We start from the raw sequence: 228,881 nt of genomic DNA on the forward strand, positions 1-228,881 counted from the left end.
CCAAGTGGGACTACTACTTCGGCATCCGTGAGCCCAGCTACACGTACGGCCGCTTCCTGCAGGCGGTGGCCAAGTTCCCGGCGGTGTGCGGCGACTACACCGACGGCCGCGATGCGGACGCCATCTGCCGCCATACGCTGGCGACGATGTTCGCCCACTTTGCGCAGGAGACGGGCGACCACAACGCCAGCATCCCGCTGCCGCAGTGGCGCCAGGGCTTGAAGTATCTGCGCGAGATGGGTTGCGACGAAACCGGCACCAACTGCGGCTACAACGTCGAATGCGCGGACCCGGTGTTCAACACCGTCTGGACCTGCGGTAAGAACGCCGACGGCAGCTTCAAGAAGTACTACGGGCGCGGCGCCAAGCAGCTCTCGTACAACTACAACTACGGCCCGTTCTCGCAGGTGATGTACAACGGCGACCAGTCGGTGCTGCTGAAGAATCCCGACCTGGTGGCGTCGACCTGGCTGAACCTCGCCTCGGCGACGTTCTTCTTCGTCTACCCGCAACCGCCCAAGCCATCGATGCTGCATGTGCTGGACGGGACGTGGGTGCCGAATGCTGCGGACAAGGCGGCTGGTGCGGGCAACAACTTCGCTACCACCATCATGATCATCAACGCCGAATGCGGCACCGGCACGGAGAAGGCGGCAGCGCAGAACCGCATCGACTACTACAAGCAGTTCGCGGCGGATATCGGCTGGAACGTCGGCAGCGAGCAGCTGTCGTGTGCCAACATGCAGCGCTTCACGGGTTCCAGTTCGGCGGCCTACAACATCTATTGGGAGAAGAACTGGAACAGCGGCGGCGATTATCAGTGCCAGCTGGTGAGCTATCAAACGCCGTACAGCGCCCTCATCGCCGGCAACTACACCAAGTGCGTGGAGAAGAACTGGAATGTGACGCTCAAATGATGCTCAAATGATGCTCAAGTGATGCGATGGCATACAATGGTCTGGCCGACAGCACAGGGAGGCCGACCATGCCTATGCACTATCTGCGTGCCTTAACCAGCCCGCAACGCACCGATATCAGCAACCGCCGCCTTGGCCGTTCGCTGGCCTTCGTGGCCGGCGCGGTCAATGCCGGCGGTTTTTTCGCAGTGGGACAGTACACGTCGCACATGACGGGCATCGTCTCCTCGCTGGCCGACAACGCCGCGCTGGGCGAGGTGCGCCTTCTCGCGGCGGGCGTGGTGTCGCTGCTGGCCTTTGTGCTTGGCGCTGCGGTTTCCGCGATCCTCATCAACTGGGGGCGGCGGCGCGGCGCGCAAAGCCAGTACGCGCTGCCGCTGATCGTGGAGGCGGCGCTGCTGCTGTGCTTTGGTTTGATGGGCGCCCGCCTGGACGCTTCCGGCCAGATATCGGCCATCGTCGCCTTGCTGTGCTTTGTCATGGGGCTACAGAACGCCATCGTCACCAAGGTATCGCGTGCCGAGATCCGCACCACCCATGTCACCGGCCTGGTGACGGACATCGGCATCGAACTGGGTAAGCTGTTTTTCTGGAACGGCGATTCGGCGGACAAGGTCGTCGCAGACCGGGGCAAGCTGCGCTTGCTGGGCTCCTTGCTGGCGATGTTCCTGCTGGGCGGCCTTGCCGGCGCCTTCGGCTTCAAATACCTGGGCTTCATCGTCACCGTGCCGCTGGCGTTGGCGCTGCTGTCGCTGGCGATTATTCCGGTGTTTGACGATTTTCACGCGCGCGGGCGAAATACTCCCTGACGTAGCGCTTGGGGACTTCGACAAATCCATAGTGCTCATAAAACAGGTGCGCAAGCGGCCGGCGCATGCTGCTTGAGAGTTCCGTATGACTGCAGCAGCGCGCCACTGCTTCCTGCTCGGCGCGTCGAATAAGGGCGGTGCCGGCGCCGCTGCGGCGGATTTTTTCGTCGACGACGAAGGCGCTGATCACCGCATACTGCGCCGTCGTGTTCAGCGGCAGCACGTAGTTTTGCGTCACCACGCCGATGGCCGCGCCATCGTCGACGGCAACCCAGCAATCGGCATCGCGGCTGTTGAATTCATCCCAGCGCTGTTCGAGATCGGCAATGGTGTTGGGATAACCGAGCTGGAAGAACAACTCGGCGAGGCGGGGCAGGTCGGTGATGACGGCTTTTCGAATGATCATATTGTGCACGGTAAGGCACGGGGACGGCCGCCCCCGTGCGGATAAAGAAATCAAAAAGCGTGGCGCAGGCCGACGTTGAATTCGCGGGTGCCAGCCACCGCGCCGGCCTGTCCGGCCGCAGGCAGCGTGGCGCTGTAGGTATGATAAGCGGCGCCATTCTTGTTGGTCATGCGCGCAGCCGACAGGTAGGCGATGGTGCGCTTGGACATATCGTAGGTCCAGGTCACTGCGATTTGATGCGCATCCTTGTCGGCGCTGCTCTTGTCGTCCTTGCGGATATAGCTCGCCAGCAGCGTGTGGGCGCCGAACGGGATCGATGCGCCGAGCAGCAGGTCGCGATTGTCGGTGCTGCCGCTTCCCTTGTTGCTGCCGTAGATGACGATCGCCTTCAGCACCTGGAAGTTGTAGCTGCCGCTGAGGACATAGTTGGTCGCCTTGTCGCTGGCGGTGGCGTTGTTCAGCGTGTTGTAACCGGCCTTGAACAGCACAGGGCCGCCGGCATACGTGATGGACGCGCCGATGTCGCGCGAGGCGGCGTTGTTGCCGGCCACTTCACCGAATCCATACAGCACGTCGGCGGTGACGCCGCCGACGGTGGGCGTCGTGTATTTGACTGCGTTGTTGATGCGCTTGCCGTTGGTGGCGAACAGATTGCTGCCCGCGCCGGCAAAGCCGTCGTCCATCGGCTCCACCAGTTTCCACGCCAGGTATTCCGGTCCGTATTGGCGGCCCAGCGTGATCGCGCCCAGCGTACTGCTCTTGATGCCGACGAAGGCCTGGCGGCCGAACAGCAGGCCGCCCTGGTCGGACGCGCCGGTGTCGGCCAGGATGCCCGATTCCAGCGTGAAGATGGCCGACAGGCCGTTGCCCAGGTCTTCGGCGCCCTTGAAGCCGATACGGCTGCCTTGCAGCGTCCCGCTTTGCATCTTGGTGTCGTTGCCGTTGAAGCCAGAGCTGCCGGCGGTGGCGCCGGAGACGGTGGCGACGCCCACATCCAGCACGCCGTAGATGGCGACGTTCGATTGCGCCAGCGCGGCGCCGGCGCAGCCCGCGCATAGCGCCGCGGCCAGGAGTTGTTTGTTCATTCCGTTGATTCCCGATGAGAGTAGAAGAGGTGCCCATGCCAGGCCCGATGCCTGAGCGCCGAAGCTTAATCGCCGATTATTACAAGATCGTGACGTCTAGACGACTAAATATCGAGATCAAAATAAAAATACAGACATCTAGATGTCATTGAGCCGTCATATTCGGTGGCTAAGATGGCGCTCTCGTTCAACTTTCTGGAGCTGCAGATGTCCGTCTCAACTATTCGCAAGTCGCTCGCCGCCGTCCTGTCCATGGGCGCGCTGGCGGCGCATGCCGACACCACGCTGACCGTGTACACCGCGCTGGAGGCGGACCAGCTGAAAGCCTATCAAGCGAAATTCGAAGCCGACAATCCGGACGTCAAGCTCAAATGGGTGCGCGATTCGCACGGCATCATCGCCGCCAGGCTGCTGGCCGAAAAAGCCGCGCCGCAGGCCGACGTGGTGATGGGCGTGGCCGCCACCGCGCTGCTGTTGCTGGACAAGGAAGGCATGCTGCAACCGTATGCGCCCAAGGATGTCGACAAGCTGTCCAAGCGCTATGTCGACAGCGCCGTGCCACCGAGCTGGGTGGGCATGGATGTGTGGGGCGCGGCGATCTGCTTCAACACGGTGGAAGCGGCCAAGCTGGGATTGAAGAAACCGGAATCGTGGAAGGATCTGCTCAAGCCGGAGTACAAGGGCAAGATCGTCATGCCGCATCCTGCTTCCAGCGGCACCGGCTATTTCGACGTGACCGCGTGGCTGTCGCTGTTCGGCGAAAAGGAGGGCTGGACTTTCATGGACAAGCTGCACGAGAACATCGCCCAGTACACGCACTCCGGTTCCAAGCCGTGTAAACAGGCGGCGGCCGGCGAATTCCCCGTCGGGATCTCGTTCGAGTACCGCGCCGCCAAGCTGAAGGAGGGCGGTGCGCCGCTGGACGTGGTGCTGCCGAAAGAGGGCCTGGGCTGGGACATCGAGGCGACCGCCATCCTCAAAGGCAGCAAGAACCAGGAAGCGGCGCGCAAGCTGGCCGATTGGTCGGCATCGCGGGCGGCCAATGAACTGTTTGCGAAAAACTTCGCCATCGTCGCGTATCCGGGCATTACCAAGCCGCACCCCGCCATCCCCGCCGGCTACGAAACGCTGCTGATCAAGCAGGATCTGAAATGGTCTGCGCGCGAGCGCGAACGCATCCTGGCCGAATGGACCCGTCGCTACGACGGCAAGGCAGAGCCGAAATAAGGGCAGGAACATGAAGCAGAGCGATTTCCCGTTGTCCGCGCCAGAACTCGCGTCGCCGCAGGCGGACTGGTTGCGCATTGAAGGCGTCAGCAAGCGTTTCGGCTCGGCCCTGGTGCTGGACCAGATCGACCTGACGATGCGGCGTGGCGAGTTCCTTTGCCTGCTTGGCCCCTCCGGCTGCGGCAAGACGACGCTGCTGCGGGTGATCGCCGGACTGGAGGCGCAGGATGGCGGGGTGGTCGTCATGGGCGGGCGGAATATCGGCATCCTGCCACCGGCCAAACGCGATTACGGCATTGTCTTCCAGTCGTACGCCTTGTTCCCCAACCTGACGGTGGCGGAGAACGTGGCATATGCATTGAAGCTGCCGCGCAAGGAGCGCTGCGCGCGCGTTGCGCAGCTGCTGCAGATGGTGGAACTGGACGGCAAGCAGGAGTACTATCCCGCACAACTGTCGGGTGGACAGCAGCAGCGCGTGGCATTGGCACGGGCGCTGGCGACGTCGCCCAGCCTTCTGCTGCTGGATGAACCCCTGTCCGCGCTGGATGCGCGGGTGCGCGACAATCTGCGGCAGGAGTTGCGGGCCTTGCAGCGCCGCCTGGGCATCACCGCCATCATGGTGACGCACGACCAGGAGGAGGCACTGGCGATAGCCGACACCATCGCCGTCATGTCGCATGGCCGCATCGAGCAGGCCGGAACGCCGGAGCAGGTCTACCGGGAACCGGCCACGCGCTTTGTCGCCGATTTTGTCGGCCGCGCCAACTGGCTGCCGGTGCGCCAGAACGAAGCTGGGCTTGTAACGGCGGGCGATCTGTCGTTTGGATTGAGCTTGCCGCTCGGGGCGCGCGCCGCCACCGCGTTCTGCCGCCCTGAGGATATCCGCGTCGAGCCGCATTGGTCGGCTGGCGGCAAGATGACGATGGCGATCGTGGAACGCGTGGACTTTCTGGGCGGCGTGCGGCGAGCCGTGCTGACGCTGGCCTCCGACCGCCATGTCGAACTGACGGCGGATGTGGCGCGCAATGAACCCGGCTATGAATTGCTGATACCCGGCCAGCGCGTGCCGATCTCGATCGCGCCGCACAAGGTGCGCTATTTCGTCGATGGTGCGGCATGAGTGGATTGACGGTATCGCGCTTTGTTCGCTTCGACGCCGGCATGCAAGGCATCGACGAGCGGATCGCCGGCCTGTTGCAATGGCTGTGCGTGGCGGCGTTGACGGTGTTTGTCGCGCTGCCGTTGGCGGCTATTTTTATCAAGGCGGGGCAGGACGGCAGCGGCGCATTTGTCGGACTGTCGCAGCTTGTGCGGACCGTCGCCGAGGAGCGCATCCAGGCCGCCGCCTGGAACAGCCTGAAGCTGGCTGTGATGACGTTGATGCTGGTGCTGCCTGCCGCCTTCGTGTTCGCTTTTGCGTTGACGCGATCCCGCGTCCCCGGCAAGCCCTGGCTGCGGCTGATCGCCTTGTCGCCGTTGCTGGCGCCGTCGCTGATGCCGGCGATTTCGCTGGTCTACCTGTTCGGAAACCAGGGACTGATCAAGGGCTGGCTGGGCGGTGCGACGATCTATGGCCCGCCAGGCATCGTGCTGGGCGAAGCTTTCTACACTTTTCCGCACGCCTTGCTGATCCTGACCGCCGCGCTGTCGGTGGCGGATGCGCGCTTGTACGAAGCGGCGGTGGCGCTGGGCGCCGGACCGCTACGGCGCTTCCTCACCATCACGTTGCCGAATGCCCGCTACGGCCTGGTGTCCGCCGCCACGCTGGTATTGACGATGGTGGTGACGGACTTCGGCGTGCCCAAGGTGATCGGCGGCCAGACCAATGTGCTCGCGCTGGAAGCGTACAAGCAGGTGCTGGGGCAGCAGAACTTCAATCGCGGCGCCGTCATCGGCCTGCTGTTGCTGCTGCCGGCGCTGGCCAGCTTTGTCATCGAGCGCCGCGTGGCGAAGCGCGCGCAAGGCGCCATGAACGGCCGTTCGGTGCAGTACCGCGCCGCACCGAACGCCTGGCGCGACACGGTGCTGTCGGCGGCCTGCGGCGCGGTCGCGCTGTTCCTGGTGGCGCTGACCGGCGTTGCGGTCGCGGCGGCGTTCATCAAGCTGTGGCCCTACAACACCGAGCTGACCTTGGCGCATTTCGATTTCGAACACCAGGATGGCGGCGGCTGGCGTTCCTTCCGCAATAGCCTTCTGCTGTCCGGGACCAGCGCGCTGGCAGGCACGCTGCTGGTGTTCCTGAATGCTTATCTGATGGAGAAGATGCCGCAGTCGCGCGTCGCCGTGCCGTTGTCGCGCGCCATTGCCATCATGCCGATGGCGGTGCCGGGCATGGTGCTGGGATTAGGCTACGTGTTGTTCTTCAGCGCTCCGGCCAATCCGTTGCATGGCCTGTATGGCGGCATGACGGTGCTGGTGGCCTCGTGCATCAGCCACTTCTACACCACGGCGCACCTGACGCTGACGACATCGCTGCGCCAGATCGACGGCGAGATCGAAGCCGCTTCCCGCAGCCTTGGCCGCCATTGGTGGGTGTGCTGCCTTCGCGTCACCCTGCCCATGGTGCTGCCATCGATGCTGAACGTGTTCCGCTATCTGTTCGTCTCCTGCATGACGACGGTGAGCTGCGTGATCTTCCTCTATCGCCCGGATACCGAACTGGCGTCGCTGGCGGTGCTGAACATGGACGATTCGGGCGACACCGCCGCAGCCGCCGCCATGGCCACGCTGATTGTCGGCAGTTCCTGCCTGGTCTCCCTGGCGCTGAACGCCCTGGGCTGGTGGTGCGAGCGGCGCTTGCAACGCTGGCGCACCGCCTGAGTTTTTTACTTTTTTTCACCTTACTTGATATGACATCCATGCAAGCACCACTGCTGTTAACTCCCGGTCCCCTGACCACCACCGCCCGCACCAAGAACGCCATGCAGCATGACTGGGGTTCGTGGGACGGCGACTTCAATGCGCTGACCGCCCGCCTTGGCCGCCGCCTGCTTTCCATCATCGACGGCGGCGACGACTATGGCTGCGTGCCTTTGCAGGGCTCCGGCACCTTTGCCGTGGAGGCGGCCATCGGCACACTGATGCCGCGCGACGGCAAGCTGCTGGTGCTGGTGAACGGCGCCTACGGCAAGCGCATGGCGCAGCTCACCGCCATGATGGGCCGCCGCGTCGATATCGCCGATTTCGGCGAGACCGCGCCGGTCGATCCTGCGGTGGTGCGAGCGCGCCTGGCCGCCGATCCCGAGATCACCCACGTCGGCGTGATCTACTGCGAGACCAGCACCGGCATCCTCAATCCACTGGCGGCCATCGCCCACGAAGTTGCCGCGGCCGGCTGCAAGCTGGTGATAGACGCCATGAGCGCTTTCGGCGCATTGCCTCTGTCGTGCCGCGAGCTGGCTTTCGAAGCGGTGGTTGGCTCCAGCAACAAGTGCCTGGAGGGCGTGCCGGGCATGGGCTTTGTGCTTGCGCGCACCGATGCGTTGGCACAGGCGGAGGGGCGCTCGCATTCGCTGTCCCTGGACCTGCACGACCAATGGCGCTATATGAGCAGGACCGGCCAATGGCGCTACACGCCGCCCACGCACGTGGTGGCGGCGTTCGACTGCGCGCTGGGCCAGTATGAAGAGCAGGGCGGCCAACCGGCACGGCTGGCGCGCTACGAAGCCAATTGCAAGACACTGATCGAAGGATTGGCCGCCATCGGCCTGCGATCCTTCCTGCCGGCGGCGATACAGGCGCCGATCATCGTCACCGTCCATGCGCCGGACCATCCTAACTGGAATTTCACCGAGTTCTATAGAAGAGTGAAGGAACACGGCGTGATCCTGTACCCGGGCAAGCTGACGGCGGTGGAGACCTTCCGCGTCGGCTGTATCGGCGCCATCGATTCCAGCGACATGGAGCGCGGCGTCGCGGCTATCGCCAGCGTGCTGGCGGACATGGGTATGCAGAACAACTAACCTGAGGATATCAAGCATGAACATCATTACAAACAGCCAGCGCGCACCGGCCTACATGGGCGGCGTACAGGCGGTCGTCTTCGACTGGGCCGGTACGCTGGTCGATTTCGGTTCCTTCGCGCCGACGCAGGTTTTGATCGACGCTTTCGCCGGCTTCGGCGTGAAGATCTCGCTGGCAGAGGCCCGCGTGCCGATGGGATTGGCCAAGTGGGATCACATACAGGCGCTGGGCCGCCAGGACGGCGTCGCGCAGCGTTGGCTGGAGCGCTTCGGTGCGCCGATGGCGAACGCGGATGTCGATGCGCTGTACAGCGCCTTCCTGCCGTTGCAGGTGGAGCGCGTCGGGCAGTATTCCAGCCCGATCCGTGGCGCGGTCGAGGTGCTGTCCGCGCTGCGCGCGCGCGGCATCAAGATCGGCTCCTGTTCCGGCTACCCGCGCGTGGTGATGGACAAGCTGCTGCCGAAGGCCGCCGCCGACGGCGTGGTGGTCGATCACGCCGTCGCCACGGATGACTTGCCGCCGGGCGGCCGCCCCGGCCCCTGGATGGCGCTGGAGAACGTGATTGCGCTGGGCGTGAAGGACTTGTCGGCCTGCGTCAAGATCGACGACACCACTCCCGGCATCGCGGAGGGCTTGGCTGCGGGCATGTGGACGGTGGGCGTAGCCATGTCGGGCAATGAAGTCGGCCTGACCGAGCAGGAACTGGCCGCGCTGCCGGAAGCGGAACGCGAGCGGCGGGGCGCGGTGGCGGCGGACAAGCTGCTGTCGGCCGGCGCTCACTACGTCATCGGCAGCGTTGCCGAGCTGCCTGCGGTACTGGCGCTGATCGAAGCCCGGCTGGGCAAGGGAGAGCGGCCGTAAAGCGCGTGCATACCACTTCCACGGCAAATATGCGACAATCGGCGCGGTTTCCTTTACTGCCCGATGGAGTGCTGCTGAATGTCTGAAAATATGATCGTCCGCCAGGCCGGCACCACCGTCTGGAAGCAGATCCAGGAGTCGCTGGGCAATGAGATTCTGGGCGGCCGCCTGCAAGGGCGGCTGCCGAACGAAACGGAACTGGCGGAGCGCTACGCCGTCAACCGCCATACGGTGCGGCAGGCGGTCAAGGCGCTGGTCGAGCAGGGCATGGTGGAAGTGGTGCATGGCCGTGGCACTTTCGTGCGCGAGGACTTCATCGATTACCAGATAGGGCGTCGCACGCGCCTCGCGCACAGCGTGGTCAAAGCGCGCCGTGTCGGCAAGAGCGAGATTCTCGACTGGGAGAGCCTGCGGCCTTCGGCGGAGATCGCCGGCCTGCTCGATCTGACTTCGCGCGCGAAGACGCTGGCGGTCAATTCGCTGGACGTGGTGGACGGCAAAGTGATCGGCGTATGCACCCAGTACTTCCCGCTGCCGCGCTTCGAAGGGTTCGGCGAAGCGTATTCGAAGGCTGGCAAAACGCATCTGGCGTTGGCGCAGTTCGGCGTCGAGCAGTTCCAGCGCAAATTGAGCCGCATCACCGCGCGCCTGCCGACCAACGAAGTGGCGCAGCAGCTGGGGCAACCAACCTCGCTGCCTATCCTGTATGTGGAAACCGTCTACGTCGACCAGGATGGCAAGCCGTTCGAATACGGCATCTCCAATTTCAGCAGCGCCGCCGTACAGCTGGTGATCGAACCGGACTAAACGATGAAAAAATATAACGGCAGCTGCCATTGCGGAGCGGTGCGCTTCGAGGCGGATATCGATTTGAGCCAGGGCAGCCTGCGCTGCAATTGTTCGTTCTGCCTGAAGATACGCTGCTGGGCCGTGATGGTGAAGCCGGAAGCCTTCCGCCTGCTGGCCGGCGAGGCCGAGATGAACGTCTACCAGTTCGGCGCGAAGAACGAGCATCACTACTTCTGCAAGCATTGCGGCGTGCGGCCCTATGGCATCGGCAACTCGCCGCGCTACGGCGTGTTCTACGGCGTGAACGTCGCCAGCCTCGATGGCGTCGGCGACGAGGAACTGGCCAACGCTCCCATCACCTATGTCGACGGCCGCGCCGACAACTGGATATCTCCGCCCGCCGAAACCCGCTACCTTTGACACCGATGATCAGACCCGCCACGCCTGACGATGCCGCAGCCATCGTCGCCATCTACAACCACTACATCGCCACCACCACCATCAGCTTCGAGGAGCATGCAGTCACGCCGGAGGAAATGGCGGGCCGTATCCGTGATGTCACCGCAGGCCTGCCTTGGCTGGTATATGAGCAGGATGGCATGGTGCTCGGCTACGCCTACGCGACCAAATGGCGTGCCCGCAGCGCCTACCGGTTCGCCGCCGAGACCAGCGTCTACCTGGAGTTCGGGCAGGGCGGCAAGGGCATTGGAAAGGCGCTGTACAAAGCGCTGCTGGAAGAACTGCGCGTCCGCGAGATCCACATGGCGATAGGCGGCATCGCGCAACCCAACGAAGCCAGCGTGGCGCTGCACGAAAGCCTGGGCTTCGAGAAGGTCGCGCACTTCAAGCAGGTCGGCCGCAAGTTCGACCGCTGGATCGATGTCGGCTACTGGGAGTTGCAGCTTTCCTAGGCCGTCTGCGCCGAGTTGTCCTCGGGCGCCAGCACGCTGCGCTTGCCGCCTTCGGAACGGGCGCGGTACAGCGCCTGATCGGCCGCCAACACCAGGTCCTCGGTGCTGCCGTCCTGCGCCGCCGGCAGCGAAGCCACGCCGATGCTGGCGCTCACCCCACCCGATGACGCTTTCGCATTCGGCAGGTTCAACGCGGCGATGGCATCTTCCATGCGGTGCGCGATCAGCATCGCTTCCGCGCCGCTGGTGCCGGGAGCGAGGAAGGCGAACTGGCTGGCGCCGTAGCGCGCCACCAGATCGCCCGCGCGCTGCACGGAACCGCTCAGCGCATCGGCTACGCGCCGCAGCACGTCGTCGGCCGCCTGCTGGCCATGGTGGTCGCGGTAGGCGCCTAGATGGTCGATCTCCACCAGGCCCACCGCCACCAGCTTTTCCTCTCGCGCAGCGCGCCGCCATTCGCGCGCCAATTGGTCGTCGAAGCAGCGGCGGTTGGCGATGCCGGTCAGGCTGTCGGTGGCCGACAGGTTGGCCAGCTTGTGCTGGGCTACCCGCAGCGCCTCCGTACGCTCCTGCACCAGCGCTTCCAGTTCGCGCGCCCGCGCATTCAGGCGCCTTACCGCCCAGCGGAACAGCACCGCCATCGACGCCAGCACCAACAGCACCACGGCAGTGCGCGCCCACCACGTTTCCCACAGCGGCGGCGTGATGGTGATCGGCAGGACGATTTCGTCGCGGCTGGCCACGCCCTTGTTGTTGGTGCCCTGCAGGTGGAAGCGGTACTTACCCGGCGCCAGATTGGTGTAGGTGGCCACCGGATGTCCCGCATCGGCCTGCACCGGTTGCTGGTCGAAGCCTTCCAGCCAGTAGGAATAAGCGTTCCTGCGCGGTTCGGCGTAATGCAGCGCGGCGAACTCGACCGAGATGGTGTTGGCGATCCACGGCAGGCTCAGTGAACGCGGCTGCGTCAGGCTGCCTTCCAGCACCACGTCCGCCGGCGGGTTCCTGCCGCCCAGCGAACGATTGAGCACGCGGATGTCGGTGATCGCCAGCTGAGGCGGCCGCGAGGCGCTGCTGTGGATCGCCGGATTGACGGCGGTGACGCCGCTGCTGCTGCCGAAGTAGAGCAAGCCGTTGCCGGTGTTGGCGGCGGAGTCCATGTAGAAGCCCTCGGTCAGGCCGTCCTCCACGGAGTACTCTGTGACGGAGCTGGAGACCGGATCGATCTTGCTCAGGCCCGCCGCCGTCGTCACCCAGATCATGCCGTTTTTATCCGAGCGTATCGCTTCGATCAGGCGCGTACCCAGTTCGCCCTTCTCCTGGATGCGGGTGATGGTGAATGCGCCGTTCTTGCCGGCCACCACGTGGTTCAAGCCCTTGGACGTGCCGACCCACATGCTGCCGTCCGCGTCCTGGTGCAGGCTGCTGATACGGTCGCTGCTCAGGCTCGCGGGATTCTTCGGATCGAGCCGGAAGTGTCGGAACTTGCCGGTCGCCGGGTCCAGCATATCGAGGCCGCCGCCGCGATAGAACTCGCCGCTCCATACGCGGCCGGCGCTGTCCTCCACCACCGTGGTGGCGCCGTTGACGCTGCGGCTGTCCGGGTTCTTGTCGTCGTGCGCATGGCTCTCCACCGCGCCGCTGGCCGGATCGTAGCGCAGCAGCGCGGTGCCCGTGGCCAGCCACAGCACGCCGCCGCGTCCGGGCGCGATGGAATTGATGAAGTCCGTGGTCTTGCTGCCGAAGTGGATCACCTTGAACTGGCCGTCCGGCGTGTCCAGGCGGTTCAGGCCTTCGGAAGTTCCTATCCACAGCGTGCCCTCCGGCGCCTGGTAGGTGCTGTAGATGACGTTGGAGCTGAGCGCCCCGGGACGCTTCGGCGTGGCGCTCCAGGTGCGCACCATCTCGCGCTTGGCCGGATCGAACAGCGCCAGGCCGTCGTCCAGCGCGAGCCACAGCCGGTTGTTGGCGGCGGCGCCCACGCTGCGCACGAAATTGCTGGACTTGACGAAGTCCGGATCGACGTCGCGCGGGACGAAGCGCTCGAAGCCGTGGTTGCCAAGGTTGGCGCGGCTGACGCCATCGGTCAGCGAACCTACCCACAAGGTGCCGCTGCGGTCGCGCATGGTGGTGTTGATGGCGTCGCTGTTGAGGCTATGCGCGTCCTCGGCGCGGTGTCGGTAGGACTGGAACTGGCGCAGCTCGCGGTCCCAGCGCAGCAGGCCGCTGGTGCGGGTGCTGATCCACATGTCGCCGGCGCGGTCTTCGTCGATGTCGGTCACGCGCTTGGCCTGCACGGACAAGGCCTCGCGCTTGTCCCAGGGTTCCCCCGCCTTCCACGTCACCAGGCCGTCGGCCGAACCTATCCACAGCGTGGCGGCGCTGTCGAAGTACAGCGCGCGCACGTCGTTGGCCTTGGGGTTGGGATGCTCGGGATCGTCGACGCGGAAGTGCTGGAAGCCGGTGGCGCCGGGCGCCATGTAATCCAGTCCGCCGGGCCAGGTGGCGGCCCAGACGCCGCCCTTGTTGTCGACGGCGACGGCGTTGATGTCGTTGTAGGTCAGGCTGTCCGGTTTGGCGTCGTCGTGCTGGTGGATGACGAAGCTGCCCTTGCGCGGGTCGAAGTGGTGCAGGCCGCCCCATGTCGCCACCCACATGCCGCCCTTGTAGTCGGAGACGATGCGGCGTACGATGCGCGCGTTGTTCGGTCCACCTTTGGGCAGGTAGCGCGTGAAGTTGTTCGCCACCCGGTCGAAGCGCGCCAGGCCTTCGTCGGTGCCCACCCACAGCTTGCCGGTTTCGTCCTCGAACAGCGAGGTGACGCGGCCGCCCGGAAGGCTGTGCGGGTCGGACGGGTCGTTCATGTAGCGCACCTGCTTGTGGCCATCGTGGCGGAACAAGCCGCCCTCGATGGTGCCGATCCAGACGAAACCCTGCCGGTCCTGGAGGATGGCGAGGATGGCGCGGCTGTCGGCGCCCAGCGAATCGACCGCCGTGAAGGCCAGCGGGCGCGGCGCCGCCGGCGCTGGCGCGGTGTGCAGGCAGGCCAGCGCGCCGCACAGCAGCAGGCGGAGGATGTGGCGTAGGGGCGTGCGCGGCATGGTGAGACCTTGGTATTTTGGCTGTCCAAGTAAAGCACATAAATGGCCGCCATGGAAGCGGTTGAGCAACACTTTTCCGCTATAATCGGCGGACAAACATTCATGCAACGCAAGGCGCCATGGACGGATCCCCAGACGGAGTACCCCTGCACCCGGCGCCACCATCGGCGCGAAAGCCTTTGCACATATGGGCCGCTTTGCGGCAGCGCGGCCTGCTCGGCAGGCGCGCCATGCGCTGGGCCGCGCTGGCGCTGCTGCTGGCCGGCGGCGCGGTGCTGATCCAGCGCCAGTTGGTGTTCCAGCAGCACGCGCGCGACTTGAAGGCGACGGCGGACGACATCGCGCGCCAGATCCAGATCGACAGTACCGACGGCCGCGTGATGGGCGGCGCCATTCTCATGGGATTGGTGGAGGACAGCGTCAAGCTGCTGCTGGCCGGCGAACTGGCGGCGGACGCCTACCGCCTGCACGTGGACTTCGCCGCGGTCCTCGACCAGTACAGCGCCGACACCGTGTTCGTGCTGAACGGAGAGGGCACCACCGTCGCTTACCTGAACAAAGAGGGCAAGGCCATCGGCGTGGGGCGCAACCTGCGCTACCGCCCGTACAGCCGGCGCGCGCTGGCAGGGCAGGCCAACGTCTACGCCGCCATCGGCAGCAACTCGCACGAACGCGGGCTGTATTTCGCCGCGCCCATCTACAGCGGCAATTCGCGCGATACGCCGATAGCCGGCGTCTACACCATCAAGATGCCGGCCGGTGAAATCGACCGCGTTCTCTCCCGCAGCAAGGACCCCGTGCTGCTGCTGTCGCCGGACGGCGTGGTGTTCGCCACCAACCGCAACGAGTGGCTGTTCACGCTGGCCGGGAAGGTCGCGCCTGCGCGCCTCGCCCAGCTGGAAAAGGAGAAGCAGTTCGGCGAACTGTTCTCCGGCACCGGCCCGCTGCAACTGCCGTTCGAGCCGACGGGAAAACAGGTCGATATCAACGGCCGTACGCACGCGCTGGCCGCCAGCAATTTGAACTGGCCGGACGACGGCGGCGCCTGGCGCGTGCTGGTCGTGCAGGACAAGGCCGAGTGGCTGCCGTTGTGGAACCAGCTGGCGCTGGCCGCCGCCTGCGTCGCCGCCGTCTGGCTGTGCGCGATGGTGGTCACGGGCCGCACCCGCGCCGCCGAAAGCGCGCGCCGCCTGCGCTTCGAGAACGAGCGCCGCATGCGCGAGATCACCAACAACCTGCCGGTGGCCGTGTACCAGTTCCAGATGGACGCGTCGGGCCAGCCGCGCTTCCGCTTCATGAGCCCCGCGATCACCGCTATCACCGGCTTGCAGGCCAGCGATGTGCTGGACGACGGCGCCATGCTGTTTGCGCTGCTCGATCCGGACGGCCGCGCGGGCCTGCTGGCGCAGATCGCCGACAGCGCGCGGCAGCACTGGTCCATCCATCGCCGCGTGGAGTTCGGCGCGCAGGGGCTGGTGGCGGCGCGCTGGGTCGACATCCACTGCACCTGCGTGCACCAGCATGCGGACGAGGAAGTGTGGAACGGCTACCTGGCCGACGTCACCGCCGAGCACACGGCGGGGCAGGCGCTCAGCGCCGCCAAGCAGACCGCCGAAGACGCCACGCGCAGCAAGTCGCTGTTCCTGGCGAATATGAGCCACGAGATCCGCACGCCGATGAACGCCATCATCGGCATGAGCCACCTGGCGCTGAAGACCGGCCTGACGCCGCGCCAGCACGACTACGTGCAGAAGATCCAGCGCGCCGGCCAGCATCTGCTGGGCATCATCAACGACATCCTGGACTTCTCCAAGATCGAGGCCGACAAGCTGCAGGTGGAGAACCAGCCGTTCGAGCTCGATCAGCTGCTGGAGAACCTGGCCACGCTGATCGGCGACAAGGTCAACGCCAAGGGCCTGGAGCTGGTGTTCGACGTCGCTCCAGACGTGCCGACCGCGCTGGTGGGCGATGCGCTGCGGCTGGGCCAGATCCTGATCAACTACGCCAACAACGCCGTCAAGTTCACCGAGCAGGGCGAGGTGGCGGTGACGGTGCGCGTGCGTGGCAGCGACGAGCACCACGTGCTGCTGCACTTTGCCGTGCGCGACACCGGCATCGGCTTGAGCGAAGAGCAGATGCGCCAGTTGTTCCAGAGCTTCCAGCAGGCCGACGCCTCCACCACGCGCAAGTACGGCGGCACCGGCCTGGGCCTGGCGATCTCCAAGAAACTGGCGCAGTTGATGGGCGGCGAGGTCGGCGTCGAGAGCCAGCCGGGAGTTGGTTCGACCTTCTGGTTCACCGCCCGCCTGGAGATAGGCCAGGGCGCGCGGCCGTCGCTGCTGCCATCGCCGGACCTGCGCGGCCGGCGCCTGCTGGTGGTGGACGACAACGACAGCGCGCGCAGCGTGCTGGCCGAGCTGCTGCGCGGCATGCGCTTCGACGTGCGGGTGGCGTCGTCCGGCGCCGAGGCGCTGGGCATGGTGCGCGATGCCGCGGTCGGTGGCGAGCCGCTGCACGTGGTGCTGCTGGACTGGCAGATGCCGGGCATGAGCGGCATCGACACGGCGGCCGCGATCAAGGCGCTGGCGCTCCATGAGCCGCCGCGCATGATGATGGTGACGGCGTACGGCCGCGAGGAAGTGCAGCAGCAGGCGCACAACGCCGGCATCGACGATGTGCTGATCAAGCCGGTCAACTCCTCGGTGCTGCTCAATACCCTGATCCGCTTGCTGGGCGGCGAAGTGGACGACAGCGCGCTGGCGCGTCCGGCGCCGGTCAGCACGCTGGCCGCTCTGGCCACGCTGCGCGGCGCCCGCGTGCTGCTGGCCGAGGACAATGAACTGAACCAGCAGGTGGCGGCGGAGCTGCTGGCCGACGCCGGCCTGGTGGTGGAAATCGCCAACAACGGCGCGGAGGCGGTGGCGATGGCGCAGCGCGCGCAGTACGACATCGTCCTGATGGACATGCAGATGCCGGTGATGGATGGTGTCGAGGCCACTCGGGCATTGCGCGCCTTGCCGGCGCTGGACGGCTTGCCGGTGGTGGCGATGACGGCCAACGCCATGCAGGCCGACCGCGAGCTGTGCATCCAGGCCGGCATGGTGGACTTCGTCATCAAGCCGATCGAACCGGACGACCTGTGGCGCGCGCTGCTGCGCTGGGTGCCGCCGCGCCATGCGATGCCGGCGCCCGACGACGTCCGGGACGAAGCATTGCCGTACGCACCTCTGCACGCACCTCCGCACGCGCCGGCCGCGCAGGAAGACGACTTCCCGCTAGCCATTCCCGGCCTGGACATGGTGAGCGGCTTGCGCCGCGTGCTGGGCAAGCGGCCGCGCTATCTGGCCATGCTGCGCGGCTTTGTGGCCAACCAGGCCGGCGCCGTGCGGCAGATCTCCGCGCTGGTCGCGGCGGGCGACCGCGCCGGCGCCGAACGCGGGGCGCATACGCTCAAAGGCCTGGCCGGCAATATCGGCGCGGGCGCCTTGCAGTTGTTGGCTGGGGAAGCGGAACACGCGCTGTCGCCGGCGGCGGTGGGCGAGGCCGGGGCGGCCGAGCTGTCGGCGCGGTTGGCGCCGCAGCTGGCGCAGCTTGAAGCGGTGCTGGCGGGGCAGGTGGCCGCCATCGTTGCATGCCTGCCGGCGGAGGCGGAGCTGGCCGCCGTGGAAGTCGACCCGGCGCAGCGCGACGCCGTCGTGCGCGAACTGGCCGAACTGCTGGCCGACGACGACGCCCGCGCCGAACGGCTGCTGGTGGAGCATGGCGCGCTGCTGGCGGCGTCTTTCCCGCAGCACTACCGCAAGCTGGAACAGGCGGTCGGCGATTTCGACATGGAGCTGGCGCTGTCGGTGCTCAACAGCGCCACGGGGGCGGCCGGGATGGCCGACCCCAGCCTGCATCAATAGGTGGTCAGTGGAGCCGGCTGGCCGCCCTTGAAGTTGAAGATCGTCACAGGCGACTGTTTCATGTCGCCGCGCTCGTCGAACGAATAGGTGCCCGTCACGCCCTTGTAGGCACCGGCGCTGATGGCCGCTCCCACTTTCTGCGGATCGAGCGAATTCGTTTTCTGCATCGCCTGCGCGTACATCATGGTCGCATCGTAGTAGGCGGCCGCGTAGACGTCCGGCTCCTGCTTGAAGCGGGCCTTGAACTTGGCCTTGAAGGCCGGGCCGCTGGCGGCCTTGTCGAGGATGGCGCCGCCTTGCGAGCACAGGACGTTTTCGCCGACGGCGTCTCCACCCAGCTTGCCCATCTCCGCGGTGCAGATGGTGTCGCCGCCCAGCAGCTTGGCGTTGATGCCCAGCTGTTTCATCTGGCGCGCCATCGGTGCGGCCTGCGGCGCATAGCCGCCGAAGAAGATCGCTTCGACCTTCTTGTTTTTCAGCTTGGTCAGGATGGAGGTGAAGTCGAAGGCTTTGTCGGTGGTGAACTCGTGGCCGGCCACGGTCATGCCGGCGGCCTTGGCCTGCTTCTTGAATTCTTCCGCCACGCCCTGGCCGAAGGCGGTGCGGTCGTCGATCACGGCCACGGTCTTGAGCTTCAGTTCATTGGCGGCGTACAGCGCCATCTTGGTGCCCAGCTGCGAATCGCTGGCGTTCACGCGGAACAGGCCCTTGTAGCCTTGCTGTGTGAGCTTGGGGTTGGTGGCGACGGAGGCGATCAATACGCCGGCGTCGTTGTAGGCGCGCGAGGCGGGGATGGCGACGCCCGAATTGTACGGGCCGACCACGTACTTGACGCCCTGGTCGATCAGCTTCTGCGCCGCCGCCACGCCGGCCTTCGGATCGCCCTGGTCGTCTTCCGATTGCAGTTCGAACTTGAGCTTCTTGCCGGCCACGGTGATCGGCTTGGCGTTCAGTTCCTCGACCGCCAGGCGCACGCCGCTTTCGTTGTCCTTGCCCGAAAACGCCTGCGCGCCGGACAGCGGGCCGCTATGGCCGATCTTGACGACGGTATCCTGTGCCTGGACGCCGGCGGCGCCCAGCAGCGCGAGGGCGGCTGCAATATGCTTCAATTTCATGCGATCTCCTGAGTGGTGTTGTAAGGCGATGACGAGATTATCGCCAAAAATGCAAAATATTATCGTGTGACTTGGGCTTTCGATTGGCTGGTTTTAAGGCATATCGCCTTTCAAACGGGGCGTGTTCAAAATTTAATTCGGTGGGCGCTGGCGCCTGGCGTCCTCCTCGCGCTTGCGGATGCGGGCCAGGGCGGCGTTGATGCGGTCGATGATGCCGTCGTCCTTGCCGCGGGCGATGGCGAAAAACAGGCCGCTGTCGGTGGCCAGGGGTTTGGGCAGCACGCTGAAACCGGCGTTGGCGGCGGCGTCCAGGCCGGGCATGCGGGGCGCCATGAAGTCGCGCAGTTCGGCTTCGATGTCGCGGGCGGTCTGGGGGCTGGGCTGGAACATCACCACCGCGTCCACGCGCTTGAGCATCAGCCGGGTGAGGCGGGTGCCGCGCGAGGAGATGTCCTCCTCGGTGCGAAACAGCTTGCGGCTGCGCGCCTGTTCGAATTCGTCGCCGTATTGGTAGCCGCGCACCGTGCCGATGGTTTTGCCGCGCAGGTCGTCGATGGTGTTGAAGGCGAAGGTGGCGTCGCTGCGCGTGACCAGCCACAGGTTGTTGTAGGCGGCGATGTCGGAGTAGTGCAGCGCGCGCAGGCGGTCGGCCGATTTCGGCAGTCCGAAAATCAGGCCCGCGCCGTCGATGGCATAGCGTTCGGCGCGGGCCCAGGGATACATATGAGGCGCGAAGGTGACGCCCAGTTCCTGTTCCAGCGCGTCGAGCAGTTTGCGCTTGATGGCCGTCATCGGCTTGGGCTTGCCCTGTTCGTCGAGCGTATCGCCCATCAGCAGTGGGACGACCGGCGTGCCTGCGACGGCATGCGCCGGCATCCCGCAGCACAGTGCGGCGGCAAGCAGGATTCCCGGAATCGGCAAGCGTATCATCGGCAATTGAGCAGTGGGCATCGGCCGATTATTGCACGCTTCCGGTAGCCGGTCTCCGAATTATGGTGCGCTGCCGATCGCGCGCGAGCGGGCGGTGGCTTCCACGGCCGGCACGCGCGGGATCGCGTCGGCGGCCGCTTGGGCGGTTGCGGTGCTGGCGCCTGTGTTGTTGATGTTGTAGGCGGCGATAGCCGACGCCAGCGCGGGGTTGGCGCGCAGCGGGTCGGTCTGCTGAGTGCTTGCCTGGACGGCCGCCACCTGTGCGGCGGCGTTCTGCGCCGCTTGCGCCTGCGCCGCCGCATTCTGGGCGGCGCTGGCTTGCTGCGCGGCGGCCGCGGCGGCGGCGTTGGCCGCCGCCAGGTCTGCGCTGTTAACCTGGGTCGCCGCAGTGGCGTCCGCCGCTTGCGCGACGGCCTGGTTGCCGGTCCGGGTTGCGCCTTGATTGTCGGTGCGGACCGCCGCCTGCGCCGTGTTTGCCTGCGCGGCATTGCCATCTTGCGCGGCATTGGCCGCCTCGGCATTCTGCGCCGCGATCACCTCGGCAGTCGATGCCTGGAGTGGATTGACGATGGGCGAGGGCGGGGCCAAGGGCTGCGTGTCGGGCCGCTGCTCCAGGCTTGCGCGCTGGGCGGCCAGGCGGTCCGCCGCGCTGTCCTGGAAGGGGTTTTGCGACAGCTGGTCGAGCGCCGTGCGGGCCACGTCCAGCCGGGCGTTCTCGGCGATGTCGGCCGGCGTCAGCCCGGGCTGCTGCCGCGCCGTCAACGCCTCCGCCGCGCTGGTGCCGGCGGCGCTCAGCTGTTCGGCAAAACGCGTCGCCACCGCGCTGAAGGTGTCGAGCGTGTTTTGCAGCGTGTCCGTGGTGCTCTGCTGATTGCTCCGGAAGGCGGTCCGCAGCACTTCGTTGTCCAGCGACAGCCCGCCGCTCGCATCCGACAGCAACGGCGGCTGCAAGGTGAGGCCGATCCGCGCCAAGGTCTGCGCGCCCGACTGCAGCGTTGTATTGTTGGCCGGGGGCTGTTGCAGGTTTTGCACCAGCTGGTTCAGCAACGACGGCCCTTGCGGTTCCGCCTGGTTGAAATCGACTGCGGGCAATAAATTGAACGCGTTCACGACATTCTGCGTGGTGTCGTTCAAGGTCGCGGCTTGCTCGGCGGTTTGCCGCGCGTCGATGCCGTTGGCGGCCGCCGATTGCAGCTGGGTCAGTTGTTGCTGCGATTGCGACACCGTCAGCAGGAAGTTCGCCACCGGCGACAATTCCACCGATACCGAGGCCGGCGCCGGCGCGTCGGTGGCCGTGTCGGCCGCTGTCACCAGGTCGGCGCGCACCGGCGCCACGGCGGCGCTCTCGGCCACCGGTGCAACATTGGCCGGCGTGGTCAGCGCTGCGGATGAGATGGGAAACATGCCGCCCTCCTGTATCGTCTTTATCCGCCCCAGCATCCTCCTGTCGGACGCTGCCGTCCGTGTGCCACTTCACATAGCGGGCCGATTGCTGCGATGCGTTGCCCAGCTTGCCTCTCTGTTAGCTTCCGCACGGTTAAGCGGCGGCGATGAGCCTATCTTGTCCCTGGCAGTTCCAACATTCACCCGAAAAAGGAAAGCATCATGGAAAACAGCATCGATAGCAAAATCAACTCCGCCCGCGACGGCGTCACCCAGATCGGCAACAACCTGCGCGCCGACGCGCATGCCGCCATCGACAAGGTCGCCGACAAGGTGCCACCGACCACCGACCGCCTGGCCAACAGCGCCCATAACGGTGTCGACAAGGTCGCCGACGGCGTCAACAAAGTGGCCGACACCGTGGAAAGCACCTCCGACCGCCTGATCGCACGCGGCAAGCAAGTATCGGCCAGCTGCAAGGCGCTGACCGAATCGGGCCGCAGCCACGTGCGCGCCAGCCCGGCCATTTCGGTATTGCTGGCCGCCGCCGCAGGCTACGGCATCTCCAAGCTGCTGAGCTCGCGCAGCGCCAAGTAAAACCAGGTTGCCCGGCCGGGTTGTCGCTCGATACGCGGTAGCCTGCTCGGGCGCCGCTGACCGGGGTACATCCATGGGTAATTCAAAAAAAGCGCCGGCGTCCGTCATCGGCGCCGGTTCCGTTTTGAGCACTGTGTCGGGGCCTTCATCGGCGCCGCCGCCATCGCATCTGGGGAACGACTCCCCATCGCAGCAAGCCTTGCTGGCCAAGGCGGCAGCCGGCCAGCAGCTGGCCGCCGGCATGGCCTTCAACGCCAACAAATCCAATGAACACGGCGCAGCCGCGCTGGTGCCGCAGGCCGGGCAGACCTGCCCCGTGCCGCATCCGGCCGCCACCGCCAGCACCGCCGGCGAGACCACGCCGTCGGCCAAGACCGGCAAGGGCGTGCCGCCGCAGGGCGTCAACCCGCTCAACGCATCGCTGGACCGCGTCCGCGTCGACAGCGGCGGCCAGCGCCTGACCACCAACCAGGGCGTGCCGGTAGCCGACAACCAGAATTCGCTGAAGATCGGCCTGCGCGGCCCGACCGCGCTGGAAGACTTCATCCTGCGCGAAAAAATCACCCACTTCGATCATGAGCGCATCCCTGAACGCGTGGTGCACGCGCGCGGCTCGGCGGCGCATGGCTACTTCGAAAGCTACCGCGACCTGAGCGACACCACCCGCGCCGCGCCGTTCGCCGCTGCCGGCAAGCGCACGCCGGTGTTTGTGCGCTTCTCCACCGTGGCGGGCGAGCGCGGCTCGGCCGACACCGTGCGCGATGTGCGCGGCTTCGCCGTCAAGTTCTACACCGACGAAGGCAACTGGGACCTGGTCGGCAACAACATGCCGGTGTTCTTCATCCAGGATGCGATGAAATTCCCCGACCTGGTCCACGCCGTCAAGCCGGAGCCGCACTTCGCCATGCCGCAGGCGTCCAGCGCGCACGACACCTTCTGGGACTTCGTCACGCTGATGCCGGAATCGACCCATATGCTGATGTGGCAGATGTCGGACCGCGCCATCCCGCGCAGCTACCGCACCATGCAGGGCTTCGGCGTGCACACCTTCCGCCTGGTGAACGCCGAAGGCGCATCGGTGTTCTGCAAATTCCACTGGAATCCGGTCGGCGGCACGCATTCGCTGATGTGGGACGAAGCGGCCAGGATCACCGGCGCCGATTCCGACTTCCATCGCCGCGACCTGTGGGAAGCGATCGAGGCCGGCGCCTATCCGGAATGGGAGCTGGGCCTGCAGATCTTCACCGAGGAGCAGGCCGCGCAATTCCCGTTCGACGTGCTGGACGCCACCAAGCTGGTGCCGGAAGAACTGGTGCCGGTGCAGGTGGTCGGCAAGATGACCCTGAACCGCAACCCGGACAACTTCTTCGCCGAGACCGAGCAGGTGGCCTTCTGCACCGCGCACGTGGTGCCCGGCATCGACTTCAGCAACGACCCGCTGCTGCAGGGCCGCATCCACTCCTACCTGGACACGCAGATCAGCCGCCTGGGCGGTGTCAACTTCCACGAGATACCGGTCAACGCGCCGCTGGCGCCGGTGCACAACAACCAGCGCGACGGCATGCACCGCCAGGCGATCGTGCGCGGGCGCGTGGCCTACGAGCCGAACTCGCTGGGCGGCGGCTGCCCGTTCCAGGCCGGCATGGCGGGCTTCACGACGGCCGCCGCCAGCATGCCGCAGCCGCCGGAGGACAAGGTGCGCGGCAAGCCTGAACTGTTCGCCGAACACTATGCGCAGGCGCGCCTGTTCTGGATCAGCCAGACCCCGGCCGAGCAGACGCACATCGTCAATGCCTTCCGCTTCGAACTGAGCCGGGTGCAGACGCAGGCGATCCGCGTGCGGCTGCTGTCGATGCTGGCCAATGTCGATCCCATCCTGGCCGAAGGCGTGGCGCAGGGACTGGGCCTGGAAGTGCCGGCGCCGATGCCGCTCGCCACCGACGCCGAATCGCCGCACTACGAACCGTCGCCGGCCTTGTCGCTGCTGGCGCGGCCGGGCGAGACCGGCATCGCCACCCGCCGCGTCGCCATCCTGGCCGGCCATGGCGTGGAGGCGGCCAGCGTGAAGGCCATCTATGCCGATCTGCTGGCGGCGGGCGCGGTGCCGCGCATCGTGGCGCCGCAGCTGGGGCAACTGACGACCGCCGACGGCGGCAAGCTCGATATCGAGATTTCCATCGAAGCCGGTCCGGCGGTGCTGTACGACGCGATGATCGTGGCCGACGGCGCCGCCAGCGCCGCCATGCTGATGGGCGACGCCGACGCGCTGGACTTCGTGCGCCTGCAGTACCGCCACTGCAAGCCTGTGCTGGCGGTGGGCGCCGGGGTCGAGCTGCTGGTGAAGGCGGGCGTGCCGGCCACGCTGGAAAGCGGCGCGCCGGACCTGGCGCTGTGGAGCACGGACGCCGGCGGCCTGGCAGCGGCGCTGGCGGAGTTCAAGCTGGCGCTGGCCGGGCACCGCAACTTCCAGCGCGAGACGGAGGCGGTGGCCCTGTAAAGCTATCCCTTTTGTCCGGGCTGTAAAATACGCAACAATGACGAGCATAGTGATATGCTCGTCATTGTGCAGTTTACGCCCCGCAAAAATCGCATCAGGATCATCTGAACATGGACGTGTACGCCCCACAAGTCTGGCTTCCGCACGAGCGCCCCACGTTGCCGGGATCGCCGTCCACCCCCCTGCACACGGCCGAGCGCCGGCTGGCCTTCCTGGTCGTCGGCTTCATCGTCGCCGTCACCGGCGGCCTGGGTAACGCGCTGGTGTCGGTCAACCTGCCTTACCTGCAAGGCTCGCTCGGCGTCTACTCGGCGGAGATCCAGTGGCTGCCGGCCGCCTATGTGATGGCCAATGTGTCGATGAACCTCTTGCTGGTGAAGTTCCGCCAGCAGTACGGCCTGCGCCTGTTCACGGAGCTGTTCCTGGTGCTGTATGCGCTGGCCACCGTGGCCCACCTGTTCGTGCACGGCCTGGCCTCGGCCATCGCGGTGCGCGCCGCGCACGGCATGAGCGGCGCCGCGCTGACCACGCTCGGCTTGTACTACACGCTGCAGGCCTTCCCGGCGCAGCACCGGCTCAAGGCGGTGGTGTTCGGCATCGGCTTCTCGCAACTGGCGCTGCCGATGGCGCGCATGTTCTCGTCGGAGCTGATGGAGTTCGGCGAATGGCGCGGCCTGTACTTCTTCGAACTGGGACTGGCCTTGCTGTCGCTGGCCTGCGTGCTGGCGCTCAAGCTGCCGCCGGGCGACCGCGTCAAGGCCTTCGAGAAAATGGACTTCCTCACCTTCGGCCTGTTCGCGCCCGGCGTGGCGCTGCTGTCGGCGGTGCTGGCGCTGGGCCGCACCGTGTGGTGGTTCGAATCGCGCTGGCTGGGCCTGTGCCTGGCCGGCGCCATCGTGCTGATCGCCGCCGCGCTGCTGGTCGAGCATAACCGCGCGCGGCCGCTGCTCAACACGCGCTGGCTCAGCAACGGCAATATCGCGCGGCTGGCCATGTCGGTGCTGCTGATCCGCGTGGTGCAGTCGGAGGCCAACGGCACCGTGGGCTTCCTGCAGGCGCTGGGCCTGAACAACGACCAGATGCAGATGTTGTGGATCGTCGTCATGATCGGCACCGTGGCCGGCTTGGTGGCCAGCGCGCTGACCATCACGCCGGCGCGCATCCCGTTGCAGCTGATGTTCTCGCTGGCGGTGATGGCGGCCGGCGCCTACATGGATTCCGACGCCACCAACCTGACCCGGCCGGCCGACCTGTATGCGAGCCAGTTCCTGCTGGCGTTCGGCGGCGCCTTCTTCATCGGGCCGACGTTCGTGTCGGGCTTCGGCGCCGTGATCGCGGCGCCGAATAACCTGGTCAGCTTCTCTGTCATGTTCAGCATCACGCAGACGCTGGGCAGCCTGCTTGGCTCGGCGCTGGTCGGCACCTTCCAGGTGCTGCGCGAGAAGTTCCACTCCAGCATACTGGTCGAGCATCTGAGCTTGCTCGATCCGATGGTGGCCGCGCGCATCCAGAGCGGCGGCGCCACGGTCGGCGCGGCGCTGGCCGATCCCGCCGCCCGCAGCGCCACCGGCGTGGCGGCGCTGGGCGCGGCCGCCACGCGCGAGGCCAACATCCTGGCCTACAACGATGTCTTCCTGATGATTACCCTGGTGGCGCTGCTGACACTGGCGTGGATGCTGGGCCGCTATCTGTGGACGGTGTGCGTGGTCTGCCCGGGCAGCCCGGCGCACAACGCACAAACCGGCATGGCCAATGTCTCTCTCAACAATTCCGGATCACGCTGACCCCTATGGCTGACAATACTCCCGACAATTCCTCCTCTTCCGAAACCCGCGTGGCGGCGGTGGCCGCCGCGGCTGCGGCGGCAGCCGTTGCCGCAGCCGCGCCGGTGGCGCCCGCGCCCGACCGGCGCGCGCAGATCATTTCGGCGATCGCGTTTTCCCTGGTGGCCCTGGTCGGTGTGCTGATCGTGCTGTATGCGTGGCGGCTGCCGCCGTTCAGCAGCGCCATCGTCTCCACCGAGAACGCGCTGGTGCGCGGCCAGGTCACGCTGATCGGCACCCAGTTGCCCGGCTACGTGACCGATGTGCGGGTGCAGGATTTCCAGCAGGTGAAGCAGGGCGATTTGCTGGTGCAGATCGACGACCGCATCTACCAGCAGCGCTACGAACAGGCGGAGGCCCAGCTGGCCGCGCAGAAGGCGGCGCTGGCCAACTGGGAGCAGGCCCGCCGCACGGCGGAAGCGGGCGTGGCGCTGAACCAGGCCACGCTGGCCAACGCGGAAGCGCAGGCCGCCAAGGCGGTGGCCGATTTGAGCCGCGTGAATTCGCTGGCGGCCGACGGTTCGCTGTCGCTGCGCGAGCAGGATTCGTCCAAGGCGGCCAAGGCGCAGACGGCGGCGGCGGTGTCGCAGGCGCGCGCCAGCCTGGAGATCGCCCGCCAGCAGGTGCAGTCGGTGGTGGTGAACAAGCTGTCGCTGGCGGCGGCCGTGGCGAATGCGACGGCGGCGCTGAAGGCGGCCAAGGTGGACCTGGACAACACGCGCATCACGGCGCCGGAAGACGGCCAGCTGGGCCAGGTCACGGTGCGCAAGGGCGCGTACGTCAACACGGGCGCGCAGCTGATGGGGCTTGTGCCGCGCCAGCTGTGGGTGATCGCCAACCTGAAGGAGACGCAGATGAACGGCGTGCAGGTCGGGCAGAGCGCCACCTTCAAGGTCGATGCGCTGGATGGCGCGCAGCTGACCGGCCAGGTGGAGCGGATCTCGCCGGCCACCGGTTCGGAGTTCAGCGTGCTGCCGGCCGATAACGCGACCGGCAACTACGTGAAGATCGCGCAGCGCATTCCGGTGCGCATCCGCATCGATGCGGGGCAGGCCAAGGCGCATCGCCTGGCGCCGGGTATGTCGGTGGTGGTCAGCATCGATACGTCGGCGGTACTCAACGATTCGGCCGCCGCGCCGGCCAAGACCGCCGGAGCCAAGCCATGAAGCTGCGCGTGAGATCGGCGCCGAGGACGGCGGCGGTCGCGCTGGCGCTGGCGCTGGCCGGCTGCGCGGCCAAGGCGCCGCCTCCGCCGGCAGCGTCCTTGCAGACGCCGTCCGCCTGGCGCACCGCCGCCGAAACAGGGCAGGGCGCCGTCGTCTCCGCGCAATGGTGGCAAGCCTTCGGCGATCCGGCGCTGAGCGCGCTGGTGGCCGCAGCGCTGGAGCATAACGGCGACCTGGGCATCGCCCGCGCGCGCGTGGCGCAGTACCGCGCGCTGGTCGGCGTGGCCGCCGCCGGGCAGAAGGCCAACGTCTTCGTCGACACCGCGCCGACCCGCACGCGCCAGCTGGCCTACAACGGCATGCCCTACGTCACCAACGTCTACCAGGCCGAGTTCCAGGCCAGTTATGAAGTCGATGTGTGGGGCCGGCTGGCTGCGGCCACCGACGCCGCCACCGCCACCTATCAGGCGGAGCAGGCCAACGCCGATGCGGCTGCGTTGTCGATCGCCGCCACCGTGGCCTCGGGCTATCTGAACCTGCGCGGCCTGGATGCCCAGCTGGCGTTGATCGAAGCGACGCTGAAGCTGCGCGAAGAATCGCGCGACCTGGCCAAGCGGCAGTTCGATGTGGGCTACAGCTCGCGGCTGGAGTGGCTGCAGGCGCAAGCTGAATATCAAACCACGGCCGAGCAGGTGCCGCAGCTGAAGCGCTCCATCTTCGAGCAGGAAAACGCGCTGTCCATCCTCACCGGCGGCAATCCGGGGCCGGTCGCGCGCGGCCTGGAGCTGGCGCAGCTGCAAGCGCCGCCCGTCCCCGCAGGCCTGCCGTCGGAACTGCTGCGTCGGCGTCCCGACATCGCCCGCGCTGAATTCAACCTGGTCGCCGTCAACGCCAACCTGGCCGCCACGCGCGACCAGCTGCTGCCGTCGTTCAAGCTGACGATGGTGGGCGGTGTGCAGAATTTGAAATGGCACGATTTCGTCAACGCGCCGACCGCTTTGTGGCGCTTGACGGGGGCGGTCGCCGCGCCGGTGTTCGAGGGCGACCGCGTGCAGCACCAGACCGATGCCGTTGCCGCGCAGCGCGACCAAACGGTTTATGCGTACGAGAATGCGGTGCGCACGGCGTTCGCGGAAACCGACAACAGCCTGGGAGCGCTGGCGCGCTTGAAGGAACAGGCGGTGCAGAACGACGCGCGCCGCGCCACGGCGGCCGAGACGCTGCGCATCGCGCACAACCGCTATCGCAACGGCTACGCTTCGTATCTGGAGGAGCTGGATGCCCAGCGCACGCTGTACAACGCCGACGTGGGACGTTTGCAACTGAAGACGCGCACGCTGGTGGCGTCGGTGGATTTGTACCGCGCCATGGGCGGCGGCTGGACGGCGCCGCCGGACCCTCGTCGTTCCCGCGAAGGCGGGAATCCATAGGCCGCGTGCTCATCGCCGCAGCATGGCGGGAATGACGATTACTTGACCGGGATGCACAGCTCCGCTTCGAACACGCCGGTGGCCGGGTCCATCGCATAGTCGGCCGGATAGCGTTCGAAGCAGGCGCCCGCGTCGGCCTTGCCTTCGGCGTGCAGCTGGCCGAAGAACTCGCCCCACATCTGCGGCACCTGGTCGCCGGTGCCCTTGAACTTGGCGACCGCGTAGCGGCCGGCCGGTATCGTCGCTTCCTTCGCCGGGTCCTTGATCGGATACTCGGCGGAGACTTCGACGCAGGCGTCGTAGCGGCACTGCTCCGGCGGCGTGGTGCTAGGGTCGTCCTGCGCCACGCCGTAGGTGACTTTGTTCACCAGGCCGTAGGCTTTCTGCCACGGCGTGAACACTTCCTTCCAGAACTCGCCGATCGGCGCACCGAACGGACCCTTGTAGCGCAGGTAGGCTACGCGTACCGCGGGCAATTCCTTGACTTCATATTCCATATCGATCTCCTTGAGTTGGTGTCAGTGGCCGCCGCCCGCGATCTTGCGCAGCGGTGGGGCGCTTTCTTCAGGGGCCGGCGCCGGCTGGCGGCGCAGCATGCCCATCAGGCGTTTCAGCAGATGTTCCAGATCGTCGATGTAGGTGAACACGGCCGGTATCACCAGCAGGCTCAGTAACGTCGACGTGATCAGGCCACCGATCACCGTGATCGCCATCGGCGAACGGAAGCTTGGATCGGCGCCCCAGCCCAGCGCCAGCGGCATCATGCCGGCGCCCATGGCGATGGTGGTCATCAGGATCGGACGGCTGCGCTTGTGGCAGGCGTCGACCAATGCTTCGAAACGGCTCATGCCTTCCTGACGCGCCAGAATAGCATAATCAACCAACAAGATTGAGTTTTTCGTAACGATCCCCATCAGCATGATCAGGCCTATCATCGACGGCATCGACAGCGCGCGGCCGGTGATCAGCAGCGCCACGAAGGCGCCGCCTATCGACAGCGGCAGGGCGAACAGAATCGTCACCGGCTGCATGAAGTCCTTGAACAGCAGCACCAGCACGCAGTAGATGCAGACCACGCCGATCAGCATGGCCAGGCCGAAGCTGGCGAACAGCGCCGCCATCTCCTGGGTGTCGCCCAGTTCCGCGATCTTCACCGACGGCGGCAGGTTCTTCATCGTCGGCAGCGCGCGCGCTTCCTCGTTCACCTCGCCCAGCGAGCGTTTGCCCAGCTCCACTTCCAGCGTGACGTTGCGGCTGCGGTTGAGGCGATTGATCTGCGCCGGGCCGCTTTCCATCGTGATGGTGGCGACGGTGGCCAACAGCACCGGACCGTTCTTGCCCGGCACCGTCAGGCGGCCGATGGCTTCCAGGTCGGCGCGCACGGCGTCCGGCAGCTTGACGCGGATCGGCACCTGGCGTTCCGGCAGGTTCATCTTGGTCAGGTCGGTGTCGTAGTCGCCTGCGGTGGCGACGCGCACCGTCTGGCCGATCGAGGCCGCGGTCACGCCCAGGTCGGCGGCCTTGGCGAAGTCCGGCGTGACGATGATCTCCGGACGCACCAGCGAGGCGCTGGAGCGCACGTTGCCGACGCCTTTGAGGGTGCGCATTTCGCGCTCCACTTTTTGCGCGGTTTCCTTCAGCGCCACCGGATCTTCACTGCGCAGCACCAACTGCATCTTGACGCCGTTGTCCGGCGGGCCCACCTTGAAGCGGGCGCCGGGAATGGCGTCAAGCTTGTGGCGGATGCTCGCTTCCAGGTCGGCCATCGATTCCTTGCGGTCGTTGCGGTGCGCGGTGGTCAGCGTCAGCACGGCGTTGCGGGCTTCGGCCGCGGTGCCGGGTGCGAAGGCGTCGCCGCTGGAGCCGCCGCCGATGGAGCTGAATACGGCCTTGATGCCTTTGACTTCCATCGCGGCCTTGCGGGCGCGTTCGGCGATCACGCTGGTTTCCGCCAGCGTGGAGCCGGGCGGCAGTTCCAGGTTGATCTGGGTCTGGGCGCGGTCGGCCGGCGGCACGAAGCCGGTCGGCAGCAGGCCGACCAGCATGATCGAACCGACGAAGAAGGCCAGCGAGGCGATCGCCGTCACCAGGCGATGCCTCAGGCACCAGCGCATCACGCGGATGTAGCGCGTCATCAGCCAGCCGTCTTTTTCCTCGCCGTGCATGATGGGCTTGAGGATGTAGGCGGCCATCATCGGCGTCAGCAGACGCGCCACCACCAGCGATGCCAGCACCGCCACCACGGCGGTCCAGCCGAACTGCTTGAAGAACAGGCCAGGCACGCCGCCCATGAAGGCGGTCGGCAGGAACACGGCGACCAGCGCGAAGGTGGTGGCGATCACCGCCATGCCGATTTCGTCGGCCGCTTCCATCGCCGCTTCCATCGGGGTTTTACCCATGCGCAGGTGGCGCGCGATGTTTTCGATTTCGACGATGGCGTCGTCGACCAGCACACCCACCACCAGCGCCATCGACAGCAGTGTGACGGTGTTGAGGGTGTAGCCGAACAGGTACAGGCCGAGGAAGGCCGGCATCACCGACAGCGGCAGCGCGGCGGCGGCCACCAGCGTTGCGCGCCAGTCGCGCAGGAACCACCACACCACCAGCACGGCCAGGATCGCGCCTTCGTACAGCAGCTCCATCGAGCCTTCGAAGTTTTCCTCGACCGGGAAGGCGTTGTCGATCACCTGCTTCAGTTCCACGCGCGGATAGCTCTTGGCCAGTTCGTCGATGGCGGCGCGCGCGCCCTTGGCGACGTCCATTTCGCTGGCGCCCTTGGTGCGGAAGATTTCAAAGCCGATCACCGGCACGCCGTCCTGCAGGGCGATGGCGCGCGGTTCGGAGACGGTGTCGGTGACGGTGGCAACCTGGTCGAGACGCACGCGGCGTCCGTCCGCCAGCGGCAGTTCGACGGCCGACAGCTCGGCCGCGCTCTGCACGGTGGCGATGGTGCGCACCGATTGCTCGGCGCCGCTGACGTCGCCGCGTCCGCCCGGCGCTTCCTTCTGCACCAGACGCAGTTGACGCGAGACGTCCAGCGCGGACACGCGCAGGGCGGCCATGCGGGCGTCGTCGAGCTCCACGCGGATCTCGCGTTTCACGCCGCCGACACGCTTGACCGCGCCCACGCCGGGTACCGACAGCAGGCGCTTGGAGACGGCGTTGTCGACGAACCAGCTCAGCTCCTGGTTGTCCATCTTCTCGCCGGGCGCCTTGGAGGCGGCGGCGGTGAAGGTCATGATCACGCGGCCGGCGGTGGAGGCCTTGGTCACGGTCGGATCGCGCAGCTCGGCCGGCATGTCAGCCTTGACGCGGGCCACGGCGTCGCGTACTTCGTTGACGGCGTCGGAGATCTGCTTCTCCAGGATGAATTCCACGACGGTGGTGGACACGCCGTCCAGCACCGTGGTCGAGATGTTCTTCACGCCTTGCAGCGTGGCGACCGAGTCCTCGATCTTGCGCGCCACTTCGGTTTCCAGCTGGGCCGGCGCGCTGCCGTCCAGCGTGGCGGTGACGGTGACGATGGGCAGTTCGATGTCCGGGAAGTCCTGCACCGGATTGGCCTTGAAGGCCAGCAGCCCGGCCAGCGTCAGCAGCGCGAACAGCATGATGGCCGGGATCGGGTTCTTGATCGATAGGGAGGAAAAATTCATGGCCTGTCCTTACTTCGCGGCCAGCTTGGCGGCCGGCGCGGTGTCGGCGACATTGCTGACCAAATCGCCGTCGTTGAGGAAGCCGGCGCCGCGCACCACCACCTGCGTGTCGGCGGTCAGGCCGCCGAGCACCTCGATGCGGTCGCCCAGGCGGCGGCCCGGCTGCACCTTGATCTGGCTGACGTGCTGGTTGGCGTTCAGGCGGAATACGAAGCTGAAGCCGTCGCGCACGACGATGGCTTGCTGCGGCACGGTCATCGCGTCGGAGGTGCCCAGTTCGAACTGGCCGCTGGCGAACATGCCGGCCTTGAACGGCGCGTCCTTGCTGGCGGCGGCCGGCGGCAGGTCGACGTAGACCAGCGCGGAGCGGGTCTGCATGTCGACGGTCGGCGCGATCATGCGCACCTTGCCCGTCACTTCGCTGCCGTTGGCGGCCTTGACGACGGCGCCGGTGCCGACCTTCAGGTTGCGCAGGTCGGCCGCCACCACTTCGGCGCGCCATTCCAGGCGGCCCTGGCGGATCATGCGGAACAGTTCCGTGCCGGAGCCGATCACCGCGCCGACGGTGGCGGCGCGGGACGAGATGATGCCGCTGTCCGGCGCCACCACCTTGGTGTACTTGAGGCGCAGCTGCTGGCTCGCCAGCGCGGCCTTGGCCGAGGCGATGCGGGCGTTGGCGGTTTGCTCGGCCGTGGCGTATTGGCTCAGCTGCTGCGCGCTCAGCGCGCCGGAGTTTTGCAGCGTGCGGGCGCGGGCGGCGTTGGCGACGGCGTCGGCGGCGTTGGCTTCGGCCTCCATCAGCGCGGCCTTCGATTGGGCCAGGTCGGCCTCCACGGTTTCGGCGGAGAACACGGCCAGCACATCGCCGGCCTTGACCACGTCGCCGACGTTGACGCGCACTTCCGCCAGGCGCAGGCCGGTGGACTGGCTGCTGACGCTGGCCTCCTGCCAGGCGGCGACGTTACCGTTGGCGGCCAGCTTGATCGGCAGGCGCGCGGCGGACGGCTTGGTGGTGGTCACGGTCAGCGCCGGCTTGGCGGTTTCCGCTTTCTTGTCGTCGGCCGCTTGCGTGGAGGCCGGGTAGAACGCCAGGCCGGCGCCGCCGACGACGAAGACGGCCAGCAGTGCGCAGGCGACAGGTTTCAAATGGGTTTTCATATTTTTCATGATGGGCACAGGTTAGTTGGCGCTGACGACGGCGGGGGCGCCGTCGGCCGGGGCGGTCCAGCCGCCGCCGGCGGCGCGGTACAGCGCTACCCAGGCGGCGCTGCGGTCGCGTTGCAGGTTGATGACGGTTTGTTCGGCGGCCAGGCGCGTGCGGCGCGCGTCCTCCAGTTCGAACAGGCTGGCCAGCCCGTTCTTGTAGCGGTCTTCGACGGCGGTGAAGTTGACGCGGTAGCCGTCCAGCGCGGCCTGGGCTTCGCCGCTGCGCTGGCCGGTGGCGTCCAGGTTGACCAGCGCCTGTTCCACTTCGCTCACGGCCTGGCGCACGGCGGCGCGGTAGCTGGAGACGGCGGCGTCATAGCGGGCGCCGGCCGCGTCGACGTTGGCGCGGCGCTTGCCGGCGTCGAACAGCGGCAGCGTCAGCGCGACCGGGCCGATGGTCCAGGTGTCGGTGCCGGTGTTGACGCCGCCGGCGCGGAAGTTGCCGTAGCCGATGGAGCCGGACAAGGACAGGCGCGGATAGCGCTGCGCCTGGGCGTTGCCGACATCGGCGCTGGCGGCCGTCACTTCGCGCTCGGCGGTGAAGACGTCGGGGCGCTGGCTCAGCGTGCGCGCCGGCAGTTCGGCGATGGCGATGGATGGCGCGCCGGCGGCGGCGCCGGCGGCCAGCGCCGCGCCGTCGGCGAGCTTGCGGCGCAGTTCCGGTTCGGCGATGGCGGTCAGCGCCACCAGCGACTTGACGTTGATGTCGCAAGCCGCGCGCTGGGCGAGGTAGCGGTTGTTGCCGTCGGCCGCGCTGGCGCGCGCCAGCGCCAGGCTGGCCGTCGACTGGAAGCCGGCCTTGGCGCTCAGCTCCGTCAGGCGGGCGGTGTCGGTGCGGGAAGCGGCATCCTGCCTGGCCACGGCCAGCAGCTGTTCGCAGGCGCGCAGGCCGTAGTATTGGTTGGCCACTTCGGCCGCAACGGAGACGCGGGCGTCGTGCCAGCCGGCGTGGGCGCTGTCGAGGCGTGCTTGCGCGGCGTCGCGCGCGGCGCGGTTGGCGCCGAACAGGTCGATCTCCCACGACGCCTGCAGGGCCGCCTGCGAGGTGGTCCCCGTCGGCATGGCCGATTGCTGGTTGCTGCGGCTGGCGCTGGCCGATGCGTTCAGCGACGGCGCCAGCGCGGCGCCTGCGGCCACACGCTCGGCGCGCGATTGCGCGATGCGCGAACCGGCCGTGGCGATGGTCGGGCTGACCGTTTGCGCGGACTCGATCAGCTGCACCAGCAAGGCGTCCGCCTGGCGGCTCCACCAGCTGGCCAGGTCGGCCTGGCTGCCGTTATGGGGCAGTTGCGTCGGCAGCGGCGCCTGCCACTGCTGCGGCGCCAGCGCGGCCACGTGCGGCGCGGGCGCCTGCGTGGCGCAGGCGCTCAGCGACGCGGCGACGGCCAATGCCGCCGCGCGTAGGATTATTTTCATGCTTTCCCTCGTTGAAGTTTGGATTTCTCGGCCAGCACCATGGCTTCGGCATAGCCGACCAGATGCTGTCTCCAGGTGTCGATCGCCTCCGGCGTGGACAGCAGATGGGGCGTGATCGCGGCGATGATGTCGCGTCCCACCATGATCTGCACGGCCATGCCGGCGATGGCGTAAGTCAGCCGGTGGACATCGTCGGTGGGCTTTTCAAGGCCCAGGTGACGGCTCAATACTTCGACCATCGCCAGATGTTCCGGCTTGATGTTGTTGTTGATCTCCTGCTCCCACAGCCCTGTGGGTTCCAGCATTTCGCGGTAAAACAGACGCACCATCAATTGCGCATCTTCGCCCGCGATCAGCGGCATCAGCATCTGCCGGTAGAAGCCTTCCAGCGACTCCCGCAGCGTGAAATGCGGCTGGGCGAACATCTCGATATGCTGCGGCTCCGGTTGGCACATGAAGCTGAAGCAGGCCTGGTACAAGCCGGCCTTGTCGCCGAAGTAGTAGCTGATCGCGGCGACGTTGGCATTGGCCGCCTGGGCGATCTCGCGGGTCGAGGTTTTGGAAAAGCCCTGCGCGGCGAACAGGCGCATGGCAGCTTGCAGCAGCCGCTCGCGCGATTGCTCGCCATCCGAACGTGGCTTGCGGCCGTCGTCGGCGGGCTGGCTGGTATCGATGGAAGTGGGTTTGGCATTCATGGGCGGCATTACATCACACAATTTAAACAATTGATATAACTAAATCGATTGTTTAATTTATTTGTGAGGCAACGCATTCCAGCCGCTTACAGCCGCTTACAACCGATACATGGCAGTCGTTTGAGGCAGCGGAATATTGTTATATAAAGTAAATATATTTTTCGACCGGAGCTCGCCATGAAGCTTTTCCGCTGGATCGCCGTGGCCGCCGTGGCCGCAAGCGCAGTCGCCACCGCCGCCGAGCCGTTGACGCCGGAGCAGGCGGCCGCCCATGTGTTGAACCGCGTCGCCTACGGCCCCAAGCCGGGCGATGTCGAACGGGTGGCGCAGATGGGCGTGCAGCGCTACATCGAGGCCCAGCTCAACGCCGGCGCGCCGTTGCCGCCGGCATTGAACGCGCGCCTGGCCGGCCTCGATGCGGTGCAGGAGCCGGCCGGCGTGGTGCTGCGGCGCTTCCTGGAAGTGCGCGGCATGGCGAAGAACGAGTCGGACGGCGACCAGGCCAAACGGCGCGAAGTGATCGCCGCCATCGGCCGGCAGACGGCGGAGGCGCGCATCGTCCGCGCCATCGACAGCCCGAACCAGCTGGAAGAGGTGATGGTCGATTTCTGGTTCAACCACTTCAACGTCTACGCCGGCAAGGGCGTGGACCGCGCGCTGATCGCCAGCTACGAGCGCGATGCGATCCGTCCCTACGCGCTGGGGAATTTCCGCGACCTGCTGGGCGCCACCGCCCACCATCCGGCCATGCTGTACTACCTGGACAACTGGGTCTCCACCGCCGACGGCTACGTCCCGCGCGGCAAAAAGCAGGGCGGCCAGAAGGCCAGGAGCAGCGGCCTGAATGAAAACTATGCGCGCGAGCTGATGGAGCTGCACACCATGGGCGTGGACAGCGGCTACACGCAGAAGGATGTGACGGAACTGGCGCGCATGCTCACCGGCTGGACCTACGACAACCGCGAGCTGGTGGCGCGCAACCGCACCTTCCACTTCGACGCCGCGCGCCACGACCGCGACGACAAGGTCTGGCTGGGCCGCCGCGTCAGGGCCGGTGGCCAGGAGGAGGGCGAGTATGCGCTGGACGTGCTGGCGATGCTGCCGGCCACCGCGCATCACCTGAGCTTCCAGCTGGCGCAGTACTTCGTGCAGGACCAGCCGCCGCCTGCGCTGGTGGACCGCATGGCCAAGACCTACATCGACAGCAAGGGCGATATCCGCAGCGTGCTGCGCACCCTGTTCGCCAGCGCGGAGTTCATGGCGCCGGAGGCCGTGGGCGCGAAGTTCAAGACGCCTTACCAGTATGTGATCTCGGCCGCGCGCGCCGGCGGCGCGGCGGCGCCGGACATCAAGCAGACGCTGGGCGTGCTGACCCGTCTCGGCATGCCGCTGTACGGCTGCCAGACGCCGGACGGCTACAAGAACACGCAGGAAGGCTGGCTCAATCCCGATGCGCTGAGCCGCCGCATCGCCTTCGCCACGCAGCTGGCGCCGGAGCTGGACGTGCAGGCCTTGCAGGCGACATTGGCTGGTTCGATCTCGGCCAGGACGCAGGGCGCGGTTGCCGCCAGCCCCGCGCCGCTGCGCGCGGCCATGCTGCTGGGCAGCCCCGATTTCATGCAGCGCTAATCATTCGACGGAGACCGCCATGCAACGCAGAGATTTCCTCAACACGCTGGCCGCCGGCGCCGGACTGGTGATACCGCTGGGCCGTCACGCGTGGGCGGCGACGTCCGCCGCGCCGAAGGCCGACGCCAACGGCCGCAAGCTGATCGTCGTCATGCTGCGCGGCGCGGTGGATGGCCTGAACGTGGTGGCGCCGGTGGGCGACGCCAACTATGCGCGCCTGCGTCCGACCATTGCGCTGGCCCGGCCGGGCGACGACAACGGCGCGCTGAACCTGGACGGCTACTTCGGCCTGCACCCGGCACTGGCGCCGCTGCTGCCCTTGTGGGAGCAGAAGAAGCTGGCCTTCATCCATGCCAGCGGTTCACCGGACGCCACGCGCTCGCACTTCGACGCGCAGGACTACATGGAATCGGCCACGCCGGGCATCAAGAGCACGGCGGACGGCTGGATGAACCGGCTGGTGGCGGCACTGCCCGGCGCCACCACGCCGACGCGCGCGCTGAGCATAGGCCCGACGATGCCGCGCATCCTGTCGGGGCGTGCGGCGGCGGTCAACCTGGCCAACGGCGCGGCCGGCACCAGGGCCAATGTGCTGGACCGGCCGGCGGTGGGCAAGGCCTTCGACCAGCTGTACGCGGACAATCCGCGCTTCGGCGCCGCCTACCAGCAGGGCCAGGACGCGCACAGGGAAGTGATGGACGCGGCGGCCGGCAAGATGGGCGGCGGCGGCATGGGCGGCATGATGTCGGCGGAAATGCAGGCCGCGAACGGCGGCGCGCCGCTGCCCAACGGCTTCCCCGACGATGCGGCGCGGCTGGCGGGGCTGATGCGCAACGATCCGAATATCCAGCTGGCCTTCGTGGCGCTGGGCGGTTGGGACACGCACGCCAGCCAGGGCGCGGCGCGCGGCCAGCTGGCCAACCGGCTGCAGCCTTTGGGGCAGGGACTGGCGCTGCTGGCGCAGCGACTGGGGCCGCTGTTCGAGCAGACCACGATCGTGGTGATGTCGGAGTTCGGCCGCACCGCGCGCGAGAACGGCAACGGCGGCACCGACCATGGGCACGGCAATGCGATGTGGGTGCTGGGCGGTGGCGTCAGCGGCGGCAAGGTGCTGGGCGATTGGCGCGGCGTCGGCGACGCGGACTTGAACGAGGGGCGCGACCTGCCGGTGACGACGGACTTCCGCAGCGTGCTGGCCGCCATCGCCGAGCGTCATCTGCTGTTGAGCGACAAGCAGCTGGTGCAGGTGTTCCCGTCGCTGCCGCGCGGCGGCAGGCTCGATCTGCTGCGCGCCTAAAAAGCCGGGCAAAAAAAACGCCCGCTACCTTGACGGTGCGGGCTGAATTCCAATGTTCAGCGAACGGTTGGAGGAGACAGTTCCAACTATATGCCAGTTCATGTTGCGGTGCAATACCGTAGAACTACGGTGTCTAAGCTTCTACAGTATTAAAAAATCAAAGTTCTATGCTGCACTGCGTTGCGGCAGCGCCAGCGTGAACGTGCTGCCGTGGCCGAAATCGCTGTTGAAGAACAGCGAACCGCCGATCAGGTTGGCCAGGTTCTGGCACAGGTACAGGCCCAGGCCCGCGCCTTCCGCGTGCCGCGTCGAAGTGGAGTCCAGCTGCGAGAAGGCCTGGAACAACTTGGCCTGGTCTTCCTCGCGGATGCCGGCGCCGCTGTCGGCCACCGAGAACTCGACGATGTTGTGGCCGTCGCCGGGCCGCTGCGTCAGCGCCACCTTGACCGTGCCGGCCTCGGTGAACTTGATCGCGTTGTTGGCCAGGTTGAGCAGGATCTGCGTCAGCGCGCGGCGGTCGGTTTCCAGCACGATGGCGTCGCCGGCCAGCTCCACTTCCAGTCCCAGCCCCTTTTGCAGCGCCAGCGGGCGCAGCGTGTCGACCACGTCGTTGACCAGGTGCTGGCACTGCACGGTCTCCAGCTCCAGCGTGACCTTGCCGGCCTCGATCTTGGCCACGTCCAGGATGTCGTTGATCAGCGAGAGCAGATGGCGCGCGCTGGTGCGGATGGTGTTGAGCTGCTTGTCCTGCTCGGCCGTCAACGGGCCGGGTAGCTTCATCAGCAGCGCGCCGGTGAAGCCGATGATGGCGTTGAGCGGCGTGCGCAGTTCGTGCGACATGTTGGCGATGAAGGCCGACTTCATGCGGCTCGCCTCGGCCAGCTCCAGGTTCTTCAGCGCGATTTCGCGGTTGATGGTTTCCAGCTCGCCGGCGTGGTGCGCCAGCCGCATATTCAGTTCGATCACCTGGCGCTCGCGCGCCTGCAATTCGCTGTTGACCTGCACCGCCTGTTCGTAGGTGGAGATCAGCAGGTCGAGGATCTGCTGGCGCTCGGCGTTGATGAAGTGCTTCTGGTCGCCCAGGTAGAGGGCGATGCCGATCTCCATGTTCTGGTTCTTGCGCAGCTTCTGGTTCATCAGCATGTGGCCGATGCGGTTCAGCAGGTAGTCTTCGGCGTAGGGCTTGCGGATGAAGTTATCGGCGCCGCATTCGATGCCGCGGATGATGTCCTTGGGGTCCATCAGCGACGTCACCAGGATCACCGGGATTTCGCGCAGTTCCGGGTCGGCCTTGATGGCGCGGCATAGCGCATAGCCGTCCATCTCCGGCATCACGATATCGGACAGCACCAGGTGCGGTTTGCGTTCGCGGATGGCGTCCAGCGCCAGCTGGCCGTTGGCGGCGACGCGGGCGCCGTAGCGCATCGACTGGATCAGGCGGCGCAGGCGCTCGGCCTGGGTCGGGCTATCCTCGACGATGAGGATTTCGATCTCTTCGGGCTGAATTTCGTAGCTGGTGTCCACGGACCACCCTCCTGAATGCTGATATTTTCTGTTGTGACTATATCGGATTTAGTCTTTCAGGGGGGGACTTTCCTGTCCCTGGAAGCCACCCGCGCGCCAGGTCAGCACCAGCGTGTCGCGGTGGCCGTGCTCTCCCAGCGGCTGGATCGGCGTCGATTCATGGATCACCGTCGCATCGTCGAGCAGCAGCATGGTCCACGGTTCGGTCATCGTGAAGCGCTTGCCGTTCGGGCCATCGGCTTCGAAGATGCGAGTCTCTCCGCCCTTGATCTGCTCGCGGCCGATCAGCAGCACGGCGACGAAGTCGACGCCGTCGCGGTGCGCGCCTTCCGGCGTCGGCCGGCCGATGCCGTCGGTGGTGTCGATGCGGAACTGGTGCGCTTCAACATACCACGGGGCGGTGCTGCGCCGCGCTGCGCTGCACAGCTGGCCGATGCCGCGCACCAGCGCCTGCCACGCCGGCTGCGCCACGGTGGCCGGCTGCATCGGTTCGAACAGGCGGTTCATGCCGCCGTGCAGGGCGTTGTATTCGAGCGGCTGCCAGTGGGCGCGGTGCGCGGTCTGCGTCAGTTCGGCGCCGTTCTGCACGAAGCAGGAATGGCGGCGGCGCCGATAGCGGCCGCCGTCCTTCAGGTAGTTGTCCAGTTCCAGCGCGTTCCAGCTGGGGACCAGCGCGTCCAGCTGCGCCAGCGTCACGCCGGCCAGCGCCGCCACGTCCTGCGGCGGCATGACCGCGTAACCGTCCTTGCGCAGCGCTTCGGCCACATGGCGGGGATGGGTGAAGATCGGATTGGAAGTCGTCATCGGCGCTCTCAGTTGGCGGACATCAGGCTGGCGCGCAGCGCGTCGAGCTGCTGCTTCATGCCCACCACTTCATCCAGCGTGCACTTGGTCGCTTGCAGGATGGACGGCGGCAGCTTGGCCGCTTCGTGGCGCAGCGCGTCGCCGTGCGGCGTCAGCGAGATGATGACCTGGCGCTCGTCGCTGGCGGCGCGGGTGCGGGTCAGCAGCTCGGCCTGTTCCATGCGCTTGAGCAGGGGCGTCAGCGTGGCCGAGTCGAGGAACAGGCGCTCGCCCACTTCCGACACGGTCAGCTCGTTTTTCTCCCACAGCACCATCATCACCAGGTACTGGGAATAGGTCAGGCCGAGGCCGCGCAGCAGTTTGCGATACAGCTTGCTCATCGCCAGCGACGTCGAATACAGGGCAAAGCACAGCTGGCCGTCCAGTTGCGGCGCGGCGGCGGAGGGAGCGGGGGTAGTTTTGGTATCCATGTCCCTAGTATAGATAGCGCACTATACAATTGCAAGCTAGCGGAGAAAAAATGTTTTGCGGGAAAATTCCCTCGGTTATGATGCTGGTAGAGACCAATATCGGGGAGTAGCGGCAGATGAACATCAAAAAGGCCATCGTGCTCATCGTCGATGAGGCGCCGGACAACCTGATCTTGATGAATGGGCTGCTGCAGGACCAGTACGAGGTCAAGCTGGCCAACAACGGCCGCGCGGCGCTGGCGATCATGCAACAGGTGCCGCGCCCGCATCTGGTGGTGCTGGACACGGCGCTGCCGGAAGTGGACGGCTATGCCGTTTGCCAGCAGCTCAAATCCAGCCCGGATACGGCCGACATCCCTGTCATTTTCCTGCAACAGCGGGCCGACGAGGCGCGCGCCTTCCTGGAGGGCGGCGCGGATGTCGTGCTCAAGCCGGTCGCCGGCGAGGTGTTGCGCGCACGGGTGGACACCCAGCTGCAGCTGCGCCATTCGCGCGAACTGCTCAAGCAGCAGCGCAACCTGCTGGAGCACGTGGTCGAGGAAGTGACGGCGGAACTGAGCCAGATGCTCGACGCCATGATCTGGGCGCTGGCCTCGCTGGCCGAAACCCGCGAGTACGAAACCGCCAACCACCTGCGCCGCGTGCAGCACTATATCGCCGCGCTGGGCCGCCAGCTGCAGACGCATAACCGCTTCAAGGAAGAGCTGAGCGATGCGAACATCAAGTCGCTGTTCAAGGCCGCGCCGCTGCACGACATCGGCAAGGTCTCGATCCCGGACGCCATCCTGCTCAAGCCGGACCGCCTGACCGACGAAGAATTCGCCGTCATGAAGATGCACACGGTGTACGGGCGCGACGCCATCGCCAACGTCGAGCAGCATCTGGGCTACACCAACACCTTCCTGCGCTACGCGCGCGAGATCACGTATTCGCACCAGGAGAAGTACGACGGCTCCGGCTATCCGCAAGGCCTGGTGGGCGATGCGATCCCGATGTCGGCGCGGCTGATGGCGGTGGCCGACGTCTACGATGCCCTCATTTCCAAGCGCGTCTACAAACCGGCCTTCACCCATGAAACGGCGATGGAGATGATACGCCAGGGCAGCGGCGAGCATTTCGACCCCGACGTGGTCGACGCCATGCTGACCGTCGAGGAGGAGTTCATGGCCATCGCCGAACGCTATGGCGATCTGCCGGCGGCCGCCACCGTGCCGGATATCGCGGAATAGGGGGCGCCGACCTATGACACGATCGCGCGGTTATCTGGCTTTCATCATAGGCATTTGTCTCACGGCCGCGACCTGCTACGCGGTGATCGCGACGCAGCGGCAGCAGGCGCAGGCCAACTTCCAGCGCGACGTGGAGAGGGTGGTGCGCGACACCGAGGTGCGGCTGCAAACCTATTTCGACATGCTGCTCGGGATAAAAGGCATGTACGCGCTGGAGGACCGCATCGACCGCCAGCGCTTCCACCGCTTCGTGACGGAGCTTAAGCTGGACCGCCGCTATCCCGGCTTCCAGGCGATCCAGTTTGTGCGCATGGTGCCGGAGACCGAGCTGGCGCCGTTCACCGCCGCCGTCAAGGGCGACACCTCCATCGATGCGCGCGGCTATCCCGACTTTCTCGTGCACCCGGCCAGCCGCCGCGACCTGCACTACATCATCGAATACACCGAACCGCTGAAGGGCAACGAGAACGCCTTCGGCCTGGACCTGGCCGCGTTGCCGCCGCATCTGCGGGCGCTGGAGCTGGGCCGCGACAGCGGCGAGATCGTCGCCACCGAGCGCATCACGCTGGTGCAGGATTCCAGCGGCGAACCTGGCTTCGTGGCGCGGGCGCCGGTCTACCGCAGCGGTCCGCCGCTGCAGACGGTCGAGCAGCGGCGCGCGGCGCTGATCGGCTTCGTCGCCATCGTCTTCCGCGTTAACACGCTGATGCGCGAGGTGATCGACGCCTCGCTGCTGCAGCATCTGCATGTGCGCATCGACGACGGCGGCTACCCCGGCGTCAAGGACGTGCTGCCGTCCAATGTCGACACGCTGCTCTACGACAGCGCCGGCAAGGTGGGCGCTCATCAGGCGCGCGGCGCGCCGCTGGAAGAAATGGCGCAGCAAAAGGATTTGATGGTGGGCCAGCGCCGCTGGCTGATGCGCTTCGAGGGCTATGGCGGCGCGCGCTACAGCCGCTCGCAGCTGCCGGTGCTGCTGATCGGCGTGGCCGGCTTCATCATCAGCGCGCTGATCGCGGCGCTGATGGTGTCCACCCGGCGCGTGATCGACGCCAAGCACGGCCTGGAATACAGCCTGGCCGAGCTGGAACGGCAGAAGAGCAATGTGGAGCAGGCGCGCAGCGATCTGTCGGTGGTGGCGGAAACGCTGAAGCAGGCCCAGACCAATCTGCAGACGTCGGAGAAGATGGCGTCGCTGGGGGCGCTGGTGGCCGGCGTGGCGCATGAACTGAATACGCCGATCGGCAACAGCCTGCTGACCGCCAGCGCCCTGAGCGACATGGTGCGCGATTTCGAACGGCGCCTGGCCACCGACGGCGGCCTGAAACGCTCGGTGCTGGAGACCCACCTGGCCGACGCGCGCAAGGCCTGCGACATCATGAACAGCTCCCTGACGCGGGCCGCCGACTTGATCACCTCATTCAAGCAGGTGGCGGTGGACCAGGCCAGCGGCCAGCGGCGCCGCTTCCAGCTCGACGAGGTGGTGCACGATACGCTGGCGACCTATGCGGCTCAGCTGCGGCGGGCCGGCTGCGAAGTGAAGGTCGATGTGCCGGCGGGCCTGGAGTTCGATTCCTATCCGGGCAGCTTGAGCCAGGTGCTGAGCAATTTGATCGGCAACGCGCTGCTGCACGGCTTTGAAGGCCGCGACAGCGGCATTATCGCCATCGAGGCGCGGCGCGAAGGCCCGGACCTGGTGAAGCTGCGGTTTTGCGACGACGGCTCCGGCATGACGGCCGGCACGCTGCACAAGATCTTCGATCCCTTCTTCACCACCAAGCTGGGACAGGGCGGTTCGGGGCTGGGGATGAATATCGTTTATAACATTGTCACCGGCGTGCTGCGCGGGACCATACGGGTCGAGTCCGAACCCGGCGCCGGCACCACCGTCACGCTGGTGCTGCCGACGCGGGCGCCGGAAGGGGCGGTGCAGGAGCCCGTGCAGCCGCCCGCGCTTCAGCCGTAGCGCTGGCGCAGCAGTTCCAGCATCGCCAGGTTAAGCTCCCAGGCGTTCGATACTTCCTTCTGCGTGTAGGGCAGCGTTTGCGTGTACGGTACGGGGCCGAATTCCGGCGTCAGCGTCATGCGCTGGGCGCCGGCGGCGCGGCGCAGACGTATCACTTCATCCCACCACGACAGGTGCGCGGCCAATGCCGCCTGCGACTCCGGCGCGCGGAAGTCCGCCACTTGCGGGCCTTGCTGGTGGCCGACGCGGGCGTGGATGTGGCGCACGTGCGGCAGCGTGGCGGCCAGCGTGTGCGGCTGGTCTTCCAGCAGCGATTCGCAGGCGCAGCACCAGTGCGACAGGTCGGCCGTCAGTTCCAGCCCGGGCATCTGCTCCAGGTAGGGCAGCAGCAGCATCGGGTGGCCGCTGAAACGGCTGCGGTGGATTTCGTGCACGATCGGCACGCCGTGCTGGCGCGAGATGGCGGCCGCCAGTTCAAGCAGTTCGCGGTTCTGCGCCGGCGTGAAGTAGTCCTTGCCGGTGTGCGAGTTGACGTGCAGCGGCTTGGCGGCGCAGGCGTTGTGCAACAGTTCGGCCAGCGCCGCGCGGTGCGGTTCGAAGGTCGGATGGAACACCGTCTCCCATTGGGCGGCGATCAGTCCCAGGCCGGCGGCGGCGATGCGGCCGGTCCAGTCCTCGCGGGCGGCGGCGTCCAGCGGCAGCGACATTTCGATGCCGTCGAAGCCGGCCTGCTTGACGCGGTCGATGAAGACCTGCGGCGCCAGTTCGTTGTTGCCCCAGTGGGCGGCGAAGATCTGGATCTGCATTACAGGAAGCCTCGCACAGGGAAGGCGGCGTCGCGCTGTATCCAGTTCTGCGGCGAGTACTCGGTGGCGCCGTCGGTCACGTGCAGCGTGTAGGCGTGGCGCGAGACGGCCGAGCGGTTCGGCGCGCTGTAGTGCGGCAGCAGGCCGTGGAAGCATACCAGGCTGCCGGCCTTGCATTCGAGCGGCACGGCGGTGCTGTCGTCCGGCCATGGCAGGTCGCTGAGTTTTTCCATGCGCACGTCGTCGCCGTTGCGCAGGAAGCGTTCGCGCATCGGGCCGCGATGGCCGCCCGGTTCGGCCCACATGCAGCCGTTTTGCAGCGTGGCGTCTTCCAGCGCGAACCAGAAGGTGGTGACGCTGACCGGGTTGGTGTCGAAGTAGGTGGCGTCCTGGTGCCAGCGCACTTCGCCGCCGATGCCGGGCTGCTTGAAGATGTACATCGACTGCCAGACCTGGGCGTCGGCCAGGCCCAGGTCGCGCGCCACGGCGGCCAGCCGCACGTCGGTGGAGAAGGCGCGGAACACCGGATCGAGATCGTGCATGGCGTGGCCGATCTTGTTGATCGACAGGGACTTGTCCTGTTTCAGCTGGCCGTCCGGGCCGAAGGCCTCCTCCTCGAAGAAGCAGCGCACGGTGTTGTCGGAGCCGAGGAAGTAATCGTCGGTGGTCTTTTCCTGCTCGATGGTGCTGAAGATGCCGGTTCTTGCGTTGGGATCGAATTCGTTGACAATCTCCGCGGCCCGCGCGCGCAGCGTGGCGATCTCCTGCGGTGTCTTGAAGTTGGGCAGGACGATGTAGCCGTCGCGTTGATATTGTTGTTTTTGTGCGTCTGTCAGCATGGCGGGCTCCGATGGGGCAGGAAGGGGATAGCGCATTGTAGGGCGCGCACTGTAGCCAGACAATCTGCAAAAGGTTGACACATTGTCGCCAAAATGGAGACAATGTGTCATGGATCAATTACGGGCGATGGAGATTTTTGTCGAGGTGGCGAAGCTGCGCAGCTTCAGCGAGGCGGGCCGCCGCCTGGGGCTGACGCGCGCCATGGTCAGCAAGCATATCCTGCAGCTGGAGGAAAAGCTGCAAGCGCGCCTGCTGCACCGCTCGACCCGCGAAGTGAGTTTGACCGACGCCGGCCAGGCCTATCTGGCGCCGTGCATGGCGACGGTGGCGCAGTCGCAGGAGGCGGCGCGGGCGCTCAGCCAGGCCACCCAGGCCGGCGCCGAATTGGCGGGGCCCTTGCGGATACAGGCGCCGTCGAGTTTCGGCAGCGAGTGGCTGGCCGACGCGGTGGCCCGATTCAGCCTGCCGCACCCGCAGCTCGCGCCCATGCTGTACGTGGACGATGCGCTGCTCGATCCGATCGAGCATGGTTTCGATTTGACGATACGGGTGGGCGGCATACCGGACGTGCATGCGCTGGCGATGCGGCCGCTGGCGCCGTGCCGCGGCGTGCTGTGCGCGTCGCCGGCCTATCTGGCGCGTTATGGCGTGCCGCAGGCGCCGCAGGATCTGCGCGAGCACCGCTGCCTGCATTTCAGCCACCTGACCGATGGCACGCAGTGGCATTTCGCGCGTGGCGAGGAGCGGCAAACGGTGCGGGTGCAGGCGGCGTTCACGGCCAATAACGGCGTGGTGCTGCAGCAGGCGGCGCAGCGCGGATTGGGCATCGTCTACAACACCACCTTCCTGGCCTGGCGCGCGCTGCTGGAGGGCACGCTGGTGCCGGTGCTGGCCGATTGGGAGCTGCCGCTCAACCATCTGAGCGCGCTGTATCCGGCCAGCCGGCAGCCGTCGGCCAAGGTGCGGGCGCTGATCGACTTCCTGGTGGCCGAGTACCAGCCGGTGCCGCCGTGGGACCGCGAGCTGGCCGCCGCCGGGTTGCTGGCTTTTTAAACCGTCGCCACCTGCCAAGCCCCGTCGCGGTAGACCAGTTCGTCGTCGAGGTAGACCGCTTCGGTGACGGCGAACACGTCGACGTGGTAGCGCGCTTCCTTGCGCTTGAACTGCGGCTTGGCGTACACGCCGTGCTTGGCGCCCAGCGACAAGTGGATGCCGCACATGCGCTCGAAGGTGCCGATGTCGTTGACCATGCAGTCGCGCGAAAACGCGCGGTTCATGCCGAAGCCCAGTTCGCGCAGCCATACTTCGCCTTCGTGCGCGCGGATGATGGCCAGCATGTTGTCGAATTCCGGCGTGGCGTTCTCGGCGCCCACCACGCGGCCTTTTTCCACGATCAGCGTGACCGGCGTGGCCGGCTTGTTGACCATGAAGGCGGTGTCGCCGAAGACGAAGATCCGTACCCGGCCATTGACCGCTTCCAGGTCGCGCGCTTCGGTGAACACTTCGCCCAGCGGGAACTGGCCGCCGATGTTGTTCATGCCGCTGTAGTCGCCGATATTGAGCTTGGCCGATTCGAACGGCGAGCCGAACACCAGCCGTTCGCCATTGCCGCTGTCGACCACGCCGTGCTGCGCACTGTCGATGCGGGCCTTGAGCGCGTGGCCGACGCCGCGGTAGTAGGCCGGGTCGTAGGCCAGCGAGGCGATGTAGTGCAGCCCCTGTTCGCCCGGCATGCGCGACAGGTGCACATGCTCGATCACCTTCAGGCCGCGCTTGAACAGTTCGATGCGGATGCGGAAGGCTTCGAGGCGGAAGCTGGTCGACTGGATCAGCACCACCAGGTCGCCGGCGTTCATGCGGGCGAAGGCGGCCAGCACCTGTTCCGGCGTGGTGCTGTCGAAGTCGACGAACTCGGCGTCCGGGACCACGCGGCGGTAGGCCTCGGTCAGGGCGCGGTTGAGGTCGCTGCGGGTGTCGTACACGATCAGCGCGCCCTGCGGCGCGGCGTGTTCGATGGCCACGGCCAGCGTGTCGCGCACGTTGCGTTCCGCCGTGTCGACCGCGTGTTCGGGGATGGCGCCGAAGCGGGAGGCGGTGGTTGCAGCGGCGGGGAGGGTGGACGACGTCATGGCGCAGCGGTATAAATGGATCAGCCCGCATTATACGGGGAGAACCACCGCCATTACCGGGCGCGCCACGGTGGCGCGGTTTCTCCTTGTATTGGGCAGGGACGCGATATAGAATCACAAATATAGCCTAGCAGCAACTCCGGCGATAACAACAGGAAGCGTGATGAGCGTAATAATGGGACAGGATTTGCCGCTGGAGCGCCCGGACACCACCGGCCGCGCGGCGTTGTTCGTGCCGACCGCGAACATCAAGGACGACGTGCTGGAGACGGTGCGCAAGGGGGCGGCCATTGTCGGCTTCGGCAATCACGACCGCACCCTGACCATCTACTACGAAAGCAACCGTTTCAACGAAGCCAATCTGACCAAGTGGGAGCAGAAGGCGCGCAAGGCCTTCGAGCGCCTGGCGGAGAACCTGCCGACGGTGTCCAAGATGGTGAGCCGGCCCGAGAATTTCGAGCAGGTGGGCTACATCAGCAGCAAGGGCATCCTGATACGCCGCATGGAAAAGCTGATGAAATGGCTGGAGACTTCCGACGCCATGGACAGTGCGCCGGAATCGGAGACCATTGTTTTCGCGCCGCCCCCGCCGCCCAAGAAAATCACCTGATACGCCGCAGTATCGGCGACTATAACAACGGAGACGCACAACGATGAAACATCTGTTCCAGTTCCTTTTAGCCGCCGCACTGACCCTGAGCCTGACCGGCGCCGCCACGGCGCAGGACGCGCCCCTCAAGCGCGGCACCGCCGACGAGGCGGTGGCGATGGTCAAGCGCGCCGGCGAGTACCTGCAGAAGAACGGCAAGGACAAGGCGGTGGCCGCCTTCAACGATCCCAAGGGCGAGTTCATCCAGGGCGACCTCTACGTATTCATGTTCGACAAGGCCGGCGTGGCGCTGGCGCACGGCCAGAACGCCAAGATGGTCAACAAGAACCTGATGGAGCTGAGCGCCGGCGGCGTCTATCCGATCAAGGAATTCCTCAAGATCGGCGCCAGCCCGGCCGGCAAGGGCTGGGTCAAATACATGTGGCCCAACTCGATCAGCAAAAACCTCGAAGAGAAAAACACCTACGTCGAAAAAGTCGGCGACTACGTGATCGGCGTGGGCATCTACAAATAAGCTTCAGCCGTGCGCTGCGCGGCGAACGTCCGTTGTATGCTGTCGGAAATGTTTAATTCCCTAAGGAGACGGTGATGACGGCGATGACAACGGTGCGCGGCGCGGCTGCGGCTTTGATGGTGCTGGCGCTGCTGGGCGGCTGCCAGAAGAAGGACGACAGCGTCGCCGGCCCGGCGGAGACGGCGGGCCGCAAGCTCGATCAGGCCACCGACAAGGCCGGCCGCGAGCTGACCGAGGCCGCGAAACAGGCCAACCAGCAGATCACCGACGCCGCCAAGGAAACCAGCCAGCAAATCAACAAGGCCACCGATGCGGCGGGCGACAAACTCAACCATGCGACCGAGGAAGCCGGCAAGAAGCTGGAGCAGGCCGGCACGAAGATGCAGGAAAAAGCCCGCGAACGCGAAGCGTCCAGCCCCGCCAAATAAAGCTGCGTGCCAGCCGCAGTGGCCAGCCGCAGTGGCCGGCCTCAGTGGCCGGCCTTGTGGGCCGCGTGCTTGAGCGGCACCACGTTGCTGTGCTCTGACGGCGACGGCGGCGGCGTCTCCGGATCGCCGCCCAGCACCACGCTCAAATCCACATAGCCGGCGCGCCACGCGCTCTCCAGATCCTGCTCGATGGCCTCCATCGAGGTCTGCTCGAAGTTCTCGAAGCCGCGCACGCCGTAGGCGCGGTTGCGGCCGTGCGCCTTGGCCAGGTACAGCGCCATGTCGACCAGGTTGACCGCGCGCTCCCACGGCAGCGGCACGTCGGCGGGCACCAGCGGGAACGGCGCGAAGCCCACCGACACATTCACCGAAATCTCATGCTCCTGGTAGCGGATGGCCTGCGACGAAATGCCGACCAGGATGCGGCGCGCGATCTCGTCGACGCCGTGGCGCGGGATCGCCGGCAGGAAGGCCAGGAATTCCTCGCCGCCCCAGCGCACGATCATGTCGGTCTCGCGCAGCACCACGCGCAGGTTCTCGGCGATCATCTTCAGCACGGCGTCGCCGGCGGCGTGGCCGTAGCCGTCGTTGATATGCTTGAAGTGGTCGACATCGAGCAGGAACAGGGCGCCGACGATGTCGTCGCCGTGCACCGTGCGCTTTTCCGGCCGCGTCGGGTCGGGCGGCGTCATGCCGCGCATGAAGTCCTGGAAGTGGCGGCGGTTGTACAGCGAGGTCAATGGATCGAGCGTGGACTGCGCCTTCAGCTCCAGGTTCTTCACCTCCAGCTGGGCGTTGGCGTGCCGCACCTTGCGGTACAACAGCCCGACCACCATCGACGCCAGCGCGAACACCAGGGCCAGCAGCCACCACACGCGCTGCTGCAGGCGGCGGTTGTCGATCTCGGTGCCCTTGACCTGGTTCTCGCGGCTGAGCAGCTGGATCTGGCGCTGCTTCTTCTCGGCCTCGTATTTTTCCTGCAGCTCCAGCACCGATTGCTGGCGCCGTTTTTCAAACAGCTCGTTCGAGATCGCCCGCTCGCGGTGGTAGGCCGACACCGCGCCGGCCAGGTCGCCCACGCGTTCCAGCGCTTCGCCGTACTCGCGCAGGGCCGCCTGCAGATCGGGCTTGTTGTTCTCCTGCTCGTAGCGCGCCATGCCGGCTTCGTACTGCTTCTTGCCCTCGGCGATGCGGCCCATGCCCAGGTAGGCCTGGCCCAGGTTGACGCGCGCGGTCGCCTCCACCGATTTGTCGTTGGTGCGCTGGGTCGAACGCAGCGACTCGTTCGCGTACTGGGCCGCGCGCGGATAGTCGTGCTCCTTCAGGTAGCTGTCCGACAGGTTCACCAGCGTCATGCCTATCATGCGCTCGGCGCCCATCTTGCGCTCCAGGTCCAGGCCTTGCAGCAGCGCGCGCAGGGCGCGCTTGGGCTGGCCGGAATCGATGGCCAGGCCGTACTCGGTGTTCTTGGCGATCGCCATGCGGCCCGGCGAGTGCAGCTTCTCGGTCTCGGCCAGCAACTCGTCGAGCGCGGTGGAGGCCTTGTCGTATTCCTTCAGCTGCGTGTACAGGTTCACCAGCGCGTTGAGGGCGCCGAACAGCATCACCGGATCGTCCGTCACCTGGCGGGCGGTGTCGACGCCGTTCTGCAGCTTGACCAGCGCGGCGGGGAAGTTGCCCATTTCCGCGTAGGCCTGGCCGACCGTCACTTCGATCTGCGAACGCAGCGCCAGGTTGGTGCTGGTGGCCGCCAGCTTCTCGGCGTCGAAGGCCATCTGGTGCGAAGCGTCGACGTCGGCGCGGTCGAACAGCACATAGCTCTTGGCCATCAGGCCCTTGGCGGCGATGGAATCGTCGTGCAGCGATTTGCCGTAGGCGATCAGGCGGTCGGCGGCGGCCATGGCGGCGTCGTTCTTCCCGGCGCGCATGTTCGCCACGCTCAGCTGGTTGAGCAGTTCGGCCTGGGTGGCGGGCGGCGCGCCGGCCGCTTCGGATTGCAGTTTGAGCAGCGTCGTCAGCGCCTGGTCCGGCACGAAGCGGCTTTGTTCGCGCGCCTCGATGATGCGGGCGTACAGCGAAGAGGGATCGGCCTGCGCGCCGGCCAGCAGCGGCGACAGCGCGAGTGCCAAGGCGACCGCGACGGCGCGCGGTCTTGCGCGGACCAGCCCCCAGCCATTTCTGAAACCTGCCAACTGACGCTCCCGGTTGTCGATTGCACGTGCAAAGTGTCTAGACAATTATATTCTTGTTGCAGTCGAGAAAGCCCGTGGAAACGTGATTTTTGACGTTAAACCGCACATATTCTGTGGCGCGGATGTCAACAATCTGGTCGATATTGCCAGTCAGATAGCAATGTTTTTAGCAATGTTGTCTGATCGTGAATACGGCTAGGCCGCCAACTGCTGCAACAGGTAGAGCCGCTGGTACAGGCCGCCGTCTATCTGCATCAGCTGCTCGTGCGCGCCGGTCTCGGCGATGCGGCCGTGATTGAGCACGATAATGCGGTCGGCGTCGCGGATGGTCGACAGGCGGTGGGCGATGGCGATCACCGTCACTTTGCCGCGCAGCTCGTCGAGCGCGGTCTGCACGATCTGCTCGGTCTGCGAATCGATGTGCGAGGTCGCTTCGTCCAGCAGCAGGATGCGCGGCGTGCCGGCCAGCGCGCGGGCGATGGCCACCAGTTGCTTCTGGCCCACCGACAGGCGCGAGCCGCCTTCGCCCAGCGCGGTGTCGTAGCCCTGGTCCAGCGCGGCGATGAAGTCGTGCGCGTGGGCGGCGCGCGCCGCCGCTTCGATCTGCGCCTGGCTCAGGCCGCGGCCCATGTCGATGTTCTCGCGGGCCGAGGCGGCCAGCAGGAAGGGGTCTTGCGGCACCAGGCCCACGTCGGCGCGGAAGCGATCGTTGGGGATGGCGTCCAGCGTCACGCCGTGGATGGCGATGCTGCCGTGGCGCGCCGGGTAAAAGCGCAGCAGCAGCGACAGCAGCGTCGACTTGCCGCTGCCGGTGTGGCCGACGATGCCGATGAAGGCGCCCTGCGGGATCTCCAGCGACAGGTCGTGCAGCACCGGCTGGCCTGCGTTGTAGGCGAAGTCGAGGTGGCGGATGGCGACCGCCGCAGCGTTGCTGTCGCTGTAGCCGCTGGCGTCGTTGGCGGCGGCGCGCTCGGCGGCCAGGCCGGCGGCGTGTTCCGGCGCGGCGTGTTCGGTGGCGGTGGCCTCGTCGAGCAGCGTGGCCACGCGCGCGGTGGCCACCACCGATTGCTGCAACTGGCTGAACTGCATGGTGATCTGGATCAGCGGCTCGATCACGCGCGCCAGGTAGCTGATGAAGGCGTACAGCACGCCCACCTCGGCGGCGGTCATCTCGCGCTGGCCGAACAGGTAGATCACGGCCGCCAGCAGGATGATGTTGAACATGTCCAGCGCCGGCCGCAGCAGCCAGGCGTTGGCGCGCAGTTCGGACAGGCGAGCCGTGTAGTGGTCCTGGTTGGTGGCGGCGAAGCGCTGGCCGAAGCGGGCTTCGGCGTTGTTCGCCTGCAGCACGCTCATGCCGCCTATCGATTCGGCCATCTGGCCGTTGATGTCGCTGCGCAGCGCGCGGGCGCGGGTCACGGCCGGCGCGCTCCAGCGCTGGTACAGCCAGACGATCAGCAGCACCGCCGGCAGCAGCGCCAGCACGATCAGCATCAGATGCCAGTCCAGCCAGGCCATCGCGGCCACGGTGCCGATCAGGACGATGGTGGAATCGAGCATCACGAACAGCACCTGGATGTACAGGGTCTTGACGGCCTCGGTGTCGTTGGTCACGCGCGAGACCAGCTGGCCGGTGATGGCGCGGTCGAAGAAGGCCATCGGCAGCAGCAGCACGTGGGTGTAGACCATTTCGCGCAGCCGCATCACCGAGCGCATCGCCAGGCCGGACAGGCGCACCAGTTGCAGGTAGCGCAGGCCGCTGGCGATCCAGCCGGTCAGCACCACGCCGGCCAGCAGGCCGGCCATGCGCGGCCAGTCGAGGTGGTGCGGCAGCAGGTGCTCGTCGATCAGCGCCTTGCCCATGATGGGGCCCATCACTTCCAGCAGCGCGGCCAGCACCAGCCACATGACGGCCCAGCCCAGGTGGTGCTGGTCGGGCAGGGCGGCGCGGCGCAGCAGCGAGAACGCCTGCCAGGTCTGGCGGCGCGCGGAAATCTGTTCAGGCTTAGTCGGCATCGAGACTGGCTTCCAATTGTTGATAGCGCCACTGGCTGGCGTACCAGCCGTCCTGTTCCAGCAGTTGTTCGTGGCTGCCGGTTTCGCTGATGCGGCCGTCGCGCAGGACCACGATCAGGTCGGCGTCGACCACGGCGCTCAGGCGGTGGCTGGCGATGACGGCGCTGCGGCCGTGGCGGGCCTGGCGCAGTTCTTCCAGGTGCTGCAGGATGCGCGTTTCGGTGCCGGTGTCGACGGCGGACAGGGCGTCGTCCAGCAGCAGCAAGTCGTTATCGGCCAGCAGCGCGCGGGCGATGGCCACGCGCTGGCGCTGGCCGCCGGACAGGGTGATGCCTTTCTCGCCGACTTCGGTTTCATAGCCCTGCTGGAATTGCAGGATGTCGTCGTGGATGGCGGCCAGCGTGGCCGCGTGTTCGACCTGGGCGCGGGTGGCGCCGGGACGTGCCAGCGCGATGTTGTCGGCGATCGAGGCGGAGAACAAAAACGATTCCTGCGGCACCCAGCTGATGGCGGCGCGCAGCGCCTTCAGGCGGTAGTCGGCCAGCGCGTGGCCGCTCCAGCGCACGCTGCCCGATTGCGGCGTCAGCTGGCGCAGCAGCACGCGCAGCAGCGTCGACTTGCCGCAGCCGGTGGGGCCGACCAGGCCGAGGGTCTGGCCCGGCTTGAGTTCCAGCGTGATGTCGCTCAGTGCGGGCGCGCCCTGGCCGGGGTAGGCGTAGCTGACCTTGTGCAGCGCCAGCGCGCCCGGCGCCACGGCGTCCAGCGTGCCGTGGTCGTCGATCGCCAGCGGCGCGTCCAGCATCGGTTGCAGGCGCTGCCAGGCGGCCTTGCCGCGTTCGATCAGCGACAGCACCCAGCCGGCCGCGAACATCGGCCAGATCAGCTGGCCGAGATACATGGTGAAGCTGGTCAGCGCGCCGATGGTCAGCTGGTGCTGCCAGACCAGATAGCCGCCCAGGCCCAGCGTCAGGCCGCCGGCGGCGGTCAGCGTCAGGCCGACTGCCGGTTCGTAGGCCGCCTCCCACACTTGCGCGCGCAGGCTGGCGTTGGAGGCGTGCTGCGCCAGTTCGCCGAACTGCGCGGCGCTGCGCTGTTCCAGTCCCAGCGCGCGCAGCGTGCGCACGCCGGACAGGGTTTCCTGCACATGGTCGTTGAGGGCGCTGAAGCGCTTGAGCGAATCGGTGGAGGCGGTGTGGATATGGCCGGAGATGTACCAGAACGCCCACGCCATCAGCGGGAACGGCAGCAGCGCGATGCAGGCCAGGCGCCAGTCGACGCCGAGCAGCATCACGCCGAGCACCATCACCAGCGTCAGCGCGCCGTCGAAGCCGGCCAGCATGGCTTCGCCGGCGGCCATTTCGATGGCGTCGATATCGTTGGTGGCCAGCGCCATCAGGTCGCCGGTGCGCTGGCGCTGGTAGAACGCCGGGCCTTGCAGGGTGAGGCGGGTGTACAGGCGGGTGCGCAGCGAGACGCCGAGCCGGTAGGCGGCGCCGTACAGGATCTGGCGCCAGGCGACGCGCAGGAAATAGATGCCGGCGCCGATCAGCAGCAGTGCGCCGATTTCCCGCAGCAGGGCGTCGCCGCCGAGGGTGTGGCCGGCCAGGCCGTCGATCATGGCGCCGACCTTGCGCGGCACCCAGATGGAGAGGATGGCCACGCCGGCCAGCATGGCGCCGGACACGGCGTAGGCACGGCTGTGCTGGCGCACGAAGCCGCCGATCAATCCGGAAAGTTTAGACATGTTGCCTCGGAATAGCGCTTAGCCCGCTAGGATACAGCATGCCGAGGAAGTCCGTAGTCCGTGTCCTTCCAATTCCTACATGGAAATAAAACGCTGCTGTCTTACTTCTTGGCTTTGTTGCTGCTCAGCATGTCGAGCTGTTTGCCAGTGGGCTTGGCCTTGGCCGACGGTACGGATTTCAGTTCGGGCTTGCTGTCGGCGGCTGCGGCGACCGGCTTCGCCGGCGGCGCCGGGAAGGCAGGCTTGGCGGCGGCTTTGGTTTCCACCGGGGCCGGCGCTTCGTCCACCGGTGCGGCTTTCGGCTTGGCGACAACCTTGGCGGCCTTGGCTTCCTCGGCCACCACCGGCGCGGCGACCGCTTCGTTGGCAGGTGCTTGTGCCGCCGTGATCACGACCGGCGGCTCCACCACCACCGGCACAGGGGTGGCGGCAACTGGCGGCTTGGCGACCGGGGCGGCAACTGGCGCTGGCGGCAAGGCCTTGACGGCCGTCTTCACCGCCGTCACCGGCGCGGTGGCCAGGTCGGATACTTGCTTGATGGTGTGCTGGGCCGACTGGATCAGCTCGCTCTGGACGTCGGAAGCGATGCTGTACAACTCACGGCCGTAAGCCAGCAGGTTGTCGAAGCTGGCCGGCTCGGCCGTGCTCAGGCTGAAGAATTCGCGCGGGTCTTTCGCTTCGAGCAGCTTTTTCGCGGCGGCCGACGATTTTTCCACCGAAGCCTTGGTGGTGCTGATGTTCAGCGCGATGACCTTTTCCGCGCTGTCGACGGCGGTGCTGGCAAACGTGTTGAAGATCTTGAATTGGGCTTCCAACTGGGACTTCGTAGCTGCGGAAAACTGTTCGGTGATCGAAGACATGGTTTCTCCTGGGACGATTAGAATGTCGGCAAAGCTGTGCACGCTGCGCGCAATATGATGCATTGCAATAAGCCCATTCTAGCGGCGAAAGTTGGGCTTGGAAAGTTATTTTTTCTGCCATGTCGCAAAGCTCGCAACAAGGAAAAATGCCGCATGGACATTATCTGCGTCGTTCTTGATGCGACGCAATACACGGCGGTGAAAAAGTCTGAATTAGTGCGCCGCAACAAGATGCGCAATCAATTGAAAAAGGGAATACATGGCCATCAAACTGAACAAGGAAGTCGAGCAACGCCTGCTGGGATCGATCCAGCGTTACTGCGCGGCGAACATGGACGAGGAGGTCGGCGAGCTCAAGGCGAAGCTGCTGCTCGATTTTTGTTTGCGCGAAATCGGCCCGTCTGTCTACAATCAGGCCATCCTCGACGCCCAGGCGGCGATGCAGGACAAGATCGCGGAGATCGAAACGGTCTGCTACGAGTCTGAGTTTTCATACTGGAAGAAATAAGCCGGGAGCGCGGATGGATGCGGTGATCGAGACGGTAATACGGAACGCCAACCTGGCCGACGGACGACGGGGCGTCGATGTCGCCATCGACCAAGGCCGCATCGCCGCCATCGGCGCGGCGCTGCCGCTCAGGGGCGCGCAGGAAATCGACGCCGGCGGCGACCTGCTGAGCGCGCCGTTTGTCGACGCCCATTTCCACATGGACGCCACGCTGAGCTACGGCCTGCCGCGCGTCAACGCCTCCGGCACGCTGCTGGAAGGCATCGCGCTGTGGGGCGAACTGAAGCCCGACCTGACCCAGCAGGCGCTGGTCGAGCGCGCCTTGCAGTATTGCGACTGGGCCGCCGCGCGCGGCCTGCAGGCGATCCGTTCCCACGTCGATATCTGCGACGACCGTCTGCTGGCGGTCGAGGCGCTGCTGGAAGTCAAGCGCCTGGTCGCGCCCTACCTGGATCTGCAACTGGTGGCGTTTCCGCAGGACGGCCTGCTGCGCAGCCCGACCGCGCTGGCCAACCTCAAGCGCGCCATCGCCATGGGCGTGGACGTGGTCGGCGGCATTCCGCACTTCGAGCGCACCATGGCCGACGGCGCCGAATCGGTACGCATCCTGTGCGAATTCGCCGCCGAACAAGGCTTGATGGTGGACATGCATTGCGACGAGTCGGACGATCCGCTGTCGCGCCATATCGAAACGCTGGCCAGCCACAGCCACCGCCTCGGCCTGCACGGAAGGGTGGCCGGCTCGCACCTGACCTCCATGCATTCGATGGACAACTACTACGTCAGCAAGCTGCTGCCGCTGATACGCGAGGCCGGCGTGGCGGCGATCGCCAACCCGCTGATCAACATCACCCTGCAGGGCCGCCATGACAGCTATCCGAAGCGGCGCGGCATGACGCGGGTGCCGGAGCTGATGGCGGCCGGCGTCGAGGTCGCCTTCGGCCACGATTGCGTGATGGACCCGTGGTACAGCCTGGGCTCGGGCGACATGCTGGAAGTGGCGCACATGGGCCTGCACGTGGCGCAGATGACCGGGCAGGACGCCATGCGCGCCTGCTACCAGGCGGTGACGGCGGCGCCGGCCCGCATCCTCGGCCTGCGGGACTACGGCGTGGCGGTCGGCTGCCATGCCGACCTGGTGCTGCTGGACGCGGCCGATCCGGTGGAGGCGATCCGCTTGCGCGCGGCGCGGCGCCTGGTGATGCGGCGCGGCCGGGTGATCGCCGAGTCGCCGCCCGCGCAAGCCCGGCTGAGTTTGCCGGGGCGGCCGCCGTCGGTGGATTTCCGGCTGGGCCGCTGAGCCCACGCGGCGCCAGCGCAAGCTGGACTTGCCATCGGAAATCCATGACAATTGAACATTGTTTAATCCGCCTGGAGCTGCCTTGAAAGAAATCGCCATCCGCCCCGCCACGGAAGCCGACTTCGGCGCCATGTGGGAAATCTTCCAAGAGTTGATCGCCAGCGGCGACACCTATTACTTCGCCGCCGACACCAGCCGCGAAGATTGTCATGCCTACTGGTTCGGCCCCGGCGTGCAATCGTATGTGGCCATCCTCAACAGCGAGCGGCTGGTCGGCATGTACCGGCTGATCGCCAACCAGCGCGACCGCGGCGCCCACGTGGCCAACGCCTCCTTCATGGTCAGCCCGGCCGCGCAGGGCATAGGCGTGGGCAAGTTGCTCGGCGGCGACTGCCTGGACCGCGCCCGCTCGCAAGGCTATCTGGCGATGCAGTTCAACTACGTGGTCAGCTCCAACGTGCCGGCCGTGCTGTTGTGGAAGAAGCTCGGCTTCTCCATCGTCGGCACGCTGCCGCGCGCCTACTATCACGCCCACCTCGGCTACGTCGACGTCTACGTCATGTACCAGTTGCTGGACGATCCTTCGCATTGGCCCGACGCATGAAAATACTCGACACCGAACGCCTGACGCTGCGCACCATTACCGCCGACGATGCCGGCTTTTATTACGACCTGGTCAACGACCCCACCTGGCTGGAGTTCATCGGCGACAAAGGCATCCGCAGCATCGAGGGCGCGCGCGACGCCATCCTCGAAGGGCCGTGCGCGATGCAGGAGCGGCTGGGGCATTCGCTGTACGTGATGGAGCGCAAGAGCGACGGCGTGGCGCTGGGCTTGTGCGGGCTGATCAAGCGGGACGGACTGGACCATGTCGACATCGGCTACGCGATCCGGCCGGCCTGGTTCGGCATGGGCTACACCTACGAGGCCGCCGCCGCCGTGGTGGCGTATGCGCGCGATACGCTGCGCATGCGCTGCCTGCTGGGGCTGACCGACCCGGGCAACATCAACTCGATCCGCCTGCTGGAAAAACTCGGACTGGCGTTTGTCGAACTGCGCAATCTGCCGCCGCATGATCGTCCTACCAATATTTACCGCATCGATTTCCCGAACTGATCCCATCGACCTGTTGCAACGGTGGGAATTCGATAGAATTTTGCCGGCCTGCGCTTGGATTTTTCCATGCCTGAGCGCATGATGGACACAAAGAATTAGAAGTTGCCTGTTCCCTAAAAAACGGAACCAATTCAACAATATAAGCCTAGTCATGGCGGTGGGAGACACCGCTGCGGTCATCTTGTACGCATTGAATTTTTACCGAAAGGGAAACCTATGAAACTCGCCAATCTCAAGATAGGGGTGCGGCTGGGCTTGCTGGGCGCGTTCTTCTTTGTGGCCCTGGCCATTGTCGCCACCGGCGGCTGGCGCGCGCTCGACGGCAGCAATGCGCGCAGCGCCGACGCCATGCAGCGCATGCAGGCCATGATGCAGGCCGTCGATGTGGCGCGCGGCGCCCAGGTCGAATTCAAGATCCAGGTGCAGGAGTGGAAGAACACTCTGCTGCGCGGCAACGACCCCGCCAATTTCGACAAGTACAGCAAGGCTTTCGTCAAAGGCGGCGAGACCACGCGCGCCGAGCTGCAAAAGTTGAAGGCGCTGCTGGCCAGGCTGGACCTCAAGACGCCGCTGGTCGACGAAGCCGTCGCCACCCAGGGCGAGCTGGTGACGCGCTACATGGCGGCGCTGCAGAAATACGATAGCGCCAACCAGGACAGCGCCCACGTGGTCGATGCGCTGGTCAAGGGCATGGACCGCGAACCGACCAAGAAAATCGACGACATCGTCACCTTCATCGACAAGGAATCGCATCGCCTGATGCTTGAGATGGAAGAGGAGAGCAAGGCGGCGCATGGACGCGCAATGATGGTCATGGGCGCCACGCTGCTGGTGACGCTGGTGGTCGGCGTCGCCACCGTGCTGTGGCTGATCAAGAGCATCACCGTGCCGCTGAACGAGGCGGTCGAGATGGCCGAGACGGTGGCCGCCGGCGACCTGAGCAGCGAGGTGCGCATCAGCAGCACCGACGAGATCGGCGCGCTGCTGGGGGCGCTCAAGCGCATGCAGGGCAACCTGAGCAATATCGTCGGCAAGGTCCGCATGGGGACCGACGCCATCTACGGCGCGGCCAAGGATATCGCCGCCGGCAACCTCGACCTGTCCAGCCGCACCGAGGAGCAGGCCAGTTCGCTGGAAGAGACGGCCGCCGCGATGGTCGAGCTGACCACCACCGTGCAGCAGAACAACGCCAACGCGGCCGAGGCCTGCAAGCTGGCCGACACCGCCTCCGCCGTGGCGGCCAAGGGCGGCGACGCGGTCGAGCAGATGGTGCGCACGATGGGCTCGATCAATGAATCGTCGCGCAAGATTGTCGACATCATCGGCGTGATCGACGGCATCGCCTTCCAGACCAACATCCTGGCGCTGAACGCGGCGGTGGAAGCGGCCCGGGCCGGCGAGCAGGGACGCGGCTTCGCCGTGGTCGCCAGCGAGGTGCGCAACCTGGCGCAGCGCTCGGCGGCGGCGGCCAAGGAAATCAAGGAACTGATCGGCGATTCGGTCGGCCGGGTGGAGGCGGGCAGCAAGCTGGTCGGCCAGGCCGGCGAGACCATGGGCGAGGTGGTGGCCAGCGTGCAGCGCGTCACCGCCATCATCGGCGAAATCTCGACCGCCAGCGTCGAACAGCGCGACGGCATCGAGCAGATCAGCATCGCCATCAGCCAGATGGACGGCGTCACCCAGCAGAATGCCGCGCTGGTCGAGGAGGCCGCCGCCGCGGCCGACGCGATGGAACAGCAGGCCGCCAGCCTGGCGGAAGCGGTCAGCGTGTTCAAATTGCAGGAGCAGCGCCAGCCCGCGCATGCGGCGGCGCCGGTCCAGCGGCGCCTGCTGCAGATGGCGGGCCCGGCCTGACGCGGCCGGCTCCGCCGGCGCAGCCGGCCGCCGCGCGGTTTTGACGCCGCTCAAGCGGCGGCGTGAACGGGCTTGGATCTGACTCGCCATCAACTATGATTCCCTCTTCCCCGGTGCACCGGATGGAGAGGGACAGCATGAACAGCCTATTGCCGGTGCTGGCCGGCATCGCACTCAGTCTGCTGGCGCTGTGGTACGGCGAGGTGCGGGTGCGCGCCTTGCGTGCCCGCTGCGCGCAGTTGCAGTCCACGCTGGAATCCCACCGCGAAGCGGAAATACGGCTGGACTACATCGCCCACCACGACAGCCTGACCGGCCTGCCCAACCGCCTGCAATGCCAGCTGCAACTGGAGCACGGCATCGCCTACGCGCGCCGCCACGGCAGCCTGCTGGCGGTGCTGTTTGTCGACATCGACCACTTCAAGGCCATCAACGACAACCTCGGCCACGACGCCGGCGACCAGGTGCTGGTGCAGTTCGCCCAACGCCTGCGGCGCTGCGTGCGCGAGGTCGACACCGTGGCCCGCCAGGGCGGCGACGAGTTCATCGTGCTGCTGACCGAGTTGCGCGCCGCCCAGGACGCGCAGCAGGTGGCCGACAAGATCAGCGCCGCCATCGCCGAGCCTTTCCTGGTCCATGGCGACACGCTGGCGGTGGCCGCCAGCATCGGCATCGCCGTCTATCCGGACGACGACGCCGACCTCGAAGCGCTGCTGGAGAAGGCCGACCTGGCGATGTACGCGGCCAAGCAGCGCGGCCGCGGCGCCGGGCTGCGCTTCGCGCCCAGCATGCAGGCCAAGGCGTATTCGCGGGTGGTGCTGGAGACCGCGCTGCGCCATGCGCTGGAGCACGACGAGTTCGTGCTGAGCTACCAGCCCAAGCTGAACCTGAACGAGCAGAAGATCACCGGCGTCCGGGCGCTGCTGCGCTGGCACCATCCGGAGCTGGGGCTGGTGATGCCGCCGGATTTTCTGCCTATCCTGGAGGAGAGCGCGCTGATCCTGCCGGTGGGCGAGTGGGCGATGGCGACCGCCGCCAGGCAGGCGCGGCGCTGGATGGAGCTGGGCCATCCGCTGACGGTGTCGCTGCACCTGTCGCCGCGCCAGTTCTACCAGAAGGATATCGCCCGCACCTTTGCCGCCATCCTGCACGAGGCCGGCCTGCCGGGGCGCTACATCGAGCTGGAAATCAGCGAGGGCATGTTGATCGACAAGAACCATAGCTGCGAGGCCGTGCTGCGCCAGTTCAAGCAGCTGGGCATGCGCATCTCGATCAGCGATTTCGGCACCGGTTACGCATCGCTGAACTACCTGCGGCGCTTCCCGGTGGATCTGGTGAAGATCAACAAGTCCTTCATCGACGACCTGCGCCGGGCCGCCCAACAGCCGACCGACCGCCACGGCGACAGCCGGACGGCCGACGAGGGGGCGATGGTGCGCGCCATCATTGCCATGGCGCATACGCTGAACATGCAGGTGATCGCCGGCGGCGTCGAGACCGGCGACCAGCTGACCCAGCTGGCGGCGATGGGCTGCGACGAAGCGTTCGGTTTCTGCCTGAGCGCGGCGGTCTCGCCGGACGAGCTGGAGGCGCTGCTGCTGGGCCGCCGGCCGCAGCCGGCGCCGACGCCGGTCAGGGCTGACGGCTAGCCGGGAAGAACCACGCCAGCGGCCGCTGCACCCGCGCCGCCCACGAGCGTTCGTTGTGGATGGCGGCCTCGGCTGAGTAGAAGTACAGGTCTTCATTCAAGCGGTAGCCCTGGGCCAGCATGGCGTCGCGCATTTGCAGCGTCTGCTCGATGCCGTCCTGGTCGGTGCCGGCGTCGAGGTAGAACTTGACCGGCTGGCGCGCCGGCACCTTGGCGATGAACTCGCCGCGATTCCACCAGAGCGAACTCGACACCCCTGCGGCGCGGAAAAACACTTCCGGGTGGCGCTGGGCGATGTAGACCGAGGCGATGCCGCCCAGCGAGGAACCCATGATGGCGGTGTGCTCGCGGTCCGGCAGCGTGCGCAGGTGGGTGTCGGCCCACGGCTTGACGGTGTCGACGATGAAGGCCATGTAGGCGTCGAGCTTGCCGCCGCCGTACTGCGGGTCGCAGCAGGGCGTGTACTCGGCCATGCGGTCGCCGGTGTTGTCGATGCCGACCACGATGGCCGGCGCGATGCTGCGGTTGGCGATCAGGCGGTCCATGGTCGTGCCGATTTCCCAGGCCGCGCCGTAGGCGGCGGTGCGGGCGTCGAACAGGTTCTGGCCGTCGTGCATGTAGAGCACCGGGTAGCGCTGCTGCGGCTGGGCGTCATAGCCTGGCGGCAGATAGATGCGCAGGCTGCGGCTGTTGCCCAGCTGCGGCGAAGCGATCTGCTCGACGATGCGCACCGTGCCGGCCGGCGGTAGGGCGGGGATGGCCGCCGCGCTGCCCGTCGCCGCCGCGCCACCACCGGCCGCCGAACCGCGCGCCAACGGCATGAGGCGAACGCCGTGCAGATCGAAGCGGTTCGACGGTCCCTTGACGCCGCCCGCGTCGCCATAGCTGGCGTTACTTTGCAGGTAGCTCATGTTGTAGAAATCGCCGAGCTCCATGCGGTAGCTGCCTGCCTTGAGCTCCGCCTTCAACGGCGTCGACCACGCTGGCCCAGCGCTCGCGGGCGAATGCGGCAACTGCACCACGCCCTGCGCGGCGATGCCGCCCTGGCCGTCCTTGAGCACCATCCATTTCACGCCACCGCTGATGCCCAGGTTGATCTGGTGCGCGGTGTTGCGGTACTTGAGCTGCAAGGCATAGCTGCCGTCGCGCTCGACCCTGATGTCCCGCACCGCCAGCGTATCGGCCGGCGCACCCCAGCCCGCGATGCGGCCATCGGCAGCCGCCACGCTCGATTGCACGCGCGCGTCGGCGACAGCAATCTCCACGCCGTTGTCCAGGCATTGCGGCGCGCTGTGATGGCTGCGGTTGCCGGAGCCGGTGTACATCGCCTCGACGGCGTAGCACAGATTGTCGTTGCCGCCCTTGCCCAGCTTCGGCGCGCGACGATCGGCCCAAGTCTTCGCAGTGATGCGCTGCGCCGCCAGCTCACCGTTGCGATAGATGTTGTAGACCACGCCCTTGCCGGCGCCGTCGAGATGCAGTGTCGGCAAACCATAAGTGCCGCGCTCCAGCCTGGCGATGCGCGCCGCGGCCGGCGCGTACACCGCCGGATCAAGCGCCAGCGGCTGCCCGCTGACGCTGCGCTTGGCCTGCTGCCCGGCCACCAGCTTGCCGAGGCGGATCTCGATCACATTGTCGTCGGCCAGCGCCGACCAGGCCAGCGTGGCGGCGGCGGGCTTGCCGTTCAACGTCACCGCTGCGACTTCGTAGTAGCCATCACCGGATGCGGCGGGCGGCAGCGACAGGCGCACCTGCAAGCGCTTGCCGCGCAGGCCAAGGTTGCTGAGCGTGACTGCATCGCTGCCCGCGAACGCCACGCGCCGCAGCCTGGCCGTCACGAAGGGGCGCAGAGCGATGCCATCATCGGTGGTCTGCACGCCGAACACGCCGCCGACCACCATGCCGAGATACGCGCCGACCGACCACAGTTGGCGGCGCGAGTCCATCACCGGCCCGCTCAAGTCGCCCTGCGGCTGCTGGTCCTTCAGCATCGGCTGGCCGGACAGCCATTCCAGGTTTTCCATATTGGACAGGTTGAGCGCCGCGCCACGCATCAGCGTATCGTAGGCCGCATCGGCGACCGCCACATTGCCCGTCATGGCGGCGGCCTTCAAGCCATAGGCCGTCACGAACGGCCACAGCGCGCGATTGTGATAGATCGCCACGCCCGGCTGCTGCGGATAAATCACCGGCGCCCCCAGCGGGCCATGCGGGTAGTGCGCCAGGATGCTCTCGGCCTGCTTGCGGTCGGCGATGCCGGTGACGATCGCCAGCGACTGCCCCAGCCAGTCGTACTTGTACATCGGCGCGCCGTCGAAATGCCCGGCCGTCATGCTGCTATACATGCCGGCGTCGGCCTGCCACAGGCGCTGGTTGATGGCGCGCTTCAGGTCCGCCGCCCACGCCGCGTAGCGGTCGGCCAGCGCCGCATTGCCTTGTTCCCGCGCCAGCTGCGCGGCCAGCGTCAGCGCCTTGTAGTGGCCCGCGTTGGTGGACAAGGCCTTCGATGACGCCATGCTGGCCAGGTCGTCCGGTATCCAGCGCGCATAGCTTTGCTCGCGCCAGTCGAGGAAGGATTGTTCGCCGTTGTACAAGCCGTCGGCCGCATCGTAGGCGGCCAGCCTGTCGTTTTCCAGCGTGTTGGACAGGGCACGCAGCGCCGTCGCCGCGAAGGCCGTGCGTTCGTCGGGCGCCAGCGCCTTCAAGGCTTCGTCCGCGCCGAAGGCCCAGCTCACGCGGTCCGTGCTGACCGGCCAGCTGCCGCCGCTGCCGGTGTCCTGGATGATCTGCAAACCGTCGGCGCTGCCGGCGGCGTGCGCGCCCGGCCGCACACCGTCGCGGTAGCCGGACAGCTTGAACTCCAGCGAATTGCGCACGCGGCGCGGGTCCAGCATGCCCAGTCCCAGCGAGGCGGCGTAGGACAGGTCGCGCGTCCACACATAGTTCCACAACTCGCCCGTCTCGAAGCAGTTGCAGGAGATGGGCTTGCCGCCGTTGTAGCTGCCGTCGCGGATTTCGCCGACCGAGTCCTGCTTCATCTCCAGGCCGGCCAGCGTGAACAGCGCGTCGAAACCCAGGTTGCCGCTGCGGACGCTGGGCTGCCCCGGCGCTTCCGCGTAGCTGATCTCCTGCTTGCCGCCTTCGCGCACGCGCATGGTGGACGATTGCGTGTAGCTGCGTTGCGCCGCATTCGCGTCCGGCGTGGCGTAGCGCACGGTCTCCTGCTTGCCATCCCAGGTCGGATAGCTGGTGCTGAGCGTAGTGGCGGCCAGCGCGGGCAGCGTGAGCAGCGCCAACGGCAAGGCGCCGAGGCGGCGACGGGGCAATCTCATTGTTCGATCTCCAGTATCAGCGCCGAGCGTGCCGGCAGGGTGACTTCTCCATCGAGCGACACGCGCTTGCCGGTGGCGACGTCGACACCGGCGCGCACGCCGGCCAGCATCTCGTGGAAGCGCGCGGTTTTCAGCACGGTGTCGGTACTGTTCTTGTTGAAGGCCACCATGACCTTGCGAGCGCCATCGTAGCGGAAATAGACGTAGGTGTTTTGCTCAGGACCGTAGTGCATCATCTTCCCGTGATGGATTACGGACGCGCCCTTGCGCCAGTTGAGCAGCTTCTTCACATACGCCTGCGCGGCCGCCTGCTGCGCGCTCAGGCCCGCGCCGGTGAAGGCGTTGACGGCGTCGCCGGACCAGCCGCCGGGGAAGTCGTGGCGATAGGATGCATCGTCGCGGCCCTTGGTGGTGCTGGTCATCTGCACTTCGGTGCCGGCGTAGAACTGCGGGATGCGCGGCGCCGTCGCCACGAAGGCCATCGCCATGCGGAACAAGCCATCATCCCCATTGAGCTCGCTGTAGATGCGCGACACATCGTGGTTGCCCTCGAATAGAACCAGGTTGCCGGCGTTCGGATACAGATAGTCCTGCGACAGCGTCTCGTACAAATTCGTCAGGCTTTGCTCGCCGCCTTCCTGCGCGGCCAGCGCGCGGCGCATGGTGTAGGTCAGCGGGAAGTCCATCATGCTCGGCATGTGCGAGACGTAGCCGTTGAAGTTCTGCTTGCCCTCCTGCCAGAACGCGACCACCGGTATCAACGGGCTCCATTCCTCGCCGACCAGGTTCAGCTTCGGATACTCGGCCATCACGCTGCCGGACCAGCGGCTGAGGAAGCTGGTGTCCGAATAGCCGTAGGTGTCCACCCGCAGGCCGGACAAGCCCGCGTACTCGATCCACCAGATGTTATTTTGAATGAGGTAGGTGGCCACATAGGGATTGGCCTGGTTCAGGTCCGGCATGTCTTCGACAAACCAGCCGGCGGTGAAGTTGCGCCGGTCCTCGGCCGACGCGTACGGATCCTGCACCGCCACCCGGTGATGCTCGGTCGGCACGAACTTGCCCTGGTAGGTCAGCCAGTCCGGCGTCGGCATGTCCTGCATCCACCAGTGCTTGCTGCCGATATGGTTGAGCACCACGTCCTGGATCACGCGCAGGCCTTTGGCGCGCGCCTGCGCGACGAAGCTGCGGTACTCCTCGTTGCTGCCGTAGCGCGGATCGATGCGGTAGTGATTGGTGCTGGCGTAGCCGTGGTAGGAGTAGGCCGGCATATTCGATTCCAGCAGCGGCGTCGGCCACACGGTGGTGAAGCCCATGCCGGCGATGTAGTCCAGATGGTCGGCGATGCCCTGCAGGTCGCCGCCGTGGCGGCCGGAGCCGTCGGCACGGTTGGAGCGCTCGGCCATGCCGGGAGCGTTGTCGTTGGCCGGATTGGCGTTGGCGTAACGGTCTGGCATCACCTCATAGATCGCGTCGCCGCTGCCGAAGCCGACGCGCTGGGCCGAGCCCGGGCTGCGCGCCAGCAGCTGGTAGCCGTAGTGCAGGGCGCGGCTGCCGCGCCCGAAGGCCAGGTCCAGCTTGCCCGGTGCGGCGTCGGGCGCTATCTCCAGGTCGATGAACAGGTAGTTCCGGTTGGCCACCTGAGCCACCGAGGCGATGCGCACGCCGGGGTAGGCCAGCGTGGGTTCAAGGTCGGCGATCTGTGGTCCGTGCACCATCAGTTGCAGCTTGCTGTTGTGCATGCCGGTCCACCACAGCGGCGGCTCCATGTGGTCGATGCGGTAGTCCGGGGCGGCGTGCGCCCATACGGGCAGCAGGCTTGCCAGCAGCGCCGCCAGGATGGTGTTCTTCATGCAATCTCCTCGTTATGGTAAGTAGTCGTACTACAAGCCCTTGTTTTTGCGGTCGACCGGCCGTTTCGCCTTGTTTTGCTAGAGAATACTCTCAAAACCCCGCAGCATCAAACCGCCTGAATTTAGTCGAAATACAGAGATTTTGTAATTTTTCAGCCCATATTGTTTTTTCGGCCAAAAATTGCCTGCTCGAAGCCCCATGCGCACGCGGCTGCGTGACGTTTGGTTTCATAAACAAGTGGTTCTATCGTCAAATCTGTAGTTCTACTACAAGCGCGTGGGCATCGCTCTGTAGCCGAAATACAACGAGAACCGCATGCTCACAGGGGGAAGCTGGCGCGGAGCGGCCTGGAAAGCGTAGGCGAGCGGAAGTTTAATTGACATGGAATCTAGTTTTAGTACAAAATTCTTCCTAGAACGTCTTATAGAACGTCGAATTTCCTTGGAACCCGTGTAGTTTGAGACGCCCCGGCGAATACGGAGCGGCTGATGTTGGCGGGAATTGTGTTTTGTGTCGTGAGTGAGGGGACATTGAATGAACATTTTTGCGAATAAGCGTAGTCATAGCGCTGCGTTTCAACTGAATCCGGTCGCAGCGGGTTGCGCTGTATTCCTGTCGATGATGGCAAGCTCGGCTGTTTATGCGCAAGAAGCCGCGCAAGCAGCCCAGGCTCAAGCCGCCGACGTAACGGCCGCCAAAGCCGATCCTAACGCGCCGGTCGTACCATCTGTCGTCGTGGCCGGTATCCGCCGCGGTATCGAAGCAGCGATCTCGATCAAAAAGAATTCCACTTCCATCGTCGAAGCCGTGTCGTCGGAAGACATCGGCAAACTGCCTGACTCCAGCGTGGCTGAATCCATCGCCCGCCTGCCAGGCGTTACCGCACAGCGTTCGCGCGGTTCGGGCAAGGCCGCCGACATCAGCGTGCGCGGCCTGGCGCCTAGCTTCAACGGCACCCTGGTCAACGGCCGCGAACAAGCGTCCACCGGCAATGCCCGCAGCCCTGAATTCGACCTGTTCCCTGCCGAACTGATCGGCAGCGCGATGATCTACAAAACCCCCGACGCCACCGTGATCGGCCAGGGCCTGGCCGCGACCATCGACCTGCGCACCGTGCAGCCGCTGGACTTCGGCAAGCGCGTGCTGGCAGCCGGTGCGCGCACCGAGCGCAGCGGCGTGCGTTCCGGCTCGCCGGAAGGCGACGGCAAGCGCTACACCTTCAGCTACGTCGACCAGTTCGCCAACCGCACGATCGGTGTGGCGCTGGGCGTCACCAGCTACAAGGAAACCGGCGGCGGCCAGCAGAAGTTTGAAGGCGGCGGCACCGAGACCTACAGCTACAACGGCCAGAACGTCATCGTGCCGAGCGGCTTCAAGGCCGACACCGAGACCTCGACCTCCAAGCGTGACGGCGTGTCCGCCACCCTGCAATACCGTCCTAGCAAGGAATTCAAGACCTCGGTCGACCTGTTCTACTCGGCAGGCACCCAGACCCTGAAGAAAACCGGCCTGGAAGGCTCGATCGGCGGTTCGTGGGGCGGTTACGACCCAGTGGGCACCCTGAGCAACGCCACCATCCAGAACGGCGTGGCCACTTCCGGCACCTTCAGCAACTTCAAGGGCGACGTCCGCAACCACAAGGAATCGGCGGACGACAAGCTGACCTCGATCGGCTGGAACGCGCAATACAAGAAGGATGACTGGACCCTGAGCAGCGACCTGTCGCACTCGAAAGCCACCAAGAACGCATCGCGCTACGAAACCACCGCCGGTGTAGCAGGCAACGTGCCAGCCAACCAGATCGGTTCGCTGTCGTGGACCGGTTTCGACGGCAAGAACCTGGCCGCCATGCACCTGACCTCGAGCTTCGATTACTCGAACCGCTCGCAGACCTTCCTGACCGACACCGACGGCTGGGGCGGCGGCGTGAACTCGCCACAGGCCGGCTATGTCGCCCTGCCTAACGTCGACGACAAAATCGACGCGATCCGCCTGACCGCGCGTCGCGAACTGAGCTGGGGTCCGGTTGCGGCCGCCCAGTTCGGCGTGAACTACACCAAGCGCGACAAGAAGCGCTACGGCGAAGAAGGCCGCCTGGTCGTCAAGGGCGCCAACGGCTACGCCACCGCGCCAGTGCCGGGCAGCGCCACCGCCACCGCCGGCACCACCGGCATCCCTATCGTCTCGTTCGACCCGGTCGGTACCCTGGGCCCGATCTACGACATGGTCAAGTGGGTGGACGCCAGCGTGCTGGCCAAGGACTGGTCGGTGTCGGAAAAAGTCACCACCGCCTACGCCATGGGTGAACTGGACGGCAAACTGGCCGGCTTCGACTACCGCGGCAACTTCGGCGCGCAACTGGTGCACACCAACCAGTCGACCACCGGCAACAAGGTCGACCTGCTGACTTGCACCGGCATCACCGCCGCCACCTGCCCATCGGCTGTCATCGCCGACGGCACCTCGTACAACGACATCCTGCCTAGCGCAAACGTGTCGTTCGACCTGGGTAACGAACAGCAGCTGCGCTTCGGCGCCGCCAAGGTACTGGCTCGCGCCAACCTGGACGACATGCGCGCCAGCTCGGCGTTCGGCGTCAGCAAAGACAACACCGTGCCTATCCTGGTCGGCAGCGGCGGCAACGCCAAGCTGGAACCGTTCCGCGCCAAGGCGCTGGACGTATCGTACGAGAAGTACTTCGGCAACAAGGGCTACTTCAGCGCAGCGGCGTTCTACAAAAAGCTGGACACCTACATCCTGCGTGCGCCTCGCGCGTTCGACTTCAAGGACCAGGTCACGGCCAACACGCAGCTGCCTCTGACCGGCCCATACAAGGGTTCGACGGTCGGCCTGCTGACCACCCCGACCAACGGCGACGGCGGCAACATCCACGGCTACGAGCTGTCGGTGAACATTCCGTTCTCGCTGGTCACGCCTTACCTGGACGGCTTCGGCGCGTCGGGTAACTTCTCGAACACCGAGAGCGGCATCGAACTGCCAGTTGTCGGTTTCGCGACCCAGGGTGTAGCCGGCGTCAAGATCCCGCTGCCAGGCCTGTCCAAGCGCGTCACCAACCTGCGCCTGTACTACGAGAAGTATGGCTTCCAGTTCGCCTGGGCTGCCCGCCGCCGTTCCGACTTCCTCGGCGAGATCAGCGACTTCCAGGACAACGCCCAGCTGACCTTCGTCAAGGGCGAGACCATCATCGACCTGCAAGCGTCGTATGAATTCTCGCAGTCGTACCTGAAAGGTCTGTCGATCTACGTCCAGGCCAACAACTGGAACAACACGCCTTACCAAGAGTACAATGGCACCGATTCGAGCGCCATTTCGTACAAGACCGTGTTTGGCCGCACCTACCAGTTTGGCCTGAGCTACAAGTTCTAAGCTTTCGTAGTTTCAGCTGATAACAACCCCGCTTCGTCGGGGTTGTTCCGTTTTGGAGCCTGACTTATGCAGCAAGCAGCTATCAAGAACATCGTGATCGTCGGCGGCGGCACCGCTGGCTGGATGACCGCCACCGCCTTGTCCACCATCCTGCGCGGGCAGTACAACATCCGCCTCGTGGAGTCCGACGAAATCGGCATCGTCGGCGTCGGCGAAGCCACCATACCGATGATCCAGCGTTTCAACCAGGTGGCCGGCATCGATGAAGCGGAATTCATGAAGGCCACCCAGGGCAGCTACAAACTGGGCATCGAGTTCGTCAACTGGGGCCGGGTGGGCGACCGCTACATCCACGGCTTCGGCGTCCTGGGGCAGGATTTGTGGACCGTGCGCTTCGACCAGTACTGGCAGCGCCTGCGCGGCCTGGGCAAGGCGCGCGAACTGGATGAGTACTCGATCACGCGCATGGCCGCTCGCCACAACAAGTTCATGCCGCCGCGCCGCGACCTGGCCAACTCGCCGTTGTCCGACATCGCCTACGCCTATCACTTCGACGCCAGCCTGTATGCGCGCTATCTGCGCACGGTGAGCGAGCAGCGCGGCGTGCGCCGCACCGAGGGCAAGATCGCGCAGGTGTCGCAGCGTGCCGACGACGGTTACGTCGATGCGGTGGTGATGGAATCGGGCGAGCGTATCGAGGGCGATCTGTTCATCGACTGCTCCGGCTTCCGCGCCCTGCTGATCGAGGGCGCGCTCAAGACCGGCTACGAGGACTGGAACCACTGGCTGCCGTGCGACCGCGCGCTGGCCGTGCCATGCGAGTCGGTCAGCCCGCTGACGCCCTACACGCGCGCCACCGCGCACCGCGCCGGCTGGCAGTGGCGCATTCCGCTTCAGCACCGCACCGGCAACGGCCATGTTTACAGCAGCGCCTTCATGGAAGACGACGAGGCGCAGCGCATCCTGCTGGCCAACCTGGATGGCAAGCCGCTGGCCGAGCCGCGCATGGTCAAGTTCCGCACCGGCATGCGCAAGCTGGGCTGGAACAAGAACGTGGTGGCGATGGGTCTGGCGAGCGGCTTCCTGGAGCCGCTGGAATCGACCAGCATCCACCTGATCCAGTCGTCGATCGCGCGGCTGGTGCAGTTCTTCCCGGACCGCGGCTTCAACCAACTGGAGGTGGACGAGTACAACCGCCAGAGCCGCTTCGAATATGAACGCATCCGCGATTTCGTGATCCTGCACTACAAGCTGAATCAGCGCGACGATTCCGATTTCTGGAAGCAGTGCGCGGCGATGCCGGTGCCGGACTCGCTGCAGCACAAGCTGGACTTGTTCCGCGCGCGCGGCCGCGTGGTGCGCTTCGATAACGAGCTGTTCGCGGAAGCGGGGTGGTTGCAGGTGATGCACGGCCAGAACCTGAAGCCCGAAGGCTACGATCCGCTGGTGGACCTGCTGCCGGTGGAAGAGGCGGAGAAGTATTTGGAGAGCATCCGCGACGTCATCGGCCAGTGCGTCCAGCACATGCCGGACCACGCCGAGTACATCGCGCAGCACTGCGCGGCGACCCGGCGCTGATCGCGCTTACATCTTCGGCGCTGCGCAGCAGGAGGCGATGTATTCCTCGTGCGTCGGCATGTGTTCGGCGCAGCGCAGCACCACATCCTTGACGTTGGCCAGGAAGGCGGCGATATCCGCCTCCGAGCGCTGGTCCACCAGCGGGTGGTAGCCCTTGGCGCGCAGGCCCTGGCCATGCATCACCTGTAGCCAGCTGGTTTCGGTGAACAGCTCGTCGCTGGCGCGCACGATGCGGCCGTTGCTGCGGTACAGGTCCATGCGCCGCTGCAGCGTCGCCGGTATCTCCATGTTGCGGCAGTAGTCCCAGAACGGCTTGCCCTCGCGCGCATTGAGCTTGTAGTGCAGGATCAGGAAGTCGCGGATGGCGGCGTACTCGTTGTCGGTGGCCTCGTTGAAGGAATCGATGTCGGCCTGGTCGTAGCCCAGGTGTGGGAACATCATCAGCAAGCGCGTGATCCCGGTCTGCACCAGGTGGATGCTGGTCGATTCCAGCGGCTCCATGAAACCGCCGGCCAGGCCGATGGCGACTACGTTTTTATTCCATGCGCGCTTGCGCTTCCCGGTGGTGAACTTCAGGTGGCGCGGCTGCGCCAGCGGCTTGCCGTCCAGGTTATTCATCAGGATGGACTCGGCCTGTTCCGGCTCCATGAACTTGCTGCTGTAGACATGGCCGTTGCCGATGCGGTGCTGCAGCGGGATGCGCCATTGCCAGCCGGCGTCGTGCGCGGTGGCGCGGGTGTAGGGCAGCAGAGGGCTGACCGATTCGCACGGCACAGCGATGGCGCGGTCGCACGGCAGCCAGTGCGACCAGTCCTCGTAGCCGGTCTTCAGCGCGCCTTCGATCAGCAGGCCGCGGAAGCCCGAGCAGTCGACAAACAGATCGCCCTCGATGCGTTCGCCGCTCTCCATGACGATGGCTTCGACGAAGCCGTCGTCCGCGCGCAGCACGGTGTCGACGATGCGGCCTTCGGTGCGCCGCACGCCGCGACCTTCGCTCAGGCCGCGCAGGTATTTGGCATACAGGCCGGCGTCGAAGTGGAAGGCGTGGGAGATGTCGGATAGCGGGGAATCGCCGCTGTCGCTGGCGGCGCGCATGAATTTGTTCATGCTGGCGGCCATGGTGTTGATCGAGTAGTGCTCGACGCCGGGCGCCTTGCCGGCCTGGTACAGCTTGAGCCAGTACTGGTAGAACTTGGCGAGCAGCTGGTCGCGGCCGATCACGCCGAAGCCGTGGATGTAGGATTCGCCCTGCTTGCTCCAGTTGACGAATTCGATGCCGAGTTTGAAGGTGCCTTGCGTCTGGCGCAGGAACTCGTTTTCGTCGACGCCGATCAGCTGGTTGAAGCCGCGTATGACGGGAATGGTGGCTTCGCCGACGCCGATGGTCGATATCTCGTCCGATTCGACCAGGCGTATCTTGCAGCCGTTTGAAATCAGCGCCGACATCGCGGCGGCGGTCATCCAGCCTGCGGTGCCGCCACCGACGATGACGATATTCTTAACCAGTCCCAGACTCATATTCTCTCCATTATCGTTATGATGTGCACCCTCTGACGGGGTGCTTAATCATACACGGCGCATACACTTTGGAGCGTCTGCGAATCGGGGGACTGTGGCTTAAATACAGCGTTCCGGCTTACTTTTTCTCGGCCGCTGCGAAGGCTGCGTTCTGCGTATCGAGCCAGGATTTCAGCGGCGCGAAGTAGTCCAGCAATGCGCCGCCGTCGATCTTGTCCTCGCCCGAAATCGCCTTCAGCGCTTCAGGCCACGGCTTGCTCGCACCCATCGCCAGCATCTGCTGCAGCTTGGCGCCGGCCTTGGCGTTGTCGTACACCGAGCAGCGGTGCAGCGGACCGGTGTAGCCGGCTTCGCGGCACAGCGCGCGGTGGAACTGGAACTGCAGCATGTCGGCCAGGAAGTAGCGCGCATACGGCACGTCCGCCGCCACGTGGTACTTGGCGCCGGCGTCGAAGCCCGCGCCGCTGGCATCGGCGGCGGCAGGGCGCTTCATGCCCATGTACTGCTCGCGCAGCTGCCACCAGCTCTTGTCGTAGTCGGCCGGCTTGGTCTTGCCGGAGTAGACATCCCAGCGCCATTTATCGACCGAGTAGGCGAACGGCAGGATCGCGACCTTGCTCAGCGCGCGCTCCAGCAACTGGCCGATGTCGGCGTTGGCGTCCGGCGCCTGGTCCATCAGGCCGACCTTCTGCAGATAGCTCGGCGTGATCGACAGGGCGACGGTGTCGCCGATGGCTTCATGGAAGCCGTCGTTGGCGCCATTGCGGAACAGGTAGGGCTGCTTGGTGTAGCCGAGGAAGTAGTAGACGTGGCCCAGCTCATGGTGGATCACGGTGAAGTCTTCCGCCGTCGGCGTGATGCACATCTTGATGCGGACGTCATCCTTCTCGTTCAGCGGCCAGGCCGAGGCGTGGCATACCACGTCGCGGTCGCGCGGCTTGGTCAGCAGCGAGCGTTCCCAGAAGGTCTCCGGCAGCTTCTGCATCCCCAGCGAGGTGTAGAAGCGCTCGGCGTACTGCGTCATCTGCTTGGCGTCGGTCTTGCGCTCTTCCAGCACCTTGGTCAGGTCGAAGCTGCTGGCGCCGGTGGCGGGCTTCAGCAGCGGATACAGGTTGTTCCAGTTCTGGCTCCACATATTCCCGAACAGGTGGGATGGAATAGGGCCGGTCAGCGGCACCACGTCCGGGCCGTAGGTCTGGCGCAGCTTGTAGCGGGTGTAGGTGTGCAGCGCGTCGTACAGCGGCTTGACCTGCTGCCACAGGCGCTCCATCTCGGCGGAGAAGGCTTCCGGCGGCATGTCGTACTGCGAGCGCCACATCGCGCCGGTATCGACAAAGCCCATCTGCTTGGCGCCCTTGTTCGACAGGGCGACGTATTCGGTGTACTTCTGTTTATAGGCCGGCGATTGCGCGTGCCAGCCGGTCCACATTTCCTTCAGCTTGGCCTCGTCGCGGCTGTTGGCCAGGACTTTTTCCATCTCGCCCAGCGGCATGCAGGCGCCGGCCGTGCCGTCCGGTTTTTTCGGGCAGTATTTGGCTTTGCCGTAGGCGCCGTTCATCGCCGCCTGCAGCTGCGCGTACTGTTCGCGCTCCTTGGCGTCGGCGAAGACCAGCGTCTGCTGCAACAGCATCATCTTGCGCGCCGATTCCGCCGGCAGCTTCAAGCCGTTGAAGCGGCGGGCCGCGATCGCCGCCTCGCCGGCCGCCGTCAGATAGCGTTCGGCGAAGAAGGAGGCGATGGCTTCCGTGTCGTCGGTGATGAAGTTGGAACCGACCCAGGCGCCCTTGGCCTGTTCGTTGTTCAGCTTATTGAGGCGTTCCTCGGTGTCGGCCAGGAAGCGCTCGGCTTCCGCGACGGTGGGTTTTTTTGCGGGGGCGGCCAGCACGGTGGTGCTGGCGGCTGTCATGGCGCCAAGCGCGAACAGCGTGCTGATGATTTTTGATGACACAGGCATCTCCCTATCTCCGTATATGGTCTTGTCAGGCCATCGAACCGGTCGATTCGATGGCCGACAATGATACACGCTTACAGGGTGATGGCGACGCTTCGGCCAGGCTGGCTGCTGGCCGGCAGCGTGATGTTCAACACCTTGGCCGCTTCGTCCCAGACGAAGATGACCGGCTTGCCGTCCACGCGCACCAGCGACGGGTGGGCCGTGATGTTATGCACTTGCAGCGCGATGCTGCGTTCCGGGCGCTGGTACTGCGTGCCCACTGCCGATTCCACGCGCAGCGTCAGGCTGCGGCCCTGTAGCTTGCTGGTGAAGTTCAGCAGCTCGTACTTGCCCTGTTCGTAAGCTTGCGCGGTGAGGCCGTCGTCGTCGTACAGCTTGCCCGCGCCGGCGCTCACCGAGGCGTCGTGGTAGTAGTGTAGGTCGATATGCTTGGTCGAATAATCGCGCGTGGTCTGGACCACCTTCGCCATCGGGATAAAGGCGCCTGCGCGCACATAGACCGGCACGTGGTCGGCGCTCAGCTTCACCGTTTCGGTGGCGCCGCCGGCGTGCTTCTCGCCGTTGTAGAAATCGAACCACGCGCTGCGGGCGGGGAAGTAGACCTCCGCCGTGGTGGCGCCCTGCTTGAGCACCGGCGTCACCAGGAAGTCCTTGCCCCACAAATAGGTTGACGACATGGCGCGCACCTTGGCGTTGCCCGGCTCCTCGTACAGCATGGGGCGCATCAGCGGCAGGCCTTGCTGGTTGTTGTCGAAGCCCAGCGTGTAGTTATACGGCAGCAGGCGATAGCGCAGGCGGATCGCCTCGCGCGCCAGCGCCTTGGTGCGGTCCTCGCGGTAGACCGGCTCCGGCGGCACGTCGTCCTGCGCGTGCGGGCGGAAGATGGGCTGGAACACGCCGTACTGCAGCCAACGCGTGTAGAGCTCATTGTCCAGCACCGGGTTGGCGAAGCCGCCCAGGTCCGAGTGCATATAGCCCAGGCCCTGCATGCCCATTTGTAGCGAGATCTCGGGCTGCGACTGCAAACCGCCCCAGCCCCGGTCGACATCGCCGGACCACGGGATGATGCCGTAGCGCTGCGTGCCCGAGTAACCGGCGCGCATCAGGATGAAGGGACGCTCGGTAGGGAAGTCCTGCTGGTAGCCTTCCGCCACCAGCCGCGCCCACTGGTGGCCGTAGATGTTGTGCACCTGGTCGGCGCTGCCGGTGGCGTGGCGCATGGCGGTGGGATGCACTTCCGGTTCGCCCAGGTCGCCCCATACCCCGGTCACGCCTTGCTGGCGCAGGCCCTTGTAGATATTCCAGAACCAGTCCTTGCCCGGCTTGCCGAAGATATCGATCAGGCCCGTGTGGCCGAAGTAGAAATCGTAGGCCAGCGGTTTGCCGTCGGCGTCCGTGCCCAGCACCTTCTTGTCGACCGCCTCCTGCCATTTGCTGGAGGTGTCGAGAACAAAGGGCTCGGTGATGAGCACCGTCTGCACGCCTTTTTTCTGGAAGTCGGCGATCATGCCGGTGGGGTTGGGGTAGCTGTCCTTGTCCCATTCCAGGTTGCCCATCGTGCCCTTGACCTCTTTGCCGAACCAGAACAGGTCGAACACGATGGCGTCGAGCGGAATATCCTCGGCGATGAATTTGTTGACGGTGTCGCGCGCGATGGCCTCGTTGCGGTAGCCGAAGCGCATCGCGAAATTGCCGAAGGCCCAGCGCGGCGGCAAGGGCTGCTTGCCGGTCAGGCTGGTGTAGTTGCCGATCACGTCTTCCCAGCTATCGCCCGCGATCACCTGGTAGGTCTTGCGGCCGCCGATGGTTTCGTAGGTCAGGCTGCCACGTCGCTTGCTGTCGAAATCGAGGTAGCCGGTTTGCGGATTGTCGAAGTGGATCGCATACATCTTCGACGACAGCGCCACCGGAATCGCATAACCCATCTGCTCCGACTTGTCGCCGTAGCCGTAGTGCGCCTTGTTATACAGCGTGAAGCGATGGCCGCGCCGGTTCATGCCGACCGCGCGCTCGCCGGCGCCGTACAGCGCCTCGTCCTGCTCCAGCGCGAACTCGATGCCTTCCAGCTCGCGCGCTTCGCCCTTGTTGATATCCTTGCTGCCGCTGGCCGCATCGTCCTTGACCTTGATGTAGCCGAGTTTTTCCGCGACCAGGCGCTTGCCCCGGTAGGCGTACGAAATCTGGAACGGCGACTTGGTAATGGTGACGACGATGCCGGGTGTGGCATATTCGATGCTGTTGGGTTTAGTCGCCAGCGTGGTTTTGACGGCGGCCGGCGCCAGCACCACCGCGTGCGAGGCCGGGTCCAGCTGCTCGCCGTTCGGCACGAAGGTGGTTTCGACGATGCGCGCCGAGTAGGGCTTGATGAGGTAACTGCCGTCGCTGGTGCGGACTTCCAGCAGGCCGTCGCGGCGGGTGGCGCTGTCGAAATGGCGGTTGGCGTTCTGCGCCTGGCCGGCCTGGCTGGCGAGCAGCAGCGGCAGTGTGGCCGCGAGGGCGGCGATGGAGTTGCTTTTCATGTAAGTAATTGGTCTCTAAGGTTGTTTTGATTTTGTTGTTTGGCTACATTTGACTACAAAATCCGCCCCTTGGGATGGCTTGTTTCCTTTATTTTACTGGGAAACTCTTTCAATTGACACGCATGCAGCTGCGTGTTATTTTGCTACAAATTCAAAATAGTCGGGGACCAGCAGCATGCATTCTTCCAGCAACAAGCCCATACTGTCGTTCTGGCAGTTGTGGAATATGAGCTTCGGCTTTTTCGGCATCCAGTTCGGCTTCGCGCTGCAAAATGCCAACGTCAGCCGGATCTTCTCCACGCTGGGCGCCAATCCCGACGACCTTTCCCTGTTCTGGCTCGCGGCGCCGGTCACTGGCCTGCTGGTGCAACCGATTATCGGCTACCTGAGCGACAACACCTGGCATCCGACCTGGGGCCGCCGCCGTCCCTTCTTCTTCATCGGCGCCTTGCTGGCGTCGATCGCATTGTTCCTGATGCCGAATTCCTCCGCGCTGTGGATGGCTGTCGTCGTCCTGTGGCTGCTCGACGGCGCCATCAACGTATCGATGGAGCCGTTCCGCGCCTTCGTCGGCGACAAGCTCGGACCATCGCAGCAGACCGCCGGCTTCGCGATGCAGACCTTCTTCATCGGCTGGGGCGCGGTGATCGCCTCGCTGCTGCCGACCATCTTCACCCATCTGGGCGTGAGCAACCTGCCGGTCGGCGGCGCCGTTCCGGATACTGTACGCTACTCCTTCTACAGCGGCGGCGCGATCTACTTCCTGGCCGTGCTGTGGACCGTCCTCGCCGCCAAGGAAACGCCGCCCGAAGACATGGAAGCATTCCGCGCCGACCAGCGCCGTGGCAAGGGCCTGGTCCACGCGCTGAAGGAAATCCTGGGCGGCTTCACCCGCATGCCGAAGACCATGGTGCAGCTGGCGGCCGTGCAGTTCTTCAGCTGGATCGCGCTGTTCGCGATGTGGATCTACACCACCAACGCCATCGGCGAAAACGTGTTCGGCACCACCGACGCGCAATCGGTGGCCTACCAGAACGCGGGCAACCATGTTGGCGTGATGTTCGCCGTGTACAGCGGCGTGTCGGCGCTGGCCGCCTTCGTGCTGCCGATGTTCGCGCGTCGCACCAGCCGCAAGTTCGTGCACATGAGCTGCCTGACGATCGGCGGCGTAAGCCTGTTCAGCATCTACGCCATCCATGACCTGAATATGCTGTTCGTGCCGATGATCGGCGTCGGCATCGCCTGGGCCAGCATCCTGACCATGCCGTACGCGATCCTGGCCGGCGCGCTGCCTGCCAAGCGCATGGGCTACTACATGGGCGTGTTCAACTTCTTCATCACTATCCCGCAGATCGTCAGCGGCGTGCTGCTAGGTTTCATCACCAAGCACTGGTTTGCCGGCCACCCGATCAAGACCCTGATGCTGGGCGGCGTGTGCATGGCGGTGGCGGGTGTATTGACGCTGGCCGTGCGCGACCAGGCAGACCCGGTCGGCCACTAAGGTAATATTGTTCGCGTGACCATGTATTCGCGCGCCGCTTTTTTGCCCGAACAGGTAAAACAGTGGCTGTGAATACAGCCCTTTACCTGAGCGGAGCGAACATGAGCATACATACCGTAGCGACCAAACCATTCCCTGGCCAGCGGCCGGGGACTTCCGGCTTGCGAAAAAAAGTCAGCGTTTTTCAGCAGCCTTCCTATCTCGAAAACTTCGTGCAAAGCGTGTTCGACACGCTGGGCGACTGCGCCGGCAAAACGCTGGTGCTGGGCGGCGACGGCCGTTTCCACAACCGCGAGGCGGTGCAGACCATCCTGCGCATGGCGGCGGCCCACGGCTTTGCTAGGGTGCTGGTGGGGCAGGGCGGCATCCTGTCAACGCCCACCGTCAGCTGCGTGATCCGCAAGCATGGCGCGCTGGGCGGCATCGTGCTGTCGGCCAGCCATAATCCCGGCGGCCCGGATGGCGACTTCGGCATCAAGTACAACATCGCCGCCGGCGGTCCCGCGCCGGAAAGCGTGACCGAAGCGATCTTCCACCGCACCGGGGACATCTCGCGCTACCGGATCAGCGACGCCCCGGCCATCGATATCGACCGCCTGGGTCCCGCGAGCATCGAGCAGATGGCGGTGGAGGTCATCGACCCCGTGGCCGATTATGCGGAACTGATGCAGCGCCTGTTCGACTTCGACGCCATCCGGGCTCTGTTCGGGCGCGGCTTCCGCATGTGCTTCGACGGCATGCACGCGGTCTCCGGCCCCTACGCCAAGACCATCCTGGAAGGCATGCTGGGCGCACCGGCGGGCACTGTCATCAACGCCGTGCCGCTGGAGGACTTCGGCGGCCACCACCCGGATCCCAACCCCGTCAACGCCGCGCAGCTGATCGCCATCATGGCGGCGGACGATGCGCCGGACTTCGGCGCAGCCTCCGACGGCGATGGCGACCGCAATATGATCGTCGGTCGCAAGTTCGATGTCACGCCGTCCGACAGCCTGGCGGTGCTGGCCGCAAACGCCGCCGTGGCGCCGGGCTACCGCGCCGGCCTGAAAGGCATCGCCCGCTCGATGCCGACCTCGCAGGCGGCCGACCGCGTGGCGCAAGCTCTGGGCATCCCGTGCCATGAAACCCCGACCGGCTGGAAGTTCTTCGGCACGCTGCTGGACGCAGGCATGGCCACGCTGTGCGGCGAGGAGAGCTACGGTACCGGCTCCGACCACGTGCGCGAAAAGGACGGCGTATGGGCCGTGCTGTTCTGGCTTAACCTGCTGGCCGTCAGCGGCAAGACGGTGGAGCAGCTGCTCGGCGAGCACTGGGCGCGCTTCGGCCGCAACTACTACTCGCGCCACGACTACGAAGGCGTCGACCCCAAGGGCGCCAATGAACTCATGGCTTCCCTGCGCATCAAGCTGGCCACGCTGGCGGGACAGGACCTGGGCCACTACGTGGTCGATTTCGCCGACGATTTCACCTACACCGATCCGGTCGACGGCTCGGTGGCGACGCAGCAGGGCATACGCATCGTGATGACCAATGGCTCGCGCATCGTGTTCCGCCTGTCCGGCACCGGCACCGAGGGCGCGACCCTGCGCGTCTACCTGGAGCGCTACGAAGCCGACCCCGTGTACCACCACCTGCCGACGCAGCAGGCCTTATCCGCATTGATACTCATCGCCGAGCAGGTTGGCGGCATCACCGGATGGACAGGACGCGCGCGTCCGACCGTCACCACATAAAACCACGATAAAGGACGACAGCATGAAATTGACACCCCTTGCAATGACCCTGGCCCTGGCGCTCGGTGCGGCTACCAGCTGCACCACCGCCATCGCCGCGCCGGCCGCCGCCAAGCCCGCCGCGCGCAAGCCATTCCTCTGGGAGAACGCCACTGTCTATTTCCTGCTGACCGACCGTTTCAACAACGCTTATATCGGCAACGACCTGGCCTACGGCCGCAAGGCCGATGCCGCGCCGCTGCGCGGCTACATGGGCGGCGACCTGGCCGGCATCACCAACAAGATCAACGAAGGCTATTTCGACAGCCTGGGCGTGAATGCGATCTGGGTGTCGCCGCCGGTGGAGCAGATCCATGAAGGCACCGACGAAGGCACCGGCAAGTCCTACGGCTTCCATGGCTACTGGGCCGCCGATTTCACCGCCGTCGACGCCAACCTGGGTACGGAGAACGACTTCCGCAACTTCGTCGATGCCGCGCACGCGCGCGGCATACGCGTGCTGCTGGACGTGGTGATGAACCAGACCGGCCCCGTAACGGAGACCGATTACGTGTGGCCGGACGACTGGGTGCGCACCGGCCCGCAGTGCACCTACAAGGACGCCAGGACCACCGTCGAATGCACGCTGGTGAAGAACCTGCCGGACTTCCGCACCGACAGCGATACGCCGGTCGAGCTGCCGGAAAACCTGGCCGCCAAATGGCAGCGCGAAGGCCGCTTCGAGCGCGAGGTGAAGGAACTGAACGAGTTCTTCGCCCGCACCGGCTATCCGCGCGCACCGCGCTACTACCTGATGAAATGGCATTCGGACTGGGTGCGCAAGTACGGCGTGGACGGCTTCCGCGCCGACACCGTCAAGCACGTCGAGGCCAAGGCTTGGAAGGAGCTGGGCATCGTCGCCAGTGCGGCGTACGAGGACTGGAAGCGCGCGAATCCCGACAAGAAGCTCAGCGACGACAAGTTCTACATGACAGCGGAAGTCTTCAACTACAACATCGCCAACGGCCAGGCGTTCGACCTGGGCGGCGGGCAGACCGCCAACTACTACCAGAACGGCTTCAATAGCCTGATCAATTTCGGCCTGGTGTACGACGCGGAAAAGGATTACGAAACGCTGTTCAGCAGCTATTCGAAGATCCTGCACGGCGGCGCGCTGGAAGGCCTCTCCGTGCTGAACTACCTCGCCTCGCACGACTACGACAAGCCCTTCGATGCGGCCCGCAAGAAGCCTTTCGAAAGCGCGAACAAGCTGCTGCTGGCCCCGGGCGCGGCGCAGATCTACTACGGCGACGAAACCGCGCGCAGGCTCGATGTGGCGGAAGCGGTCGGCGACGCCAAGCTGCGGTCGTTCATGAACTGGGATGAGCTGGCGCAGAATGCGCAACGCGACGGCTACAAGATCGGCGACGTGCGCGCCCACTGGGCCAAGGTGGGCTTGTTCCGCCAGGCCCACGTGGCGGTGGGGGCGGGCGTGCACCAGCAGCTGCAAGCCAAGCCTTATGTATTCAAGCGCACTTACGACCAGGGCGCGCTGCACGACAAGGTCGTCGTCGCGCTGGACCTGCCGGTCGACAAACCCGCCAGCGTCAATCTGCATGGCGTGTTTGCCAACGGCCAGAAGGTCAAGGACTACTATTCCGGCAAGACCGCCGTGGTCAAAGGCGGCAGCGTTACATTTGGTACGCGTAGTGCGATTGTGCTGATCGGACAGGAATAGGCATAGCAGCGGCAGCGGCGGGAGCGGAATGGCGGTCGGCGAAGGCCTCCGCCGTCATCGGCCTGGCGAACAGGAAGCCCTGCGCCTCGTCGCAACCGGCCAGGCGCAGGAAGATCAGCACTTCCTCGCACTCCACCCCCTCGGCGACCACGCGGTGGCCGAGGTCCTGCGACAGCGTGATCATGGTGGCCACCAGCGCCTGCTTGCGTGTGTCGTCTTCCAGTCCGATGACGAAGGACTGGTCGATCTTCACCACGTCGGCCGGCATGCGCTGCAGGTAGGACAGGCTGCTGTAGCCGGTGCCGAAGTCGTCTATCGCCAGGCGCACGCCGGTGGCGGCGATCGCGTCCAGCATCGCGTGGGCCTTGGCCGGCTGCGCCATGATCGCGCTTTCCGTAATCTCCAGTTCCATGCAGCCGGGCGGTAGGCCGTGCCGCTTCAGGCTTGCTTCCAGCGACCCGGCAAAACCGGGTTCCAGCAGGTTCGCCGCCGAGACGTTGGCCGATATCTGCAAGCACAGACCCCGGTCGCGCCACTGGCGCTGCTGGCGCATCGCCGTCTCCAGCACCCACGCGGTGGCGGCGTGCGCCAGTCCTGAACGCTCGATCATGGGCATGAACTCGCCCGGCCCGATGGGCCCCAAGGTCGGGTGGTTCCAGCGCAGCAGCGCCTCGGCGCCGATGCAGTCGCCGGTGGTGATGTCGATGCGCGGCTGGTACACCAGCTGCAGCTGGTCCCGGCTTTCCAGCGCTGAACCGAAGTCGTTGAGCAGCGTGAAGCGGCGCTGATACAGCGCGTCCGCCGCCGCCGAATACACCGCGATATGGGTGTGCGCATCGATGGCGTCGTGCGCGGCGCTCTGCGCCTGGCGCAGCACGCCGAGGCAATCGGCGTTGCCGATTTCGAAAGGCGCCACGCCGACCGTGGGCGTGGCGACGTAACGCGATTTGGCGATGCCCTGTGCCAGCGCTATCTTTTCCTCCAGCAGCGGCAGATAGGTGGCGAGCATCGCACCGGGCGGCGCGATCAGCGCGAACTGCGTGGTGGTGACATGGTAGACATGGCGCCCCGGGCCCACCTTCGCGCGTAGCCAGCGCGCGGCGTCCGTAACCAGTTCGTCCACGTAGGACGGGTCCATCGCGCGCACGGCATGGCTCAGCTGTTCGGGCGTGGTCAGGTTGATCAGCACCGCCAGCCGCTGTTCGCCGGCGGGGCGGTCGCGCTGGAGGTCTTGGAAATCCTCCAGAAACTGGTTGCGGTTCGGCAGGCCGCTGAGCGGATCGATGCGACCCATGGCGTGCTGCATCTCGATCTGCGCCATGACCATGGCAGCCAGGTCGCGCAGGGCGCTGAGCTCCTGCGGCGAGGTCTCGCGCGGCTCTTGGCCCAGCACGCATATCGCGCCGAGGCAGTGTCCATCGGCGGTGGTCAGCGGCGCGCCGGCATAGTAGCGGATGCCGCTGGCGGCCAGCGGGCTGTCGCAAAAATACGCGTCCTCCAGCAGGTCGCCGATCACCAGCGGCGCCTGGCTGTCGGCCACCCGGCCGCAGGGCGCGCGCATGCGTGGGATGGATGTGTGCTCGACGCCGACGCGCGATTTGAACCACTGGCGATCGGCGTCGGTCAGCGAGATGGCGGCGATCGGCAGCCGGAACAGGCTCGCGGCCATGCGCGTGATGCGGTCGAAGGCTTCGCTGGGCGGCGTGTCGAGCAGGTTCAGTTTGTGGAGGGCGTCAAGACGCCGCGATTCAGTAAGTTGGCAAGAAATAGTCATGGTCTGGTCTATGCCCGGAGGGCGGTTAACGTCAGCTGCTATTCAATGCGGGACTGGGCACTGGGAGGGAGGGTGGTGCGGGGGAGCGGGGCGCGGCTCCTGATTTGCAATTAAATATCGATAATTGCTAAATGGAAACCATAGCATACCATGGTTTCCGCGCCCGCTGTTTTTAGTGTTGCGGATCGGTCGACAAGGAGTAGGGCGCGTCGGCCGGTGCGATGGCGCGCTGCTTGTTCGGCTTGTCGGACATGTCGAAGTCCAGCACCGCGCCCTGCATCAGGCCTGTGTGGCTCAGCCAGTTCTTCTCGTAGGCTTTGCCGTTGACCTTGAGCGCGTTCACGTAGCGCTTGCTGTCGCTGTTGGCCGGGGCATTGATGACGATCGATTTGCCGTTCTCCAGTTTCAGCGTGACCTTCTTGAACAGCGGCGCACCCACCACGTACTGCGGCACCACCGGCGTGACCGGGTAAAAGCCCAGCGCCGAGAACACATACCATGCCGAGGTCTGGCCGTTGTCCTCGTCGCCGCAGTAGCCGTCCGGCGTGGCTTTGTACAAGCGGTTCATGGTTTCGCGCGCCCAGTACTGGGTCTTCCACGGAGCGCCGGCGTAGCCGTACAGGTAGATCATGTGCTGGATGGGCTGGTTGCCGTGCGCGTACTGGCCCATGTTCGCGATCTGCATCTCGCGGATCTCGTGTATCACTTCGCCGTAATAGCTTTCGTCGAAGGTCGGCGGCAGCGAGAACACCTGATCCAGCTTGGCGACAAACTTCTCGCGTCCGCCCATCAGGTCCACCAGGCCGTTCACGTCCTGGAACACGGACCAGGTGTAGTGCCAGCTGTTCCCCTCCGTGAAGGCGTCGCCCCACTTGAAGGGATTGAACGGCGACTGGAAGCTGCCGTCCTTGTTCTTGCCGCGCATCAGGCCCGTCTCCGGGTCGAACAGCTTCTTGTAGTTCATCGCCCGCTTCGCGTAGATGCCGATTTCCGACTGCGGCTTGCCGAGCGCCTTGCCCAACTGGTAGATGGCGAAATCGTCGTACGCATATTCCAGCGTGCGCGCGGCGTTCTCGTTGATCTTGACGTCGTAGGGCACGTAGCCCAACTCGTTGTAGTACTTGACGCCGGCGCGGCCGACGGCGCTCATCGGTCCTTCGTTGTCGGCGCCGTGCTTCAGTGCTTGCCACAGCGTGTCGATGTCATAGCCGCGCAGGCCTTTGATGTAGGCCTCCGCCACCACCGAGGCCGAGTTATTGCCGATCATGACATCGGCCAGGCCGGGGCTGGACCATTCGGGCAGCCAGCCGCCTTCCTTGTAGTCGTTCACCAGGCCTGCCTGCATCTCGCGGTTGATCGACGGGTACATCAGGTTCAGGAAGGGATACAGCGCGCGGAAGGTGTCCCAGAAGCCGGTGCCGGCGAACATATAGCCGGGCAGGATCTTGCCGTTGTAAGGGCTCCAGTGGACGATCTGGTTGTTGGCGTCGATCTCGTACAGTTTGTTCGGGAAGAACAGCGTGCGATACAGGCTGGAATAGAAGGTGCGCGTCTGCTCGTCGCTGCCGCCTTCAACGCTGATGCGGCTCAGCGTCTTGTTCCATACGTCCTTGCCTTTTTGCGCGGTGGTGTCGAAGCTGTCGTTCGCCAGTTCGCGCTTCAGGTTCAGCTCCGCCTGTTCTTCGCTGATGAAGGAGGAGGCCACGCGCATACCGACCTTCTCGCCCTTTTCGGTCTTGAAGCCGACCACGGCGCCGCTATGGTCGCTGGCCAGTTCCATCACTCCCTCGGCCAGCTTGTTGCCGCTCCAGATGCGGGTGGAGGCGAACGGTTTGTCGAAGTAGATGACAAACCAGTTCTTGAAATTCTTCGGCAGCGGGCCGCGCGCGTAGCGCGTGCTGTAGCCGACGATCTTGCGCTCCGACGGAATTACCTTGATGTAGGAGCCCTTGTCGTAGGCGTCCACCACCACGTAGGCCTCGTCGGTCTTGGGATAGGTGAAGCGGAACTGCGCGGCGCGTTCGGTCGGCGCGATCTCGGTGGTGACGTCGGCGTCCGCCAGGTAGACGCTGTAGTAGTAAGGCTTGGCCACTTCGGCCTTGTGCGAGAACCAGCTGGCGCGGTCGTCCTGCGTGAAGCGCAGCTTGCCCGTCACCGGCATGATGGCGAACTGGCCGTAGTCGTTCATCCACGGCGACGGCTGGTGCGTCTGCTTGAAGCCGCGGATCTTGTCGGCTTCGTAGGTATAGGCCCAGCCGTTGCCCATCTTGCCGGTCTGCGGCGTCCAGAAGTTCATCCCCCACGGCAGCGCGATGGTCGGGTAGGTGTTGCCGTTCGAGAGTTCGGGCTTGCTGGCGGTGCCCATCAGGGGATTGATCCATTCGACCGGATCGGTGATGGGCGCGGCGGAAGCGGTCAGCGCAAAGAGGAAGGCGGGCAGTGCGAGCGTGTGCAGTTTCATGTCCTGGGCGGTGTTGGCTGGCGACGAATGAGTGTAGCAGCTATGCCATCGCCGGAAATCCCCCAGGGCCTGACGGCTGCCATGTTTATTGGGGACACGCTAAACAAGGGCGCATGAAGATATGAGTGTAAAGTTTGCTTGACATGCGATTTATCCGCCCCTAGTATGTAAAGCATACTTTACAGGAGACGAACCTATGGACATTCAACAGGAGCAGAAATATTCCGCGGCGGAGCGTCAGGCTGGCGGAAGGTATATGCGTGAGCTGTTTGGCAGTATCGCGGTCTATATCGTCCTGCTCGTGGCTTCCGTGACGTACGGTCCGGCGATGGATTTCGGTTTCCTGAAGACCGCCGTCCTGGCGACGCCGGTGATCGGATTTTTTCTGATGATATGGGCAGTGGCGCGGCAGGTCGGCCGCATGGATGAATACCAGCGTATTGTCATGCTTGAGACCTTCACGCTCGCAGCCGCCGTCACGGCTGGCGTCACGTTCACATATGGATTTCTTGAAAGCGCTGGTTATCCGCGTCTGAGCATGTTCTTTGTTTGGGGCGTGATGGGTGCTTCGTGGCTGGTCATTGGCCTGTTTCGCCGCTGGGTCATGGATCGATGAATAACATCATGCGCGAGTTGCGCGCCGAACGAGGGTGGAGCCAAGCCCACTTGGCCGAACAACTGGAGGTATCGCGACAGACCGTCAATGCGATAGAGACCGGGCGCTACGATCCCAGCCTGCCGCTGGCCTTTGCGATTGCCCGGCTTTTTGAGACCACGATAGAAGAAATCTTCACGCCCTGAGTCGCGGGCCCCGGCTACTGCGCGGTGACGGTGACGGTGGACGGTGCGCTATCGAGTTTGCCGTCGTTGACGATCAGCGTGGCGGCGTACACGCCCGGCAGGTCGGCGAAGAAGGTCGGCGCGGCGACGTGGTAGTTGAGCAGGGATGCCGCGCTGCCGGCCGGCTTGGTCAGCGTCCATGAATAGCCGAGGATATCCTGGTCGGCATCGGTGCCGCTGCCGGCCAGCTTGACGGAACTGCCGACGGCGACGGTTTGCGCCGGCCCGGCGACTGCGACCGGCGCGCGGTTGGCCTGCGCGAGGTCGCTGCCGCCGCCACCGCAGGCGGCCAGCGTGAGCGATAGCAGCAGTGCTGCGGTGTGGTTGCGTCTCATCATGATCTCTTTCCGGATCGATAGGGAGCCGAAAAGATATCACGCGCTTTACTTCTTTTCTACGAATACGACGGCGCTGCGTGGCGGAATTGCAAACGTTCCGGAGGCGGCGTCGTATCTGGCTTCCAGGGCCACGCGTTTGTCCGCTGAGGCCATGCTGGTGTGGACCGGATGCAGCTGGTAGCGGCGGTTCTTTTCCTCGGCCACGGTGACGCGCTGCGCGATCTTGTCGACGTTGATCAGGTAGGTGATGGACTTGAAGTTGGCGCCCGCGTAGCCCGCGCCGTCGATGTGGGCGACGATCACGGTCGGCACCTGGCCGCTGCCGGTGTTGTGGAAGCGCAGGCGCTGCTTGATGTCGGCGGCGCTGCGCAGGCGGAACAGCGTGCTGCTGGAGCGGATCGCCAGCAGGTCGCGGAAGGCGTCGCGTGCGTAGGCGATGTCCTGCGGCGATGGTTTGATGGCGGCGTCGCGCAGCAGCGGTTTGATGAGGGCATAGTCCTTGCCGTTGTCTTCCTCTCGGGGCACGCCGGTGCCGTAGTAGTTGTCCTGGTAGGTCCAGTCCAGGCGGTTGAACCAGTCGCCCGATTCGAAGCTGTTGCGGTCCAGCGATTTGGAACGTAGGATGTCGAAGCCCGCGTGGAAGTAGGCCACGCCCTGGCTGAAGGCGTTGATGGCGGCGCCGAGCATCTGCACCTGCGCGCGTTCGGCGCTGGTGGTGGCGCGTGGCAGCTTGAAGGCGTTGATGTCGTACAGCGTCTGGTTGTCGTGGTTCTCGACGTAGTTGACCACTTCGCCCGGCTCGCTGGCGTAGCCGGCCGGCTGGTTGCCGCCGTAGACGATGTCCTGCAGTGGCTGCGTCTTGCCGTCGTGCGTTTGCAGCGGGTAGCTGCGGATCGAGCCGGCCAGGCCGACCTTGACCAGGTCCGATGCCTGCAGCAGGTCGCTGGCGGGGCGTGCGCCTGCCTGCGCGTTGGCGTCGTACACCAGGCCGTTGATGTAGCCTTGTTGCGTGACCATCTGCAGGCCGCTGTCGCCGGCGCCGCCGCCGCGCACGGCGTCGCGTGCACGGTCGCTGAAGGTGCCGATGCCGCTGCCGTTCAGCGACAGCTGCGAGGCTTGCACGAAGCGCGCGCCGTCGGCCACTTCGCCGAAGTTCCAGCCTTCGCCGATCAGGTTGATGTGACGGCCGGTGGCGCGGTCGGCGCGTGCTTGCAGCTGCTCCATCGCGGCGCGCGGCTGGTGGCCCATCAGGTCGAAGCGGAAGGAATCGATCTTGTACTGCACGGCCCACTGCTCGACGGAGTCGATCATCAGCTTGGCCATCATCAGGTTTTCGGTGGCGGTGTTGTCGCAGCAGGTGGAGCGTTCGACCGCTCCCTTGGCGTTCAGGCGGTGGTAGTAGCCGGGGACCACGCGGTCCAGCATCGACTTCTCGTTCTGGCCGGCGATGAAGGTGTGGTTGTAGACCACGTCCATGCCGACGCGCAGGCCGGTCTTGTGCAGTGCCTGCACCATCTGGCGGAACTCGACGATGCGCTTGGCGCCGTCGGCGGGATCGGTGGCATAGCTGCCTTCGGGGGCGTTGTAGTGGTAGGGGTCATAGCCCCAGTTGTAGCAGTCGGTGGCCTGGGTCTTGGAGACCAGCGCCTGCTGCCCTTCGCTGTCCGTCGGCAGGCCGGCGGGGATGGCGGGCGTGACGCAGCCTTGTTCCGGCACGCTGCCGATGTCGAACACGGGCAGCAGGTGGATATCGGTCATGCCGGCCTTGCTCAGCGCGGCCAGGTGCTTCATGCCGTTGGAGCCGGTTTCGGTGAAGGCGGTGTACTTGCCGCGGTTGGCGGCACTGACGGTGCCGTCGTTGATCGAGAAGTCGCGCACGTGCAGTTCGTAGACCGTCATGTCGGATTGGGTGGCGACCTTTTTCGGGGCAGGGGTTTTATCCCAGCCGGCCGGCTTCAGATTGGCGGCGTTCAGGTCGGCGATGTAGCTGCGCTTGGAATCGGTGGTCAGGCTGATCGAGTAGGGATCGGTGACGAGGTTGCGCACCAGGCCCGCCGATGGCGCCACCACGTCCACCAGGTATTGGTAGTACTGGCCGGAGCGGTTGCCATCGAGGCGGGTGGACCAGATGCCGGTGGCGTCGTCGCGCTGCATGGCCGTGATGGCGGTGGCTTTGCCGGAACCGTTGGCGTAGGTGCACAGCGCCACGCGCTGCGCGGTCGGCGCCCATAGTTTGAAGCCGGATTGTTTGCCGACACTGACGCCCAGATCACGCGCGTTGGCGGCGCTGGCATATAAGTCATCGAGCACGCCGGCGATTTGCAGCGTGGTGGCGTCGCGCACGGTGCCGTCATCGGCTTCGTGGACCAGCATCAGCTGCTGCGTCAGCACGCCGCCGAGACGGGCCGCATCCGCAGACGCCAGCGCCAGCACGGCGCCATTGCCGACGAACTTGAATCGTTGCGCGAGATCCGCCGACAAGGAGCCATCAAAGCGCGCCAAAGCCAGCGAGCCATCCGCACCGGACACCCGCGCACCCGGCGTCGCATGCAGGGAGGCGGAAGCGGAGTGATAGAGTTTGAAAGCGCCACCGGCGGCATCTGCGCCCGGCCACTTGATCAGCTGGCGATTGAGCCAGTAAGCCCGCGCATCGGCGGCGACGTTGGCTTGCAGGACGGTGGCGAACGGCCCGTCGCAGGCGGCGAGCGCCGCGTTATCGGCGGCCGAGGCGCCCCCGAAGGCCAGCGCAAGCGCACCACCGACAGAAACTCCAGCCACACGCCGCCACGCTCCAAAATGCTTACCGCCCATAATTGCCGTCTCCAAAACTATAGATTTAGGTAGTGCGGCTACATAAAACCGGCAGATACCCTTGAATTTGCCGGTTATGGTAATCCAAAATCTGTAGTTTTGATACTTTCTCGGGCGGCTGGTGAATCCGGGGCTTTGAGGTCACAGTTTGTGACCTCAAAGCCTACGCCCGGATTTGGCTTACGGCTTGTCCTTCTCCGTCTCCGGATAGCAGAAGCTCGCCGGGCCTTCGCTGCGGTAGTTGTCCACCATCTTGTAGCGGATCGCGTACAGCGCGAAGACGGCTGCGACCAGCAGTGCGAAGGCGGCGAAGAAGAACATCTGGAACGCGATCACGCCCATGCCACTGGTGGCGATGTACGCGCTGACCGCATCGTTCTTCACGCCCGAATTGACGATCAGTACCCACAGGTTGCCGATGGTGACGGCCAGATACCAGAAGCTCAGGATGATGCCCTTCATCGGCGCCGGCGCCTGGCTGTAGGCGAATTCCAAACCGGTCGCCGACACCAGCACCTCGCCCAAGGTCAGCAGCGCATACGGCAGCAGCTGCCACAGGATGGACACCTTGTCGCCGCCATCCATGTGCAGCTGGATCATGCCGATCACCACCCACGCCGAAGCCGACAGCGCGATGCCCAGGCCCATGCGGCGCAGTGGCGTCGGCGTGATGCCGATGGCGCGCATGATGGGGAACAGCGCCAGGTTGTTGAACGGGATCAGCAGCATCACCAGAATCGGATTGACTGCCTGCATCTGCGCCGGCAGCAGCTTGAATTCCCAGCCCAGGATGTTGAGCAGCGGGCTTTCCATCGAGTTGGCCTGCACGATCCAGGTCGAGGCCTTCTGGTCGAACAGCGACCAGAACGGCGTCACCATCGCGAACACGATCAGGATGCGCAGCACCGAGCGCACACCTTCCACCGCCTCCTCGCTGTGCAGGCCGCGCGCGCGGTCCAGCTGCATCGAGACGCCGATGCCGCCGAACGCCAGCACCAGCACCAGCGCCAGGCAGGCGGCGATGACGAAGCCCCATTGCGGCGTCATGCACAGCGACGCCACCGCGCCCAGCGCGCCGACACCGGCCATCATCAGGCCCGGGCGCGATTGGCCCGGCTGCTTGCTCATCAGCGCGGTGCGGGCCACGCTGCTGAAGGAGTTCGGATTCGGCGCGGCCGGCGGTACGTGAATGTATTTGCGTTTGCCGAGCCAGAACACCAGCGTGGCGACCGCCATCAGGATGCCGGGAATGCCGAAGGCGACGGCCGGGCCGTAGTCGCGCAGGAAGACAGGCATCAGCAACGAAGCGAAGAAGGAGCCGAAGTTGATGATCCAGTAGAAGGCGTCGTACACCAGCTTGGCGCGGTTCTTGTTGGTCTGGTCGAACTGGTCGCCGACGAAAGCCGCCACCAGCGGCTTGATGCCGCCCGAGCCGAACGCGATCAGGAACAGGCCGAAGTAGAAGCCCTTGAGGTTGTCCTCGAAGATCGCCAGGCACGCATGCCCGGCCACGTAGATCAGGCTGAACCAGAACACCGTGTTGTACTTGCCGAACCAGCGGTCGGCCAGCCAGCCGCCCAGCAGCGGGAAGAAGTACACGCCGATGACGAAGGTGTGGAATACGTGCTTGGCCTCGCTGGCGCGGTCGGCCATCGGCACGAACAGCAGCAGGGTGCTGAGCAGGAACGGCGTCAGGATGTTGCGCATGCCGTAGAAACTGAATCGTTCGCAGCCTTCGTTGGCGATGATGTAGGGGATTTGCCGAGGCATCGGCCCGTTGCCGTTGCTGGTAGTGGTACTGCTCACTGGTCTCTCTCCTGTTTGTGTAGTTTGACTACTATTTTTTAGCTAATGTTTTTTGTAAAAACACATAACTAGTTGATTTAATAGGATTAATTGTATTAATCTGCGGTGGTTGTCTGGATTGAAATTTCTACTATCGTGATGTATATTGTCTACAAAACCCATCCTTGATCTGCCAACCCAGGATTTTCTTATGACTAAGCAACTTACACAAGTTTCCCCGCACGCCCAAGATTGGTACCGCGAAGCGATTATTTACCAGGTTTACCCGCGCAGCTTCAACGATACCAACGGTGACGGCATAGGAGATATACCTGGTATTACGGCAAAGCTGGACTATATCGCATCGCTGGGCGTGGACATCGTCTGGATCTCGCCTTATTTCAAATCGCCGATGAAGGATTTCGGCTACGACATCGCCGATTACTGCGACGTCGACCCGATGTTCGGCACGCTGGCCGACTTCGACGCCATGGTCGCCCGCGCCCACAGCCTGGGCCTGAAGATCATGATCGACCAGGTGATGGCGCACACGGCCGAGGAACACGCCTGGTTCAAGGAAAGCCGCGCCAGCCGCGACAACCCGAAGGCCGACTGGTATGTGTGGTCCGATCCGGCGCCGGACGGCAATCCGCCGAACAACTGGATGTCGGTGTTCGGCGGCTCGTCGTGGCAGTGGGACACGCGCCGTCGTCAATACTATTTACACAATTTCCTCGTCAGCCAGCCGCAGCTCAACTTCCACAACCCGGAAGTGCAGCAGGCGCACCTGGACGCGCTGCGTTTCTGGCTGGAGCGCGGCGTCGACGGCATCCGCCTGGACGCGTGCAACTTCCACTTCCACGACCTGGAGCTGCGCAGCAATCCGCCGGCCGTCAACCGCGACACCGCCACCGTTTCGGACGTCAACCCTTACGGCATGCAGGCGCACATCTACGACAAGAGCCGCCCGGAGAACCTGCCTTTCCTGCAGAAGCTGCGCGTGCTGCTGGATGAATACAAGGCGGTCGCCATCGGCGAAGTGGGCGCCGACGATTCGCTGGCCGTGATGGCCGAGTACACCGCCGACGGCGACAAGCTGCAAATGGCCTACAGCTTCAACCTGCTGGTGCCGACCTGCTCGTCGCACTACATCCGCAAGCAGGTCGAGAATTTCGAAGCGCGCGTGAAGGGCGGCTGGGCTTCCTGGTCGGTCGGCAACCACGACGTGCAGCGCGTGGCGACCCGCTGGGGCGGCCCGTCGGCGCCGGTGGCCTTCGCCAAGATGATCCTGGCGATGCAGCTGTCGCTGAAGGGCACGCCGTGCCTGTTCCAGGGCGACGAGCTGGCCTTCGCCGAAGCGGAGGTGCCGTTCGAACTGCTGCAAGACCCGTACGGCATCACCTTCTGGCCGGAGTTCAAGGGCCGCGACGGCTGCCGCACGCCGATGGCCTGGACCACCGGCGTCAACGGCGGCTTCACCGAAGGCAAGCCGTGGCTGCCGGTGTCGCCGGACCACCTGGCCAAGGCGGCTTCCGTGCAGGATGGCGACGAGTCATCGTCGCTGGAATTCACGCGCAAGTTCATCGCCTGGCGCCGCAAGCTGCCGCAGCTGACGCGCGGCGCCATCGAGTTCTTCGACACGCCGGAACCGGTGCTGGCGCTGCGCCGCAGTACAGGAGGCGAGGGCGAACGCGACATCATCGCCGTGTTCAACCTGGGCGCGGAGCCGGTCAGCTGCGCGCTGCCGCAGGCGGTGGGCGCCGAGCAGATGGAGGGCTACGGCCTGCCGGGCACGGTGGTGGATGGCCAGGTGCAGCTGCCGGCCTTCGGCGCGTGGTTCGGCTACGCCCGCTAAGGGAGGCGTAGTGAGGGGGAAGCGATACCTTTTCGCATCGTTTCCTTCTTAACATCTGGTATTTCGGGTATGCTTCCGCCTACTGTTTTGACTGAATCGATGATGAAACAAGCTGAAGTGGATCAAAAACTGAACCGTACCGCCTTCGCCGACGGCCCGCGCCTGCTGGCCGACATCGGCGCCACCCACGCCCGCTTCGCATTGCAGACCGCCCCCGGCGAGTTCCGCGCAGTGCGCGTGCTCAAGTGCGATGACTACACCGACATCGTCGCGATGTTGCGCTCCTATCTGTCGGACCATTCCGATATCACGCTGAACCACGCCGCGCTGGCGGTGGCCAATCCGGTCAGCGGCGACCACGTGCGCATGACCAATCGCGACTGGGAATTCTCCACCGACGAAGTGCGCCGCGCGCTGGGCCTGCACACGCTGCTGGTGGTGAACGACTTTACCGCGCTGGCGATGTCGCTGCCGGGCCTGAAGCCGGCCGACCTGATGCAGGTCGGCGGCGGCAAGCCGGCTTCCAATTCCGTGATCGGCGTGCTGGGGCCTGGTACCGGCCTCGGTGTGTCGGGCGTGATCCCGACCGTCGACGGTTTCGTCACGCTGGGTTCGGAAGGCGGCCACACCAACTTCGCACCGGCCGACGAGCGCGAATATTCGATTTTGCAGTACGCCTGGCAGACCTGGTCGCACGTGTCGACCGAGCGCCTGATTTCCGGCCCCGGCATGGAGATCATCTACCGCGCCATCGCCAAGCGCAACGGCCGCCAGGTGCGCGACCTGACCTCGCAGGAGATCATGGCAGGCGCGCTGACCGACAAAGACCCGCTGTGCCTGGAAGTGCTGGAATGCTTCTGCGCCATGCTGGGCGGCGCCACCGCCAACCTGGCCGTGACGCTGGGCGCCTTCGGCGGCATGTTCATCGGCGGCGGCATCGTGCCGCGCATGGGCGAGTGGTTCGCCTCGTCGCCGTTCCGCACGCGCTTTGAGGCCAAGGGCCGTTTCACCAGTTACCTGTCGGAGATTCCGACCTATGTGATCACCACGCCGAACCCGGCGTTCTATGGCGTGGCGACGATTCTGTCCGAGCACCTGCGCGGACGCAGCGGCGCCAACACCCTGATGGAGCGCGTGCAGCATCTGCAGCATGAGCTGACGCCGGCCGAGCAGCGCGTGGCGCAGCTGGTGCTGGAGCAGCCGCGCCTGGTGTTGAACGAGCCGATCGCCGACATCGCGCGCCTGGCCGAAGTGAGCCAGCCGACCGTGATCCGTTTCTGCCGTTCGCTGGGCTTCCTCGGCCTGGCCGATTTCAAGCTGAAGTTCGCCAGCAGCCTGACCGGTGCGATTCCCGTGCGCCACAGCCAGGTGCGCGTCAGCGACAGCACGCATGACCTGAGCGCCAAGGTTATCGATAATACTGTTTCCGCGATTCTGAAATTCCGCGACCAGCTGGACGTGCGTTCGCTGGACAAGGCGATAGCCCTGGTGGCCAAGGCGAAGCGGGTGGAGTTCTACGCGATGGGCAATTCGCGGGTGGTGGCGCTGGATGGCCAGCACAAGTTCTTCCGCTTCCGCATTCCGACTTCGGCGTATGGCGATTCGCACCTGCTGACGCTGGCGGCCGAGCTGTTGAACCCGGGCGATGTGGTGATCGCCATTTCCAATTCCGGCAAGCTGCCGGATCTGCTGGCGGCGGTGGATGCGGCGCGTGCGGCGGGGGCGGATGTCATCGCCATCACGTCGAGCAACTCGCCGTTGGCCAAGAAGGCCAGCGTGTGCCTGGCGGTGGATCACAGCGAGGACAGCACGACCTTCCTGTCGATGATCTCGCGCATCCTGCAACTGCTGTTGATCGACATCCTGTCGGTCGGCATCTCGCTCGACACGCAGAACTCGCGCCTGGTGGTCGAACACAAGACGGCCAGCAACGGCGACGATAACCGCCGCCTGCTGATCTCCCACCTCGACAGCTAAAGCAACTCCGGGGTCAAGTCTGACATTCGGACACGAGCTCTGCCGTAGCGCTCGCTACCGCAGAGTTCGTGTCCAAATGTCAGACTTGACCCCGGACGTAATGCTGCACCGCTTGCAGCATGAACGTCGCCAGCCCGGGGTGGATCTTGTCGAAGTTGGCTTTGAAGCGCGGATCCTCGGAGTAGATGGCGGCCAGGCTGGTCAGCTGCTCCACCTGCGGCACCCAGAAATATTCCATATGATCCCGCCAGCGCTGCACGATGGCCTGCACCGCCGCGCTGTCCGCTCCCTGCGGCATGGCCGCGACCATATCGGTATAAACAGTATTCCCTTCCGCCATGATGGCGTCCTGCTTGGCCTTGCTGTACGCACCCCATTGTTTATTGGACCCCTTGACGGTGGCGGCGTCGTAACGCTGCTCCGCTTCCCGCGCATATGCCTGCTGCTCCGGCTTGTTCAAGCCCGAGAATAAACCTTCGCTGTTCATGATCTGCTTTCCTTGCAAGTGGAGGATGGTGTTGTCCACAGTCGCAATCAGGCCTTGCAGCCGCTCGCTTTGATTGCGCAACGCTTCCTTGTGACTGAGCAGGGCCGCCATGACATCGAAATCGTCGCGGTCCATCAGGCTGCGGATCTCCGCCAGCGGCACGTCCAGCTCCCGGTAGAACAGGATCTGCTGCAGGCGCAGCTGCGCCGCCTCGCCGTAGTAGCGATATCCGTTGTCGCCGACGCGCGATGGCTTCAACAAGCCGATCTCGTCGTAGTAGTGCAGGGTCCGGGTTGTCACCCCGGTCAGCTTGGAAAGTTGTTTTACTGTGAGCATGGGCGCATGGTGAACTCTGACGTGGCGTGAAGGTCAAGCAAAAAAATTATACAAAAAAGTCCTTGAACTCTTCCGTAAACAGGTTAAGATATATCTCAATAAGTTATATCTTAACTTATCATATCGTAAGGAGTTCTAAAATGTTTAGATTTTTACATCACCAACACCGCCACCACGCCATGCATGGCGACCATCACCACCATCGCGGCGGTGGCGGCCGTGGCCGTGGTCCGAAGATGTTCGACGCCGGCGCCATGCGCTACATCGTGCTGCAACTGATCGCCGAAAAGCCGCGCCATGGCTATGAAATCATCAAGGAGCTGGAGCAGCGTTCCGGCGGCGGCTACACGCCCAGCCCGGGCGCGATCTATCCGCTGCTGTCGATGCTGCTGGACATGGGCCACGTGGTCGCCACCGCCGACGGCAACAAGAAGCTGCACACCATCACGCCCGAAGGCGAGGCTTTCCTGGCCGAGAACCGCCAGTTCGTCGACGCCATCGTGGCCCGCATGAGCGATCCGGCCGAGTCGCGCGACGACCTGCGCACCATCATGCATGAGCTCAAGCACGCCGTCATCGCCCAAGGGCAGGAGAACCATCCCAGCGCAGCCAAGCTGGAGCTGATACGCGCCATCCTGCGCCGCACCACCGCCGAAATCCTGGCGCTGGATTAAGCTCCGCACGAAGGGAGCACAATAATATGCAAGCAAATTCCCCTATGACTCTGCCGCTGCCGGAAGCCCGCGAGCGCATCGTGCTGTGGCTGCTGGCGCTGACGCAGTTCACCGTCATCATGGACTTCATGGTGATGATGCCGCTGGCGCCGCAGCTGATGCGGGCCTTCTCCATCGAGCCGGCGGCCGTGTCCGGCGCGGTGTCGGCCTATGCCTGGTGCGCCGGCCTGTCCGGCCTGCTGGCCTCCATGTATATCGACCGCTTCGACCGCAAGCGCCTGCTGCTGGCGATGTTCGCGCTGTTCACGCTGTCCAATCTGGCTTGCGCGGTGGCGCCCAACTTCCATGTGCTGGTGCTGTCGCGCGCGTTTGCCGGCCTGACCGGCGGCGTGCTGGCTTCCATCATCATGGCCATCATCGGCGACCTGATCCCGGTCCACCGGCGCGGCGCAGCCACCGGCATCGTGATGACCTCGTTCAGCCTGGCCGCCGTGGCCGGCGTGCCGACCGGCGTGATGCTGGCCGCGCACTACGGCTGGGCTTCGCCGTTCTATCTGCTGGTGGTGTTCTCGCTGCTGATCTGGTTCGCCGCCTGGCGCGTGCTGCCGTCGCTGGACGGCCATTTGACGCGGCGCGTGCCGCTGTCCGAAGTGCTGCCGAACCTGGTCGGCCTGTATCGCGTGCCCGGCCATCTGAAGGCCTTCCTGCTGTCTGGCATCAACATGATGACGGGCATGCTGGTGATCCCCTTCATCTCGCCTGTGCTGGTCAGTAACATCGGCGTGCAGCCGGCCGAGATCACCTTTGTGTATCTGGCCGGCGGCGTGGCCACGCTGTTCAGCGCGCGCATGATAGGCAAATGGTCGGACCGCGCCGGCGCGCACCGCGTGTATCGCTATATCGCGCTGTTCTCGATCCTGCCGATGATGTTCATGACGCACATGCCGGTGATGCCGCTGGTGGCGGTGATTTTGTTCTTCCCGTTCTTCATGACGGCCATCTCGGGACGTAACATTCCGATGCAGGCCCTGATGACGACGGTGCCGGATCCGGCCAAGCGTGGCGCCTTCCTCAGCTCCAACTCGGCGATCCAGCAAGTGGGCAGCGGCGTCGGTGCGCTGCTGGGCGGCTTGACACTGCATACCGATGCGGCCGGCCATATCGTCGGCTACGGCCTGAACGGCTGGATCGCAGCCGGGCTGACCTTGTTCTCGGTGCTGTGGATAGGGCAGGTGGGCGCAGCCGCGAAGGCCGCGCCGGTGGGAGAGCGTAACGTCGCTTAGCCGTCGATGCTGGTGCGCTTGGCGGGGTGTTTTTCACGGCGCCAGCGCGCCAGGCTGATGACTTCGTCGGTGCTGGCGTCTTCCACCAGGATTTCCTCGTCGCTCGACGAGACCAGGAAGCTTTCCCAGCGCTGCGCCGCATCGCTGCTGTTTTCCACAAAGCTGAACTGCCAGTAGCTCTTGCCGTTCAGCTTGCGCGGGGCCGGGTCGTACTCGATCAGTGCCCCGTGCGATTTTCCGCCCGAGTTCTTTTCCACGATGGCCGACCAGGCTTGCAGTTCCGGCAGCGCCATCAGGGCTGCGGCGGCCTGTTCCTTGCTGCGCAGGTGCTGCGCCTCGGCCGAAGCCGGCTGCGCCGCATTGACGGCGGCGCGCGGCGCGGCCGTCGCCGGAGCGGAGGTCGATGCCGACGCCGATCCGCTGGCGCTGGCAGGCAGCTTGGCCTGGGCCGGCAAGACCTGCGATTCGGCCGGCGTCATGTTGGCGAAATAGACACCCCCGCCCAGCAGCAACACACCGGCAACGGCGCCTGCAATGAACAGATTTCGGGTGGACGGGGTGCGAGATTCCATAAACGGGGAGGCCTGGACAATTTTGTTGCGGTCATACTAAACCAAAGGCATCTAAGGGGCAACTTTTACCGGCCTCGGCGGCCTCTGGCTATATCTTTTTGATATTAGTCGGGCGAGATAATTCATTGGAGGCGAGGGCGGCTTTTTCGTACCATGACGGCAGTATCGGCTAAGGACTGCATAGTGGACAAAAATATACTGGGGATAGACTGGGGCACGAGCAACCGTCGCGCCTATCTGATCGATGAACACGGCGCCTGCCTGGCCGAGCATGAGGATGGGCAGGGCATGCTGGCGGTCGGCGGCCGCGAGCGCTTCGGCGCTGCGCTGGCCGGGTTGCTGGCGACCATGGAGACCGGCCCCGAGGTGCCGGTGATCATGTCCGGCATGGTCGGCAGCGCGTCGGGCTGGCAGGAAGTTCCCTATCTGGACAGCGCCGTGCCTCTGCAGCGCCTGCCCGCCCACCTGGTGGCCGTGGCCGACGCCGACTGGGCCGGCCGCTGCCGCATCGTTCCCGGCTATTGCTACCGCAGCGGCGCCGCCGTCGATGTCATGCGCGGCGAAGAGACCCAGTTGCTGGGCGCCGTGGCGCTCGGCCACCGCGACGGCTGGCTGGTGCTGCCGGGCACCCACAGCAAATGGGTGCTGCTGCGCGACGGCTTGATCCAGTCGCTGTCCACCTACATGACCGGCGAGCTGTTCGCCATGTTGTCGGCCGGCGGCACGCTGTCGTCGATGATGGGCGGCGATGCCTCGGATGCGGAAGGCTATGCCATCGGCCTGAGCCAGGCAGGCCGCGACGAGCCGCTGTCGAATACGCTGTTCCGCGTGCGGGCCGGCGTGGTCTCGCGCAGCGCGCCGGCGGCGCAGGCGCCGGCCGTGGTCAGCGGCTTGCTGATCGGCGCCGAATTCTCCGCCGCCGCCCGCGCGCTGAAACAGGCCGGGGCCGGCGGCGCTGCCCGCATCACCGTCATCGGCTCGCCGGCGCTGGCCGCCCGCTATGCCGTGGCCGCCGCCCACTTCGGCTTGCAGTGCGAGGTGCTCGATCCCCATCGCGTGTATTGCGCCGCGATTTCCCAATTCATCAACCAGGCTTGAACATGACTCCATCCCATCCCACCGTCCCGCTGGTCGCCATCCTGCGCGGCCTGCAACCTGCGGAGGCGGTCGCCGTCGGCAAGGTGCTGCACCAGGCTGGCTTCCGCGCGCTGGAAGTGCCGCTCAACCGTCCCGGCGCCATTGAGTGCATTGCCGCGCTGGTCAAGGAGCAATTGCCGGACACGCTGATCGGCGGCGGCACCATGCTCAACGTCGGCCACGTCGAGGCCGTGTACGAGGCGGGCGGCCGCCTGCTGGTTTCGCCGAACTGCAATCCCGCCGCGATCCGCCGCGCGGCCGACCTGGGCATGTATTGCGCGCCCGGCGTCGCCACGCCGACCGAAGCGTTTGCCGCGCTCGATGCCGGCGCCCACGCGCTCAAGCTGTTCCCGGCCGACATGGTCGGCCACAACGGCCTGAAGGCGTTCAACAGCGTGGTGCCCGCCGGTACGCCGATGTGGCCGGTCGGCGGCATCACGCCGGACAATATGGAGGGCTGGGTGCGCGCCGGCGCCACCGGCTTTGGCATCGGCGGCCAGTTGTACACGCCGGGCGTGAGCCTGGACGAACTGGGCCGGCGCGCCGCCGCTTACGTCAGCAAGTGGCGCGCATTGGCCGTATGATGGCGGATTCGACATTCGGAGTTAATTTGATGAGCCAGCATGAAGTGCAATGTATCTGGGAAGTCCGCGCGCAACTGGGCGAGGGTCCGCTGTGGGTGGCGGAGCAAAATCGGCTGTACTTTGTCGACCTGAAAAGCCAGAACCTGCACGCGCTGGACGTGGCCAGCGGCCAGCGCCGCAGCTGGGCCATGCCGGACTACATCTGCTGGCTGGTCGCGCGCCGCGACGGCGACGGTTTCATGGCCGGCCTGCGCGACGGCATCGCCCGCGTGTGGCTGGAGCCTGAGCTGCGTATCGAATACCTGGCGCGTCCGTTCCCGGCAGACAGCGGCCTGCGCATGAACGACGCCAAGGTCGATCAGGCCGGCCGTATCTGGGCCGGCTCCATGCATAACACCGACTACGCGCAAGCCATCGGCAAGCTGTTCCGCCTGGACACCGACCTGTCGCTGACGGTGGCCGACGAGGGCTACCACATCTGCAACGGCCCGGCCTTCAGCGTCGACGGCGCCACCATGTACCACACCGACAGCTACGAAGGCCGCATCTACGCCTATCCGCTGGCGGCCGACGGCACGCCGGGGACGCCGCGGCTGTGGCGCCAGTTCGGCGACGACGAAGGTTCGCCGGATGGCATGACGGTCGACAGTGAGGGTTGCGTCTGGATCGCGCAGTGGGGCGGTGGCCGCGTCTGCCGCTACTCTTCCGATGGCGAGCTGCTGGAGACGATACGCGTGCCGGTGCGTAACCCCGCCTCGTGCACCTTCGGCGGCGACGACCTGAAGACCTTGTACGTCACCACCGCGCGCGAGGACAACACGCCGGAACAGCTGCAGGAGTTCCCACTGACCGGCGCACTGTTCGCCGTGCGGGTGGACGTGGCCGGCGTGCCCGCCGCGCGCTTCGGCTAGCAGCGTTCCCGCCTGTTAGAATCCGGGACTCGATATCAATGGTCCCATCATGCAGAAACCAGTCATCCGCTATTTACACCTCACTCCCGACAGCGACCTTCCCGCGCTGGAAGGCCTGTCGCAATTCAAAGCCGTGCTGGTGGTCGAGGCCGACGTGGCGGAGATGACGATGTGGGACACCAGCCGCGCGCTGGTCGCCGCCGGTTGCGCGTATGCGCTGGCATGGGGCAAGGAGTGCGAGGCCTGGCGCGAAGCCATCGAGGACGCCAGCCTTGAAGCGGTCAACTACGAAGACGTGCCGGACGAGCAGCTAGTGGTCGTCACCGCGCACGAGGATGAAGAGCTGAGCGAAGCATTCTGGTTCGCCCGGCACCGCGCCGTGCATCCCGCACACGAACTGCGTGAAACGCTGATCCTGCACATCGCCGACACCCCGCGCCGCGAGGAACTGGAAGCGGAGTATCGCGACGCCTGATCAGGCGAGCGCACCTTTGAGTGCGCTCAGACCTTATCCCTCTGCCCCATGCTACATCTGCCATCCAGGGATTGCTGCACTCGATAGTAGGGGTGCTGGAATGAACAACAAAGACATCTATTAGTCATGCTCTACGTGGATCGCCTACGAAATCAGCCAGTGGTTCTACGGCGAGATCCACTATGCCTGGTGTACGCCTTACTTCGACCCGCCATCGAGATTGAATCCGTATAACTCGGTACCGCCAAGCTCCAGTCCCACGTGCGCTGTATTGGAGTCTGATGAAGGATGTGGATGCGTTGGATCTGCATTCAAGCAGGATAGAAAAAGTCCGGGCGGGCATTCGACGAGGCGCTATCAGTCGGCTAAACAAGGGTATGATCAATGTTTGCCAGTTCAAGGAAATTCAAGAACTGGTGAGGTCGGCTCAGCCCGTGAGTTATGAATCGGAGTGAGTCATGGACATTCTTACCTATATCGAATCGGTGACTTTAGATACTGCGATCGCTGTAGTCTATTACTGCATTCGAGCTTTGGAGCAAGCAGGATTACCGGAAGAGCAGCAGAGGGATATTTTTTTCGAGGGGCCATCCAGTCCGCCACCGCCGGGAAGCATCGAGCTTACCTATACAATTCTGGCGGCCATCGAAGAAGCAGAGCATATGGGCATTGACGATCTGGACCGCAAGACTGCCGACGCCTATATCCGCAATGCTGGGAATGCAATGGATACGCTGATTACGCGTATGGAAGGATACGACGAGGCCAGAGGCAAGGAATTATTGCGGAGAATGGAGGCCGCGTCGCTGATCGGGTTGTAGCCTCCTCCACCGACTACGAGACCTACAGCAAGCAGCGGCGCTAAGCGTCTACTGTTTCACCAGTTCGACCCGGCGGTTCTTCTCGCGTCCCGCTTCGGCATCGTTCGACGCCGCCGGCGCATACGATGCCACGCCCTTGGCGCTCAGGCGTTTGGCGTCGACCTTGTAGTCCGCCGCCAGCACCTTGATCACCGATTCCGCCCGTTTCTGCGACAGCTCCAGGTTGTGCGCCAGCGCGCCCTGGCTGTCGGTATGGCCGACCACGTACAGCTTCAGCTTGGCATCCTGCTGCAACAGCTTGGCCATCTCGGCCAGCGCATCCTTCGACTCCGGTTTGACGTCGGTCTTGTCGGTGTCGAAGAACACGCCGTACACGGCCACCTTGCCATCGGCCGCGATACCCTTGGCCATGTCCGCCGCGTTCAGGTTGGCGGACACCTTGCCGCCTTCCATCGCCTTGGCTTCAACGATCTCGACATAGATGCCGCCGAGCTTGTCCTGCACCGGCGCCACCGAATACACGCCGACATGGACCAGCGAGCCGTCCGGCCGCGTGCCTTTGGCCAGCAGGTAGCGCTCGTCGTTGCGGCCGTAGTTGAACGGGTCCCAGCTGGCTTCGCCACCCTGGATGAAGTGATCGCCGACGCGCTTGAGGAAGAATTCGCCGAAGTTATTGCCGCAGCTTTCCTTGGCGCAGGCGAACACGGATTTCAGGCCGGCCTTTTCCAGCGCCGCCTGGTAATTGCGCATCACTTCCAGCGCCGAGCGGTCGCGCGGGTAGTTGTAGGCCATGCGGGTGTATTTGCCTTCCAACACCAGCTTGCTGTCGAACGCCATCTGGCCGTCCTTGCTCTCGACGCGTTTGCCGGCGGGCAGCACCACTTCGTCGAACTCCTTGAGGCCGTAGCCGACCATCTTCGACCCTTCAAACCGCGACAGCAGCGGATGGTCCTTGCCGTTCTTGACAGTGTCCTTCGCCGGCATCTGGGCGTGGACGACGCCGGCGCACAGCAGCAATGGAAGAAGGCGATAAGCACGCATGTCGGTCCCGTCTGAAGATAGTTGAAGAACGTCGATTGTAGGGATAACTTGTATTTAGATCAATTTCAACTTTTCAATCGAATCGCCCCCTGCCCGGCAGTTGATGTACTTTGCATCTTGCGTAAATAATATTTCTCGATGCAAGTTCAGAAAATTCTCGGAGACTATATGAGTCAATTCAAGGTAATCGCGTTGATCGGAGCGCTTGCGCTGGCCGGTTGCGGCGGCGGTGGATCGACGGCGCCTTCGGTTCCGCCGGTACAAAAGGCGGCCGTCATCTCGGGCAGCGTAGCGGGACTGTCGGGCAACAGCACCCTGCTGCTGGTCAACAACAATGCGGAGACCATCGCTGTCAAGGCGAATGGCGCGTTTAAATTTGCCCATCCGGTGGCATCCGGTGCGCCATACAGTGTTGCGTTGTTTGCCGATCCAAACGGCAATGCCTGTACCGTCGCCAACGGATCGGGCACGGTTGCCCAGAATGCGGTCGACATCGGCAACGTGGCCGTGACTTGCCAGCCCGCTGTGATCGCGCTGTTGACATACAACGTAGGGGTGACGGTGTCGGGCTTGGCGGCTGGCGGCTCGGTCAGTTTCGCCGACGCCCAGGGCAATCTGCTGAGGGCGGGCGCCAACGGCCTGAGCGTGTTTGCGTTATCGTATTCGCCGCAGTCGCTGCACGGCGCCAGCTATGACGTGACGGTATCGCTTAACCCGGCCGGGCAGACCTGCACGTTGACGAACAATGCGGGAACGAATAACGCCGGCGCCGGCTTCACCGACTTCATCAACGTGACGGCCACCTGCAAATAAAAAAAGCCAGCTTCCGAAGAAGCTGGCTTTTCTGTACAGCGAGGCTTATGCCGGCAATTACATCATGCCGTCCATGCCACCCATGCCGCCCATGCCACCCATACCGCCCATGCCGCCGGCAGCTTTGTCTTCGGTGACTTCAGCGATCATGCAATCGGTGGTCAGCATCAGGCCAGCGATCGATGCTGCGTTTTGCAGTGCCGAGCGGGTGACTTTAGCTGGGTCCAGAACGCCCATTTCAACCATGTCGCCATAGGTGCCGTTGGCGGCGTTGTAACCGTAGTTACCTTTGCCGGCCAGAACCGCTGCAACCACCACCGAAGCTTCTTCGCCGGCGTTTTGAACGATCATGCGCAGTGGCTCTTCCATGGCGCGCAGAACGATCTTGATACCTGCGTCCTGGTCCGGGTTGTCGCCTTTGACGTTCAGAGCAGCACGAGCGCGCAGCAGGGCTACGCCGCCGCCTGGCACGATGCCTTCTTCCACGGCAGCGCGGGTAGCGTGCAGTGCATCTTCAACGCGGGCTTTCTTCTCTTTCATTTCAACTTCGGTGGCTGCACCGACTTTGATCACTGCAACGCCGCCGGCCAGCTTGGCCACGCGCTCTTGCAGTTTTTCACGGTCGTAGTCCGAGGTCGCTTCTTCGATCTGCACGCGGATTTGCTTGACGCGGCCTTCGATGCCTTCAGCGCGGCCAGCACCGTCGATGACGATGGTGTTTTCCTTGCCGATTTCGATACGCTTGGCCTGGCCCAGTTCTTCCAGGGTGATTTTTTCCAGGGTCATGCCGACTTCTTCAGCAACCACTTGACCGCCGGTCAGGATTGCGATGTCTTCCAGCATGGCCTTGCGACGGTCGCCGAAGCCTGGGGCTTTGACTGCGCAGGTTTTCAGGATGCCGCGGATGTTGTTCACAACCAGGGTCGCCAGTGCTTCGCCTTCGATGTCTTCAGCGATGATCAGCAGTGGACGGCCGGCTTTAGCGACTTGTTCCAGTACCGGCAGCAGATCGCGGATGTTCGAGATTTTCTTGTCGCACAGCAGGACGAATGGATTGTCCAGGATGGCAACTTGCTTCTCTTGGTTGTTGATGAAGTATGGCGACAGGTAGCCGCGGTCGAACTGCATACCTTCAACGATGTCCAGCTCGTCGTTCAGCGACTTGCCGTCTTCCACGGTGATGACGCCTTCCTTGCCGACTTTTTCCATCGCTTCAGCGATGCGGTCGCCGATCGACGAATCCGAGTTGGCGGAGATCGAGCCAACCTGGGCGATTTCCTTGGTGGTGGTGCATGGACGGGCGATGATGGCGATCTGCTCGACGGTGGCAGCAACGGCCTTGTCGATGCCGCGCTTCAGGTCCATCGGGTTCATGCCGGCGGCCACGAACTTCATGCCTTCGCGCACGATGGCTTGTGCCAGCACGGTCGCGGTGGTGGTGCCGTCGCCGGCGTTGTCGCTGGTGCGGGAAGCAACTTCCTTGACCATTTGCGCGCCCATGTTCTGCAGCTTGTCTTTCAGTTCGACTTCTTTAGCGACCGACACGCCGTCCTTGGTGACGGTAGGGGCGCCGAAGGAACGCTCCAGCACGACGTTGCGGCCTTTAGGGCCCAGGGTGACTTTCACTGCGTTGGCCAGGACGTTGACGCCTTCAACCATTTTGGCGCGCGCTGCGTCGCCGAAAATTACTTCTTTAGCTGCCATGTTGTTTCTCCAGAATTAGGTGATGAGTGCAAACGTGCGTGTCAATTACTTGACGACGATTGCCATGATGTCTTCTTCGCGCATGACCATCAGTTCTTGACCGTCAACTTTGACGGTCTGGCCGGCGTATTTGCCGAACAGAACGCGGTCGCCTACTTTGACATCCAGAGGACGGACTTTGCCGTCTTCCAGAATCTTGCCATTGCCGACGGCGAGCACTTCGCCTTGATCCGGTTTTTCAGCGGCCGCATCAGGGATGATCAGGCCGGACGCAGTTTTGGTTTCCTGGTCGAGGCGTTTGACGATTACGCGATCGTTCAAAGGGCGAAGGTTCATACAAAACTCCTTAAAATTAACAATGGTACTGTTTGTTGCCGCATCAACAAGATTGCTGCGGCGGAAAGTTTGGCCGAGAGCGCTGTTAGCACTCCCTTGGAACGAGTGCCAATTATAGGGACGGTATTAGCCTATTTCAAGACATACTTGCTGAATTGATGTGATTGGCCTGGCTCAGGCGGCGGGCAGGGTCAGGCTGAAACGTACCTGGCCCGGCTCCGCATCGGCCAGGGAGAGGCTGCCGCCGTGGGCGACGGCGATGTCGCGCGCCAGCGACAAACCCAGCCCGACCCCGTCGACGCGGCGCTGGTGGGCGTGGTCGGCCCGGTAGAAGCGGTCGAACAGGCGGTGATGATGCTCTGGGGCAATGCCGTGCGATGCATTGGCGACGTCGATCCGCCATTGCTCGCCCTGGCGCCGGACCGACAGCGCGATCCAGCCGCCCGGCAGCCCGTACTTGATGGCATTGCTGACCAGGTTTTGTAACACCTGGCGCAACAGGTCGGCGTCGCCGCGCACGGCGATGTGTTCGGGCAGGTCCAGGCGGACGGCCCGTTCCGCGTCCAGCAGGCCGATGTCTTCGGCCAGCTCGTCCAGCGTCGGGCGCAGGTCGAGCGGGCAAGGGGGGATGGCCAATTGGCCGGCGTCGGCGCGCGCCAACAGCAGCAGCTTGCGCACGATGCTGTCCAGCCGCCGCACTTCATCCAGCATATTGGCCAGACCTTCCTCCAGCACCGGATCGGCTGCGGCGCTGGCGCGGGCGAAGCTGCGTTCCAGCTCGCCCTGCAGGATGGTCAGCGGCGTGCGCAGTTCGTGGGCGGCGTCGCCGGAAAAGCGCGCCGATTGCAGGAAGCTGCGCTGCAGCCGCTCCAGCATGGCGTTGTAGACGCTGATCATCTGGGCGAATTCCAGGTCTTCCTCGGCGGCCGAGACCCGCTGGTCCAGCTCGCTCGCGGTCAGCCCCACCATGACGCCGGTCAGGTGCTCCACCGGCCGCATCGCGCGCCCGGCCAGATACCAGGCCAGCGCGCCCATGGCCACGGCCAGCACGCCGATGGCGGCCGCGAAACGGGTCAGGCTGGCGCGCACCTGGGCATCCGACAGGCTGCGGTTGACGGCCACCCAGATCGTCACCGAGCCTTGCACGGCGCTGCCTATGCGCCAGCTCTGACCGGCGCCGTCGACGGTGTGCAGGCCGGGGCCGCGCGGCAGCTCGGCGCCGCCGAGCCAGCGCTGCCAGGCCGGGCTGCGGTACAGCGGGCCGTTGGCGGCATCCTCCACCAGCAGCAGGGCATACGTCTCCGGACCGCTGGCGGCCGGGGCGAAGCCGCTGAAGCTGGCGTTGAGCTGGGCGTCGGTGGCCGGCCACAGGGCCAGCGGCGTGGCCTGGAAGCCGGGGCCGGCCAGGTGGGCCGACAGCATGCGGTCGATGATGTCGGCGCGGCGGTGGATGATGGTGTAGCTGGCCATCGCGTACAGCAGGATGATGGCGGCCAGCGCGGTCAGGGTGGAGCCGAGGGCGATGCGCAGCCGGAACGAGCGCAGGCGCGGCCAGTGCGCTGTCACGCCGGCTCGTCCGGCTTGCGCAGGCGGTAGCCGACGCCGCGCACCGCTTCGATGGCTACTTGGTCGGGCAGTTCCAGCTTCTTGCGCAGGCGCTGGATGCACACATCGACCATATTGGTCTGTGGCTTGAAGTCGTAGCCCCACACATGTTCGAGGATCTGGGTGCGGGTGTAGACCCGGCCGGGCGAGCGCAGCAGGTATTCCAGCAGGTTGATTTCGCGCGCGGTCAGCTCGACGGCGCGGCCGTCGACCTCGGCCACCCGGCTCAGGCGGTCCAGCCGCAGCGGCCCCAGCGTCAGCACATTCTGCCGCTCGCCGCTCACGCGCCGCAGCAGCGCGTGGATGCGGGCCACCAGTTCTTCCACGTAGAAGGGCTTGGCCAGGTAATCGTCGGCGCCCAGGTTGAGGCCGGTCAGGCGGTCGTCCAGCTCGTTGCGTGCGGTCAGCAGGATGACCGGCACGTTGCGCCCCTCGCGCCGCATGGCCTTGAGGATGGACAGGCCGTCGCGGCCGGGCACCATCACGTCCAGCAAGACCACGTCGTAGTCGCGCGACAGCGCGTAATCGTAGCCAAGGTTGCCATCTTCGCAATGGTCGACCAGGAAGCCGTGTTCGCGCAGGCCGGCGCACACAAAACTGGCGATGCGTTGTTCATCTTCTACTAAAAGCGCTTTCATGGCGGCATTGTCGGCGCTGGCCCGGCCGCCGTCAATGCTGGTCCTAAATTACAACATTGTAATTTTCCGGTTTGCCAAGCTGTCATTTGGTCTTGATTTAATGCAAGTGTGTCAAACCATAACAAGGGGTAAAGATGAGTATCGGTAGCTGGTTGAAGAAAAATGTGGTGAAACCCATCGTCAAGGTGGTCGACAAGGTCGGCGACACCGTCAAGGACCTGGGCAGCGACCTGAACGGCATCGGTGATGCCTTCGATGCGGTGGGCAACGACATCGCGGCGGCCGCCAAGAAGATCAGCGAACTGGGCTATACCAAGAAAAGCCTGGGCAACGGCGACAATAATTACACGGCCAGCTCGCTGGGCGCCAACGTCATCCATGGCGACGGCGGCAACGACACCATCACCGTCAACGCCGGCGCCTACAACAACCTGTACGGCGACGACGGCAACGACACCATCATCGTGCGCGTGGGCGGCTACAACCGCATCGACGGCGGCAACGGCGACGACACCATCCGCGTCGATGTCGGCGTCTACAACAAGATCACCGGCGGCGCCGGCAACGACACCGTGACGGTGGCGGCCGGCGCGGCGGCCGACGTCGACCTGGGCGACGGCAACAACAGCCTGTCCATCAACAGCGCCTACAACGAGATCACCGGCGGCAACGGCAACGACCGCGTCACGGCCAACGGCGGCTGGAACGCGATCGACGTCGACGGCGGCGACAACACCATCACTGCCAACGGCGGCGCCAACACCATCAGCACCGACGGCGGCAACGACAACATCACCGTCAACGGCGGCGCCAACAAGGTCAACGCGGGCGACGGCTGGAACGTCATCAACGCCGGCGGCGCGTCCAACATCATCAACACCGGCAAGGACGCCGACGTGGTGACGGCCGACGGCGCCAGCAACGTCATCAACACCAACGGCGGCGACGACCGCATCACCGTCAAGGCCGCCAGCAACGTGATCGACGCCGGCGAGGGCACCAACACGGTGACAGCCGACGGCGGCAACAACCACATCACGGCCGGCGCCGGCGACGACACCGTGACGGCCAACGGCGCCGCTAACGAAGTCAAGGCCGGCAACGGCAACAACAAGGTCACGCTGAACGGCGCGGCCAACGTGGCGACTACCGGCACCGGCTCGGACACGGTCAACGCCTCCGGCGGCGCCAACATCATCAGCACCGGCGCCGGCAACGACAAGGTGCAGGCCGTAGGCGGCGCCAACGTCATCAACGCCGGCAGCGGCGACGACGTGGTGGTCGCCCTGGGTGGCGCCAACGGCATCACCGCCAGCGACGGCAAGGACAACATCGTCGCCGGCGGCGGCGCCAACGTGGTCATCGACGACGGCGGCGGCAGCAACATCGTGCTGGGCGGCCTGCTCAACATCGCCTATACCGGCGGCGCCGGCAACAAGGTGGCGGCGCTGGGCGACAGCAACGCGCTGGTCAGCAACCAGGGCGGCAACACCGAAGTGGCGGTCGGCGTCAACAACGTGCTGCTGGCCAACGGCAGCGGCAACACGCTGGTCGGCGCGGGCGGCGCCAATCTGGTGGCCACCACCGTCGGCGGCGACACCGTGGTGGCGCTGGGCGGCGCCAACGTGGTGCTGACCGAACTGGGCGGCATGGTCAAGGCCGCCACCGGCGGGCTGGGTAAAGTGCTGGCCGACGCCATGCCGAGCAAGGCGGCCGCCACTGCCATCAACAACGCCAGCGCCAAGCTGGCTTCCGCCCTCAACAGCGGCGCCGGCAACGATGTTGTGGTGGCCGTGGGCGGCAACAACGTCATCTACACGGGCGCGGGCAAGGACGTGGTCACTGCCGCCGGCGGCAACAACATCGTGCTGGCCAACGGCGGCGACAACGTCACCACCGCGCTGGGCGCCAACAACATCGTCGTCAACACGGCGGGCAACAACGTGGTGACGGCGGCCGGTTCGGTCAACGTCATCGTGACCGGCCTGGGCGATGGCCTGGCCGACGTCAGCGCCAAGCTGGGCAGCGCGGCCGGCGGCGCCACCAAGGCCGTGGCCGCCTTCATCGGCAGCAACCTGGCGCATGGCGACGGCAACGACGTGGTCAGCGCCATCGGCTCGACCAATGTGGTCTACACCGGCAGCGGCAACGACGTCGTCACCGGCATCGGCGCCAACAACGTGGTGTGGAGCGGAACCGGCAACGACACCGTGACGGTGTTCGGCGCGCGCAATGTGGTGTGGGGCGACGCCGGTGCGGATACGGTCACGGCCGTCGGCGCCAACAACCTGCTGGCCACCGGCAACTACGCTGAAATCGGCGCCACCGCCGTCGGCCTGGTCGATTCGCTGGCCTCCGGCGTGGCCGCCACCGACCTGGTGGCCAAGGCCGGCCTGTCGGGCCTGGCGTCCAGCCAGAACGGCCGCGACGTGATGACGGCCTTCGGCAAGAACAACGTGCTGATCGGCGGCAGCGCCGACACCGTGGCCACCGCGCTGGGCGTCAACAACCTGGTGGCGACCGGCGCCGGCAACGACGTGGTCAGCGCCGTCGGCAGCAAGTCCGGCATCGCCACCGGCGCCGGCAACGACGTCGTCACCGTGATCGGCACCTACAACGCGGTATCGGCCGGCAACGGCAACAACGTCGTGACCGCGCTGGGCAAGGGCAACCTGATCGAGGGCGGCAGCGGCGACGACGTGCTCACGGCGCTGGCCTTCGGCACGGCGGCCAAGGCCGTCAACGTCAACGGCAACCTGATCGTGGCCGGCGACGGCAACAACGTCGAAACCGTGGTCGGCAAGGACAACGCCGTCATCGGCGGCAGCGGCAAGGACGTGCTGGTGATGGTCAGCTACGGCGGCGGCAACACCAGCACCACCACCAACGAAGCCGAAGGCACGAACCAGACCACCACCAGCACCACCAAGGGCAGCACCCAGTTCAACCTGGGCTGGACCGGCGCCGGCAACGACACCGCCGTCGTCTACGGCGACCACAACGTGGTGCTGTCGGACGCGGGCGACGACTTCCTGGTCGTGCTCAACGGCGGCAGCAAGCTGAGCTACTCCAGCGTGACCACCGAGGCGGTCGAAGGTTCGGACAAGGCGCAGACCACCAGCTCCACCAAGGTCAGCATCGACACCGGCATGAACTTCGTGCACGCCGGCGACGGCAACGACACGCTGATCCTGGCCGGCACCACCACCATCGGCATGGGCGGCAACGGCAACGACTTGATCGTCTCATCCGGCCAGAACAACGTCGCCATCGGCGGCGCCGGCAACGACACCATCATCGGCCTGGCCGAGATCACCGTGTTCAACGCGGCCGAAGCCATCGTCGAAAACGACTACGAGTCGGCCGGCGACTGGGTGGGCGCGGCCATGAACGCCAACTTCATCCGCTCGCAGTACGGCGCGCTGTCCAAGGGCGAGCTGGGCAAGCTCAACCTGGTGGGCAATGTGATCGTCGGCGGCGAAGGCGACGACACCATCTTCGCCACCAACGCCGGCAGCTATGTCGGCGGCGGCAACGGCAACGACACCATGATGGGCCTGGGCTGGGGCGTGATCGACCACCTGCTGGTGGGCAAGGCCAACGCGCTGAACGCGGCCTGGAGCGATGCGGGCAAGGGCTTCGACGCCATCACCAAGTATCTGAACACGACCTTCACGGACGAGATCAGCAAAGGGTGGGGCGGCGTGGCCGACAGCATCAAGGCCGAACTCGCCAAGGCCACGGCCAGCGGCGGCAAGCTGGCCGACGGCTTGAACAGCGTCGTCAACGATGCGCTGGCGGGTATCTCCAGCACCACCGGCCTGTCCACGTCCGGCATCGACGTCGCCACGCCGCTCAAGTCCGCGCTCGACAGCGGCAAGAGCGGCCTGACCACGGCCGTCAACGGCATCAGCAGCGGCGTCAACTACGTGGCCGACGCGGATGTCGGCACGGCGTTGTCCGACGCCACGGACTGGATGGGCAGCGCGCTGAAGACGGCGTCCAACGCCAGCGGCGACGGCGTGAACTGGCTGGGCAAATACCTGGGCGTCAATCTGCACCTGAGCGAGTACAAGGGCGCCGACTTCTTCATCGCCGGCATGCTGGCCTATACGCTGGGCTACAAGTACGCCGGCAACAACCGCTTGTTCGGCGGCGCCGGCGACGACACGCTGTACAGCGGCATGGGCAACGATTCGCTCAATGGCGGTGCGGGCAAGGACACCTATGTGATGTCCATGGGCGACGGCAAGGATACGGTGCATGAAGTGGCCGGCGGCAACGACGTGCTGAAGTTCACCGGCAACAAGCTGTTCAACGTCGCCATCTCGGCCGATCACGTCAAGGCCAATATCGACGGCTCCGACCTGATCATCAACTATGTCGATGGCGGCAAGTCCTACGCCCAGTTCACGGTGGCGGACTACGCCAAGGTCAATGTCACGGAGCTGGATCTGGTCGACGCCAGCGGCAAGCAGGTGGCCGCGATCAGCATCGCCGACCTGGTGGCGCATGCCGACCATGGCAGCAGCCCGTACGACATGGCTGCGACGTGGACGGCGGATCGCATGCACACCTTCGCCGATTTGCTGACCGCGTCCATCACGGGCGGCAGCGCAGGAGTGCAGTTGGTGGGCGTAGCCACCTAACCCCGGCAGAGCGGGGTCGGACCCCGGACGGGGTCCGACCCCAGTGGTTTGGGGTTGAGGATCAACGGCGCTCGCCGCGGGTCTTCAGCTGGTCCAGCAGTACTGCGGCAAGCAGGATCACGCCGCGCATCAAATACTGGTAGAAGGCGTCGACGTCCAGCAGGTTCATGACGTTTTCTACCGTTCCCATGATCAGCACACCAATCAGCACGCCGAACATGCGCGCCTTGCCGCCCTGGAGCGACACGCCGCCCAGCACGCAGGCCGAAATCACATCCAGCTCAAAACCCTGCGCCGCATTCGGCTGGCCGCTGGTGATGCGCGACGCCAGTATCAAACCGGCCATCGCCGTCACCAGGCCTTGCAACAGGAAGATCCACACGCGCAGCCGCTCGACGCGCACGCCGGCCAGCCGCGCCGCCTCCGGATTGCCGCCGATGGCCAGCGTATTGCGGCCGAAGACGGTCTGGTTCAGCAGCACGCCGAACACCAGGAAGCAGCAGGCGCACACCAGCACCGGCAGCGGCAGGCCGAAGATGCGGGTGTCGCCGAAGTTGATGAAAGCGTCGTTGCTGATGCCGACCGCCTGGCCCTTGGAGACGATGAAGGCCAGGCCGCGCACCATCAGCATCGTCGCCAGCGTGGCGATCAGCGCGTTGACGCGCAGGTAGGCGATCAGCACGCCGTTGAAAGCGCCGATCAGCGCACCGGCAGCCAGGCCGGCGCCCACCGCCAGCAGCACGCTACCGCTCTGTTCCAGCACGATGGCGCCGAGCACGCCGGCGAAGGCGATGGTGGAGCCGATCGACAGGTCGAAATCGCGCGAAGCCAGGCATAGCATCATGGTGCAGGCGACCATGCCGATCTGCGCCACCGACAGCATCAGGCCGACCACGTTGGTCAGCGAGAAAAAGTTTTCGACGGTGGCGGCCAGCACGGCGAACAGCACCACGTACGCCAGCGGCATGCTGTATTCAACCAGCCATACGCGCTGGGCTTGGGACACCGCAGGCGCTGCGGCAGGATTCAGTTGTGAGACGTTCATGCGATGCTCCGTGTTGGTAGTGCGGGCGTTTTAATGTTAGTGGCGGCGGTGGAGTCGGGCAGGGCCAGGCGCAGCACCTCGGTTTCGCTGGCGTCGGCGCGCGACAGTTCGCCGCAGATTTCGCCTTCGCGCATGACGATCACGCGGTCCGAGATGCCCAGCACCTCCGGCAGCTCGCTCGACACCACGATCACGCAGCAGCCGCGCTCCGCGACTTCGTGGATGATGCGGTAGATATCGTTCTTGGCGCCGACGTCGATGCCGCGCGTGGGCTCGTCGAGGATCAGCACCTTCAGGCCGGGTTCCGCCAGCCAGCGCGCCAGGATCACCTTCTGCTGGTTGCCGCCGGAGAGCAGGCGGATCTCCTGCTGGCGGCTGGGCGTCTTGATGCGCAGGCGGGCGATGAAGTCCTCGGCCAGCGCCGCTTCGCGCTTGTGGCGCAGGAACAGGCCGCCCAGCAGGTCGTTGCGGCGCACGCTGATGTTGATGTTCTCCGCCACCGAGGCCGTGGCCAGGATGCCTTGCTCCTTGCGGTCTTCGGGGCACAGCACGATGCCGGCCGCAATCGCGGCGGCCGGGCCGGCGGTCGACACGGTTGCGCCGTCGAGCGTCACGCTGCCGGCGCTGCGCGCGTCGGCGTTGTACAGGAGGCGCATCAATTCGCTGCGGCCTGCGCCGACCAGGCCGAAGAAGCCCAGCACCTCGCCGCCGCGCACGGAAAAGCTTTGCGGGCCTTTCACGTGTTTGCCGTTCAGGCCTTGTATCTTCAGGCGTTCTTCGCCGAGCGGGCGGGTACGGTAGTCGTAGATGTCGCTCAGTTCACGGCCCACCATGTCGCTGATCAGGCGATCGCGCGGCACGTCGGCCATCACGTCGTGGGTGACGATCTTGCGGCCGTCGCGGAAGATGGTGCAGGCGTCGCACAGTTCGTACAGCTCTTCCAGCCGGTGCGAGATGTAGATCAGCGTGCGGCCGTCGGCGCGCAGCTCCTTCACGAGGCGGAACAGGATTTCGGTTTCGCGGTGCGACAGGCTGGACGTCGGCTCATCGAAGGCGATAACCTGCGCGTCCTGCATGATGGCCTTGCAGATCTCGACCATCTGGCGCTGCGCGATCGACAGGTCGGCCAGCCTGGCGTCCGGCGCCAGGTCGACGCCGATGGCGGCCAGCTTCTCGGCCACCATCTTGTAGGCCTTCGGCTTGTCCAGCAGGCCGAAACGGGTGGGCATGCGGCCCAGCAGCACGTTCTCCGCCACGGTCAGCTCGGGCACGTATTGCAGCTCCTGGTGGATCACGGCGATGCCGGCGCCGATGGCATCCTTGGCGCTGGTGAAGCGGCACTCCTTGCCGTCGACCAGCAGGCGTCCGCCATCCGGCTTGTACTGACCGCCGAGGATTTTCAGCAGCGTGGATTTGCCGGCGCCGTTCTCGCCCAGCAGGCCGTGCACCTGCCCGGCGTGCGCGGCGAAGCTGACGCCGTTGAGCGCCTTCACGCCCGGGAAGACCTTGCTGACCTGGTCGAATTGAAGATACGCGGTCATGTCACTGGCCCATTTGCTTGCGCACGTCGGCCTGGTTGGCGCGGGTCATCAGCATGCCCTTGGTCAGCACTTCGGCCGGCGGTACGGCTTTGCCGGTGATCCAGTTGTACATATTGACCGAGGTTTGATAGCCGTGCTCCTTGGCGCTGATCATCACGGAGCCGAAGAAGCCCGTCGCAGCGGGCTTGCTCAATTCGTTTTCGGCAGCCTTGGCGCCGCCGATGCCCACGCCGACCATGTTGTCCGCCTTGATGCCGCGGCCTTCGGCGGCGCGCACCGCGCCCAGCACCGCTTCGTCATTCAAGCCTACCGCGACCCAGTGCTTGAAGCGGGCGTTCTTGGTCAGCGCGATGTTGGCGGCGTTGAAGGCGCTTTCGGTATCGGTCTTCGCCTGCGGCGCATCGACGATGTTCGCGACCGGGAAGCCTGCCGCCTTCAGCGCATCGACCGCGCCCATGGTGCGCTCCTTTGCGGTCGGCAGCTGGTCGTAGGCGACGCGGATCGCGCCCACTTCGGCCATGTTCCACTTGCGCGCCTTGATTTCGGCGGCGATGCCTTCGCCCACCTGCTTGCCGATGGCGTATCCGGAGATGCCCATGTGCGGGATCGAGGCGATAGGCTTGCCGCCGCCGTCGACCAGGCGGTCGTCGACCGAGATCACTTTCATGTTGTTGCGCTTGGCGGCGCGTTCGACGGCGGTGCCCAGCTTGACGTCCGGCGCGCAGATGACGAAGCCCTGCGCTTTTTGCGCGGCCAGGTTGTCGATGGCGGCGATCATCTTCTCGCCGTTCGGCACGCCGATCTTCACCAGTGCAAAGCCTTTTTCTTTCGCCGCCTGTTCGGCGTAGCGCCACTCGTCCTGGAACCATGGCTCCTCGGCCTGTTTGACGAGGAAGCCGATCTTGACAGGTTCGGCGGCGTAGGTTGCGGTCATCAGGAGCAGGCTTGCTGCTGCCAGTAGGGTACGTTTCATTGTGAATCTCCAGTGTTGATATTTTTATTTACGGCGTAACGCGCAGCTGATACACGGGTATCAGGCTGACGCCACGCACGGCGGCCATTTGGGCCTGTCCTGCAAAGTTTGGTCTCGCCTCTTTGGGCAAGTAGATTGGTGCGTCCGCGCGCAGCGGCAGTACGGATACGGTCAGCGGCTGGTCGAGCAGGGCGCTGGCCTGGCGCAGGCCGAACTGCCATTGGTAGCCGCTGTAGTACCAGTCGTCCAGCATTTGGGTGCCGGAGTACAGGCGGCCGATGTCGCCGACGAAGTCGATCTGCAGCAGGGCGTCGTCCAGCCCGCGCAGTTGTTCGCGTGGGACGTTGATCTGCCAGGCGCCGGCGGCCTTGAAGTTTTCCGGCAGCGGTTGCACGGCCGCTTTGGCGCCGCCTCCGATAACGACCGGTGCCGCTTCCTGTGCTGCGCGGGTCTGCGTGATGCTGGCTTTCAGATCGCGGGCAGGAAGTTCGGCTTCGAAGGACTGGAAGATGCCATCGTTGCCGACGGCACGTAGGGGGACGTTTGCGCTGGCCGCGGCTCCGGCGGCAGTCCAAGCCTGGGCCGAGGTGCTTGCCTTCGGCTTGCCGCTCAGTGGAGGGTAGACGCCGAAACGGAACTTGTTGCTGCCTGCCGCACGCATTTGCAGCGCGCCGTCGGCCACGTAAGTCTGCTGGCCGCTCAGAATCAGGCGGCGCTGGCCGCCCAACTCCGCCACGCTCAGTTGCTGCGATTGTTCGGCAGTCAGCACGACGATGGTCAACGGCCGCTTGCCTGCGCGCTGCACGGTCACTGCCGCACCGGCGCCAGGCTGCACGCCGCTGACCAGCGCCCGGCCGGCGGCTACGGCTAGCTGCCCGCTGCCGCCGGTGCGGATCTGCGGCGCTAGCGCAGCGTCGAACGCCAGCTCCACCGGCACGCCGCTGCTGGCGCCGAACACCGCCACCACGCCGGCCTTGCCCTGATCCAGCAAGGCCAATGGCTGCGCGGTTGCGTAGGCCAGGTTCACGCCGTCGAGATCAAGGTTCAGCGGCCAGATGAAGTACGCGCCATCGGCGATATCGACCGGCGTGGCCGGCAAGGTGATCGCCTGGCCAGGCAGCTTGACCGAGAACTGCGTGGCCTGCTGCGCCGCCATCGCATACTGGCGAACGTGGTTGTTCACAAAGAGGAAACCGCGATCGCCTTCGCTGCGCACAGCGAAGCGCGGCGTCTTCAGATCGTCCGGCGTGGCAGGCGACGCATCCGGTTTGCGCACCGTCATCGGCGCCAGTCGCGCACCGAAATCATGCAGGAACAAATGGAAGGGACGCAGCTTCTCCAGCACCTTGCGCTGCTGGCCGTCCGGGCCGAGCGGCGCCTGGAAGTCGTAGCTGATCATGGTGGTGTCGTTGTAGCCGCCGCTGAGCGTACTTTCCTCCATCGACGTGCCACCCAAGCCGGCCGGATTGCGGCCGCCGTGGAACATGTAGTAGCCCATCAGGTTCACGCCGGAGCCCAGCTGCACGGGCAACATGGATGCGATGTCGTCCGCCGACACCACCGTGCGGCGGCGATACATGAACGGCAGGCCGGCGCCGTATTCCGCGCCGAGGAAGGGCGTCACGTCCTTGTCCGTCTCCGCCGTGCCGGGCGCGTGGGCTGCGGTCTGCGCGCCCAGGTCGCCGCTGACGCGGGTGTCGAAGCGGAAGGCATAGGTCTCCTTCGGTGGCAGCTCGGCTGTGCTGGTGCCCCAAGGCTCGTCGGGGTAGCCGCCGAACACCGGCGTGACTTCACCGCCAGGATAGATGGTGCCGTCCCAACCGGTCACGGTGTAGTAGGGCACATCCATGCCCGCCTTCAGCGCCAGCTGTTTCAGCGCGGCGATGTGCGCCGCGCCCTTGCCGGGACCATCGATGTTGTACTCGTTTTCCAGCTGAATGCCGATCACGGGACCGCCATCCTTCCACAACTGGCCCTTGAGCTGCGCGCCGATCTGCGCATACAGCTTCTCCACCAGCGCCATGTACTGCGGATCGTTGGAGCGCGTCGGCATGGCGTTGACCACCCAATCCGGCACGCCGCCGTAGCGCACTTCCGCATGCGCCCATGGACCCACGCGCACCACCACGTCCAGCCCCGCCTTGGCGGCGAGCCGCACAAAGCGGCGCAGGTCGCGGTTGCCGCGCCAGTCGAACTTGCCCGCCACCTCTTCGTGGTGGTTCCACATCACGTAGCTGGTGACGATGTCGATGCCGGCGGCCTTCATCTTGCGCAGCTCCGCTTCCCATTGCGACGCGGGCGTGCGGCTGTAGTGGAACTCGCCCGCCACCGGCAGCCACGGAGCGCCGTTGCGGGTGAGGTAGCGCGCATTGGCGCCCAGCTTGTCGCCGTTGGGCGCGACCGAACTGCCCATGCGCAGCGCCGCCGCTTTCGGTGCAGGCGTGGCCGCGCTGGCGTCGATGGACAGCATCGTGTCGGCGCTCGCGGTGCTGCCTGCCAGGACGCCCGCGATCAGCGCGGCGCCCGAATGGCGGCGTAACAGAAATGACATGAGGTCTCCAGTATTTTTTTTGTTTTTTACCACTCAGCGACGCTGCCATCCGCGTGACGCCACACCGGGTTGCGCCAGTCCGGCGCGTTGCGGCTTGCTTCGATCACGCGCGCTTCGTCGATTTCCACGCCCAGGCCGGGCTTGGACAGCGGCTTCATATAACCGTCGGTGATGCGGAAGTCTTCCTTATTGAGTACATAGTCGAGCAACTCGCCGCCACGATTGTAGTGGATGCCCATGCTCTGCTCCTGCAGCACGGCGTTGTACGACACGAAGTCCACCTGCAGGCAGGCCGCCAGCGCGACAGGGCCGAGCGGGCAGTGCGGCGCCAGCGCGATGTCGTAGGCCTCCGCCATCGAGGCGATCTTCAGGCATTCGGTGATGCCGCCGGCATGCGAAAGGTCCGGCTGCACGATGGACAGACCACCGGCGTGGAACACGTTCTTGAATTCGAAGCGCGAGTACATGCGCTCACCGGCCGCCAGCGGTATCGACGTGGTCTCGGCCAGGCGCGGATAGTACTCGGCCTGCTCGGCCAGCACCGGCTCCTCCACGAACAGCGGGCGATACGGTTCCAGCTCGCGCAGCAGCACCTTGGCCATCGGCGCGGCCACGCGGCCGTGGAAGTCCAGGCCGAACTCGATGCTGTTGCCGAAGGCGGCGCGGATCTCGGCGACGCGTTCGACGGCCTTGTCGACGGCGGCGGCGGTGTCCAGCATGCCCAGTTCCTCGGTGCCGTTCATCTTGAAGGTGTCGAAGCCGCCTTCGCGCAGCGTGCGGATGTGGTCAATGATGTCGGAAGGACGGTCGCCGCCCACCCAGCTGTACATCTTCATGCGGTCGCGTACCAGGCCGCCCAGCAGCTCGTAGACCGGCTTGCCCATCACCTTGCCCTTGATGTCCCACAGCGCCTGGTCGATGCCGGCGATGGCGCTCATCAGGATGGCGCCACCGCGATAGAAGCCGGCACGGTACATGGTTTGCCACAGGTCGTTGATGCGGGCCGGATCCTGGCCGATCAGGTAGGGTTCCATTTCCTGTACCGCAGTCTCCACGGTGCGCGCGCGGCCTTCGATGACCGGTTCGCCCCAACCGACAACGCCTTCATCGGTTTCGATCTTCAGCAGCATCCAGCGCGGAGGTACACGGTAGGTGGTCAGTTTGATGATTTTCATAGGTGTGGGAAGTAAGTTCGGGAACAGTGCCCAGTCTAAGCCCGGCTGCTAGACTGGAAATATGATAAATTCGCAAGGAGCCATATCAATATCGGATAGCTGACGCGGCCCGGTGCAGGTATGCGATATCGGCATGGCAGGCGCCGAATTATTCATATCTCCGGGGTGTGCGGCGGGCTTAGACTGGCGCGGTCACGTCACCCATCCGGAGTTCCCGCAGCATGAGTCCACACAGTACGGCCGTCGCGCCCACGCCCGGCATCCTGTTGATACGCGTCGGCCTGGCCGGCTGTGCGTTGCGCTGGGACGCCAACGCGGCCTGCTGGCGTTGGCCGGACCCGCAAGGCGGCCAGCTGTACGCTTGGACTGGGGGCGAGGAGGTCCCGGCCGGCGTGCGCCTGCTGGAAAGCGCCGGTGTAATCGCCTGCTGCCGTTCCGGACGCATGTTGCTAGGCCTGGGCAAGCGCCTCGGCATGGTGGAGCTGCCCGAGCCCGGGCAGCCTGCCCGCCCGCTCCAGGCGCAGGTCCTGGCGACCATCGACGCCGCCGAAGCGCGCACCGTCATCAGCGATGGCTGTACCGACCGCGATGGCTATTTTGTCTTCGGCACCGCCAACACCGGCGCCGACCGGCGGCCCATCGGCAGCTTCTATCAGTATTCGACGCGCCATGGACTGCGGCGCCTGGCCTTGCCGGCGGTGGTCGCGGCGTGCAGCATCGCGTTCAGCGTGGACGGCACGCGCATGTATTTTGCGGATGCGGCCAGTGGCGCCATCATGCAATGCAGCTACGACGCGGAACGCGCCAAGACCGGTGACGTTCGCGAGTACGCGCAGGCTGCGGAGCGGGGCGCTGCCACGGTCGATAGCGACGACATGCTGTGGAGCGTGCAGGGCGGCTCGCTGGTGCAGTACGATGCAGGCGGCCAGGTGCGCCGGCAGGTCGTGCTGGCGCGCGAGGCGATGGCCGGCGTGGCTTTCGGCGGCGCCGATTTGACGCAGTTGCTGCTGCTGGGCGCGCGCGGCGGCCTGTATCGCCTGCCGCCCGGCCAGGCCGGGGAGCAGGCCTCCGGCGTGGCCGATACGCCGTTCGGCGACACGCCCGGGGCAGGCGTAGCCGTTTCCCAACGTATGAGATACGATGATTGACGCTGCAACAGCACGCCCTTATGATGGGCGATCCAGAAAATCGCCCCTATGACCGATTCAAGCTCCGACCGTTTCGTCCGCTCCCACCTGAAAACCCGCCATCTGGTCCTGCTGGTCGAACTGGGCCGCCATGGCTCCATCGCCCATGCGGCGCAAGCTGCCAATCTGACCCAGCCCGGTGCGTCCAAATTATTGGGCGAGCTGGAACACGCGCTTGGCGTGCAGCTGTTCGAGCGCCTGTCGCGCGGCGTCGCCCCGACCTGGTATGGCAAGGTGCTGATACGCCGCGCAGGGGCGGCACTGGCGGAGATGGACGCGGCGCACCAGGAAGTGATGGAACTGCTGTCCGGCCTGCGCGGGCGCGTTGGCATCGGCACGGTGCTGGCGCCGGCCACCGGCCTGGTGCCCAAGGCGATCAACTTGTTGAAGTCGCGGCACTCGCGGGTGCATGTATCGGTCAGCATGTCGACCAGCAAAGCGCTGGTGGAACGGCTGCGCGGCGGCGAACTGGATCTGGTCGTGGGACGCATCCTCGATACCGCCGCCGCCGATGAACTCAATTTCGAACCGCTGACCGACGAGCCGCATCTGCTGATCGCGCGCGCCGGCCATCCGCTGGCGGGCCGCACCGATCTGCAGCTCGAAGAGTTGATGGAGCAGTGCTGGATACTGCCGCCCGCCGGCAGCATCCTGCGCGACCGCCTGACCGCCCTGTTCCTCTCGCATGGCCTGGAGCAGCCGGCGGAAACCGTCGAGACCCTCGATTTGCCTGTAGTGGCAAGCCTGCTGACGAGCAGCGACATGATCGTGGCATTGCCGTCGGATGCCGTGCAGCCGTATCTGGAGGCCGGCCTGATGACGGTGCTGCCGTTCGATCTCGGCGTCAGCATGGATTCCTTCGGCATTGTGACGCGCAAGCGACACCAGCTCTCGCCCGGCGCCGACGCGATGCTGCTCGCGCTGCGCGATGCCGCAGCCGGCATCTACCCTCATTACCGCAGGCCCGCATAAGCATTCCAGTTGGCGAGATATACGATCTTCGTATCCCCCGCATGCAATAAGCTATTGGAAGTGCATCCTTCGTTTCGTTAGCATCCAGCTATTCGTCCAAGCCGCAAATCAGAGACGAAACCAAAACAACACTGGAGATGCAAATGAAGCACAAGAAAATGAGCTGGCTCATCGCCACGCTTTTCACCTCCCCATTGCTGGTCCAACAAGCGCTTGCCCAGGAAGCGGTAGGCGATATCCAGCAAGTGAACGTCACCGGCATCCGCGCCTCGGTGCGCAATGCGCTGGCGGCCAAGGAAGCTTCGAACAGCATCGTGGAAGTCGTTTCGTCGGAAGACATCGGCAAGCTGCCCGACACCACCATCGCCGAATCGCTGGCGCGGCTGCCGGGCATGTCGTCCGGCCTGGATCGCGGCAACGCCAGCCAGGTCGTGGCGCGCGGCCTCGGACCGCGCTTCATCGGCGCCACGCTCAACGGCCGCGAACTGGCATCGTCCGAGCCTAACCGCGCGGTGCGCTTCGAGCAGTTCCCGTCCGAGTCGCTGAGCGGCGCCACGGTCTACAAAACGCAATCGGCCGAACTGGTCGAAGGCGGCGTAGCCACCACCATCGACCTGCAAACCGTCTCGCCGCTGAAGTACAACGGCCGCCAGGTGTCGCTGAAAGCGGACGCCCTGTACTACGCGATGGCGCGCGATATCCCCGGCGCCACCAAACTTGCGCCGCGCGTTGGCGGCGTCTACATCGACCAGTTCGACAATCGCAAGCTTGGCGTCGCGCTGGCGTTCAGCTACCAGGACCAGCCGTCGATTGAAAAGAACGTCAAGCAGTTCGGTTTCAATGAGGACCACTCCGCCGACTTGAACGGCGACGGCAAGATCGACAAGACGCCATGGGGCTGGGGCGATTCCGCCAAGCGCGGCAAGGACAAACGCTCCAGCGTATTGGGCAAGGTGGAATGGAAGCCCAGCGGCGACGCCATCATCACCGGCGACGCCTACTACGCGCAGGCCAAGATCAAGGAGCCTGGCGTCGCCCACTGGAGCGGCGATACCGGCAACTGGGACGGCTGGCAGAAATCCGCCTACAGCAACCTGGATATCCGCAACGGCTACGTGGTCGGCGGCACCGTCACTGGTGTCGGCCTGACCACCAACGATACCTTGTGGACGCAGGATATGGACACTTTCGCGACTGGCGTGAACGGCAAGTTCAATGTCGGCGACTGGAAGATCGAATCGGACCTGTCCACCTCGCGCGCTGGCCGCGACAGCCAGTGGCGCGACTTGCGCCAGGTCTCCAACAATGGCGCCACCGTCAGCTTCTCCTTCACCGGCGATGAGCGCCAGGTATACTCCTACGGCCAGGATACCGGCAATCCGGCCAACTTCGGCGCCGCCACCTTGTACGTCGATACCGACGGCCATCTGCGCGACAGCCTCAACGCGCTGCACCTGAGCGCAGCGCGCGCAGTAGAGTGGGGCCCGGTCAACAAGCTGAAAATCGGCGCGCGCGCCACCGACCGCGAGAAGGACTATCACCAGACGACATGGAATATTTCGCGTCTTGCGCCGACCGGCAGCCTCTCGAACTCGGACTATGAGACCGTCAACATTGCCGGGATGGGCGCGCCGTTCATCGCGTTGAAGGATTTCGTGGGCACGATGAAGAGAGCATTCGGTGCTTCGGCCTTCGATGCGTCCGGCCGCGTGCCAACGCAGAACGACCTGCTGTCCGGCTGGCGCGTCAAGGAACGCAGCTCCTCGCTGTACGCACAGGGCGACCTTGAGGGCGGCTTGGGCGGCAAGTCCTACCGCGGCAATGTGGGCGTGCGAGTGGTGCACACCACGCAGACGGGCGAGGGCATGCAGTCGCTGAACAACGCGGCGCCGACGGCGGTTTCCGACGGCGCCACCTACACCGAGATCCTGCCCAGCCTGAACCTGATTTTCAATATGGATGAGAAGCAGGAGCATCAGGTCCGCTTCAGCGTGGCGCGGGCGATGTCGCGCGCGCCGCTCGACGAGATGCGTGGTTCCCGTAATATCTTCGTCGATCCGAATCCGGCCATGCCGCTGACCGGCAGCGCGGGCAATCCGCAATTGAAACCGATGATGGCCAATCAAGTGGACCTGGCTTACCAGTGGTACTTCGGCAAAGGTTCGCTGCTGTCGGCAGGCGCGTTCTATAAAAAGATCACGCGCTATATCGGCATTGTCAGCGACAACACCATCATCGATGGCCGTCCTGCGGTGATCACCCGTTCGGTCAACGGCGAAGGCGGTAATGTGCGCGGCCTGGAGTTCATCTACCAACAGGCATTCGATAACGGCTTCGGCGTTTCGAGCAACTACTCGTACACCAATAGCGACATCAAGGAAAGCTTCCCTACTGCGAATCCATTCCCGATCGAGGGCCTGATGAAGCACAACGGCGGCGTGACGCTGTGGTACGAGAAGAACGGCTTCGAGGCGCGGACATCGGCCAACTATCACAGCAAGTTTGTGCGCAACCCTACCTGGGGCGCGGGCCAGCTGATCGAAAACGGCGCCGAGACTTATCTGACCCTGAACGTGGCGCAGCAACTGACCAAGCAACTGCAGGTGCGCTTTGGTATCGACAACCTGACGAACCAGAAGGTGGTCTACACCAGCGCCAATATTCCGCAGCAGCAGGAAGTGACCGAGTTTGGACGTCGCTTCAATCTGGGCCTCTCGTACAAGTTCTGACATCGGGCCTCCGATTGTGGTTTGGCGGAACGGTGCGTGATGGCGCCGTTCCGTTTTTTTTTCCGGGAGCGTGACTTGAAAATGATGACGATGAACTGGCGACGTTTATGCGGCGCCCTGGTTTTATTGGTGGCCGGCGTGTCCGCCCACGCGGCGACGCCGGGCCGCGAGAAGCTGTCGCTGGATCGGGGCTGGCTGTTCCACCTGGGCGATATCGTCCAGCCGCCGATCAAGGGGCACGGCGAATCCTACGGCAACGCCAAGGCGGGCAACGCCGCCGGCGCGGCCGGCACGGAGTTCGACGATTCCGACTGGCGCCACCTGGACCTGCCGCATGATTGGGCGGTCGAAGGTCCGTTCGATCCCAGCGCGAATGTGTCGCAGGGCTACCGTCCACGCGGCATCGGCTGGTATCGGCGCTATCTGCGGGTGGATGCCGCCGATCGCGGCCGTCATTTCGAACTGCAGTTCGACGCCATCGCCACCCACGCCACCGTTTGGGTGAACGGCAATGTGGTCAACCGCAACTGGTCCGGCTACAACGCCAGCTATATCGACATCACGCCTTACCTGCGCTACGGCGATGCGATGAACACCATCGCCATCCGTGCCGATGCCGAGGCTATGGAAGGCTGGTGGTACGAGGGCGCCGGCATGTATCGCCACGCGTGGTTGGTCAAGCGCGATCCGGTGCATGTGGCGACGGACGGCGTGCATGCCACGCCTGTGCCGCCTTCTGGCAAGGGTGGCCAGTGGACGATACCTGTCGAAGTCACTCTGAACAACAGCGGCAAGCAGGCCGGCGGCGTGACGGTGGAAGTAACGCTGTTTGACCCGGCCGGCAAGCAGGTGCTGCGCCGTAGCGCCACCGCGCGCGTGGCGGCGCTGGGCGCGAGCACGGTGCAGCTTCCGCTGGCCGTCGACGCCCCGGCATTGTGGTCGCTGGAGAAAACCAATCTGTATCGCGTCACGACGCGCGTTCTGCAGGACGGCAAGGCGCTGGACGAGGTGTCGCTGCATACCGGCTTCCGCACCATACGCTTCGACGCGGCACAGGGCTTCTTCCTCAACGGCGTGCATGTGAAGCTGCAGGGTGTATGCATCCACCAGGATCACGCGGGCGTCGGCGTGGCCGTGCCGGATTCTGTGTGGGAGTATCGACTGCGGCGCTTGAAGGAGCTGGGCGTGAACGCCATCCGCTTCTCGCACAATGCGCCGGCGGCCGAGGTGCTGGATCTGGTGGACCGCATGGGCTTTGTCGTCATGGACGAGAACCGCAACTTCAATCCCTCGCCGGATTATCTGAAGCAGCTGGAGTGGATGGTCAAGCGCGACCGCCATCATCCGGGCGTGATCCTGTGGTCGGTGTTCAATGAGGAGCCGGAGCAGGCCACGGAAGTTGGCTACGAAATGGTACGTCGCATGTCGGCCGCCGTGAAGGCGCTGGACGATACGCGGCCGGTGACGGCGGCGATGAACGGCGGCTTCCTGACGGAGCTGAACGTGTCGCATGCGGTGGACGTGGTGGGTTCCAACTATCAGGTGCCGGACTACGACCGCTATCACAAGGCCAATCCGGACAAGCCGTTCACCAGTTCGGAGGACACCTCGGCCTACATGACGCGCGGCGAGTTCAAGACCGTGCGCGAGAAGAACCTGATCGCCAGCTACGACGACGATGCGGCGGAGTGGGGCAATACCCATCGCGACGCATGGCAGGCGATCGCCACGCGGCCTTATGTGGCGGGCGGTTTCGTCTGGACCGGCTTCGATTATCGCGGCGAGCCTACGCCCAATGAATGGCCTTCGGTCAGTTCGGTGTTCGGCATCATGGACCTGAACGGCTTCCCGAAGAACGCTTACTACATCCACCAGGTGCAGTGGATCAAGGACCGTCCGCTGATCCACATCGCGCCGCACTGGAACTGGAGCGGCAGCGAGGGCAAGGAGATCCGCGTCATGGTGATGGCCAACGTGGAGCGCGTGCAGCTGCTGCTGAACGGCCGCCTGCTGGGCGAGCAGAAGGTGGATCAGTACCGCATGAACAACTTCAACGTCGCCTACGCGCCCGGCAAGCTGGAGGCGATAGGCTACAACGGCGGCAAGGAGGTCGCTCGCACGGCGGTGGAAACCACCGGCGCCGCTGTCGCGCTGGAGCTGGTGCCCGACCGCGCGCAGTTGGCCGGTGACGGCCGCGATGCCATGCCGATCACGGTGCGCGCGCTGGATGCGCAGGGCCGCGCTGTGCCGCTGGCCGATGCGCAGGTGACGTTTGCGGTAACGGGCGGCGGCCGCTCCATCGGCCACGGCAACGGCGATCCGAATTCGCACGAGGACGAGAAGGGCGCGACGCGCCGTCTGTTCAACGGCCTGGCGCAGCTGATCGTGCAGAGCCGCTACGACAGCGCGGAGGCCATCAGCGTGACCGCCACCGCAGCGGGGCTGGCGCCGGCGCGCATCGATATTCCGGTGCGGGCGGTTCCGGCGCAGCCTTACGTGGAATCGGCGGAGGCGCCGTTGACGCTGGTGCGCAGCTGGCGCATCGCGCCGGACAGCGCCCAGCGGCCCGACCCCAACCAGCAACTGGCCAGCTTCGACATGAACACCTGGGGCTGGGGCTCGCCGCCGATGATCGCGCCGGCCGCCGCGAAATACCATCTGTACCGCGCCAGCTTCACGCCGCGCAAGAACCTGGCCGATGGCAGCGGCGTGATACGTTTCGCCAGCGTGCGCGGCAAGGCGGAGGTCTGGCTGAACGGACAGTTGATCGGCAGGAAGGAAAACTACTCGCCGGCAGCGTTCGAGCTGGCGCTGCCGGCCGGTGCCGGAACGCGCGAGATCAATGTCCTCATCGAAGCGGAGGCGGGGCAGGCCAGCGGCATCGAAGGCCATGTGAGTATTGCGCCACGCTTGCTGGCAAAATAGCAATATTCATCGCGACATTGACGTCGAGGAAATAAATCATGCGCTTGCCCGCCAAATATGCGGGCAAGCGTGCGATTCTGTTGACGGCGTAACGCGCGCTGCCTATAGTGGCGGGATGATTTCAGAATTCGAAGAACTATCCGACAAAATCGACCAGCTGGCCGAGATGACCCAGGCCCTGCGCCGGGAAAATGCCCAACTGCGCCAGGCGAATGCCGCCCTGGTGATCGAGAACATGAGCTATCAGCGCAAGCTGAGTGAAGCGGCCGGCCGGGTGGAAGCCTTGCTGGAGAAAATACCTGCGCTGGACGGCGACGCCGAACAGGAAGAACAGCCTGAAAACGAGGATGCACGATGATACAGCTGGACGTTACCATCATGGGTTCGCCGTATCGACTGGTCGTCAAGGAGGGCGAGGAGCGCGCGCTGCGCGAGGCCGCTGCTTTCCTGGACAAGAAGATGACCGCGATCCGCGATGCGGGCAAGGTCAAAGGCAACGACCGCATCGCCGTGATGGCTGCGCTGGGCATGGCGGCGGAGTTCCTGTCGGTGAAATCGCCGGTGGGGCCGCTGTCGGACATGTCTATACTGGAAGTGCAAACCAAGATCAGCGCCATGCACAAAGTACTCGACAGCGCACTGACGCCGCAAGAAACCCTGTTTTAATTCGCTAAACTCCTTCCTTTGCGGCGGACAAAAGAGTAAACTTCGTTTCACCCTGCGGTGTTCGCGATTGCCATATATTCCTTGAACCATTTATGTGCACCGGTTGCGGAATTTTGTTCGATGGGCGTGAGCGTCGCTAGTCCGATGAACCCGAAATTGAACTAACTGTGACCACCTTGAACCGTTTGGTTCGGGATGCCGGCAAAGACGGCACAGGCGGGGCCTATCATCTAAAGAAGCGGTTGCAAGCATGTGAGTGCGCAGCCGCTTTTTTTCGTCTGGAGAAAATCCATGCAATATTGGTTGATGAAATCCGAGCCCGATGAAGTGAGCATCGACGATGTGATGGCGTCGCCCGATCAGACCACGCCGTGGTTCGGCGTGCGCAACTACCAGGCCCGCAACTTCATGCGCGACGGTATGCAGGACGGCGACGGCGTGTTGTTCTATCACTCCAGCTGTCCGGAACCCGGCATCGCCGGGCTGGCGAAAGTGGTGGGCGGGCCGTATCCCGACGCCACGCAGTTCGACAAGGACAGCAAGTACTACGACCCCAAGGCCACGCAGGAACAGCCGCGCTGGATTTCGGTTGACGTGCGCGGCACGCAGAAAACGCGCTTGCTGCCGCTGGCGGAGATGCGCACCATCCCGGCGCTGGAGGACATGGTGGTGCTGCAAAAAGGCAGCCGCCTGTCGATCACGCCGGTGACGGCGGCGCAGTGGAACGCCATCGTCAAGCTGCTGAAGGCTCGGTAAAAGCACCGGATTAAAACTTCTTCCATTGAGCGACGGGAAAACTGGCGATCGCTGAGGTATACGAGTCGAAGCATTTTTTGGTGCGATGGACCAGGATGATGCGGCCGTGCGTCTTGGTTGATGTCCAATAAGTGCCGCGAAGTTCGCGTGGGTTCGCTGATGTTATTTCGACGTATCCTGCGCCGTGCTGAGCGCCTAGTCCGGGTGAAAACGAATCAGCCAAAGTGTACATGTATGCCATGTGCAAAGTTGCGGCGGACTCGTTGCCGATCAGTTCGGCCGCATTGGACCTTCCTGTCCGATCTTTAGTGAAGCTCGTCACTGTGAGCGCCAATGCTGTTTGTCGTATGCAAAATACGATAGGGAAAAGCTGCGGGGAGGCAGATGGCACTTTGCCCGGTGACCAATCGGATTCCAAATGTCCCGTCCATGTGCCTTCTAAAATGGGAATTCCCAAGGCAAGCGACGAACTGAAGGGCTTATATTTCCACAGCCACTTATTGATGGCTACCCAAGCGAAGAAGGTTAAGGTAACTGCGGTCGGCAGCTTCTGCAAAACCTCGGAAATGCTGGCGAGGTGCCATTCTCCTCGGGAGAAAACGTGGCTCAAAAATAGAATCAATGTCAGCGAAAGAGCGATTAGAACCGCGCTGATGTAGAGTGATTTTTTTTGTTGCTCTAATTTTGTAGTCGTGGTCAGCATGGAATTTTCTCTTTTTTGATGCTCTTTTTTTGAATTGATCCCTTCTTAAATGTCAACGCACCCTCACGGTTACTGAGGGTCGCGATTAATTCAACGCCCGGCAAAAAAGAACCCAGGTATGCTGCCATGAAGCGAGCTCCTACCGGGTGATCGGGAACGCGTTGAGGTTCACTGTGTAAGATCGGAGGCGCGAAGAATTGACTGACATGCGTAATGTTCAGGCTGGCCGCATCGACCAGATGAAAACCGTCATGATAAGGTGAGTGTATTTTGCTCACTTCCTTGAGCAATGCAGTACATTCCAAGTGCCCCTTGCTTGGCAGTCCAGGCGGGCAGCGATCAAGCCCTAATGGGCGAACCGGCAGATCAAGTGGTTGATTGTAGAAGATCAAGCCTAACCCTGCGAAGTCAGGATCGCTCTCATCCTTCAAATGAGAAAACACATAATTTAGCCAGCTGTCGATTCGCTGATTCATAGGCCTGCCGCTAAAAAAGAGTGGGCGTGAAGGGGCTCATAAGAAATTTTACCGTACTTTCTTCGAGCCTGATGAGGTGCTGTAGGCCCACGCCAGCATCGCCAGCGCACCGGCGACCATCGGCAGCGACAGCACCTGGCCCGAAGTGATCGGCATGCCGAGCACGGTGGTCTCCCAATCCGGCGTGCGGAAGTATTCGGTGAAGAAGCGCGCGCAGCCATACAGCAGCGTGTACGTCGCGCCCACTGCCAGGCGTGGACGTTCCTTGCGTGCATACAGCCACAGGATCGCGAACACCAGCAAGCCATCGATCAGCAGCTGATACAACGGCGACGGATGGCGCAAGCCTTGCAGGAACACGGGATTCGGCCACAGCGGATAGTTCGTGTCCGGCCACAGCATCGCCCATGGCAGCGTTTGATCGCTCACCACGCGGCCCGGCAGCTCGGCGTTGATGAAGTTGCCCAGGCGCCCGGCGGCGTAGCCCAGCGGCACCAGCGGCGCGATGAAGTCGTACACGTCCAGCAGATTGCGGCCGCTCTTGCGCGCCCACACCGCCATCGCGATCAGCACGCCGAGGAAGCCGCCGTGGAAGGACATGCCGCCATGCCACACCTTGAGGATCTCGACCGGATTGGCGAAGAAGTAGCCGGGACGGTAGAACAGCACCTCGCCCATGCGCCCGCCGATCACCACGCCCAGCATGCCGTAGAACAGCATGTCGTCCAGGTCTTCCTTCTTCCAGCCCTGCGCGGCGATGTGCGGCTGCTTGATGCGCACGCGGCCCAGCGCGATGAACATGGCGAAGGCGAGCACGTACATCAATCCGTACCAGTGGATCGCCACCGGCCCCAGTTGCAGGGCGATCGGGTCGGGCATCGGGTGTATCAGCATAGGGTGTTCTTCCTTAATAATTCCAAAAAGCCGCGCAGTACCGGTGAGGCATTGTCGCGCCGCCAGGCCAGGCCGGTTTCGACCAGCGGCGTGGCGTCGCGCAGCGCCCGGTATTCTACCCCGGGCCGCATCAGGTTGGACACGGACTGCGGCACCAGCGCCATGCCCATGCCGGCCGATACCAGGCTGACGATGGTCTGCATCTGGATCGCCTGCTGGCCTATCTCCGGCGTGATGTCGGCCTCGCGGAACACCGACAGGATGGCGTCGTACAGCGCCGGGGAGATCGCGCGCGGGAAGACAATCAACGGCAACTTGGGCAGGGAAGCCAATGCCAGCCTGCCTTTCTTCTTTACCAGACCGGCCGGCAGCGCCACCACCAGCGGCTCGCTCAACACCGGCAGATAGTCCAGTTCCAGCCTGGCCTTGTCCGGCAGCGGCGGGATCAGCAGGCCGGCGTCGATGCGGTTGTGCAGCAGGTCGTCCAGTTGCAGGTCCGAGGTGGCTTCCTGCAGCGTGATCTGCACCTGCGGCCAGGCGGCGCGGTAGGCGCGCAGGAAGGGCGGCAGCACGCTGTAGTCGGCCGACGAGACGAAGGCCAGCGTCAGCCGCCCGACTTCGCCGGTGGCGGCGCGCTGCACCAGCTGCGGCAGTTCCTGCGATTGCGCCAGCATGCGGCGCGCTTCCGGCAGCAGGGCGGCGCCGGCCGGCGTCAGCGCCACGCCGCGCCGGTTGCGCTCGAACAGCGCGGCGCCCAGCAGCTCTTCCAACGCCTGTATCGTTTGCGACAAGGGCGGCTGCGTCATGTGCAGGCGCAGCGCCGCCTTGCCGAAGTGGAGCTCCTCGGCAACGGTGACGAAATAGCGCAATTGCCGCAGTTCCAGGTTCATATTGTTTACTATTGAAATTTGTCCCGGTGATATTTTATACGACTCACAGAGTCGAAAATACTATATTTGACACCGGGGCAGGGGGAAGGCAATCTCTCATACTAAGCCAGCGGTCTTAAGCCCGCCTTTATCATTGGAGAAACATCATGCCGCAATACCGTTCCCGCACCACCACCCACGGCCGCAACATGGCCGGCGCCCGCGCCCTGTGGCGCGCGACCGGCATGAAGGACGGCGATTTCGACAAGCCTATCGTCGCCGTGGTGAACTCCTTCACGCAGTTCGTGCCCGGCCACGTGCACCTGAAGGACCTGGGCCAGCTGGTGGCGCGCGAGATCGAGAAGGCCGGCGGCGTCGCCAAGGAATTCAACACCATCGCGGTCGACGATGGCATCGCCATGGGCCACGGCGGCATGCTGTACTCGCTGCCGTCGCGCGACCTGATCGCCGACTCGGTCGAGTACATGGTCAACGCCCATTGCGCCGATGCCATGGTCTGCATCTCCAACTGCGACAAGATCACGCCGGGCATGCTGATGGCCGCGATGCGCCTCAACATTCCGGTGGTGTTCATCTCCGGCGGCCCGATGGAAGCGGGCAAGGTGATCAAGGTGGTCGACGGCAAGCAGAAGATCATCAAGCTCGATCTGGTCGACGCCATGATCAAGGCCGGCGACCAGTCGGTCAGCGATGCCGACGTGGCCGAGATCGAGCGTTCCGCCTGCCCTACCTGCGGTTCGTGCTCAGGCATGTTCACCGCGAACTCGATGAACTGCCTGACCGAGGCGCTGGGTCTGGCGCTGCCGGGCAACGGTACCATCGTCGCCACCCACGCCGACCGCGAGCAGCTGTTCCTGCGCGCCGGCCGTTTGATCGTCGAACTGGCCAAGCGCCACTACGAGCAGGACGACTACTCGGTGCTGCCGCGCTCCATCGCCACCAAGGCCGCTTTTGAAAACGCGATGGCGCTGGATGTGTCGATGGGTGGTTCCACCAACACCGTGCTGCACTTGCTGGCCGCCGCGCATGAGGCGGAAGTGGACTTCGACATGAAGGACATCGACCGCATCTCGCGCAAAGTGCCGTGCCTGTGCAAGGTCGCGCCGATGACCGACAAGTACCACATCGAAGACGTCCACCGCGCCGGCGGCATCGTGGCGATCCTGGGCGAACTGGCGCGCGCCGGTTTGCTGGATACCTCGCTGCCGACCATCCACGCGCCGACGCTGGGCGATGCGATCGAACGCAACGACATCAAGCGCAGCGACGATCCGGCCGTGCACCAGCTGTTCCGCGCCGCGCCTGGCGGCGTGCCTACGCAGGTGGCGTTCTCGCAATCGGAGCGCTACGATGCGCTGGATACGGACCGCAGCACCGGCTGCATCCGCGACAAGGCGCACGCCTATTCGCAGGATGGCGGCCTGGCTGTCTTGTACGGCAACCTGGCGGAGAACGGCTGCATCGTGAAGACTGCGGGCGTGGATGAAAGCATTTTGAAATTCAGCGGCAAGGCGCGCGTGTTCGAGAGCCAGGATGCGGCGGTCGAGGGCATCCTGGGCGATACGGTGCATGAGGGCGATGTGGTCATCATCCGCTACGAAGGTCCGAAGGGTGGGCCGGGCATGCAGGAGATGCTGTATCCGACTTCGTACATCAAGTCCAAGGGCCTGGGCAAGGCTTGCGCGCTGCTGACCGATGGCCGCTTCTCGGGTGGTTCGTCGGGGCTGGTGATCGGCCATGCTTCGCCGGAAGCGGCGGAGGGCGGCGCGATCGGCCTGGTGGAAGAGGGCGATATGATCGATATCGATATCCCGAACCGCACCATCAGCCTGCGCATCAGCGATGCGGACCTGGCGGCGCGTCGCGCGGCGATGGAGGCCAAGGGTTCGGCGGCCTGGAAGCCGGTGAACCGCCAGCGTTATGTGTCGCAGGCGCTGCAAGCCTACGCGGCGCTGACCACGTCGGCCGACCGTGGCGCCGTGCGCGATCTGTCGCAGATCAAGCGCTAATTGCTTGCCGTATTCCCGCTCCACCCGGAGCGGGAGTGATTATTTCTTGTCGAAATTCTGCTTCACGCGCGCCTTGCGGCGCTTTTCGTCTTCGTCGTGGGCCTTGCGCTTGTCCAGGCCCAGCATCGGCTCCAGGAACTCGAACCACACGAAGGCGAACACCATCAGCCCGATAATCCACCACCAGGACAGCAGGGCGAACTTCCACACTTCGAAATAACGTAACCCGCACAGGGCGAGGATTAGCAAAATCATAGGCATGACGTTCTCCTCCAGTTACCTCATCTTACAAAGAAAACGGTTTTACGTGCAGCAATATTCTATTATTGGTCAACGAGCATAAGCGGTATGGCGTTTATTGTTCACTGGGAAAACACGGTAGAATTGTTGGCAGAATTGAGTAGCACTTACCTGGAGAAGACAATGAAACGCAATTTGATGATGGTTGGTATGGTGGTCGCTTCGGCATTCGCATCGCAGTCGGCCATGGCCGACGCGGGTATGGACCTGGCGAAAGCGAAGAACTGCCTGGCTTGCCACGCCGTGAGCACCAAGCTCGTTGGCCCTGCCTACAAGGATGTCGCCGCCAAATACGCCGGCCAGAAAGATGCGGAAGCCAAGCTGGTGACGAAAGTGATCAAGGGCGGCACCGGCGCCTGGGGCGCGATCCCTATGCCTGCCAACCCGCAAGTGAGCGAAGCCGAAGCGAAAACCCTGGTGAAATGGGTGCTGGCGCAGAAATGAGCTTTGCTCTAGCTGAATAAAAAGCCCCGTCAGCACTGAGCGCGATCTTGAGCGCGTTCAGGCTGACGGGGCTTTTTTTTGGGTGCTGCTGAAACTTACTTGATGACCGAAGTAATGGTCTTGGTGCCGTTGTTGTAGTTGTACAGCGTCAGCGAGCCATCCTTGATGTCGCCCTTGGCATCGAACTCGATCAGGCCGGTAACGCCCTGGTACTTGATCTTCTGCAGCACTGGCAGGTACTTGGCCGGCTCGGCCGAGTTAGCCTGCTGCATGGCGGCAGCCATGGTCATGACCGAGTCGTACACGTATGGCGCGTACAGCTGCACGTCCATGTTGTACTTCTTCTTGTAGCGGGCGTGGAAGTCGTCCATGTTCTTTTGCAGCTCAGGCGGCACACCGCCGGCTTCGGCGCAGGTGACGACCGGTACGGCGGCTTCGCCAGCCAGCTTAGGCAGGGATTCGGTGCACAGGCCGTCGCCGCCCATGTACTTGGCCTTGATGCCCAGCGCCTTCATCTGGCGCAGCAGCGGGCCGCCTACCGAGTCCATGCCGCCGAAGAAGATGACGTCGGGATTCTTGGCCTTGATGGTGGTCAGGATGGCGTTGAAGTCGGTGGCCTTGTCGGTGGTGAATTCCTTGCCGACGATTTGCACGCCAGGCATCGCCTTCTTCGCGCCCTTGACGAATTCTTCCGCCACGCCCTGGCCGTAGGAGGTACGGTCGTCGATGACGGCGATCTTCTTCACGCCCATCTTGTTGACGGCGTAGGCGCCCAGCGTGCCGCCCAGCTTGGCGTCATTGGCGACCACGCGGAAGGCCGAGTTGAAGCCTTGTTGCGTATATTTGGTCTGGGTGGTGGCTGGCGAAATTTCCGGGATGCCGGCGTCGAAGTAAATCTTCGAAGCAGGGATGGTGGTGCCCGAGTTCAGGTGGCCGATCACGCCGTTGACTTTGGCGTCGACCAGTTTCTGTGCAACGGCCGTACCCTGTTTCGGATCGCCGCCGTCGTCTTCCAGCACGAGCACGAATTTGACCGGCTTGCCGCCGATCTTGATGCCTTTGGCGTTCAATTCTTCGACGGCCATTTTGGCGCCGTTTTCATTGTCCTTGCCAAGGTGCGCGGATGGACCGGAAACCGGCGCCACGTGGCCGATCTTGATCACTTCTTGCGCGCCGGCGCTGCCAGCGAAAGCCAGGGCGATGGCGAGTGGAATGAATTTGGTCTTGAACAGCATATGCATTCTCCAATGGTTGAATAAGCGACGGTGTCTCGTGAGCGCCGCAGAATTTTTTCTGCAAGGCCAAAAGGTACAACAAATTATTCTTAACGCAAAGGGAGATTCGCAGGGTTTCGCACTTTTAAGTGGCATTTCCCTGTTTTGATGCGCGCTGCGCTGGGAGGGGGCGGTCCGCGCACCAGAAGTGGGAACGGACCGGGTGGGAAATTCTTACTTTTTGGCTTGCAGATGCGTCAGTTCTTGCGAGACGGCGCGGGCGACGATTTTCTCGATGGTGTCGTGTAGGCCGATACGGATTTCGTTGGTCAGGCCATGCAGGGCATGGGTCAGCACTTCGGCCATGCAGTCCTTGATGCGCTGCTCCAGCACGAAGTCCACGCGCGACTGCAGCTGGTGCATGATGCGCTCGGACAGGCGATGCTCCATCATCGCCCATTCCGCATCGCCCCAGTTGTCGATGGCGTCGGCTTCCAGATCCGCCGCCATTTCGGCGCGCTTGGACAGGATGGAACGGGCGCCGTTGGCCGCTTCGCCGGGCAGCAGTTCATCGCCCAGGGGCTCGGCCTTCAGGACTTCCGTCAGGACAGGGATACTGGCGTCAAACGATTGGGCTTGGCTCATGATTTTCCTGTGACAAAGTGAGTAAGTGGATAGTCTTGCTGCTTGTATGCGACGTAGCGCTTGCGGCCTGCGGCCGCATCATCCTCGTCGGAGGAAATGACTTCGATCATGCGCTCGAATTGCGCGACCCCGGAAGGCGCGCGGCGCGACAAATTAATCAATAATTCTTTGTGTGGTAATTCCGCCTCATCGTTGTCGGTAAGAATGATTGGCGTGTGCGGGGCGAGCGCATCGCCGGCCAGCACGTGGGGCAGGAAGTCGACAGGGGAAAATGTCCACATCGCCGCGTTAAGTTCCGCCAGTTGCGCCTCATCGTCTGCCATCAGTACTACGCGCGTGTTGGCCGCGCTGGCCTTGCGCACGAGGCGGCAGGCATAGGCGATCTTGTCCGGCACGTTGGTGTGGAAATCGATGCGTGTCATAGCTGTTTGATCTGTTCTATAGAGGAGGAATGCCCGCAGCAAGCCGCTGCGAGATTCCAGTTTATTCGAAAATTATTTTTGCCGCTGGCACCGATGTTGCTACCGCGTGCGAATTTTAGAATTGGAAACCGGGCGGTGCATTGATCGGCGGCAGGGGCTTGGGCAGCTCCTCCACCGGGCGCGGCGCCTCGGGCACTGGTGGCGGCGGTGGCGCGGCGGAAACCGGCGCAGGGTACTGGTAATTCGGCGGCAGGCGCTTCTCCAGCGGATAGCCTGCGTCGCTCAGCAACACGTCCCAGCTGTTCTGCTCGAAGCCGGTCAGTTTGCTGCGACCCACCAGCAACAATGGCAGCTGACCGTTGCCTCCGGCCTTCTTCAGCGCCAACTGATCGTCCACCGAGGTAATGGTTTTTTCATGGAAGGGAATGCCGCGCGCCATCAGCATGGCGCGGCCGTTGCTGCAACCGTCGCATTGTGCCGTGGTGTACAGCGTGACGGGACGGTTGCGTACGGCGTCGGCCAGTTCCTGCGGCAGCTCCACCGAAGCTCCGCCGGTGGAAAACGATTTCACTTCGACTTTTGTTTTGGCCGGCGTGGATGGCGGTGGCGGCTGGTCGCTGTAGTGGGTGACGCCCTTGGCGTCGACCCACTTGTACACCTGGGCGCTGGCCGTGCCGAAGCACAGCAGCGCGACGGTGAACATGGCCAGCCGCTTCATGATCAGGCCGCCATGCCGCTGTGACGCAGCAGCGCGTCGATGCTGGGCTCGCGGCCACGGAAGGCCGTGAACGATTCCAGCGCAGGACGCGAGCCGCCTACCGACAGGATCTCCTGCAGGTAGCGCTTGCCGGTTTCGGTGGTGGCGTCCGGGCCCAGTGCCTTGGCTTCCTCGAACGCGGCGTAGGCGTCGGCGGACAGCACCTCGGCCCACTTGTAGCTGTAGTAGCCGGCCGCGTAGCCGCCGGCGAAGATGTGGCCGAAGGAGTTCTGGAAACGGTTGAACGCAGGCGGCACGATCAGAGCGAACTTGGCGCGCACTTCGTCGATCACTTGCTGCACGGTCTTGCCGGTGCTGGCGTCGTAGTCGTAGTGCAGGTGCATGTCGAGCAGCGAGAACTCCACCTGGCGCAAGGTCTGCAGGCCGGACTGGAAATTCTTCGCGGCCAGCATCTTGTCGTACAGCGCGCGCGGCAGCGGTTCGCCGGTCGTCACGTGCGAGGTCATGTGTTCGAGCACTTCCCATTCCCAGCAGAAGTTCTCCATGAACTGCGATGGCAGTTCCACCGCATCCCATTCAACGCCGGAGATGCCGGACACGCCCAGCTCGTCCACCTGCGTCAGCATGTGGTGCAGGCCGTGGCCGAATTCATGGAACAACGTGATCACTTCATCGTGCGTGAACAGCGATGGCTGCACCACGCCGTCGGCCACGGCAGGCTCGGTGAAGTTGCAGGTCAGGTAGGCGACCGGGGTTTGTACTTTCTCTTCCTCGGCGCGGCGGCCGCGGGCGTCGTCCATCCAGGCGCCGCCGCTCTTGCCGGCGCGCGCGTACAGGTCCAGGTAGAACTGGCCGATCAGCTTGCCGTTGCGCTCGATGCGGAAGAAGCGCACGTCCTTGTGCCATACCGGCGCGTCGTCCGGCTTGATCTCGACGGTGAACAGGTTCTGGATCAGGCGGAACAGGCCGTCGACCACTTTGTGTTCAGGGAAGTACTGCTTCACTTCCTGCGCGGAGAAGGCGTAGCGGCGCTCCTGCAGTTTTTCGGAAGCGTAGGGAATGTCCCAGGCTTTCAGTTCAGCTATGCCCAGTTCTTCCTGTGCGAATTTTTTCAGTTCGGCCAGGTCCTGCTCGGCGAACGGACGGGCACGCTTGGCCAGGTCTTCGAGGAAGGCGATCACCTGGTCCGGCGATTGCGCCATCTTCGGCACCAGCGAGACTTCGGCGAAGTTTTTATAGCCCAGCAGTTTGGCTTCCTCGTCGCGCAGCTTCAGTAGCGTGACGATGTTTTGTGTGTTGTCCCAGTCTTCCTTCTTGCTGAACACTTCGCCCTGCTCGGAAGCCTTGGTGGCGTTGGCGCGGTAGATGGTCTCGCGCAGTTCGCGCTTGTCGGCGAATTGCAGGATGGGGAAGTAGGACGGGAAGTGCAGCGAGAATTCGTAGCCTTCCTTGTTTTCCTTTTCGGCGGCGGCGCGCGCGGCGGCTTTCACGTCGGCAGGCAGGCCGGCCAGGTCGGCTTCGTCGGCCACCAGCAGCTTGTAATCGTTGGTGGCGTCGAGCACGTTTTCGGAGAAGCGGGTCGAGACCGAAGCATGTTCTTCCTGGATGTCGGCAAAGCGTTCTTTTTTATCGGCAGGCAGTTCGGCGCCGCCCATGCGGAAATCGCGCACGGCGTTGTCGATGATGCGCTTGCGGGCCGGCGACAGGCTATCGAAGCCGGCCGATGCGCGCAGCGCCTTGTACTTGCCGAACAGCGCCTCGTTCTGGGCCAGCGCGGTCCAGAACTCGGTCACTTTCGGTTGGTTGTCGTTGTAGGTGGCGCGCAGCTCTGGCGTATCGACCACATTGTTCAGATGGCTGACGATGCCCCATGCGCGGCCCAGCAGCTCGGTGGCGTTTTCCAGCGGAGTGACGAAGTTATCCCACGTCACTTGCTCGGACGGCGCTTCCAGTTGCTCGACCACGGCGCGGCTCTTGGCCAGCAGCTCGTCGATGGCCGGGGTGACGTGCTCGGGCTTGATCGCATCGAAACGCGGCAGGCCGCTAAAGTCCAGCAGGGGATTTTGGTCAGTCATCTTGAGTCCAATAAGTTCGATACGGTTGTATTAAGTGCGCTCGGCCGCTTCGACGGTGTTCATCAGCAGCATGGTGATGGTCATCGGGCCCACGCCGCCTGGTACTGGCGTGATGTGCGATGCCACTTCCTTGATGCCGGCGAAATCGACGTCGCCGCACAGCTTGCCCGCGTCGTCACGGTTGATGCCGACGTCGATGACGATCGCGCCCGGCTTCACCATATCAGCGGTCAGCGTATTGCGGCGGCCGGTTGCGGCCACCACAACGTCGGCCTGGCGGGTGTACAGGCCCAGGTCCGGCGTCGCACTATGGCAGATGGTGACGGTGGCGTTGGCTTGCAAGAGCAGCAGCGCCATCGGCTTGCCGACGGTGTTGCTGCGGCCGATGACGACCGCGTGCTTGCCGCGCAGGTTGACGCCGGTGCTTTCGATCAGCTTCATGCAGCCGTACGGCGTGCAAGGACGGAAACCGTCCAGGCCGGCCATCAGCTCACCGGCGCTCAGCACCGAGTAGCCGTCCACGTCTTTCTTGGTGGAGATCGCTTCGATGACCTTGTGCGGGTCGATGTGCTTAGGCAGCGGCATTTGCACCAGGATGCCGTGGATGGCCGGATCGGCGTTCAGCGCGGCGATGCGCTCCAGCAGCGCGGCTTCGCTCAGGTCGGCAGGGTACTGATCCTTCAACGAATAGAAACCGGCGTCCTCGCAAGCCTTGACCTTGTTGCGCACGTACACATGGCTGGCCGGGTCGTCGCCGACGATGATGACGGCCAGGCCGGGCTGTTTGCCTTGGGCGGTGAGGGCGGCAGCACGTGCAGCAATTTCCGCGCGCAGTTTTTGGGAGAGGGCGATTCCGTCGATCAGTTGAGCAGGCATGATTTAACCAGGTTGGAGAGGAAAGCAGGATTATAAAGCCGCAGCGCGCACTCCGCCTCGTTTCCCGTGGTTTAGTGATGCTGCGGCGCACAAGATTTCCATGGGGTGATTTCATAATACGAAATGACGTATCGTAATTTGAAAAAGCGGAAAACTGCTGTTAGAATCGCACACGGCATCGAAGTATTGGTAAATAATCAGCGTTAGTTCAGCACTCAAACTCAGGAGACTTAATACATGTCAGCTCAACTTGACCAGGTAACGGCAAACCCCGACCCTGATTCGCAAGAAACCAAAGAATGGTTGGACGCACTGGCCGCAGTGCTGGAACAAGAGGGCCCTGAACGCGCTCACTACCTGATGGAACGCCTGATCGACCTGGCCCGCCAAAGCGGCTCGGACATCCCGTTCTCCGCCAATACCGCCTACGTCAACACCATCCCCGCCCACCTCGAAACCCATTGCCCCGGCAACCTGGAATACGAAGAGAAGCTGCGCTCGTGGATGCGCTGGAACGCCATGGCGATGGTCGTCAAGGCCAACCGCGTCGACGGCGACCTCGGTGGCCACCTGTCTTCGTTCGCCTCGCTGGCCAACATGCTGGGCATCGGCTTCAACCACTTCTGGAAAGCGCCTAGCGAAAGCCACGGCGGCGACCTGCTGTACATCCAGGGCCACTCCTCGCCAGGCGTGTACGCCCGCGCTTTCCTCGAAGGCCGCCTGACCGAAGAGCAGCTGACCCATTACCGTCGCGAAGTCGACGGCAAGGGCCTGTCCTCGTACCCGCACCCGAAACTGATGCCGAACTTCTGGCAGTTCCCGACCGTGTCGATGGGCCTGGGCCCGTTGATGGCGATCTACCAGGCGCGCTTCCTGAAGTACCTGCACGCGCGCTCGATCGCCGACACCACCGACCGTAAAGTCTGGGCATTCTGCGGCGACGGCGAGATGGACGAACCGGAATCGCTGGGCGCGATCGGCATGGCCGCGCGCGAAAACCTGGACAACCTGGTCATCGTCGTCAACTGCAACCTGCAGCGCCTGGACGGTCCGGTGCGCGGCAACGGCAAGATCATTCAAGAGCTGGAAGCGGACTTCCGCGGCGCCGGCTGGAACGTCGTCAAAGTCATCTGGGGCCCGGGTTGGGACGCGCTGCTGAAGCAGGACAAAGACGGCATCCTGCGCAAAGTGATGATGGAAACCATCGACGGCGAATACCAGAACTACAAGGCCAAAGACGGCGCCTACGTGCGCAAACACTTCTTCGGCAAGCACCCCAAGCTGCTGGAGATGGTCGCCAACATGACCGACGACGACATCTGGCGCCTGACCCGCGGCGGCCACGATCCGCACAAGATCTACGCCGCCTTCAAGGTCGCACAGGAACACAAAGGCCAACCGACCGTCCTGCTGGTGAAAACCATCAAGGGTTTCGGCATGGGCAAGCACGGCGAAGCACGCAACACCGCGCACAACACCAAGAAGCTGACCGACGAAGCCGTGCGCGAAATGCGCGACCGCTACTCGATCCCTATCCCGGACGACCAGCTGGCCGACATCCCGTTCTACAAGCCTGCCGACGACGCGCCGGAAATCAAGTACCTGCACGAGCGCCGCGCCGCGCTGGGCGGCTACCTGCCGGCCCGCCGCATGCAAGCCGACGAGAAGCTGGTGGTGCCGCCACTGAGCGCCTTCCAGAACGTGCTGGATGCGACCGCCGAAGGCCGCGAAGTATCGAGCACCCAGACCTTCGTGCGTATCCTGACCACGCTGCTGAAAGATCCTAGCCTGGGCCAGCGTATCGTGCCGGTGCTGGTCGATGAGTCGCGCACCTTCGGTATGGAAGGCCTGTTCCGCCAAGTTGGTATCTTCAACCAGCAAGGCCAGTTGTATGAGCCGGTCGATAAAGACCAGGTCATGTACTACCGCGAAGACAAGGCCGGCCAGATCCTGCAAGAGGGTATCAACGAAGCCGGTGGCATGAGCTCGTGGATCGCTGCGGCGACTTCGTACTCGACCAACAACCGCGTGATGATCCCGTTCTACACGTACTACTCGATGTTCGGCATGCAGCGTATCGGCGACCTGGTATGGGCCGCCGCCGACATGCGCGCCCGTGGCTTCCTGATGGGCGGCACCGCCGGCCGTACGACGCTGAACGGCGAAGGCCTGCAGCACGAAGACGGCCATAGCCATCTGTTCGCAGCGGCTGTGCCGAACTGCATGCCTTACGATCCGACCTTCGGCCACGAAATCGCCGTGATCGTTCAGGATGGCCTGCGCCGCATGGTGGAAAATCAGGAAGATGTGTTCTATTACATCACCATCATGAACGAGAACTACCCGCACCCAGGCATCAAGCCGGGCCAGGAAGAGGGCATCCTGAAGGGTATGTACCTGCTGCAGAAGGGCGACGAGAAAGCCAAGCAGCGCGTGCAGCTGATCGGCTCCGGCACCATCCTGCGCGAATCGATCTTCGCCGCCGAACTGCTGAAGAACGACTGGAACATCGCCGCCGACGTGTGGTCCGCGCCGTCGCTGACGCTGGTGGCCCGCGACGGCCAGGACGCAGAGCGCTGGAACCTGGTCAACCCGACCAAGGAACAACGCGTACCTTACGTGGCGCAGCTGCTGAAGGATACGACCGGCCCTATCGTTGCGACGACCGATTACATGCGTGCGTTTGCTGAGCAGATCCGCGCCTTCATCCCGAAAGACCGCACCTACCGCGTGCTGGGCACCGATGGTTTCGGCCGTTCGGACACCCGCGCCGCACTGCGCGAGTTCTTCGAAGTGAACCGTTACTACATCACGGTCGCTGCGCTGAAATCGCTGGCGGAAGAAGGCAAGATCGACGCGAAGGTGGTGGAACAGGCAGTCGTCAAGTACGGCCTGAACGCCAACAAGCCAAATCCGGTGACTCAATAATTAGAACGGAGCAGACGCTATGAGCATTGTGGAAGTTAAAGTCCCGGATATCGGTGATTTCAAGGAAGTTGAAATCATCGAGTTGATGATCAAAGTCGGCGACACCATCAAGGTGGACCAGTCGCTGATTACCGTTGAATCGGACAAGGCCAGCATGGAGATTCCTTCGTCCGCCGCTGGCGTGGTCAAGGAAATCAAGGTCAAGGTCGGCGACAAGGTGGCGATGGGCTCGCTGCTGCTGTTGCTGGAAGCTGATGGCGCTGGCGCCGCACCTGCCGCTGCCGCACCTGCACCAGCCGCTGCGGCTCCAGCACCGGCGCCTGCCGCTGCTGCCGCGCCAGCACCTGCACCGGCTGCCGCCGTTTCGGCCGGCCCGGTAGAAGTCAAAGTGCCGGACATCGGCGACTTCAAGGAAGTTGAAGTCATCGAAGTGATGGTCAAGGTTGGCGACACGATCAAGGTCGATCAATCGCTGCTGACCGTTGAATCGGACAAAGCCAGCATGGAAATCCCTTCGTCGCACGCAGGTGTGGTGAAGGAAGTGAAGATCAAGGTTGGCGACAAGGTTGCGATGGGTTCCGTCGTGCTGGTGGTTGAAGCCACCGGCGGCGCTGCGGCTCCTGCTCCAGCCGCTGCCGCTGCGGCACCTGCCGCCGCAGCCGCTCCAGCCGCTGCTGCGCCTTCGCCGGCGCCTGCCGCCGCAGCTGCCGCACCGGCCGCGTCGCAAGGCTCGGTCCAAACCGGCAAGCTGGCGCACGCATCGCCGTCGATCCGCAAGTTCGCCCGCGAACTGGGCGTGGATCTGCTGAAGGTGCCTGGCTCCGGTCCTAAAGGCCGCATCACCCAGCTGGACGTGCAGAACTACGTCAAGGGCGTGATGGCTGGTACCACCGCTGCACCTGCCGGCGCATCGTCGCCAGCAGGCGGCAACGGCGGCATGAGCGTGCTGCCATGGCCGGTGATCGACTTCAGCAAATTCGGTCCTACCGAACTGCTGCCGCTGTCGCGCATCAAGAAAATCTCCGGTCCCAACCTGCACCGCAACTGGGTCATGATCCCGCACGTCACGCAGTTCGACGATGCCGACATCACCGACCTGGAAGCGTTCCGCGTCGAGACCAACAACGCCAATGCCAAGAACAAGGACGCGGCCAAGCTGACCATGCTGGCCTTCGTCATCAAGGCATCGGTCGCCGCGCTGAAGAAATTCCCGGCGTTTAACGCGTCGCTGGATGAGAAGGGTGAAAACCTGATCCTCAAGCAGTACTACAACATAGGCTTCGCAGCCGACACGCCTAACGGCCTGGTTGTACCAGTGATCAAAAACGCCGACCAGAAATCGGTATCGCAGATCGCCCGCGAAATGACCGAGCTGTCGCTGCAAGCGCGCGAAGGCAAGCTGAAACCGACCGATATGCAAGGCGCCAGCTTCACCATCTCGTCGCTGGGTGGCATCGGCGGCACGCACTTCACGCCTATCGTCAACGCGCCGGAAGTGGCGATCCTTGGCCTGTCCAAGGCATCGATCAAGCCGGTGTGGGACGGCAAGGCCTTCCAGCCTCGCCTGATGATGGGTACCTCGCTGTCCTACGACCACCGCGTGGTCGACGGCGCGATGGGTGCTCGCTTCTCCGTGTACCTGAGCGAAGTGCTCGGCGACATGCGCAAAATTCTGCTGTAAGGAGCGACTATGAGCACAGAAGTGAAAGTGCCGAACATCGGCGACTTCGCAGAAGTTGAAGTGATCGAGGTGATGGTCAAGGTTGGCGATACGATCAAGGCCGACCAGTCGCTGATCACCGTTGAATCGGACAAGGCCAGCATGGAAGTTCCTTCGTCGCACGCAGGTGTGGTGAAGGAGGTCAAGGTCAAGGTTGGCGACAAGGTCAAGGAAGGCTCGTTGATGCTGGTGGTTGAAGCCTCCGCCGGTGAGGTTGCTGCGGCTCCTGCCGCCGCGCCGGCGCCTGCTGCTGCAGCTGCAGCACCTGCGCCAGCCGCAGCGCCTGCACCTGCCGCTCCGATCGCCGCGCCAGCAGGCGGCAGCTACGCCGGCCAGGTCGACATCGACTGCGACATGATGGTGCTCGGTGGCGGTCCTGGCGGTTACTCCGCCGCGTTCCGCGCCGCGGACCTGGGCTTGAACACCGTGATCGTCGAGCGTTACGAAACGCTGGGCGGTGTGTGCCTGAACGTTGGTTGCATCCCGTCGAAAGCGCTGCTGCACGTGGCATCCGTGATCGACGAAACCTCGCACATGTCCAACACCGGCGTCACCTTCGCCAAGCCGACCATCGACATCGACCAGGTACGCAAGTACAAGGAAGGCGTCATCAAGAACATGACCGGCGGCCTGGCCGGCATGGCCAAGGCACGCAAGACGCAGGTTGTCACCGGTGTCGGCCAGTTCCTGAGCGCGAACCACATCGAAGTCACGGCCGCCGACGGCACCAAGAAAGTGGTGCAGTTCAAGCAGGCCATCATCGCAGCCGGTTCGGCCGTGGTGAAGCTGCCGTTCGTGCCTGAAGATCCGCGCATCGTCGATTCGACCGGCGCGCTGGAACTGCGCCAGATCCCGAAACGCATGCTGGTCATCGGCGGCGGCATCATCGGCCTGGAAATGGCCACCGTGTACTCGACCTTCGGCGCGCGCATCGACGTGGTCGAAATGATGGACGGCCTGATGCAAGGCGCTGATCGCGACGCGGTCAAGGTCTGGCAGAAGTTCAACGAGAAGCGCTTCGACAACATCATGACCAAGACCAAAACGGTAGGCGTTGAAGCGCTGCCGGAAGGGATCAAAGTCACCTTCGAAGCGGCGGAAGCCGGCGCTGCCGCGCCAGCACCGCAGATCTACGACCTGGTACTGGTCGCAGTGGGCCGCAGCCCGAACGGCAAGAAGATCGCCGCCGACAAGGCAGGCGTGATCGTGTCCGATCGCGGCTTCATCCCTGTCGACAGCCAGATGCGCACCAACGTGCCGAACATCTTCGCCATCGGCGACCTGGTGGGCCAGCCTATGCTGGCGCACAAGGCGGTGCACGAAGGCCACGTGGCGGCGGAAGCTGCTGCGGGCCAGAAGTCGCACTTCGATGTGAAGGTGATTCCGTCGGTGGCCTACACCGATCCGGAAGTGGCATGGGCCGGCATCACCGAAGACGAAGCGAAAGCCAAGGGCATCAAGGTCGAGAAGGGCCACTTCCCTTGGGCAGCGAGCGGCCGCGCCGTGGCCAATGGCCGCGCAGAGGGCTTCACCAAGCTGCTGTTCGACGCTGAAACGCACCGCATCATCGGCGGCACCATCGTCGGCACGCACGCTGGCGACATGATCGGCGAGATCGCGCTGGCGATCGAGATGGGTTGCGACGGCACCGACATCGGCAAGACGATCCACCCGCACCCGACCTTGGGCGAGTCGATCGGCATGGCCGCCGAAGTGTACGAAGGCGTCTGCACCGACCTGCCTCCGCCACGCAAGCGCTAAGCAAAGCAGCATCACAAAACCGGGACTTGTTCCCGGTTTTTTTTATAGGCTTTCAAGATGTCTTCAATACTGTCGTTTATCCCTCTGTTGCTGTCGATCGCGCTGTACACCAGCCTCGTCAAGCTCGCGGCCTTCCTCTACAAGCGCGCGCTCCTGAGTTGGCGCGATGCCTGCATCTTCAGCCTGATTTTGTTGATGGTGCTGGGCGCCGGCACGCTGCTCAACCGCTTGTCGGGCAATGCGATTCCGCTGGTGGTGTCGATCGCCGCCGGCATGGTGATCCAGGTCGGCATCGGCGCGTGGTACCTGGCCCCGCGTGCGCGTACGGCCGGTGGTGAGCCGCTTGCTGCGAAGGGCGCTGCCATGCTGGCGTTGATCGCATATGGTCTGATCGCGATCCTTGGCGTACTAGCCGGCGTTGCGGTCGCTGCGTTGCGCGGTTGAGTGTTGTGGCTGCAGCAGAATCTTATCCGGCCAAGGAATACCTACGAACGACGTGAAGGTATTTTTTTGACGTAAATCCAGATCGCCACATAGCACAACAATTCGGTGGCAATCATCAGCGCAATTACGCCTTGGTTAGCGATATCTGGGGTTTCGCCAATATTCATCATCATGAAAACTGAACCTGCCGTGAATGTAACTATTAATCCAATGAAAAATGAAGGAATTTTCGACACGTCAGATTTTATCGCCTTGACAATTAAGTTATCCAAATCACGCAGGTATCTCATGTTTTCCTCCGAGAATGACGTAGCAATTATTTGACGGTGCCTGCTTGGTCAGTGACTGGATCAAAATGATTTCACCCGGCCGTCGTTACATGATGGCCGCTACGTTCGGGTAAGTACTTGTAGAACCTCAAGAAATAGTTGATTGCAGTCACTTTTCTTGGGGCGAAGGTATAGCCTCATCGAGTGAGGCGATAGATCAAGAGTGCGGTGGGGGCGCAGGTGGGGCGAGGCCTGAGATCGCCGATATTCAAGTCTGCCGGCACAGACGGCCGGTTGCTCTTTATCATGCCGTAGCCGCTGACCGGCTTGGATTTTGGCGTGGGCAGCTTGGTACCCAGAACCCGCATTTCCAAGCGTATCCCGTTCATGATGCATTCAACTTTGGCACCTTCCTGGATGCCAAAGGTTTCCCTTATTTCCGCAGGGATGGTGATCGTGCCGTCGCTGTTGACTACTGTCGATATCTCCATAGCGTCCTCCCGAAGAATTTGACCATGGTAGCACTCAGTTTGTCGGCACAGTTTGATCTTTAGCGCGTGAGGCGGTAAAGCAGGATCGCAGTGCGGATGGTGGCGCGTTCGATGGAGGCGATTTCCAGATCCTCGTCCGGCGAATGCGAGCCGGTGCCGGTGACGCCCAGGCCGTCCAGGCTGTCGATCAGCGGGGCCACGAACTGCACGTCGCCGGTGCCGCGCTGGCCTGGCGGCGGTGCTGGGCGCCGGCACGCTGCTCAACCGCTTGTCGGGCAATGCGATTCCGCTGGTGGTGTCGATCGCCGCCGGCATGGTGATCCAGATCGGCATTGGTGCGTGGTACCTGGCCCCGCGTGCGCGCACGGCTGGCGGCGAGCCGTTGGCAGCGAAAGGCGCCGCCATGCTGGCGCTGATTGCCTATGGATTGATCGCCGCACTTGGCCTGCTGGCCGCCTTGGCGATGGGCGCACTGGTCGGCTGAAGTCGGAGGTCAGGCGTAACCTGCATGCGCAAGGGTTCGATTAACGCTGCTCCCTGAGCGTGTAAACCGGCTTCTCGGATTCCGCATTCTCCACCATCGCAAGCAGGCGCTGAAGTTTCGTGCGTTCGGTCTCATCTTTTGCGGATGACACCAGGTTGCGCAGGATGGCGACATGCGCCGCCTGCAGCGCCTGTGCAGCGGGCACGGCGATGTCCGGTTTTACTCCGACATGCTCCCAGCTGGTTTTGGTGATGGGATTTATAGCTCGCCCGAATGGAATCGCCACCACGATGCCGTGCCCCACGCTGAAAGGGCTTACGGTATTGGCGCCGCCGCCGGTGGTCTCGCCGACCAACGTCCCGCGCTTCTGAGTCTGGAAGTCATAGGCGCATTCCTCCCCGGCGGAAAACGTGCGGGCCGATGTCAGCACGTAAACGGGCTTGTCGTAACGCTGGGCGACCGTCGCCACGGTCCAGGACTGCCACGTCGTATTGGTCGAGCGATCGTAGAGGTCGTTCAGGTGCCGCAAGTCACCAAGCGGGAAGAAATGACTCATCAAATAAGCCACGCTGGCCGGGCTCCCGCCGCCGTTGCGGCGCAGGTCGAGGATCAGCGCATCCGTTCCCACCATGAGAGACATCGCTGCCGTGTAGGCCGGGCCGACGAATTCCGTAAGTCCAAAGCCGCGCAGCTCGATGTAGCCAACATTGCCGGGAAGGCGTTCGATCTTCTCGATGCCATAGCCTCGCCGCTCGACCTGGTCGCGCGCTTCATCCATCTCGACTCGGGTGGGTACGTAGGTGTCGCTGCGCTCACGAAAACGTTCGTCAAGCCTGGCGCCGAAATGCAAGTCGCCGCTGAATTCGCGCAAGTCCTTCTCCAACGCAGCACTGAACGCCTGCGCACTGGTGGCGGAGGCATAGCCTCCTTCGGTATTTTTCCTGGCGATCGCACGGCCGACCCGTTCAGCCACTGCTGGCTCGATGTAAATCGCGTTCATTTTCGCCACCAGTGTCTGCACGATCACAGCGCGACTGGATGCGTTCAAGGGGGCGTCCTCCGCCGCGAACGCGGGAACCGACAACAGAATACTTAGTACCACGCTTGCGATAAACTTCTTCTTACCCGACATACCTGACTCCAGTTGAACTACTCATTGATTGATAGCTATGTGAAAAAATGCGCGTGACGCAGCCCTGGGAGCACTATCGAATCGAGGCTCCGTGCGCATGGCTGCATCATGCCGGGTCAGTGTTGAACGCGCATGGAAAACCCCGAGGTGCGAAAGCTTTCACCATAATCGATAGCCGGACTGTGGCCTAGCTCAATGCGCCGACCCGTGCATACCCTGCGACTAGCCGGTTCGAGCTTGAGGTAATTGGCTCGCGAGCATGGGCAACTTTGCGCTACGGCCCAGTTTAATCATTAGCGCGTGAGGCGGTACAGCAGGATCGCCGTGCGGATGGTGGCGCGTTCGATGGAGGCGATTTCCAGATCCTCGTCCGGCGAATGCGAGCCGCTGCCGGTGGCGCCCAGCCCGTCCAGGCTGTCGATCAGCGGGGCTACGAACTGCACGTCGCCGGCGCCGCGCTGGCCTGGCGGCAGGGCGGGGATCTCGCCCAGGCCGGCGTCGCTGCTGGCTTGCGAGTAGGTCTTCAACACCGCCAGGTTGCCGGCCGTCGGCGACATCGGCGGATACGATTCGTGGAAGCTGATGCTGGCGCTGGTGCCCGGCAGGTTCTGCGCGACGATGGCCTTCATCTTCGCGTGCGCGCGGTCGCGCTGTTCGTAGCTCAGGTAGCGCAGGTCGCCGTGGACCGTTGCGGTACGCGCGATCACATTGCCTTTGCCGGCGGCTTGTCCCTTCGAACCGGTGGCGTCGACGCTGGCGTCGGTGCCGCCCAATATCAATCCCGGGCTGAAGGTCAGGTCGGGCTCGATCACCTGCTGGCGGAAGCTGTCGACGATGCGCGCCGCTTCGTACACGGCGCCATAGCCTGCGCTCTCGGTGAAGATGCCGCTGGAGTGGCCTTGCTTGCCTTTGACTTCCAGATCCCACGACGACGAGGCGCGGCGGCCGATGGTGCCGGTGTCCTTGCCTTGCTTGTCTCGCACCGTGGCCTCGAAGGCCAGCGCGATGTCGCTGCGCTTGGCGGCTGCGACCATGTCGGCGCGGGAGATATCGACCGGGTCGCCGGCGTTTTCCTCGTCGCCGCTGAAGATCACGGTGATGGTGGTGTTATCCAGCGCACCCACGCGCTGCAAGGCGCGCAGTGCCTCGACGATGATGACGTCGCCGCCCTTCATGTCGTTGACGCCCTGGCCGCGCACGCGGGCGCCATCGCGCTTCCACAGCTGCACCGGGCTGTCTTTTTCAAACACGGTATCCAGATGGCCGATCAGCAGCAGGCGCTTGCCTTGCTTGCCTTCGCGCGTGGCGAGCAGATGGCCGGCGCGCTTGACGGCGGGCGGCATGTCGATCCAGCGGGTGCTGAAACCCAGCTGGTCGAACTGCTCGCGAAACAGCTTGCCCACTTCGCGCACACCCTCGTGGTTCATGGTGCCGCTGTTGATGTTCACCGAGCGCTCCAGCAACTGCAAGCCTTGTTCCGAATGGGCCTTGACCTCGTCGACGATTTTCTGCTCTACCGGCGACAGCGCCGCGGCGCCTGCGGTACTCATTGCCATCACCAGTGCTGCGAACGCGAACGGTTTCAATGCCATGTGGACTCCTGTGGGTGTTCTGAATTCTGCCTACTTAAGCGTAGGTAGGTAACGGTTGAACTTCCTGCTCGACCTTGGCGCCAATCTCTTGTTCGGCTTTGCGCAATTCGTAAGCGATTTGAAGGTGAAGCCAAAACTCTGGCGTGGTATTGAAGTAGCGCGCAAGACGCAGAGCCGTTTCCGGCGTAACCCCTCGCTCGCCCTTGGCGATTTCATTTACTCTGGTTGCGGTTAAGCCCAATGCGCTAGCCAATGCGTTTGGGGTCATGTCCATAGGAATGAGATACTCTTCCCTCAAGATCTCACCGGGGTGGATCGGGCGCATCCGATTCGTAAACATCATGTACTCCTAGTGGTAGTCGGTAATTTCAACATCTTCTGGGCCGGTGGTGGTCCAGCGAAAGCAAACCCTCCATTGATCGTTAATCCGAATACTGTGTTGCCCTGTTCGATTGCCGCGCAATTGCTCCAGTCGGTTTCCGGGTGGTGATTTCAAGTCCCCGAGTAGAACTGCAGATTCCAGCATTTGAAGTTTTCGCTGAGCCGCCATTTCAATGTTGGCAAATCTGGCAACCCTTATACCTTGATAGAGGTCTTGGGTGTCTTGGCAGGCAAAAGTTCGAATCATGATAATCCGCTTCCTTGGGTGATTGCCTTTATCGTATATCGCTTATCGATAAACGGCAAGCGGCCGTTTGCTACGATTTGTAAGTCATCCCACGGAACGTCGCGTGTCTCAAGCCTGAGCCGACGCCGGCAATCCGAAGATGCGGTCGAAGGCGAGGCTGAACAGGAAGGTGTAAAACATAAAGAATAACACCAGGCCCAAGTCCAGCACAAAAGCGTCCCACAGCGAGATATCCAGCCACCACGCGAACAGCGGCACCAGGATCACCACCAGGCCGCCCTCAAAGCCCAATGCGTGCGCGGCGCGGCGCGCCCAGCTGCGGCCACGCTTGGCCTGACGCGCCTCCCACGCTTCGAACACGCTGTTGTAGGCGAAGTTCCAGACCACCGCGACCAGCGACGAGGCGACGGCGGCCACGCTGGCATGGCCGGCGTCATGGCCCATCAGCAGTACCAGCACGCTGCTGGTCAAACCCACGGCGATCAATTCAAATAACGATACGTAGACGACTTTGCGTTTTAATCCTTGCATGTTGTTTCCTCCTTAGTACGATGCGACCATGGTAATAGCAATTTTCTGATTGAAAAAGTCGACAGCTATCAGTTTTTCTGACAGCATGAGGCCATGGCCTTCTCCAGCGATAACATCGCCATCTTTCTCGCCGTGCTGGATCACGGTTCTTTTTCCGCAGCGGCGCGGGCGCTGGGGCGGGTGCCGTCGGCCGTCAGCATGGCGATCGCCAACCTGGAGGCGGAACTCGATCTGCAGTTGTTCGACCGCAGCTCGCGCGAGGTGCGGCCCACCGAGTCGGCGCGCGCGCTGGAGGCGGAGGCGCGGCAGATGGCCGGCCAGTTGCGCCGCCTGCAGGCGCACGCGCTGTCGCTGCATCAGGGCCTGGAGCGGCGCCTGACGCTGGCCATCGCACCGGAGCTGCTGTCGGCGCCGTGGAGCGATCCGCTGGCGCGGCTGGCGGAGGAGTTCCCGTCGCTGGAAGTGGATGTGGTGTCGGCCCCGCAGAACGATGCGCTGCGCATGCTGCACGACGGCGCGGCGCAACTGGCGCTGATCTACGAGCGGCCGCAGATCGACCAGCGCGAGAGCTTCCAGGAGCTGGGCAGCGAGGTGCTGGTGGCGGTGATCTCGCCGCAGCATCCGCAGGCGCGCGAGCGCAACGGCCAGTTCCGGCTGGAGGATCTGGTCGACATGCGGCAGGTCGCCATCGTCAGCCGCGATGCGCGGATCGAGGATGAGCGGGTGCTCATCTCGCGCAAGCTGTGGCGCACCGACACCCACCTGGCAACACTGAGCCTGGTGCGCGCCGGTGTCGGCTGGGCCTATCTGCCGCGCCGGCTGGCCGCGCCGCTGCTCGATTCCGGCGAGCTGCTGGGCATAGGCTTCGCCCACATGAGCAACCAGGTGCGCCTGTGGGTGGACGTGGTGTGGCTCAACGACAGGCCGCTGGGCCTGGGTGCGCAGCGCCTGATCGCGCTGATGAAGGACATCGCCGGCCTGGAGGCGCGGCCGGTGGAGACTTAGCTCAGACTTAATGTCCGTGCCGCTGCGCGTGGGAAGCTGGTATATTCGCTGTGCAGATTTTTTCATAAAGGATAACCATGCTTCGCCTGAAACTCGCTGTCGCTGCCGCCGCCTTGCTGGCCGGCGCCGCTTTCGCCTCGCCCACCGCGCCGAAAAACGGCGCCGAGTACACCACCCTGAAGACGCCGCAGCCGGTGCTCGCCGACGGCAAGAAGGTGGAGGTGATCGAGTTCTTCATGTACCACTGCCCGGCGTGCTACGCGCTGGAGCCGGCCATGCTGGCGTGGGTGAAGAAGCAGGGCGACAAGATCGTGTTCCGCCGCATCCACCTGCCGCTGACGGGCGAGAACGATCCGGAAGCGCATATGTTCCTGACGCTGGAGGCGATGAAGCTGGAAGAGTCGCTGCACGCCAAGCTGCTGACCACCTGGCACGTCGAGCGCCGCCGCTTGAAGAGCGATGCGGACAACCTCGATTGGGCAGTCAAGAACGGCGTCGACAAGGATAAATACCTGGCCACGTACAACTCGTTCTCGGTCATCACCAAGCTGAAAAACGCCGGCCGCGTGGCGGGCACGTATGAAGTCAACAGCACGCCGACGCTGATCGTCAACGGCCGCTACCTGACCAACCCTTCGATGGTGGACGCCAGCAATCCAGGCATCCCGCGCCAGCAGCTGGACCAGGCGACCTTGCAGGTGCTGGACGCGCTGGTGGCGATGTCGCACAAATAAGATGGGAGCCAGCGCCGAGTTTGTGAGCTGGATGCGCGAGCAGTTCGCGCCGCTCGGCGCGGCCGTGTCGGACTCGGTGTTCTTCGGCGGCCGCGATTTCAGATATCACGGCCAGCAGTTTGCGTGGGTGATCGGCAGCACGCTGTACCTGCGCGTCGACGACGGCACGCGTGCCGAGTTCGAGGCCGAGGGCGCGGCGCCGTTTTCCTACGAAACCAAAAAGGGGACGGTGCTGGTCCGCAAATTCTATACGGCGCCCGAGTTCCTGCTGGACGATCCCGAGCAGATGCTGGTCTGGGCGCGCAAGGCGATAGACGCGGCCGGCCGCGCTGGTTAGCGCGGCATCAGCAGCTCAGTTGATGACTTGCTTGACGACTTAGTTGACGGTGAAGCGCGTCGGGATTTCGATGCCGCCGGTACGCGCGGCTTCGGCGTAGGCTTGCATTTCCTGGATGACGGCGTCGAGTTGTTCTTGGCCGGGGTTGGCCTGGAAGCTCTTGATACGCTCGTTCATGAGCGTTACTTGCCTGCTCCAGTCCAGTCGATTCGTTTTGCTCATGTGTGCTCCGTGGGTAAAAAAACAGTATAGAGCAAATGACAAAAATGCACAGCTTCTAACGCAGCACGGCGCGGAAGAACAGGTCCAGCCCCTGGGTGGCGCGGGCGCGCAGCTCGTCGACCGACGGCTGCTTATCGGACGGGAACAGCATGCGCACCATGGTGTCGCCCATGATGCAGGTGATCATGTGCACGGCCAGCGTTTCCAGCGGAATTTCCGGACGCAGCTGGGCGCGGATGTCGGGGCGGGCGAAAAAGCGCATCAGCTCCTCGCGGGTGCGCAGCGGGCCGGCCTTGTAAAAGGTTTCGGCCAGCTCCGGCGTGGTGCGCGCCTCGGCCACCACCATGCGGTGCAGGCTGGCGAAGGAGGGCGCCGTCACCAATTCCAGGAAGCGCAAAGCGAAATCCTCCATCACTTCCCTCAACGGCCGCAGGTCGGCTTCCATATCGGTCATGCCGGCGAAGAAGCGCGCGCGGCCGGTGGTGATCACGGCATTCAGCAGCCCTGCCTTGCCGCCAAACTTGACATAGATCGTGCGCACGGCCACGTGGGCTTCGCGGGCGATCATCTCCAGACTGACCTTGCTATAACCCTTTTCCAGGAATAGCTGGGCTGCCGTGTGCAGCAGCGCCTGTTGACGGGCTTCCTTGTCTGCCGCGCGCGGGCGGCCAGCCGCCTTGCCGAAGCAGGGCGAATCAGGGGCGTAGCTGGCGGCATCCCCGGGGCAATCCGGTTCGTCCAGTGCGAGGTTGGCGGATATCTTCATGGGCTGACATGTTAATGGATGCCGCCATCGTAGTCCAAAATAAAATGAAATGCAATCGTTTCATTTCTTGACTTTGCCGAAAATCGGGCCAATAATGCACTTCTCCCATTTCATTTTATTTGGAGCTGCACATGTCCACCCAGCACACCCAAGAACAAAAAGTGCTCAGCGCCGTTCCCGCTGCCCAGCCTGCGGCGCCCGCCGCCGCTGCGCCGGCAGGCCCGGCCAAGTCCAACCGCCGCGTCCTGGTGATCGCCGCCGTCATCGCGCTGGCCGCGCTGGCCGCCGGTGGCCGCATGTGGTATCGCAGCCATTATTTCGTCGAGACGGAAAACGCCTATGTGGCCGGCCACGTGCATCCGGTATCGGCCCGTATCGCCGGCGTCGTCACCAAGGTGTTCATCGACGATAACCAGATCGTCAAGGAAGGCGATGTCATCGCCGAACTGGATCCGTTCGACCAGCACGTCAAGGTAGAGCAGATCCAGGCGCAGATCGCCACCGCCGAGCAGCAAGTGGCGCAGTCGGACGCGCAGATCGCCCAGACCCAGGCCCAGGCCAGCGCCGCCGCCGCCCAGGTGGCGCAGTCGGAAGCGCAGCTGGTGCGCGCCAAGCAGGACGCCGAACGTTATGGCCAGCTGTATAACAGCCAGATGAAAGCCGTCTCGAAAGCGGAACTGGACGCCGCCGTCGCCGGCCGCGCCAGCGCCGTGGCCGACCTGGCCGCCCGCAAGGACAGCGCCGCCGCCGCCAAGGCCCAGATCAGCGCCGCCCACTCGGCGCGCGACGTGCTCAAGGCGCAGGTGAACGTGCTGCGCGTGCAGCTGAAAGACGCGCAGCAGCAGCTGGCGTACAACCGCATCCTGGCGCCAGTCGGCGGCCGTATCGGCAAGCGCACCATCGAGGTGGGCCAGCGCGTGACGGCCGGCCAGCAGCTGACCGCCATCGTGCAGGAAAACGTCTGGCTGACCGCCAACTTCAAGGAAACCCAGCTGGCTGACCTGAAGCCGGGCCAGGAAGTCAAAGTCTCCATCGATGCGATCCCGGGCCGTGAACTGATCGGCAAAGTAGACAGCTTCGCGCCAGCCTCCGGCGCCCAGTTCGCGCTGCTGCCGGCCGATAACGCCACCGGCAACTTCACCAAGATCGTCCAGCGCGTGCCGGTCAAGATCACCTTCAAGCCGGAAGACGTGAAGGCCCTGAGCGGCCGCCTGGTGCCGGGCATGTCGGCGATCGCCGAAGTCGCGGTGAACCAATCCGAAGCCAAAGCCGCGCACTAAGGAGCCCTGTCATGGCTAGCACCACAATCGATACGCCGGCCGGCGGCGTGGGGAAACCTGCGCTCGCGCCGATCATGCCGAGCGAGAAGGTCTCCGGCCGCACCTGGATGGCGGTGGCCGCCGGCATGCTGGGCGCCTTCATGGCGGTGCTCGACATCCAGATCACCAACTCGTCGCTGAAGGACATCCTCGGCACGCTGTCCGCCACGCAGGAAGAGGGCTCGTGGATCGCCACCGCCTACCTGGTGGCCGAGATCATCGTCATTCCGATGACCGGGCTGTTGACCCGCGTGTTCGGCATGCGCGCCTACATGATGGGCACCACCGCGCTGTTCCTGTGCTTCTCCACGCTGTGCGGCTTCGCATGGAACCTGCCGAGCATGATCGTGTTCCGCATGCTGCAGGGCTTTACCGGCGGCGCGCTGATCCCGATGGCGATGACGCTGGTGATGGCCAAGCTGCCCCCATCGAAGCGCGCCACCGGCATGGCCATCTTCGGCCTGACCGCCACGCTGGCGCCTTCGATGGGCCCGACCTTCGGCGGCTATCTGAGCGAGCTGTATGGCTGGCCGTCTATCTTCTACATCAACTGGGTACCGGGCCTGCTGCTGATCGGCGGCATCGCGCTGGGCCTGGACAAGGAGAAGGCCCAACCAAGCCTGCTGCTCAACGCCGACTGGCTGGGCATCGGCCTCATGGCCATGGGCCTGGGCAGCCTGACCATCTTCCTGGAAGAGGGCAACAGCAAGGACTGGTTCGATTCCTCGTTCATCATCACCTTCGCGGCGATGGCCATCGTTGGCCTGCTGGGCTGGGCGGTGACGGGTGCGATGCGCAAGCAGCCCTTCGTCAACCTGGCGCTGTACGGCCAGCGCAACTTCTTCGCCGCCACCGCGCTGTCGATGGCGATGGGCATGGGCCTGTATGGCTCGTCGTTCCTGCTGCCGCTGTACCTGGGCCAGATCGCCGGCTACTCGCCGATGCAGATCGGTGAAGTCATCATGTGGGCCGGCTTGCCGCAGCTGTTCATCATGCCGTTCGTGGCCAAGCTGTCGTCCAAGATCGACAACCGCATCCTGTGCAGCTTCGGCCTGCTGCTGTTCGGCGGCTCCTGCCTGATGAACGCCTACATGGACGCCACCACCGGCTACGACCAGCTGCTGTTGTCGCAAGTGGTGCGGGCCCTGGGCCAGCCGTTCGTGATGCTGACCTTGTCGAACTTCGCGATGAACGGCATCTCGCCGAAAGATATGCCGTCGGCTTCGAGCCTGATCAACATGACCCGTAACCTGGGCGGTTCGATCGGTATCGCGTTGCTGGCTACCGCGCTGACGTCGCGTGAGCATTTCCATTCGCAGCGCATCGGCGAATCCGTTACCGGCTTTGCGGCCGCTACCCAGGAACGCCTGGCGGCATTGACGCAGTCGTTCATGAGCAAGGGCTTCGACGCCACCAGCGCTTCGGACATGGCGCTCAAGGCGGTCGACGGCATCGTGCGGCGCGAGGCGTATGTGATGGCCTACAACGACGGCTTCTTCCTGGTCGCGGCGGTGCTGTTCGGCTGCATCGGCGTGCTGTGGTTCTCGGACAAGGTCAAAGCCCCTTCGGCTGGCGGTGGCGGCGGCGCGCACTAAGCGTCGTTTCAATCTAATTTTAAGTGAGGTAACACCATGTTGAATTCAGCTTTGAAGCGCCTGACGCTCGCTGTTTCCGTAACGCTGGCCGTGACGGGTTGCGCCACCGTCGGCAGCGATTTCTCCGCACCGAAGAACGTCGCCGACGCTTCGTTCCGCCACCTGCCGCAAGCCGGGACCAACGCGGCACACCTGCCTGCGCAATGGTGGACCGTGTTTAACGACGACACCCTGAACCGCCTGGAGCAAACCGCGCTGCGCGATAACCCAAGCATCAAGGCTGCCGCGCAGCGGCTGGTGGTGGCGCTGGAACAGGCCGGCGTGTCGCGCGCCAGCCAGCAGCCGTCGCTGAGCGTCAGCACTTCGGTGTCGAACTCGCGCACCTCGGCCGAGACCTCGCAAGGCCTGGCGCTGGGCGGTCGTTCGATCAAGGGCAACAACTACACGGTAGGCGCGTCGCTGTCGTATGAAGTCGATCTGCTGGGCCGCGTGCGCCGCCTGGTCGAAGCTTCCGACGCGCAGGCGCTGGCGGCCGAAGCCGACCGCGATGGCGTGCTGCTGCTGTTGTCGTCGCAAGTGGCGACCACCTATTGGCAGCTGCGTGGCCTGGACGCCGAGATGGCTATCCTTAACGGCGCGCTCGACACCCGCCGCGAAACCGAAGAACTGGTCACGGCGCGCTTCAACGCCGGCCTGTCGAATGAGCTGGACGTCTCGCGTGCCCGCATCGAACGCGCCAACGCCCAGGCCGACCTGCATGAAGTGCAGCGTCAGCGCAATCTGCTGGAGCACAGCCTGGCGACGCTGACCGGCGCTTCGCCGTCGGCAATGCTGACCGCGCCGAAGGCCAACGCCGCCGTGCTGCCACAGCCGCCGGCGATCCCGGTCGGCCTGCCTGCCAGCTTGCTGGCGCAGCGTCCGGACCTGGCGGGCAGCGTGGCCAACCTGCGGTCGGCCAACGCGCAGATCGGCGTGGCCGAAGGCGCGTTCTATCCTTCGCTGACGCTGACCAGCAATTTCGGCTACGCGTCGGAAAGCCTGCGTGAACTGGGCAAGGGCGGTTCGCGCCAGTTCAGCGTTGGTCCTTTGGCGCTGTCGCTGCCGATCTTCGACGGTGGCCGCAACAAGGCCAATCTGGCTATCTCCAAGGCGCGCTATGAAGAGGCGATCGCCAACCACGAGAGCAAGCTGCTGACGGCGCTGCGCGAAGTGGAAGACGCGTTGTCCGACGTGCAGGAACGCCAGCTGCAAGGCGAGGCGCAGTCGGTCTCGCAAGTGGCGGCCGCACGCGGCTACCTGGTGGCGCGCGCGCGTTACGAGCGTGGCGTGTCGACTTATCTGGACGTGACCGACGCGCAGCGTAGCTCGCTGGCGGCCGACCGCGCCGCGGTGCAGATCAACACGCAGCGCCTGTTGGCTGCGGTGTCGGTGGCGCGTGCGTTGGGCGCGGGTTGGCAGCCGTCGGCGCAACTGGCGTCGGTGGCGCAGAACGGCGCCATTAAGCCGTTGGCGCAGCAATAAATTAGTCCCCCTTACGCGGAAGAGGCCAGCGGCAGTGCTGCCGCTGGTCCGAAGCGTTCCACCACGAAGTCGATGAAGGTGGTCAGCTTGGGCGTGGCCCTGCGGTCTCGCGAGTAGACCAGGTTCATCGGCCGCGCCGGCGGCAGATAGTCGCACAGGATGGGCACCAGCCGTCCGGCCGCGATATCCTGCGCCAGCAGCACCTCCGCCTGCATCAAGATCCCGAAATCCTTCAGCGCGGCCACGCGCAACGCCTGTCCGCTGTTGGTGCGGAAGCGGCTGGCCGGCAGCGCGCGCTTGCTGCGTCCATGGTGCACCTCGTGCACCGATTGCAAACGCCAGCGCACCCCCACCGACCCCACCATGAAATCCAGGCACTCGTGGTGCGCCAGATCGTCCGGCGTTTGCGGCGTGCCGTGTTTTTTCAGGTAGGCCGGTGAGGCGCAGATCGCCATGCCATAGTTGAACAGCGGCCGCGCGATCATGGCGGAATCGTCCAGCGCGCCGATGCGCACGGCGGCGTCGTAGCCTTCCTCCACCATGTCGACCATGCGGTCGTTGAGGCTCAGGTCCACGCTCACTTCCGGATGCAGGCGCAGGTAATCGCTGATCGCGGGCGCCAGCCATTCGCTGCCGAAGGAGACGGGCGCGGTGATGCGCAGCCGTCCACGCGGCACGCTGCGCATCGCTTCGGCGCCGGTTTCGGCAGCGGCGATCTGCGCCAGGATGGCGCGGCATTGTTCGACATATTGGGCGCCGATCTCCGTCAGGCTCTGGCGGCGGGTGGTGCGCGTCAGCAGGCGCGCGCCCAGCGTGGCCTCCAGGTGGGCGATGTGTTTGCCGACCATGACCGGCGACAGCTGGAAGGCGCTGGCGGCGGCCGTGAAGTTGCCAGCGTCGACGACGGCCACAAAGATCTCCATGCTGCGCAGCTTGTCCATATGATTGCTAATCCTGGGTTAGTAATGTTCTTCATCTTAGCTCATTTATTCCTTTGGCGTTGTGGCGGATACTGGTGTTTTCACTCACTGAGGAGAACATCATGAAAGTAGTCGTCATCGGCGCAGCAGGCACGGTCGGCAAGGCGGTGGTAGAGCAACTGGGGCAGCGGCATGAGATCGTCACCGTCGGCGCGAGCAGCGGGCAGTATCAGGCCGATATCTCCGACATCGCGCAGGTACGCGCCGTGTTCGCCCAGATCGGCCGTGTGGACGCGGTAGTGGTGGCGGCAGGTTCGCTGCACTTCGCGCCGCTGGCTGGCTTTACGCCGGAGCAGTTCTACGTGGGTTTGAACAGCAAGTTGATGGGGCAGGTGAATGTGGCGCTGGTCGCGCAGGAATACCTGAACGACGGCGGCTCGATCACGCTCACCAGCGGCATCGTGGCCGATGAGCCTATCCGCAACGGCGTCAGCGCCACCATGGTCAACTCCGCAGTCGAAGGCTTTGCGCGTGCGGCGGCGATCGAACTGCCGCGCGGCTTGCGCATCAACGCCGTCAGCCCGACCGTGTTGGAAGAATCGATGGGCAGCTATGGTCCGTTCTTCATCGGCTTCGAGCCGGTGCCCGCCCGCCGCGCAGCGCTGGCGTATGCGCGCAGCGTCGATGGCGCACAGACCGGGCAGGTATATCGCGCCTGGGGCGGTTCGGTATGAAGGTGGTCGTGATCGGCGGCACGGGGACCATCGGCAGCGCCGTGGTGGAGCAACTGGGGCAGCGGCATGAAGTCGTCGTCGTGGGCGCGCGCGGTGGCCAGCATCAGGTCGATATCGAAGACATCGCGCAGGTACGGGCGTTGTTTTCCAAGGTCGGTCGCGTCGACGCGGTGGTTGTGGCGGCTGGTGCGCTGCATGTGGGACCGTTTGCCGAGCTGACGCCAGAGCATTTCCATGTCGGCTTACGCGGCAAGTTGATGGGGCAGGTCAACGTGGCGCTGGTGGCGCAGGAGTTCCTCAACGACGGCGGCTCGATCACGCTGACCAGCGGCGTCGATACCGAGCATCCGATACGTGGCGCGGTTGCCGCTTCCACTGCCAATGCGGCGGTGGAGGGCTTTGTGCGGGCGGCGGCGATCGAACTGCCGCGTGGCTTGCGCATCAACGCCGTCAGTCCGACGGTGCTGCAGGAGTCGGTGCATCTGTTCGGCGGCCTGTTCACCGGCTTCGAGCCGATCAAGGGCAGCCGCGCCGCGCTGTCCTACGCACGCAGCGTCGATGGCGCGCAGACGGGGCGGGTCTACCGGGCCTGGTAGCGGCCGTCGCCGGGAGGGGAGCGGTGTACTACAATGCGGATCTCACTCCACCCTGAGGTTCGAATGAAAAAAATACTGCTCCCTCTGGCCCTGGCTGCCGCCTGTGCTTCCGTCTACGCCGCCCCGGCCAGCGTTACCGAATTGGACAAGATGACCAAGCGCTACGCGCCGGTCGCCTTGACGGCCGATACCAGCAAGCTCTCGGCCGGCGACAAGAAAGCCATCGCCAAGCTGATCGAAGCGGCCAAGATCGTCGACGTGCTGCAACTGCGCCAGCGCTGGTCCGGCAATGAAGCGCTGTGGGCGGCGCTGCAAAAGGACACCACGCCGCTGGGCAAGGCGCGCCTGAACTACTTCTGGCTCAACAAAGGTCCATGGTCGATCCTGGACGACCATCAAAGCTTCCTGCCCGCCGAACTGGCCGGCATAACGATCCCGGCCAAGAAGCCGGAAGCCGGCAACTTCTATCCCGAAGGCGCGGGCAAGCAGGCGCTGGAAAGCTGGATGAACACGCTGCCGGCCAAGGACAAAGAGCAGGCGCAATGGTTCTTCACCACGATCCGCAAGAATGCGGCGGGCCAGTTCAGCGTCGTCAAATATTCAGACGAGTACAAGCCTGAGCTGACCAAGGCCGCTGCGCTGTTGAAGCAAGCCGCCGCCGATACCGATAACGCCTCGCTGAAGAAGTTCCTTGAGCTGCGCGCCGAGGCCTTCCTGAGTAACGACTACCTGGCTTCGGATTTCGCCTGGATGGACCTGGATGCGCCGGTCGATATCACCATTGGCCCTTACGAGACCTACAACGACGAACTGTTCGGCTACAAGGCCGCGTTCGAAGCCTACGTCAACATCCGCGACCAGAAGGAAACGCAGAAGCTGGACTTCTTCGCCAAGCACATGCAGGAGCTGGAAGACAACCTGCCGCTGGACGCGAAGTACCGCAACCCGAAAGTCGGTGCGCTGGCGCCGATGGTGGTGGTCAACCAGGTGTACGGTGCGGGCGATGGCAATATGGGCGTGCAGACCGCCGCCTACAATCTGCCGAACGACGAGCGCATCATCAGCCAGCGCGGCTCCAAGCGCGTGATGCTGAAGAATGTGCAGGAGGCCAAATTCAAATCCACGCTGACGCCGATTTCCAAGCTGGTGCTGAAGCCGGTGGACCAGAAGGACGTCGACTTCGACTCCTTCTTCACCCACATCCTCGCGCATGAAATCACGCATGGCCTGGGTCCGCACATCACCAAAAACAACGGCGCCGAATCGACGCCGCGCCAGGATTTGAAGGAAGCCTATTCGACCATCGAAGAAGCCAAGGCCGACATCACCGGCCTGTACGCGCTGGCCTACATGATGGACAAGGGGCAGCTGGCCGGCACGCTGGGGCAGGGCGCCGTGGCCGAGCGCAAGCTGTACACCACCTTCCTGGCCTCGGCCTTCCGCACGCTGCACTTCGGCCTGACCGATTCGCACGCGCGCGGCATGGCGATACAGATGAACTACATCCTCGACAAGGGTGGTTTCATCTCGCACGGCGACGGCACGTTCGCGGTGGACTTCAAGAAGATCAAGCAGGCAGTGATCGACCTCGACCGCGAATTCCTGACCATCGAAGCGACCGGCGACTACGCCCGCGCCAAGGACATGATAGCCAGGTACGTGGTGATCCGTCCGGACGTGCAAAAGGCGTTGGACAAGATGAAGACCGTGCCGAACGATATCCGTCCTGAGTTCAAGACCGCCAATACGCTGTTGAAGTAAACACTCCGGGGTCAAGTCTGACATTTGGACACGATCTCTACCTTAGCGACTGCTACGGCAGAGATCGTGTCCAAATGTCAGACTTGACCCCAACCGTTTCAAAAGCTCAATGATTCAACTTTTTCTACGTAGAAATAATCTGTTGTAGAACCTGCTTCAAGGCAATAAATCTTGCCCGCTGCATGCTACAGTTTGATCATCATGATCAAGCGCGCCTTATTCCTGCTGCTCCTGTCGTCCGCCGGCCTGGCTTCCGCAGCCCAGTTGACCGATATGGAAACCCGCTGGCTCACCGCCGGCTCCGCTGTGCTGGCCTACGCCAAGCAGGAACTCAAGCTGCCAGTCGATATCACCGTACAACCTCAGGCCCGTGCCAACGATGTGCCGCTGGCGCTGGGTTTCCAGGATGGCCGCTGCAAGCTGGTGCTGTCGATGCGCGGCAATCTCAAGGCTGAAGACATCCTCGCCGGCGTGCCTGCCGACCAGCAACCGCTGATGATCGAGGCCATGATCGCCCATGAAATCGGCCACTGCTGGCGCTACGCGCAGGGCGCGTGGCACGTGCTGCCGGCCGGCTTCGAGGAGCGCGCCCAAGCGTCGCTGGAGCAGGTCGAGGCGCAGGCCCAGGCGTTGCGCGAAACCCGCCGCGAAGAGGGCTTTGCCGACCTGGTCGCGCTGGCCTGGACCCAGCAACGCCATCCGCAGCAGTACGGCGCCGTCGCCGCCTGGATGCGGCAGGTGCGGCAACCTTCTCCGTCCGTCGTTGCCGGCTCGCACAGTACGTTGGCGTGGCTGCAACTGGCGCCCACCGGCGCCGTCTTCGACCGCGGCCAGCCGCTGTTCGAACAGGCCGCCGGCCTGTGGCGCCAGGGCCTGTTGCAGGAAGACTGACGCTGCGGGCCAAATCCGCTACTTGGTACGTTCCCGCACAGAGTCGCGTCGTGGTCGGGCGTTTAATGTGTCCATCAACCACCACAAAAGGGACACATCATGAACAAGCTACTCCTCTTCGTCATGGCCACCGCCGCCAGCGCAAGTTTTGCCGCCACCACCCCGAACAACGACACGGTGGCCTACAAGGCCGCGACCAAGCAGGCCGAGATCGACTACAAGAGCGCCAAGGCAGCTTGCGATGGGCAATCGGGCACTTCCAAGGATATCTGCGTCGAGCAGGCCAAGGTCGCCCGCGCCAACAGCGAGGCCAATGCCACCTGGCAGTACAAGAACGACAAACGTTCGGTGCAGAAAGCCCAGACCGAAGTGGCGGATGCCAACTACAACCTGGCCAAGGCCAAGTGCGCACCGATGACGGGCGCCGACAAGGATGGCTGCCTGAGCACCGCCAAGTCGACCCACGTGGCCGCCATCAACGACGCCAAGGCTGGCAAGCAGATGGCTGACGTGGCCCAGACCGGCATCGATTGCAGCACCCTGAGCGGCACCGACAAGGCATCCTGCGAAACCAAGCAGAAGGGCGCTATGGCCAAGGACACCGTGGCTGACTCCGTCATCACCACCAAGGTCAAGACCGAACTGCTGGCCGAGCCTGCGCTGAAATCGCTGGACGTGCATGTGGAAACCACCAACGGCACCGTCATGCTGAGCGGCTTCGTGCCATCGCAAGCTGAAGTGGACAAGGCCGTCGATGTGGCCCGTAATGTCAAGGGCGTGAACAAGGTGCAAAGCTCGCTGCGCATCAAGTAAGCCCCCACGGCCTCCGGGCCGCAGGGACCGCCGGCCCGCGGTCCCTTTCTTTTTGCTTGCATTGATGATGATCGTAATCTAAAATCGTCGCAAGCGTGCGTCTCCCGCGCACCGTCGTCGTAAGGACTCGCATGTTTTCCCTACCGTTATCGAACTGGCTGCAGCGCCGCGGCCTGCATTATTCGTGGGTGATCGTCACCATCACCTTCTTGACCGGGCTCAGCTCATCCGCCGCCTTGGGCCTGCCCGGGGCGCTGTTGCAGCCGCTGTCGCAGGAATTCGGCTGGGACGTTGAACAGATCTCGTCGGCGCTGGCGGTGCGCTTCGTGCTGTTTGGTTTGATGGGGCCGTTTGCCGCCATCCTGATGGAGCGCTTCGGCCTGCGCAACGTGGTGGTGACTGCGCTGACGCTGGTGTCCGGCGGCCTGGCGCTGGCCACGCAGATGACGCAGTTCTGGCAGCTGGTGCTGTGCTGGGGCGTGCTGCTTGGCGTCGGTTCCGGCATGACGGCGCTGGTGCTCAGCGCCGTGGTGTCGACCCGCTGGTTCGACAGCCACCGGGGCCTGGTGGTGGGGGTGCTGACGGCGGCCTCGGCCACCGGCCAGCTGATCTTCCTGCCGATCGGCGCCTGGCTGATCGAACACTTCGGCTGGCGCATGGCGGTGCTGCCGGTGTTCATCGCCTGTGCCGTGGTGGCCGTGCTGGTGTGCCTGCTGATGCGCAACCGCCCCAATGAGCTGGGCCTGACGCCCTACGGCGCCGCGCCCGGCACTGCGGTGGCGCCGATCGCGCCGGCCATGCGGATCACCTTCGCCACGCCGTTCCAGGTGCTGGCCGGCGTCGCCGGCAACCGGGTGTTCTGGATACTGTTCGGCACCTTCTTCATCTGCGGCCTCAGCACCAACGGCCTGATCCAGACCCATTTCATTTCGCTGTGCGGCGACTCCGGCCTGTCGGCGGTGCCGGCCGCCTCGGTGCTGGCGATGATGGGCGCGTTCGACCTGGTCGGCACCATCGCCTCCGGCTGGCTGTCGGACCGCTACGACAACCGCAAGCTGCTGTGCATGTACTACGGCTTGCGGGGCTTGTCGCTGTTCTGGCTGCCGTACTCGGAATTCACGCTGTACGGCTTGTCGCTGTTCGCCATGTTCTACGGCCTGGACTGGATCGCCACCGTACCGCCGACGGTGCGGCTGGCCGGCGCCACCTTCGGCAAGGAAAAGGCGGGCATGGTGTTCGGCTGGGTGTTTGCCGGCCACCAGCTGGGCGCGGCCGTGGCGGCGTACGGCGCGGGCCGCGTGCGCACCTTGATGCTGACTTACAACCCGGCGCTGTTCGCCGCCGGCGCCGCCTGCCTGCTGGCCGCCGTCGTCATCCTGATGATACGCAAGCCGGCGGTGGCCGCTGCGGCCGTCGCGCCGGCCAAGGCCGCTTAGAGGGGAGGGTGTCAGCCCATCGCCAGCAGCGCGACGCTGACGCCGACGCCGGCAAACCACACCAGCGTGCGCAGGGCGTCGACATTCGCCAGGTACAGCGCGATGTAGACCAGCCGCAAGCCGATGAAGCCCAGCGCCAGCGTGTCGATTCGGCCCTGGTCGCCGTGGCCCTGCTGCGCCAGCACGACCGCCGCGATGAACAGCGGCAAAATCTCGAAGCCATTCATCTGCGCGGCGTTGGCCCGCGCCTGCCAGCCCGTCAGCCCGGCCGCCCAGTCGCGCGGCTGCTTGTTGTCGTAGCGGCCCAAGCCACTCGGCAGCTTGGCCGATGCCAGCTTCGCCAGTCCCACCGTCGCGGCCGGCAGCGTGCACGCCGCCAAAACACACCAATTTGCAATCGTCATACTGTCCCCTATTGGTTTGGATTTTCAAGGATTGATATCAGGAAAATCTTGTGGATACTCTACTATTGATTTGAGCGCAAAAAAAAGTTAATCGCTGTAAATAGTCGTGAATTAAATTTCAACTACATCAAAGCGAACTCTGCAATTACTGTCACAATCTGTAACAAATATCAATAAAGTGGATCAAAAATAAATATTCTTACAACAAGATTATTTCATAAAAAAACAATGATATATTGACTTTTAGACCACAGCCATCTGGGATGCACTTCGGTGATGAGGGCTGTTGGTTGCTATCAGGGCGATATATATCTTTCCACAAGAAACCTAAAAAGTAAGGATAGTTTTTATGATCTTCAATACCAAACAACTGAAACTGGCCGCCGTGACCGCAGCCCTGTTGGCCGCTGGCGTAGCCCAGGCTTCCCCATCGCTGCAACCCGATATCGCCAAGCTGGAGCCGTTCACCGGTAACACCTCGGCACCGAGCAACTGGCGCTTCACCATCGGCCAGAGCTTCAACGGTGTTGCTGGCGCGCTGGACGGCGTGGCCCGCCTGAGCTTCACCAATGGTGATGGCAACTGGGCATGCTCCGGCTCGCTGCTGGCTGGTGGCCAATACGTGCTGACCGCCGCTCACTGCGCCGATAACTTCAGCAAGATGACTGTGCAATTCGGCTGGCAAGGCGGCACCGCCGCTGTCACCCGCAACGTTTCGGTCGGCAACGCCTTCGTCAACAAGGCCTGGACCGGTCAGCTGGACACCGGCGCCGACATCGCGATCCTGAAACTGGACACCGCCGTCACCACCATCAATGGCTACCACCTGAGCACGACCAACGACGTCGGCAAGGACTACCTGATGGCCGGCTACGGCACCACCCAGAACGCCAACACCAATTCGGCCACTAACTGGCTCGACGGCAACTACGGTCACTATGCTTTCAACACCTTTGACGTCGACAGCAAGACCTTTAACAAAGCCGCCGGCGACGCCGGTATCTACGACTACGATCCTAGCTACTACGCTCCAGGCGCCACTTACATGAGCGACTTCGACGACGGCACCGCTAAGCGCAACACGCTGGGCCGCATCGCAGGCGTCACTGGCAACCAGTGGAGCAGCAGCGACGGCCGCGGCGCCATCGAAGGACTGATCGCCGGCGGCGATTCGGGCGGTGGCGACTTCGTCTGGAACGGCACCGAATGGCTGCTGTCGGGCGTGCACTCGTGGGGCTGGCAGGGCGCTTGCGCAGATTTCGGCCTGACCGGCTGCGACAACGCCAGCCAGAACAAGTCCAGCTACGGCGATCTGTCCGGTTCGACCGCGACCTACTCGCACATCGGCTGGATCAACTCGGTGACGGCCGTACCGGAACCAGGCACCTACGCGATGATGATCGCCGGTCTGGCACTGGTTGGCGTAGCCCGCCGCCGCAAGCAAAAGTAATTCTGCCGGCATGAAAAACCCCCGTTGGCCTTGGGCCACGGGGGTTTTTTCTTGGGCGACGATGTCGCCTTGCCTTACTTCAGATACTTGGCCAGCCAGCCATGCACTTCGCTGTAGAAGTAGCGGCTGTTGTCGCCCTTTAAGATCCAATGGTTCTCGTCCGGGAACACCAGCAGCTTGGCCGGCACGTTCAGGCGGTGCTGGGTCGCGTAGTTCATCAGCGCATTGTTGGCCGGCACGCGGTAATCGAGCTCGCCCACCGAAATCAGGATGGGCGTGGTGAAGCCCGTGCCCTTGGCGTGGTTCCCCGCCTGCATCACCGGGCTCTGCTCGCGCCACACCGCCTTGTCGCCCCACACCGGGCCGCCGCTGTTGACTTCGCGGCCGTGGATGCTGTCGCTGCTGCCCCACTGCATCACCAGGTCCATCTCGCCCGCGTGCGACACGAAGGCCTTGTAGCGCGTGGTGGTCGCCTGCAGCCAGTTGGCCAGGTGGCCGCCGTAGCTGGCGCCGCCCGCCGCCAGGCGGCTGCCGTCGACATAGCTGTACTTCTTGACCGCCTCGTCGACCGCCTCGTTGACCTCGTCGCCCGGACCCTTGAGCGGATCGCCCTGGATGGCGCGCGCGAATTCCTCGCCGTAGCCGGTCGAGCCCTTGTAGTCGGTCAGCAGCACCACGTAGCCCGGCTGCGCCAGCAGGTGGTAGTTCCAGCGGATCACGAACTGGTCGCGCCACATATTGGCCGCGCCGCCGTGGATCACCGCGAACAGCGGATATTTTTTGGCCGGATCGAAATTGGCCGGCTTGACGATCATGTTGTGGATCATGCGGCCGTCGCTGGCCTTGAACCAGAAGTGTTCCGGCGCCTGCCAGTCGATGCCGGCCGCGCGTTCGGTGTTGAACGCGGTCAGGCGCTTGGGCGCGCCGTTGCCGAAGGCGTACACCTCGGGCGGGTTGACGGACGATTCCCATACGCCCACGATGGCCTTGCCGCCGGCCGCCAGCGAACCGATGCTGCCGGTCGGCAGCGACGCTTCGTCGCGCAGGTCGCCGCCCGCGTAGTTAATCGAATGCAGCTGCTCCAGGCCGGCGTGCTCGTAGCTGAACACGATGCGGTTGCCGCCGCTCGGCAGCACGAAGCGCGAGATCGAACGGTCCAGCGTGGCCGTCAACACTTTCGGCGTCGGATTGTTCAGCGGCCAGGCGAAGCTGGCGATGCGCGTCACGTCGTAGACCTTGCCTTCTTCCTCGGCCTCGGTCAGCGCGAACAAGGTCTTGCCGTCGGCGCTGAATTTCAGGCCGTGGTAGCTGTGCTTGTCCTGGGTCAGCTGCTGCGGCTCGCCGCCGGCCGCCGCCACGCTGAAGATCTGCGTGTAGCCGGCCGCGCGCGCCGCTTCGTCGCGGTTGGTCGAGGCCGAGAACACCACCGCCTTGCCGTCCTGCGACCAGATCGCGTCCAGCGACTGGCCCTCGTCGCCCTGGCCGCCGCCGAAGCCCGGCAGCGCCGCCAGCTTGCTGCCGGCCAGCAGGTCGCGCGGCTTGGCGCCGGCTTCCGCGTCCATCACGAACAGGCGCACTTTCTTATCGTCGAGCCACTTGTCGAAGAAGCGCGGCGGGAAGGTTTCGTAGGCGCGCGCCGTGTACTTGCGGTCCTTGCGTTCCTTGGCGCTCTTCTTGACGTCTTCCTCGCCGGCGTTGCCGGGGTAGATGTCGCTGACGAACAGCAGCTGCCGTCCGTCCGGGCTGAACTTCGGCTGGCGCGCGCCCAGCGTCAGCGTGGTCAGGCGCTGGGCCTCGCCGCCGGCCGCCACGTCGATGCGGTACAACTGCGCCGCGTCGTCGCCGTCGCGCTTGGCCACGAACACCAGCTGGCGGCTGTCCGGCGACCAGTTGGCGCCGCTCTCGCCGCCCTTGCTGAAGGTCAGGCGGCGCGCCGGCGTGTCGTCGGTCAGCGACTTGATCCACAGGTCCGACCATTGCTCCTTGCTGTCGTAGGCCGGATCGGTGACGGAGAACACGGCCCACTTGCCGTCCGGACTGGGCAGCGGGGCGCCGACCCGTTTCATCAGCCATACGTCTTCGTGCGTGATCGCGTGTTTGGCGGCCGGCGCATCGGCGGCGACGGCGCTGCCGGCCAGGCCGGCCGAAATCAATATGGCAAAAATGGAAAGTCGCGGTATAGTCATGACGGGGTCGCTCGAAAGTCGGTGAAGCGACGATAGTGACCAAATCTCCCATTGCTGTCAATCAAGTTTCCATCCCACCCCATGGAGTAGCGATCGATGCAGACCATTACCAAAATCCACAAAGTAGCCGCCTTCACCGCAGGCGGGCAGGGCGGCAATCCGGCCGGCGTGATGATACGCGCGGCCTTGCCGGACGAGCCGGCCATGCAGCGCATCGCCGCCGAGATGGGCTATTCGGAAACCGTGTTTGCCGCGCCGGCCGACGGCGGCTGGCGCGTGCGCTATTTCTCGCCCGATGGCGAAGTGCCGTTCTGCGGCCACGCCACCATCGCGCTGGGAGCGGTGCTGGCGCAGCAGCACGGCGATGGCATTTTCCCGCTGACCACCAACCACAGCCGCGTCACCGTCGAAGCCCAGTCCAGGGGCAACGAGGGCAGCGCGGCGCTGCAGTCGCCGGCCACGTCCAGTGCGGCGGCCCCGGCCGCGCTGGTGACGGCGGCGCTGGCGCTGTTCGGCTACCGCCACGCCGACCTGGACGAGCGCATTCCGCCGGCCATCGCCCACGGCGGCGCCGACCACCTGGTGCTGGCGCTGGCCAGCCGCGCCCAACTGAGCGCGATGCGCTACCAGCTGGCGGACGGCCGCAGCCTGATGCGCGAGCACGGCCTGGCGACGATCTCGCTGGTGCACGCGGAAACGCCGCAGCGCTTCCATGCGCGCAATCCCTTCGCTTCCGGCGGCGTCTATGAAGACCCGGCCACCGGCGCCGCGGCCGCCGCGCTGGGCGGCTATCTGCGCGACCTCGGCTGGCCGCATGGCGGCGCCATCGACATCGTCCAGGGCGAGGACATGGGGGCGCCCTGCCATCTGCGGGTGCAGATCTCAGGCGAGGCCGGCAGTTCGATCCGCGTCTCCGGCAACGCCCGCATGCTGGGCGACTAGTCCCACTTCTTCAACAGGCGGGCCAGCTCGCCGGTTTTTTCCATCTGCTCCAGCGCGCGCCGCACGCGTGCGGCCACGGCCGCATCCACATGCCGGCCCATCACCATGTACAGCGGCGCCGTGTACATCACCTGCGGCAGTACCTGTACCTTGCCGGTGCCGCCGGCGCGCGCGATGAAGCCGGCCAGTCCCGGCGAGCGGTGCAGGAAGAAGCGACCCCGCCCGGCCACCAGTTTTTGCAGGTTCATGGCAGGACTGGTGGCGCTGGCGTTGATCTGCAGGCCGCCCAGGGCCTCCAGGAAATCGGTGGTGGCATAGCCGCGGTTGGCCAGCACCACGCCGTTCTTGCCGAGCTTGCGCACATCGTCCCAGTTGTTCACGACCACGTCGTCGCCGCTGCGCACCAGCAGCATGTATTGGATGGGAAACAGCGGCGGATCGAGGTAGACATATTTGCGCTCGCGCTCCGGATTGCGCTGCACCGCGCACAAGGCGTCGTGCTGCTGAATGGACAGCTCGTGGTAGGCGCGTATCAGCGGCATCCATTGCTGGTCGCCGATGAAGACCAGGCCGGGATCGATGCGCTCGATGGTGCGGAAGATATCCACGCACAGGCCGATGATGCGCTCCGGCCCGGCCGGGATGAATTTCGGCTCCGTGCCTTCCTGCGCCGCCACCCGCAGCGTCACCTGCTGCGCCACGCATGCGCAAGGCAACAGCAGCGCCGACGCCAGCAGCAGGGCGCGCACGGGTCGGGCTTGGATGATCGGCAGCATCGGTTCTCCTGGGACGGCGTCGCAACGGATGAGAAAGTATATCGCTGTCGGCGAACTTGACAACAGTTTGCGCGCCGCCCGTCCCGCGCGCGCTAATCGCCTGATTCCAAAGGAAGAGCACAGCACGGCACGATAAATGCGTCCCACCGCCGCGTGTCCGCCTGGCGCGGACTGCTGTTTCCACGCATGGGAAAGGATATCGTATGCGCACTGCTCCCTCCTTGTTGCTGGCCGCGCTGCTGCTGGCGGTCAGCATCCCCGGCAACGCCTTCTGTCCCAAGAACGGCTTTGTCTGTTTCATCACGTCCAAGTCGGCCGGCAGCCTGACCCACCAGGACATCACCCAGCGCGGCATCGAAGCGCTCGACAAGCGCTACTTCGGCGTGCCCAAGCTGACCGCGTCGATGCAGAAGGCGCTGGACCAGATCATCGAGGCCGACGCCAAGGTCGACGACGACCAGACCAGCTCGGCCAAGCACTTCGACGGCGAGAACGCCACCGGCGCCCAGCTGCGCCTGGCCACGCTCAAGCAGAACGTGCTCGACGCCTTGCGCAGCGACCCGATCAACACCACCGGCGCGCGCGACAACCTCGGCAGCGCGCTGCACACCATCCAGGACTTCTACTCGCACAGCAACTGGGTCGAGCAGGGCAACAGCGGCGCCCATCCCGGCGTCGGCCGTCCCGGCTCGCTGCCGTTCGCCGGCCCCGCCACGCCGACCTGCGCCGGCTTCACCGACACCGGCCTGTTCTGCGCCAACTCGTCCAACCTGGTCGGCAGCCTGCTCACCAGCGGCTATTACGGCGGCGAGGACCGCGTCAAGCCGGGCGCCTTCAAGTGCAGCCACGGCGGCCCGCTCGACAAGAGCTCGCCGTCCAGCGACATCCTTGGCTACTTCCGCGAAGGCATCAACAAGGACACGCTGTACTGCGACATCTCGCCGCACAGCGGCTTCCACAATACGGCGGCGGCCGCGGCCATCGCCGGCACCCAGCAGTTCGTCGAAGACATCAAGGCCGAGATCACGCCGGCCCAGCTGAAGGCGCTGCTGGGCGCCGGCCCCACGCTGGCCTTCGCCATCGACACCACCGGCAGCATGGGCGGCATCATCGCCGGCGTGCGCGCCTCGGCCATCAGCATCGTCGACGCCCGCCTCGGCACCGACGAGGAACCGCTGCAGTATGTGCTGGCGCCGTTCAACGACCCGTTCACCGGCCCCACCATCGCCACCAACGACGCCGGCCTGTTCAAGGGCGCCATCGGCGGCCTGGGCGCGTCGGGCGGCGGCGACTGTCCGGAGCTGGCCATGACCGGCATGTACAACGGCCTGTCGCTGGCCGACCCCGGCGGCGACCTGTTCATGTACACCGACGCCACCGCCAAGGACGCCGGCCTGGCCGGCGCCGTCATCAGCCTGGCCAAGAGCAAGGACATCAAGATTTATCCGGTGCTGTTCGGCAGCTGCTCGCCGTTGACGCCGGGCTTCCTGCAGGCGGCGGCCGAGACCGGCGGCCAGGTGTTCTTCCTGTTCGGCGGCGAGGCCAGCACCGTCACCCAGCTGGCCGACCTGGTGGTGCGCAACAACGTGGTGCAAGTGCTGTCGTTGGTCGACACCTACGCCAGCGCCAAGAGCTACACGGTGCCGGTGGACAGCAGCATGAGCCGCCTGACGGTCTCGGTCAGCGGCACCGTGCAGGGCGTGCAGCCGGTGGTGACGCTGACGCGGCCCGACGGCGTGGCGATCACCGCCGCCAACGCCACCCGCTTCCTGAGCCTGTCGAGCGGCGTCATCATCTCGGTCGACAGCCCGCCGCGCGGCGCCTGGACGCTGACCGTCGGCGGCTCGCCCGACCAGACCTACGTCAACGTCAACGGCGTGGCCGACCTGGCCTTCAACTCGTTCCGGCTGGCCCGCTTCGGCGCGCAGCCGCCGCACCAGGGCCTGTTGACGATAGACGGCGAACCCGGACCCGGCCAGTCGCTGTATGCGATCGCCGCGCTGACCGGCATCGGCAGCGCGCCGCAATTCCAGCTGCGCCGCAAGAACTTCGAGCTGCTGTCGCCGCTGCCGCTGGAGGCGGACCAGACCGACAGCGGCAGGTTCTTCGGCGCGCTGACCGTGCCCAATGAAGCCTTCGTCGCCTACGCCACCGGCACCGACAGTTCCGGCTTCCCCTACCAGCGGCTGGTGAGCGTGATGGTGCAGCCGCAGACCGTGTCGGTGCTGCCGCCGTCGCGCCAGGACCTGCGCCCCGGCGTCACCACCACGCTGACCTACCAGGTGCGCAACGACGGCCCGGCTGGCACGTTCAGCATCAGCGCCACCGACGACCAGCACTACATCGCCGGCGTCTCGCCCAACGTGCTGACCCTGGCCAGCGGCGCCAGCGCCAACGTCACCGTCACGCTGACGCCGCCGGCCTCCGCGCGCATCGGCAGTTCCGACAGCATCACCGTCACGGCGCAGAGCACCAGCGTGGCCACGGTGCACAACAGCGCTTCGCTGACGGTGTTCGTCACAGGCTCGGCGCAGGTGCCGGGCCGGCCCGACCTGATCGCCGCCATCGTCGGCCAGGAGACCGTGGCGCCCGGCGTGGTCGGTGTCGATGTGCGCTTCACCAACACCGGTGTCGGCACCGCGCACGACATGACCTTGTCGTCGCTGGCGCTGCGCACGCTGGCCGGCAGCGGCACCGTCACGCTGAACACCGACTTGTCGCCGGCGCTGCCGTTCGTCACGCCCAATGTCGATGTCGGCAGCTTCTTCACCGTGCGCCTGACCTTCAATGTGCCTGCCACGGTGCAGCGTTTCAGCGTCGCTGAAAACGGCAGCGTGACCGACCTGAACGGCGTGACCTACGCCTACTCGCAGGCCCAATCCGTCATCCCGAAATAAACCGGAGAAACCGTCATGAAACTCAGATACCTTTGCGCGCTGGCCGCGCTGTTGTTGAAGCTGCTGTGGTGGGCGCCGCTCGCCGGCGCGACGCCGTTTGTGTTCACCTTCACGGCTGTGCCCTCCGGCGCGATCACGGGCAATCCCGGCGACCTGGTGGGATGGGGCTATCAGCTGGTCAACACCGACACGCTGAACTGGTTCGTGCCGACGCAGCTGAACGCGTCCTCGTTCAGCATCGGCTCGCCGGACGCCAGCTACTTCGACTTCCCGGTGCTGGCGCCGGGCGCCTCCGCGGCGGCGGCCTTCGACGCGGGCGCGCACACCGGCCTGTATGGCTTGCAGATCTTTCCGTTCGCGCTGCCGGCCATGAGCGACAGCGGCAGCTTCAGCCTCTCCGGCGAATGGTGGAGCGGCGATCCGCTGGCGGGCGGCACCTTCCTGCAGGTGTCGGATGTGCTGCTGGCGCCGTTGTCGGTCGCGGTCGCGGCGACGGCCGTGCCGGCGCCGGGCAGTCTGTGGCTGCTGGCGGCGGGGCTGGCTTTATTGTGGCTGGCTCAGCGCCGTCGCCAGGAAGGCGCGCAGCTCGGCGGCGCTTTGAGGTGAGGGCGCGGCGGGCCGCACATCCCGGTAGTAGCCCGGACCGGTGCGGCCCAGCAGCTTGAAGGATTTGCCGGCGTAGCTGCTGGGGCGCACTTGCAGCAGGGCCAGTTGCGTCACGCCGCCGTCCAGCGCCTGCACGTGCACGAGGAACTGGCAGGCGTACTGGCGGCCTTCGGCGTTCCAGTAGTAATCGACGTCGGGAGTGATCAGCACATCGTGGCGGCGCTGCTCTGCGGGCAGCGCCAGCCACGCGGCCAGCGCCGGGTTCGATGGCGGCAATGCCAGGTCGTCGTCCGGCGGGAACAGGGGAGAGCCGAAGGGCAGGGCCATGCGGTAGCGCCGGTGTTCCGCGCGCTGCGCGGGGATGCGCTGCACCGCCTGCAGCAACGCCTGCTGCACCTGCGGCGCGGCCATGCGCACCGTCAGCGCATCGTGCTGCGCGTGCGCCGCCGTTGACAGCAGCAAGGCCAGCACGGCCGGCGCGACGGCCCGCATGTCAATCCCACTTGCGCATCAGCCGTTCCAGCTCGCCGTTTTTTTCAAGCTGAAACAGCGCGCGCTCCAGCCGGTCGTTGATGAAGCCGGCGAGTCGTTTGCTGGTGACGAAATACAGTTTGGCGCTGTACATCACTTGCGGCAGGATGCGCACCTTGTCGACGGTGCCTGTGCGTTCCAGCAGCCGTTGCAGGCCGGGGCCGCGATGGAAGAACAGGCGTCCGCGTCCGGCGATCAGCTTTTGCAGATTCGCTTGCGGATTGGTGGAGTTGGCGTCGACTACAAGACCGCCCATCTCGGCCAGGATAGCGCCCGCCGCGAAGCCGCGATTGATCAGCACCACGTTGTCGGGCGCCAGCCGGCGCACGTCGTCCCAGTGATTGATCACCACGGGGTCGTGGGCGCGCGCCAGGAAGTGGTATTCGATGGAGTACAGCGCGGGGCCGAGGAAGTGATATTTGAGTTCGCGCTCCGCCGTGCGTTGCATGGCGCACTGCACGTCCTGCTGGCCGGTTTCCATTTCCGAGTAGGCGCGTATCAGCGGCTTCCAGCGCTGGTCGCCGACGAATTGCAGCGTCGGCTCGATCTGCTCGACGGCGCGCAGTATGTCGATGCACAGGCCGACCACGCGGTCCTTGCCTTCGGCGATGAACTTGGGTTCCGTCCCTTCTTGCGCGGCGGTGCGCAGCACGATGGCGTGGGCGGGCAGGCTGGCAGACAGCAGCAAGGCGCAGCATGCCGCGCCGAGCAGCCGGGTCCACCCGCTATGCAGTCCTGCCATGTCATCCTCTCCGTGCCGCGCTGCGCGCTGTTTGATAACAAGCTTACACCAGTCAGCGCAAGGTGCGGGTAAATTGATGGCCTCCATACAGCCTGCCGTTTATGCATTCCATACCGTCCTGATAGGCTCCCTGCACGAAAGCGCATTTGTTCAGGACACGGGCCGATGCGGGGTTGTTGTCGGTGACGTAGGCCAGCAGATGCCGCAAGCGCCACTGCTGCTGCGCCAACGCGACCAGGTGCTGCAATGCGCGGGTAGCCAGGCCCCGGCCCGCTGCGTCGCGGGCAATGCGATAGCCTGCTTCGGCGCTGGCTGTCTTGCTGTCGATGTCCTTCAGATTGGCGCGCCCGACGATGTGGCCGCTGGCGTCGAGCAGCAGGCATGGATGCCAGGTGCCGTTGGCATAGCCGTCCAGGTATTGTTCGATGTGGCGCCGCACGCCCTGTGGCGTATAGAAGGCTGCGTCGCGCGGCGCGATATGCTGCTCGAACCAGATTCGGTTCTCCAGTTCGAACTGCAGCAGCGGCGCCGCGTCCTGTGCTTGCAGCGTCTTGATGATGATGTCGTTCATACCGTCTCCAGAAAATCTTTCGAGCAGGCGATCAGTCCCGCGCAGGCCAGCGTGGCCAGGCCCGCCGTTGTCAGCGCCGGCACGATGCCGCAGTACCCGGCCAGCATGCCCCATGCGGCGCTGCCGGCGGTCTGGCCGGCGGCAATCGCCAGGATGTGCACCGACAGCGTCCGGGCGCGCACCGCGTCGGGAAAGGCTTGCTGCGCCGCGCCGTTGAGCGTGGTGACGATGGCCGACCACGCAACGCCGCCGACCACCACCATCGCGAGGCGCAGCGGTTGCGAGGCGGCCAGGCCGATCGTCATCAGCATGCCGCCATGGATGCCCAGGCCGCCGGCCAGCACCACGCGCCTGGCTGCGTGGCGGCGCGCGAGCGGCAGCACGAAGGCCGCCAGCACCGCGCCTGCGCCCAGTGCGCCCATCAGCGCGCCGTAGGTGGCGGCGTCGCGATGCAGCAGCGGCAGCAATGCGGCGAATGCTGCCGACACGAAGAATATCGCCATCGCATACGACAGCAACGCGCGATAGCGGGCAGATGCCCAACTGATGCGCAGCGCGCTGCCCATGCCGTGGCTGACGGCGGCCGTGCGTGGTGCTGGTGTTGTCCGCCATCGACGGTAGATCCACAGCAGCGCGCCGAAGGAGAGCGCGTTCAACAGGTACAGCGGTCCGGCCCCGGCCAGTTGATACAGCACGCCGCCCAATGCCGGCCCGGCCAGCGCCGCCAGGTTGTAGCTCATGTTGTTGAGCGTGGCCGCCGCTTCGATCTCCTGCGGCGGCACCAACGACGACATCGACGCCTGCCACGCCGGCATCGTGAACGCCAGTCCGGCGCCCATGATGAAGGTCAGCAGCAGCAGGGCGGGTAGCGGTTGCCGGCCATCGTAGGCCAGCAAGGCCATCGCGACGGCGGTCAGCGCCATCACGGCATTGCTGCGGAATAGCAGGGTGGGCCGGTGCAGCGTATCGGCCAGCACGCCGGCGGGCAGGGCGAACAGCAGCATCGGCGCCCAGGTCGCGGTCTGCACCAGGGCCGTCAACTGGGGCGAGTGCGACAGCGTGGCGATCTGCCAGGCCGCCGCGAAGGCTTGCATGCGGCTGCCCAGGTTGGACAGCATATTCGCCAGCCACAGTTGGCGAAAGCGTGCATGGCGCAGCGGTTGGCATAGCGGGACGGCGTGGGGTTTGGGCGGCATGGCTGAAGTCTAAAAGCGCGCTGCCGCCAGGGTCAATCTTGATTCCGGCAATCGACATTACAATAGACGCATGAACCAAGACCTGTCCGCAACCGAGGCCGCGCGCATCCTCGGTGTCAGCCTCGCCACTTTGTACTCCTATGTCAGTCGCGGCCTGTTGACGCCCGGCGTTGCGCAGGCCGGGCGGCGCAAGCGTTATCCGCGCGATGAAGTGCTGCGGCTGGCCGCGCGCAAGGCCGACGGCAAACGCGGCGGCCATCAGGTCGCCGCCGCGATGAACTGGGGCACGCCGGTACTGGAGACGCGCATCTCGCGCATCGCCGGTGGCCGCCTCCACTATCGCGGCCACGACGTGCTGACACTGGCCGCCAGCGCCACGCTGGAGCAGGCGGCGTGTTTGCTGTGGGACGATGCCGGCACCGACTACTTCGCCGCCGACACCGCTGCGGCCACGCTGGCCGCCAACGCCACCAACGCCGACCCGTGGCGCGCCTCCGCCGTCGCCGGCAGCGCGCAGCCCCTGTCGCCGCTGGAAGCCGCCATGTGTGCGCTGCCCCTGCATGCGCGAACGTTGCCCCCGCAACCGGACGACGCCCACGGTCGCTTCATCACCGGCGCGGGCTTGATGCGCCTGCTGGCCTCAGTGCTGCTGAAGCGCGCCCCTTCCTTCCAGCCACTGCACCTGCAAATCGCCCAAGCCTGGCAGGCCGACGCAGCGCAGGCCGAATGGATACGCGCCGCACTGGTCCTGCTGGCCGACCACGAATTAAACGCATCCACCTTCACCGTGCGCTGTGTCGCCTCCACCGGCGCCAGCCTGGCTGCCGCGTTGAGCGCCGGCCTGGCCGCCTTGTCCGGCGCGCAGCACGGCGGCGGCAGCACACTCGTGCTCACCATGCTGGAAACTGCTCTGACGTCCGACAACCCGGAACGCAGCATTGCCACGTACTTCTCGGGCCGCGACCCCAGCCTGGCCGGCTACTCGCACCCACTCTACCCGCAAGGCGACCCGCGCGCCGCCTATCTGCTGCACGCGATGTCGCCCTGGCCGCAAGCCCGCGCCGTGCTGGTGGCCGGCGAACAGGCCGCCGCCCACCTGGGCATGCGACCGAATGCCGACCTCGCGCTGGCCGCCATGAGCATCGTCTGCGACTGGCCGCCGGCCGCCGGGGAAATCCTGTTCGCACTGGCGCGCTCGGCCGGCTGGATCGCCCACGCCGCCGAACAGATCGCCGACGGCGGCCTGATACGCCCGCGTGCGCGCTACATCGGCAATTATCCGGCGGCATAAAAACAGCCCGTCATAGGCGGTTGTAGCAAGCCCGCCTCACTTGTTTCCTAAACAATACTAAACATGATGCGAACTTTGAAAGTTTGTAGAGCCGCCATGGCTTCTTCTGTATAAATCTTTCTGGTTGGAATGCAGTCCCCAACGACATGCCGTCGGCATTTGGCCCGTTTAGGAAAATTTCAAACAACCAGCCGATGGGAACGCTGCTTCCGCCACATAAAAAATACAGCCCGTCGTCGGGCACACGACCTGGAGACCATACATGACAATCAAACCACCTCTCGCTTCACGGCAGCGCCGCTGGCAAGCAACGCCCATCGCCACGGCCCTGGGCCTCGGACTGATGGCCCTGACCAGCGCCCACGCGCAAGTCGCGCCGGCCGAGCAGCCTGCCGCCAAACCAGCCGAGAAGAAAACCGACCCCAACCAAGTGGAGTCGGTGGTTGTTACCGGCTACCGCTACGCGATCGAGAAAAGCCTCGACCAGAAGCGCAACGCCAACGCCATCGTCGACGTCGTCACCGCTGAAGACATCGGCAAGTTCCCCGACAAGAACGTGGCCGACGCGCTGCAGCGCGTGCCAGGCGTGATCATCGACCGCAGCGGCGGCGAGGGCAAGAACGTCAGCGTCCGCGGCCTGTCGTCGGAACTGACCCTGACCCAGTTGAACGGCAACTACATCGCCACCGCCGAGTCCAACGGCGACCCGACCCGTTCGTTCAACTACATGCTGATGCCGGCGAACATGCTGTCCAGCGCCGAGCTGTTCAAGTCGCCCGAAGCGCGCATCGACGAAGGCGGCATCGGCGGCACCGTGATCCTGCACACGCGCCGGCCGCTGGAAGTCAAATCCGGCAGCGGCTTCGTCGCCGCCGAAGGCACCTGGGCCGACACCAGTAAGAAAACCGACGGCCAGTTCTCCGGCCAATATGCATGGCATGACGAAGGCAACCGTTTCGGCGTGCTGGTCGGCTACACCCAGCAGAAACGCACCACGCGCACCATGGGCGCCAGCACCGAGAACTGGCAATGGTACGGCGACAACTACAAAACCCATCCAGCGACCGATGTCAACGGCAAGCCGTCCGACATGAACAGCTACTGGTGGGGCCAGTCCGGCTTCTACGACCAGGCCGGCAAGTACTACACCAACTTCATGATGCCGACCTCGGTCAACTTCGACGTCAAGACCGAGGACCGCGAGCGCAAGGGCGGCCAGCTGACCATGCAATTGAAGCCAGTGCGCAACCTGACGCTGACCGGTAACTACTTCCGCTTCGACCTGTCGCAGAACTCGCAGACCAACACGCTGAAGATCCCGGAATGGAACCTGGCGCGCTATGACGGCGACGGCAACTGGCCGGGTGGCCGCATGCTCGACGGCCTGACCTTCGACCCTAGCGGCACCATCGTCACCGGCGCGAACTACAGCGCGCATGCCGGCAAGACCTATTACTGCAGCGGCACCCAGGCTGCGGCGGGCGGCATCAAGAATACCGGCGGCTTTGGCCCCGATGATTGCACCATTCCTACGCCGCAGATCACCGGCAGCTACAACCGCGAGAAGGCGCTGTCGCAAACCGCCGACATCGAAGCCGAATGGCATGGCGAATCGCTGGACGCCACCTTCAAGGGCGGCCGTACCTGGGCCGGCGGCGGTCCTGAGCTGCAATTCGGCATGCCGATCAAGCCGCGCCTGCAAAACGCCGACGGCAGCTGGACGCTGGGTAACTACGCCAGCGCCTGGAGCACCAACGGCACGCCGACCATGACGTTCTCGCCGCAACTGATGGCCAATCTGCAAAAAGGTATCGGCGAGATCGACCTTGGCTCGACCTCGTCGTCGTGGACCCGCAACAGCACGCAGCAGAAGTACGCCCAGGCCGATTTCACCTGGCACAACGACGGCAAGTGGCTGGACTCGCTGCAATTCGGCGGCAAGTACCGCGACGGCGGCACCAGCCGCAGCACCGGCAACAACTACTGGGTGTGCAAGGGCGCCAACCCGGCAGACTACGACAAGCGTTATCAAGCCGGTTGCGATTCCACCGCCAACAAGTTCCAGCCGCAGTTCCTGTACAGCGAATCGCTGGGCAACCTGGCAGGCGGCATCAGCGCCAGCGCATTCCCGGCGATTAACTACCCAGCCTACATCGCCTACCTGAACCAGACCTACGGCGCGATGCAGACGCGTAACGAAGACAACTTCGTCTACAACGTCAACGAGAAGATTTCGTCGACCTACCTGCAGGCCAACATCAAGACCGACCGTCTGCGTGGTAACGTCGGCCTGCGCGTGGTCCGCACCAAGCAGCATGCCGACTCGACCGACCGTGTCGACAACTACAACGACTACTTCTTCAACGGCCCCAACGGCGCACCTGCGCCTTGCCTGGCGGGCGGCGCGCCTGCGGCCGGCGCGCCTGCCGGCTCCGGTTGCACCAGCGGCTTCACCAGGCTGCCGGACAGTACCGCGCGCACCTCGTCGTTCGTGGTCAGCTCGCTCGACCGCAGCTACAACGACATACTGCCTAGCCTGAACCTGGCCTACGATCTGCGTCCGGACCTGCTGCTGCGCGTGGCGGCATCGAAGGTGGTATCGCGTCCAAGCTACAGCGACATCGCTGCGCCGGGCGGCCTGCAGTACTACAGCCAGGAATACGTCAACGACCGCCGTCTGATCGGTGGCGGCGACAAGCAGGGCTGGTTCGGCGAAGGCAGCAACAAGCAGCTGGAACCGTACAAGGCCACCCAGCTCGACGTCGGCCTGGAGTGGTACTTCCAGCGCGGCTCGGTGCTTGGCGTGGACCTGTTCCGCAAGAACGTCAGCAACTTCGCAGTGCCGGTGGTGCGTGACGTGACCATGGACGTCGGCGGCAAGAGCGTGGTCGTGCAGAACTACTCGACTTCCGCCGGCGGCCGTAACGGCGTCTCGCAGGGTGTCGAAATGTATGCACAGCACACGCTGGCGTCCGGCCTCGGCTTCCAGGTCAACTACACGTACAACAAGACCAACCAGGCGGCCATCACCCTGGGCGACGGTACGGAGATCGGCAAGTCGCAGCTGGTCGGCAGCGCGAAGAACCAGGCGAACATCACCGTGTTCTACGAAACCGACAAGTATCTGGCGCGTGCTTCGTACAACCGTCGCGGCGAAGTGGTGGGTGGCCTGGTCAACGGCTTGAACGTGTACCAGGATCCGTACAGCCAGGTCGACATCAACGTGGCGTACAACATCACCAAGGAGTTGAGCCTGACCGCTTCGGTGTTGAACCTGACCCAGGAAGAGAGCAGCTCGCATCTGGGCAGCGATACCAAGAACCGCTTCTACTCCAATGGTTACACCGGCCGCATCGCCTACTTTGGCCTGAACTACAAGTTCTGATTTTCGTCCCCCCTCTCGCGCCCGCCGGCGTGAGGGGTCTTCCCTTCCGGCCGTTGCCTGCTCTGGCGACGGCCGGTTTTTTCGCTTGAAGAACGGAGCGCGAGACATGACAAATAACAGGATCAAGCGCGTGGTCGTCGTCGGCGGCGGCAGCGCCGGCTGGATGGCGGCTGCGGCACTGGCTACTTATCTCGGCAAGCAAACTTCGGTGCGCTTGATCGAGTCCGAGGAAATCGGCATCGTCGGCGTGGGGGAGGCCAGCGTTCCGCACATCCGCATGTTCAACGGACAGATGCTGGGCATCGATGAAACCGAGTTCGTCAAGCGCACGCAGGGTACGATCAAGCTCGGCATCCAGTTCCAGGACTGGTCGCGCATCGGCGACAGCTACATCCACGGCTTCGGCGTGATCGGCCGCTCATTGGGGCCGCTGCCGTTCCACCAGTTCTGGCTCAAGCTGTTCCAGTCCGGACGGGCGGCGCAGATCGGCGAGTACTCGTTGCAGACGGTGATGGCGCCGCAGGGCAAGTTCGTGCCCGGCGACCGCAACTCGCCGCCGAATTCGCCATTGGCCGACATCGCCTACGCCTATCATTTCGACGCCGGCCTGTACGCGCGCTTCCTGCGCGAGCTGTCGGAACAGCGCGGCGTGCAGCGCATCGAAGGCAAGATCGTCGGCGTGAACCAGCGTGCCGACGATGGCTTTGTCGAATCGGTGACGATGGAGAATGGCCAGGTGGTCGACGGCGAGCTGTTCATCGATTGCTCGGGCTTCCGTGGGCTGCTGATCGAGCAGGCGCTGAAGACCGGCTACGAGGACTGGTCGCACTGGCTGCCGTGCGACCGCGCGATGGCGGTGCCGAGCGAGCGCATCGATCCGATCACGCCGTACACGCGCGCGACTGCGCGCGCGGCGGGCTGGCAGTGGCGCATCCCGCTGCAGCACCGCACCGGCAACGGCTATGTGTATTCGAGCCAATACATCGGCGACGACGAGGCCGCCGCGACGCTGCTGGCCAATCTCGACGGCAAGCCGCTGGCCGATCCGCGTCCGCTGCGCTTCACGCCCGGCATGCGCAAGAAGTGCTGGAACAAGAACGTGGTGGCGCTGGGCTTGGCGAGTGGATTTCTGGAGCCGCTGGAATCGACCAGCATCTACATGGTCCAGTCGGGCATCACCAGGCTGCTGGGCCTGTTCCCCGGCAGCGATTTCAATCCCTTGCTGGCCGAGCGCTTCAACCGCGAATCCGCGTTCGAATACGAGCGGGTACGGGATTTCCTGATCCTGCACTACCACGCGACCGAGCGCAACGACACGCCGTTCTGGGACTACTGCCGCACGATGTCGGTCCCGGACAGCTTGAAGGAGGCGATGGACCTGTTCCGCAGCGACGGGCGCTACTTCCGCAACGGCGAGGATTTCTTCGCGCTGCCGAGTTGGGTCCAGGTGATGCTGGGCCAGCGCATCATGCCGCAAAGCTACCACCCGATTGTCGACGACATGCCCGAGGACAAGCTGGTGCAATACGTCGAAGACATGCGCGCCACGCTGGCCCACGCCGTCGCCGCGATGCCCACGCACGGGCAATGGATAGACCGTTACTGGAAGGCATCCGCGCTTTAGTGGGGGACGTTGCAGAGAGAAGGGTGTTAAGATATTGCCAACACCCTTCCCATCTTGCCTGCTCGTGGAAATCCTTTGAAATTTTTATTGTCAGTGCTCACGATCATTGTCTCCGCCAACGTGAGCGCAGGTGCTTGGCAGCCTACGTCCGGACATGCGCAATTGCCGCTTTGGCCTGGCGCTATCCCCAACCCGCAACCCGCCGCCGGACCTGAAGACGAAACTACGCTGCGCGAAGATGCGCCCGTCGCGGGCAAGCCGTGGCTGCAGGTATCGAACGTCACGCATCCTACGATGACCGTCTACTCGCCCAAGGGAAGGAACACCGGTGCTGCCGTGGTCGTCTTCCCTGGCGGCGGCTATCGGGTGCTGGCCATCGATCTTGAAGGCACGGAAGTGTGCGACTGGCTCACCGATATAGGCGTGACGTGCGTGCTCTTGAAGTATCGCGTTCCTGGCTCGGGACCGCATTGGGATCCGGTGCGCAACCAGCGCGTCATGCCGAAAGTGCATACGGCGTTGCAGGATGCGCAGAGAGCGGTGAGTCTTCTTCGCTATCACGCGGCCGATTGGAAAATCGATCCGAACAAGATAGGCGTTCTTGGCTTTTCGGCCGGCGGCCATCTGGTCGCGGCAATCAGCACGGCCAGCAAGCATATCTACCGGCCTGTGGATGAGGCCGACCATGCAAGCAGCCGGCCTGATTTTGCGGTGGCGCTTTACCCCGGGCATATGTCGGTGAACTATCAGGACGACCTTTCCAGGATCAATCCTCGCATCGTCGTCACCAAGCAGGCACCACCGACCTTGCTGATTCATGCGCAAGACGACCCGGTGGATCCGGTCGAGTTTTCCCTGCTGTATTACGCGGCGCTGAGGAAGGCGAATGTGCCGGTCGAGATGCATTTGTTCGCTGCCGGTAAGCATGCGTTCGGACTTCGTCCAACTGCGCTCCCGATCACGAAGTGGCCGCAGCTGGTCGAGACGTGGCTGACGACGATAGGCGTCGTGGTAGGCCACCAAGAAGAACCTCCTTCGAAAGGCGGCCAGTGAGGAATGTCCTGGCAGTCATCGCGCTCTTGTTGTCGGTGGCCCGCGTCATGTGCCGAACGCCGAGCACTACCTGATCATCGGTCCTTACGGCCACTTCGGCGCGCAGCGCGGCGGCGAAAAGCTGATCAATGGTATGGAAGTGCCGGACGCTGCGCTGATCGATACCAAGGCCATCACGTATCAATGGCTGGACTACATCCTGAAAGGCGGGGCCAAGCCCGGCGTGTTGAAGGACAAGATCAACTACCAGGTCATGGGGACCGGGCAGTGGCGCAGCGCGCCTACACTGGCGGCGATGAGCAATGAAACGCTCAAGCTGTACCTGAGCAATGCGCCGCTCGCCGGCAAGCAATGCGCCGCTCGCCGGCAAGCATGGCGCGCACCTGCTGAGCGCGACCCAGCCGGCCAAGCCGACCATGCTCAAGCAGGTGGTCGATTTTCAGGACCGCAAGCAGTTCAACAACGACTACTACCCGGGTTCGATCGTGACCGACGAGATCGACACGAGCAACGGCTACATTTTTATCGGCGAGCCGTTCGCGGAGGAGGTGTTGTACAACGGCGCCTTTGGCGGCGAGATCGTCGCGCGCATCAACAAGCGCGACTTCGACCTGGGCGTGACGGTGTACGAGCTGAGGCCGGAAGGGAAGTACTTCCACCTTTCCTACACCATCCATCGCGCCAGCTATGCGCAGGCCCCAAGCCGCCGCATGCTGCTCACGCCTGGCAAGCTCGAGCGCATCCCGCTGGGCATGACCAAGCTGGTCAGCAAACGTCTGAGCAAGGGAAGCCGGCTGGTGGTCTACCTGAACGTGAACAAAAACCCGTTCTCGCAATTGAACTACGGCACAGGCAAGGATGTGAGCGATGAAACGATCGCCGATGCGAAGGAGAAGCTGAAGGTGGAGTGGTCGAACCGCAGCTATATCACGGCGCCGATCCTGCGCTTGGTGCCGCCATGAAGACTGCCAAGTTGCGCCCGCTTGCGCGGCGGGCGCGTACTGTTCGGCGGCTCGCCCGGCCTGGCCGAGCCGCTGAACCAGCTTAGAGGGCGAAGAGACTGATCACCGGTTTGCCGCCAACGCCGGTCACGGCGAAGATGCTGCCCCCGGTCTTGACCAGGGATTGGGGCGCGCCGGCGAAGACCTGGTCTTTGACCACCGCGAAGCTGGCGTTGTACAGCGTCACCTTGGCGTTGCCCGTGCCGGTGCTTGCGATCGTCACGAGCGAGCCGTCGTCGAGCCACTGGGCATCGACAAAGTTCGTGCCGAGCGACTTGACCATTTTTAAATCGCTGGTGCTGAAGATGTAGCCGCTGCCGATAACGATGCGACCGCCCCCGGTCGAAACGCGTATGGGGCCGTTGATGGAATAGTCGCCATGATACGGCGACTCACCATTGCCAACGATCTTGCCGGTGGCCTGATCGATCGTTTCGTACATCACGTCATTGGGACTCGTATCGTCACGGAAGAAGTAGACCCGCGATTGCGTAGGGTTCCATGCGTAGGAGCGCGAGAAGTAATTCCACTCCTTGCTGTCGATGAGTTTCGCGGCGCTATCGAAAGTGTAGTGGGTCGCCCAAGCGCCGCTGTCGTCTTGCGCTAGCAAGTAGTTGCCCACCGAGGCCAGTCCGCGAACCCGGGTCGCAACCGCGACGAAGGGGGTTTCACGCGGGTCGCCCGCGAGGCTGATGTAGGTGATCAGGCCAGACTTATAGCCAAAGTAGATGCGGTTATGCCCGGTCGACAGGGCAACGACGTCCGGCGTCATGGTCGCCTGATTCACCTTCTGGCCGATCACCAGCGGCGCCAGATACGCGCCAGCCGTCTTCGACCAGCGATACAGGCGTCCATTTTCGCGGCTGAGCAGGTAGATGGTGCCGGCGCTGTCCGAGAAAATCTGGTCGGGTACGTAGGCCGGCGTCGCCAGTGCGGCATTGCAATTCACGCCATCGCCCTGGTCCAGCGCGTGACAGTTGGCGTCGTTCGGATAGAAGTCCTTGGTCAACCCGGTCGGGCTGTCGGCGGCGGTGTAGCTTCCCAGGAAGGCATCGGGGTAGCCATCGTTGTCCGAATCGACCGCGGCTGTTTTGTCGAGCGGGAATTTATCTGCGAGGTTGGTGACGCCGTCGCCATCGGTATCGTTGGACGGGACGTAATTGACGATCTCGATCTGGGTGGCCTTTTTCACGACCAGGTAATTGACGCTTCCAGCGATCGACACGCCCAATACTTCGCCGTTCACAAGCAGTTCTTCCATCTTGGTCCGGTTCGCGCTATAGCGCGTCAGCCGCGTCTTGTCCCCGGAAGGCGAGAAGGTGAGCAGTTCATCGTTGGCGATCCAGGCTGCATCGGTCGGGGTGGCGCCGATGTTGCCTTGCCAGGTCAGGCCCGGCGCGGCGTAAATGTCTCCGCTCCCCAGCAAGATCTTGGTGCCCGCTGCGTTCGAGCGAATAGGGCCGGTAATGGTATAGGAGCCGTGGTAAGGCGACTCTCCGGACGAGGTGATTTTTCCGGTGGCCTGGTCGATCACTTCGAACATCAGGTCGTTGGGACTACTGTTGTCGCGGAAGAAGTACAGCGTCGATGTCGCCTGGTTCCAGTCGTAGTACCGTGAGTAGTAGTTCCAGTCCTTGCTTTCCACCTTGGCCCCCTGCTTGTCGAACAAGTGATGGGATTCCCAGGCGCCGGTATCGTCCTGCGCCATCAGGTATTTTCCGACGGCGACAAGTCCATTGATCCTGCTGGGGACGCTGGCAAAGATGGTCGCGCTTTCCTGCAGCGATTCGGAATAGCTGTGAATCTTCCCATCCGTGTCTCCCACATACACCCGTGCGTGATCGGCAGAGTAGGCATAGGTCGTGGGGGTATAACCGGTGATGTTCACGCGGCCGAGGAAGTGCTTCGTATTCAGGTCATACGTATAGAGGCGCAATGCGTCGTCTTCGGAATTGAAAACGATTTTCCCATTTGCGTTGCCGACGATCTTGAGGCGCGAACTGGCCAGCGTTTTCAGATAGCAGACTCCGTTGCTAGCGTCAGACGCCGCTGCGCACAGCGGGTCGTTCGGGGCGGCATCGACGCTGTCGGCCACGCCGTCCTGGTCGGTGTCGATGATCACGACCGGAGGCGGCGGCGGCGGTGTATTGGTGCCGCCGCCGCAGCCCGCGATGGTAACGGCGAGCACTGCGATGGTCAGGTTGCGAATGGAAAAAAGTAGCATGATGGGCGGCTTTGTGGTTGTCTCGCGGGGGCGCAACGCAAATCGGCTTGGCTGTCTGGCAAAGTAATTCGCAGGTAGTCTTGACCCCTTCAGGGATGCGCAGTATGCGCTTCCAGGGTATTGTTGTCAAGAAAATACTATTTATAAATCTGCAAGCTACAGAAGATGGGGAGGGGATATGATTTCTGTACAGACGTAAAAAAGGGTTTCGCGCCGAAGCGGGAAACCCTTTTCTGTACTGCTAAAATTCGTGGTAGGCCGTGCGGGATTCGAACCTGCGACCAACGGATTAAAAGTCCGCTGCTCTACCAGCTGAGCTAACGACCCCCGAAAGAGGCCGTATTATATACAGCCTGCCGCAGACTGCAAAGGGTTTTGTGAAAACAATTTATCCCCTTCCTATTTCATCCCCAGCGCCGCCGTCACCTTCAGCACCTCGTCGGCGGTGGTCACGCCTTCCTGTACTTTCATCGCGCCGGCGATGCGCAGCGGCTTCATGCCGTCGGCCACGCTCTGGCGGCGCAGCGCCTGGATGTCCGTTTCCTCGCGCACCATGTCGCTGAAGCCTTCCGTCACCGTCAGCAGCTCGTAGATGCCGGTGCGGCCGCGATAGCCGGTCTGCCTGCATTCGGGGCAGCCCACTGCGCGATACACGACGGCCGGCTTGGGCAAGTCCCACGCGCCGCCTATGCTGTGCCAGATGTCGTCGGTCAGTTCGCCGTCGTCCTTCTTGCATTCGGTGCACAGCGTGCGCACCAGGCGCTGCGCCATGATGCCGATCAGCGTCGCCTCCAGCAGGTAATAGGGCACGCCCAGTTCCAGCAGCCGCATCACGGCCGACGGCGCGTCGTTGGTGTGCAGCGTGGACAGCACCAGGTGGCCGGTCAGCGCCGCCTGGATCGCCATCTCGGCGGTGGCCAGGTCGCGGATCTCGCCGACCATGATGATGTCCGGATCCTGCCGCATCAGCGCGCGCACGCCGTCGGCGAACGACAGCTCGATGCCCGGTTGCACCTGCATCTGGTTGAAGGCCGGCTCCACCATCTCGATCGGGTCTTCCACCGTGCAGACGTTGACCTCCGACGTCGCCAGCGCCTTGAGCGTGGTGTACAGCGTGGTGGTCTTGCCCGAGCCGGTCGGCCCTGTCACCAGGATGATGCCGTGCGGGCGCGCGGTCAGCTCGTCCCAGCGCTGCGCGTCGTCGGCCGGGAAGCCCAGTTCCGGCAAGGTCTTCACCACCACGTCGGGATCGAAGATGCGCATCACCAGCTTTTCGCCGAAGGCGGTCGGCAGCGTCGACAGGCGCAGTTCGATCTCCTGGCCGCCGGCGGTGCGGGTCTTGATGCGGCCGTCCTGCGGGCGGCGCTTCTCGATCACGTCCATGCGGCCCAGCAGCTTGATGCGCGCGGTCATCGCGATCATCACCACCGCCGGCACCTGGTACACCTGGTGCAGCACGCCGTCGATGCGGAAGCGGATCGCCGCCATGTCGCGCTTGGGTTCCAGGTGGATGTCCGAGGCGCGCTGTTCGAAGGCGTATTGCCACAGCCAGTCGACGATGTTGATCACGTGCTGGTCGTTGGCGTCGACCTGCTTGTTGGTCTTGCCCATCTCGACCAGCTGCTCGAAGTTGTTGCGCAGCGCGAGGTCGTTGGTGTTGTTCTTGTTGGCCTTCTTGATCGACTTGGCCAGGCTGAAGAACTGCGTGATGTACTGCGCGATGTCGAGCGGGTTGGCGATCACGCGGCGTATCGTGCGGCGCGAGATCTTGGCGATCTCCGCTTCCCATTCGACCGCGTAGGGATCGGCGGTGGCCACCACCAGCGTGTCGCCGTTGAGCTCCAGCGGCAGGATGTTGAAGCGCGCCGCGTAGCTGGCCGACATCACGTCGGCCACGCGGGTGAAGTCTATCTTCAGCGGATCGATGCGGGTGAAGGCCAGGCCGGTGCGCGCCGCCAGCCATTCGCACAGCGCGTCCAGCGTCAGCAGCTTGTGCGGCGGCAGCGCCGACAGCAGCTTGCCATGCGCCACCGCGCATAGCGGGTGCATGGGGCCGACCGCGTTCTTCAGGATGCCCTGGCTGTGCGCGTACAGGTCCTTGACTTCGGCCTTGCGTATCATGCCGTCGGCCAGCAGCCAGGTGTAGATCTGCTGCAGATCGAGCGGCGCCGGTTTGGCGGGCGGTGTGACGGCAGTTGCGGAGGTTGCGGACATCATGCCACTTTCAAAAGTCGGCAGCGGAACGGCCCGCTGCCGCATTCCCTCTGATTACTTCGCTTACTTCGTTGCTATGCCCTTGACCCAGGTCTTGGCCGGCAGCTTGGTGTCGGCGGTGATCTGCGCCGCGCGCTCGGCCAGCGCGGCGAGGTCGATGGCGCGCTGGCGCTTGAAGGCGATCGCCACCACGTTACCATCATGTACCTGCGGCAGGCAAATGACTTGCTCGAAGGCGAACTTGATGGCCTTGATGTTGCGCGCGTAGCTGGGGTGGTCGCCGAACAGGTTGACCGTCATGATGCCGTCGTCAGTCAGGCAGGCGTTGCAGGACTGGTAGAACTCGGCGCTGTCGAGCACCGGGCCGCGCGCGGTGGCGTCGTACAGGTCCACTTGCAGCACGTCCAGCGTGCCGGCGTTGGCTTCGTCGTTGACGTAGTCGAGCGCATCCATCTCCACCACGTTCAGGCGGTCGTCGTTGTCCGGCAGCTTGAACATCGAGGCGCAGATCGCGATCACCGACGGATTCAGCTCGACCGCCGTGACGGCGGCTTCAGGGAAAGTGACGTAGCAGTATTTGGTCAGCGTGGCCGTGCCCAGGCCCAGCTGGGCGATGCGGGCGGGCTGTTGTTGCCACAGCATCCAGGCCATCATCTGTTGCGCGTATTCCAGCTCCGGCCAGTTGGGCTTGCGGATGCGCATCGCGCCCTGCACCCATTCCGTGCCAAAGTGCAGATAGCGCACGCCATCCTGTTCCGACAGCGTCACCGGCGCATATTTGGGCTTGCGCACGGGAGCGGGCTTGGCGGCCGGGCGGGAGGATTCGACTTGTTCGATGGATTTTCGTTTGATCAGCATGGGGGGCGGCAGCGACAGGAGGTGAACCGGCATTATCCCGCGATGCCTTGCAGCAAAGCAAGCCTGAAAACGACACTGCCGGTCACGGGACCGGCAGTGCTGGGGGAGTGGCGGGGGATTAACGCTGCATCGGCTCGACGACCACGCGCAGGCGCACGCGCTCGCCCGGATCGTAGGACATCACGCTGGTGTAGTTGCGGCCGCGATAGTCGTAGGTGACTTCATAGCCGGAGGTGCGCGATTCCCAGTGGTCGACGGTGCGGCACTGTTTGACTTGCTGTTCCTGCACGCCGCCGCTGGACGGGGTGTTGGCGTTGTCGATGCGGTCGCCTGCAACGGCGCCGGCGATGGCGCCAGCCGCGGTGGCGACCGAGCGGCCGGTGCCGCCGCCGACCTGATTACCGGCCAGACCGCCGATCAGGCCGCCGATGATGGCGCCGCCGACGCCGCGCGATGGCGCAGGCTGCTGCACCTGGACGTATTCAGTGCGGCATTCCTGGCGCGGACGGTTGATTTGTTCGACCTGCGGGGTGACGCGAACCACACGGCCGAAATCTTCAAAATCGGCAGCTTGGGCAGCGAAGGGCAGGGAGCCTACGCACAGTACGGATGCGATCAGTTTGGCTTGCAAGTTCATTTGGTACCTCGTGTCAGTTTGGATGTCTTATCAGGGATTCTGATATTGCATGGTTCTATGGTAATCCTGCAACCGTCCCGCAACTAGTGCTAAACAGGTATCTATGGCAACAAATTGTAACAGGGGTCACGAAAGCGCGTCGCACGGCCATAAGGGGGAAATGTGCTCATTTAGCCCCTAAAACCCGCTCAAAATGTTCTGTTTTTAACAAATATTGCGTGAGCCATCACATTCGTGTTGATCTGGGAGGAACAACACGTTACCCTAATATGCGTATGGGATTCGAGAAACACATTGAATCAGCCACGGCGAACGCAGACCAGTTTGCCGTGTTAAGTGGACAGGTGCTCAAATTATTTACTCTTTAATTCACAAAATAGGCACTCCCGACAGTAAAGTGGACACACCGTACATTCCAGGTCAGATTGAGGGAAACACGAGTTTGTTAATGACCGTGCCGCCCAACCTCGTGCAATCGATCCGCGCCTTCCGCGTGGTCGAGCTGCAGGAAGAAGCGGCCCGCCTCGGACATCACTTCCTGTACGCGCACTGCATCGCCGGCGCGACCAAGCAGCAAGTCCTGGGCATCATTGCCGAATCGTTCCAGTTCCCCAAGGGTATAGGCAAGAATTTCGATGGTTTGCGGACGACTTTGACCGAAACCATGGCTGGCGCCGGCACGCAGCAAGGCTTCCTGGTGGTGCTGGAACAGTTGCCTAATACCCAAAAATTTGACAAGGAAGCACGGGAAACCCTGCTGGACGTGTTCCGCGACGCCGCCGATTACTGGGCCGACAAGAAAGTCCCGTTCCGGGTGTTTTACTCCTTCGAGTAAGCCGGAATCCCCTCCCGCGCCAGCGTCGGAGCGGGTCTTCCACGCCCCGAGGCGTCCTGCTGCATTGCAACAAATCTTGTTCAGTTGTAGTCCCGGCTGCATGAACAAGGTACAATGTCGGCCTATGAAAAACATCGTCATCCTGATTTCCGGTCGCGGCAGCAACATGGAAGCGGTCGTCCGCGCGGCGCAAGCCGAGCGCTGGCCCGCCCGTATTGCCGCCGTCATCAGCAACCGCGCCGACGCCTCCGGGCTGGTTTTCGCTGCTGAGCATGGAATCCCGACGGCTATTGTTGCCAACAAAGACTACGCCAGCCGCGCCGAATTCGACGCCGCCCTGCAAACCGTGATCGACGGCTTCCAGCCCGATCTGGTGGTGCTGGCAGGTTTCATGCGGATTTTGACGGAGCAGTTTGTCGCGCACTACGCCGGCCGCATGCTCAACATCCATCCATCGCTGCTGCCGCTGTTCCCCGGCCTGGCGACCCACGCGCAGGCGCTGGCCGCCGGCGTGGCCGAGCATGGGGCGACGGTGCATTTCGTGACGGCCGAACTCGATCACGGGCCGATGGTGGCGCAAGCCGCCGTGCCCGTGTTGCCCGACGATACGGTTGAAACCCTGTCCGCCCGCGTACTGCAGCAGGAGCATGTGATTTATCCGCGGGCGATACGCTGGTTTGTCGAAGACAGGTTGACGATAGCGCAGGGCGCGGTCCACGTGGACCATACAAAGTAAAACTAACCAAGGAATTCCATGAGATTGCCACCAGCGATACTCGCCAACGCCGAAGAAGTGTTGCGCGAGATTTTGCGCTTTGCCGCGCCGGCCGACACCACCCTGTCGCGCTATTTCAAAGACCACCACCGCCTGGGCGGCCGCGAACGCGGCGCCATCGCCGAGTGCGTCTACAACGTGCTGCGCAATAAATCGTTTTATACCGATTTCTCCGAAGCGGGCGGCGGCGCCACCATGCGTCGCCTGACGCTGCTGGGCATGGCGGACGCGGTCGGCGTCGAATCGCTGGGCGGCCTGACCGAGGATGAAGTGGCGTGGGTCGAGCGCATCCTGCAGATCGACCGCAAGGTGATGCACAAGTCCAGCCGTTCGAACATGCCGAAGTGGCTGTTCGACAAGCTGGTCGAACAGATGGGCGAAGAGGAAACGCTGGCGCTCGCCGACGGCATGAACTCGCCTGCGCCGCTGGACCTGCGCGTCAACGCCATGAAGGCGACCCGCGACGACGTGGCCGCCAAGCTGCTGGAAGCGCCGATCCGCAGCACGCCGACGCCGTTCGCGCCGCTGGGCCTGCGCGTGCTGCAAAAGCCCGCGCTGCAAAACCTGCCGCTGTTCAAGGACGGCCATATCGAGGTGCAGGACGAGGGCAGCCAGATCCTGTCGGCCATCGTCGGCGCCAAGCGCGGCGAGATGGTGGTGGACTTCTGCGCCGGCGCCGGCGGCAAGACGCTGGCACTGGGCGCGACCATGCGCAACACCGGCCGCCTGTATGCCTTCGACGTGTCCGAGAAGCGCCTGGCCAAGCTGAAGCCGCGTCTGGCGCGCAGCGGTCTGTCCAATGTGCATCCGGTGCAGATCGCGCACGAGCGCGACGCCAAGATCAAGCGCCTGGCCGGCAAGATCGACCGCGTGCTGGTCGATGCGCCATGCTCGGGCCTGGGTACCCTGCGCCGCAATCCCGACGTCAAATGGCGCCAGCAGCCTAGCGCCATCGGCGAACTGCAAGTCAAGCAGGCCGCCATCCTGGCCGGCGCCGCGCGTCTGTTGAAGGGCGGCGGCCGCCTGGTCTACGCCACCTGCAGCTTCCTGGACGACGAGAACGAATTCATCGCCAAGCAATTCCTCGATACCCATCCGGACTTCGAGCTGGTGCCGATGAACAAGGTGCTGGCCGAGCAGCGCATCGAGCTGGAGATGGGCGACTATCTGAAGCTGCTGCCGCACAAGCACCAGACCGACGGCTTCTTCGCCGCCGTGTTCGAGCGCAAGCCTATGGCCAAGAAGGTTATCGTCAAGGACGAGGACGAAGCGGTCGAGGAATAATCTTCCTCGGTACGCAGCGCAAAGGCCGGGCAGGTGTGTACACCGCCCGGCCTTTTTTACGTTAATCTACGCATCTCAGTCATTCCGCGCTTCCACACGATGAACCAACAACCCTTGCTCAACCTGATCGACGACCTCACCGGCGACTTGAACGACCCCAGCCTGCTGTGGCAGGTCGGCGCCATCATCGTTTCCGTGCTGCTGGGCTTTGGGCTGACGCGGTTGCTGAAGAAGCGTTTCGGCCGCCAGGACGATACGCATGGCGGCATGCTGCGCTTCGGCGTCGAGAGCTTCGGGCGCGTGATGGCGCCGCTGGCGGTGGTCGGCCTGCTGGCGCTGGCGCGCGTGGTGCTGGCCAAGTACCACTTCCACGTCAACATGCTCAGGCTGGCGTTGCCGATCTTCGGTTCGCTGGCGGTGATACGCTTTACCTTCTACCTGTTGCGCCGCGTGTTTGCGCGTCACGGCCATGTCAGCGCCACCATGCTGGCGTTCGAGAAAGTGTTCCAGCTGCTGGTGTGGCTGGCGTTCGTGCTGTATATCACCGGCGTGTGGGTCGATGTGTTCGACTACCTGGACGGCACCATCCTGCCTATCGGTAAATACAAGGTGTCGATCGCCGACATCCTGCAGGCGACCGTGTCGGTGGTGGTGTTGCTGATGCTGGCGCTGTGGGCCGGCGCCGCGCTGGAAGAGCAGCTGATGAAGGTGCAGGGCATGCACTCCAACCTGCGGGTGGTGGTGGCGCGCACCGCGCGCGCCGTGCTGATCCTGGTGGCGGTGCTGATGAGCTTGTCGCTGGTGGGCATCGACCTCACCGTGCTGTCGGTGTTCGGCGGCGCGCTGGGCGTCGGCCTGGGCCTGGGTTTGCAGAAGATCGCCAGCAACTACGTGTCCGGCTTCGTGATCCTGCTCGACCGCAGCCTGACCATCGGCGACATGATCACCGTCGACAAATACAGCGGCCGCGTCACGCAGATCAACACGCGCTACACCGTGCTGCAGGGCCTGGATGGCGTCGAGTCCATCGTGCCGAACGAGATGCTGGTGTCGGGCGCGGTGCAGAATTCCTCGCTGTCGAGCAGCATGCTGTGGATCTCGACCAAGGTCTCCGTGGCCTACGACACCGATGTCGATACCGTGCTCAAGCTGCTGGAAGATGCGGCGCTGACAGTGGACCGCGTGCTGAAGGAAGACAAGCTGCCGTCGGCGCAGCTGTTGAGCTTTGGCGCGGACGGGCTGGATCTGCAACTGGGATTCTGGATCAACGATCCGCAGAACGGCCGCGGCGGCGTGATCTCGGACGTCAACCGCGCGGTGTGGCGCGCGCTGAAGGAGAACAATATCTCCGTGCCATTCCCGCAGCGGGAAATGCGCATCCTTGGCCCCGTGCCCGAGCAATTATCAGCTCCGGAAAGCACGACCGTGCCGAAGAATTCATCGGTGACTACGGGAAATCCTTCCGCTAATCACGGTTAAATCAGCGTACAATGACGAGCAAAAGTAAGACTGACGGACTTCCTGCGCCTGCTAAAAACGCAATCTTGACGGAACGACCGCACAGCGAGACATGCCCACTTTGGAGTAGTAATGATTTTTAGTTTATATGATGTACTGGATTTTTTGTCTAACGGCGTCACCCGACTCACCGCATGGCAAGTGTTCTTCTATACGCTGATCGTAACCCACATCACCATCGCCAGCGTCACCATCTACCTGCACCGCCACCAGGCGCACCGTGCGCTGGAGCTGCACGCGATTCCTAGCCATTTCTTCCGTTTCTGGCTGTGGCTGACCACCGGCCAAGTGACCAAGGAATGGGCTGCGATCCACCGCAAGCACCACGCCAAGTGCGACACCGAGGAAGATCCGCACAGCCCTGTCACCCGCGGCATCAAGAAAGTGTTCTGGGAAGGCGCCGAGCTGTATCGCGCTGAATCGAAGAACCTGGAAACCATGGAAAAGTATGGCCATGGCACGCCGACCGACTGGATCGAGCGCAACCTGTACACCCGCTTCAGCTGGCAGGGCGTGGCTGCGCTGTTGGTGATTAACTTCGTGTTGTTCGGTGTGATCGGCATCAGCGTGTGGGCAGTGCAGATGATGTGGATCCCGGTGACGGCGGCCGGCATCATCAACGGCATCGGCCACTACTGGGGCTACCGCAACTACGATTGCGCCGACGCGGCCACCAACATCATCCCGTTCGGCATCCTGATCGGCGGTGAAGAGCTGCACAACAACCACCACACCTTCGCCACCTCGGCCAAGCTGTCGTCGAAATGGTATGAGTTCGACATCGGCTGGGGCTACATCCGCGCGCTGGAAATGATGGGCCTGGCCAAGGTGAAGAAACGCGCACCGGAGCCGAAGTTCGCCAAGGGCAAAGTGGAAGCCGACTTCGACACGCTGCAATCGGTCATCGCCAACCGTTACGACGTGATGGCCAAGTACGCCAAATCGGTCAAGCACGCCTGGAAGGAAGAGCTGGAACACCTGAAAGACAAGGCCCAGCTGGAAGCGCGCTTCCTGAAATCGTCGCGCAAGCTGTTGCAGCGCGAGCCGGGCAAGCTGGAAGCGCCGCAGCAGCAACAGCTGGTGGAACTGTTCCAGCACAGCAAAGCGCTGGAAACCATGCACACCATGCGCGTGGAACTGGGCGTGATCTGGGAGCGTTCGCACTTCACCCGCGACCAGTTGCTGCACAAGCTGCAAGACTGGTGCAACCGCGCGGAAGCGTCGGGCATCAAGTCGCTGCAAGACTTCTCGTTCCGCCTGCGCAGCTACGCATAAGAAAGTATTGATACAATAAAACGGCTCCGAATTCGGAGCCGTTTTTCATTTCAGGGAGCATCATGCAATTGCGAGCTTTTTTGACCGCCCTGGCGCTGGCGTTGCCGATGTGCGCCGCCCATGCCGGCGACTGGACCGTGCGTTTCGATGGCGCCGGTCCGCTGAAGATAGGCATGCGTTTCGACACCGTCAACAAAGTGCTGGGCGACCACATGGAGCGCACGCCGAAAGCCTTGCGCGGCACGCCCAACTGCTTCCAGCTGGAGCCTGCACGCCAGCCCGGTTTGCTGCTGATGTTTGTCGGCGATGTCCTGAAGCGGGTGGATGTGATGGAAGAGGGCATCCAGTCCGAGCGCGGCATCGGCCTGGGCGATCCGGTGGAAAAGATCCGCCAGGTCTACGGCGAAGCGGTGACGTCCGCGCCGCAGGCCTACGACGACAGCGAGCAGACCCTGACCGTCAAGGCAGGCGGCGGCCAGTACGCGATCCGCTTCGACACCAGCAAAGGCAAAGTTGGCGCGATCTACGCCGGCGCCTGGAAGGAAGTGCAGTACATCGAAGGCTGCCTGTAAAACAAAAAAGCCGCTGAGCTGATGCTGAGCGGCTTTTTTACGAGAAGCGAAGATCGAATTACTTGATCTTGGTTTCTTTGAACATGACGTGCTTGCGTGCTTTAGGATCGAACTTCATGATCTCCATTTTAGCAGGCGTGGTGCGCTTGTTCTTGGTGGTGGTGTAGAAGAAACCCGTACCTGCGGTCGATTCCAGTTTGATTTTGTCGCGGCCAGTTTTTGCCATGGTAGCTCCCTAATTAGACTTTTTCGCCACGGGCGCGCATGTCGGCCAGTACGGCATCGATGCCGACTTTGTCGATTACGCGCAGACCAGCGTTGGACAGACGCAGGGAGACCCAGCGGTTTTCAGATTCAACAAAAATACGACGGTTCTGCAGGTTAGGCAGGAAACGACGTTTGGTTTTGTTGTTTGCGTGGGAAACATTGTTGCCGACCATCGGCTTCTTCCCAGTAACTTGGCAAACACGTGCCATAACGCACTCCTTAAAAGACATTCCACAATTGGAAAAACAAGAGTATATCCAAAAAACTCAGCTTTTTCAATGACTTGTGAAAAACAATTGTGTCTCGCATATCTTAAAATATTTAACAATTGTGGATTCGCTCGTAAACCCTTGAGCGCATAGGGGTAAACTCATAGCTGGCCGTGCTCGGCAAACGAGTGCACCTGGTGGCCGGCGACCACAAAATGGTCGAGGATGCGGATATCGACCAGCGCCATGGCCTGCACCAGCGCCCGCGTCAGCAGCAGGTCCGATTCGCTGGGATCGGGCGTGCCGGACGGGTGGTTGTGGGCCAGCATGATGCTGGCCGCGTTGCAGGCCAGCGCCGCCTTGACCACCTCCCTCGGGTAGACGCTGGTGTGCGTCAAAGTGCCGCGAAACATTTCACGGGCGTCGATCAGGCGGTTCTTCACGTCGAGGAACAGCACGTGGAAGGATTCGAAGTCCTTGCCGCTGAAGGTGATGCGCAGGTATTCCTTGACCGCGCGCGGCGAGTTCAGCGCCTGGCCGGCCTTGATTTCCTCCAGAATCGCGCGCCGCGCCAGCTCCATCACCGCCTGCAGCTGCGAGAACTTGGCCGGGCCCAGCCCGCGCAGCGAGGAAAACGCCTCCAGGCTGGCCCCGAACATGGCTTGCAGCGAACCGAAATGGTGCAATATCTGCTGCCTCAGTTGCACCGCATCCTTGCCGGGGATGCCGGTGCGCAGGAAAACCGCCAGCAATTCCGCGTCCGACAGCGCCGCCGCGCCCTCGCGTATCAGCCGCTCGCGCGGGCGCCGTTCCGGCGGCCATTCCTTGATTGCCATCGATATCCTCCGCAAATCAGCACAGACGACGGGCGCGAGCGGCAAGGTGGCTTACAATAGAGCCTTTGCCAGCTTACCGAATCTCACGTCATGTCTAACGCGCAACCTGCTGTCGTCACCAAATCGGCCTACTTAACACTGCATTATCGTCTTGCCTCGTTGGACGGTACTGATATCGTTACAACCTTCGGCGGAAATCCCGCCACGCTGATGCTGGGCCAGGGCCAGCTGGCGCCGGTGCTGGAAGAGCTGCTGGTCGGCATGCCTGAAGGCACGCACAAGACCTTCGAGCTGGAGCCGGGCGTCGGCTTCGGCCCGCGCAACCCGGAACTGGTGCGCGAAGTCACCCGCGCCACGCTGGACGAGAACTCGGTGCCGGGCGCCGACTATAAAGTAGGCGACCTGGTCGACTTCGCCGCGCCGGGTGGCGGCCGCTTCGCCGGCATCCTGCGCGAGCTGGGCGAGGAAACCTGTCTGTTCGACTTCAACCACCCGCTGGCCGGCCAGCCGCTGAAATTCGAAGTCCAACTGATCTCCGTGCTGTGAGGAACCCATGAGCGATAAAGAAATCCTGCTGGCCCAGCCGCGCGGCTTTTGCGCCGGCGTCGACCGCGCCATCGAAATCGTCGAGCGCGCGCTGACCCAGTTCGGCGCGCCTATCTATGTGCGCCACGAAATCGTCCACAACGCCTACGTGGTGGAAGACCTGCGCAACAAGGGCGCCATCTTCATCGAAGACCTGGACGACGTCCCGGCCGGCAACACCCTGGTGTTCTCGGCGCACGGCGTGTCCAAGGCGGTGCGGGCGGAAGCGGAATCGCGCGGCCTCAGCATCTTCGACGCCACCTGCCCGCTCGTCACCAAGGTGCACGTGGAAGTGGCCAAGATGCGCAAGCAGGGCTGCGAGATCATCATGATCGGCCACGACGGCCATCCTGAAGTCGAGGGCACGATGGGCCAGACCGAAGAGGGCATGTACCTGGTCGAAACCGTCGCCGACGTCGACAAGCTGAACGTCACCAAACCCGACCAGCTGGCGTATGTCTCCCAGACAACGTTGTCGGTTGACGACACCGCCGACATCATCGAGGCGCTGAAACGCAAATATCCGGCCATCATCGAGCCGAAAAAGGGCGACATCTGCTACGCCACCACCAACCGCCAGGAAGCCGTGAAATTCATGGCGCCGCAGGTGGAAGTGGTGATCGTGGTCGGCAGCCCGAACAGCTCCAATTCCAACCGCCTGCGCGAAGTGGCGGAGAAGAAGGGCACGCCGGCCTATATGGTCGACAACGCCACGCAGATCGATCCGCTCTGGCTCGAAGGCAAGGTGCGCGTGGGCGTCACGGCCGGCGCGTCGGCGCCGGAAGTTTTGGTGCACGCCGTCATCGACCGCCTGAAGCAACTGGGCGCGCGCAGCGTGCGCATCCTGGATGGCGTGCAGGAAGCGGTGACTTTCCCGCTGCCCAAGGGCCTGGATGGACAGAAAGCTGCACCGGCCGAGGGCGTGGTTTAACAACTTTCGGGATGGAACGGAATTATATTTCGCATATTGCCGTTATTCCGCAGTTAGTTTTTCCAAAATCTCGCTATCATTGCCTCGCTCTTAAAAAGTTGTCGTTTCGGCTTATAAATGGGGGAACGGCGGAGAGGGCGCTCGCAGGGGATGATACCGGTTCAGGCATGAAATTTGCATCATGAACGCGTAGTCAACGGCGGCACTACGGAGACCTCTCCGGGTGCCGTTTTTGTTACATGAGCCGGATGTGCAGGCATAACATAAAAGTAAAGGCGCTCTTCATGGATACTTTTATCCAACAAATTATTAACGGACTTGTGCTCGGGAGCATGTACGCACTGGTCGCGCTGGGCTACACCATGGTGTACGGTGTGCTGAACCTGATCAACTTCGCCCACGGCGATGTGCTGATGATCGGTGCGATGACCGGCCTGACCATCCTCAACCTTCTCAATCAGTATGCGCCGGACCTGCCCGGCTACGTCAAACTGGCGATCGCCATCGGCGGCGCCATTCCGGTATGCATGATCGTCAACATCATCATCGAGCGCGTCGCCTACCGCCGCCTGCGCAACGCGCCGCGCCTGGCGCCGCTGATCACCGCGATCGGCGTGTCGACCCTGCTCAACACCTTTGCAATGATGATCTGGGGCCGTAACCCGCTGTCCTTCCCGCAACTGTTGCCATCCGACCCGGTCGCCATCGGCGGCGCGCTGATTTCGCCGACCCAGATCCTGTTGCTGGCGCTGGCCCTGATCTCGATGGCCGGCCTGGTGGTGCTGGTGGAAAAAACCAAGATGGGCCGCGCGATGCGCGCCACCGCCGAGAATCCCCGCGTCGCCGGGCTGATGGGCGTCGATTCCAACAAGGTCATCGTCGCCACGTTCGCGCTGGGGGCGGCGCTGGCCGCCGTGGCCGGCGTGATGTGGGGCGCCAACTATGCGTCGGTGCAGTTCACGATGGGCTTCCTGCCGGGCCTGAAAGCCTTCTGCGCCGCGGTGCTGGGCGGCATCGGCAACATCTACGGCGCCATGCTGGGCGGCATCGTGCTCGGCATCATCGAGAGCCTGGGCGCCGGCTACATCGGCGACCTGACCGGCGGCTTCCTCGGCAGCCACTATCAGGACATCTTTGCCTTTGTCGTGCTGATCATCGTGCTGACGGTGCGTCCGTCCGGCATCATGGGCGAGCGCGTCGCGGACCGTGCCTAAGCGGAGGAACTGATATGGCCATTCTGAATTTCGACACTACCCGCAACCCGCGCAAGGCCTACAGCAGCATGGCTGTGGTGCTGATCGGCTTGCTGATCTTCCCGTTCGTCGCCTCGCAGTTCGGCAACTCCTGGGTCCGCATCATCGACATGGCGCTGCTGTACATCATGCTGGCGCTGGGCTTGAACATCGTGGTCGGCTTCGCCGGCTTGCTGGACCTGGGCTACATCGCGTTCTACGCGGTGGGCGCCTATATGACCGGCCTGTTGGCCTCGCCGCAATTCGCGGCGCTGCTGGAGTCGATGATCAACGAATACCCGGTCATCGGCAACTCGCTGGTGGCGATCCTGGGACCGGACATCCAGCAGAACGGCATCCACCTGTCGGTGTGGCTGATCGTGCCGCTGGCGGCCGCGCTGGCCGGCCTGTTCGGCGCCATCCTGGGCGCGCCGACGCTGAAACTGCGCGGCGACTACCTGGCCATCGTGACGCTGGGCTTCGGCGAGATCATCCGCATCTTCATGAACAACCTGAACGAGCCGATCAACTTCACCAACGGCCCGCAGGGCATCAACCTGATCGACCCGATACGGGTGTTCGGCGTCAACCTGGCGGGCGAGGCGGGGTCGCGCGCGAACGTGGTGATCGGCGGTTTCTCGATGCCGTCGGTGAACGCGTATTACTTCCTGTTCCTGTTCCTGTGCGTGGCGGTGGTGTTCGTCACCTCGCGCCTGCAGCATTCGCGCCTGGGCCGCGCCTGGGTCGCCATCCGTGAAGACGAGATCGCCGCCAAGGCGATGGGCATCAATACCCGCAACGTCAAGCTGCTGGCCTTCTCGATGGGCGCCTCGTTCGGCGGCATCGCCGGCGCGATGTTCGCCTCGTTCCAGGGCTTCGTCTCGCCGGAATCGTTCTCGCTGACCGAATCGATCGCCGTGCTGGCGATGGTGGTGTTGGGCGGCATCGGCCATATCCCGGGCGTCATCATGGGCGGCGCGCTGCTGGCGGCCTTGCCGGAAGTGCTGCGCCACGTGGTCGAGCCATTGCAGCAGAAGCTGTTCGGCCACGTGCTGATCGAGGCCGAAGTGCTGCGCCAGCTGCTGTACGGCCTGGCGATGGTGCTGATCATGCTGAACCGCCCGGCCGGCCTGTGGCCCGCGCCCAAGCATGAAGACCGTCCCGACGGCGACTCCGACACCAAAGATCAATCGTCCGGCACTGTGGCGGCCTGAGGGATAGACACATGAGCGAACAAGTAATTCTGAACATCGCCGGCGTGAACAAGCGCTTCGGCGGCTTGCAGGCGCTGACCGATGTCGGCATCAAGATCATGAAGGGCCAGATCTACGGCCTGATCGGCCCCAACGGCGCCGGCAAGACCACCTTCTTCAACGTCATCACCGGCCTGTACCAGCCGGACACCGGCACCTTCGAGCTGGCCGGCAAGCCGTATTCGCCGTCGGCGCCGCACGCGGTGGCCAAGGCCGGCATCGCCCGCACCTTCCAGAACATCCGCCTGTTCGGCGAGATGACCGCGCTGGAAAACGTCATGGTCGGCCGCCACGTGCGCTCGCACCAGGGCGTGTTCGGCGCCGTGTTCCGCCACAAGGCGGCGCGCGAGGAAGAGGCGTCTATCCGCAAGCGCGCGCAGGAGCTGCTGGACTTCGTCGGCATCGGCCAGTTCGCCAGCCGCACGTCGAAGTTCCTGTCCTACGGCGACCAGCGCCGCCTGGAAATCGCCCGCGCGCTGGCCACCGACCCGCAACTGCTGGCGCTGGATGAACCGGCGGCAGGCATGAACGCCACCGAGAAGCTGGCGCTGCGCGAGCTGCTGGTCAAGATCAAGAACGAAGGCAAGACCGTGCTGCTGATCGAGCACGACGTCAAGATGATGATGGGCTTGTGCGACCGGCTGATGGTGCTGGAATACGGCAAGCCGATCGCCGAGGGCCTGCCGGCTGAAATCCAAAGCAATCAGGCGGTGATCGACGCCTACCTGGGAGGATCGCACTAATGAGCGACAACGTTCTTAAAGTATCGGGACTGAAAGTCGCGTACGGCGGCATCAAGGCCGTCAAGGGTATCGACCTGGAAGTGAACCAGGGCGAGCTGGTGGCGCTGATCGGCGCCAACGGCGCCGGCAAGACCACCACGCTCAAAGCCATCACCGGCACGCTGCCGCCTTGCAAGGTCGAGGGCACGGTCAGCTACATGGGCGAGTCGCTCAAGGGCAGCAAGTCCTTCCACCTGGTCGAGAAGAAGCTGGCGATGGTGCCGGAAGGGCGGGGCGTGTTCACCCGCATGTCGATCCAGGAAAACCTGATGATGGGCGCCTACACGCGCGACGACAAGGCCGGCATCGAGGCCGACATCGCCAGGTGGTTCGACGTGTTCCCGCGCCTGAAGGAGCGGGCGGCGCAGATGGCCGGCACCCTGTCGGGCGGCGAGCAGCAGATGCTGGCGATGGCGCGCGCGCTGATGTCGCATCCCAAGCTGTTGCTGCTGGATGAGCCGTCGATGGGCCTGTCGCCCATCATGGTCGAGAAGATTTTCGAGGTGATCCGCAACGTCTCGAAAGAAGGCATCACGATCCTGCTGGTGGAGCAGAACGCCAAGCTGGCGCTGCAGGCCGCGCACCGCGGCTATGTCATGGATTCCGGCCACATCACGATGACCGGCAACGCCAAGGACATGCTGGACGATCCGCGCGTCAAGGCCGCCTACCTCGGCGAATAAGAATCCGGGGACCTGACCCCGGATGAAAAAAGCCGTGTGTGCTTGCGACGATCTTGAGCGTCGCAAGCACACACGGCTTTTTTTATTGGAGCCGGCGCCCTACCGCGCCGGTGTTCCTCGATTACTTCTTGGCTGGAGCAGCTTTAGCGGCGGCAGCGGTGAACTGGTTCACGGCCGAGGTCAGGTTCGATTCGATCGACTCGACAGCCTGCTTGGCGGTCTTGGCGAACTGCTCGTAGCCGGCGTTGGCGTTGCCGATGGCCGATTTCAGGATGGCCACTGCGTTTTCCGAACCTGCTGGAGCGTTCTTGCTCACTTCTTCCACCAGCGAGATGACTTTGCGGTTGGTCTCAGCGATCTGGGTTTCAGCAGCTTTGCTGAATTCAGCGCCGGTGCTCGAAGCGATGGTCGCCAGGTGACGGCCGTAGGCGATGGTTTTTTCTGCGTTAGGCTGGGCTTGTGCCGAAGCCAGCGAGAAGAATTCTTGTGGATCTTTAGCCGACAGCAGTTGCTTGGTGGTGATCGACGACTCTTCCAGCGATGCTTTAGCAGCGGTCAGGTTCAGGTCGACGAACTTCTCCACGCCTTCGAACGCTTTGTTGGTCAGGGCCGAGAAAATCGCGAATTGAGCTTCAAAGTTAGCTTTGGTCGCATTGGAAAATTGCTCAGGGATTGAAAACATTTATTTCTCCAGGAAAGTAGTCATTGATTAGGTACTGCTGTTTCTACAGCCGGTGCGAAACAGACTATCCACGTTTCAGACCGAACAACAAATTGTGCAACGCAACAAACCCGATTTTACGGCCTTCAAAAATTAAGTCAAGCGATTTTTTGTGCATTGCATCAAAGAACCGAGTCTAGCCTTTGGAAACAATTTCCATAAGGAAAATGCGGGCTGCAAGGGGCTGGGGCGGTGGCAAAACGCCCGGCGTGATAGACTTGCATCCTGTTGAGTCGGCGCCGCACAACGGCGCCGATTTCCTTTCTTGATGCAAGTCAGTTTTCGCCGTCATCCATGCCCAACACCCCAAGCACCGCCGCGGCCGCCAAACACGCTTCCTTGCTGTCGCCGCTGCCCTTGTTTTTCGTGCTGTTGTGGAGCAGCGGCTTCATCGTCGCCAAGTTCGGCCTGCCGTATGCGCCGCCGCTGACCTTCCTGGTGCTGCGCTTCCTGGGCGTGCTGCTGTTCCTGGTGCCGGCCGTGGTGTTGCTGAAAGCGCCGTGGCCGCGTGGCAGGATCTGGCAGATCGCCGTGGCCGGGCTGCTGGTGCAGGCAGGCTACCTGATCGGCGTCTGGTGCGCGATCAAGCTGGGTATGCCGGCCGGGCTGTCGGCGCTGATCGTCGGCATGCAACCCATCCTGACCGCCTTCGCCGCGCCGCTGATCGGCGAAAAAGTGCGGCCGCGACAATGGCTGGGCCTGGTATTCGGCCTGGGCGGGGTGGCGCTGGTGGTGGCCGCCAAGATCAAGCTGGTGGGCCTGTCGACCGACGCCATCCTGCTGTGCGTGCTGGCCCTGCTGTCGATGACCGCCGGCACCCTGTATCAAAAACGTTATTGCCCGCATTTCGACCTGCGCACCGGCACCGTGATCCAGTTCGCCGCCTCGCTGGTCGTGGTGCTGCCGCTGGCCATCATCTTCGAAGGCTGGACGCCGGAATTTGCTGCGGTGCAGTGGACGCCGCGCTTCGTCGGCGCCTTGCTGTGGTCGGTGATGGGCTTGTCGATAGGCGCCATCTTCCTGCTGTTCGCGCTGATACGCCGCAGCGACGCCACCCAAGTCACCAGCCTGTTGTACCTGACCCCGCCGACCACCGCCGTCATGGCCTGGCTGATGTTCGGCGAAGCTTTCAACGCCCTCGGCATGGCGGGGATGGCGCTGGCGGTGATGGGTGTGATATTTGTCGTCAAGAAAACCAGATAAAAGCGAGTGCACATGATTTCCACTTCCGACCAGCAAGCGGTGGACGCCGCCATCACCGGCCGCCGTTCGATCCGCGCCTTCCTGCCGCAGTCCGTGGCGCGCGAGGATATTGCGCAAATCCTGCAGGTGGCGGCGCGGGCGCCGTCCGGCACCAACACCCAGCCGTGGAAGGTTTACGTGCTCGTAGGCGAGCGCAAGCAGCAGCTGTCGTCGGCCATCCTGGCCGCGCACAACGATGCGGAGCAGGCCAAGCTGCACACCGAGGAATACGCCTACTATCCGCGCGAGTGGGTTTCGCCCTTCATCGAGCGGCGCCGCAAGGTGGGCTGGGACTTGTACGCGCTGCTGGGCCTGACCCGCGACAACAAGGCCGGCATGGCCGCCCAGCACGGCCGCAACTACGAGTTTTTCGGCGCCCCCGTGGGCATGATCTTCACCATCGACCGCATCATGGAGCAGGGCTCGTGGCTGGACTATGGCATGTTTCTGCAGAACATCATGGTGGCGGCGCGCGCGCGCGGGCTGGATACTTGCCCGCAGGCGGCATTTACCCAGTATCATCGGATCATCGGTGAGGTGCTGGACCTGCCGGAGCGGGAAACGGTGGTGTGCGGCATGGCGCTCGGTTACGCCGATCCATCGAAAATCGAGAATACTTTGATCACGGACCGTATGCCGGTCGAAGAATTTGTTAAATTTGTCGATTAGAACTAGCTTGTTGAAAACCTACGGGACCATATTGCGTCGACGCAACCATCGATGCCGACTATGTTAAATTTGCTTGCGCTTGGTCAGCGTTTTGCTACACTGCAACAGGTGTTGGGCTCTTTGCCCAGGCCGTTTTTTTCGGGGATATGAATGTATAAACTCGCTCTCAGTGCGCTCATTTCGCTGATGTTTGCCGCCACCGCCGTCACCGCCACGCCTGCCCAGGCTGCCGATGGCGCCGCATCGAAAAAACACCAGGTGAAGAAGGGCAAGGCCCGCCAGCCGGTACGCGTCGCCGCAGCCGAAGCAGGGGAGCGCGTGGTCAAGCGCGTGATCAAGGTCAATGGCCGCCGCAAGGTGGTCTACCAGCGCATCATCGCGGCCGCGCCGCCGGTGCCGACCATGGGCGACCTGGCCGGCCTGAACATGACGCGCGATCCGCTGGACCTGAAATCGAACGTGGCGCTGGTGCTGGACCAGGCCAACTCCGAAGTGTTGTTTGAGAAGAATTCCAACGTCGCCCTGCCGATCGCCTCGATCACCAAGATGATGACCGGCCTGGTCGTGGTCGAAGCCCGGCAGGACATGGACGAAATGCTGACCGTCACCGACGAGGACGTCGACCGCGAAAAATTCAGCAGCTCGCGCCTGAAGGTCGGCACCCAGCTGACCCGCGCCAATATGCTGCATGTCGCATTGATGAGCTCGGAAAACCGCGCCGCCTCGGCGCTGGGCCGCAACTACCCGGGCGGCAAGCCGGCGTTTGTCGAGGCGATGAACGCCAAGGCCCGCGAGCTGGGCATGGTCGACACCCATTACGTCGATTCCAGCGGCCTGTCGAAAATGAATGTGGCCAGCGCGCGCGACCTGGCCAAGCTGGCGATGGCCGCGTATCAGCAGCCCATCCTGCGCCAGTACTCGACCGACGCCAAGGCCATGATCGAAACCAATGGCCGTCCTATGCAGTTCGGCACCACCAACCACCTGGTCGCCAGCCCGGACTGGGCGATCGGCCTGCAGAAGACCGGTTTCATCAACGAAGCGGGACGCTGCCTGATGATGCAGGCGGTGATCGAAGGCCGCTCGGTGATCATGGTGTTCCTCGATTCCAAGGGCAAGCAGTCGCGTACGGCCGATGCCGGCCGCATGCGCAAATGGCTGGAGGCGCTGAAGCCGGCCGGCCTCAGCTCGCCGTCTTACTCGACCGGGATGTAACCGAGCGTGGCGGAGATCTGGTTGGCGGTTGTCACCAGGTCTTCCAGCCACTCGTCCTGCAGACGGTCGGCCGGCGCCGAGATCGACAGCCCGGCAATCAGCTTGCCGCTGTCGTCGTGGATGCCGGCGGCCATGCAGCGCACCCCCAGTTCCAGCTCCTCGTTGTCGCGCGCATAGCCGCGCGAACGCACCAGGCTGAGCTCGCGCTCCAGCTTGGTCAAATCCGTGATCGAATTCTTGTTGTGGCCGGCCAGTCCGGTACGCGTGGCGTAGGCGCGGATGGCTTTCGGCTCGTCCACCGACAGGAACAGCTTGCCGGTCGAGGTCAGGTGCAGCGGACCGCGGCCGCCGATGGCGCGCACCACCTGCATGCCCGAGCGTTCCGAGAACGCACGGTCGATATAGACGATCTCGTCGCCCTGGCGCACCGACAGGTTGATGGTCTGCTGGGTTTTTTTGTGCAGTGCACGCATGAAATCCAGCGCCGCCTCGCGCACCGACAGCCGGCTCTTGACCACATTGCCCAGTTCAAGCAGCCGCATGCCGAGCCGGTAGGTGCCCGGTTCGATGCGGTCGACGAAGCGCGTCAGCACCATATCGTTGAGGATGCGGTGGGCGGTAGAGGGGTGTAGCCCGGAGACCTTGGACAATTCCTTCAGGCTCACAGGGTCAGGATACTTGGCCAGCGCATCGAGTAGCGCCACCATGCGCTCGATCACCTGGATCGTGGTCTTTTGCTCGGGAACTGTTTCGATTTTCATGATGTGGTTGGTGCGGTGCAGTATGCGATAGCTACGTTATACCATAATGTGAAAAAAAGTGGAATTGATGCATAATGATACATTCTATTTTTGCGGCATATTCATGGAACCAGTGAGCGAATTCAAGAGTAAGAGCGGCCTGAAACGTATCTTTTCGGCCTTTTTGTACTCCATCGACGGCTTCAAATCGGCCTGGAAGCACGAGCATGCCTTCCGCCAGGAAGTGAGCCTGTTCGCGGTCGGCACCATCATCGCGCTGGCGCTGCGCATCTCGGCGTTCGAAAAACTGGTGCTGATCGGCGTGCTGATGTTGATACTGATCGTGGAACTGATCAACTCCTCCATCGAAGCCGTGGTTGACCGCGTGTCGCTGGAGCGCCACCCGCTGTCCAAGAACGCCAAGGATTTCGGCAGCGCCGCCGTGCTGCTGACCTGCCTGCTGGCGGCCGGCGCCTGGGGCGTGGTGCTGTTCAATCGCTTTTACTGAGCGCATATAAGGTTTGTGTATATTAAACTGCTAAAAGCTTAGTTCTCATTTATAAAGGACAGCCTTAATCTGGAGACCTTCACTACAAGGGGAACCAAAAAATGCTGTCCAAGAAAATCATTGCTGCTGCTATTCTCGCCGTCACCGCCGTCGCTCCAGCCTTGGCGGCTGAAATCTCTTTGCTCAACGTGTCCTACGATCCGACCCGTGAGTTGTACCAGGACGTCAACGCCGCCTTCGCCAAGAGCTGGCAAGCCAAGACCGGCGACACGCTGAAAATCAAGCAGTCGCACGGCGGTTCCGGCAAGCAGGGCCGCGCCGTGATCGACGGCCTGGAAGCGGACGTGGTGTCGCTGGCGCTGGCCTACGACATCGACGCCATCGCCGAACACAAGCTGCTGTCGCCTGACTGGCAGAAAAAGCTGCCGCACAACAGCACGCCTTACACCTCGACCATCGTGTTCCTGGTGCGCAAGGGCAATCCTAAAGGCATCAAGGACTGGAACGATCTGGTCAAGCCTGGCGTCGCCGTCATCACCCCGAATCCGAAAACCTCCGGCGGCGCCCGCTGGAACCACCTGGCCGCCTACGGCTACGCGTTGCGCCTGCCGGGCGGCAGCGAAGCCTCGGCCAAGGACTTCCTGAGCAAGCTGTACAAGAACGTGCCGGTGCTCGATTCCGGCGCGCGCGGCGCCACCACCACCTTCGTCGAGCGCGGCATCGGCGACGTGCTGATCGCCTGGGAAAACGAAGCGCTGCTGGCGATCAAGGAACTGGGCCCGACCAAGTTCGACATCGTCGCGCCGTCGGTTTCCATCCTGGCCGAGCCGCCGGTGGCCGTGGTCGACAAAGTGGCCGACAAGCGCGGCACCCGCAAGGTGGCCGAGGCTTACCTGAACTTCCTGTACACCGATGAAGCGCAGGAAATCATCGCCAAGAACTACTACCGTCCGGCAGTGGAGAAGGAAGCGAAGAAATACGCCGCGCAATTCCCGGCCGTCAAGCTGTTCAAGCTGTCCGACGTGGCCGGCGACTGGACCAAGGCGCAGAAGACCCACTTCGCCGACGGCGGCCTGTTCGACCAGATCTACCAGCCCAAGTAATCATGGACGATGTACTGGCCCGGTTCCGCGTGCTGATTGCGCCCGGTCTGCATAACAGCGGACCGGAGCACTGGCAAAGCCGCTGGCAGCGCCTGTTCCCCTGGTTCGAGCGGGTGGGGCAGGATGCCTGGGACCAGCCGGACCTGCCGCGCTGGTCGGCGCGGGTCGACCAGGTGCGCGGCGGCGATCCGCGTCCGACGCTGATCGTCGCCCACAGCTTCGGCAGCCTGGCCACCGTGCACAGCGTGGCGCGCGATCCGTCCGGCGTGGCCGGCGTGCTGCTGGTGGCGCCCGCCGATCCCGACAAGTTCGGCGTGGCGGCGCAGCTGCCGCAGCAGGCGCTGCCGGTGCCGTCCATCCTGGTCGGCAGCACCAGCGACCCGTGGATGGCGGCGCCGCGCGCCGAGCAGTGGGCGCGGCGCTGGAGCAGCCGCTTCATCAACGGCGGGCCGCTGGGCCACATCAATGCCGAGTCCGGCCTGGGCGATTGGCCTGAAGGTTTGGAAACCTTGTATTTTTTAGCAGAAAAGGCGCAGAATAGCAGGCTGACGGCCGGCTGAAAACCGGTCCCTTTTCTTTCCCCCTGGAGCACACCATGACGATACGACTGGGCGATAATGCCCCTGATTTTGAACAAGATTCCTCCATCGGCAAGCTGCACTTTCACGAGTGGGCAGGCGATTCCTGGGTCGTGCTGTTCTCGCACCCGGCCGATTTCACGCCGGTGTGCACGACCGAGCTGGGCCTGACCGCCAAGCTGAAACCTGAATTCGACAAGCGCAACGTCAAGGCCATCGCGCTGTCGGTCGACCCGGCCGAATCGCACCAGGCCTGGATCAGCGACATCGAAGAGACCCAGGGCACCGTGGTGGGCTTCCCCATCATCGCCGACGAAGACCGCAAGGTTTCCGCGCTGTACGACATGATCCACCCGAACGCCTCGACCACGGCCACCGTGCGCACGCTGTTCGTCATCGACCCGAACAAGAAGGTCCGCCTGAGCATCACCTACCCGATGAGCACCGGCCGCAATTTCGACGAAGTGTTGCGCGTTATCGACGCCCTGCAGCTGACCGACGGCTACACCGTGGCCACCCCGGGCAACTGGAAAGATGGCGACGACGTCATCATCCCGCTGACCGTGCAAGACCCTGATGTACTGAAACAAAAGTATCCCAAGGGCTTCACCGCGGCCAAACCTTACCTCCGCGTAACACCTCAGCCGAATAAATAACGCATAAGCAAATAAGCAATCCGTTGTTTGGATATTTCCCAAGAGTAGGTACTCTGCGATCTACTCTTGGGGAATTGCATGGATTTGTCGTTTGTCGCATCTGGTTTCGCGGTCGGCCTGCTGGTCGGCATGACCGGCGTTGGCGGTGGCTCGTTGATGACGCCGCTGCTGACCTTGTTGTTCGGTGTCTCGCCCGCAGTGGCGGTTGGCACCGACCTGGCGTTCGCCTCGCTGACCAAGGGCGTCGGCACCTTCACCCACCGCATGCGCGGCACGGTGCACTGGGAAATCGTGCGCCGGCTCTGCCTGGGCGCCTTGCCCGCAGCCCTGGTGGCCAGCCTGTTCCTCAAGCATTTCGGCACCCTCAGTAAAGACATCGGCCAGGTGATACGCTACATGATCGCCGGTTCCGTGCTGCTGACCGTGGTCGCCCTGCTGTTCAAGCGCAAGATGCTGGCCTGGATCACCGCCCATCCCGAGCGCCAGTTGCAGGGCAGGGCGCTGGTCATCGCCACGGTCGTTTCCGGCGCCGTGCTGGGCACGCTGGTGACGATCTCCTCCATCGGCGCCGGCGCCATCGGCGCGACGCTGCTGGTGATGTTGTATCCACGCCTGACCTCGGCCGAAGTGGCCGGCACCGACATCGCCTACGCCGTGCCGCTGACGGCCATCGCCGCCGTCGGCCACTGGTGGCTGGGCTCGATCAACTGGAGCCTGCTGCTGACTCTGCTGGTCGGTTCGCTGCCCGGCATCACCATCGGCGCCTACGCCGCCCGCGCCGTGCCGGAGCGCCTGCTGCGCGGCTTGCTGGCGCTGACTTTGGTCGCGGTCGCCGCCAAGCTGGTGTCCTGAGCGGTATATAGCTTCCGCGTCTAACTAAATGAAAAATGCTTCGTTTGTAATATGAAGCACAGATGAGAACATGCAGCCCTTATAGAAGAATTTGTAATAAGGGAGCAACCATGTCAGCAGTTCTCGCTGCGTCCGCCACGGCACCCGCTGCCGCCCGGAGCGCGCCATTCCGCGTCATGCCGGGTTTCCGGCTGTCGCTGGGATTCACCATTTTCTACCTGACGCTGATCGTCCTGATCCCGCTGTCGGCCGTGTTCCTGAAGACCTTCACGCTGAGCTGGGAAGGTTTCTGGAGCGCCGTGACATCGGCCCGCGTGATGGCCTCCTACAAACTGACGTTCGGCGCCTCGCTGCTGGGCGCCTTCATCAACGTCATCTTCGGCGGCATCGTCGCCTGGGTGCTGGTGCGCTACGAGTTCCCCGGCAAGCGCATCATCGACGCGCTGGTCGACCTGCCGTTCGCGCTGCCGACCGCCGTGGCCGGCATCACGCTGACCGCGCTGTATTCGGCCAACGGCTGGTTCGGCCGCTTCCTCGAAGGCACGCTGGGCTTCAAGGTGGCGTTCACGCCGGTCGGCGTGGTGGTGGCGCTGACCTTCATCGGCCTGCCGTTCGTGGTGCGCACCGTGCAACCGGTGCTGGAAGACGCCGAGCGCGAGCTGGAAGAGGCCGCCGCCAGCCTGGGCGCCAATGCGTTGCAGACCTTCACCCGCGTGGTGTTCCCGACCATCCTGCCGTCGCTGATGACCGGCTTCGCGCTGGCCTTCGCGCGCGCCACCGGCGAGTACGGCTCGGTGATTTTCATCGCCGGCAATATGCCGATGGTGTCGGAAATCACGCCGCTGTTCATCATCACCAAGCTGGAGCAGTACGACTACGCCGGCGCCACCGCCATCGCGGTGGTGATGCTGGTGGTGTCCTTCATCATGCTGTTGACCATCAACCTGTTGCAAGCCTGGGCTCGCGGAAAGTCGGGTAAATAATGAGCGCTGCTTCTACAACTATTCCCACTACACCTGTCCGCCGTGGCGAGCTGCCGTCGGCTCCGCACACGCTGGAGCCGGGCTGGGTGCGCATCGCGCTGATCGCCGTCGCGCTGACCTTCCTGACGCTGTTCCTGTTCGTGCCGCTGGTGGCCGTGTTCGCCGAAGCCTTCCGCAAGGGCTGGCAAGCCTACGTGGCCGCCATCATCGAGGACGACGCGATCTCGGCCATCAAGCTGACGCTGATCACGGCCGCGATCGCCGTGCCGCTGAACCTGGTGTTCGGCGTGGCCGCCTCGTGGTGCATCGCCAAGTTCGAGTTCCGCGGCAAGAGCATCCTGCTGACGCTGATCGATCTGCCGTTCTCGGTGTCGCCCGTGATCTCCGGCCTGATCTACGTGCTGCTGTTCGGCGCGCAGGGCTGGTTCGGCCCGTGGCTGCAGGCGCACGACGTCAAGATCCTGTTCGCCGTGCCGGGCATCGTGCTGGCCACCATCTTCGTCACCTTCCCGTTTGTCGCCCGCGAGCTGATCCCGCTGATGCAGGCGCAGGGCAGCGAAGAGGAAGAGGCCGCCATCGTGCTGGGCGCGTCCGGCTGGGACACCTTCCGCCGCGTCACGCTGCCCAACATCAAGTGGGGCCTGCTGTACGGCGTGATCCTGTGCAACGCCCGCGCCATGGGCGAGTTCGGCGCGGTGTCGGTGGTGTCCGGCCACATCCGTGGCGAGACCAACACCGTGCCGTTGCAGGTCGAGATCCTCTACAACGAATACAACTTTGCCGCCGCCTTTGCCGTGGCCTCGCTGCTGGCCCTGCTGGCGCTGGTGACGCTGGCCCTGAAATCCTTTATCGCCTGGCGCCTCAACGAATCCATCGCCGACGACAAGCGTCCAACGGAGTAATGCCATGACTATCGAAGTTAAAAACATCAACAAGCGCTTCGGCGATTTCGTCGCCCTGAACAATGTGTCGCTGGATTTCCCGCAGGGCGAACTGACCGCGCTGCTCGGTCCTTCCGGCTGCGGCAAGACCACGCTGCTGCGCATCATCGCCGGCCTCGAACATCCGGACTCGGGCCAGGTGCTGCTGGACGCCAGCGATGCCTCGCACCGCCACGTGCGCGAGCGCCAGGTCGGCTTCGTGTTCCAGCACTACGCGCTGTTCAAGCACATGACGGTATTCGAAAACGTCGCCTTCGGCCTGCGCGTCAAGCCGCGCGCCGAGCGGCCGTCGGAAGAGCAGATCCGCCGCAAGGTCAAGGACTTGCTGGAGCTGGTGCAGCTGGACTGGCTGGCCGACCGCTATCCGCCGCAGCTGTCGGGCGGCCAGCGGCAGCGTATCGCCCTGGCGCGTGCCTTGGCTGTTGAACCCCGTGTATTGCTGCTGGACGAACCGTTCGGCGCGCTGGACGCCAAGGTGCGCAAGGAACTGCGCCGCTGGCTGCGCCGCCTGCACGACGAGCTGCACGTGACCTCGATCTTCGTCACCCACGACCAGGAAGAGGCGCTGGAAGTGGCCGACCAGGTGGTGCTGATGAACAAAGGGAACGTCGAGCAGATCGGCGCCCCGGACGAGGTCTACAACCATCCGGCCTCGCCCTTCGTGTACGGCTTCCTCGGCAACGTGAACATGTTCCACGGCCGCGTGCAGGACGGCATCCTGGCCAGCGGCGACGCCTCCTTCACCGTGCCGGGCCAGCCCTCGGCCGACGGCAAGGGCACGGCCTATGTGCGCCCGCACGACCTGGAGATCGACCGCTACACGCCGGGCGCGGAAGGCATCGTGGTCAAGCTGCGCCGCGCGCACGCGATCGGCCCGCTGGCCCAGCTGGATCTGGAGCGCAGCGATACCGCCGAGCTGATCGAAGCGGTGATGTCGAATGAACGTTACAGCCATCTGCAACTGAAAGAAGGCGAAACCCTGGTGGTGCGTCCCAAGCGCCTGCATGTATTTGTTGATGGTGGAGTATCGATATGAATTTCCAACAACTGCGGTCCATCCGCGAAGCGGCCCGTCGCGGCTACAACCTGACCGAGGTGGCGAATGCGCTGTTCACCTCGCAGCCCGGCGTCAGCCGCCAGATCCGCGAGCTCGAAGACGAACTGGGCGTGGTGATTTTCGAACGCAACGGCAAGCGCCTGACCGGCATGACCGAGCCGGGCAAGGGCATTCTGAAGATCATCGACCGCCTGCTGATCGAGGCCGAGAATCTGCAGCAGGCCAGCCTGGAATATACCGGCCAGCAGAGCGGCACGCTGAGCGTGGCCGCCACCCACACGCAGGCCCGCTACGCGCTGCCCAAAGTGGTGCAAGGTTTCCGCGCAGCCTATCCCGACGTGCGCATCGCCCTGCAGCAGAGCGCGCCAGAGCACATCGCCGAATGGATTTTGTCCGGCAAGACCGACATCGGCATCGCCACCGAGGGCCTGTCGCAGTTCCCCGACCTGGTGTCCTTCCCTTGCTACCGCTGGAGCCATTTGATCGTGGTGCCGGACGGCCATCCGCTGCTGACGCGCTCGCCGATCCGTCTGGAAGACCTGGCCGAGTTCCCGCTGATTACCTACGACGTCGGCTTCACCGGGCGCGGCCATATCGACGCGGCGTTCGCGCAGGCCGGCGTCAAGCCCGACATCGTTCTGACGGCGATGGATTCGGACGTCATCAAGCAGTATGTGTCGCTGGGTTTGGGTGTGGGCATCGTCGCTTCGATGGCCTTCGACCATGGCCGCGACAAGGGCATGCGCGCAGTGGAAGCATCGCACCTGTTCGCGCAAAACACCACGCGGCTGGCGGTGCGGCGCGGCGCCTATCTGCGCTCCTACGCCTACCACTTCATCCAGCAATTCGCCCCGGACCTGACCCGCGCCGATATCGACGCGGCCTTGAGCGGCGGGGATCTATCCTGATCCGGCGGCCGCCGCGCACGTGTGGCGGCCACCTAACAGTCTGCGAATTTTTTCCATCAGGCACGGCTAATTGACCCTATACTAAAACTCATAACTAGTTTGCAGCAACCAAGAATTTAAGTCCGTTGGTCTTACTCTGGGGAGCACGTAAATGGGTATCGGAAACTGGAAGATAGGGGCCCGGCTTGCCGCCGGCCTGGGCGTGTCGATGGTGTTCATGGTTGGAATCTCCGTGATCGGCATAGGCAATCTTGGCAAGTTGAATAACAACACACAGGATCTCGCGGCCGACAAGATCCCCAAGGTGATCCTGGCCTACGAAACCATCGGCGGCCTGAACGATGTGGCGCGCGCCATGCGCAACGCCATGCTGTCCAAGGACCCCGAAGTGATCAAGGCCGAGCTGGAGCGCGTGGAAAAACGCAAGGCCGACAACGCCACCCGCCTCGACAAGCTGGCCACGCTGATCGCCGACGACGAAGACCCGCAAAGCAAGGCCAAGCTGCAAGCCGTGCTGGAAGCGCGGGACAAATACACGGTGGTGCAGACCAGCTTTCTCAAGATGTCGGCCGACGACAGCAAGCGCGAAGAGTCGGTCAACTATCTGCTGACCACGGTGCGCAAGGAACAAACCGCCTACCTGAATGCCCTGACCGAACTGGTCAAATTCCAGAATGCCTCGATCGAGGACGCCAGCACCGTGGCCCAGCAATCCTACGCCAGCTCGCGCAACATGATGATCATGCTGACCGTGGCCGCCGTCGCGCTGGCTTCGTGGGTGCTGTACTGGATCACGCGCAGCATCACGCAGCCGCTGAACCGCGCCGTCGGCATGGCGCAGGCGGTGGCGGGCGGCGACCTCACCATGCGCATGGAGTGCGACACCACCGATGAAACCGGCTTGCTGCTGCGCGCGCTGATCGACATGAACGACAGCCTGGCGCGCACCGTCGGCCAGGTGCGTTCGGGCACGGACACGATCGCCACCGCTTCCCATCAGATCGCCAGCGGCAACCTGGACTTGTCCAGCCGCACCGAGCAGCAGGCCTCCAGCCTGGAGGAGACCGCGTCGTCGATGGAGGAACTGACGTCGACCGTGACGCAGAACGCCGAGAACGCGCGCCAGGCCACCAAGCTGGTGGTGGCGGCATCCGAGTTCGCCACCAAGGGCGGACAGGTGGTGGGCCAGGTCGTCACCACGATGGGCGCGATCAAGGAAAGCTCAAGCAAGATTGTCGATATCATCAGTGTGATCGACGGCATCGCCTTCCAGACCAATATCCTGGCCTTGAACGCGGCGGTGGAAGCGGCGCGCGCGGGCGAGCAGGGACGCGGTTTCGCGGTGGTGGCCTCGGAGGTGCGGACGCTGGCGCAACGCTCGGCCAGCGCCGCCAAGGAAATCAAGGAGCTGATCGCGCGTTCGGTGCAGACGGTCGATGCCGGCGCCGTGCTGGTGGACGAGGCCGGCGCGACGATGGACGGCATCGTCAAATCGGTCAAGCAGGTGGCCGACATCATGACGGAAATCAGCGCCGCCAGCAGCGAGCAAAGCACGGGGATAGAACAGGTCAATCAAGCCATCGTGTCGATCGACGATGTGACGCAGCAGAACGCGGCGCTGGTGGAGGAAGCCGCCGCCGCCGCGCAAAGCATGCGCGAGCAGGCGGACATGCTGGCGCAGGCGGTCAGCGTGTTCAAGCTGGCCGGGCAGCCGTCGGCGCCGCGTCAACATCTGCGGCAATTGGCCGCTGCCTGAACCCGGACAGACCGGGGTCGGACCCTGCGGGTCCGACCCCTTTGCCGCGCGGGGTGGCTAGCGCTTACCAGCTGTAGCCAGCCTTGGCGTAGTAGTAGCGGCCGTTGAAGCCGTTCGGCGCGAAGCCGCTGTACGGATTGATGCCGTTGTTGTTGAGGTTGCCCGCCGACGTGACCTGGTCCGGATAACGGTTGGTCACGTTGTCGATGCCCGCGCTCAGGCGCCAGTTCTTGTTCAGCTTGACGCTGCCCGAGAGATCCAGCACCCACTGCGGGTTGTACACCTGGTCCAGCGTCGCATTGTTCTGCGGTACGGTGAAGCTGCCGTAGCGCGTCACCACGCCGCGCGCGCCCCAGTCGCCCAGCGCCCAGTCGGTCGCCAGGCTGAACTTGTCCTTCGGCGAACCCACCGTGATGCGGTTGATGGTCTGGCGGTCGATCAGCGTCAGGCCGTTGGCGCTCAGGATGGCCGGGTTGTCGTTCACGTGCTCCAGCGAATTCTTGTTGTGGTTGTAGGCCGCGGTGAAGTCGTAGCGGCCCGCATCCTTGCTGTCCCAGCGGTAGGTGCTGACCACGTCGACGCCGGTGGTGCGCGTATCGATGGCGTTGGTGAAGTAGCGGCCGGCGCCCACCAGGATGCCCTGCTTGGCCAGCGCCGCCTGCAGCGCCGGCGACAGCGTCATATTGGCCGACAGCGCGATGCGGTCGTCGATGTCGATGCGGTAGGCGTCGACCGTGGTGTTCCAGTTGCGGGTCGGCGACCATTGCACGCCGAGGCTGTAGTTGCGGGCTTTCTCGGCTTTCAGCGGGGTCGCACCCAGCGCCGATGCGGCGGCGCTGCCGACGGCGAAGGTGCCGGTTTCAATCGGCGTGTTGACGCCGTTGACCACCGAGAAGTTGGTGGTGGTGATGGTGTAGAACTGCTGCGCCAGCGACGGCGCGCGGAAGCCGGACGAGGCCGTGCCGCGCAGCGAGAAGTCGGGCGAGAAGGCGTAGCGCGCCGAGCCCTTGGCCGAGGTGGTGCTGCCGAAGTCGCTGTAGCGCTCGTGGCGCAGCGCGCCCGAGGCCGAGAACTGCTTGGTGATTTCCGCTTCCAGGTTGGCGTAGATCGATTCGTTGTGGCGGCTGTTGCTGCCGGCATTGATAGGGCGGAAGCCGGAGAAGCCCTGCGCGCCGGTGCCGATGTAGGACGCCTCGTCGCCGGCGCCGATCTCGTACTTCTCATGGCGCGCTTCGACGCCCAGCGCCACCGTCAGCGGGCCGCTGAAGGCAGCCACCGGATATTCCTTGGCGATGTCGAAGTTGAACAGCTGCTGCGTGTTCTTCAGCTTGCCCGCGTAGAAGTGGGTCGGGCTGGCGGCGCCCAGCGTCTGGTTGACGGTGTGGTCCAGGTCCAGCTGGAATTCGTTGCTGCCGTAGTTCAGGCTGGCGTCCCAGCGCCAGCCGCGCGCTTCGCCGCGCAAGCCCGTCACCAGCGAAGTGTCGGTCGACTCGCTGTTCTCCAGCGGCAGGAAGCCTTCCGGGTACAGCGGCGTGCGCTGTGCCGAGCCGTTCAGCGCGGTGCGCCAGGTGGCGGCGGCCGAGGTGTTGCGCTGGCCGTAGTTGGCGAAGGCGTACCAGTCGATATCGTCGTTGACGCGGTACTGGCTGTTGACGAACACGGTGCGCGGACGGGTCTCGGGATCGCCGAAGCGCTGGTTGACCTTGCCGTAGCGCGGCTCGGCCGGATTGCGCAGGTCGGGACCGGCGCGGTTGGTCGGATCGCGGTCGGCCGCTTCCAGCGCCACGCGCACCCAGCCCTGGTCGCCCAGGTTGAAGCCGGTGGAGCCGCGCACGGTGATGGCCTTGCCGTCGCGCTTCTGGTATTCGCCGAAGCCCACTTCGGCCTCGCCGCCGGACGCGCCTTTTTTCAGGATGATGTTGATGACACCGGCGATCGCGTCGGAGCCGTACTGGGCCGCCGCGCCGTCGCGCAGCACTTCGATGTGGTCGATGGCCGCCAGCGGGATCGCGTTCAAGTCCACCGGCGCCGAGCCGCGGCCCTGGGTGCCGTTGACGTTGACCACCGCCGAGGTGTGGCGGCGCTTGCCGTTGACCAGCACCAGTGTCTGGTCCGGCGACAGGCCGCGCAGCTGGGCCGGGCGCACCGCATCGCTGGCGTCGGCGCCCGACGGGCGCGGGAAGTTCATCGACGGCAGCAGGCGTCCCAGCACGGTCGCCAGTTCGGACGAGCCGCTCGCCTGCAATTCCTTGGCGCCGATGATGTCGACCGGCGATTCGGAATCGATGGTGCGGCGGTTCTTGGCGTAAGTCCCGGTGACGACCACGGACTGCAGTTCGCCGTCGGCGACGGCTTGCTGGGCGAAGGCGGGAATGACGACGGTGGCGATCAGGCTGCTGAGCAGGAGGGGGCGGGCGATGCGGGGGACTGTGCGGCGAGTGCTCATTAGACGGTCTTTCTACGTTGGTGATGAGGAAAGCTTACCAGTGCGCAAGCTTGCTGCCCACGAATGGTTACGTCTAATGATATTCAAGATTTGGATAACGTGCAGGGGACTGTTGTTTTACTGCTGGGGGCAACTGCTGGGGTCAAGTCTGACATTTGGACACGAGCTCTGCCGTAACCTCGCGTTACGGCAGAGCTCGTGTCCAAATGTCAGACTTGACCCCAAAGTTTTACTGGCCGGGATTGGGGATGCGGGCGTGGATGGCGTCCACCTGGGCCAGCACTTCGGGCGGCAGTTGCAGGCTGTAGGCGTCGATGTTTTCCTTCAGCTGCGCCAGCGTGGTGGCGCCGATGATGGTCGAGGCCACGAACCAGCGCGAGTAGCACCACGCCAGCGCCAGTTGCGTCGGCGTGATGCCGTGCTCGCGCGCCAGCCTGGCGTACTGCGCCACCGCTTCCAGCACCTGCGGGCGCAGGTAGCGCGGGCTCCATGTCGGCGGGAACAGCGTCAGCCGGCCGTGGGCTTTCGGGTCGTCGTGGTACTTGGCCGTCAGCTGGCCGAAAGCCAGCGGGCTGTACGCCAGCAGGCTGACGTTCTCGCGGAAGCAGGTCTCGTCCAGCAGGCTGGTTTCGTAGTGGCGCGCGGTCAGGTTGTACAGGTTCTGGATGGTGGCGATGCGCGGCAAGCCCTGCATCTCGGACTGCTTGATGAACTCGTTCACGCCCCAGCACGATTCGTTGGACACGCCGATCGCGCCGATCTTGCCTTCCTTGATCAGCTCGCCCAACGCGGCCAGCGTTTCCTCGATCGCCACGCTGGCGCGCTCCAGCCTGGGATTGAAGGCGCTGGCGCCGAAGATCGGCACGTTGCGGCTGGGCCAGTGCAATTGGTATAAATCGATATGGTCGGTTTGCAGCCGCTGCAGGCTGGTGTCGACCGCCGCGCGCAGATTGGCGGCGTCGAAGTTCTGCTTGCCGCCGCGTACCCAGCTGATGTTGGCATTCGGGCCGGCGGCCTTGGTGGCCAGCACCACCTTGCTGCGCGCGCCCGTCTTCTTGAGCCAGCTGCCGATGTAGCGCTCGGTCGCGCCCTGCGTTTCCGCGCGTGGCATGACCGGATACATTTCCGCCGTGTCGATGAAGTTGATGCCGCGCTCCAGCGCGTAGTCCAGCTGGCTGTGGGCGTCGGCTTCGGTGTTCTGCTCGCCGAAGGTCATCGTGCCCAGGCAGATCTTGCTGACGCTGAGGTCGCTCGTTCCAAGTCGAGTCTGCTGCATGGCCGCTCCCTTATTTGCCGCGCACGGCGTCCGCGCAATCGCGCACCAGCGCCGGGCCTGCGTAGATCAGGCCGCTGTACAGCTGCACCAGTTGCGCGCCGCAGTCCATTTTGACCTTGGCATCCGCGCCGCGCATGATGCCGCCCACGCCGATGATGGGCAGGGCATCGCCCAGCTCGGCCTTGAGCAGGCGGATCACGGTGTTGGAGAACTCGAACACCGGCGCGCCCGACAGGCCGCCCGCCTCGGCGCCGTGCAGCATGCCGGTGACGGCGTCGCGGTTCAGCGTGGTGTTGGTGGCGATGACGCCGTCGATCTTGTGGCGCAGCAGCGCGTCGGCGATGTTCTTGACCTGGTCGCCATCCATGTCCGGCGCGATCTTCAGGGCCAGCGGCACGTAGCGCTTGTGCTGGTCGGCCAGGC

Annotated in this window: 191 protein-coding genes, 1 tRNA gene, 1 other RNA gene and 2 pseudogenes (2 of these 195 running past the window's edge); 110 read left to right on the forward strand and 85 right to left on the reverse strand. The window is 64.2% G+C overall.

Going from position 1 to position 228,881, the window contains the following annotated elements:
* Both DUGA2_RS09890 and DUGA2_RS09895 read left to right on the forward strand, forming a co-directional pair.
* Positions 1-917, forward strand: the 3' portion of a protein-coding gene (locus DUGA2_RS09890; RefSeq protein WP_070269143.1) for a glycoside hydrolase family 19 protein. 505 nt of this gene lie to the left of the window's left edge; only the last 917 of its 1,422 coding nucleotides appear in the window; its start codon lies beyond the left edge, outside the window; the stop codon is at positions 915-917.
* Between the two features lie 68 nt (positions 918-985).
* The gene (locus DUGA2_RS09895) at positions 986-1,726 is read left to right on the forward strand and encodes a YoaK family protein (protein WP_070269144.1); all 741 of its coding nucleotides are present in this window, start codon (positions 986-988) and stop codon (positions 1,724-1,726) included.
* On the opposite strand, the gene DUGA2_RS09900 is transcribed toward DUGA2_RS09895, so the two are convergent.
* Both DUGA2_RS09900 and DUGA2_RS09905 read right to left on the reverse strand, forming a co-directional pair.
* Complete coding sequence (locus DUGA2_RS09900; protein ID WP_070269145.1) at positions 1,677-2,132, reverse strand: GNAT family N-acetyltransferase; 456 nt, start codon at positions 2,130-2,132, stop codon at positions 1,677-1,679. The two genes, DUGA2_RS09895 and DUGA2_RS09900, sit on opposite strands and share 50 nt — an antisense overlap.
* A gap of 50 nt (positions 2,133-2,182) precedes the next feature.
* Entirely contained in the window at positions 2,183-3,217 is a 1,035-nt protein-coding gene (locus tag DUGA2_RS09905; RefSeq protein WP_070269146.1) for a porin, read from the reverse strand.
* Between the two features lie 207 nt (positions 3,218-3,424).
* On the opposite strand from DUGA2_RS09905, the gene DUGA2_RS09910 reads away from it, so the two are divergent.
* From DUGA2_RS09910 to DUGA2_RS09945, 8 genes are all read left to right on the forward strand, one after another.
* Positions 3,425-4,444, forward strand: coding sequence for a putative 2-aminoethylphosphonate ABC transporter substrate-binding protein (locus tag DUGA2_RS09910; protein WP_070269363.1), 1,020 nt, complete (start codon positions 3,425-3,427; stop codon positions 4,442-4,444).
* A 10-nt stretch (positions 4,445-4,454) separates the two neighbouring features.
* Positions 4,455-5,564, forward strand: a complete 1,110-nt coding sequence (locus DUGA2_RS09915) for an ATP-binding cassette domain-containing protein (protein ID WP_070269147.1) — start codon at positions 4,455-4,457, stop codon at positions 5,562-5,564.
* Positions 5,561-7,264, forward strand: coding sequence for a putative 2-aminoethylphosphonate ABC transporter permease subunit (locus tag DUGA2_RS09920; RefSeq protein ID WP_229214654.1), 1,704 nt, complete (start codon positions 5,561-5,563; stop codon positions 7,262-7,264). Before DUGA2_RS09915 ends, DUGA2_RS09920 begins: the two co-directional genes overlap by 4 nt.
* Before the next feature lie 29 nt (positions 7,265-7,293).
* Positions 7,294-8,406 carry a 2-aminoethylphosphonate--pyruvate transaminase gene (locus DUGA2_RS09925; RefSeq protein ID WP_070269148.1) on the forward strand — a complete coding sequence of 371 codons (1,113 nt, stop codon included), beginning with the start codon at positions 7,294-7,296 and terminating at the stop codon, positions 8,404-8,406.
* A 16-nt stretch (positions 8,407-8,422) separates the two neighbouring features.
* Positions 8,423-9,268 carry a phosphonoacetaldehyde hydrolase gene (gene phnX, locus DUGA2_RS09930; RefSeq protein ID WP_210402547.1) on the forward strand — a complete coding sequence of 282 codons (846 nt, stop codon included), beginning with the start codon at positions 8,423-8,425 and terminating at the stop codon, positions 9,266-9,268.
* Positions 9,269-9,346: 78 nt separating this feature from the next.
* A complete protein-coding gene (gene phnF, locus DUGA2_RS09935) occupies positions 9,347-10,075 on the forward strand; it encodes a phosphonate metabolism transcriptional regulator PhnF (RefSeq protein ID WP_083296276.1) in 729 nt (242 codons plus the stop codon).
* 3 nt (positions 10,076-10,078) lie between these two features.
* Positions 10,079-10,477, forward strand: coding sequence for a GFA family protein (locus DUGA2_RS09940; protein ID WP_070269150.1), 399 nt, complete (start codon positions 10,079-10,081; stop codon positions 10,475-10,477).
* A 5-nt stretch (positions 10,478-10,482) separates the two neighbouring features.
* Positions 10,483-10,968, forward strand: a complete 486-nt coding sequence (locus DUGA2_RS09945) for an arsinothricin resistance N-acetyltransferase ArsN1 family B (RefSeq protein ID WP_070269151.1) — start codon at positions 10,483-10,485, stop codon at positions 10,966-10,968.
* Here the strand turns inward: DUGA2_RS09945 and DUGA2_RS09950 are convergent.
* On the reverse strand, positions 10,965-14,066 hold the full coding sequence (locus DUGA2_RS09950; RefSeq protein WP_070269152.1) for a two-component regulator propeller domain-containing protein: 3,102 nt from the start codon (positions 14,064-14,066) through the stop codon (positions 10,965-10,967). The two genes, DUGA2_RS09945 and DUGA2_RS09950, sit on opposite strands and share 4 nt — an antisense overlap.
* A gap of 179 nt (positions 14,067-14,245) precedes the next feature.
* On the opposite strand from DUGA2_RS09950, the gene DUGA2_RS09955 reads away from it, so the two are divergent.
* Positions 14,246-17,971, forward strand: a complete 3,726-nt coding sequence (locus tag DUGA2_RS09955; RefSeq protein ID WP_229214655.1) for a response regulator — start codon at positions 14,246-14,248, stop codon at positions 17,969-17,971.
* On the opposite strand, the gene DUGA2_RS09960 is transcribed toward DUGA2_RS09955, so the two are convergent.
* From DUGA2_RS09960 to DUGA2_RS09970, 3 genes are all read right to left on the reverse strand, one after another.
* Positions 17,965-19,086 (reverse strand): branched-chain amino acid ABC transporter substrate-binding protein, encoded by a 1,122-nt coding sequence (locus tag DUGA2_RS09960; RefSeq protein ID WP_070269153.1) that lies wholly within the window; start codon positions 19,084-19,086, stop codon positions 17,965-17,967. The two genes, DUGA2_RS09955 and DUGA2_RS09960, sit on opposite strands and share 7 nt — an antisense overlap.
* A 132-nt stretch (positions 19,087-19,218) precedes the next feature.
* Positions 19,219-20,037 carry an ABC transporter substrate-binding protein gene (locus DUGA2_RS09965; protein ID WP_229214656.1) on the reverse strand — a complete coding sequence of 273 codons (819 nt, stop codon included), beginning with the start codon at positions 20,035-20,037 and terminating at the stop codon, positions 19,219-19,221.
* Between the two features lie 39 nt (positions 20,038-20,076).
* Positions 20,077-21,420 carry a hypothetical protein gene (locus DUGA2_RS09970; protein WP_070269154.1) on the reverse strand — a complete coding sequence of 448 codons (1,344 nt, stop codon included), beginning with the start codon at positions 21,418-21,420 and terminating at the stop codon, positions 20,077-20,079.
* A gap of 201 nt (positions 21,421-21,621) precedes the next feature.
* On the opposite strand from DUGA2_RS09970, the gene DUGA2_RS09975 reads away from it, so the two are divergent.
* The 5 genes from DUGA2_RS09975 to DUGA2_RS09995 all read left to right on the forward strand — a co-directional run bounded on the left by DUGA2_RS09975 (position 21,622) and on the right by DUGA2_RS09995 (position 28,912).
* Positions 21,622-21,996 carry a hypothetical protein gene (locus tag DUGA2_RS09975; protein ID WP_070269155.1) on the forward strand — a complete coding sequence of 125 codons (375 nt, stop codon included), beginning with the start codon at positions 21,622-21,624 and terminating at the stop codon, positions 21,994-21,996.
* 73 nt (positions 21,997-22,069) lie between these two features.
* Positions 22,070-24,493 (forward strand): catalase, encoded by a 2,424-nt coding sequence (locus DUGA2_RS09980; RefSeq protein ID WP_070269156.1) that lies wholly within the window; start codon positions 22,070-22,072, stop codon positions 24,491-24,493.
* A 110-nt stretch (positions 24,494-24,603) separates the two neighbouring features.
* A complete protein-coding gene (locus DUGA2_RS09985) occupies positions 24,604-26,277 on the forward strand; it encodes an MFS transporter (protein WP_070269157.1) in 1,674 nt (557 codons plus the stop codon).
* 5 nt (positions 26,278-26,282) lie between these two features.
* Positions 26,283-27,482 (forward strand): HlyD family secretion protein, encoded by a 1,200-nt coding sequence (locus DUGA2_RS09990; RefSeq protein WP_070269158.1) that lies wholly within the window; start codon positions 26,283-26,285, stop codon positions 27,480-27,482.
* Positions 27,479-28,912 carry an efflux transporter outer membrane subunit gene (locus DUGA2_RS09995; RefSeq protein ID WP_070269159.1) on the forward strand — a complete coding sequence of 478 codons (1,434 nt, stop codon included), beginning with the start codon at positions 27,479-27,481 and terminating at the stop codon, positions 28,910-28,912. Before DUGA2_RS09990 ends, DUGA2_RS09995 begins: the two co-directional genes overlap by 4 nt.
* A gap of 38 nt (positions 28,913-28,950) precedes the next feature.
* On the opposite strand, the gene DUGA2_RS10000 is transcribed toward DUGA2_RS09995, so the two are convergent.
* The 5 genes from DUGA2_RS10000 to DUGA2_RS10020 are packed head-to-tail and all read right to left on the reverse strand — an operon-like array spanning position 28,951 to position 35,882.
* On the reverse strand, positions 28,951-29,409 hold the full coding sequence (locus DUGA2_RS10000) for a GyrI-like domain-containing protein (protein WP_070269160.1): 459 nt from the start codon (positions 29,407-29,409) through the stop codon (positions 28,951-28,953).
* Positions 29,410-29,430: 21 nt separating this feature from the next.
* Positions 29,431-32,565 (reverse strand): efflux RND transporter permease subunit, encoded by a 3,135-nt coding sequence (locus DUGA2_RS10005; protein WP_070269161.1) that lies wholly within the window; start codon positions 32,563-32,565, stop codon positions 29,431-29,433.
* Between the two features lie 9 nt (positions 32,566-32,574).
* The gene (locus DUGA2_RS10010) at positions 32,575-33,732 is read right to left on the reverse strand and encodes an efflux RND transporter periplasmic adaptor subunit (protein ID WP_070269162.1); all 1,158 of its coding nucleotides are present in this window, start codon (positions 33,730-33,732) and stop codon (positions 32,575-32,577) included.
* Between the two features lie 12 nt (positions 33,733-33,744).
* Positions 33,745-35,187, reverse strand: a complete 1,443-nt coding sequence (locus DUGA2_RS10015; RefSeq protein ID WP_070269163.1) for an efflux transporter outer membrane subunit — start codon at positions 35,185-35,187, stop codon at positions 33,745-33,747.
* Positions 35,184-35,882 (reverse strand): CerR family C-terminal domain-containing protein, encoded by a 699-nt coding sequence (locus DUGA2_RS10020; protein ID WP_070269164.1) that lies wholly within the window; start codon positions 35,880-35,882, stop codon positions 35,184-35,186. Before DUGA2_RS10020 ends, DUGA2_RS10015 begins: the two co-directional genes overlap by 4 nt.
* A 177-nt stretch (positions 35,883-36,059) precedes the next feature.
* Here DUGA2_RS10020 and DUGA2_RS10025 point away from each other — a divergent pair, with 177 nt between their 5' ends.
* Positions 36,060-37,511: a DUF1800 domain-containing protein gene (locus DUGA2_RS10025; RefSeq protein WP_070269165.1), complete on the forward strand. Its 1,452-nt coding sequence runs from the start codon at positions 36,060-36,062 to the stop codon at positions 37,509-37,511.
* A gap of 19 nt (positions 37,512-37,530) precedes the next feature.
* Positions 37,531-38,808 (forward strand): DUF1501 domain-containing protein, encoded by a 1,278-nt coding sequence (locus DUGA2_RS10030; protein WP_070269166.1) that lies wholly within the window; start codon positions 37,531-37,533, stop codon positions 38,806-38,808.
* A 165-nt stretch (positions 38,809-38,973) separates the two neighbouring features.
* Here DUGA2_RS10030 and DUGA2_RS10035 read toward each other — a convergent pair whose 3' ends face one another.
* Genes DUGA2_RS10035 through DUGA2_RS10045 form a run of 3 tightly spaced genes read right to left on the reverse strand, consistent with a single transcriptional unit; the run spans position 38,974 to position 41,606 of the window.
* Positions 38,974-40,332, reverse strand: a complete 1,359-nt coding sequence (locus tag DUGA2_RS10035; protein WP_070269167.1) for a hybrid sensor histidine kinase/response regulator — start codon at positions 40,330-40,332, stop codon at positions 38,974-38,976.
* A 48-nt stretch (positions 40,333-40,380) separates the two neighbouring features.
* The gene (locus DUGA2_RS10040) at positions 40,381-41,136 is read right to left on the reverse strand and encodes a 2OG-Fe dioxygenase family protein (RefSeq protein ID WP_070269168.1); all 756 of its coding nucleotides are present in this window, start codon (positions 41,134-41,136) and stop codon (positions 40,381-40,383) included.
* 8 nt (positions 41,137-41,144) lie between these two features.
* Complete coding sequence (locus DUGA2_RS10045) at positions 41,145-41,606, reverse strand: MarR family winged helix-turn-helix transcriptional regulator (protein WP_070269169.1); 462 nt, start codon at positions 41,604-41,606, stop codon at positions 41,145-41,147.
* Between the two features lie 116 nt (positions 41,607-41,722).
* On the opposite strand from DUGA2_RS10045, the gene DUGA2_RS10050 reads away from it, so the two are divergent.
* Positions 41,723-42,835, forward strand: coding sequence for an HD-GYP domain-containing protein (locus tag DUGA2_RS10050; protein ID WP_070269170.1), 1,113 nt, complete (start codon positions 41,723-41,725; stop codon positions 42,833-42,835).
* A gap of 13 nt (positions 42,836-42,848) precedes the next feature.
* Positions 42,849-44,801: a CHASE domain-containing protein gene (locus DUGA2_RS10055; protein WP_070269171.1), complete on the forward strand. Its 1,953-nt coding sequence runs from the start codon at positions 42,849-42,851 to the stop codon at positions 44,799-44,801.
* Here DUGA2_RS10055 and DUGA2_RS10060 read toward each other — a convergent pair.
* Positions 44,792-45,607, reverse strand: coding sequence for a TIM barrel protein (locus DUGA2_RS10060; RefSeq protein ID WP_070269172.1), 816 nt, complete (start codon positions 45,605-45,607; stop codon positions 44,792-44,794). The genes DUGA2_RS10055 and DUGA2_RS10060 overlap by 10 nt on opposite strands.
* On the reverse strand, positions 45,607-46,446 hold the full coding sequence (locus DUGA2_RS10065; RefSeq protein WP_070269173.1) for a phytanoyl-CoA dioxygenase family protein: 840 nt from the start codon (positions 46,444-46,446) through the stop codon (positions 45,607-45,609). Before DUGA2_RS10065 ends, DUGA2_RS10060 begins: the two co-directional genes overlap by 1 nt.
* Positions 46,447-46,555: 109 nt before the next feature.
* On the opposite strand from DUGA2_RS10065, the gene DUGA2_RS10070 reads away from it, so the two are divergent.
* Positions 46,556-47,500, forward strand: a complete 945-nt coding sequence (locus DUGA2_RS10070) for a LysR family transcriptional regulator (RefSeq protein ID WP_070269174.1) — start codon at positions 46,556-46,558, stop codon at positions 47,498-47,500.
* On the opposite strand, the gene DUGA2_RS10075 is transcribed toward DUGA2_RS10070, so the two are convergent.
* Positions 47,497-48,576, reverse strand: coding sequence for a hypothetical protein (locus DUGA2_RS10075; protein WP_070269175.1), 1,080 nt, complete (start codon positions 48,574-48,576; stop codon positions 47,497-47,499). The two genes, DUGA2_RS10070 and DUGA2_RS10075, sit on opposite strands and share 4 nt — an antisense overlap.
* 163 nt (positions 48,577-48,739) lie before the next feature.
* Between DUGA2_RS10075 and DUGA2_RS10080 the strand changes: the two genes are divergently transcribed.
* From DUGA2_RS10080 to DUGA2_RS10090, 3 genes are all read left to right on the forward strand, one after another.
* Positions 48,740-49,186, forward strand: a complete 447-nt coding sequence (locus DUGA2_RS10080; RefSeq protein ID WP_070269176.1) for a hypothetical protein — start codon at positions 48,740-48,742, stop codon at positions 49,184-49,186.
* 43 nt (positions 49,187-49,229) lie between these two features.
* A complete protein-coding gene (locus DUGA2_RS10085) occupies positions 49,230-49,700 on the forward strand; it encodes a cache domain-containing protein (RefSeq protein WP_070269177.1) in 471 nt (156 codons plus the stop codon).
* Positions 49,701-49,774: 74 nt separating this feature from the next.
* A complete protein-coding gene (locus tag DUGA2_RS10090; protein ID WP_070269178.1) occupies positions 49,775-50,128 on the forward strand; it encodes an apolipophorin in 354 nt (117 codons plus the stop codon).
* A 41-nt stretch (positions 50,129-50,169) separates the two neighbouring features.
* Here DUGA2_RS10090 and DUGA2_RS10095 read toward each other — a convergent pair whose 3' ends face one another.
* The 4 genes from DUGA2_RS10095 to DUGA2_RS10110 all read right to left on the reverse strand — a co-directional run bounded on the left by DUGA2_RS10095 (position 50,170) and on the right by DUGA2_RS10110 (position 56,940).
* A complete protein-coding gene (locus DUGA2_RS10095) occupies positions 50,170-52,029 on the reverse strand; it encodes a diguanylate cyclase (protein WP_229214664.1) in 1,860 nt (619 codons plus the stop codon).
* Positions 52,030-52,515: 486 nt separating this feature from the next.
* On the reverse strand, positions 52,516-54,336 hold the full coding sequence (locus DUGA2_RS10100) for an ABC transporter ATP-binding protein (protein ID WP_070269180.1): 1,821 nt from the start codon (positions 54,334-54,336) through the stop codon (positions 52,516-52,518).
* Complete coding sequence (locus DUGA2_RS10105) at positions 54,326-56,080, reverse strand: ABC transporter transmembrane domain-containing protein (RefSeq protein ID WP_070269181.1); 1,755 nt, start codon at positions 56,078-56,080, stop codon at positions 54,326-54,328. The genes DUGA2_RS10100 and DUGA2_RS10105 overlap by 11 nt, the downstream gene beginning before the upstream one ends.
* Positions 56,081-56,181: 101 nt before the next feature.
* The gene (locus DUGA2_RS10110; protein WP_070269182.1) at positions 56,182-56,940 is read right to left on the reverse strand and encodes a phasin family protein; all 759 of its coding nucleotides are present in this window, start codon (positions 56,938-56,940) and stop codon (positions 56,182-56,184) included.
* Positions 56,941-57,199: 259 nt separating this feature from the next.
* On the opposite strand from DUGA2_RS10110, the gene DUGA2_RS10115 reads away from it, so the two are divergent.
* From DUGA2_RS10115 to DUGA2_RS10140, 6 genes are all read left to right on the forward strand, one after another.
* Entirely contained in the window at positions 57,200-57,448 is a 249-nt protein-coding gene (locus DUGA2_RS10115) for a DUF2164 domain-containing protein (protein WP_008451660.1), read from the forward strand.
* Between the two features lie 25 nt (positions 57,449-57,473).
* Positions 57,474-58,748 carry an amidohydrolase family protein gene (locus DUGA2_RS10120; RefSeq protein ID WP_070269368.1) on the forward strand — a complete coding sequence of 425 codons (1,275 nt, stop codon included), beginning with the start codon at positions 57,474-57,476 and terminating at the stop codon, positions 58,746-58,748.
* 82 nt (positions 58,749-58,830) lie between these two features.
* Positions 58,831-59,352: a GNAT family N-acetyltransferase gene (locus DUGA2_RS10125; protein WP_070269183.1), complete on the forward strand. Its 522-nt coding sequence runs from the start codon at positions 58,831-58,833 to the stop codon at positions 59,350-59,352.
* Entirely contained in the window at positions 59,349-59,864 is a 516-nt protein-coding gene (locus tag DUGA2_RS10130) for a GNAT family N-acetyltransferase (protein WP_070269184.1), read from the forward strand. Before DUGA2_RS10125 ends, DUGA2_RS10130 begins: the two co-directional genes overlap by 4 nt.
* 216 nt (positions 59,865-60,080) lie before the next feature.
* Positions 60,081-61,718 (forward strand): methyl-accepting chemotaxis protein, encoded by a 1,638-nt coding sequence (locus tag DUGA2_RS10135; protein ID WP_070269185.1) that lies wholly within the window; start codon positions 60,081-60,083, stop codon positions 61,716-61,718.
* Positions 61,719-61,855: 137 nt separating this feature from the next.
* Positions 61,856-63,367 carry a bifunctional diguanylate cyclase/phosphodiesterase gene (locus tag DUGA2_RS10140; RefSeq protein ID WP_070269186.1) on the forward strand — a complete coding sequence of 504 codons (1,512 nt, stop codon included), beginning with the start codon at positions 61,856-61,858 and terminating at the stop codon, positions 63,365-63,367.
* Here the strand turns inward: DUGA2_RS10140 and DUGA2_RS10145 are convergent.
* A complete protein-coding gene (locus DUGA2_RS10145; RefSeq protein WP_070269187.1) occupies positions 63,351-66,698 on the reverse strand; it encodes an alpha/beta hydrolase-fold protein in 3,348 nt (1,115 codons plus the stop codon). The two genes, DUGA2_RS10140 and DUGA2_RS10145, sit on opposite strands and share 17 nt — an antisense overlap.
* A complete protein-coding gene (locus DUGA2_RS10150) occupies positions 66,695-68,551 on the reverse strand; it encodes a glycoside hydrolase family 13 protein (protein WP_070269188.1) in 1,857 nt (618 codons plus the stop codon). Before DUGA2_RS10150 ends, DUGA2_RS10145 begins: the two co-directional genes overlap by 4 nt.
* A gap of 619 nt (positions 68,552-69,170) precedes the next feature.
* Here DUGA2_RS10150 and DUGA2_RS10155 point away from each other — a divergent pair.
* Both DUGA2_RS10155 and DUGA2_RS10160 read left to right on the forward strand, forming a co-directional pair.
* Positions 69,171-71,939: a TonB-dependent receptor gene (locus tag DUGA2_RS10155; protein WP_229214657.1), complete on the forward strand. Its 2,769-nt coding sequence runs from the start codon at positions 69,171-69,173 to the stop codon at positions 71,937-71,939.
* A gap of 66 nt (positions 71,940-72,005) precedes the next feature.
* Complete coding sequence (locus DUGA2_RS10160) at positions 72,006-73,517, forward strand: tryptophan halogenase family protein (protein WP_070269190.1); 1,512 nt, start codon at positions 72,006-72,008, stop codon at positions 73,515-73,517.
* Between the two features lie 6 nt (positions 73,518-73,523).
* Here the strand turns inward: DUGA2_RS10160 and DUGA2_RS10165 are convergent, their stop codons facing one another.
* The 3 genes from DUGA2_RS10165 to DUGA2_RS10175 all read right to left on the reverse strand — a co-directional run bounded on the left by DUGA2_RS10165 (position 73,524) and on the right by DUGA2_RS10175 (position 79,508).
* Positions 73,524-75,035: a tryptophan halogenase family protein gene (locus tag DUGA2_RS10165; protein WP_070269191.1), complete on the reverse strand. Its 1,512-nt coding sequence runs from the start codon at positions 75,033-75,035 to the stop codon at positions 73,524-73,526.
* A 118-nt stretch (positions 75,036-75,153) separates the two neighbouring features.
* Positions 75,154-76,989: a M2 family metallopeptidase gene (locus DUGA2_RS10170; protein WP_070269192.1), complete on the reverse strand. Its 1,836-nt coding sequence runs from the start codon at positions 76,987-76,989 to the stop codon at positions 75,154-75,156.
* 71 nt (positions 76,990-77,060) lie between these two features.
* On the reverse strand, positions 77,061-79,508 hold the full coding sequence (locus DUGA2_RS10175; RefSeq protein ID WP_070269193.1) for a TIM-barrel domain-containing protein: 2,448 nt from the start codon (positions 79,506-79,508) through the stop codon (positions 77,061-77,063).
* A gap of 175 nt (positions 79,509-79,683) precedes the next feature.
* Between DUGA2_RS10175 and DUGA2_RS10180 the strand changes: the two genes are divergently transcribed.
* From DUGA2_RS10180 to DUGA2_RS10190, 3 genes are all read left to right on the forward strand, one after another.
* Positions 79,684-81,009 carry an MFS transporter gene (locus tag DUGA2_RS10180; protein ID WP_070269194.1) on the forward strand — a complete coding sequence of 442 codons (1,326 nt, stop codon included), beginning with the start codon at positions 79,684-79,686 and terminating at the stop codon, positions 81,007-81,009.
* A 101-nt stretch (positions 81,010-81,110) separates the two neighbouring features.
* Positions 81,111-82,742 (forward strand): alpha-D-glucose phosphate-specific phosphoglucomutase, encoded by a 1,632-nt coding sequence (locus tag DUGA2_RS10185; protein ID WP_070269195.1) that lies wholly within the window; start codon positions 81,111-81,113, stop codon positions 82,740-82,742.
* Positions 82,743-82,764: 22 nt separating this feature from the next.
* Positions 82,765-84,459 (forward strand): alpha-amylase family glycosyl hydrolase, encoded by a 1,695-nt coding sequence (locus tag DUGA2_RS10190; RefSeq protein WP_070269196.1) that lies wholly within the window; start codon positions 82,765-82,767, stop codon positions 84,457-84,459.
* Here the strand turns inward: DUGA2_RS10190 and DUGA2_RS10195 are convergent.
* Entirely contained in the window at positions 84,413-86,233 is a 1,821-nt protein-coding gene (locus DUGA2_RS10195; protein ID WP_070269197.1) for an EAL domain-containing protein, read from the reverse strand. The two genes, DUGA2_RS10190 and DUGA2_RS10195, sit on opposite strands and share 47 nt — an antisense overlap.
* 172 nt (positions 86,234-86,405) lie before the next feature.
* Positions 86,406-88,694: a GH92 family glycosyl hydrolase gene (locus tag DUGA2_RS10200; RefSeq protein ID WP_070269198.1), complete on the reverse strand. Its 2,289-nt coding sequence runs from the start codon at positions 88,692-88,694 to the stop codon at positions 86,406-86,408.
* Between the two features lie 196 nt (positions 88,695-88,890).
* On the opposite strand from DUGA2_RS10200, the gene DUGA2_RS10205 reads away from it, so the two are divergent.
* Together DUGA2_RS10205 and DUGA2_RS10210 are read left to right on the forward strand one after the other, a co-directional pair.
* Complete coding sequence (locus DUGA2_RS10205) at positions 88,891-89,310, forward strand: hypothetical protein (protein WP_083296278.1); 420 nt, start codon at positions 88,891-88,893, stop codon at positions 89,308-89,310.
* Positions 89,307-89,495, forward strand: a complete 189-nt coding sequence (locus tag DUGA2_RS10210; protein ID WP_070269199.1) for a helix-turn-helix transcriptional regulator — start codon at positions 89,307-89,309, stop codon at positions 89,493-89,495. Before DUGA2_RS10205 ends, DUGA2_RS10210 begins: the two co-directional genes overlap by 4 nt.
* Before the next feature lie 14 nt (positions 89,496-89,509).
* Here DUGA2_RS10210 and DUGA2_RS10215 read toward each other — a convergent pair whose 3' ends face one another.
* From DUGA2_RS10215 to DUGA2_RS10225, 3 genes are all read right to left on the reverse strand, one after another.
* Positions 89,510-89,872, reverse strand: coding sequence for a PKD domain-containing protein (locus tag DUGA2_RS10215; protein ID WP_070269200.1), 363 nt, complete (start codon positions 89,870-89,872; stop codon positions 89,510-89,512).
* 45 nt (positions 89,873-89,917) lie between these two features.
* On the reverse strand, positions 89,918-92,683 hold the full coding sequence (locus DUGA2_RS10220; RefSeq protein WP_070269201.1) for an alpha-1,6-glucosidase domain-containing protein: 2,766 nt from the start codon (positions 92,681-92,683) through the stop codon (positions 89,918-89,920).
* Between the two features lie 180 nt (positions 92,684-92,863).
* Complete coding sequence (locus tag DUGA2_RS10225; protein WP_070269202.1) at positions 92,864-94,453, reverse strand: oligopeptide:H+ symporter; 1,590 nt, start codon at positions 94,451-94,453, stop codon at positions 92,864-92,866.
* A gap of 226 nt (positions 94,454-94,679) precedes the next feature.
* Between DUGA2_RS10225 and DUGA2_RS10230 the strand changes: the two genes are divergently transcribed.
* Together DUGA2_RS10230 and DUGA2_RS10235 are read left to right on the forward strand one after the other, a co-directional pair.
* Positions 94,680-96,323, forward strand: coding sequence for an alpha-amylase family glycosyl hydrolase (locus DUGA2_RS10230; protein ID WP_070269203.1), 1,644 nt, complete (start codon positions 94,680-94,682; stop codon positions 96,321-96,323).
* A 102-nt stretch (positions 96,324-96,425) separates the two neighbouring features.
* Positions 96,426-98,300, forward strand: a complete 1,875-nt coding sequence (locus tag DUGA2_RS10235) for a glucokinase (RefSeq protein WP_070269204.1) — start codon at positions 96,426-96,428, stop codon at positions 98,298-98,300.
* A gap of 79 nt (positions 98,301-98,379) precedes the next feature.
* Here DUGA2_RS10235 and DUGA2_RS10240 read toward each other — a convergent pair whose 3' ends face one another.
* Positions 98,380-99,123, reverse strand: a complete 744-nt coding sequence (locus DUGA2_RS10240; RefSeq protein ID WP_070269205.1) for a MerR family transcriptional regulator — start codon at positions 99,121-99,123, stop codon at positions 98,380-98,382.
* Between the two features lie 140 nt (positions 99,124-99,263).
* Between DUGA2_RS10240 and DUGA2_RS10245 the strand changes: the two genes are divergently transcribed.
* Together DUGA2_RS10245 and DUGA2_RS10250 are read left to right on the forward strand one after the other, a co-directional pair.
* On the forward strand, positions 99,264-99,797 hold the full coding sequence (locus tag DUGA2_RS10245) for a PadR family transcriptional regulator (protein WP_008451621.1): 534 nt from the start codon (positions 99,264-99,266) through the stop codon (positions 99,795-99,797).
* A gap of 44 nt (positions 99,798-99,841) precedes the next feature.
* Positions 99,842-101,080, forward strand: coding sequence for an MFS transporter (locus DUGA2_RS10250; RefSeq protein WP_229214659.1), 1,239 nt, complete (start codon positions 99,842-99,844; stop codon positions 101,078-101,080).
* Here DUGA2_RS10250 and DUGA2_RS34450 read toward each other — a convergent pair.
* Positions 101,077-101,652 (reverse strand): hypothetical protein, encoded by a 576-nt coding sequence (locus tag DUGA2_RS34450; RefSeq protein ID WP_141758645.1) that lies wholly within the window; start codon positions 101,650-101,652, stop codon positions 101,077-101,079. The two genes, DUGA2_RS10250 and DUGA2_RS34450, sit on opposite strands and share 4 nt — an antisense overlap.
* 183 nt (positions 101,653-101,835) lie before the next feature.
* Between DUGA2_RS34450 and DUGA2_RS10260 the strand changes: the two genes are divergently transcribed.
* From DUGA2_RS10260 to DUGA2_RS10280, 5 genes are all read left to right on the forward strand, one after another.
* Complete coding sequence (locus DUGA2_RS10260; protein ID WP_083296279.1) at positions 101,836-102,750, forward strand: 2-dehydro-3-deoxygalactonokinase; 915 nt, start codon at positions 101,836-101,838, stop codon at positions 102,748-102,750.
* A gap of 2 nt (positions 102,751-102,752) precedes the next feature.
* Positions 102,753-103,373, forward strand: a complete 621-nt coding sequence (locus tag DUGA2_RS10265) for a 2-dehydro-3-deoxy-6-phosphogalactonate aldolase (protein WP_070269208.1) — start codon at positions 102,753-102,755, stop codon at positions 103,371-103,373.
* A gap of 29 nt (positions 103,374-103,402) precedes the next feature.
* Entirely contained in the window at positions 103,403-104,284 is an 882-nt protein-coding gene (locus DUGA2_RS10270; RefSeq protein WP_070269209.1) for an SMP-30/gluconolactonase/LRE family protein, read from the forward strand.
* A 49-nt stretch (positions 104,285-104,333) separates the two neighbouring features.
* The gene (locus tag DUGA2_RS10275; RefSeq protein WP_070269210.1) at positions 104,334-104,759 is read left to right on the forward strand and encodes a hypothetical protein; all 426 of its coding nucleotides are present in this window, start codon (positions 104,334-104,336) and stop codon (positions 104,757-104,759) included.
* A gap of 458 nt (positions 104,760-105,217) precedes the next feature.
* Entirely contained in the window at positions 105,218-105,580 is a 363-nt protein-coding gene (locus DUGA2_RS10280) for a hypothetical protein (protein ID WP_070269211.1), read from the forward strand.
* A gap of 48 nt (positions 105,581-105,628) precedes the next feature.
* On the opposite strand, the gene DUGA2_RS10285 is transcribed toward DUGA2_RS10280, so the two are convergent.
* Positions 105,629-106,621, reverse strand: coding sequence for an OmpA family protein (locus DUGA2_RS10285; protein WP_070269212.1), 993 nt, complete (start codon positions 106,619-106,621; stop codon positions 105,629-105,631).
* A gap of 138 nt (positions 106,622-106,759) precedes the next feature.
* Here DUGA2_RS10285 and DUGA2_RS10290 point away from each other — a divergent pair, with 138 nt between their 5' ends.
* Entirely contained in the window at positions 106,760-107,434 is a 675-nt protein-coding gene (locus DUGA2_RS10290; protein ID WP_141753227.1) for a hypothetical protein, read from the forward strand.
* 57 nt (positions 107,435-107,491) lie between these two features.
* On the opposite strand, the gene groL is transcribed toward DUGA2_RS10290, so the two are convergent.
* The 4 genes from groL to DUGA2_RS10310 all read right to left on the reverse strand — a co-directional run bounded on the left by groL (position 107,492) and on the right by DUGA2_RS10310 (position 111,717).
* A complete protein-coding gene (gene groL, locus DUGA2_RS10295; RefSeq protein WP_008451608.1) occupies positions 107,492-109,138 on the reverse strand; it encodes a chaperonin GroEL in 1,647 nt (548 codons plus the stop codon).
* 45 nt (positions 109,139-109,183) lie between these two features.
* On the reverse strand, positions 109,184-109,474 hold the full coding sequence (groES, locus tag DUGA2_RS10300; RefSeq protein WP_008451606.1) for a co-chaperone GroES: 291 nt from the start codon (positions 109,472-109,474) through the stop codon (positions 109,184-109,186).
* A gap of 174 nt (positions 109,475-109,648) precedes the next feature.
* Entirely contained in the window at positions 109,649-111,040 is a 1,392-nt protein-coding gene (locus DUGA2_RS10305) for an ATP-binding protein (RefSeq protein ID WP_070269214.1), read from the reverse strand.
* Entirely contained in the window at positions 111,037-111,717 is a 681-nt protein-coding gene (locus tag DUGA2_RS10310) for a response regulator transcription factor (RefSeq protein WP_070269215.1), read from the reverse strand. Before DUGA2_RS10310 ends, DUGA2_RS10305 begins: the two co-directional genes overlap by 4 nt.
* A 134-nt stretch (positions 111,718-111,851) precedes the next feature.
* On the opposite strand from DUGA2_RS10310, the gene DUGA2_RS10315 reads away from it, so the two are divergent.
* Complete coding sequence (locus DUGA2_RS10315) at positions 111,852-116,366, forward strand: S-layer family protein (RefSeq protein WP_168167775.1); 4,515 nt, start codon at positions 111,852-111,854, stop codon at positions 116,364-116,366.
* 61 nt (positions 116,367-116,427) lie between these two features.
* Here DUGA2_RS10315 and araH read toward each other — a convergent pair whose 3' ends face one another.
* Genes araH through dgoD form a run of 5 tightly spaced genes read right to left on the reverse strand, consistent with a single transcriptional unit; the run spans position 116,428 to position 123,651 of the window.
* Positions 116,428-117,411, reverse strand: a complete 984-nt coding sequence (araH, locus tag DUGA2_RS10320; RefSeq protein ID WP_070269216.1) for an L-arabinose ABC transporter permease AraH — start codon at positions 117,409-117,411, stop codon at positions 116,428-116,430.
* Positions 117,408-118,952 (reverse strand): L-arabinose ABC transporter ATP-binding protein AraG, encoded by a 1,545-nt coding sequence (gene araG, locus DUGA2_RS10325; RefSeq protein WP_070269217.1) that lies wholly within the window; start codon positions 118,950-118,952, stop codon positions 117,408-117,410. Before araG ends, araH begins: the two co-directional genes overlap by 4 nt.
* 1 nt (position 118,953) lies before the next feature.
* A complete protein-coding gene (locus DUGA2_RS10330) occupies positions 118,954-119,925 on the reverse strand; it encodes an arabinose ABC transporter substrate-binding protein (RefSeq protein WP_070269218.1) in 972 nt (323 codons plus the stop codon).
* Between the two features lie 28 nt (positions 119,926-119,953).
* Positions 119,954-122,476, reverse strand: a complete 2,523-nt coding sequence (locus tag DUGA2_RS10335) for a beta-galactosidase (protein WP_070269219.1) — start codon at positions 122,474-122,476, stop codon at positions 119,954-119,956.
* Positions 122,477-122,502: 26 nt separating this feature from the next.
* On the reverse strand, positions 122,503-123,651 hold the full coding sequence (gene dgoD, locus DUGA2_RS10340; protein ID WP_070269220.1) for a galactonate dehydratase: 1,149 nt from the start codon (positions 123,649-123,651) through the stop codon (positions 122,503-122,505).
* A gap of 221 nt (positions 123,652-123,872) precedes the next feature.
* On the opposite strand from dgoD, the gene DUGA2_RS10345 reads away from it, so the two are divergent.
* The 8 genes from DUGA2_RS10345 (at position 123,873) to DUGA2_RS10380 (ending at position 132,886) form a co-directional block, all read left to right on the forward strand.
* Positions 123,873-124,799 (forward strand): SMP-30/gluconolactonase/LRE family protein, encoded by a 927-nt coding sequence (locus DUGA2_RS10345; RefSeq protein WP_070269221.1) that lies wholly within the window; start codon positions 123,873-123,875, stop codon positions 124,797-124,799.
* Between the two features lie 48 nt (positions 124,800-124,847).
* Positions 124,848-125,810, forward strand: a complete 963-nt coding sequence (locus tag DUGA2_RS10350; protein ID WP_070269222.1) for a LysR substrate-binding domain-containing protein — start codon at positions 124,848-124,850, stop codon at positions 125,808-125,810.
* A 143-nt stretch (positions 125,811-125,953) separates the two neighbouring features.
* Entirely contained in the window at positions 125,954-128,539 is a 2,586-nt protein-coding gene (locus DUGA2_RS10355; RefSeq protein WP_070269223.1) for a TonB-dependent receptor, read from the forward strand.
* 81 nt (positions 128,540-128,620) lie between these two features.
* A complete protein-coding gene (gene galA, locus DUGA2_RS10360) occupies positions 128,621-131,464 on the forward strand; it encodes a beta-galactosidase GalA (protein ID WP_070269224.1) in 2,844 nt (947 codons plus the stop codon).
* A 115-nt stretch (positions 131,465-131,579) separates the two neighbouring features.
* A complete protein-coding gene (locus tag DUGA2_RS10365; protein WP_008451583.1) occupies positions 131,580-131,822 on the forward strand; it encodes a hypothetical protein in 243 nt (80 codons plus the stop codon).
* Positions 131,819-132,130 carry a cell division protein ZapA gene (locus DUGA2_RS10370; protein ID WP_070269225.1) on the forward strand — a complete coding sequence of 104 codons (312 nt, stop codon included), beginning with the start codon at positions 131,819-131,821 and terminating at the stop codon, positions 132,128-132,130. The genes DUGA2_RS10365 and DUGA2_RS10370 overlap by 4 nt, the downstream gene beginning before the upstream one ends.
* 46 nt (positions 132,131-132,176) lie before the next feature.
* Positions 132,177-132,357, forward strand: a non-coding RNA gene (gene ssrS, locus DUGA2_RS10375) — 6S RNA.
* A 64-nt stretch (positions 132,358-132,421) separates the two neighbouring features.
* Positions 132,422-132,886 (forward strand): EVE domain-containing protein, encoded by a 465-nt coding sequence (locus DUGA2_RS10380; protein ID WP_070269226.1) that lies wholly within the window; start codon positions 132,422-132,424, stop codon positions 132,884-132,886.
* Positions 132,887-132,896: 10 nt separating this feature from the next.
* On the opposite strand, the gene DUGA2_RS33405 is transcribed toward DUGA2_RS10380, so the two are convergent.
* Genes DUGA2_RS33405 through DUGA2_RS10390 form a run of 4 tightly spaced genes read right to left on the reverse strand, consistent with a single transcriptional unit; the run spans position 132,897 to position 135,849 of the window.
* On the reverse strand, positions 132,897-133,589 hold the full coding sequence (locus DUGA2_RS33405) for a hypothetical protein (protein WP_141753228.1): 693 nt from the start codon (positions 133,587-133,589) through the stop codon (positions 132,897-132,899).
* Positions 133,583-134,065, reverse strand: coding sequence for a hypothetical protein (locus tag DUGA2_RS33410; RefSeq protein ID WP_141753229.1), 483 nt, complete (start codon positions 134,063-134,065; stop codon positions 133,583-133,585). The genes DUGA2_RS33405 and DUGA2_RS33410 overlap by 7 nt, the downstream gene beginning before the upstream one ends.
* Before the next feature lie 48 nt (positions 134,066-134,113).
* Positions 134,114-134,959: a prolipoprotein diacylglyceryl transferase gene (gene lgt / locus DUGA2_RS10385; protein WP_070269227.1), complete on the reverse strand. Its 846-nt coding sequence runs from the start codon at positions 134,957-134,959 to the stop codon at positions 134,114-134,116.
* Positions 134,953-135,849, reverse strand: coding sequence for a LysR family transcriptional regulator (locus tag DUGA2_RS10390; protein ID WP_070269228.1), 897 nt, complete (start codon positions 135,847-135,849; stop codon positions 134,953-134,955). The genes lgt and DUGA2_RS10390 overlap by 7 nt, the downstream gene beginning before the upstream one ends.
* Positions 135,850-135,995: 146 nt before the next feature.
* Here DUGA2_RS10390 and ilvD point away from each other — a divergent pair, with 146 nt between their 5' ends.
* Positions 135,996-137,858: a dihydroxy-acid dehydratase gene (ilvD, locus tag DUGA2_RS10395; RefSeq protein ID WP_070269229.1), complete on the forward strand. Its 1,863-nt coding sequence runs from the start codon at positions 135,996-135,998 to the stop codon at positions 137,856-137,858.
* Positions 137,859-137,897: 39 nt separating this feature from the next.
* Here the strand turns inward: ilvD and DUGA2_RS10400 are convergent, their stop codons facing one another.
* Positions 137,898-138,119 carry a TIGR04438 family Trp-rich protein gene (locus DUGA2_RS10400; RefSeq protein WP_008451576.1) on the reverse strand — a complete coding sequence of 74 codons (222 nt, stop codon included), beginning with the start codon at positions 138,117-138,119 and terminating at the stop codon, positions 137,898-137,900.
* Positions 138,120-138,281: 162 nt separating this feature from the next.
* Here DUGA2_RS10400 and DUGA2_RS10405 point away from each other — a divergent pair, with 162 nt between their 5' ends.
* On the forward strand, positions 138,282-138,602 hold the full coding sequence (locus DUGA2_RS10405; RefSeq protein WP_070269230.1) for a c-type cytochrome: 321 nt from the start codon (positions 138,282-138,284) through the stop codon (positions 138,600-138,602).
* Between the two features lie 95 nt (positions 138,603-138,697).
* Here DUGA2_RS10405 and DUGA2_RS10410 read toward each other — a convergent pair whose 3' ends face one another.
* The 6 genes from DUGA2_RS10410 to folD all read right to left on the reverse strand — a co-directional run bounded on the left by DUGA2_RS10410 (position 138,698) and on the right by folD (position 144,552).
* Positions 138,698-139,837, reverse strand: coding sequence for a branched-chain amino acid ABC transporter substrate-binding protein (locus DUGA2_RS10410; protein ID WP_008451574.1), 1,140 nt, complete (start codon positions 139,835-139,837; stop codon positions 138,698-138,700).
* A gap of 213 nt (positions 139,838-140,050) precedes the next feature.
* The gene (locus DUGA2_RS10415; RefSeq protein ID WP_008451573.1) at positions 140,051-140,461 is read right to left on the reverse strand and encodes a hypothetical protein; all 411 of its coding nucleotides are present in this window, start codon (positions 140,459-140,461) and stop codon (positions 140,051-140,053) included.
* On the reverse strand, positions 140,458-140,883 hold the full coding sequence (locus tag DUGA2_RS10420) for a DNA polymerase III subunit chi (RefSeq protein ID WP_070269231.1): 426 nt from the start codon (positions 140,881-140,883) through the stop codon (positions 140,458-140,460). The genes DUGA2_RS10415 and DUGA2_RS10420 overlap by 4 nt, the downstream gene beginning before the upstream one ends.
* A gap of 115 nt (positions 140,884-140,998) precedes the next feature.
* Positions 140,999-141,601 carry a glutaredoxin family protein gene (locus tag DUGA2_RS10425; protein ID WP_070269232.1) on the reverse strand — a complete coding sequence of 201 codons (603 nt, stop codon included), beginning with the start codon at positions 141,599-141,601 and terminating at the stop codon, positions 140,999-141,001.
* A 2-nt stretch (positions 141,602-141,603) separates the two neighbouring features.
* Positions 141,604-143,676: a M3 family metallopeptidase gene (locus DUGA2_RS10430; RefSeq protein ID WP_070269233.1), complete on the reverse strand. Its 2,073-nt coding sequence runs from the start codon at positions 143,674-143,676 to the stop codon at positions 141,604-141,606.
* 30 nt (positions 143,677-143,706) lie between these two features.
* Complete coding sequence (gene folD, locus DUGA2_RS10435) at positions 143,707-144,552, reverse strand: bifunctional methylenetetrahydrofolate dehydrogenase/methenyltetrahydrofolate cyclohydrolase FolD (protein WP_070269234.1); 846 nt, start codon at positions 144,550-144,552, stop codon at positions 143,707-143,709.
* Positions 144,553-144,789: 237 nt separating this feature from the next.
* Between folD and aceE the strand changes: the two genes are divergently transcribed.
* The 4 genes from aceE to DUGA2_RS10455 are packed head-to-tail and all read left to right on the forward strand — an operon-like array spanning position 144,790 to position 151,405.
* Positions 144,790-147,480: a pyruvate dehydrogenase (acetyl-transferring), homodimeric type gene (aceE, locus tag DUGA2_RS10440; RefSeq protein WP_070269235.1), complete on the forward strand. Its 2,691-nt coding sequence runs from the start codon at positions 144,790-144,792 to the stop codon at positions 147,478-147,480.
* Positions 147,481-147,499: 19 nt separating this feature from the next.
* Complete coding sequence (gene aceF, locus DUGA2_RS10445) at positions 147,500-149,161, forward strand: dihydrolipoyllysine-residue acetyltransferase (protein WP_070269236.1); 1,662 nt, start codon at positions 147,500-147,502, stop codon at positions 149,159-149,161.
* A 9-nt stretch (positions 149,162-149,170) separates the two neighbouring features.
* The gene (gene lpdA, locus DUGA2_RS10450) at positions 149,171-150,961 is read left to right on the forward strand and encodes a dihydrolipoyl dehydrogenase (protein WP_070269237.1); all 1,791 of its coding nucleotides are present in this window, start codon (positions 149,171-149,173) and stop codon (positions 150,959-150,961) included.
* Positions 150,962-151,018: 57 nt separating this feature from the next.
* Positions 151,019-151,405: a hypothetical protein gene (locus tag DUGA2_RS10455; RefSeq protein WP_070269238.1), complete on the forward strand. Its 387-nt coding sequence runs from the start codon at positions 151,019-151,021 to the stop codon at positions 151,403-151,405.
* 41 nt (positions 151,406-151,446) lie between these two features.
* Here DUGA2_RS10455 and DUGA2_RS33415 read toward each other — a convergent pair whose 3' ends face one another.
* The 3 genes from DUGA2_RS33415 to DUGA2_RS33425 all read right to left on the reverse strand — a co-directional run bounded on the left by DUGA2_RS33415 (position 151,447) and on the right by DUGA2_RS33425 (position 152,374).
* Positions 151,447-151,695, reverse strand: coding sequence for a hypothetical protein (locus tag DUGA2_RS33415; RefSeq protein ID WP_141753230.1), 249 nt, complete (start codon positions 151,693-151,695; stop codon positions 151,447-151,449).
* A 176-nt stretch (positions 151,696-151,871) separates the two neighbouring features.
* Positions 151,872-152,165 carry an AbrB/MazE/SpoVT family DNA-binding domain-containing protein gene (locus DUGA2_RS33420; protein WP_070269239.1) on the reverse strand — a complete coding sequence of 98 codons (294 nt, stop codon included), beginning with the start codon at positions 152,163-152,165 and terminating at the stop codon, positions 151,872-151,874.
* Between the two features lie 59 nt (positions 152,166-152,224).
* Positions 152,225-152,374, reverse strand: a complete 150-nt coding sequence (locus tag DUGA2_RS33425; protein WP_229214660.1) for a hypothetical protein — start codon at positions 152,372-152,374, stop codon at positions 152,225-152,227.
* Between the two features lie 29 nt (positions 152,375-152,403).
* Here DUGA2_RS33425 and DUGA2_RS10465 point away from each other — a divergent pair, with 29 nt between their 5' ends.
* Positions 152,404-152,649 (forward strand): hypothetical protein, encoded by a 246-nt coding sequence (locus tag DUGA2_RS10465; RefSeq protein ID WP_229214661.1) that lies wholly within the window; start codon positions 152,404-152,406, stop codon positions 152,647-152,649.
* A 40-nt stretch (positions 152,650-152,689) separates the two neighbouring features.
* Here the strand turns inward: DUGA2_RS10465 and DUGA2_RS10470 are convergent, their stop codons facing one another.
* The 5 genes from DUGA2_RS10470 to DUGA2_RS10485 all read right to left on the reverse strand — a co-directional run bounded on the left by DUGA2_RS10470 (position 152,690) and on the right by DUGA2_RS10485 (position 156,532).
* The gene (locus DUGA2_RS10470) at positions 152,690-153,781 is read right to left on the reverse strand and encodes a S41 family peptidase (RefSeq protein ID WP_083296280.1); all 1,092 of its coding nucleotides are present in this window, start codon (positions 153,779-153,781) and stop codon (positions 152,690-152,692) included.
* A 293-nt stretch (positions 153,782-154,074) separates the two neighbouring features.
* The gene (locus tag DUGA2_RS10475; RefSeq protein ID WP_070269240.1) at positions 154,075-155,373 is read right to left on the reverse strand and encodes a M20/M25/M40 family metallo-hydrolase; all 1,299 of its coding nucleotides are present in this window, start codon (positions 155,371-155,373) and stop codon (positions 154,075-154,077) included.
* Between the two features lie 34 nt (positions 155,374-155,407).
* Positions 155,408-155,716 (reverse strand): HigA family addiction module antitoxin, encoded by a 309-nt coding sequence (locus DUGA2_RS10480; RefSeq protein WP_083296281.1) that lies wholly within the window; start codon positions 155,714-155,716, stop codon positions 155,408-155,410.
* 6 nt (positions 155,717-155,722) lie between these two features.
* Positions 155,723-156,001: a type II toxin-antitoxin system RelE/ParE family toxin gene (locus DUGA2_RS32580; protein ID WP_071658893.1), complete on the reverse strand. Its 279-nt coding sequence runs from the start codon at positions 155,999-156,001 to the stop codon at positions 155,723-155,725.
* Positions 156,002-156,109: 108 nt separating this feature from the next.
* A complete protein-coding gene (locus DUGA2_RS10485) occupies positions 156,110-156,532 on the reverse strand; it encodes a PACE efflux transporter (RefSeq protein WP_070269241.1) in 423 nt (140 codons plus the stop codon).
* A gap of 93 nt (positions 156,533-156,625) precedes the next feature.
* On the opposite strand from DUGA2_RS10485, the gene DUGA2_RS10490 reads away from it, so the two are divergent.
* The 3 genes from DUGA2_RS10490 to DUGA2_RS10500 all read left to right on the forward strand — a co-directional run bounded on the left by DUGA2_RS10490 (position 156,626) and on the right by DUGA2_RS10500 (position 158,608).
* A complete protein-coding gene (locus tag DUGA2_RS10490; protein ID WP_008451557.1) occupies positions 156,626-157,537 on the forward strand; it encodes a LysR family transcriptional regulator in 912 nt (303 codons plus the stop codon).
* Positions 157,538-157,614: 77 nt separating this feature from the next.
* Positions 157,615-158,271: a thiol:disulfide interchange protein DsbA/DsbL gene (locus DUGA2_RS10495; protein WP_070269242.1), complete on the forward strand. Its 657-nt coding sequence runs from the start codon at positions 157,615-157,617 to the stop codon at positions 158,269-158,271.
* Between the two features lies 1 nt (position 158,272).
* Positions 158,273-158,608: a TfoX/Sxy family protein gene (locus DUGA2_RS10500; protein ID WP_043481333.1), complete on the forward strand. Its 336-nt coding sequence runs from the start codon at positions 158,273-158,275 to the stop codon at positions 158,606-158,608.
* A gap of 39 nt (positions 158,609-158,647) precedes the next feature.
* Here the strand turns inward: DUGA2_RS10500 and DUGA2_RS33430 are convergent, their stop codons facing one another.
* A complete protein-coding gene (locus DUGA2_RS33430) occupies positions 158,648-158,830 on the reverse strand; it encodes a hypothetical protein (protein WP_008451551.1) in 183 nt (60 codons plus the stop codon).
* Positions 158,831-158,885: 55 nt separating this feature from the next.
* The gene (locus DUGA2_RS10505) at positions 158,886-159,596 is read right to left on the reverse strand and encodes a TetR/AcrR family transcriptional regulator (protein ID WP_070269243.1); all 711 of its coding nucleotides are present in this window, start codon (positions 159,594-159,596) and stop codon (positions 158,886-158,888) included.
* A gap of 131 nt (positions 159,597-159,727) precedes the next feature.
* Here DUGA2_RS10505 and DUGA2_RS10510 point away from each other — a divergent pair, with 131 nt between their 5' ends.
* From DUGA2_RS10510 to DUGA2_RS10520, 3 genes are read left to right on the forward strand one after another with little or no spacing between them, the layout of a single operon-like run.
* The gene (locus tag DUGA2_RS10510) at positions 159,728-160,876 is read left to right on the forward strand and encodes an HlyD family secretion protein (protein WP_070269244.1); all 1,149 of its coding nucleotides are present in this window, start codon (positions 159,728-159,730) and stop codon (positions 160,874-160,876) included.
* An 11-nt stretch (positions 160,877-160,887) separates the two neighbouring features.
* Positions 160,888-162,510, forward strand: coding sequence for a DHA2 family efflux MFS transporter permease subunit (locus DUGA2_RS10515; RefSeq protein ID WP_070269245.1), 1,623 nt, complete (start codon positions 160,888-160,890; stop codon positions 162,508-162,510).
* 36 nt (positions 162,511-162,546) lie between these two features.
* Positions 162,547-164,031: an efflux transporter outer membrane subunit gene (locus DUGA2_RS10520; protein WP_070269246.1), complete on the forward strand. Its 1,485-nt coding sequence runs from the start codon at positions 162,547-162,549 to the stop codon at positions 164,029-164,031.
* Positions 164,032-164,042: 11 nt separating this feature from the next.
* On the opposite strand, the gene DUGA2_RS10525 is transcribed toward DUGA2_RS10520, so the two are convergent.
* Positions 164,043-164,972 (reverse strand): LysR family transcriptional regulator, encoded by a 930-nt coding sequence (locus tag DUGA2_RS10525; protein WP_070269247.1) that lies wholly within the window; start codon positions 164,970-164,972, stop codon positions 164,043-164,045.
* 101 nt (positions 164,973-165,073) lie between these two features.
* Here DUGA2_RS10525 and DUGA2_RS10530 point away from each other — a divergent pair, with 101 nt between their 5' ends.
* From DUGA2_RS10530 to DUGA2_RS10555, 6 genes are all read left to right on the forward strand, one after another.
* Complete coding sequence (locus DUGA2_RS10530; protein ID WP_373994828.1) at positions 165,074-165,685, forward strand: short chain dehydrogenase; 612 nt, start codon at positions 165,074-165,076, stop codon at positions 165,683-165,685.
* Positions 165,682-166,281: a short chain dehydrogenase gene (locus DUGA2_RS10535; RefSeq protein ID WP_070269248.1), complete on the forward strand. Its 600-nt coding sequence runs from the start codon at positions 165,682-165,684 to the stop codon at positions 166,279-166,281. The genes DUGA2_RS10530 and DUGA2_RS10535 overlap by 4 nt, the downstream gene beginning before the upstream one ends.
* A 63-nt stretch (positions 166,282-166,344) precedes the next feature.
* Positions 166,345-168,042: a hypothetical protein gene (locus tag DUGA2_RS10540; protein WP_070269249.1), complete on the forward strand. Its 1,698-nt coding sequence runs from the start codon at positions 166,345-166,347 to the stop codon at positions 168,040-168,042.
* A 201-nt stretch (positions 168,043-168,243) separates the two neighbouring features.
* Positions 168,244-168,933: a hypothetical protein gene (locus DUGA2_RS10545; protein WP_070269375.1), complete on the forward strand. Its 690-nt coding sequence runs from the start codon at positions 168,244-168,246 to the stop codon at positions 168,931-168,933.
* 99 nt (positions 168,934-169,032) lie between these two features.
* The gene (locus tag DUGA2_RS10550; protein WP_070269250.1) at positions 169,033-169,746 is read left to right on the forward strand and encodes a BON domain-containing protein; all 714 of its coding nucleotides are present in this window, start codon (positions 169,033-169,035) and stop codon (positions 169,744-169,746) included.
* Between the two features lie 131 nt (positions 169,747-169,877).
* A complete protein-coding gene (locus DUGA2_RS10555; protein ID WP_070269251.1) occupies positions 169,878-171,182 on the forward strand; it encodes an MFS transporter in 1,305 nt (434 codons plus the stop codon).
* A gap of 11 nt (positions 171,183-171,193) precedes the next feature.
* Here the strand turns inward: DUGA2_RS10555 and DUGA2_RS10560 are convergent, their stop codons facing one another.
* Positions 171,194-171,586 (reverse strand): MAPEG family protein, encoded by a 393-nt coding sequence (locus DUGA2_RS10560; RefSeq protein ID WP_070269252.1) that lies wholly within the window; start codon positions 171,584-171,586, stop codon positions 171,194-171,196.
* A 349-nt stretch (positions 171,587-171,935) separates the two neighbouring features.
* On the opposite strand from DUGA2_RS10560, the pseudogene DUGA2_RS34985 reads away from it, so the two are divergent.
* Positions 171,936-172,475 (forward strand): annotated as a pseudogene (locus DUGA2_RS34985) (trypsin-like serine protease); the annotation flags it as partial.
* Positions 172,476-172,940: 465 nt separating this feature from the next.
* Positions 172,941-173,036: pseudogene (locus DUGA2_RS34990) on the forward strand (PEPxxWA-CTERM sorting domain-containing protein); the annotation flags it as partial.
* A gap of 74 nt (positions 173,037-173,110) precedes the next feature.
* On the opposite strand, the gene DUGA2_RS10570 reads toward DUGA2_RS34990, so the two are convergent.
* The gene (locus DUGA2_RS10570) at positions 173,111-175,222 is read right to left on the reverse strand and encodes a S9 family peptidase (RefSeq protein ID WP_070269254.1); all 2,112 of its coding nucleotides are present in this window, start codon (positions 175,220-175,222) and stop codon (positions 173,111-173,113) included.
* A 96-nt stretch (positions 175,223-175,318) separates the two neighbouring features.
* Between DUGA2_RS10570 and DUGA2_RS10575 the strand changes: the two genes are divergently transcribed.
* Positions 175,319-176,164, forward strand: a complete 846-nt coding sequence (locus DUGA2_RS10575) for a PhzF family phenazine biosynthesis protein (RefSeq protein ID WP_070269255.1) — start codon at positions 175,319-175,321, stop codon at positions 176,162-176,164.
* On the opposite strand, the gene DUGA2_RS10580 is transcribed toward DUGA2_RS10575, so the two are convergent.
* Complete coding sequence (locus DUGA2_RS10580) at positions 176,161-176,940, reverse strand: ABC transporter substrate-binding protein (protein WP_070269256.1); 780 nt, start codon at positions 176,938-176,940, stop codon at positions 176,161-176,163. The two genes, DUGA2_RS10575 and DUGA2_RS10580, sit on opposite strands and share 4 nt — an antisense overlap.
* 203 nt (positions 176,941-177,143) lie before the next feature.
* Between DUGA2_RS10580 and DUGA2_RS10585 the strand changes: the two genes are divergently transcribed.
* Together DUGA2_RS10585 and DUGA2_RS10590 are read left to right on the forward strand one after the other, a co-directional pair.
* Positions 177,144-179,837 carry a hypothetical protein gene (locus DUGA2_RS10585; protein ID WP_070269257.1) on the forward strand — a complete coding sequence of 898 codons (2,694 nt, stop codon included), beginning with the start codon at positions 177,144-177,146 and terminating at the stop codon, positions 179,835-179,837.
* A 15-nt stretch (positions 179,838-179,852) separates the two neighbouring features.
* On the forward strand, positions 179,853-180,443 hold the full coding sequence (locus tag DUGA2_RS10590) for a PEP-CTERM sorting domain-containing protein (RefSeq protein WP_070269258.1): 591 nt from the start codon (positions 179,853-179,855) through the stop codon (positions 180,441-180,443).
* Here DUGA2_RS10590 and DUGA2_RS10595 read toward each other — a convergent pair.
* From DUGA2_RS10595 to DUGA2_RS10610, 4 genes are read right to left on the reverse strand one after another with little or no spacing between them, the layout of a single operon-like run.
* The gene (locus DUGA2_RS10595; protein WP_070269259.1) at positions 180,381-180,935 is read right to left on the reverse strand and encodes a hypothetical protein; all 555 of its coding nucleotides are present in this window, start codon (positions 180,933-180,935) and stop codon (positions 180,381-180,383) included. The two genes, DUGA2_RS10590 and DUGA2_RS10595, sit on opposite strands and share 63 nt — an antisense overlap.
* Position 180,936: 1 nt before the next feature.
* Positions 180,937-181,716, reverse strand: coding sequence for an ABC transporter substrate-binding protein (locus tag DUGA2_RS10600; protein ID WP_070269260.1), 780 nt, complete (start codon positions 181,714-181,716; stop codon positions 180,937-180,939).
* A gap of 52 nt (positions 181,717-181,768) precedes the next feature.
* Positions 181,769-182,287: a GNAT family N-acetyltransferase gene (locus DUGA2_RS10605; protein WP_070269261.1), complete on the reverse strand. Its 519-nt coding sequence runs from the start codon at positions 182,285-182,287 to the stop codon at positions 181,769-181,771.
* Entirely contained in the window at positions 182,284-183,483 is a 1,200-nt protein-coding gene (locus DUGA2_RS10610) for an MFS transporter (protein WP_070269262.1), read from the reverse strand. The genes DUGA2_RS10605 and DUGA2_RS10610 overlap by 4 nt, the downstream gene beginning before the upstream one ends.
* A 70-nt stretch (positions 183,484-183,553) precedes the next feature.
* Here DUGA2_RS10610 and DUGA2_RS10615 point away from each other — a divergent pair, with 70 nt between their 5' ends.
* From DUGA2_RS10615 to DUGA2_RS10635, 5 genes are all read left to right on the forward strand, one after another.
* Positions 183,554-184,774, forward strand: coding sequence for a citrate synthase (locus DUGA2_RS10615; RefSeq protein WP_070269263.1), 1,221 nt, complete (start codon positions 183,554-183,556; stop codon positions 184,772-184,774).
* A gap of 262 nt (positions 184,775-185,036) precedes the next feature.
* Entirely contained in the window at positions 185,037-188,159 is a 3,123-nt protein-coding gene (locus tag DUGA2_RS10620; protein ID WP_070269264.1) for a TonB-dependent receptor, read from the forward strand.
* A 106-nt stretch (positions 188,160-188,265) separates the two neighbouring features.
* Positions 188,266-189,783 carry a tryptophan halogenase family protein gene (locus DUGA2_RS10625; RefSeq protein ID WP_070269265.1) on the forward strand — a complete coding sequence of 506 codons (1,518 nt, stop codon included), beginning with the start codon at positions 188,266-188,268 and terminating at the stop codon, positions 189,781-189,783.
* A 75-nt stretch (positions 189,784-189,858) separates the two neighbouring features.
* Positions 189,859-190,836: an alpha/beta hydrolase gene (locus tag DUGA2_RS10630; protein ID WP_070269266.1), complete on the forward strand. Its 978-nt coding sequence runs from the start codon at positions 189,859-189,861 to the stop codon at positions 190,834-190,836.
* Positions 190,837-191,165: 329 nt separating this feature from the next.
* Positions 191,166-191,798 carry a CocE/NonD family hydrolase C-terminal non-catalytic domain-containing protein gene (locus DUGA2_RS10635; RefSeq protein ID WP_070269267.1) on the forward strand — a complete coding sequence of 211 codons (633 nt, stop codon included), beginning with the start codon at positions 191,166-191,168 and terminating at the stop codon, positions 191,796-191,798.
* A gap of 82 nt (positions 191,799-191,880) precedes the next feature.
* Here the strand turns inward: DUGA2_RS10635 and DUGA2_RS10640 are convergent, their stop codons facing one another.
* From DUGA2_RS10640 to DUGA2_RS10660, 5 genes are all read right to left on the reverse strand, one after another.
* Positions 191,881-194,061 carry a hypothetical protein gene (locus tag DUGA2_RS10640; RefSeq protein ID WP_070269268.1) on the reverse strand — a complete coding sequence of 727 codons (2,181 nt, stop codon included), beginning with the start codon at positions 194,059-194,061 and terminating at the stop codon, positions 191,881-191,883.
* 251 nt (positions 194,062-194,312) lie between these two features.
* Positions 194,313-194,388, reverse strand: a tRNA-Lys gene (locus DUGA2_RS10645).
* Positions 194,389-194,460: 72 nt separating this feature from the next.
* Positions 194,461-196,275, reverse strand: a complete 1,815-nt coding sequence (locus DUGA2_RS10650) for a GspE/PulE family protein (RefSeq protein WP_070269376.1) — start codon at positions 196,273-196,275, stop codon at positions 194,461-194,463.
* A gap of 63 nt (positions 196,276-196,338) precedes the next feature.
* On the reverse strand, positions 196,339-197,133 hold the full coding sequence (locus tag DUGA2_RS10655; protein ID WP_070269269.1) for a spermidine synthase: 795 nt from the start codon (positions 197,131-197,133) through the stop codon (positions 196,339-196,341).
* Between the two features lie 118 nt (positions 197,134-197,251).
* The gene (locus DUGA2_RS10660; RefSeq protein WP_070269270.1) at positions 197,252-197,770 is read right to left on the reverse strand and encodes a glycine zipper 2TM domain-containing protein; all 519 of its coding nucleotides are present in this window, start codon (positions 197,768-197,770) and stop codon (positions 197,252-197,254) included.
* Positions 197,771-198,218: 448 nt separating this feature from the next.
* On the opposite strand from DUGA2_RS10660, the gene DUGA2_RS10665 reads away from it, so the two are divergent.
* The 6 genes from DUGA2_RS10665 (at position 198,219) to DUGA2_RS10690 (ending at position 204,029) form a co-directional block, all read left to right on the forward strand.
* A complete protein-coding gene (locus DUGA2_RS10665) occupies positions 198,219-198,605 on the forward strand; it encodes a barstar family protein (RefSeq protein ID WP_020701514.1) in 387 nt (128 codons plus the stop codon).
* A 124-nt stretch (positions 198,606-198,729) separates the two neighbouring features.
* Complete coding sequence (purN, locus tag DUGA2_RS10670) at positions 198,730-199,341, forward strand: phosphoribosylglycinamide formyltransferase (RefSeq protein ID WP_008451497.1); 612 nt, start codon at positions 198,730-198,732, stop codon at positions 199,339-199,341.
* 18 nt (positions 199,342-199,359) lie between these two features.
* On the forward strand, positions 199,360-200,664 hold the full coding sequence (locus tag DUGA2_RS10675) for an RsmB/NOP family class I SAM-dependent RNA methyltransferase (RefSeq protein WP_008451494.1): 1,305 nt from the start codon (positions 199,360-199,362) through the stop codon (positions 200,662-200,664).
* A 99-nt stretch (positions 200,665-200,763) separates the two neighbouring features.
* Positions 200,764-202,143 (forward strand): mechanosensitive ion channel family protein, encoded by a 1,380-nt coding sequence (locus DUGA2_RS10680; protein ID WP_070269271.1) that lies wholly within the window; start codon positions 200,764-200,766, stop codon positions 202,141-202,143.
* A gap of 111 nt (positions 202,144-202,254) precedes the next feature.
* Positions 202,255-203,457, forward strand: a complete 1,203-nt coding sequence (locus DUGA2_RS10685) for a fatty acid desaturase (protein WP_070269272.1) — start codon at positions 202,255-202,257, stop codon at positions 203,455-203,457.
* A gap of 62 nt (positions 203,458-203,519) precedes the next feature.
* Positions 203,520-204,029 (forward strand): hypothetical protein, encoded by a 510-nt coding sequence (locus tag DUGA2_RS10690; protein ID WP_070269273.1) that lies wholly within the window; start codon positions 203,520-203,522, stop codon positions 204,027-204,029.
* Positions 204,030-204,087: 58 nt separating this feature from the next.
* Here the strand turns inward: DUGA2_RS10690 and rpmG are convergent, their stop codons facing one another.
* From rpmG to radC, 3 genes are all read right to left on the reverse strand, one after another.
* On the reverse strand, positions 204,088-204,255 hold the full coding sequence (gene rpmG / locus DUGA2_RS10695; RefSeq protein WP_008451489.1) for a 50S ribosomal protein L33: 168 nt from the start codon (positions 204,253-204,255) through the stop codon (positions 204,088-204,090).
* A gap of 13 nt (positions 204,256-204,268) precedes the next feature.
* Positions 204,269-204,505 (reverse strand): 50S ribosomal protein L28, encoded by a 237-nt coding sequence (gene rpmB / locus DUGA2_RS10700; protein ID WP_008451488.1) that lies wholly within the window; start codon positions 204,503-204,505, stop codon positions 204,269-204,271.
* Between the two features lie 161 nt (positions 204,506-204,666).
* On the reverse strand, positions 204,667-205,341 hold the full coding sequence (gene radC / locus DUGA2_RS10705) for a DNA repair protein RadC (protein ID WP_070269274.1): 675 nt from the start codon (positions 205,339-205,341) through the stop codon (positions 204,667-204,669).
* Between the two features lie 90 nt (positions 205,342-205,431).
* On the opposite strand from radC, the gene DUGA2_RS10710 reads away from it, so the two are divergent.
* The 6 genes from DUGA2_RS10710 (at position 205,432) to DUGA2_RS10735 (ending at position 210,807) form a co-directional block, all read left to right on the forward strand.
* Positions 205,432-205,887, forward strand: a complete 456-nt coding sequence (locus DUGA2_RS10710) for a peptidylprolyl isomerase (protein WP_070269275.1) — start codon at positions 205,432-205,434, stop codon at positions 205,885-205,887.
* Positions 205,888-205,894: 7 nt separating this feature from the next.
* Positions 205,895-206,857 (forward strand): 4-hydroxy-3-methylbut-2-enyl diphosphate reductase, encoded by a 963-nt coding sequence (gene ispH / locus DUGA2_RS10715; protein ID WP_070269276.1) that lies wholly within the window; start codon positions 205,895-205,897, stop codon positions 206,855-206,857.
* A 284-nt stretch (positions 206,858-207,141) separates the two neighbouring features.
* Complete coding sequence (locus DUGA2_RS10720; protein WP_008451484.1) at positions 207,142-208,071, forward strand: branched-chain amino acid ABC transporter permease; 930 nt, start codon at positions 207,142-207,144, stop codon at positions 208,069-208,071.
* Between the two features lie 14 nt (positions 208,072-208,085).
* Complete coding sequence (locus DUGA2_RS10725) at positions 208,086-209,303, forward strand: ABC transporter ATP-binding protein (protein ID WP_070269277.1); 1,218 nt, start codon at positions 208,086-208,088, stop codon at positions 209,301-209,303.
* An 11-nt stretch (positions 209,304-209,314) separates the two neighbouring features.
* A complete protein-coding gene (locus DUGA2_RS10730) occupies positions 209,315-210,085 on the forward strand; it encodes an ABC transporter ATP-binding protein (RefSeq protein ID WP_008451482.1) in 771 nt (256 codons plus the stop codon).
* Positions 210,085-210,807 carry an ABC transporter ATP-binding protein gene (locus tag DUGA2_RS10735; protein ID WP_070269278.1) on the forward strand — a complete coding sequence of 241 codons (723 nt, stop codon included), beginning with the start codon at positions 210,085-210,087 and terminating at the stop codon, positions 210,805-210,807. The genes DUGA2_RS10730 and DUGA2_RS10735 overlap by 1 nt, the downstream gene beginning before the upstream one ends.
* A gap of 121 nt (positions 210,808-210,928) precedes the next feature.
* Here DUGA2_RS10735 and DUGA2_RS10740 read toward each other — a convergent pair whose 3' ends face one another.
* Positions 210,929-211,489: a phasin family protein gene (locus DUGA2_RS10740; protein WP_008451480.1), complete on the reverse strand. Its 561-nt coding sequence runs from the start codon at positions 211,487-211,489 to the stop codon at positions 210,929-210,931.
* Between the two features lie 333 nt (positions 211,490-211,822).
* Here DUGA2_RS10740 and DUGA2_RS10745 point away from each other — a divergent pair, with 333 nt between their 5' ends.
* From DUGA2_RS10745 to pbpG, 3 genes are all read left to right on the forward strand, one after another.
* Positions 211,823-212,731: a DMT family transporter gene (locus DUGA2_RS10745; protein WP_070269279.1), complete on the forward strand. Its 909-nt coding sequence runs from the start codon at positions 211,823-211,825 to the stop codon at positions 212,729-212,731.
* Positions 212,732-212,743: 12 nt separating this feature from the next.
* Positions 212,744-213,439 (forward strand): nitroreductase, encoded by a 696-nt coding sequence (locus tag DUGA2_RS10750; protein ID WP_070269280.1) that lies wholly within the window; start codon positions 212,744-212,746, stop codon positions 213,437-213,439.
* Positions 213,440-213,589: 150 nt separating this feature from the next.
* The gene (gene pbpG, locus DUGA2_RS10755; protein ID WP_008451476.1) at positions 213,590-214,654 is read left to right on the forward strand and encodes a D-alanyl-D-alanine endopeptidase; all 1,065 of its coding nucleotides are present in this window, start codon (positions 213,590-213,592) and stop codon (positions 214,652-214,654) included.
* On the opposite strand, the gene DUGA2_RS10760 is transcribed toward pbpG, so the two are convergent.
* Positions 214,636-215,415 carry an IclR family transcriptional regulator gene (locus DUGA2_RS10760; RefSeq protein ID WP_070269281.1) on the reverse strand — a complete coding sequence of 260 codons (780 nt, stop codon included), beginning with the start codon at positions 215,413-215,415 and terminating at the stop codon, positions 214,636-214,638. The two genes, pbpG and DUGA2_RS10760, sit on opposite strands and share 19 nt — an antisense overlap.
* Before the next feature lie 103 nt (positions 215,416-215,518).
* Here DUGA2_RS10760 and DUGA2_RS10765 point away from each other — a divergent pair, with 103 nt between their 5' ends.
* From DUGA2_RS10765 to DUGA2_RS10810, 10 genes are all read left to right on the forward strand, one after another.
* Positions 215,519-215,902 carry a diacylglycerol kinase gene (locus DUGA2_RS10765; protein WP_043482310.1) on the forward strand — a complete coding sequence of 128 codons (384 nt, stop codon included), beginning with the start codon at positions 215,519-215,521 and terminating at the stop codon, positions 215,900-215,902.
* Between the two features lie 101 nt (positions 215,903-216,003).
* Entirely contained in the window at positions 216,004-217,005 is a 1,002-nt protein-coding gene (locus DUGA2_RS10770; protein ID WP_070269282.1) for a sulfate ABC transporter substrate-binding protein, read from the forward strand.
* Between the two features lie 2 nt (positions 217,006-217,007).
* A complete protein-coding gene (locus tag DUGA2_RS10775) occupies positions 217,008-217,565 on the forward strand; it encodes an alpha/beta hydrolase (RefSeq protein WP_070269283.1) in 558 nt (185 codons plus the stop codon).
* Between the two features lie 35 nt (positions 217,566-217,600).
* Entirely contained in the window at positions 217,601-218,239 is a 639-nt protein-coding gene (locus DUGA2_RS10780; RefSeq protein WP_070269284.1) for a peroxiredoxin, read from the forward strand.
* 78 nt (positions 218,240-218,317) lie between these two features.
* Entirely contained in the window at positions 218,318-219,091 is a 774-nt protein-coding gene (locus tag DUGA2_RS10785) for a sulfite exporter TauE/SafE family protein (RefSeq protein ID WP_070269285.1), read from the forward strand.
* Positions 219,092-219,201: 110 nt separating this feature from the next.
* The gene (cysT, locus tag DUGA2_RS10790) at positions 219,202-220,074 is read left to right on the forward strand and encodes a sulfate ABC transporter permease subunit CysT (protein WP_008451469.1); all 873 of its coding nucleotides are present in this window, start codon (positions 219,202-219,204) and stop codon (positions 220,072-220,074) included.
* Positions 220,074-220,976, forward strand: a complete 903-nt coding sequence (cysW, locus tag DUGA2_RS10795; protein ID WP_070269286.1) for a sulfate ABC transporter permease subunit CysW — start codon at positions 220,074-220,076, stop codon at positions 220,974-220,976. Before cysT ends, cysW begins: the two co-directional genes overlap by 1 nt.
* 4 nt (positions 220,977-220,980) lie before the next feature.
* Positions 220,981-222,051 carry a sulfate/molybdate ABC transporter ATP-binding protein gene (locus tag DUGA2_RS10800; RefSeq protein WP_070269287.1) on the forward strand — a complete coding sequence of 357 codons (1,071 nt, stop codon included), beginning with the start codon at positions 220,981-220,983 and terminating at the stop codon, positions 222,049-222,051.
* Positions 222,048-222,980 carry a CysB family HTH-type transcriptional regulator gene (locus DUGA2_RS10805; protein ID WP_070269288.1) on the forward strand — a complete coding sequence of 311 codons (933 nt, stop codon included), beginning with the start codon at positions 222,048-222,050 and terminating at the stop codon, positions 222,978-222,980. The genes DUGA2_RS10800 and DUGA2_RS10805 overlap by 4 nt, the downstream gene beginning before the upstream one ends.
* A gap of 151 nt (positions 222,981-223,131) precedes the next feature.
* Positions 223,132-224,736 carry a methyl-accepting chemotaxis protein gene (locus DUGA2_RS10810; RefSeq protein WP_070269289.1) on the forward strand — a complete coding sequence of 535 codons (1,605 nt, stop codon included), beginning with the start codon at positions 223,132-223,134 and terminating at the stop codon, positions 224,734-224,736.
* 64 nt (positions 224,737-224,800) lie between these two features.
* Here the strand turns inward: DUGA2_RS10810 and DUGA2_RS10815 are convergent, their stop codons facing one another.
* The 3 genes from DUGA2_RS10815 to DUGA2_RS10825 form a co-directional block, all read right to left on the reverse strand.
* Complete coding sequence (locus tag DUGA2_RS10815) at positions 224,801-227,182, reverse strand: TonB-dependent siderophore receptor (RefSeq protein WP_070269290.1); 2,382 nt, start codon at positions 227,180-227,182, stop codon at positions 224,801-224,803.
* Positions 227,183-227,411: 229 nt separating this feature from the next.
* Positions 227,412-228,458, reverse strand: coding sequence for an aldo/keto reductase (locus tag DUGA2_RS10820; protein WP_070269291.1), 1,047 nt, complete (start codon positions 228,456-228,458; stop codon positions 227,412-227,414).
* A 10-nt stretch (positions 228,459-228,468) separates the two neighbouring features.
* Positions 228,469-228,881: the 3' end of a quinone-dependent dihydroorotate dehydrogenase gene (locus tag DUGA2_RS10825; RefSeq protein WP_070269292.1), read on the reverse strand. It continues 628 nt past the right edge of the window; 413 of the gene's 1,041 nt are visible here — the last part of the coding sequence; its start codon lies beyond the right edge, outside the window; its stop codon occupies positions 228,469-228,471.

It is taken from the genome of Duganella sp. HH101, from assembly GCF_001758795.1.
Classification (GTDB): domain Bacteria; phylum Pseudomonadota; class Gammaproteobacteria; order Burkholderiales; family Burkholderiaceae_D; genus Rugamonas; species Rugamonas rivuli.

What these genes read in the sequence shown, in the direction of transcription:
- DUGA2_RS10560 (WP_070269252.1), bottom strand. Translation starts at nt 171,586, where the DNA reads ATGACGATTGCAAATTGGTGTGTTTTGGCGGCGTGCACGCTGCCGGCC.
- DUGA2_RS10055 (WP_070269171.1), top strand. Translation starts at nt 42,849, where the DNA reads ATGACACGATCGCGCGGTTATCTGGCTTTCATCATAGGCATTTGTCTC.
- DUGA2_RS10180 (WP_070269194.1), top strand. Translation starts at nt 79,684, where the DNA reads ATGCATTCTTCCAGCAACAAGCCCATACTGTCGTTCTGGCAGTTGTGG.
- DUGA2_RS10005 (WP_070269161.1), bottom strand. Translation starts at nt 32,565, where the DNA reads ATGAATTTTTCCTCCCTATCGATCAAGAACCCGATCCCGGCCATCATG.
- DUGA2_RS10750 (WP_070269280.1), top strand. Translation starts at nt 212,744, where the DNA reads ATGATTTCCACTTCCGACCAGCAAGCGGTGGACGCCGCCATCACCGGC.
- DUGA2_RS10285 (WP_070269212.1), bottom strand. Translation starts at nt 106,621, where the DNA reads ATGCGTGCTTATCGCCTTCTTCCATTGCTGCTGTGCGCCGGCGTCGTC.
- DUGA2_RS10425 (WP_070269232.1), bottom strand. Translation starts at nt 141,601, where the DNA reads ATGAAGCGGCTGGCCATGTTCACCGTCGCGCTGCTGTGCTTCGGCACG.
- DUGA2_RS10080 (WP_070269176.1), top strand. Translation starts at nt 48,740, where the DNA reads ATGAGCGTAATAATGGGACAGGATTTGCCGCTGGAGCGCCCGGACACC.
- DUGA2_RS33415 (WP_141753230.1), bottom strand. Translation starts at nt 151,695, where the DNA reads ATGAGATACCTGCGTGATTTGGATAACTTAATTGTCAAGGCGATAAAA.
- DUGA2_RS10060 (WP_070269172.1), bottom strand. Translation starts at nt 45,607, where the DNA reads ATGCAGATCCAGATCTTCGCCGCCCACTGGGGCAACAACGAACTGGCG.
- dgoD (WP_070269220.1), bottom strand. Translation starts at nt 123,651, where the DNA reads ATGAAAATCATCAAACTGACCACCTACCGTGTACCTCCGCGCTGGATG.
- DUGA2_RS10735 (WP_070269278.1), top strand. Translation starts at nt 210,085, where the DNA reads ATGAGCGACAACGTTCTTAAAGTATCGGGACTGAAAGTCGCGTACGGC.
- DUGA2_RS09985 (WP_070269157.1), top strand. Translation starts at nt 24,604, where the DNA reads ATGGACGTGTACGCCCCACAAGTCTGGCTTCCGCACGAGCGCCCCACG.
- DUGA2_RS10090 (WP_070269178.1), top strand. Translation starts at nt 49,775, where the DNA reads ATGACGGCGATGACAACGGTGCGCGGCGCGGCTGCGGCTTTGATGGTG.
- DUGA2_RS10085 (WP_070269177.1), top strand. Translation starts at nt 49,230, where the DNA reads ATGAAACATCTGTTCCAGTTCCTTTTAGCCGCCGCACTGACCCTGAGC.
- DUGA2_RS10190 (WP_070269196.1), top strand. Translation starts at nt 82,765, where the DNA reads ATGAAATTGACACCCCTTGCAATGACCCTGGCCCTGGCGCTCGGTGCG.
- DUGA2_RS10655 (WP_070269269.1), bottom strand. Translation starts at nt 197,133, where the DNA reads ATGCTGATCAAACGAAAATCCATCGAACAAGTCGAATCCTCCCGCCCG.
- DUGA2_RS10760 (WP_070269281.1), bottom strand. Translation starts at nt 215,415, where the DNA reads ATGAAAATCGAAACAGTTCCCGAGCAAAAGACCACGATCCAGGTGATC.
- DUGA2_RS10625 (WP_070269265.1), top strand. Translation starts at nt 188,266, where the DNA reads ATGACAAATAACAGGATCAAGCGCGTGGTCGTCGTCGGCGGCGGCAGC.
- araH (WP_070269216.1), bottom strand. Translation starts at nt 117,411, where the DNA reads ATGAACGTCTCACAACTGAATCCTGCCGCAGCGCCTGCGGTGTCCCAA.
- DUGA2_RS10265 (WP_070269208.1), top strand. Translation starts at nt 102,753, where the DNA reads ATGACTCCATCCCATCCCACCGTCCCGCTGGTCGCCATCCTGCGCGGC.
- DUGA2_RS10810 (WP_070269289.1), top strand. Translation starts at nt 223,132, where the DNA reads ATGGGTATCGGAAACTGGAAGATAGGGGCCCGGCTTGCCGCCGGCCTG.
- DUGA2_RS10245 (WP_008451621.1), top strand. Translation starts at nt 99,264, where the DNA reads ATGTTTAGATTTTTACATCACCAACACCGCCACCACGCCATGCATGGC.
- DUGA2_RS09945 (WP_070269151.1), top strand. Translation starts at nt 10,483, where the DNA reads ATGATCAGACCCGCCACGCCTGACGATGCCGCAGCCATCGTCGCCATC.
- DUGA2_RS10380 (WP_070269226.1), top strand. Translation starts at nt 132,422, where the DNA reads ATGCAATATTGGTTGATGAAATCCGAGCCCGATGAAGTGAGCATCGAC.
- DUGA2_RS10355 (WP_070269223.1), top strand. Translation starts at nt 125,954, where the DNA reads ATGAAGCACAAGAAAATGAGCTGGCTCATCGCCACGCTTTTCACCTCC.
- cysW (WP_070269286.1), top strand. Translation starts at nt 220,074, where the DNA reads ATGAGCGCTGCTTCTACAACTATTCCCACTACACCTGTCCGCCGTGGC.
- DUGA2_RS10570 (WP_070269254.1), bottom strand. Translation starts at nt 175,222, where the DNA reads ATGACTATACCGCGACTTTCCATTTTTGCCATATTGATTTCGGCCGGC.
- DUGA2_RS10070 (WP_070269174.1), top strand. Translation starts at nt 46,556, where the DNA reads ATGGATCAATTACGGGCGATGGAGATTTTTGTCGAGGTGGCGAAGCTG.
- DUGA2_RS10665 (WP_020701514.1), top strand. Translation starts at nt 198,219, where the DNA reads ATGACCGTGCCGCCCAACCTCGTGCAATCGATCCGCGCCTTCCGCGTG.
- DUGA2_RS10015 (WP_070269163.1), bottom strand. Translation starts at nt 35,187, where the DNA reads ATGAAAATAATCCTACGCGCGGCGGCATTGGCCGTCGCCGCGTCGCTG.
- DUGA2_RS33405 (WP_141753228.1), bottom strand. Translation starts at nt 133,589, where the DNA reads ATGCTGACCACGACTACAAAATTAGAGCAACAAAAAAAATCACTCTAC.
- DUGA2_RS09895 (WP_070269144.1), top strand. Translation starts at nt 986, where the DNA reads ATGCCTATGCACTATCTGCGTGCCTTAACCAGCCCGCAACGCACCGAT.
- ilvD (WP_070269229.1), top strand. Translation starts at nt 135,996, where the DNA reads ATGCCGCAATACCGTTCCCGCACCACCACCCACGGCCGCAACATGGCC.
- DUGA2_RS10075 (WP_070269175.1), bottom strand. Translation starts at nt 48,576, where the DNA reads ATGACGTCGTCCACCCTCCCCGCCGCTGCAACCACCGCCTCCCGCTTC.
- DUGA2_RS09940 (WP_070269150.1), top strand. Translation starts at nt 10,079, where the DNA reads ATGAAAAAATATAACGGCAGCTGCCATTGCGGAGCGGTGCGCTTCGAG.
- ispH (WP_070269276.1), top strand. Translation starts at nt 205,895, where the DNA reads ATGAGCGATAAAGAAATCCTGCTGGCCCAGCCGCGCGGCTTTTGCGCC.
- cysT (WP_008451469.1), top strand. Translation starts at nt 219,202, where the DNA reads ATGTCAGCAGTTCTCGCTGCGTCCGCCACGGCACCCGCTGCCGCCCGG.
- DUGA2_RS10130 (WP_070269184.1), top strand. Translation starts at nt 59,349, where the DNA reads ATGAAAATACTCGACACCGAACGCCTGACGCTGCGCACCATTACCGCC.
- DUGA2_RS10000 (WP_070269160.1), bottom strand. Translation starts at nt 29,409, where the DNA reads ATGGAATATGAAGTCAAGGAATTGCCCGCGGTACGCGTAGCCTACCTG.
- DUGA2_RS10620 (WP_070269264.1), top strand. Translation starts at nt 185,037, where the DNA reads ATGACAATCAAACCACCTCTCGCTTCACGGCAGCGCCGCTGGCAAGCA.
- DUGA2_RS10235 (WP_070269204.1), top strand. Translation starts at nt 96,426, where the DNA reads ATGAAACAAGCTGAAGTGGATCAAAAACTGAACCGTACCGCCTTCGCC.
- DUGA2_RS10145 (WP_070269187.1), bottom strand. Translation starts at nt 66,698, where the DNA reads ATGAGATTGCCCCGTCGCCGCCTCGGCGCCTTGCCGTTGGCGCTGCTC.
- DUGA2_RS10280 (WP_070269211.1), top strand. Translation starts at nt 105,218, where the DNA reads ATGGACATTCTTACCTATATCGAATCGGTGACTTTAGATACTGCGATC.
- DUGA2_RS10270 (WP_070269209.1), top strand. Translation starts at nt 103,403, where the DNA reads ATGAGCCAGCATGAAGTGCAATGTATCTGGGAAGTCCGCGCGCAACTG.
- rpmB (WP_008451488.1), bottom strand. Translation starts at nt 204,505, where the DNA reads ATGGCACGTGTTTGCCAAGTTACTGGGAAGAAGCCGATGGTCGGCAAC.
- DUGA2_RS10105 (WP_070269181.1), bottom strand. Translation starts at nt 56,080, where the DNA reads ATGTCTAAACTTTCCGGATTGATCGGCGGCTTCGTGCGCCAGCACAGC.
- DUGA2_RS10115 (WP_008451660.1), top strand. Translation starts at nt 57,200, where the DNA reads ATGGCCATCAAACTGAACAAGGAAGTCGAGCAACGCCTGCTGGGATCG.
- DUGA2_RS10720 (WP_008451484.1), top strand. Translation starts at nt 207,142, where the DNA reads ATGGATACTTTTATCCAACAAATTATTAACGGACTTGTGCTCGGGAGC.
- DUGA2_RS10540 (WP_070269249.1), top strand. Translation starts at nt 166,345, where the DNA reads ATGAAAAAAATACTGCTCCCTCTGGCCCTGGCTGCCGCCTGTGCTTCC.
- DUGA2_RS33430 (WP_008451551.1), bottom strand. Translation starts at nt 158,830, where the DNA reads ATGAGCAAAACGAATCGACTGGACTGGAGCAGGCAAGTAACGCTCATG.
- DUGA2_RS10335 (WP_070269219.1), bottom strand. Translation starts at nt 122,476, where the DNA reads ATGTCATTTCTGTTACGCCGCCATTCGGGCGCCGCGCTGATCGCGGGC.
- DUGA2_RS10640 (WP_070269268.1), bottom strand. Translation starts at nt 194,061, where the DNA reads ATGCTACTTTTTTCCATTCGCAACCTGACCATCGCAGTGCTCGCCGTT.
- DUGA2_RS10650 (WP_070269376.1), bottom strand. Translation starts at nt 196,275, where the DNA reads ATGTCCGCAACCTCCGCAACTGCCGTCACACCGCCCGCCAAACCGGCG.
- aceF (WP_070269236.1), top strand. Translation starts at nt 147,500, where the DNA reads ATGAGCATTGTGGAAGTTAAAGTCCCGGATATCGGTGATTTCAAGGAA.
- DUGA2_RS09980 (WP_070269156.1), top strand. Translation starts at nt 22,070, where the DNA reads ATGGGTAATTCAAAAAAAGCGCCGGCGTCCGTCATCGGCGCCGGTTCC.
- DUGA2_RS10605 (WP_070269261.1), bottom strand. Translation starts at nt 182,287, where the DNA reads ATGAACGACATCATCATCAAGACGCTGCAAGCACAGGACGCGGCGCCG.
- DUGA2_RS10195 (WP_070269197.1), bottom strand. Translation starts at nt 86,233, where the DNA reads ATGACTATTTCTTGCCAACTTACTGAATCGCGGCGTCTTGACGCCCTC.
- DUGA2_RS10490 (WP_008451557.1), top strand. Translation starts at nt 156,626, where the DNA reads ATGGCCTTCTCCAGCGATAACATCGCCATCTTTCTCGCCGTGCTGGAT.
- DUGA2_RS10165 (WP_070269191.1), bottom strand. Translation starts at nt 75,035, where the DNA reads ATGAGTCTGGGACTGGTTAAGAATATCGTCATCGTCGGTGGCGGCACC.
- DUGA2_RS10275 (WP_070269210.1), top strand. Translation starts at nt 104,334, where the DNA reads ATGCAGAAACCAGTCATCCGCTATTTACACCTCACTCCCGACAGCGAC.
- DUGA2_RS10205 (WP_083296278.1), top strand. Translation starts at nt 88,891, where the DNA reads ATGGACATTCAACAGGAGCAGAAATATTCCGCGGCGGAGCGTCAGGCT.
- DUGA2_RS10170 (WP_070269192.1), bottom strand. Translation starts at nt 76,989, where the DNA reads ATGCCTGTGTCATCAAAAATCATCAGCACGCTGTTCGCGCTTGGCGCC.
- DUGA2_RS10135 (WP_070269185.1), top strand. Translation starts at nt 60,081, where the DNA reads ATGAAACTCGCCAATCTCAAGATAGGGGTGCGGCTGGGCTTGCTGGGC.
- DUGA2_RS10635 (WP_070269267.1), top strand. Translation starts at nt 191,166, where the DNA reads ATGCGCCGCTCGCCGGCAAGCAATGCGCCGCTCGCCGGCAAGCATGGC.
- DUGA2_RS10400 (WP_008451576.1), bottom strand. Translation starts at nt 138,119, where the DNA reads ATGCCTATGATTTTGCTAATCCTCGCCCTGTGCGGGTTACGTTATTTC.
- DUGA2_RS10675 (WP_008451494.1), top strand. Translation starts at nt 199,360, where the DNA reads ATGAGATTGCCACCAGCGATACTCGCCAACGCCGAAGAAGTGTTGCGC.
- DUGA2_RS10550 (WP_070269250.1), top strand. Translation starts at nt 169,033, where the DNA reads ATGAACAAGCTACTCCTCTTCGTCATGGCCACCGCCGCCAGCGCAAGT.
- DUGA2_RS10330 (WP_070269218.1), bottom strand. Translation starts at nt 119,925, where the DNA reads ATGAAACGTACCCTACTGGCAGCAGCAAGCCTGCTCCTGATGACCGCA.
- DUGA2_RS10350 (WP_070269222.1), top strand. Translation starts at nt 124,848, where the DNA reads ATGACCGATTCAAGCTCCGACCGTTTCGTCCGCTCCCACCTGAAAACC.
- DUGA2_RS10405 (WP_070269230.1), top strand. Translation starts at nt 138,282, where the DNA reads ATGAAACGCAATTTGATGATGGTTGGTATGGTGGTCGCTTCGGCATTC.
- DUGA2_RS10500 (WP_043481333.1), top strand. Translation starts at nt 158,273, where the DNA reads ATGGGAGCCAGCGCCGAGTTTGTGAGCTGGATGCGCGAGCAGTTCGCG.
- galA (WP_070269224.1), top strand. Translation starts at nt 128,621, where the DNA reads ATGATGACGATGAACTGGCGACGTTTATGCGGCGCCCTGGTTTTATTG.
- DUGA2_RS10240 (WP_070269205.1), bottom strand. Translation starts at nt 99,123, where the DNA reads ATGCTCACAGTAAAACAACTTTCCAAGCTGACCGGGGTGACAACCCGG.
- DUGA2_RS10365 (WP_008451583.1), top strand. Translation starts at nt 131,580, where the DNA reads ATGATTTCAGAATTCGAAGAACTATCCGACAAAATCGACCAGCTGGCC.
- DUGA2_RS09920 (WP_229214654.1), top strand. Translation starts at nt 5,561, where the DNA reads ATGAGTGGATTGACGGTATCGCGCTTTGTTCGCTTCGACGCCGGCATG.
- DUGA2_RS10370 (WP_070269225.1), top strand. Translation starts at nt 131,819, where the DNA reads ATGATACAGCTGGACGTTACCATCATGGGTTCGCCGTATCGACTGGTC.
- groL (WP_008451608.1), bottom strand. Translation starts at nt 109,138, where the DNA reads ATGGCAGCTAAAGAAGTAATTTTCGGCGACGCAGCGCGCGCCAAAATG.
- DUGA2_RS10740 (WP_008451480.1), bottom strand. Translation starts at nt 211,489, where the DNA reads ATGTTTTCAATCCCTGAGCAATTTTCCAATGCGACCAAAGCTAACTTT.
- DUGA2_RS34450 (WP_141758645.1), bottom strand. Translation starts at nt 101,652, where the DNA reads ATGGAATCTCGCACCCCGTCCACCCGAAATCTGTTCATTGCAGGCGCC.
- DUGA2_RS10160 (WP_070269190.1), top strand. Translation starts at nt 72,006, where the DNA reads ATGCAGCAAGCAGCTATCAAGAACATCGTGATCGTCGGCGGCGGCACC.
- lpdA (WP_070269237.1), top strand. Translation starts at nt 149,171, where the DNA reads ATGAGCACAGAAGTGAAAGTGCCGAACATCGGCGACTTCGCAGAAGTT.
- phnX (WP_210402547.1), top strand. Translation starts at nt 8,423, where the DNA reads ATGAACATCATTACAAACAGCCAGCGCGCACCGGCCTACATGGGCGGC.
- DUGA2_RS10455 (WP_070269238.1), top strand. Translation starts at nt 151,019, where the DNA reads ATGTCTTCAATACTGTCGTTTATCCCTCTGTTGCTGTCGATCGCGCTG.
- DUGA2_RS32580 (WP_071658893.1), bottom strand. Translation starts at nt 156,001, where the DNA reads ATGATTCGAACTTTTGCCTGCCAAGACACCCAAGACCTCTATCAAGGT.
- DUGA2_RS10200 (WP_070269198.1), bottom strand. Translation starts at nt 88,694, where the DNA reads ATGAAACTGCACACGCTCGCACTGCCCGCCTTCCTCTTTGCGCTGACC.
- DUGA2_RS10805 (WP_070269288.1), top strand. Translation starts at nt 222,048, where the DNA reads ATGAATTTCCAACAACTGCGGTCCATCCGCGAAGCGGCCCGTCGCGGC.
- DUGA2_RS09905 (WP_070269146.1), bottom strand. Translation starts at nt 3,217, where the DNA reads ATGAACAAACAACTCCTGGCCGCGGCGCTATGCGCGGGCTGCGCCGGC.
- DUGA2_RS09970 (WP_070269154.1), bottom strand. Translation starts at nt 21,420, where the DNA reads ATGTTTCCCATCTCATCCGCAGCGCTGACCACGCCGGCCAATGTTGCA.
- DUGA2_RS10470 (WP_083296280.1), bottom strand. Translation starts at nt 153,781, where the DNA reads ATGTCGGGTAAGAAGAAGTTTATCGCAAGCGTGGTACTAAGTATTCTG.
- DUGA2_RS10595 (WP_070269259.1), bottom strand. Translation starts at nt 180,935, where the DNA reads ATGCGGGCCGTCGCGCCGGCCGTGCTGGCCTTGCTGCTGTCAACGGCG.
- DUGA2_RS10020 (WP_070269164.1), bottom strand. Translation starts at nt 35,882, where the DNA reads ATGAATGCCAAACCCACTTCCATCGATACCAGCCAGCCCGCCGACGAC.
- DUGA2_RS10515 (WP_070269245.1), top strand. Translation starts at nt 160,888, where the DNA reads ATGGCTAGCACCACAATCGATACGCCGGCCGGCGGCGTGGGGAAACCT.
- DUGA2_RS10420 (WP_070269231.1), bottom strand. Translation starts at nt 140,883, where the DNA reads ATGACACGCATCGATTTCCACACCAACGTGCCGGACAAGATCGCCTAT.
- DUGA2_RS10230 (WP_070269203.1), top strand. Translation starts at nt 94,680, where the DNA reads ATGACTAAGCAACTTACACAAGTTTCCCCGCACGCCCAAGATTGGTAC.
- DUGA2_RS10660 (WP_070269270.1), bottom strand. Translation starts at nt 197,770, where the DNA reads ATGAACTTGCAAGCCAAACTGATCGCATCCGTACTGTGCGTAGGCTCC.
- DUGA2_RS10250 (WP_229214659.1), top strand. Translation starts at nt 99,842, where the DNA reads ATGACTCTGCCGCTGCCGGAAGCCCGCGAGCGCATCGTGCTGTGGCTG.
- DUGA2_RS10585 (WP_070269257.1), top strand. Translation starts at nt 177,144, where the DNA reads ATGCGCACTGCTCCCTCCTTGTTGCTGGCCGCGCTGCTGCTGGCGGTC.
- DUGA2_RS10150 (WP_070269188.1), bottom strand. Translation starts at nt 68,551, where the DNA reads ATGAAGAACACCATCCTGGCGGCGCTGCTGGCAAGCCTGCTGCCCGTA.
- pbpG (WP_008451476.1), top strand. Translation starts at nt 213,590, where the DNA reads ATGTATAAACTCGCTCTCAGTGCGCTCATTTCGCTGATGTTTGCCGCC.
- DUGA2_RS09995 (WP_070269159.1), top strand. Translation starts at nt 27,479, where the DNA reads ATGAAGCTGCGCGTGAGATCGGCGCCGAGGACGGCGGCGGTCGCGCTG.
- aceE (WP_070269235.1), top strand. Translation starts at nt 144,790, where the DNA reads ATGTCAGCTCAACTTGACCAGGTAACGGCAAACCCCGACCCTGATTCG.
- DUGA2_RS10725 (WP_070269277.1), top strand. Translation starts at nt 208,086, where the DNA reads ATGGCCATTCTGAATTTCGACACTACCCGCAACCCGCGCAAGGCCTAC.
- DUGA2_RS10030 (WP_070269166.1), top strand. Translation starts at nt 37,531, where the DNA reads ATGCAACGCAGAGATTTCCTCAACACGCTGGCCGCCGGCGCCGGACTG.
- DUGA2_RS10710 (WP_070269275.1), top strand. Translation starts at nt 205,432, where the DNA reads ATGTCTAACGCGCAACCTGCTGTCGTCACCAAATCGGCCTACTTAACA.
- DUGA2_RS10045 (WP_070269169.1), bottom strand. Translation starts at nt 41,606, where the DNA reads ATGGATACCAAAACTACCCCCGCTCCCTCCGCCGCCGCGCCGCAACTG.
- DUGA2_RS09990 (WP_070269158.1), top strand. Translation starts at nt 26,283, where the DNA reads ATGGCTGACAATACTCCCGACAATTCCTCCTCTTCCGAAACCCGCGTG.
- DUGA2_RS10390 (WP_070269228.1), bottom strand. Translation starts at nt 135,849, where the DNA reads ATGAACCTGGAACTGCGGCAATTGCGCTATTTCGTCACCGTTGCCGAG.
- DUGA2_RS10095 (WP_229214664.1), bottom strand. Translation starts at nt 52,029, where the DNA reads ATGGCCGCCGCCGACCGCCTGATCGCCTACGGCAAATCGCTGCACGAC.
- groES (WP_008451606.1), bottom strand. Translation starts at nt 109,474, where the DNA reads ATGAACCTTCGCCCTTTGAACGATCGCGTAATCGTCAAACGCCTCGAC.
- DUGA2_RS10520 (WP_070269246.1), top strand. Translation starts at nt 162,547, where the DNA reads ATGTTGAATTCAGCTTTGAAGCGCCTGACGCTCGCTGTTTCCGTAACG.
- DUGA2_RS10745 (WP_070269279.1), top strand. Translation starts at nt 211,823, where the DNA reads ATGCCCAACACCCCAAGCACCGCCGCGGCCGCCAAACACGCTTCCTTG.
- folD (WP_070269234.1), bottom strand. Translation starts at nt 144,552, where the DNA reads ATGCCTGCTCAACTGATCGACGGAATCGCCCTCTCCCAAAAACTGCGC.
- DUGA2_RS09975 (WP_070269155.1), top strand. Translation starts at nt 21,622, where the DNA reads ATGGAAAACAGCATCGATAGCAAAATCAACTCCGCCCGCGACGGCGTC.
- DUGA2_RS10525 (WP_070269247.1), bottom strand. Translation starts at nt 164,972, where the DNA reads ATGGACAAGCTGCGCAGCATGGAGATCTTTGTGGCCGTCGTCGACGCT.
- DUGA2_RS10415 (WP_008451573.1), bottom strand. Translation starts at nt 140,461, where the DNA reads ATGAGCCAAGCCCAATCGTTTGACGCCAGTATCCCTGTCCTGACGGAA.
- DUGA2_RS10820 (WP_070269291.1), bottom strand. Translation starts at nt 228,458, where the DNA reads ATGCAGCAGACTCGACTTGGAACGAGCGACCTCAGCGTCAGCAAGATC.
- DUGA2_RS10615 (WP_070269263.1), top strand. Translation starts at nt 183,554, where the DNA reads ATGAACCAAGACCTGTCCGCAACCGAGGCCGCGCGCATCCTCGGTGTC.
- DUGA2_RS10290 (WP_141753227.1), top strand. Translation starts at nt 106,760, where the DNA reads ATGCAAGTTCAGAAAATTCTCGGAGACTATATGAGTCAATTCAAGGTA.
- DUGA2_RS33420 (WP_070269239.1), bottom strand. Translation starts at nt 152,165, where the DNA reads ATGGAGATATCGACAGTAGTCAACAGCGACGGCACGATCACCATCCCT.
- DUGA2_RS10050 (WP_070269170.1), top strand. Translation starts at nt 41,723, where the DNA reads ATGAACATCAAAAAGGCCATCGTGCTCATCGTCGATGAGGCGCCGGAC.
- DUGA2_RS10140 (WP_070269186.1), top strand. Translation starts at nt 61,856, where the DNA reads ATGAACAGCCTATTGCCGGTGCTGGCCGGCATCGCACTCAGTCTGCTG.
- DUGA2_RS10185 (WP_070269195.1), top strand. Translation starts at nt 81,111, where the DNA reads ATGAGCATACATACCGTAGCGACCAAACCATTCCCTGGCCAGCGGCCG.
- DUGA2_RS10315 (WP_168167775.1), top strand. Translation starts at nt 111,852, where the DNA reads ATGAGTATCGGTAGCTGGTTGAAGAAAAATGTGGTGAAACCCATCGTC.
- DUGA2_RS10555 (WP_070269251.1), top strand. Translation starts at nt 169,878, where the DNA reads ATGTTTTCCCTACCGTTATCGAACTGGCTGCAGCGCCGCGGCCTGCAT.
- DUGA2_RS10215 (WP_070269200.1), bottom strand. Translation starts at nt 89,872, where the DNA reads ATGATGAGACGCAACCACACCGCAGCACTGCTGCTATCGCTCACGCTG.
- DUGA2_RS10690 (WP_070269273.1), top strand. Translation starts at nt 203,520, where the DNA reads ATGCAATTGCGAGCTTTTTTGACCGCCCTGGCGCTGGCGTTGCCGATG.
- DUGA2_RS10225 (WP_070269202.1), bottom strand. Translation starts at nt 94,453, where the DNA reads ATGCCTCGGCAAATCCCCTACATCATCGCCAACGAAGGCTGCGAACGA.
- DUGA2_RS10530 (WP_373994828.1), top strand. Translation starts at nt 165,074, where the DNA reads ATGAAAGTAGTCGTCATCGGCGCAGCAGGCACGGTCGGCAAGGCGGTG.
- DUGA2_RS10505 (WP_070269243.1), bottom strand. Translation starts at nt 159,596, where the DNA reads ATGAAGATATCCGCCAACCTCGCACTGGACGAACCGGATTGCCCCGGG.
- lgt (WP_070269227.1), bottom strand. Translation starts at nt 134,959, where the DNA reads ATGCTGATACACCCGATGCCCGACCCGATCGCCCTGCAACTGGGGCCG.
- DUGA2_RS10495 (WP_070269242.1), top strand. Translation starts at nt 157,615, where the DNA reads ATGCTTCGCCTGAAACTCGCTGTCGCTGCCGCCGCCTTGCTGGCCGGC.
- DUGA2_RS10485 (WP_070269241.1), bottom strand. Translation starts at nt 156,532, where the DNA reads ATGCAAGGATTAAAACGCAAAGTCGTCTACGTATCGTTATTTGAATTG.
- araG (WP_070269217.1), bottom strand. Translation starts at nt 118,952, where the DNA reads ATGACCGCGTATCTTCAATTCGACCAGGTCAGCAAGGTCTTCCCGGGC.
- DUGA2_RS10730 (WP_008451482.1), top strand. Translation starts at nt 209,315, where the DNA reads ATGAGCGAACAAGTAATTCTGAACATCGCCGGCGTGAACAAGCGCTTC.
- DUGA2_RS10480 (WP_083296281.1), bottom strand. Translation starts at nt 155,716, where the DNA reads ATGATGTTTACGAATCGGATGCGCCCGATCCACCCCGGTGAGATCTTG.
- DUGA2_RS10775 (WP_070269283.1), top strand. Translation starts at nt 217,008, where the DNA reads ATGGACGATGTACTGGCCCGGTTCCGCGTGCTGATTGCGCCCGGTCTG.
- DUGA2_RS10110 (WP_070269182.1), bottom strand. Translation starts at nt 56,940, where the DNA reads ATGTCTTCGATCACCGAACAGTTTTCCGCAGCTACGAAGTCCCAGTTG.
- DUGA2_RS09915 (WP_070269147.1), top strand. Translation starts at nt 4,455, where the DNA reads ATGAAGCAGAGCGATTTCCCGTTGTCCGCGCCAGAACTCGCGTCGCCG.
- DUGA2_RS10220 (WP_070269201.1), bottom strand. Translation starts at nt 92,683, where the DNA reads ATGGGCGGTAAGCATTTTGGAGCGTGGCGGCGTGTGGCTGGAGTTTCT.
- DUGA2_RS10600 (WP_070269260.1), bottom strand. Translation starts at nt 181,716, where the DNA reads ATGGCAGGACTGCATAGCGGGTGGACCCGGCTGCTCGGCGCGGCATGC.
- DUGA2_RS10680 (WP_070269271.1), top strand. Translation starts at nt 200,764, where the DNA reads ATGAACCAACAACCCTTGCTCAACCTGATCGACGACCTCACCGGCGAC.
- DUGA2_RS10685 (WP_070269272.1), top strand. Translation starts at nt 202,255, where the DNA reads ATGATTTTTAGTTTATATGATGTACTGGATTTTTTGTCTAACGGCGTC.
- DUGA2_RS10025 (WP_070269165.1), top strand. Translation starts at nt 36,060, where the DNA reads ATGAAGCTTTTCCGCTGGATCGCCGTGGCCGCCGTGGCCGCAAGCGCA.
- DUGA2_RS10310 (WP_070269215.1), bottom strand. Translation starts at nt 111,717, where the DNA reads ATGAAAGCGCTTTTAGTAGAAGATGAACAACGCATCGCCAGTTTTGTG.
- DUGA2_RS09910 (WP_070269363.1), top strand. Translation starts at nt 3,425, where the DNA reads ATGTCCGTCTCAACTATTCGCAAGTCGCTCGCCGCCGTCCTGTCCATG.
- DUGA2_RS10430 (WP_070269233.1), bottom strand. Translation starts at nt 143,676, where the DNA reads ATGACTGACCAAAATCCCCTGCTGGACTTTAGCGGCCTGCCGCGTTTC.
- DUGA2_RS10610 (WP_070269262.1), bottom strand. Translation starts at nt 183,483, where the DNA reads ATGCCGCCCAAACCCCACGCCGTCCCGCTATGCCAACCGCTGCGCCAT.
- DUGA2_RS09965 (WP_229214656.1), bottom strand. Translation starts at nt 20,037, where the DNA reads ATGCCCACTGCTCAATTGCCGATGATACGCTTGCCGATTCCGGGAATC.
- DUGA2_RS09960 (WP_070269153.1), bottom strand. Translation starts at nt 19,086, where the DNA reads ATGAAATTGAAGCATATTGCAGCCGCCCTCGCGCTGCTGGGCGCCGCC.
- purN (WP_008451497.1), top strand. Translation starts at nt 198,730, where the DNA reads ATGAAAAACATCGTCATCCTGATTTCCGGTCGCGGCAGCAACATGGAA.
- DUGA2_RS33410 (WP_141753229.1), bottom strand. Translation starts at nt 134,065, where the DNA reads ATGAATCAGCGAATCGACAGCTGGCTAAATTATGTGTTTTCTCATTTG.
- DUGA2_RS09950 (WP_070269152.1), bottom strand. Translation starts at nt 14,066, where the DNA reads ATGCCGCGCACGCCCCTACGCCACATCCTCCGCCTGCTGCTGTGCGGC.
- DUGA2_RS10770 (WP_070269282.1), top strand. Translation starts at nt 216,004, where the DNA reads ATGCTGTCCAAGAAAATCATTGCTGCTGCTATTCTCGCCGTCACCGCC.
- DUGA2_RS10590 (WP_070269258.1), top strand. Translation starts at nt 179,853, where the DNA reads ATGAAACTCAGATACCTTTGCGCGCTGGCCGCGCTGTTGTTGAAGCTG.
- DUGA2_RS09925 (WP_070269148.1), top strand. Translation starts at nt 7,294, where the DNA reads ATGACATCCATGCAAGCACCACTGCTGTTAACTCCCGGTCCCCTGACC.
- DUGA2_RS10010 (WP_070269162.1), bottom strand. Translation starts at nt 33,732, where the DNA reads ATGAAAAATATGAAAACCCATTTGAAACCTGTCGCCTGCGCACTGCTG.
- DUGA2_RS10545 (WP_070269375.1), top strand. Translation starts at nt 168,244, where the DNA reads ATGATCAAGCGCGCCTTATTCCTGCTGCTCCTGTCGTCCGCCGGCCTG.
- DUGA2_RS10510 (WP_070269244.1), top strand. Translation starts at nt 159,728, where the DNA reads ATGTCCACCCAGCACACCCAAGAACAAAAAGTGCTCAGCGCCGTTCCC.
- DUGA2_RS10535 (WP_070269248.1), top strand. Translation starts at nt 165,682, where the DNA reads ATGAAGGTGGTCGTGATCGGCGGCACGGGGACCATCGGCAGCGCCGTG.
- DUGA2_RS10065 (WP_070269173.1), bottom strand. Translation starts at nt 46,446, where the DNA reads ATGCTGACAGACGCACAAAAACAACAATATCAACGCGACGGCTACATC.
- DUGA2_RS09900 (WP_070269145.1), bottom strand. Translation starts at nt 2,132, where the DNA reads ATGATCATTCGAAAAGCCGTCATCACCGACCTGCCCCGCCTCGCCGAG.
- DUGA2_RS10785 (WP_070269285.1), top strand. Translation starts at nt 218,318, where the DNA reads ATGGATTTGTCGTTTGTCGCATCTGGTTTCGCGGTCGGCCTGCTGGTC.
- DUGA2_RS10410 (WP_008451574.1), bottom strand. Translation starts at nt 139,837, where the DNA reads ATGCTGTTCAAGACCAAATTCATTCCACTCGCCATCGCCCTGGCTTTC.
- DUGA2_RS10815 (WP_070269290.1), bottom strand. Translation starts at nt 227,182, where the DNA reads ATGAGCACTCGCCGCACAGTCCCCCGCATCGCCCGCCCCCTCCTGCTC.
- phnF (WP_083296276.1), top strand. Translation starts at nt 9,347, where the DNA reads ATGTCTGAAAATATGATCGTCCGCCAGGCCGGCACCACCGTCTGGAAG.
- rpmG (WP_008451489.1), bottom strand. Translation starts at nt 204,255, where the DNA reads ATGGCAAAAACTGGCCGCGACAAAATCAAACTGGAATCGACCGCAGGT.
- DUGA2_RS10175 (WP_070269193.1), bottom strand. Translation starts at nt 79,508, where the DNA reads ATGAAAAGCAACTCCATCGCCGCCCTCGCGGCCACACTGCCGCTGCTG.
- DUGA2_RS10040 (WP_070269168.1), bottom strand. Translation starts at nt 41,136, where the DNA reads ATGACGACTTCCAATCCGATCTTCACCCATCCCCGCCATGTGGCCGAA.
- DUGA2_RS10155 (WP_229214657.1), top strand. Translation starts at nt 69,171, where the DNA reads ATGATGGCAAGCTCGGCTGTTTATGCGCAAGAAGCCGCGCAAGCAGCC.
- radC (WP_070269274.1), bottom strand. Translation starts at nt 205,341, where the DNA reads ATGGCAATCAAGGAATGGCCGCCGGAACGGCGCCCGCGCGAGCGGCTG.
- DUGA2_RS10580 (WP_070269256.1), bottom strand. Translation starts at nt 176,940, where the DNA reads ATGCTGCCGATCATCCAAGCCCGACCCGTGCGCGCCCTGCTGCTGGCG.
- DUGA2_RS10100 (WP_070269180.1), bottom strand. Translation starts at nt 54,336, where the DNA reads ATGCCGACTAAGCCTGAACAGATTTCCGCGCGCCGCCAGACCTGGCAG.
- DUGA2_RS10345 (WP_070269221.1), top strand. Translation starts at nt 123,873, where the DNA reads ATGAGTCCACACAGTACGGCCGTCGCGCCCACGCCCGGCATCCTGTTG.
- DUGA2_RS10800 (WP_070269287.1), top strand. Translation starts at nt 220,981, where the DNA reads ATGACTATCGAAGTTAAAAACATCAACAAGCGCTTCGGCGATTTCGTC.
- DUGA2_RS10575 (WP_070269255.1), top strand. Translation starts at nt 175,319, where the DNA reads ATGCAGACCATTACCAAAATCCACAAAGTAGCCGCCTTCACCGCAGGC.
- DUGA2_RS10765 (WP_043482310.1), top strand. Translation starts at nt 215,519, where the DNA reads ATGGAACCAGTGAGCGAATTCAAGAGTAAGAGCGGCCTGAAACGTATC.
- DUGA2_RS10475 (WP_070269240.1), bottom strand. Translation starts at nt 155,373, where the DNA reads ATGGCATTGAAACCGTTCGCGTTCGCAGCACTGGTGATGGCAATGAGT.
- DUGA2_RS10780 (WP_070269284.1), top strand. Translation starts at nt 217,601, where the DNA reads ATGACGATACGACTGGGCGATAATGCCCCTGATTTTGAACAAGATTCC.
- DUGA2_RS10210 (WP_070269199.1), top strand. Translation starts at nt 89,307, where the DNA reads ATGAATAACATCATGCGCGAGTTGCGCGCCGAACGAGGGTGGAGCCAA.